This is a genomic window from Bacillus pretiosus (assembly GCF_051294775.1).
In the GTDB taxonomy this organism is placed as follows: Bacteria; Bacillota; Bacilli; order Bacillales; family Bacillaceae_G; genus Bacillus_A; species Bacillus_A wiedmannii.
In genome coordinates, this window is the sequence record NZ_JBPPHF010000002.1 from 371,328 (window position 1) to 602,013 (window position 230,686).

Sequence of the window (230,686 nt, forward strand, 5' to 3'; positions counted from 1 at the left end):
ATAACACGATTGCGTGGCGTTGGAAATAAAAGTTATAAGGTTGTGAAAATCTTCGTACGAAAGAATTCAAACGATAACAACAAGTTGACTTTTATACAAAAGGTCAGCTTGTTGTTATCGTTTTTTCCGCTTGCTATATGAATGATAAGAACATTCCATACATAAATAGGTAGTAAGGAGGGGGATATGTTGAAAAGGATATTGTTAGTTTCAACAAGCGCTCATGATATGAATGGACACCCGACTGGTTTGTGGCTGGAAGAGCTCGCAGCTCCTTATAATGTATTTAAAAAGGCTAAGTTTGATGTTGACATTGTGTCGATAAAGGGCGGTAAAGTACCTATTGATAGAGTGTCTATTCCGAACGGGATACCTCGTGAATTTAAGCATGTCGCTTCTTTATTGCAAAATACGAAGCCGATCTCAAATGTTCATTTTTCGGATTATGATGCAGTTTTATTTGGTGGTGGGCACGGAGCGATTATAGATTTTCCAGGTAATCCATATGTTGCAAATTTGATTGAGAATATGTACAACAATAACCGGATTGTAGCGGCTGTTTGTCACGGAGTAAGTTCTTTAGTCGGTGTGAAAAATAAAGATGGCTCGTTTTTTGTTGCCGGTAAGCGTATAACAGGTTATACAAACGATGAGGAAAAAGCTGTGCATTTAGAAAAGCGAGTGCCGTTTTTATTAGAAAGTAAATTGAAAGAAGAAGGAGCTTTGTTTTATGTTGCTCCAAATTTCACACCGCATGTAGTAGTAGATGGGCGTTTAATTACAGGGCAAAACCCGCAGTCTAGTATGGAAATAGGGAAAGCTATAAGAAGAGCTGTCAATAAATTATAGAAAAAGTGCTCGCTTTCATTTCTGCTCATTTCTTCTTATTAATAGGAATGTCTTCTTTCCAAAAAAAGATGGAGCGATAAATACGCATTTTATATAGAAGAAACCGACTTTCATATAGAAGGTCGGTTATTTTTCTGTCTTGCAAATTATGAAAAAAAGGAGCAAAATAAAAAAGGTCCTAGTCTATATAGGTACAAATGAAAATTTTCATACAGAAGCAGTTTAAGTTAGCGAACTTAAAGTGTGTAAAATATAATGATAAAATAAGATGATGAATGAGAAAACGGGTGATGAAGTTGAATAGAGCAATCGGTGTTATCGATTCAGGAGTTGGCGGTTTAACAGTAGCGAAGGAATTAATTCGTCAGTTGCCGAAAGAGCGTATTATATATTTAGGGGATACGGCACGTTGCCCTTATGGTCCACGTTCTCGAGAAGAAGTGCGTCAATTTACGTGGGAAATGACGGAGCATTTACTAGATTTAAATATCAAAATGTTAGTTATTGCGTGTAATACAGCAACTGCGGTTGTATTAGAAGAGATGCAGAAACAATTACCAATTCCAGTGGTAGGAGTTATTCACCCAGGATCACGTACAGCTTTAAAAGTGACAAACACGTATCATGTTGGGATTATTGGAACGATTGGAACGGTGAAAAGTGGTGCATACGAAGAAGCGCTAAAGTCTATTAATAACCGTGTTATGGTAGAAAGTTTAGCGTGTCCGCCTTTCGTTGAGCTTGTAGAGAGTGGGAATTTTGAAAGTGAAATGGCGTATGAAGTTGTACGAGAAACGTTGCAACCGCTGAAAAATACTGATATTGATACACTTATTTTAGGTTGTACACATTATCCAATTTTAGGTCCTGTTATTAAAAAAGTAATGGGAGATAAAGTACAACTCATTAGTTCAGGTGATGAAACAGCGCGCGAAGTAAGTACAATTTTATACCATAGTAAAATGTTGAATGAGGGAGAGGAACAAAGTGATCATCTCTTCTTAACGACAGGAAAAATAGGCCTATTTAAAGAAATTGCATCAAAATGGTTCGGTCAACCGATTGAAAATGTGAAACATATTCATTTAGAAAAAGAATAATAGTAGAATCCATATAAGTGAACTCCTGAGAAATCAGGAGTTTTTTTGTTTATAGGAAGCACAGCTTGTTCTAAAAAGTGAAACAGCTCGTATACATAATAGTACAAACTTAGATTTTAGGGGGGAATGGCATGCCTAAATCCACTTTTAAATGGGTTGTTGGTGCTACTGTGAGCGCTGTTTTACTAACAGGGTGTGGCTTTATAAATCAGGAGAAAGCAACGGAACAAATTGATCCGCCAAAACAAGTTACGTATACAGAGGGTGGAAAGAAAGAAGTAGCTAAGAAAGATAAGCAAGGACAAACGGTGAATAGAGAACTATACCTTGTTGATAAAAATGGTTATGTTGTACCGCAAACGTTAGCTATACCTACTCCGAAAGCGAATGAGGTCATTCAGCAAACGTTAGAGTACCTTGTGAAAGATGGACCGGTAACGAATTTATTACCGAATGGGTTCCGTGCAGTCATTCCAGCGAATACATCGATGACACTAGATTTGAAAAAAGATGGGACGGCAGTCATTGATTTCTCTAAAGAAATGAAAAACTATGCAAAAGAGGAAGAGCGTCAGATGGTTGAGTCAATAGCCTGGACGTTGACGCAATTTAAAGAAATAAAACAAGTGCAGTTCCAAATAAATGGTGAGAAATTGGCAAAGATGCCTGTTGGTGGTACACCGATTGGTGAAGGGGTGAGCCGTGCTAATGGTATCAACTTCGATGATGAACAAGTAGCGGATGTAACAAATACAAAACCGGTTACACTTTATTTTATGGCACAAAATAATAATAAGCAGCAATACTACGTACCAGTAACACGCCGCGTTGTAGAAGGAAAAGAAAATGATTATGCAGCAATTATAGATGAACTTGTAAAAGGACCGATTCATCAATCGCTTCTGAATGATTTTAATCCAGGAGTTAAGTTGATTACGAATCCGAAGTTACAAGACGGAAATCTTACATTAAACTTTAATGAAAATATATTTATAAACCCAGATAAAAATATGATTTCAAATTACGTATTGAAGTCGTTAGTTTTATCTTTAACAGAAAAGAAAGGCGTGAAAAGTGTTTCTATTGAAGTAAATGGTAAAGCGAATCTTATAGATGAAAAGGGCGGAAAGTTAATAAAACCTGTCGATCGGCCAGAAAACGTGAATACAGGTAGTTTTTAATCTTCAATAATTTGATATACTTAAGTAAGAAAGGGGAATTGCTTTTTGGGTTCCTCTTCTTTTATTGTATACATATCATACATTTAAATTTGGCTATACTAACAAGTAGTTATGAGGAGGTTATTTTTATGCGAGTAGATGGTAGAGAGAAAACAGAATTACGCCATATACATATTCATACGAATTATTTAAAACATCCAGAGGGATCAGTATTAATTGAGGTTGGGGATACAAAGGTAATTTGCTCAGCGACAATTGAAGAGCGTGTCCCACCGTTTATGCGTGGAGAAGGAAAGGGCTGGGTAACAGCTGAATATGCGATGATTCCACGTGCAACAGAACAACGTACAATTAGGGAATCAAGTAAAGGGAAAGTAACAGGACGTACAATGGAAATCCAGCGCTTAATTGGACGAGCATTACGTGCGGTAGTTGACTTAGAAGCACTTGGTGAGAGAACGGTTTGGATTGATTGTGATGTTATTCAAGCGGATGGTGGAACGAGAACTGCTTCTATTACAGGTGCATATGTAGCAATGGTATTAGCGTTTGAGAAGTTATTACAAGCAGAAAAAGTATCTAAAATTCCAGTAAAAGATTATTTAGCAGCAACGTCAGTAGGAATTGTTGAAGAGCAAGGTGTTGTTTTAGATTTAAACTACGCAGAAGATTCTAAAGCAGACGTTGATATGAACGTAATTATGACTGGAAAAGGTCAGTTTGTTGAAGTGCAAGGAACTGGAGAAGAGGCGACGTTTAGCAGAGCGCAGTTAAATGAATTACTTGATGCTGCGGAACAAGGTATCTTCCAACTAATCGACATGCAAAAAGAAGCGTTAGGTGACATCGTATCTCATATAGAGTAGAGGTGGAAAGTATGAAACAAGTTGTTGTAGCGACAAAAAATATGGGGAAAGTACGTGAATTTGCTGAGTTATTTGAGCGATTTGATTTAGAAGTAAAATCATTGCACGATTTTCCTCATATTGAAGAAGTCGAAGAAACTGGTGAAACATTTGAAGAAAATGCGATCTTAAAAGCGGATAGTCTGAGTAGACAGCTGAATGCGATTGTAATCGCGGATGATTCAGGTCTTATTGTAGATGCTTTAAATGGAAAACCAGGCGTGTATTCAGCTCGTTTTGCTGGAGAGCCGAAAGATGATCAAGCGAATATTGATAAAGTGTTACAAGAATTAAATGAAATAGCGTTTGAAAAGCGTAAAGCTCGTTTCTACTGTGCATTAGCAGTGGCTTTCCCTGAAGGGGATAAAAAGCCTGTCATTGTAAACGGGACGTGCGAAGGGTATATTTTAGAGCAGCGCCGCGGGGAAAATGGCTTTGGATATGATCCGATTTTTTATGTGGAAGAATATAAAAGAGCGATGGCGGAACTAAGTTCAGATGAGAAAAATGCCATTAGCCACCGTGGACGTGCTCTTCGTAAGCTAGAAGAAAAAATCCCTGAATGGTTTTTAGGAGAATAAGGGAGAGAGATTGATGAAAGCTTTAATCGTAAGCGATAGTCATAGCTCCGTGAAGGAATTACAGCAGTTGAAAGAGAACTATGAAGGAAAAGTAGATGTCATGATTCATTGCGGTGATTCAGAGCTAACGCCTGCTCATGAAGAGCTGCAAGGTTTCCATGTTGTAAAAGGGAACTGTGATTATGCTAACTTTCAAGATGAAATTGTAACTGATGTAGATGGCATTCGTTTCGTAGTTGTGCACGGACATCGTCATAACGTGAAAATGACATTACAAACATTAGCGTACCATGCGGAAGAGGTAGGGGCGCAAGTTGCATGCTTCGGACACTCTCACGTATTAGGTGCAGAATTAATCGATGGCGTTTTATTTATTAATCCAGGCAGTATTTTATTGCCACGTCAGCGTGTAGAAAAGACATTTGCTTTATTAGAAATGGATGAAAATCAAATGGAAGTTCGTTTTGAAACATTAGACGGACAACTAGTTGAACAAGCAGTTTTTAAAAGAGGATAAGAAAAATTATCCTCTTTTAAAAAAGGTGTTGACTTTATGTATGGTTATACATATAATAAATATTGTCGATAGGGCAACAGCGCTAACGAAGAAAAATAAAATAACATATGCGGGTGTAGTTTAGTGGTAAAACAAGAGCCTTCCAAGCTCTGGTCGAGAGTTCGATTCTCTTCACCCGCTCCATGTCCCAGTAGCTCAGCCGGATAGAGCATACGCCTTCTAAGCGTACGGTCGGGAGTTCGAATCTCTCCTGGGACGCTAAAAAAACCTTGTTATCTTTTGGTAACAAGGTTTTTTGTTTGTTTAAAAATTGATGTATGTGCAAGAGGTGTAAAAAAATATAAAGTAACATATGATAATTATTATATACAATAGATTAAAGTGCATTAAGAAAAGAGCGCTATTTATGCGCCCTATTTCTCTTGTTTAATTTAAAGAATCAATAGGCTTATGATGAAACTTAAATCCATATCTATATTATCCCAATTGTTCACTTAGAATGTTATAAAACTTTTTACCATTCTAGTACGATTAAGCAGCCGTTATCGGAACTTATCCCCGACAGTGTGTTACAATTAATAGAAGCGGAAAACGAGAATCTCCAATTGACTGGACGTGTGATTGGTTGGACAGTTTAAGAAGGTTGTATAAAAAAGGGAGATGGCGCAAAGATGGCTAGATCAAATGAGAATGATTTAACAGAGAAATTGGCAGAAGGTCACCGGAAATATGGTGATGGCAACTTTACAGTACAGAACATCGGTGATGAAACTAACCCAGATTGGACTGTCGTAAAAAATGTGAGGAAGGGATCGGCAGGCATTCGTGAAGGAGAAGATATATTAAGACTGCGATCAAAATATATAAAATAGTACGGGAATGGGCGGAGTGGGAGTTCAAATCTCTCCTGGGACGCTAAGAAACCCTTGTTATCTTTTGATAACAAGGGTTTCTTGTTTAGTTATTAATAAACTTCTCAAATACAAAACCATAATCTTTCACGTTATATTGTTTCTTCGTATCAACGAGCCAGTTAAAGGCGATCTCGTTCATTTCTTTAAATTGTTCTGCTAAATTTACTTGTGCGTTTGAAATACGGCTGAAAGCGTTAGATGCCATATCTAGACTTTTATGTGCATACTGTAATGTAATATCGTTGTCGTATGAAATTTCTTCTATTTTAAGTAAAGCCTTATATAAATCTTTTAATTCTTCAATATGTTTTTTATGAACATCAATTGAATAATGCTCATCCCCCATCTGGAACTTAATTTCTACGTCTAAATCAATCGTTCCTGCAGTTTCAAGTGCTACGTTTTTAATTTGATACTTACTATAACTAAAGCGGCGTAGTGTACGTTTTTTACTTGTTGCACTTGTACCATCTAGGTGGATTAATCCTTTGTTTGTGAAACAATATTCATCTGATTTTGATTTGATTAAAAAATAAATTTTCTCCCCATCTTCATGCATCACGTAATCATCAGCATCAACTTTATCGTAATCTTTCGGTGTAATGACAGAACCTACATCGCTTAGCCCTAATACATCTGCAGCCATTTTTTTAAACATACATAATCCCCCTTTTAAATTAAATTCTTAATTGTATAAAAATATATTAACACGATTTCAATAAAGTGTTTTCTTATAATTAAAAACATTTGAAGGTAAGTTAAGAAAAGTAACAAATAATTATTTCAACCCTAAGTTATTTAGTAAATCTATCAGTTTAAGAGTGGATTCTCCGAAAAATAACCAGGAGAAAAAGTTAATTTTGCAAGTAATTATAGAGAAATTCCGTGAAAACCTCTCAAGTAATATGAGGTTTTTTTCTATCCATTTTGAAATCTTACAATTCTGTAAGGTAACTGTAAGGAAGTTCGATGGTAACAAATTGCTAATCCTCTATAATAAAGGTAACAATGATAAAACGAGGAGGAAGAAATGATGAAAGGATTAATTGTAACGGGTTTAACAGTTGCTTTTGGATTTGTAGCGTATGAGAAATTAACGTATGTAGTTGATGTTGTAAAACATTTAATCGCTTAGTAAAAAAACTGCCATGAGAGGGAAAGGGAATGAGTGAATGAATGGAATGGTTATTTGGAATTATAGGTACTTGTAGTGTAGTGTTATTGTTCTTTGTCCCGAGTGGTATACTTAGTTCGACAACGAGTTTGTTCTTCTTAAGTTTGTTTGCTTGTACGATGCTTATTATTATGTTTTTAATGAAGCGAAGTAAACCAATCTTCTATTTTAGCATGATTGTTATGGCAATTATTGTTCTCCAAATTATTACCCTTGTTATATACCCCACTATTATAAAAGCTTTCCATTAATGATGAATCCTCTGCTTTAATTGCTGAGGATTTTTATTTGTACATTTTTAATTTTTAGTAAGGATTTGTTTGAAATATCGAAATATAAAAATTAAATATTTCTATATTTCAAACAAAGGGTTTTGGGATGTTGTGTTCTTATTACTCATTTGATATATTTACTTTAAAGATAATTAAAATCTAGAAAAAGAGGCGGACGTATGGATAAAAAAGAAAATACGGTCGTATTGTTTCCACAACTATCAGAGCGATATATTGATGAAGGTTTTTTAGCACTGAAAGAGCGGAAATTCGAAGATGCATTGCGCTGCTTTGAAATATTACGTCAGTATAATGCAGAAACGGAACAAACGGAACTCGCTTCTGTTATTTGTTTGTTAGAATTAAAACATATGGAAGAAGCGAAAGACAAATGTGAACAGTTACTTGAAACAGGAGCTGTATTATTTGGTGATATTCTTGAAACATATGTGACGATTTTAGTTCAAACAAATGATTATGAAGGTGTCATTGAAATCGTTGAAAAGGTTTTGCAAACGAAAGATGTAATGCCTGAGCAAAAGGAAAAATTAGCACAGCTCGCTTTATTTGCAGAAGGTATGTTAAGTGAAGTAGATACATCACTAGTCGATTCGAATTTTGAATTGGATGAGTTTACTAATGAAATGTTTGGAGAAAACTTTGGACAAAAGCTAAGAGCGATTCAGCAACTTTCGTTAAAAGACTTGGATCTTGCATTACCTATTTTAAAGAAATTTTTAATAGACGAAAAACAGCACCCTTATTTGAAAACTTCTATTTTATATAAAATGATAGAAAATCAAATAGAAGAAGAGATAGAGGTAGAAAAGTTTGGGAATACGATTAAGGTGATTCCAGCATTTACAGGTCATAATGAGGAGCAATCCGATAACATTATACATACATTATCAAGCCGATTAGAGCAAAGTTATCCCGATATATTTGATGCGATGGTTACATATTGGAAAGAATTGCGAATTAGCGTTTTCCCATTCGCTCTATTAATGGATAAAGTGGAGATTTGGGCTGCTGTTTTAGAGAGAATTGGAAGAAAGCGTTTCGGATTGACTATTGATGAAGAAGAGCTTATGACAGCGTATAATATTGAATTAGAAGAGTTTCATATTGCCTATCAATGGTTATTACGTGTTGAAAGAGAAGGATATTTGCCCGTATAATTATGAAAAAGAATCGTTCGGTTCTTGAAACGAGCATATTCTATGTTATAATGTAAGGGTTGCAAAAGGCAGAAATCTGCCTGTTTGTAAGAGAAGAGAAGTGTAAATCTCTTACTTAATATGTTTCATATTATTCTCGAACAAAATATACCGTAGTTGTCTTTTAGACAATTAGTAGATTGGAACATTATATCTGAAAGCTTTTGCTAGAGGATTATTTGTACTTTTGTTATTTCAAAAAAGAGATAATGAAGATTTTAATCTATAGAGGTATGTGCATACATTATTATAGTTGGAGGGAAAGAATAAATGGCTGCAAAATGGGAAAAATTAGAAGGTAACGTAGGCGTTTTAACAATCGAAGTTGATGCTAAAGAAGTAAACAACTCTATCGACGCTGCGTTCAAAAAAGTAGTACAAACAATTAACGTACCAGGTTTCCGTAAAGGGAAAATGCCTCGTCCGTTATTCGAACAACGCTTTGGTATCGAATCTTTATACCAAGATGCTTTAGATATCATCTTACCAAAAGCATACGGTGAAGCGATCGATGAAGCTGGTATCTTCCCAGTTGATCATCCTGAAATCAACATCGAGAAGTTCGAAAAAAATGCTAACCTTATCTTCACTGCAAAAGTTACAGTGAAGCCTGAAGTTAAATTAGGCGAGTACAAAGGTTTAGCAGTAGAAAAAGTTGAAACAACTGTAACTGACGAAGATGTAGAGAATGAATTAAAATCTTTACAAGAGCGTCAAGCTGAACTAGTTGTTAAAGAAGAAGGAACTGTTGAAAACGGTGATACAGCTGTAATCGACTTCGAAGGTTTCGTTGATGGCGAAGCATTTGAAGGCGGAAAAGGCGAAAACTATTCTCTTGCAATCGGTTCTGGTACTTTCATCCCTGGTTTCGAAGAGCAAGTAATTGGTCTTAAATCTGGTGATTCTAAAGAAGTTGAAGTATCATTCCCAGAAGAGTACCACGCTGCTGAATTAGCTGGTAAACCAGCTACATTCAAAGTAACAATTCACGAAATCAAAACAAAAGAACTTCCTGAGTTAAACGACGAGTTCGCTAAAGAAGCTGACGAAGAAGTTGCAACTCTTGATGAATTAAAAACAAAACTTCGTACAAACTTAGAAGAAGGCAAAAAGCACGAAGCTGAGCACAAAGTACGTGACGAAGTAGTAGAATTAGCTGCTGCTAACGCTGAAATCGAGATTCCAGAAGCTATGATCGACACTGAGTTAGATCGTATGGTTCGTGAATTCGAGCAACGTTTAAGCCAACAAGGTATGAACCTTGAGCTTTACTACCAATTCACAGGTACTGACGCTGACAAGTTAAAAGAGCAAATGAAAGAAGACGCTCAAAAACGCGTAAGAATCAATCTTGTTCTTGAAGCTATCATTGAAGCTGAAAACATCGAAGTTACTGAAGAAGAAGTAACTGCAGAAGTTGAAAAAATGGCTGAAATGTACGGTATGCCAGTAGACGCTATCAAGCAAGCTCTTGGAAGCGTAGACGCTTTATCTGAAGACCTTAAAGTGCGTAAAGCTGTAGACTTCTTAGTAGACAACGCTGCATAATAAAATAACAAGGCGCGATTTTAATCGTGCCTTGTTTTATAAATATAGAAATATATTTATAAAACTTTTCGATGAAGAAGGAAAACTTCCTTTACAAGTCGAATATACATATTTCAAAAGTTTTAAAATTTTTTTATTTGTACATAACTAGTCATATTATTTGTATTTCTCGCCACGTAGTGACATAATATGTATTTACATACGATACATTTATCGTGTACATACGAAGGCAAGAGGTTAGCACTTTGTAAGGGGTGTGAAAATATGTTTAAATTTAATGATGAAAAAGGTCAATTAAAATGTTCTTTCTGTGGTAAAACACAAACGCAGGTTCGAAAGTTAGTTGCAGGTCCAGGTGTTTACATTTGTGACGAGTGTATCGAACTTTGTACTGAAATTGTACAAGAGGAGCTTGCGAAGGACGAAGAAGTAGAATTCAAAGATGTACCGAAACCGGTAGAAATTCGTGAAATCTTAGATGAGTATGTCATCGGACAAGATAACGCGAAAAAAGCACTAGCGGTAGCGGTATATAACCATTACAAACGCATTAATTCTAACAGTAAAATTGATGATGTAGAATTAGCGAAGAGTAATATTTCACTTATTGGGCCAACTGGTAGTGGTAAAACATTATTGGCACAAACATTAGCGCGTATTTTAAATGTTCCATTTGCAATCGCGGACGCAACATCTTTAACAGAAGCTGGATATGTAGGGGAAGATGTAGAAAACATCTTACTAAAATTAATCCAAGCAGCTGATTATGATGTAGAGAAAGCGGAAAAAGGAATCATTTATATTGATGAGATTGATAAAGTGGCACGTAAGTCCGAAAATCCATCAATTACACGTGATGTATCTGGTGAAGGTGTACAGCAGGCACTTCTGAAAATTTTAGAAGGTACTGTAGCGAGCGTTCCACCTCAAGGTGGTCGTAAGCATCCGCATCAAGAGTTCATTCAAATTGATACAACGAACATCCTATTCATTTGTGGTGGAGCGTTTGATGGCATTGAGCCAATTATTAAACGTCGCCTTGGTGAGAAAGTAATTGGATTTGGTGCTGAGAAGAAAAATGTTGATGTAAATGAGAAGCATGTTTTATCTCACGTTTTACCAGAGGATCTTTTAAGATTCGGTTTAATTCCGGAGTTTATCGGTCGTCTTCCAGTTATTGCGAACCTAGAGCCGCTTGATGAAGATGCTCTTGTAGATATTTTAACGAAACCGAAAAATGCACTTGTTAAGCAATTCCAAAAATTATTGGAGCTTGACGATGTTGAGTTAGAGTTTGAAGAAGGTGCACTAGTTGAGATTGCGAAAAAAGCAATTGAACGTAAAACAGGTGCTCGTGGACTTCGTTCTATTATTGAAGGCTTAATGCTTGATGTAATGTTCGAACTTCCATCTCGCAAAGATATCGAGAAGTGTATTCTGACGAAAGAAACAGTAGCTGATAATGAACCGCCGAAATTGGTGTTACAAGACGGTACTGTACTTGATACAAAAACATCTGCATAGTGCGAAGAAGAAACAGCAATTTTTATAATTGCTGTTTTTCTTTATGTTTAGCTATGTTCCTCCGCGGAAATACTAAATGATAAAACATTGCGGGAGGAAATAAATTATGAGCTGGACAAATATATTTTTACTTGTTCAACTTGTTTTTGGTGTAATTGTCGGATTGTATTTTTGGCATTTACTTCGAAATCAGCGAACACAAAAAGTTTCAATTGATCGAGAATCGAAAAAAGAATTAGAACAGCTTCGTAAAATGCGTGAGATTTCTTTAACAGAGCCGCTTGCGGAGAAGGTACGTCCTACATCCTTTTTAGATATTGTAGGGCAAGAGGACGGGATTAAGTCGTTGAAAGCGGCTCTTTGTGGTCCGAATCCGCAACATGTAATTATATATGGTCCGCCAGGTGTCGGGAAGACAGCGGCAGCACGCCTTGTATTGGAAGAAGCGAAACGCAATCCGAAATCTCCATTTCGTACGAATGCAACATTTATCGAACTTGATGCGACGACAGCAAGATTTGATGAACGTGGTATTGCAGACCCATTAATTGGTTCAGTCCATGATCCGATTTATCAAGGGGCAGGTGCAATGGGGCAAGCGGGTATCCCACAGCCGAAAAAAGGGGCTGTAACAGATGCGCATGGTGGTATTTTGTTCATTGATGAGATTGGTGAATTACATCCAATTCAAATGAACAAAATGTTAAAGGTGTTAGAAGATCGGAAAGTATTTTTGGAAAGTGCGTACTATAGTGAAGAAAATTCGATGATTCCAACGTATATACATGATATTTTTCAAAAAGGTTTGCCAGCCGATTTTCGCTTAGTTGGGGCGACGACACGTTCGCCAGAGGAGATTCCTCCTGCTATTCGGTCACGCTGTTTAGAAGTGTTTTTCCGTGAGTTAGATACAGAAGAGATTCAAAAAGTAGCGAAGAATGCAGCTGATAAAGTGGAAATGCAAATAGGTAAAAATGGTGTTGAAATGATCGGGATGTATGCAAGAAATGGACGAGAAGCAATTAACCTTGTACAAATTTCTGCTGGTATGGCAATAAATGAAGAACGTTCTTTCATTAAAGATGAAGATATAGAGTGGGTTGTTCACTCTAGCCAACTTACACCGAAATATGAAAAACGTATTTATCCTATTCCGAGAATCGGTCTTGTAAATGGACTTGCTGTATACGGACCAAATACAGGCGCGTTATTAGAAATTGAAGTAACAGCAATCAAGGCGAAAGATAAAGGGTCGGTAAATGTTACCGGGATTGTGGAAGAGGAAAGTATTGGCAGTCAAACGAAATCCATTCGCCGTAAAAGTATGGCGAAAGGTTCTGTAGATAATGTATTAACAGTACTTCGTTCTCTAGATGTGTTGCCAGAAGGGTACGATATACATATTAATTTTCCAGGTGGTATCCCAATTGATGGGCCTTCGGCAGGTATTGCTATGGCAACAGGTGTATATTCAGCAGTGCATCGTACGTATGTGAGTAATGAAGTAGCGATGACCGGTGAGATAAGTATACACGGGGAAGTGAAACCTATTGGTGGTGTGTACGCAAAAATAAAAGCTGCGAAAAAAGCAGGTGCTAAGAAAGTCATCATTCCTGCTGAAAATATGCAACCGTTTTTGTATACAATAAAAGGAATTGAAATCATTCCTGTTCGTAAGTTAAAAGAAGTATTTGAGCTAACATTTATGCAGGAAAATATGCATCGAGACCTTGATATACATACTACTGTAGACGAAACAGATGCACAATCAATGTGAGAATGAACGATAATAAAATTTGCCAGACTTCGTTTAAGTTTGTATGCTTAAGCGGAGTCTTTTTTCCTTTTTAAAAGGGAGAAAAAACGAGGGATTTACAATTGCGGAAAATCTCTGCAATTGCATCTAGATGTATTGTAATATAAAATAGTTGAACAGGAGTTTAATTTATTATGGAGGTGCTATGTCTAGTATGAATACGAATGAAAGAATCGTACCCCTCCTACCATTAAGAGGCGTTCTCGTATATCCAACGATGGTTCTGCATCTTGATGTAGGACGTGATAAATCGATACAAGCACTAGAGCAGGCGGCAATGGATGAAAATATCATCTTTTTAGCGATGCAAAAAGAAATGAATATCGATGATCCGAAAGAAGATGACATATATAGTGTAGGTACAGTGGCGAAAGTGAAGCAAATGTTAAAATTGCCGAACGGTACGCTTCGTGTCCTTGTAGAGGGTTTACATAGAGCTGAAGTAGTAGAGTTTATCGAAGAAGAGAATGTAGTGCAGGTTTCTATCAAAACGGTAACTGAAGAAGTGGAAGATGATCTAGAAGAGAAAGCTCTTATGCGTACATTACTGGAGCATTTCGAACAATATATTAAAGTTTCGAAAAAAGTTTCAAATGAAACATTTGCAACGGTAGCTGATGTGGAAGAGCCAGGAAGATTAGCTGATTTAATTGCTTCTCACTTGCCGATTAAAACGAAGCAGAAACAAGAAATCTTAGAGATTGTATCTGTGAAGGAACGATTACATACACTTATTTCAATTATTCAAGATGAACAAGAGTTACTTAGTTTAGAAAAGAAAATTGGACAAAAAGTGAAACGTTCAATGGAGCGCACGCAAAAAGAATATTTCTTACGTGAGCAAATGAAGGCGATTCAAACTGAACTTGGTGATAAAGAAGGTAAGGGCGGGGAAGTTGAAGAACTTCGTGAGAAAATTGAACAATCAGGAATGCCTGAAGAAACAATGAAGGCTGCACTGAAAGAATTAGACCGTTATGAAAAGTTACCAGCAAGTTCTGCGGAGAGCGGTGTTATTCGTAATTATATGGATTGGTTATTAGCACTTCCGTGGACAGAAGCGACAGAAGATATGATTGATCTTGCTCATTCTGAAGAGATTTTGAACAAAGATCATTACGGGCTTGAGAAGGTAAAAGAGCGCGTACTTGAATATTTAGCTGTGCAGAAGTTAACGAATTCATTAAAAGGACCTATCCTTTGCTTAGTAGGACCTCCTGGGGTCGGGAAAACATCGTTAGCGCGTTCGATTGCAACATCATTAAATCGTAATTTTGTCCGTGTATCCCTTGGTGGTGTACGTGATGAATCTGAAATCCGTGGTCACCGTCGTACGTATGTTGGAGCGATGCCAGGACGCATTATTCAAGGTATGAAAAAGGCGAAAACAGTTAATCCAGTCTTTTTATTAGATGAGATTGATAAAATGTCTAACGACTTCCGTGGAGATCCATCAGCGGCATTACTTGAAGTGTTAGACCCAGAACAAAACCATAACTTCAGTGATCATTACATTGAAGAACCGTATGATCTATCGAAAGTTATGTTTGTAGCAACTGCGAATACACTTTCAAGTGTTCCAGGTCCGTTGCTTGACCGTATGGAAATTATTTCAATTGCTGGCTATACGGAACTTGAAAAAGTTCACATTGCCCGTGAACATTTATTGCCGAAACAATTAAAAGAGCATGGCTTACGAAAAGGTAATTTACAAGTACGTGATGAAGCGCTTCTTGAAATTATTCGTTATTATACACGTGAGGCCGGTGTTCGTACGCTAGAGCGTCAAATTGCAAAAGTTTGTCGTAAAGCAGCAAAAATTATCGTTACAGCAGAACGTAAGCGTATTGTAGTAACAGAGAAAAACATTGTTGATTTACTTGGTAAGCACATATTCCGTTATGGGCAAGCTGAAAAAACAGACCAAGTTGGTATGGCAACAGGGTTAGCGTATACAGCAGCAGGCGGTGATACACTTGCGATTGAAGTGTCTGTAGCGCCAGGTAAAGGGAAATTAATTTTAACAGGGAAACTTGGGGATGTTATGAAAGAATCCGCACAAGCAGCGTTTAGCTATATTCGTTCTCGTGCAGAAGAACTTCAGATTGATCCGAATTTCCATGAGAAAAATGATATTCATATTCATGTTCCAGAAGGAGCAGTTCCAAAAGATGGACCGTCAGCAGGTATTACGATGGCAACGGCACTTATTTCTGCACTAACAGGTATTCCTGTAAGTAAAGAAGTGGGGATGACAGGTGAAATTACACTTCGTGGTCGTGTATTACCAATTGGTGGTTTAAAAGAAAAAACATTAAGTGCTCACCGCGCAGGCTTAACAAAAATTATTTTGCCAGCAGAAAACGAGAAAGATTTAGATGATATTCCAGAAAGCGTAAAAGAAAACCTTACGTTTGTGCTTGCATCTCATTTAGATGAAGTATTGGAGCACGCATTAGTAGGAGTGAAACAATGAAAGTAACAAAAGCAGATATTGTAATTAGTGCTGTTAAACCAGAACAATATCCAGACAGTGATTTACCAGAAATTGCATTAGCAGGTCGTTCAAATGTCGGGAAGTCTTCCTTTATTAATAAAATTTTAAATCGTAAAAAGTTAGTACGTATTTCTTCTAAACCAGGGAAAACGCAAACGTTGAACTTCTTCTTGATCAATGAGATGATGCATTTTGTTGACGTTCCAGGTTATGGATATGCGAAAGTATCTAAAACAGAGCGCGCAGCATGGGGCAAGATGATTGAGACTTACTTTACAACACGTGAGCAATTAGACGCAGCTGTATTAGTAGTTGATTTACGTCACCAACCAACAAATGATGACGTGATGATGTATGATTTCTTAAAGCATTATGAAATCCCAACAATTATTATTGCGACGAAAGCCGATAAAATTCCGAAAGGGAAATGGCAAAAGCATTTAAAAGTTGTAAAAGAAACGCTTGCTGTTGAAATTGGCGATGAAATCGTTCTATTCTCTTCTGAAACAGGACTTGGAAAAGAAGAAGCGTGGAAGGCAATTCATAGAATGACAAAAACAAAAAACGCGTGACGAATGTCGCGCGTTTTTTTATTTACTAAATTTTTTTATCGTACGTTTAATGTAACCTCAATATTACCTCTTGTTGCTTTCGAATAAGGACATACACCGTGAGCGGCTTCTACAAGTTCTTGTGCTTCGTCATGAGAGACGCCAGCAACATGTACATCAAGTACAGCAGATAGGCCGAAACCACCATCTGTATCTTTTCCGATAGAAACGTGAGCAGTTACTTCTGTACTTTCTACTTTCACACGTTTTGTACGAATGACAAGTTGTAATGCACTATCAAAACAAGCGGCATAACCAGCAGCAAATAGTTGTTCTGGATTCGTTGCCTCTCCGCCTGCACCACCTAGTGCTTTCGGCATTTTTACATCAAGATTTAATATGCCATCATCTGAAATTACTTTTCCGTTTCTTCCACCTGTAGCAGTTACTGAAGCAGTATATAATTTATCCATGTTTATTCCCCTTTTCTATCATTAATTGTTTTCATTGTTTCAATTAGTTTATTTAATTGAATTAATAAAGAACGATATTCTTGTTCTGTAATTCCTAAATTTGTTGCCATTGTTTTCGGCAATGAACAAGCCTTTTCTTTTAAGTCTTTACCTTGTTCTGTTAATTTAATACAAACTTTGCGCTCATCTTCTTTGGAACGAACGCGTTTTACAAGTTTTAATGATTCCATTCGTTTTAACATAGGTGTTAACGTACCGGAATCTAAAAATAGACGTTCTCCAATTTCTTTTACTGTTAGTCCATCTTGCTCCCATAGTACGAGTAAAGTAATGTACTGGGGATACGTAATACCCATATCTTCTAAATATGGTCGATAAAAGCGGGTAACTTCTTTAGAACAGGCGTAAATAGAAAAACAAAGTTGGTTATCTAGATGTAAAGAATTCTCTGTCATACATAACTCCTTTCTAATTAAGTTGTGCGCAATTTAATTTTATAAAATCAATATAACGAAAAAGAAATACAATGTCAAATACATTGTATTGAGAAAGTTTGTGCTACAATTTGGAACAATCATACATATTTTTCTTCATGATGAAAGAAGATAGGAAAGATGATGTTATAATTCATATGGAATAGTTTCCATCACTTGATTATGAGGGCTTTTTTTGGTAACGTACAAATAGAGTTATTAATTTATAATCATTATAAAGTAGAAAGTCTTTATTAGTTTTACTGAATCTCCTTTATTACATACGGAGAATAAATAAAAAATAATCGGTTGTTCACACGATTGTCAGATTCATAAGAGGAAAGTTGTATTATGATAGTAGATAAAGTGATAAAACGGGTGAAGGGGGACATGCTGCGTGCATATTCTTGTTGTTAGTGTAAATTATCGAACAGCCCCTGTAGAATTTCGTGAGAAACTCACATTTCAGGCAGCAGAGCTAGAGCAAGCAATGACTACATTACAAAATCAAAAGAGCGTGTTAGAGAATGTCATTGTATCAACTTGTAATCGCACTGAGATTTACGCTGTTGTCGATCAATTACACACGGGACGGTATTATATTAAGAAGTTTTTAGCTGATTGGTTTCAGCTTGAAATAGAAGAAGTCGCACCATATTTAACTATTTTTGAACAAGACGGTGCAATAGATCATTTATTCCGCGTGACGTGCGGTTTAGATTCTATGGTAGTTGGAGAAACACAGATTTTAGGCCAAATAAAAGATAGCTTTTTAGAAGCGCAACAAGTAAAAGCGACAGGCACAATTTTTAATGAGTTGTTTAAGCAGGTGGTTACGTTAGCGAAACGTGCGCACTCAGAAACGACGATTGGTGAAAGTGCGATGTCTGTTAGCTATGCTGCTGTTGAGCTCGGAAAGAAAATATTTGGTGAGTTAACAGATTGTCATGTGCTTATTCTTGGTGCTGGTAAGATGGGTGAGCTGGCACTGCAAAACTTATATGGAAGCGGTGCTCGAAAAGTAACCGTCATGAATAGGACGTTTACGAAAGCGGAAGTAATGGCTGAGAAATATATGGGACATGCAAAGCCTTTAAGTGAATTGCAATGTGCATTATTAGAAGCAGATATTTTAATTAGTTCAACTGGTGCATCTGAATATGTCATTACGAAAGAGATGATGACAAAGGTAGAGAAAATGCGCTCTGGTCGTCCGTTATTTATGGTGGATATTGCAGTGCCACGTGATATTGATCCAGCGATTGATGAACTAGAAGGTTCTTTCTTATATGACATTGATGATTTGCAAGGAGTAGTGGAAGCAAATCGTGCTGAGCGTTTGAAAGAAGCAGAGAAAATTCAATTTATGATTGAAGAGGAAATTGTTTTATTTAAAACGTGGTTAAGTACACTTGGTGTTGTTCCGTTAATAGCAGCTCTTCGTGATAAGGCACTTGCTATCCAAAGTGAAACGATGGAAAGCTTGGAACGAAAAATACCGAATCTTAGTGATCGTGAGAGAAAAGTAATTAGTAAGCATACGAAAAGTATTATTAATCAATTATTAAAAGACCCAATTTTAGTAGCGAAAGAAATTGCTGCTGAAGAGGGAGCAGACGAAAAATTAGCGTTATTTGCAAAGATTTTCGACTTAGAAATGGAAGATGTAGAGAGTTGTGCGGAAGAAGTAGAACATAAAAGAGCGTGGACACCATCCGTTCCATCTTTATAATTTGGAAGGATGATCGGATGAGTTTTTTAAATAACAGTATTATTTATCATATTGCAATTATTTTATATGCTTGTAGCATTAGTTTATATTTTATAGATTATTTCCAAAGTAACCGAAAGGCGAACCGATTTGCTTTTTGGTTACTTTCGATTGTATGGGTTCTGCAGTCTATCTTTATGTTACTTAGGGCTACAGATTCAGAAACGAACCCTATATTAACTTTATTATCAGGGATTTATTTTTATGTTTGGCTATTGATTACGATGTCGTTAGTCATTAATCGATTTATGAGAATTGACTTTCTAGTCTTTTTTACAAATGTTGTCGCATTTGGCGTAAGCGCTTTTTCTATTTTTACACCGCTCGGAAAGATGTCGCCGGTACTGGCAGAGCAATTAGTTTCAGAACTTGTATATGTACATGTCGGTATGGCTATTATTTCTTATGCAACTTTCACTGTATCGTTCATTTTTTCTATTATGTATTTATTGCAATATCGCCTATTAAAAAAGAAAAAATGGAATGCGAGATTAAGAAGGTTAGGGAATTTACCGAAGCTAGAATCGATGTCTTACGGATTAAATTTATTTTCTGTTCCATTTTTCTTATTAGCTATTTTATTAGGATGCATATGGGGATATACGAAATTGGACAATTTCCATTGGTATGATACGAAAGTGATTGGGTCTTTTGTCGTTCTATTTGTATATTGTGCTGGCCTATATTTACGAGTGGCAGATGTGTTGCAAGGGAAGAAAATCGTGCAGTGGAACATCGGAGCATTTCTCGTAATGCTAATCAATATTTTTCTATTAAGCAGTTTATCCAACTTCCACTTTTGGTATTTATAATGAGGAGAGAGAATTATGCGCAAAATTATTGTAGGGTCACGAAAGAGTAAATTAGCATTAACGCAAACAAACTGGTTTATTGATCAGTTAAAAGCACTAGGTCTACCATATGAATTTGAAGTGAAAGAAATCGTCACAAAAGGTGATGTTATTTTAGATGTTACTCTTTCAAAAGTAGGCGGAAAAGGCTTGTTTGTTAAAGAGATTGAACATGCGTTACTTACGAAAGAAATTGATATGGCTGTACATAGTATGAAAGATATGCCGGCCGTACTTCCAGAAGGATTAATGATTGGTTGTACACCGAAGCGTGTTGACCCTCGTGATGCTTTTATCTCAAAAAGCGGAGCAGCGTTTAAAGAGTTAGCAGAAGGCGCTATTTTAGGTACGAGTAGTTTAAGACGCAGTGCACAATTATTAGCTGCGAGACCAGATTTACAAGTGAAGTGGATTCGAGGAAATATCGATACACGTTTACGTAAATTACAAGAAGAGGATTACGATGCAATCATTTTAGCAACAGCTGGATTACAAAGAATGGGCTGGGATAATGAAGTTATTACAGAACATTTAGATGAGACGTTATGTGTACCTGCTGTAGGACAAGGTGCATTAGCGATTGAATGCCGTGAGGATGATAAGGATTTACTACAGTTGTTAGCGCATATGAATGATGCAGTAACAGAAAGAACAGTGGCGGCAGAACGAGTATTTCTTCATAAACTTGAAGGTGGCTGCCAAGTTCCGATCGCTGGATATGCAACTCTTACAGAAAATGATGCAATCGAATTAACAGCTCTTGTCGGTTCTATGGACGGTTCTATTTTATTGAAAGAGATAGTAGTAGGAACTAATCCAGAGGAAGTAGGATTAGAGGCTGCGGACCGTTTAATTAAACAAGGCGCCAAAGAACTCATTCTTGCTGCAAATAAGGGGCAACAATAAATATGAACGCTCTCGCTGGCAAAACGGTATTGGTTACACGTGCCCAGCATCAAGCAAAACAAATGAGTGTAGCGGTGAAAGCAAAGAGCGGAATTCCATTGGAAATTCCGCTTTTGCGTATGGAAGGTATGTCTCATAGGCAAATTCAACATATAGTAGGGAAGCTGCATTCATATGACTGGGTTATTTTTACGAGTAAAAATGGGGTAGCTTTTTTTCTAGATCGTTTGAGAAAGAAGCTACCTGTAACGATGAAAATTGCTGCAGTAGGCGTGAAAACAAAGTTAGAGTTAGAAAAGCGAGGCTATGAAGTGGACTTTGTTCCAACTTCATTTGTGGCAGAAGTATTTGCAGAAGAGTTTGTAAAAAAACTAAGTGGAAATGAATGCATTTTATTTCCGAAAGGGAATTTAGCAAGAGATGTAATTCCAGTTGCACTTCGCGAAATCGGTGTTTCTCTAGATGAGCTCGTCGTATATGGTACGAAAGAAAATGTAGAGAAAAAGAGAGAGCTAATAGAAGCATTAGAAGTAGGGAAAGTAGACATTATTACATTTACGAGCCCTTCAACTGTTACTAGTTTTGTTCATTTACTTGAGGGTGCAAACTGGAGAGAATGGACAAAAAAATGTACAATTGCTTGTATAGGGCCTATTACGAAAAAAGAGGCAAGCCTTTATTTTCCGCATATTATTATGCCGAAAGAGTACACTGTAGAAGCATTACTACAATGTATTTGTGAATCTATAAAGTGAAACTTTAATTAGTGGGGTCTTACTGCCCGCGAATAGTGGGATAAAATAAAAGAATGGGGATAGAAATCTATGAACTCTTTACAATTTAATCGTCATCGTCGCTTAAGACAAAGTGGTAATATGCGTGCGCTTGTGCGTGAAACGTTTTTACATACGGAAGATTTTATTTACCCTATTTTTGTATTAGAAGGAGAAAATGTTCGTAATGAAGTGCCTTCTATGCCAGGCGTATATCAAATGTCTTTAGATTTATTGCAAGCTGAAATGCAAGAAGTTGTTGATTTAGGTATTCGTTCTGTTATTGTATTCGGTTTACCTGCTGAAAAAGATGAAGTTGGATCATCAGCATATTGTGATCATGGAATTGTGCAACGTGCAATTCAGCAAATTAAAGGCGAATTCCCTGATTTAGTAGTAGTTGCAGATACATGTTTATGTCAATTCACAAGCCATGGTCATTGCGGCGTAATTGAAGATGGTATTATTTTAAATGACGAGTCTCTTGCAGTTCTGGCAAAAACAGCTGTAAGCCAAGCGAAAGCAGGAGCGGACATTATTGCGCCATCAAACATGATGGACGGATTTGTAACAGCAATTCGCCATGCATTAGATGAAAATGGTTTTGGACATGTACCGGTTATGTCGTACGCTGTGAAATATTCATCAGCATTTTACGGACCATTCCGTGATGCAGCGCATGGTGCACCGCAATTTGGTGATCGCAAAACATATCAAATGGACCCAGCGAACCGTATGGAAGCATTCCGTGAAGCAGAATCAGATGTAATGGAAGGGGCAGATTTCTTAATTGTAAAGCCAGCTCTTTCTTACTTAGATATCGTTCGTGATGTGAAAAATAACTTTAATTTACCGGTCGTTGCTTATAACGTAAGTGGTGAGTATTCAATGATTAAAGCGGCAGCACAAAATGGTTGGATTAATGAAAAAGAAGTTGTACTTGAAAAATTAATTAGTATGAAACGTGCAGGAGCAGATTTAATTATTACGTATCATGCAAAAGATGCAGCAAGATGGTTACAAGAAGGAGGCGCTAAATGATGAAAAAGTTTGATAAGTCGATTGCGGCGTTTGAAGAGGCGCAAGATTTAATGCCTGGTGGTGTAAATAGCCCAGTTCGTGCCTTTAAGTCTGTCGGTATGAATCCGTTGTTTATGGAGCGTGGAAAAGGCTCTAAAGTGTATGATATCGATGGAAATGAATACATCGATTACGTATTATCATGGGGGCCTTTAATTCATGGTCATGCAAATGATCGTGTTGTGGAAGCTTTAAAAGCTGTTGCTGAAAGAGGTACAAGCTTCGGTGCCCCAACGGAAATTGAAAATAAATTAGCGAAACTTGTTATTGAGCGCGTACCATCAATTGAGATTGTACGTATGGTTAACTCTGGAACAGAAGCGACAATGAGTGCGCTACGTTTAGCTCGTGGTTATACAGGCCGTAACAAAATTTTGAAATTTATCGGTTGTTACCACGGCCATGGTGACTCGTTATTAATTAAAGCGGGTTCTGGTGTGGCAACGCTAGGTTTACCAGATAGCCCTGGTGTACCAGAAGGTGTAGCGAAAAATACGATTACAGTAGCGTATAACGATTTAGAAAGTGTGAAATACGCTTTTGAGCAATTCGGTGATGATATTGCTTGTGTCATTGTAGAACCAGTAGCAGGAAATATGGGTGTTGTTCCTCCGCAACAAGGATTTTTAGAAGGTCTTCGTGAAGTAACAGAGCAAAATGGTGCATTGCTTATTTTTGATGAAGTAATGACAGGATTCCGAGTTGCTTATAATTGCGGACAAGGTTATTACGGTGTAACACCTGATTTAACTTGTTTAGGTAAAGTAATCGGCGGTGGATTACCAGTAGGAGCATACGGTGGTAAAGCAGAAATCATGCGCCAAGTTGCACCGAGCGGACCGATTTACCAAGCAGGTACTTTATCAGGTAACCCACTTGCAATGGCAGCAGGTTATGAAACGTTAGTACAGTTAACGCCAGAATCATATGTGGAATTCGAGCGTAAAGCTGAAATGTTAGAAGCTGGCTTGCGTAAAGCGGCTGAAAAACATGGCATTCCGCATCATATTAACCGTGCGGGTTCTATGATCGGTATCTTCTTTACAGATGAACAAGTTATTAATTACGATGCAGCAAAATCTTCAAACTTACAATTCTTTGCAGCTTACTATCGTGAAATGGTAGAGCAAGGTGTATTCTTGCCACCATCTCAATTCGAAGGCTTATTCTTATCGACAGCACATAGTGATGCAGATATTGAGGCGACGATTGCAGCGGCTGAAATTGCAATGTCAAAATTAAAAGCTTAATTGAATAAAGAAAATCGCTCTCCATAAGGGGGAGCGATTTTTTTATTCATAAAGTCAGCTTTCCGTACATAAATCTGTAATGACATATAGTTTGGGAGGGGGAAAAGAAGTGACAACAGATCATTCATTACGTTTTTCATTAAAAGAATCTGTTTGGTTCCAAAAAGGACAGGAAGTCGAAGAACTTTTGTCAATTTCGTTAGATCCAGACGTTGAGATAGAAGAGCTTGATCATGAAGTTATCGTGAGAGGGCAATTAGATTTGACGGGAGAGTATGTTGCGCGGCAAGATGATTCGGCTTATTCATTAAGAGATCTATCACCAGCAAAGTCAATTGATTATGTAGAAACAAGAGAAGATGGGGTTAATGAACTTGTTCATTCCTTTCCGCTTGAAATATCAATTCCGAGAAATCGTGTGAAAGTAATTGAAGAACTATATGTATCTATTGAGGAATTTGATTATGAATTAAAGGAAAACGGTTGTTTACAATTATTAGCAGATATATCTATTACAGGTTTATGTGATGAAGAAAGAATCGAGGATGAAGAGGAAGAAATGGCGTATGCTGAGTTAGAGGATGATTCAGCGCAAGAGTATGAAACTAGACCGACGCCGCAAGTTGAAGAGCCAGCTTATAAAGAATCAGATGAGTGGGAAGATTACGCATTTGAACCGTTCCAACTAGAAGAAAGAAAAGAGCAGGAAGTAGAGGAAGAGGAAATAGAAGAACATGAATTTGGAGAGCGTGAAGAAGAGAAAGAAACAACGCCGCAATTTGAATTGTTCGGACGAAAAGATTTCAAGAAAGAGAAAGCGAAAAAGCAAGAAGAGCAAGAAGAAGAAACGTATTCACAGCGAGATGAAAATGCGCTTTATTTAACGAAATTATTTACGAAAGAACCGGAAGAAGAATTTACAAAGTTAAGAATGTACTTCGTGCAAGAAGGAGATACGATCGAATCTGTTGCAGATCGTTATGAAACGTCTGTACAAAACTTACACCGTGTTAATCAAACAGAAGATATATATTTGACTGCAGGGCAAATTATTTATATTCCTGTTTCAAGAGCAAAAGCGAAATAAGTGGGTGAGTGTTTTCACCCACTTATTTTCTAAAGGATATGTTTTGAATAGAAAGGGTTATTCGTATGGATATGGAATTACGAAATCGCTATGAACCCATTGTAAGGCAATATAGATTGGATACGCAGCATATGGAAGAGCACGGAAGTGTAACGAAAATTTATACGAATCAAGGTCCATATGCGCTCAAGAAAATAGAGGGCAGGAAGTTAGAGCGGAATAACTTTTTGCACCATATTCAATATTTGAAAGAGAAAGGTTTCTCAAATTATGTACCTATATACCATGCGACGGATGGAAATTATATTTTAAGTGACGGTACGTATAATTATTATTTAATGCCGTGGTTAGAACGTGCGGAAGGAAACGGCGAGGATAATGATCAATACCATAAAATGTTTCAGACTCTCGGAGCGTTGCATCAAAAAACGGTAAGAGAAGAAACGTATACAGAAGAAGACTTAGAGAAACATTATACAAATATATCCGATCGCTGGGAAAATGACGGTGAGATGTTAGAAGAGTTTCTTGTAGAATCGGAAGCGAAGTGGTATATGTCTCCGTTTGAATTACAATATTGTACGTACTATCATCATGTAATGAGAGCGCGTGAGTTTGCAACGAAGCAATTAAATGAGTGGAACGATGCGATGAAAGAAAAAGAAAAAACACGTATTACTTTTGTACATGGCAACGTATCACTTAATCATTTTTTATTTGATTATGAACGGAATGGTTATTTTATTAGTTTAGAAAAATCAAAGTTTGCAACACCTGTGCAAGATATAGTAGGTTTTTATTCTCGGTCTTTAAACACGTATCCAATTGCGCGAAGTGATCGGTTTGAATGGTATCAAATGTACCAAAAAAATTTCCCTTTTACGAAAGAAGAGCAACTACTTATGTTTGCGTATATGACGTATCCATCGCAATTTATACGGCAAATCCAGTCTTATAAGAAAAGAAGAGAGAGTCGTAATGAGGAAAATGAACTTCTCGGAGTAAAGAGCTTGCAACAAGCACATTGGCTCGTTAGTAATATAGAATATTTCCTATCGCAATTACAAGCTGCCCAGCAGGGGAACGGATAAAGTGAAACTTTAATTAGTACGGGTATGACTGCCTGCAAATAGCGGGAATAAAAGATAAGTAGAGGATGCTACTTATCTTTTTTGTGTGCCCGACAATTCATAGACTTAAATTTATCTTGACGAATAAGGTTTCGTTTTTTACACTATTGTATATAATAATTAACAATCATATAAATGCCTTGAAGGGGAAGAGTATAACAAGAAACGTCTTCAGAGAGGAGGATCATTAGCTGAGAGATTCTCTAGATAGTTATGTTAGAAGGTAGCCCTGGAGCATCTTTTCTGAACGGAATAGTTCTCATTAGGAAAAGACGGATTTGTCCGTTATCAAATTAAGAGTATAAGCAAATTCTGAATTTGTTTGTAAATAAAGGTGGTACCGCGATGTCCCTCGTCCTTTTTTGGATGAGGGACATTTTTTATTTTAAGGAGGGAACATAATGTCAAACACGGAAAAGAATTTACCAACTAAATATGATCATATGTCCGTTGAAGAAGGCCTTTATCAGTGGTGGCTAGAAGGCAAATATTTTGAAGCAACAGGAGATGAGAAGAAACAACCATACACAATTGTAATTCCACCTCCGAACGTAACTGGTAAGTTACACTTAGGTCATGCTTGGGATACAACTCTTCAAGATATTTTAACTCGTACGAAGCGTATGCAAGGTTACGATGTATTATGGCTTCCAGGAATGGACCATGCGGGTATCGCAACACAAGCGAAAGTAGAAGGGAAACTTCGTGAAGAAGGTATTTCACGTTACGATCTTGGCCGTGAGAAATTCCTTGAAAAAGCTTGGGAATGGAAAGAGGAATACGCGTCTCACATTCGTCAACAATGGGGGAAAGTTGGTTTAGGATTAGACTATTCTCGTGAACGTTTCACATTAGACGAAGGTTTATCTGATGCGGTTAATAAAGTGTTCGTTCAATTATACGAAAAAGGCTTAATTTACCGCGGTGAATATATTATCAACTGGGACCCAGCAACACGCACAGCTCTTTCTGATATTGAAGTAATTCATAAAGAAGTTCAAGGTGCATTCTACCATATGAACTATCCGTTAACAGATGGTTCTGGTCATATTCGTCTTGCTACTACTCGTCCAGAAACGATGCTTGGTGATACAGCAGTAGCAGTTCATCCAGAAGATGATCGTTACAAACATTTAATCGGGAAAACAGTTACACTTCCAATCGTAGGCCGTGAGATTCCGATTATTGCTGATGAGTACGTAGAAAAAGATTTCGGAACAGGCGTTGTAAAAATTACACCAGCTCATGACCCGAATGACTTTGAAGTAGGTAACCGTCATGACTTACCACGTATCTTAGTAATGAACGAAGATGGATCAATGAACGAAAAAGCTGGTAAGTATAACGGTATGGATCGTTTCGAATGCCGTAAAGCGTTAGTGAAGGACTTACAAGAAGCGGGCGTATTAGTAGAAATCGAGCCTCATATGCATTCAGTAGGTCATAGTGAGCGTAGTGGTGCAGTTGTTGAGCCTTACTTATCAACACAATGGTTCGTAAAAATGGCTCCACTTGCTGAGAAGGCAGTAGCGCTTCAACAAAAAGAAGAAGAGAAAGTAACGTTCGTACCAGAACGTTTTGAAAACACATACTTACGCTGGATGGAAAACATTCACGACTGGTGTATTTCTCGTCAATTATGGTGGGGACACCGTATTCCAGCTTGGTATCATAAAGAAACTGGTGAAGTATACGTAGGTACAGATGCACCAGCAGATATTGAAAACTGGAATCAAGATAACGATGTACTTGATACATGGTTCAGTTCAGCGTTATGGCCATTCTCAACACTTGGTTGGCCTAATGAAGATGCAGCAGACTTCAAACGTTACTATTCAACAGATGCATTAGTAACGGGTTATGACATCATCTTCTTCTGGGTATCTCGTATGATTTTCCAAGGTTTAGAGTTTACAGGCGAGCGCCCATTTAAAGATGTATTAATTCACGGTTTAGTTCGTGACGAGCAAGGACGTAAAATGAGTAAATCTCTTGGTAACGGTATTGATCCAATGGATGTTATTGAGAAGTATGGTGCAGATGCAATGCGCTATTTCTTATCAACAGGAAGCGCACCAGGTCAAGATTTACGTTTCAGTATGGAAAAAGTAGAGTCTACTTGGAACTTCATTAATAAAATTTGGAACGCATCACGTTTCGTATTAATGAACATGGATGATATGAAGTATGAAGAAATCGATTTAACTGGTGAAAAATCAGTTGCGGATAAGTGGATTTTAACTCGCTTAAACGAAACAATCGAAAGCGTAACGCGTAACATGGATAAATATGAGTTCGGTGAAGCTGGTCGTTCATTATACAACTTCATTTGGGACGATTTCTGTGACTGGTACATTGAAATGGCGAAACTTCCACTATACGGTGAAGATGAAGCAGCTAAGAAAACAACTCGTTCTATTTTAGCTTACGTATTAGACCAAACAATGCGTCTATTACACCCATTCATGCCATTCGTAACAGAGAAGATTTGGCAACATTTACCGCATGAAGGCGAATCTATTACAGTAGCAGCATGGCCAACAGTTCGTGAAGATTTACAAGATACAGAAGCTGCGGCAGAAATGCACCTTCTAGTTGATATCATTCGCTCTGTTCGTAACATCCGTGCAGAAGTTAATACGCCAATGAGCAAAAAAGTTCAAATGCAAATTAAAGCAAAAGATGAGGCTGTACTTGCTCAACTTACGAAAAACAGCTCTTACATTGAGCGTTTCTGTAACCCAAGCGAATTAATAATTCAAACGGATTTACAAGCACCAGAAAAAGCAATGACTGCAATCGTATCAGGTGCAGAGTTATTCTTACCGTTAGCTGATCTTATCAATCTTGATGAAGAGAGAGCACGTCTTGAGAAAGAATTTGAGAAGTTCGACAAAGAAGTAGAACGTGTACAGAAGAAACTTTCAAACCAAGGTTTCGTAGCGAAAGCTCCTGCAGCAGTTATTGACGGAGAGCGTGCGAAAGAGCAAGACTACCTAGAAAAACGTGAAGCAGTTCGCCAACGTCTAGCAGATCTTGAAAAGTAAAATATTTTTTAGAGGCTCACTATATTGGTGAGTCTCTTTTCTTTGCGTATAATAGGAGTATGAAGGTTGTCTTTTGAAAGGGGAAGCATACGTGATACATACATACGAAGAAGCGATAGGGTGGATTCATAGCCGATTGAAGTTTGGTATTAAACCGGGATTAGAAAGAATGAAATGGATGCTAGAAGAGCTCGGAAATCCAGAGCGTCACATAAAATGTGTTCATCTTGCTGGTACAAATGGAAAAGGTTCAACGTTAACATATATGCGCTACATGTTAGAAGATGCAAAATATAAGGTAGGAACATTTACCTCTCCATATATTGAAACATTTAACGAACGTATTAGTGTGAACGGGACACCAATTGCAGATGAAGAGATTACTGAACTTGTAAAGATGGTAAAGCCAGTCGTTGAAAAACTAGATGGGACGGATTTAGGGGAAGCGACTGAGTTTGAAATTATTACTGTTATGGCAATTTGTTATTTCGGTAAAGTTAATTTCTGTGATGTTGTTTTATTTGAAACAGGGCTTGGAGGGCGCTTTGATTCTACGAATGTTATTCATCCTGTTCTCACGATTATTACAAATATCGGCCACGATCATATGCATATTTTAGGGAATACACTAAGAGAAATTGCATATGAAAAGGCGGGGATTATTAAGTCTGGTGTTCCGGTTATTACTGGTGTACGAGATGAGGAAGCATTGCAAGTCATTCAAAAAGTTGCAAAGGAAAATCATGCAAACTTATACGAGATGGGCAACCATTTTACAGCGTTACATAAACAGTCTGGCGAAGATGGAGAACGGTTCGATTTCACTTGTCCTTTCGCCACTTTTGAAGATGTGCGAATCTCAATGAAAGGTGTTCACCAAGTAGGAAACGCAGCACTTGCACTTATGGCAGTCATGTATGTCAAAACATACTTATCATTTTTAATTGAGGAAGTAGAAATAAGAACTGGATTACAGGAAGCGTATTGGATTGGTCGATTTGAAAAACTGCAAAGCAATCCAGATATTATTATAGATGGTGCCCATAACCCAGAAGGTATCGAAAGTCTTGTGAAAACAGTAGAATCACATTACAAAGATAAAAATGTAATAGTTTTATTTACTGCCTTAGGTGATAAACAATTGCATAATATGGTAGATCAATTAGAAACCATTGCCGATGAAATTATTTTTACAACATTCGCCTTTGATCGTGCTATTTCTGCTGACAAGCTTGCATCGTATTCAAAGAAAGAGTCAAAACTAGTTTTTGAAAGTTGGAAAGAGGCAATTGATACGAAGGTTGAAATGATTGGAGAAAATGATGTTTTTATCATAACAGGTTCTCTTTATTTCATTTCGGAAGTTCGAAAATATATTCGCGAGAAAAACTAGATAGTCTTTGCTATCTAGTTTTTTTGTTCTACAAATGAAGTCAAATGCATACATATAAGATAAATATATAGGGTTATTTGGCGAATTCCTCTGACAAATATCTCGTTTTTTTGTGAAATGAATATGATATGATGCGGACAACGATAAGAGGTGAGGTGTGAGTGTATGGACAAGCAATCACGAACGATCTCAGTGAAAGTGAATGGAACAGAAGCGAAGTATGAGGAGAAGAAGAAAGATGAATTTGAATGGATGGTAGTAGAAAGTGAAAGGCCAAAAAATGTTGTTCCGTTTCAAAAAGCGAAATTAGCTTCTACGGAAAAAAAACGGAAGAAGTGGAGCAATACGTTAATTGCAATCGTTGCAACGGCGATTATTATTGGTACGGCGTTTGGAATGGGAATGCTACAGTTACTTAAAGGACAAGGTGCGACAGGGGGCAGCGAAGTAACGGCTTCGAAGCAGATGCGAAATGAAGAATCAAAGGTGAGTGGAACATCAGAACAAACACCAGCACAAAAAGAGGAAAAACCAAAAACGCAGACAGGAACGTCATTAAATCCAATGAAATTATTTTTTGTTCAGGGAGGAATTTATTCTTCTGAAGAAAAGGGACAGGCTGCTCTTGAAGAGTGGAAAAGTAATGGAGGCGTTGCAGCTTTAAAACCGAGCGGTGATAAGTATGCATTAGTTGTTGGTATTGCTAGCGATGAACAAGGCGTAAACCAATTAATGACTCAGTATAAAAATGATAATGTCTCCGTATTGAAAAAGGACTGGGATATAACAGATAAAGCATTACTGAAAGATGATAAAGAAGTTGGGGCATTTTTAACAAAAGTACAGCCATTATATACTCATTTAGCAAAATATGCTTCCAGCGTACAAGCTAGTGGAAAAAGTAATGCAAAAGATATAGGTGCGATTGAAAAAGAGTGGAAAGCGATTGAAAAAGAGTGGAAAGCGATTGAAAAAGAAGGGAAAAGTATGAAGCAAGAAGAAGCGAAGAAATTGTATATGTATACGTCAGTAGCTGTGCAAACAGTGAAGGACGGAAAAGATGATAAGGAATCTTTGGCAAAACTAAATCAAGTTATTATTGATGGTATGCTTTCGTATGAAAAAATTGTTTCACAAAAGGCGAAATAATAGGATAATGAAATGATGAGGGAAGAAGTGTAGGTACTTCTTTCTTTTCTTTTGAATTTATAGTAAAGTGCTTTCTCTATGGCAGAAATATAATTGTATGTTAGTAAAGAGGTATTATTTTATATAGAGAAGATAATATTTCTTTCATTTGTGGACAAACTATTCCTTTGATACGATTGTTGTAAATGATTCTGCTTCATGTGAGAAAGGAAGGAGAAAATATGAAAAAAATTATTTTAGCTTCAGGGTCACCTCGCAGGAAGGAATTACTTGAGTTAGCTGGTGTGCCATTTGAAATTATTGTAAGTGAAGTAGAAGAAAAGATTGGTGCGTATTCCTCACCTTCTGATATTGTTATGTCACTTGCTTTGCAAAAAGCATCTGCGGTAGCAGAAACGAATAGTGATCACATTGTGTTAGGTGCAGACACAATTGTTACATATGAGTCGCGTATTCTTGGAAAGCCTTCTAATGAGGCTGAGGCGAAAGAAATGTTGCGATTATTATCAGGGAAAACACATGAAGTGTATACTGGTGTTGCAATTATAGCGAAAGACAAAACAGTCACTTTTTACGAGCGTACAGAAGTTACGTTTTGGGAATTACCAGAAGAGGAAATTGACGTATATGTTGCATCAAAAGAACCTCTTGATAAAGCAGGGAGTTATGGAATTCAAGGTAAAGGATCTATTTTTGTTCAACATATTCAAGGGGACTACTATAGTGTAGTCGGGTTACCAATTTCACGTCTTGTTCGGGAATTAAAACAATTTAATATTGATGTAACCCATGCGTAAAATTGCATGGGATTTTCTTTGAGAGAACAAATAAAAGGGGTGGAGAAATGAACGGTATTCGTGATGTTGTCAAAGAAGAACAGCCACGGGAGCGTTTATTGTTAGAAGGAGCTGGAAGTTTATCGAATCGGGAGCTTCTTGCTGTGTTACTTAGAACAGGTTCTAAAGAAGAAACAGTTTTAAAGTTATCAGATAAAATTTTACATCACTTTGATGGTTTACGTATGTTGAAAGATGCAACGTTAGAAGAGCTTGTCAGTATACATGGTGTTGGGATTGCAAAGGCAGCCCAGCTTATAGCTGCTTTTGAACTCGGTAGAAGAATGGTACGTTTAGAATATCAAAATAGATATAGCATTCGAAGCCCAGAAGATTGTGCGAGATATATGATGGAAGAAATGCGCTTCCTGCAGCAGGAGCATTTTGTATGTTTATATTTAAATACAAAAAATCAAGTTATACATAGGCAAACAATTTTCATTGGAAGCTTAAACACATCAATTGTACATCCAAGGGAAGTATTTAAAGAAGCGTTCCGCCGTGCAGCAGCCTCTATCATATGTCTTCATAACCATCCCTCAGGAGACCCCACGCCGAGCCGAGAAGATATTGAAGTAACAAAACGCTTAGTAGAATGCGGCCGAATTATCGGAATTGAAGTGCTTGACCATATTATAATAGGCGACCATAAATTCGTGAGTTTAAAGGAAAAAGGTCATATTTAAGACTATGCTTTTTACTTATTTTGTTTTATAATGTGATTTATGAGTTTTTTGTAGAAATTTATCTACAAAAAGGATAAAGATATAAAAAACGTACTGTTTTTATAATATAAATTAAGAAAAAATGAGTCCGTGAAAACAAGAAAGGAAGATAAATAATATGTTTGGATTTGGTGGATTTACTCGCGATCTTGGAATAGATTTAGGAACTGCGAACACGCTTGTATATGTAAAAGGAAAAGGTGTAGTTTTACGTGAACCTTCAGTAGTAGCGTTACAAACTGATACGAAACAAATCGTTGCTGTAGGTAGCGATGCAAAACAAATGATTGGTCGTACACCAGGAAACGTTGTGGCACTTCGCCCGATGAAAGACGGTGTAATTGCTGATTACGAAACGACAGCAACAATGATGAAATATTACATTCAACAAGCTCAAAAATCAAATGGATTTTTCTCACGTAAACCATACGTAATGGTATGTGTACCATCTGGTATTACAGCTGTCGAAAGACGTGCAGTAATTGACGCGACTCGTCAAGCTGGTGCTCGTGACGCTTATCCAATTGAAGAACCATTTGCAGCAGCAATTGGTGCAAACTTACCTGTTTGGGAACCAACTGGTAGCATGGTTGTTGATATCGGTGGCGGTACAACAGAAGTTGCAATTATTTCTTTAGGTGGTATTGTAACAAGTCAATCAGTTCGTGTTGCTGGTGATGATATGGACGATTCAATCATTCAGTACATTAAGAAAAGCTACAACTTAATGATTGGTGAAAGAACAGCTGAAGCATTGAAATTAGAAATCGGTTCTGCAGGCGAGCCAGAAGGTATTGAGCCTATGGAAATTCGTGGTCGTGATTTAGTAAGTGGTTTACCAAAAACAGTACTAATTCAACCAGAAGAAATTGCAGATGCATTAAAAGATACAGTAGATGCAATTGTAGAATCTGTTAAAAATACGTTAGAGAAAACTCCACCTGAATTAGCGGCAGACATCATGGACCGTGGTATCGTATTAACAGGTGGCGGAGCATTACTACGTAACTTAGATAAAGTGATTAGTGAAGAAACAAATATGCCAGTTCTTGTCGCAGAAGATCCATTAGATTGCGTAGCAATTGGAACAGGTAAAGCATTAGACAATATCGATCTTTTTAAAACTGCTGCTCGATAATATTGCAAAATAAAAATCAATGAAATTAAGAGGGTGTGAACGTGCCACAGTTTTTCTTAAACAAAAGATTAATTGTTTTGTTAGTTAGTATTATTCTTCTCGTGGCATTGATTGGAATCTCATTGAAAGAACGGAACAGTTTAACATGGCCAGAGCAGTTTGTTAAAGACACTGTCGGTGTTGTAGAACGTGTATTCCAAAAGCCAGCGAAATACGTAGCTGGATTCTTCGAAAATGTAGAGGATGTAAAGCGCACGTATGAAGAGAATAAAGAATTAAAAGCAAAATTAGATAATTACGGAAAGTTATCAAGTCAAGTAAAACAATTAGAAGATGATAAAAAGAAGTTACAAGAGTTAACGGGGAAAAAAGAGTTGAATAGCGGTTATACTGAAATTCCAGCGACTGTCGTTTCTCGTAATCCAGATAAATGGTACGATTTAATTGGAATTGATAGAGGGGCACAGCAAGGAATTAAAAAGGATATGGCTGTAGTAACTTCACAAGGTTTAGTTGGACGAGTGAAAAGCGTATCTCAGTTTACATCATCAGTAGAATTGCTAAGCTCTATGAGCCGAACAAATCGTGTTTCTGCTATTGTACAAGGTGATGAGAAAATCTTTGGATTGATTGAAGGTTATGACAAAGAAAAGCACTTACTTCTTTTCACAAAGATTGGCTCTGATGCCAAGGTAGATAAAAATCAGCTCGTTGTAACATCTGGACTTGGTGATATTTTCCCGAAAGGTCTTGTAATTGGAACAATCGTTGATGTTCAGCCGGATCCATACGGCTTAACAAAAACAGCTTATGTAAAACCTGCCGCTGATTTGAATGACGTAGAGCATATTACGGTTGCGAAACGTGAAACGCCTTCAGCGCCATTAGAATAGGAGGGGGAGAAGAGATGATGAAGATTTTAAAAAGAGCAGCTCTTCCTCTTTTGCTCCTTTTTGTTTTTCTATTTGAAAATATGTTTGCTACTATTGTTCCAACAGAGGTTTTTTGGAAAAACAGTATAGCAGCACCTCATTTCTTTATAATTGTATTATGTTTTGTTACTGTGTACTATAGTCCGGTCCAAGGGGTTTACTACGGACTATTATTTGGGTTCTTATTTGATACCGTATACACAGAACTTGTCGGTATATATATTTTTGCGTATCCGATTTTAGCTTATTTAGTTTATAGTGTGATGAAGATACTACAATTGAATTTATTTATTGTTGCTTCTATTGTACTAGCTAGCATTGTAGCACTAGAGTATTATGTGTATGGATTTTTAACTTTGTTAGGACGTACTCATATGTCAGCGTATGTCTTTTTCACAGATCGTCTCCTGTCTACTGTATTGCTAAATGCAATTTTCTTATTGATAGTTTGTTTCCCACTGAGACGATATTTAGTGCGTCTTTCAAAAGCGATGGAAGAAAAAGAAAAAAGGATTTTCTAATTTTATGTCGAATTGAATCGGTGGGGTGAACTTTAGTGGAAGAAAAAAAGCAACAAAATGTAACAATAAAAGGGACAAAAGACGGAATAACGCTTCATTTAGATGATTGCTGTTCATTCTCTGAATTACTGGAGGAATTGGATGAAAAGCTTTCTACACATTACTATGATGGTGATGGGCGCTCGTTAATTGAAGTGCATGTGAAAGTGGGAAATCGTTATTTAACAGAAGTCCAACAAGAAGAGATTCGTACGTTAATTCGTAATAAAAAGAATCTTGTTGTGGATTCAATTGAAAGTGATGTTATAACGAAAGCAGAAGCAATAGCTTGGAAAGAAGAAACAGAAATTGTCCCTATTTCCAAAATTGTTCGCTCTGGACAAGTTTTACATGTAAAAGGAAATTTATTGTTAATTGGAGATGTTAATCCAGGCGGAACGGTTATCGCTGGGGGGAATATTTTTGTCGTGGGATCATTAAGAGGAATTGCGCATGCTGGTTACTATGGGGATTCGGATGCTGTAATCGCTGCATCTATTATGAACCCAATGCAACTTCGAATTAGTGATGTGGCAATGCGGGCTCCGGAAGAGAAAGAAGACGGAGCGGAGGCGGCAGAATGTGCGTATATTAATGAGAACAATCACATTGTTGTCGATCGACTGCAACTTCTCACTCATCTTAGACCTAATTTAACAAAGTTAGAAAGGGGAATTGTATAGCTGTGGGAGAGGCAATAGTAATTACATCTGGAAAAGGCGGTGTAGGTAAAACTACAACGTCTGCGAACATTGGTACAGCCCTAGCGTTATCTGGAAAGAAAGTGTGCTTAATTGACACAGATATCGGTCTTCGAAACTTAGACGTAGTAATGGGGCTGGAAAATCGTATTGTATTTGATCTTGTTGATGTCGTTGAAGGGCGTTGCCGTTTACCTCAGGCTCTTATTAAAGATAAACGTTTTGATGATCTTTATTTATTACCTGCAGCACAAACGAGTGATAAATCAGCGGTAACACCTGAACAAATGGATGAATTAATACAAGTATTACGTCAAGATTATGATTACATATTAATTGATTGTCCTGCGGGGATTGAGCAGGGATTTAAAAACGCGGTAGCTGGTGCGGATAAAGCAATCGTTGTTACGACGCCAGAAGTATCCTCAATGCGCGATGCGGATCGTATTATCGGGCTTTTAGAAAAAGAGGATATTGAACCACCAAAACTTGTTATTAACCGTGTGCGTAGTCATATGCTTCATGAACAGGATATGTTAGATGTTGATGAAATCGTACGTACATTGTCAATCGAGCTTCTTGGTGTTGTCGAAGATGATGATGAAGTTATTCGTGCTACAAATACAGGTGAACCTGTAGCGTTGCAACCGAGCGGAAAAGCAGCGTTAGCTTATCGTAATATTGCAAGACGCTTGTTGGGTGAGAATGTACCATTGCAAGCATTTGGACAAGAAAAGGTATCGGTATTTACAAAGATGAAAAACTTCTTTGGAATCCGTTAAAGGCACTTCGCGCATATGCGAAGTGCTTTCTTTTTTCTTCACACGAATATCTTCCTTTCCTAGCTCATACATATGTACAAACTGTATACAACTGTTTCTATGTAAATTAGCTTAACGAAAGAAAGGAGACAGTATGAAGAATAGACGTGTAGAAGAAATTAAAAAACGGATTGCGAAAAGGAAGGCAGAGCAAGAAAGGATGGAGGAAGAGCAGTATTTTGCTGGAGGGAATTTTGATAGTGAAACAGTATTTATTGAAGATGGAGAAAAGGAAATTCATCCTTTATTTCGAAAAGAAGTATTTTTCTTCAAAGTTTTGTTATCAGCAATATTAGTTCTTTCTGTCGCTATTTTATATAAGAATGCACCCTCTTCTTTTGACGGTGCGAAAGCAGTTACAGAAAAAGTGATGAAAGAAGAATTTCAGTTTGCTACTGTAGCGAAATGGTACGAAAAGCAGTTTGGAAAACCTCTTGTATTTTATTCGCCTAATGTGAAAAAAGAAGGAACGATTCAGCAAAAAGATTATGCAATTCCTGCTTCAGGAAAGGTAATGCAAGGGTTTCAAAAAAATGGCCAAGGTGTATTTGTCCAAACAGCTACAAATGCAACTGTTGAGTCAGTGAATGAAGGGCTAGTTGTTTTTGCTGGTAAGAAAGAGGAACTTGGTAATACGGTTCAAATTCAGCATGCAGATGGAACAGAATCGTGGTATGCGAATTTAAATGACATGAAAGTGAAATTATATGATTACGTTTCAAAGAAACAAAAAATTGGGACGGTGAATAATGATGCAAATAATAAAAATGGTAAGTTTTATTTCGCGATAAAAAAGAATGAAAAATTTATTGACCCGATTCAGGTGATTTCATTTGATTAAATATAGAGAAGTTTTAACGAAGATTTCAGTGCATCCGTTGTTTTGGGTTATTATTGTTATTGGTATTTTTACGGCTCGTTTTAAAGAGTTGCTACTGTTATTTTGTATCGTTCTCATTCATGAACTTGGGCATGCTTTTGCAGCGGCACATTATAATTGGCGTATTAAAAAGATTGAACTTTTACCGTTTGGTGGTGTGGCTGAGCTTGAGGAACACGGGAATAAATCATTGAAAGAAGAGCTCGTCGTCGTAATTGCAGGACCTATTCAACATATTTGGATGATGGCGGTAGGCTATATGTTGTTTAAAGCTGGTTGGCTTCATGCGGATTTATATTATTTCTTTATGTGGAATAATATAATTATTTTAGCGTTTAATTTACTGCCTATTTGGCCGCTTGACGGTGGAAAAGTATTGTTTAACGTATTATCATATCGTTTTCCTTATTTACAAGCACATGAAAAGATGATGAAATTATCATGTGTTTTTTTTAGTGTAATACTAGTGTGGCAGTTACTTTGGAATAGTAACAATATTATGATGTGGGTACTACTCATATTTTTAGCGGTGTCGTTATATCAAGAGTGGAAACAAAGACAGTATGCCTTTATGCGTTTTTTATTGGAACGTTATTATGGGAACAAAAGAGGAATTGAAAAGATTGCACCTATTGAAGTGCAATCAGAAGATCATTTATATAAGATATTCACAAAATTTCGTAGAGGGTATAAGCACTCTATTATCGTCCATGGAAAATATAAAGAACATTACACATTGGATGAAAATGAATTACTCTATGCGTATTTTACTGAAAAACGAACAACTTCATCTGTTGAAGAATTAATCGGTTAGTGTTGACGATAGCACTAACCTTTTATTATTGTAAAAGCAAAGAAGATTATAAAGTGAGGAAAGAATTTTGAAAACGTTATATATGAACTATGCAGGATCGGAAAAACGCGTTGCAATTGAAGAGAAGAAAAAAATTGTTGAGTTTTTATGGAAACGAAATGAAGAACAAGAGATTGTTGGGCATATTTATGTTGGACGTATCGTAAGAACGATTGCTGGAATGAACGCAGCTTTTGTAAACATCGGTTTAGAAAAACATGCGTACCTTTCATACGATGATGTACCATCTTCTTATCGTATACATGAAGGGCAAGCGGTACTCGTGCAAGTTGTGAAAGAGGCAATTGATACGAAAGGGCCGAAATTGACGGCAAACATAGAATTTACCGGGAAATATGTCGTTTATATGCCATATGATGAAATGCGTGCGGTTTCTCGAAAAATAAAAAATAATAAAAGAAGGCAACAGCTACTCCAAATTGAGGTAGAAGGGACAGGAGGTTATATTTTCCGCTCTGCTTCTGAAAAAGGAGAAATTGAAGAAATACAAGCTGAAATGCAAAGGTTACAGCAGTTATATGAAGAGCTAAAAAGAAAAGAGGGCCAAGGAAAGGCACCGTTACTACTTCATCGACCGGCGACCTTTTTAGATCGTGTATTCCAAGAGAATCCGATTGAAACGATTGAAAAAGTAGTTGTAGATACAAGAAGTATAGTAAAAGAATTAGAAGAAAAGGTCGGAAAAGAAAAAGTATCTTTTTATAATGAAAAATCTTCAATGTTTAACCATTTTGGAATAGAGCGTGAGATCGAGAAAGCACTTCAAAAAATTGTGTGGCTCCCGAATGGTGCTTATTTAATTGTGGAACAAATGGAGACGATGACTGTAATTGATGTGAATACGGGCAAGTTTACTGGAAAACAGAATTTACAAGATACAGTCCTTCGTACGAATGAAGTGGCAGCTGAAGAGATTGCACGTCAATTAAGACTGCGTGATATCGGTGGTATGATATTAATTGATTTTATTAATATGAAAAGAAGAGAAGATAAAGAAAAGGTAAGAGAATGTCTGATGGCTGCTATGCAAAATGATCGCACATATACAAGAGTGCTCGGTTTTACAGAGTTAGGGATTTTGGAGATGACACGTAAACGTAAGAAACATTCTTTACGCGACGTATTACTCGAAGAGTGTGTACCTTGCAAAGCGACGGGGTATGTAATGTCATATGAAACAATTGCGTATGAGTTAGAGAGAGAGCTAATCACATATGGAAATATAGAGGATGAGGCAGTATTAATCGCTGCGCCTAAAAATTTGCAAAAACAATTTTTGCAAAAAGAATTACAAAAAAATATTCCATTTGAAATTTATTTCAAAGATGATATGATCGAAAAGTACGCAATTATTCGTTTTGGAAGTAAAACAGAAATTGTAGAACGGAAAAAATAGTTAGCAGAACATTTATTGACAACCGTCTATGATTCATGATAACATCTTTATGTTATAGTTTATAGCACCTAAACGGCTATATGCTACAACCGCACAAGACAGGTTCCCTAAAGACATTTATGTCTACCTCGTTTTTGGCGAGTCTTAGTAATTAAGAGGAGGTGCAAGTATGTACGCAATTATCGAAACAGGTGGAAAACAAATTAAAGTTGAAGCTGGTCAAGCAATCTACATTGAAAAATTAGATGTTGAAGCTGGTGAAACTGTTACTTTTGACAAAGTTCTTTTCGTTGGTGGCGAAAACGTTAAAGTTGGTAGCCCAGTTGTAGAAGGTGCAACAGTTACTGCGAAAGTTGAAAAACAAGGTCGCGCTAAGAAAATCATCGTTTTCAAATACAAAGCGAAAAAGAACAATCGTAAGAAACAAGGTCATCGTCAACCTTACACTAAGCTAGTTGTTGAAGCTATCAACGCTTAATCCAGGTTAACATGATTAAAATTACGATAAGTCGCACGAAATTAGGAAGTATCCAATCATTTAAAATGACTGGACATGCCGATTATGCGCCACATGGACAAGATCTTGTCTGTGCTGGAACTACAGCGGTTGTGTTTGGTTCTATAAATGCAGTGGAAGAACTTTGTAATGTGCAGGCAACTATTGAACTCGGAAGTGATGGCGGATTCTTAACGTATGAATTGCCTAATGATTTAGACGTTCATACAGCAGAAAAAGCACAGATACTTTTAGAAGGATTGGTTGTTTCGCTTAAGACGATCGAACTTGATTACGGAAAGTATATCCGTTTAATAGAAAAAGTGCAGGAGGTGTAACGTATGTTAAGATTAGATCTTCAGTTTTTCGCATCTAAGAAAGGTGTAGGTAGTACAAAGAACGGTCGTGACTCTCAGTCAAAACGTCTTGGTGCTAAACGCGCAGATGGTCAAACGGTTTCAGGTGGTTCAATTCTTTACCGTCAACGCGGTACAAAAATTTATCCAGGTGTTAACGTTGGTCGTGGTGGCGATGACACTTTATACGCGAAAGTTGACGGCGTAGTACGCTTTGAGCGTCTTGGCCGTGACCGCAAACAAGTGAGCGTATATCCTGTTGCTCAAGAAGCATAAGAACTCACGGAAAACTCTAACCTGAGTGCAGGTTAGAGTTTTTCTATATTAAGGGGTATCTAAATGAATGAAAAATGGACAATTATAGATGCATTGCGTCATTCAAGACATGATTGGCTCAATCGTATGCAGATGGTGAAAGGAAACCTTTCCCTTGGAAAAGTGGAAGAGATTCATAGTCTCATCGATCGTTTTGTCCAAGAAGCGAGACAAGAATCCAATCTGATAGGGCTATCAATGCCTTTATTTTCAGAGTGGATTTTAACATATAATTGGAAACAGCAGCCGTGCTTATTGGAGTACGAAGTATTAGGGAAATTACATAACTTATCTCACTTAGATGAGACTGTATGTATATGGACGAATCAATTTTTCTCAATACTTCAGCATAGTTTAGACGTATATGTTGAAAATTATGTTTGTATCACAATTGAATGTGACGCGGAGAATGCTCGTTTCTTTTTTGATTTTCGTGGTAAGCTAACGAGTGTAGAAGAACTACAGAATTGGCTTGCGAACCAAAACAATAAATGGTATTCCATTTCTTATACAGTACGAGACGAAGAAGTCTCAGTTATATTACAACCAATCGAAAAAAGTGTGGTGAAATAATGTTTGTAGATCAGGTCAAGATATATGTAAAAGGCGGCGACGGTGGTAACGGAATGGTTGCGTATCGTCGTGAGAAGTATGTACCTAAAGGTGGCCCAGCAGGTGGCGACGGTGGTAAAGGTGCAGATGTTGTTTTTGTTGTTGAGGAAGGCTTACGTACATTAATGGACTTCCGCTACCAACGTCATTTCAAAGCTGATCGTGGTCAGCATGGAATGAGTAAAGGTCAGCATGGTCGTAAATCTGAAGATTTAATCGTAAAGGTTCCACCGGGAACAATAGTAAAAGATGAAAAAACAGGTGAAATTCTTGCCGATTTAGTAACGCATGGACAAACAGCTGTAATCGCAAAGGGTGGCCGCGGTGGTCGTGGTAACTCACGTTTCGCAACACCGACGAACCCAGCGCCAGAAATCGCTGAGAACGGTGAACCAGGTCAAGAACGTGATGTCACGCTAGAACTTAAAGTGCTAGCAGATGTTGGACTTGTTGGATTCCCAAGTGTAGGTAAATCTACATTATTATCTGTTGTATCATCAGCGCGTCCGAAAATTGCAGAGTATCACTTTACAACAATCGTTCCGAATCTTGGTGTTGTTGAAACTGGTGATAACCGCAGCTTCGTTATGGCTGACCTTCCTGGACTAATTGAAGGTGCACATGCCGGCGTCGGACTTGGACACCAATTCTTACGTCATATTGAGCGTACACGTGTAATCGTGCACGTTATCGATATGTCTGGTTTAGAAGGCCGTGAGCCATATGAAGATTATGTAACAATCAATAGTGAACTAAAAGAATACAATATGCGTTTAACTGAGCGTCCACAAGTTGTTGTTGCAAACAAAATGGATATGCCAGGTGCAGAAGAAAACTTACAAGCATTTAAAGAAAAATTGGGAGACGAAGTGAAAATTTTCCCAATCTCAGCTGTAACGAAACAAGGTGTTCGTGACTTACTATTTGAAGTAGCGAACTTATTAGAAACAACACCAGAATTCCCAATGTACGATGATGTAGAAGAATCTGAAGCAAGTGTAATGTACAAATTTGAATCTGAATCTAATTTTGAAATTACACGCGAAAGTGATGGCACATTTGTTATTTCTGGTTATGATATTGAGAAAACATTCAAAATGACAGACTTCTCACGTGATGAATCTGTACGCCGATTTGCTCGTCAAATGCGTGGAATGGGTATTGATGAAGCCCTTCGTGCACGTGGTGCAGTAGACGGAGATATTGTAAAAATTCTTGAATATCAATTTGAATTTATCGATTAAGACTGCCGAAATATGGCAGTTTTTTTTTATTGTAAATGTCTGATTCATATAGGGAAAAATACCCACTAATTAAATTTTCAATTTATAATAGAACAAGGAGTGGCTTTGGAAGAATTTTTTATGGGGAGAAAACGAACATGTATAAAATATTAATTGTAGAAGACGATGAAAAAATAGCGGGAATATTAGAGGAGCATTTAGAAAGGTATGGCTATCAATCATTTAGAGCAAGTGATTTACGTCATATAAAAGATGAGTTCGTGAAAACAAATCCTCATCTCGTATTACTGGATATTAATTTACCATATTTTGATGGTTTTTATTGGTGTCGTCAAATTCGTACTATATCGAATGCGCCGATTATTTTTGTTTCTGCAAGAACAGGGGAAATGGATCAAGTAATGGCGATCGAGAATGGCGGAGATGATTACATTACGAAGCCATTCCATTTAGATATTGTAATGGCTAAGGTGAAAAGTGCACTTCGCCGTGGCTATGGTGAGTATGCTTCTGTTGCTGAGAGTGATTGTTTAGGTGTAAATGGACTGTTGTTATTTCCGTCCCAACACGTTGTTGAGTGGCAAGGACAACAAACAGAACTAACAAAAAACGAATTTTACTTATTAGAGTGTTTAATGAAACAAGCAAATCAATATGTAACGCGCGAGGAACTGTTAGAAGCCCTCTGGGATGAAGTAGCCTTTGTTGATGATAATACATTAACTGTAAATGTAAAACGTGTAAGGAAGAAACTAGAGGAGCTAGGCATTAAAAATGCGATTGTAACGAAACGTGGATATGGTTATGCGCTTCTTACAGAGTGGGGCGAAGGGCATGAAGGTTAAAAATTACCTCATGGACCGCTTTTCTTTAATTCTTTCTTATATTGTTAGTCTTTGTTTATTTGGGCTTGTTTTGCAGTTGCAGAGTTTTCTAGAAAAGCGATCCATTGATTGGAGTACATGGTTATACGGACTTTTATTAGGGGCAGTTGTATTTACTGTATACCTCATTTACGATTACCGAAAACGGAGTGTGTTTTTAACGAGGCTTGAAAAGTATGTTGCTGGTGGAAATACATTACATGACTCACTACTTATTGATACTTCTTATACGTTAGAGCAAGAGATGATTGTTGAATCGTTTACATTATTAAGACAGCAATATATGAATGAAGTTCATAAACAACATGCGAAAGAACAACAGCAAATGATATTTATGAACCAATGGATTCATCAAATGAAAACACCAGTATCGGTTATAGAATTGCTATTACAGAAGTTTGGTAAAGAGCATCGTGAAGCAAGAGCAATAGTTGAAAGTATTCGTGAAGAAAATAACCGTATACTAAATGGTTTAGATTTAGCGTTACATATGGCAAGGTTAGAGCAGTTTGCGAAAGATTATAAAGTAGAAGTAGTAAATGTGATAGATATCATTCGAGGTATTATTAATGAAAATCGAAAATCTTTTATTCAATCGTCTGTATTTCCGAAAATAATGTTTGAGGAAGATATTTGTATGGTTGCATCTGATAGAAAATGGCTCAGTATTGCTATAGGTCAAATCGTTGTAAATGCAATTAAGTATACGAAAATTTCAGAAGCAGAGAAAAAGGAAATTCAATTTCAAATTGAAGAGAAAGATCAAAAAGTGTTATTACATATTAAGGACAATGGAATCGGTATTCCAGAGCAAGATGTAAAGCGTATATTTGATCCATTCTTTACGGGGATAAATGGCCGTAAAACGAGAGAAGCGACTGGAATGGGCTTATATATTACGAAGGAAATTTGCGATAATTTACATCACGGTATTTATGTACAATCGGCTGAAGGGGAAGGGACAACATTCACGTTCCAATTTGCAAAAGATGAAGAATATCATACATTAATGAGAAAAATGACAAAACTGTAAGATAACAAAACGTTTTGTAAGGGAAATCGCTCGTTTCTTGTTCTTATTTTTCTTATAGTAAATGTAAGAAGAAAACACATAGGGGGATTAGAAATGAGTGTTCTTGAAGTAAAAGGATTAACGAAGGTGTACCAATCAAAAGGTTCAGTAGCGACGACTGCTTTAAATGATATAAATTTTAAAATAGAAGAAGGCGAATTTGTAGGGATTATGGGTCCTTCGGGAAGCGGGAAAACAACGCTTTTAAATTTATTGGCGACAATTGATAAGCAAACTTCAGGTCATGTGCTTGTAAATGGCGAAGAAATTAATCAAATGCGTGCTGCAAAACTAGCAGAGTTTCGCCGTACACATTTAGGATTCATCTTCCAGGATTTTAACTTACTTGATACGTTATCGATTAAAGAAAATATCATTTTACCACTTGTAATGGCGAAGAAATCTGTAAATGAAATCGATGCGAAAGTGCTTGAGATTGCAAAATTTTTAAATATCGAAGAAATTTTAAATAAAAAAGTATATGAAGTGTCAGGCGGACAACAACAACGTGCAGCAGCAGCGAGAGCGATCATTCATGAACCTACGCTAATTTTAGCGGATGAGCCAACTGGAAACTTAGATTCGAAGTCAGCAAAATCATTAATGAGTGCATTGCAAGATTTACATGAACAAAAGAAAGTGACAATTGCAATGGTAACGCATGATCCAGTAGCAGCGAGTTATTGCGAACGTATTCTTTTCATTCGCGACGGAGAAATTTTCTCGGAAATACATAAAGGAAGAACGAAACAAGCCTTTTTCCAAGAAATTCTGGACGTACTTGCGATGCTAGGAGGAGAATATCATGAACTTTCGCCAGCTCGCGCTTAATAACGTAAAAGGAAATTGGCGTAATTATAAAGCTTTCCTTATTAGTAGCTGTTTATCGATTGTCGTATTTTTCATGTATGCTTCCTTTATTTATCATCCAGATGTCGTAAGTGGTAATATTAGTATGAGAGAGATGATTTCAAAAGGGCTAGAATCGATGAATTATATTGTAGTCATCGTCTCAGCACTCTTTATTTTATATGCAAATTCAACATTTTTACGAGCAAGAAAAAAAGAGTTTGGTCTATTAACATTAATAGGTGGAACAAAATCTCAACTTGGCCGAATGATTATATTAGAACAGCTTATGTTAGGTAGTATTGCAATTGTAGTAGGTATTGGGCTTGGTATGCTTTGTTCGAAATTATTTTTCCAAGCATTAAGCGTAATATTGAAAATAGATAAAACACTTCCACTCGTATGGAATAGTAAAGCAATTCTTATTACAGCAGGTGTATACTTTATTCTATTTTTAATCCTATCATTGTTTAGTGTTTGGACAGTAGGACGCTTGCAAATTATTGATTTATTAAGAGAAGCAAGAAAACAAAAAGTAGAACCTTTTGCATTTACATCGTTATGTGTAGTTGGTATAGGATGTATTATTGTTGCATATGTACTTAGCTTCCAAGTGACATTTATGAATTTTATCATTCTGTTTTTACCGATTGTAGGGCTGACGATAGGCGGAACTTATTTACTGTTTACACAAGGTAGTACAGTCGTATTAAAAGCATTGCAAAAAAGAAAAAAATCTTTTTATACATACCCAAATATGTTCGTACTTAGCAATCTTATTTATAAAATGAAAGATAACGCTCGTTTTCTATTTGTAATTTCTATTATTACGGCGGTTGTATCTTCAGCAGTTGGTACACTGTACGTATTTTTTGAGGATATGAGTTATAAGGCAGCAACTAGTACCCCGCATGCTATTTCGTATGAGGAAAAGGGAATAAATACGCATAATGTCATAAAAGAAGGGAAAACAAAAGAATTAATAAAAAAACACGGATTTGAAGATGCACGAGAAGTAACGTACGTAAAACTTCCTGGAAGTCAAAAAATCACGATGTTTAACGGTGAACATGAAGTGCCAATGGCGATTGTTTCAGAAAAAGAATATAACGCTGAAGTACGTAAACAAAAGAGAGAGCAAGTTAGAGAAGTTCATAATGCACCAGGTAGTGCAACGATGGTCATAATGGATATAGCGAACGACATGATGAAGATAGATCGTTCAAAACCGTATGAATTTAAAATGAACGGCCAAACGCAGTCTGTTCAATTAAATGAGCCAACTCCATTTTCTGTTTTTAATGATAGTGAATATCTCATTGTGAATGATCAAGATTTTGAGAAATACGCAAAGCTTGTACAGGATGAAGAAAAGACGAAATATTACGGTTATTATATAGAAGACTGGAAAAGTACGGAAGACCTTGTGTTAGATTTGAAAAATGAAATTGCACCAGATAAGCAAATGGAACTAAACAACTCAGTGCTTGCTTATAAAGATATAAGAGAATCAGGAGCAATTACGATGTTTATCGGTTTCTTCGTAGCTGTGCTGTTCTTTTTCTTCGCTTGTAGTATGACATACTTTAAATGGTTTAACGATAAAGAACAAGATCGTATTCAATTTAAATCGTTAAAGAGAATAGGTATGACAGATAAAGAAATTCGCAAAATTGCAATTCGACAAATGGGCGTTATCTTCTTTATCCCAATTTTAATCGGTGCAATTCATAGTGGATTTGCTCTTCATACGTTAGGGAAAATGCTTTATATCGATTTGTGGAAATCAGGAGCGATTGTAATTGGGACGTACGTTGTAGCTTCTGCGATTTACTTTATGATTGCACAAAGAGGATATTTGAAACACGTGCAAAGCTAGAGAAACTTCTAGCTTTTTGCCTATGTAGTAAGTTATAGGGGGACGATAGATGAACATTCGGCAACTAGCGCTACAAAATATAAAAGGAAATTGGCGTAATTATAAAGTGTTTTTCTTAAGTAGTTGCTTTGCAATATTCGCGTCTTTTGCATACATGTCTGTCATTGTACATCCGTATATGCAAGAGACGATGTGGTATCAAAACGTACGCTGGGGACTTATCATATGTAATGTTATAATTATTTCTTTTTTTGTCATATTTATTTTGTACTCTACTTCTATTTTCATAGAGGCACGTAAGAAAGAATTAGGATTATACATGTTAATGGGAGCAACGAAATCTAACGTAATAGGAGTAATTATGACCGAGCAAATATTGATCGGGGTATTTGCTAATATTTTCGGTATTGGGCTTGGTATGATCTTTTTAAAGCTCTTCCTCATGGTGTTTAGTATGTTACTGGGGCTTCCGAAAGAACTCCCTGTCATATTTGACGTGAGAGCGATTGGGGTAACGTTTATTACATACATGGTTGTTTTTATTCTGTTATCCTTTATAAGTGCTTTACGTATATGGAATATAAAAATCATTCGGCTATTAAAAGAATTTCGCAAGGATAGAAAAGAGAAGAAAACATCAATGCGGCTTTGTATATTCGGATTTATTTGCTTAGGTATAGGATATGCGTTAGCGTTACAAGCGACTATACCAACGATAGCATTCTATTTTTTTCCTGTGTCTATACTTGTCTTTTTCGGAACGTATTTTTCTTTTATACACGGCACTGCTCAAATATTAGAAATAATAAAACGAAATAAAAAGATTATGTATACATATCCGTATTTATTTATAGTGAATCAATTGTCACATCGCATGAAGGAAAATGGTCGTTTTTTCTTTCTAATGTCGATGGCAACGACATTTGTAGTTACGGCAACAGGTACGGTGTTCTTATATTTTTCTGGTATGCAAGATATGTGGCGGAGCGGGGGCGTACACTCATTTTCTTACATAGAAAAGGGTACTTCTTCTCATGAAGTCTTTGCGGAAGGCACGGTTGAACAATTATTGCACCAATATGGATATAATGACTTTCAATCTATGAGTTTTGTTGGAGTGTATGCATCTTTTCAGTCCAATAAGGGAGAAATAGAAGTAGCGCCGCTCATTAAAGAAAGTGAATACAATCAAGAGGCAAGAAAACAAAAACAGAAAACGTATCATCCTAAAAAAGGAACAGTTACACTCGTTTATTATAATAGATACAATAATTCGAATGTATATAATCAAAAAGAGATTCAATTGCAAGTAACGAATCAACCATATCAATTCGTATTTAACGGTCAGAAAGAAGGGGTTCAATTTAACCATCATCCTTCGCACATTAATGGTCTGTTCTTCGTCATGCATGATGAAGACTTTGACAGTATAGCAAATAAGGTTCCTGATTCTGAAAAAATGATATATAGAGGCTATACATTACCAAATATCGAAAATACGAAAGAATTAAATGAAGATTTATGGAAACATATGAAACAAGATAAAGATAATGCATTTCGAAGTAATATGGAGTTATATGTGAATATGAAATCGTTCGGTGATATTACTCTATTTATAGGATCATTCATTAGTATATTATTCTTTCTTACTTCATGTAGTATCGTATATTTTAAATGGTTTCATAATATTGCATCTGATCGAAAGCAGTACGGGGCACTTGCTAAGCTTGGAATGACGAAGGAAGAAGTGTGGAAAATTTCTCGTTGGCAATTATGTATGTTATTTTTTGCGCCAATTCTAGTTGGGAGTATGCATAGTGCAGTTGCGTTATATACGTTTCATAATACGATTTTTATGGATGGTTCATTAAGAAAAGTAGGTTTGTTTATTCTGTATTATATCGCTGCATGCATCATGTATTTCTTTTTCGCTCAAAGAGAATATAGGAAACATTTAGACTAGCGAATGCTAGTCTTTTTTTAATATTCGAAATTTACATAGAAGAATATAAAAAAGTATGGTATAACAGTAAGAAAACGAAAAAGAGGGGAAAAGACGATGATTCGAGTAGGATATTTAGGACCAGAAGCAACATTTACAAATATGGCGGTGAGTCGTTTTTTTCCGGAAGCAGAGCATGTACCGTATCGAACGATTCCAGATTGTATGGATGCAGCTGCAAATGGAAATGTAGATTATGCAGTGGTACCACTAGAAAATGCGATAGAAGGTTCAGTGAATATAACAGTTGATTACCTCGTACATGAGCAACCACTTTCTATTGTAGGAGAAATTACAGTACCAATTCAGCAACATTTACTTGTACATCCGCAGTATGCAGAAGTTTGGGAAGAAGTATATGCAGTGCACTCTCATCCACACGCTATTGCACAATGTCATAAGTTTTTAAATGAAGAATTAAAAGGGGTAACCGTCCGAGATATGACATCAACAAGTGCAGCTGCGCAATATGTGAAAGAACATCCTGAAGAAAAAATCGCTGCCATTGCAAATGAAGCGGCCGCAGAAAAATACGGTTTAACAATTGTAAGGCGTGATATTCATACGCACAAAAACAATCATACACGCTTCCTAGTGCTCCATAAGAAAAAGAAAGCCATACTCCCAAATAACGGAGAAAACCGCGGAGAGAAAACGACGCTTATGATAACGTTACCTGCTGATTATGCAGGGGCACTATATCAAGTGTTATCAGCTTTCGCATGGAGAAAATTAAATCTATCAAAAATCGAATCTCGTCCGATGAAAACAGGACTAGGAAATTACTTTTTCTTAATCGATGTCGATAAAGCATACGATGATGTATTATTGCCAGGCGTAACCATGGAACTTGAAGCGCTCGGTTTTTCTGTTACTGTGCTGGGGAGTTATTGTTCTTATTGGTTGTAAGAGAGGTGGATGAACTGTCGACATTTCCCTTCTAATTGCTGGTATAATTTCATCGGATAATACATTTTGTGATAGATAAATAGAATCCCACCTATAAATGGTGGGATTCTATTTATTTTAACTTCGCAAGACGATCCTCTAACTGACCACGCCAAATATCGGCTAGTTCTGGAACAGCAAGAATCTTTTCGATGCCATCTTTATCTTTTCTATTATGAAAATAAATTTCGTTAGAGAACAAAACAGAAACATTGCGCGGTTGACGTTCTAGTAATGTAATTTTAGAATCTTTACGTACAGTACCTTCTTGAAGAACGCGACATAGATAACCAGTAAATCCAGTTGCTACAATGCGCGGCAGTATGCCAGGAATACCAAGGCGTTTTGAAATTGTGCTACAAGGTACTCTCGCTTGTGTCACTTGAATGATTGCTTCACCTAGTTGATATGTATCTCCGATGCAAACATCACGCTCTAACATATTTGTTACGGTAATGTTTTCGCCAAATGTGGAAGCTGGAAGCGTAGTTTGAAATTCTTCTTCCCATAGTGCGTAATGTTCGTGTGGGTACACACAAACTGCGCGGTCAGGTCCCCCGTGGTGTTTTAAATCCGCTACATCATCACCACGAAATCCATCTTTTGAGAGAAAAGCTTCTTCTGCAAGTTCTTTACATATACCAGTAATCATTTCTTTATCTTCGCTATATTTCATTTGTTTTGGTTTGCCAATGCTAAAGTGAACGAGTTCAATTCCCATGTTTGATCCCCTTTACAATTGATTACAATATTATATCACTAAAAAAGCACAGAGAATGATAAAAACTCTGTGCTTTACATGAATTAATAAACGAGAAATCCTGCTTTATCTAGTGCCTCGCAAGCAGCGTCTAATTTCTCTTTTGAATCTGCCTCAATTGTATGTAAGTTAATACCATCTGTTAGTTGCGAAAGATAGGAAGCATTCGTGTTTTCAATTTTTTGTAAATATTGCTCTACATCAAAGCGATTACTTACCATGATGGACGCTGTTAAGTCACCGTATACAGGATGCTCAACTTTTACATCTTTAATCGTAACGCCGTGGTCAACAAGCATTGTAAGTTCTTGACGTACTTCCGCTGGTTTATGTTGGCATACAATTACGCGTTCGAAAGCTTGTTGTTTCTCTTGTGGTTTTAAATATAAATACCCTTGAGCAGTCGCAATAATTGGTTCGTTTCGTGCTTTAAGCAAGGAAATATCTTGCACGATAACTTGTCTACTTACATTTGTCTTTTTCGATAGTTCATTCCCAGATAACGGTTCATTTGCAGCGAGAAGCCACTGAAGGATAAGTTGTCGTCTTTCTTCACCTAAAATCTTTTTTTGTTCATTTTGTTTCATTATGATTTAACACCTCTATAAAATTGATTTCCAATTGTGTGTAGTGCATGAATAGTAGTATCAATTTGATCTTTCGTTGTTTGTTGTCCGAAAGAGAAGCGAACATATTGTTTTGCCTCTTCATACGTTTTTCCAATTGCAAGCATTGTTTTCGAAGGTTCTTGTTTACCGACTTGGCAAGCACTTCCAGTGGAAATGGCAATACCATGGCGATTACATTCTAGCATTGTATATTGACCTTCTATTCCTTTTATTGTAACCCCAACAATATGTGGTAAACAAGAAGTAGAATGACCTTCTACTTGAATTTCTAGAGGAAGCGCTTGTAAATGTCTTAAAAAGTAGGATCGTAATTCTTTAAAACGTAAGCTCTCTTCTTGTTGATTTTTTAATATATTCTCAGCAGCTGTTAAAAAAGATGCGATGCCAGGAACGTTTACTGTACCTGGGCGAAATCCTTTTTCATGAGAAGTTCCCGGAAATATTTGTGCCCAGCGAACTTGGGGATTTATATAGCAAGCGCCAACACCCTTTGGTCCGTATATTTTATGTGCTGAAACAGAGAGACTATCAATTCCCATCTCAAAAACATTGATAGGAAGTTTACCAAATGTTTGTACACAATCTGAATGAAATAAAACGTTATATTTTTTTAAAAGTGCCCCGATCTCTGTGATGTTTTGAACGGTTCCAATTTCAGAGTTTCCATGTTGTATGCTTGCTAGAACAGTATTTTCTGTAATGGCTGTTTCTAAATCATCTAAATGAATTAGCCCACCTTCATCAACAGGAATTTCAGTAATTGTATACCCTTCTGATTGTAAGGATTGAAAATAACTTCGAATGGATGCATGTTCCATAGGTGTCGTAATAATGTGCTTTTTATTTCGAGCATTGAGAAGGGATTGAATCGCAAGGTAGTTGGATTCCGAGCCGCCGCTTGTGAAGAATACCCCTTGTTCCTTTCCGCCAATCATTTCAGCAAATGTTTTTCGGCAAACTTGTAATAAAGAAGAGGCTGTTCCTCCAATATCATGTAAACTTTGTTCATTTCCGAAGTATTGCGATGCTGCTTTCATATATGTGTGTAATGCTTCTTCACTCATAGGTGTAGTAGCTGCATAGTCAAGATATATCATCATGTAAGTTCCTCTCCCTAGTAAGAGTTACATTTCTTGTATTTTTTAAATGGTATTGAAAATAAGAATTATAAAAAAACTCTTGTCATTATTTTAAAACTATGTAAATATAGGTGTCAAGACAGTTGAAAAGTGTAAAGTAGGAGGCAACAATTATGCCAAGTGCAGATGTCTTAATTATTGGAAGTGGCGTTGCGGCACTTCGTGTTGCGAAAGAGATTTGTCACGAAAAGAATGTGATTATTATCACAAAGGAAACAAATCGTAATAATAATACATATTTAGCGCAAGGTGGAATTGCCGCAGCAGTTGCAACATATGACAATCCAAATGATCATTTTGAAGATACGTTAGTAGCAGGATGTCATTATAACAATGAAGATGTGGTCCGTTATTTAGTCGAGGAAGGACCGAAAGAAATGAATAATCTCATTGAAAATGGAATGAAATTTGATGGAGATGAAACGGGTCCTCATCTTGGAAAAGAAGGCGCACATCGAAAGCGTCGTATTTTACATGCAGGTGGCGATGCAACAGGAAAGAATTTATTAGAGCATTTCATTCAAGAAGTAGCTCCGCACGTTACGGTAGTGGAACAGGAAATGGTGCTCGATTTTATTATAGAAAATGATAAATGTGTTGGAGTTTTAACAAGAACTAGTGAAGGGAAGTTGAAGCGTTACGTTGCAGATTATACGGTGTTAGCAACAGGTGGGATTGGCGGTTTATACGCCTTTACTTCTAACGATAAGACAATTACGGGTGATGGACTTGCGATGGTGTACCGCGCAGGCGGGGAGCTCGTAGATTTAGAGTTTGTACAGTTTCATCCAACAATGTTATACGCGAACGGGCGATGCTGCGGCCTCGTCTCTGAAGCTGTCCGTGGTGAAGGAGCTGTCCTTATGAATGGAAAAGGGCAGCGTTTTATGATGAATATACACCCTGATCACGATCTCGCACCACGTGATGTAGTAGCAAGAGCGATTCATGAGCAGCTTTTGGCGGGTGAACAAGTGTATTTGAATATCGAGTCTATTCAAAATTTCGAAGGACGTTTTCCGACTGTATCATCATTGTGTGAAAAGAATGGTGTCGATATAAATGAAAAACGCATTCCAGTCGTACCCGGTGCTCATTTTCATATGGGCGGCGTGAAAACGAACTGTGATGGGGAGACGTCCATTCCAAATTTATATGCGGTCGGTGAAGTAGCTTGTAATGGTGTTCATGGAGCAAATAGATTAGCAAGTAATTCATTATTAGAAGGTCTTGTGTTTGGAAAAAGAATAGGACAACATATTTTAACGAAAGCGACAAAAGAAAGCTGGAACAACGTGGCTGGGAAGGAAAAGAAGTTTATCGTTCTGAATCATTTGCCGGCGAAAGAAGAAATACAAGAATGCATGATGAAATATGTTGGGATTGTGCGAACAGAGAAAAGTTTATCTTATGCAAAGAGATGGCTTAGTAAGTACGGTGTTCGAAATATGATATTACAACATGATGCTCTTACAAATGAAGAGATAACGCTTATTAATATGTTAACAGCCTGTGAGCTTATAGTCGTGTCAGCTTTGCAAAGAGAAGAAAGTATTGGTGGCCATTATCGAAGTGACTATCCAGATAGAAATAGCGTAAAAAAAGAGATCGTTCGAGTGAAAAGAAAACTACAACTTGTGTGATGAAGGGAAGAGGGGCTCTATGAACACGATAAAAGTGAAAGAAGCATTAAATCGATTTTTTCTAGAAGATATAGGAGAAAGAGATGTAACATCTCAGCTTATTTTTCCAGACAATTTACTTTCAAAAGGAACGTTTCTTGCGAAGGATACAGGTGTCTTTGCGGGGCGTTTAGTAATTGAAGAAGGATTTAAATTAATTGATGAAAAAATTGAAGTGGAGCTTCATAAAAAAGATGGAGATCTTGTAGAAAAGGGCGAAATAATAGCAACTGCGCAAGGACCAATTGCTTCGTTATTGACGGCAGAGCGCGTTATATTAAACGTTATCCAGCGTATGAGCGGGATAGCTACGATGACACATAAAGCTGTTCTTGCTTTAGATAGCGGCCATACACGTATTTGCGATACGCGAAAAACGATGCCAGGGCTACGCATGTTTGATAAGTATGCAGTCGTGTGCGGAGGCGGATTTAATCACCGTTTCGGTTTATATGACGGTGTCATGATTAAAGACAATCATATTACTTTTGCTGGTTCTATTACGAAAGCTGTTACATCGGTGAAAGAAAAATTAGGACATATGGTGAAAGTAGAAGTGGAAACAGAAACGGAGGAGCAAGTGAGAGAGGCTGTAGCTGCTGGTGCAGATATTATTATGTTTGATAACCGTACGCCAGATGAGATCCGGGAGTTTTCAAAGATTGTACCAAGTGCCATCGTTACGGAAGCATCAGGAGGCATTACAATTGAAGATTTATCGAAATATGGAAAAACAGGGGTCGATTATATTTCACTTGGAGCGTTAACACATTCAGTGAAAGCACTTGATATTAGTTTCAATATTGAGGCGTAAGGAAAGTGGCTTAGAGGGGGAGAAAGGAATATGAGTATTTTAGAAAAAGTGCAACCGATTGAAACGATGTTACCAGAGCGTTATTACACGATGACAACAGAAGAAATGGAAAAGCGTGTTCGTGAAATTAAAGAAAAAATGGGGAAAACACTATTTATTCCAGGACATCATTACCAAAAAGATGAAGTGGTACAATTTTCTGATGCAGCAGGAGATTCACTTCAGCTTGCACAAGTTGCAGCGAGCAATAAAGAAGCGAAATATATTGTATTTTGTGGTGTACACTTTATGGCAGAAACAGCTGATATGTTAACGACAGCTGATCAAATCGTTATTTTGCCAGATATGCGCGCAGGTTGTTCAATGGCAGATATGGCAGATATCGAACAAACAGAAAGAGCGTGGAAAGAGCTCACGAAATTATTTGGAGATACGATGATTCCATTAACATATGTCAACTCTACAGCTGCAATTAAAGCGTTTTGTGGTCGCAATGGAGGAGCGACAGTAACTTCTTCTAATGCAAAACAAATGGTATCTTGGGCGTTTACACAAAAAGAACGGCTTGTCTTTTTACCGGATCAACATTTAGGGAGAAATACAGCGTACGATTTAGGCATCCCGTTAGATAAAATGGCAGTATGGGACCCGTATACAGATTCATTAGAGTACGATGGAGATATAGAAGAAATTCAAGTGATTTTATGGAAAGGTCATTGTTCGGTTCATCAAAACTTTACAGTGAAAAATATTGAAAATGTACGGAAGAATCATCCGGATATGAATATTATTGTACATCCGGAATGTTGCTACCAAGTTGTAGCAGCTTCGGATTACGCAGGGTCAACGAAATATATTATTGATATGATTGAATCGGCTTCATCTGGAAGTAAATGGGCGATTGGTACAGAAATGAATTTAGTGAACCGAATTATTCAACAACATCCAGATAAAGAGATTGTTTCACTTAACCCCTTTATGTGTCCGTGTTTAACGATGAACCGAATTGATCTGCCGCACTTATTATGGGCGCTTGAAACGGTAGAAAGAGGAGAAGAAATTAACGTTATTAGCGTAGATAAACAAGTGACTGAAGAAGCGGTTCTTGCATTAAATCGTATGTTAGAGCGTGTATGAAGCAGCGGGATTCCCGGTGCTTTTTTTCATACACATAATCATAACGAGAACGAAATGGGCATACATTGTTTTGAAGAAATCATTGCGATTTTCTTATGCTTATTCCACTTCTAATGATATTGAAAATCGAAGAAGTGATACAAGTGAAAAGAAGTTAGCGTTATTTAGAAAGGGTTACTTCATGAGATTTGTTACTTATAGATAAGTTATACAGGAGGGGGAAAATTTGAAAATTCATATTGTGCAAAAAGGGGATACCCTTTGGAAAATTGCGAAAAAGTACGGAGTAGATTTTGATACGTTGAAAAAAACAAATACACAACTTAGTAATCCGGATTTAATTATGCCAGGTATGAAAATTAAAGTACCATCAAACAGCGTTCACGTAAAACAACATGCTGGAGCAGGTTCAGCACCTCCAAAACAATATGTTAAAGAAGTGCAACAAAAAGAATTTGCAGCAACGCCAACACCGCTTGGAATAGAAGATGAGGAAGAAGTTTCGTATCAATCAGCACCAATTACACAGCAACCGGCTATGCAACAAACGCAAAAAGAAGTGCAAGTAAAACCACAAAAAGAAGTACAGGTAAAGCCACAGAAGGAAATGCAAGTAAAACCACAAAAAGAAGTACAGGTAAAGCCACAGAAGGAAATGCAAGTGAAACCGCAAAAAGAAGTACAGGTAAAGCCACAAAAAGAAGTGCAAAAAGAAAAACCAATTCAAATAGAAAAACCAGTTGAAAAACCGTCAGTTATTCAAAAACCACCTGTTATAGAAAAACAAAAACCAGCAGAGAAAGAAAACACGAAGTTTTCGGTAAATGTTTTACCACAGCCGCCGCAACCACCAATAAAAGCGAAAAAGGAATATAAAATTTCAGATGTAATTAAAAAAGGAAGCGAGTTAATTGCTCCTCAAATTACTAAAATGAAACCTAATAACATCATTTCTCCTCAAACGAAAAAAGATAATATCGTGTCACCGCAAGTAAAAAAAGAAAACGTAGGAAATATCGTGTCACCGCAAGTAAAAAAAGAAAACGTAGGAAATATCGTGTCACCGCAAGTAAAAAAAGAAAACATAGGAAATATCGTGTCACCGCAAGTAAAGAAAGAAAATATAGGAAATATCGTGTCACCGCAAGTAAAGAAAGAAAATGTAGGGAATATCGTGTCACCGCAAGTGAAGAAAGAAAATGTAGGGAATATCGTGTCACCGCAAGTGAAGAAAGAAAATGTAGGGAATATCGTGTCACCAAATGTAACGAAAGAGAATGTAGTTATTCCACAAGTAATACCGCCAAATATTCAAATGCCAAACATCATGCCAATGTTGGATAATAATCAACCACCAAATATAATGCCAATCATGGATAATAACCCAATACCAAACATCATGCCGATAATGGATAACAATCAAATGCCGAATATGATGCCGATAATGGATAATAATCAAATGCCGAATATGATGCCGATAATGGATAATAATCAAATGCCGAATATGATGCCAATAATGGATAACAACCAAATGCCAATAATGGATAATAATCAAATGCCGAATATGATGCCGATAATGGATAATAATCAAATGCCAAATATGATGCCAATAATGGATAACAATCAAATGCCAAATATGATGCCAATAATGGATAACAATCAAATGCCAAACATGATGCCAATAATGGATAACAATCAAATGCCAAATATGATGCCAATAATGGATAACAATCAAATGCCAAATATGATGCCAATAATGGATAACAATCAAATGCCGAATATGATGCCGATAATGGATAATAATCAACCACCGAATATGATGCCATATCAAATACCATACCAACAGCCTATGATGCCGCCAAATCCGTATTATCAACAACAAAATCCATATCAAATGCCATATCAGCAAGGGGCACCGTTTGGACCGCAATATACGTCTATGCCAAATCCAAATATGATGCCAATGGATAATAATATGCCACCGCTCGTGCAAGGAGAGGAAGATTGTGGATGCGGAGGAGAGAGTAGGCTATATAGTCCGCAACCTGGAGGACCACAATACGCGAATCCTTTATATTATCAACCAACTCAATCGGCATATGCGCCACAGCCAGGAACGATGTATTATCAACCAGATCCACCAAATGTATTTGGGGAGCCGGTTTCAGAAGAAGAGGACGAAGAGGAAGTTTAAAAAAGGCGGGATTATTCCCGCCTTTTTTGTATGTAGAGTCGTTCTGAAAATGGAAGATTTACATCAAATGTTAGAAAATCCCCAGTGAAATATTAACAGTGTAAAAACCTTCTCTGTTACTCATCATAAGAGGGAGCTTTTCAGAAGAGAAGTTCATTCTAACAGAGGGGGTTTTTGTATTGAATACGAAAGTAAAAGTGATTGCTGCTTCTTTGTTAGTTACCAGTGCATTAGCTGCATGTGGTACACCAAAAGATAACAATGCAATGGATGGACGTAACTACAACTATAAGCATACATCTTATAATGATACACACCAGTATCGTGATAATGTAGCGCGTAATGATCGCTATACAGATTATGTAACATATAGAAATGGTCGTAACGATACAGGATATAACAATTATTACCGCGATGTAAATTACAACGGACAAATTGCTAATCCGCATCCAACTCGTAATATTACAATGAACAATTCATACATTAACAATGATGGTAAAACAGCTGAAAGAATAACGAATCGTGTGAAACGTATGAATAACGTAGACCGCGTGTCTACAGTTGTATATGGAAACGATGTAGCGATTGCAGTAAAACCACGTAATACAGTGACAAATGAAACGGCGATGGCGAACGAAATTCGTCAAGCGGTTTCAAATGAAGTTGGAAACAGAAACGTATATGTTTCTGTAAGAAATGATATGTTTACTCGTGTCGATGCAATGAGCACACGTCTACGTAATGGTACTGTTACAAACGATTTTAATCGTGATATAGGAAATATGTTCCGAGACATTCGTTACGGTTTAACTGGTACTATGCGATAGCAAAACGAAAGAGGAAGGGGTAGCCCTTCCTCTTTATTCATCGTTGTCTTGTAAACGACGTTTTTTAATGAAATAACTAATGGAATAAGAAATTAAAAAGCATATAAAGAAAATACTACCTGTTAAAATAGCTTCGAAAAAAGGTCTCTCTGGACTGAAAATGATATAAATAATGGCTATAATAGTTCCTGCAATAAGAGAGCGTACAATAATTTTGTAATAAGGAGTTAACTTTATATCCTTTTCGCCTTCTTCTACATCGATAGAAACGCTTAACTGTAAATAACTAAGTACGATACTTGTAAGGATAAATAATAACCATAATGGAGATTTCGTAGCTTGATCCATTCCTTCAGTGAATCCGATATATCCTAAAATGCCAATTATACCAAGCGATTGAAAAAGAAAGGCAATACGTATGTTTTTTAATGTTTTCAGAATGAGACGTTCATCCTTTATTTTTTTCACAATATCCATCTCCTGTTTATTATGATTTCGCTATTATATTAATTGTAACATATATATTGCATTTATCAATTTATAATTTACACGAATTTCGTTTGAGTAAAAGAGGAAATAAAATATTTTTATAAACATGTTGCACTTATACTTTATTAATGTTATATTAGCAAAGCGATGAGCTAATTTACGTAAGACGAGAGATATGCTTAAGTGCTAAACACGCGAATGTGGTCGCCTGGTCTCTCGCCGTAAACGCATCAAGACGCCTGCTTTGCAGGCGTCTTTCATTTTATATAAAAACAAATGCTAATGCAGATAAAGATAAAACTTTATCTGCATTTTTTTATTTTCGAGAGAAATGTAATATGGTCATTTATATGGATAAAACCTCCATTTCCGGAAAAACTACTAATGAAAGTTTGATCTTGCCTAAAAGAGGTGAACGGAAATGAAATGGATACTGATTACGATGCAAGCTTTCGTTATGATGTTTTGTTTCGTTTATGAAACGAATGTGAAGGCGGAAGGGCCAGTACCAGAAGTAACAGAAAAAGAGCCTGAAGTTACAATTTTATTAGAGCGAATGTATGTTGATGGAGAAGTAAGTGAGGAAATCTTTACAGAAAAAGTAGCGGACTTAGAAAAGTTTTTACAGCAGTATAAAGAATGGCAGCTCGTTGATCGTGATGATGTACAAATTGTATTACAAAAGAAAGTTGATGATATTTCTCCGTTATTAAAGACGAGCGGTTATTTTGGTGTGTCAGAGGAAGGGATATTACAAATTTTCAAAGGTGTACCGAAAAGTGATAATGCGATTCATTCCTTCTTTCAAATTGATATGAAAAAGCTTGAGAGCTATGAGCGTGCGAAGTTGAAGCGTGGTATTCGTATTAAATCAAAAGAAGGTTTTGTGAAGACGATTGAAAAAATGAAGCAATACGCAGTGCAAAATAAGAAAAAAAGCAGCTCATGGTGAGCTGCTTTTTTTACTTGTTTTTATCTAAAATTTGTTTTGCGATTTCATCAATTAGCATATCTTTTCCGATTGGATTGAAAGCTTTCGTATTGAAGAGTTCATTTGATACTTCATATACGTGATTGTTTTTAACTGCTTTATTGTCTTTCCAAACGGCACTGTTTTTGTAGTCTTCGTAAACTTTATCAGCTTCGCCGCCAAAGTTTACAATAAACATTTGATCAGGTTGGAATGCAACAAGACCTTCTAACGATACTTGTGCCATCGTTTGTTTTAAATCTGTACCTTTTGTTGCTGGAAGTTTTAAGTCATTAAAGATGATGTCACCGTATCCGAAGCTACCGTATACACGGAAGTTTTGTGGTGTAACTGCGACGAACATAAAGTTCTCATCTTTTGTTTTTTCTTTAATTTTTTTAGATAAAGAGTCTGCTTTTTTATCGTAGTCTGCAATCCATTTGTCTGCTTTCTTTTCTTCGTCAAATAGTTTACCTACTTCTTTAAACTTACCGCGCCAGTCTTCTAAGTTTGTTTCTAAAACAACTGTTGGTGCAACCTTTTCTAATTGATCATAGATCTTCAATTGACGATTATTTAAAATAATTAAGTCTGGTTTTAATGCAGTAACAGCTTCTAGATCAACTTTAGGTGCCCAGTACCACCCTACTGCTTTTACTCCGTCTAATTTTTCTGTTAAATGATTTTGGATTTTATCTTTATATGTGTTTGCTGTACCAACAGGTTTGTGTCCAAGAAGTAATAATTCTTCTGTTGATCCAGACAGGTCAACAATTCTCTTTGGATTTACTGGAATTGTAGCCTCCCCTTTAGTGTGTTTTACAACTTTTGTTTTCAGTTGTTCTTTCGCTTTCGATTCTTCTTTTTGAGAAGAACAGCCAACGATAGAAAGAACAACTAGCATAATAGTAAATAAAATAAATAGCTTCTGTTTCATCCTGATGTAACCCCTTTAATTAATATTGATAATCATTATCGACTTCTGTATATTAAGGTGCTTCATACTTTCTGTCAATGGAAAATAACAGAAGTTTCAAATAGGGAACATTTGTTGGGGTAGTCTCGCTTTTCTATCATTAAATATGTTAAAATGGAATACATGATTTAAGAGGGAGAGATCGTATTTTGTTTGAATATGTTACAGGTTACGTGGAGTATGTAGGACCGGAATATGTCGTAATTGACCATAATGGAATTGGTTATCAAATTTTCACACCAAATCCGTATGTATTTCAAAGAAATAAGCAAGAAATCCGTGTCTATACATATCATTATGTGAGAGAAGATATTATGGCACTTTACGGGTTTAAAACACGTGAAGAGCGTTTATTATTTACAAAGTTGTTAGGTGTGTCTGGTATTGGACCAAAAGGCGCTCTTGCAATTTTAGCGTCTGGTCAAACAGGACAGGTCGTTCAAGCGATTGAACACGAAGACGAGAAGTTTTTAGTGAAGTTCCCGGGCGTCGGAAAGAAAACAGCACGCCAAATGATTTTAGATTTAAAAGGAAAACTAGCTGATGTCGTGCCAGATGCATTTGTTGATTTATTCTCAGACACAGAACGTTTTGATGAGAAGAAAGGTTCATCAGTTGAGCTTGATGAGGCGCTGGAAGCTCTGCGCGCACTTGGATACGCAGAACGAGAAGTTTCTCGCGTTGTACCAGAGTTATTAAAAGAATCATTAACGACGGATCAGTATATTAAAAAGGCACTTAGTCTTTTACTAAATGGTAAGAGGTGAGTATAATGGACGAACGTCTCCTTTCAGGGGAATCTGCATATGAAGATTCGGATTTAGAATATTCATTACGGCCACAGACGCTCCGTCAGTATATTGGCCAAGATAAAGCGAAACATAATTTAGAAGTGTTTATTGAAGCAGCGAAAATGCGTGAAGAAACGTTAGATCATGTGCTTCTATATGGACCACCAGGACTTGGTAAAACGACGCTTGCCAATATTATTGCCAATGAAATGTGCGTAAATGTTAGAACAACTTCAGGTCCAGCAATTGAAAGGCCGGGAGATTTAGCAGCTGTATTAACAGCACTTCAGCCGGGTGATGTATTATTTATTGATGAAATTCATCGTTTGCATAGGTCAATTGAAGAAGTGTTATATCCTGCGATGGAAGATTTTTGCCTTGATATCGTAATTGGAAAAGGGCCATCAGCACGGTCTGTACGTTTAGATTTACCGCCATTTACATTAGTTGGAGCAACGACCCGTGCGGGGGCATTATCAGCGCCGCTTCGTGACCGTTTCGGTGTACTTTCAAGATTAGAGTATTACACAGTAGATCAGCTTTCTGAGATTGTTGAACGTACAGCAGAAGTATTCGAAGTTGAAATTGATTCGTTAGCCGCACTAGAAATTGCAAGACGTGCTCGTGGTACACCTCGTATTGCGAATCGTTTATTACGACGTGTACGAGATTTCGCACAAGTTCGTGGTAACGGAACGGTTACGATGGAAATTACACAAATGGCGTTAGAACTACTGCAAGTAGATAAATTAGGTCTAGATCATATCGATCATAAATTACTGCTTGGTATTATTGAGAAATTCCGTGGTGGCCCAGTCGGGTTAGAAACGGTTTCGGCAACGATTGGAGAAGAATCTCATACGATTGAAGATGTATATGAGCCATATTTATTACAAATTGGCTTTTTACAACGAACGCCAAGAGGCCGAATCGTAACGCCGCTTGCATATGAGCATTTCGGAATGGAGATGCCAAAAGTATGACGGAGATGCCAAAGCTGCTTATTACAGCTGGTATTTTGCTCATTGTTGTTGGATTAGCTTGGAAGTTCATAGGAAGGCTTCCAGGCGATATTTTTGTGAAAAAAGGTAACGTTACCTTTTATTTTCCTATCATTACATGTATTGTGTTAAGTATTGTATTATCTTTTATTATGTATATAATAAATCGATTTAAATAAGAAATAGGTGGATATAGTTATGGATATTAATCTGTTTGATTTTCATTTACCAGAAGAACTTATTGCACAAATCCCATTAGAAGATCGTGAGACATCAAGATTAATGGTGTTAGATCGTGAAACAGGCGATATTGAGCATAAACATTTTACAGACATTCTTTCTTACTTACATGAGGGGGATTGCTTAGTTTTAAATGAAACGAAAGTTATGCCTGCTCGTTTGCACGGTGTGAAAGAAGATACAGGCGCGCACATTGAAGTACTTCTTCTAAAACAAGAAGAAGGCGATAAGTGGGAAACGCTTGTTAAGCCAGCGAAACGTGTAAAAGAAGGAACTGTTATCTCTTTTGGCGAAGGGAAATTAAAAGCAACTTGCATAGGAACTGCAGATCAAGGTGGACGTCATCTTGAATTTTCATATGACGGCATCTTCTATGAAATTTTAGATGAACTTGGGGAAATGCCACTTCCTCCATATATTAAAGAGACGCTAGAAGATCGCGATCGCTATCAAACAGTATATGCGAAAGAAATCGGTTCAGCAGCAGCGCCGACTGCGGGACTTCACTTTACAGAAGAGTTACTGGAGAAGTTAAAACAAAAAGGCGTCGGGTTAGCTTTCATTACACTTCACGTAGGACTTGGAACATTTAGACCAGTTTCTGCAGATACGATTGAAGAACACCATATGCACGCAGAATATTACCATATGTCTGAAGAGACAGCTGCGTTATTAAATCGCGTGAAAGAGAATGGTGGACGTATTATTACGGTAGGTACGACTTCAACTCGTACGTTAGAAACAATTGCGACAGATCATAACGGTAAGCTTTGTGCTGCTTCTGGATGGACAGACATTTTTATGTACCCAGGTTATGAATTTAAAGCAATTGATGGTTTAATTACAAACTTCCATTTACCGAAATCAACATTAATTATGCTTGTAAGTGCATTTGCAAATAGAGATAATGTACTTCATGCTTATAATGAAGCAGTAAAAGAAAAATATCGTTTCTTTAGCTTCGGTGATGCAATGTTCGTTGCATCTCACGCTAAAATGGGAAACAAATAAAAGGAGTAAATTATGACAGCAATTCGTTATGAATTTATTAAAACTTGTAAACAAACAGGTGCCCGTTTAGGACGTGTACATACGCCGCACGGTTCATTTGATACACCAACATTTATGCCAGTTGGTACACTTGCAACAGTTAAGACAATGTCACCAGAAGAATTAAAAGCAATGGATTCTGGCATTATTTTAAGTAATACGTATCATTTATGGCTACGCCCAGGTCACGAAATTATTCGTGAAGCAGGTGGTTTACATAAATTTATGAACTGGGATCGTGCGATCTTAACGGACTCTGGTGGTTTCCAAGTATTCAGTTTAAGTGACTTCCGTCGTATTGAAGAGGAAGGCGTTCACTTCCGTAACCACTTAAATGGAGATAAATTATTCTTATCACCAGAAAAAGCGATGGAAATTCAAAATGCATTAGGATCGGATATTATGATGGCATTTGATGAGTGTCCACCTTTCCCGGCTACTTTTGAATATATGAAGAAATCTGTAGAACGTACAAGCCGCTGGGCAGAACGTTGTTTAAAAGCGCATGAACGTCCACAAGATCAAGGTTTATTCGGTATTGTACAAGGCGGAGAGTTCGAAGAGCTTCGTCGTCAAAGTGCAAAAGACCTTGTTTCAATGGACTTCCCTGGTTACGCTGTAGGTGGTTTATCTGTAGGTGAACCGAAAGATATTATGAACCGTGTACTTGAGTTTACAACACCACTTCTTCCAGATAATAAGCCACGTTACTTAATGGGAGTAGGTTCTCCTGACTCGTTAATCGATGGTGCAATTCGTGGTATTGATATGTTTGACTGCGTACTTCCAACTCGTATCGCTCGAAATGGTACATGTATGACAAGTGAAGGCCGTCTAGTTGTAAAAAATGCGAAATTTGCAAGAGACTTCGGTCCGCTTGATCCAAATTGTGATTGCTATACATGTAAAAATTACTCTCGTGCGTACATTCGTCACTTAATGAAATGTGATGAAACATTTGGAATTCGTTTAACGTCTTATCACAACCTTCATTTTCTGTTAAACTTAATGGAGCAGGTGAGACAAGCTATTCGTGAAGACCGTCTTGGCGATTTCCGCGAAGAATTCTTTGAACAGTATGGCTTTAATAAACCGAATGCTAAAAACTTCTAATACATAATTTAAAAGGAGGAACAAAAGATGAATCCAGGTATGATGAATATCGTTATGATCGTTGCGATGTTTGCGATTTTCTATTTCTTATTAATTCGCCCGCAACAAAAGCGTCAAAAAGCAGTTGCTCAAATGCAAAATGAGTTAGCAAAAGGTGATGCTATCGTAACAATCGGTGGTTTACACGGTACAATCGAATCAGTAGATGAGACGAAAATCGTTATTAAATCTGGTGGTTCACACTTAACTTTCGATCGTAATGCGATTCGTGAAGTTGTGAAAAACTAATGAGAAAGGCCCTGCATGAAATGTGCAGGGCCTTTTTTAGTTGTTTTGTTTTGACATATTTACCCCGAAAATACCACCGAGTGTACTCGCGCCCATTAATGCTAATTGATAAAGTAACTGGGAGTTCGATAAAGTTTGAGAGAAGCCTAAATAGTTAACTAGAAAAACAAGTATAGCGAATGTAAGACCTGTTGTGAAACCTACTAGCCAACCTTTCCCTTGTGCTTTTTTGCCGGCAGTAAATCCGGATATAAGCATAGATAAAAGAGCTAGTATAAAAATAGTAACGGCTAATGTCTCTTCAGTCATATCTGTAAACTTTAATAAAAGAGCCATAACCATGCTAATAATTGATGCAAAAATTAATAAGGTAATGATACCAAAGCCGATTGCGGTTGATAATTTTTTCGTTCCATCCATTTATACATTCCCCCTTTTTAATACAAGCATATTTTCTTTTTGCCCAAGTTAGACTAGTTTATTTTTTATAGGGGAGTCTATACGTAAAAAAGGAGATGTAGAAATGGAATGGGTATCAATCATTGGCCGGACGATGCTTTTGTATATCATCATATTAATTATTTTTCGTCTTATGGGTAAACGTGAAATTGGAGAGTTAAGTGTATTAGATTTAGTCGTATTCATTATGCTTGGGGAAATGGCTGTAGTCGCAATTGAAAATACCGATAAATCACTTTGGCACCAATTAGTTCCGATGACTTTTCTTATGTGTATACAGATTATTTTGTCAGTCATTTCATTAAAGTTTCAACGATTTCGGCATTTAATAGAAGGTGAGCCGGCTATTCTTGTAAATGCGGGGAAAATTGATGAAAAGAAGATGAGAAAGCAGCGTTATAATATAGATGATTTATTGATGCAATTAAGGGAGCAAGGAGTTGGAGATATCCGAGATGTAGAATACGCTATTTTAGAACCATCTGGGAAGTTATCTGTCTTTCAAAAACAAAAAGGTAAACAGGATACATTGCAGTTTACTCTTCCTCTTATTATTGATGGAGAAATTCAATTGAATCATTTACAAATGATTGAACATACAGACGAATGGCTCATTGGAAAATTAAAAAACTTAGGTTATAACGATATCACACAAATTTTATACTGCAGCTTTCAAAACGGACAATTTTTTGTTGATTTGAAAGAAAACTAGAGGCTTACTATATGAAATAGTAAGCCCGTTTACTTCAAAAATGAAAGTTTTCGAATGATTGGAAGTCGACTTAACTCTTCTTTTCGAATGAGTTTGAAAGTGAAGAGGAGGATAATATAAACGATTGTTGTTAAATTGATTTCCCATAATGTTTGTACGCCGAGTGAATGAGAGAAAATTATATATTTATGAAGGTAAAAACCGAAAGCGCCTGCAATACCGATAGCAAGTCCGCCGAAAATGTAGTCTTTTGCGTAAATGGTAAATGTAATTTTCTTTAAAACAGTAGCGTAATGAAGGAATGTTACCGTCACTATATTTGCTGCAATTGCAAGGGCAACCCCCATCATTTGAAAATCTGGCCTTGAAGCTAGTACAAAAATAACGATTAATTTCACGATGGCGCCAATAAATGTATTCATCATTGCAGCTCTTGCTAAGTTTAAAGCTTGTAAAACAGAGGTAAGTGGACTTTGAAAGTAATGAAATAAAAAGCAAGGTGCAAGAAGCTGGATAAATGCTGTTGCACTATCCGATCCATACATAAGAGTTAAAATAGGAGAAGCGAATACGTATAATATAACGACTGACCACCCACCAGTAATTAATGAGATCCGAAGAGCTTGTTGGAGGCGGTGTTCCACTAATTTATGCTGTCTTTTAGCCATCGCTTCACTAATAGATGGAACGAGTGCTGTAGAAAGAGCGTATGTAATAAAGGCTGGCAGTGATAGAAGTGGGAATGCATAACCGTTTAATATACCGTATTGCTGGGTTGCGACAGAGGCAGCAACTCCGGCAATCGCTAAGCTTTGCATAACAACGATAGGTTCAAAAAAATATGAAACGGAACCGATTAAACGACTTCCTGTAGTTGGAAGGGCAATATCCATAAGAGAATAAAATGTACCCTTGCTTTCCTTTACAGTAGTGAAAAATCCAGAGCGTATAGATAAATGTTTTTCGCGCTGGAATAAAGTGAGTAAAAATAATAACGATGCAACTTCACCGAGAACGGCTGATAACATAGCGCCAGCTGCAGCATATTCTACACCGTAAGGTAAAAATAACTGAATGCATATAGCGATAATTGTAATGCGGACAACTTGTTCTATAACTTGAGCATAAGCGCTAGGTTTCATATTTTGTTTCCCTTGGAAATAACCGCGTAAAACAGAAGAAACAGCAATAACAGGAACGACAGGTAAAATGGCCATTAATGGATAGTACGTTCGTTCATCAGTTAATAATGTTTTTGCTAAAATAGGTGTGAGGAGCATAATTCCGATTGTTAAAATGATACTAATAACGGATGTAACAGCTAATGATACTGTTAATATTTTTTTAACTCTTTGTTTATCGTTCACAGCTTCCGCTTCTGCTACAAATTTTGCGATTGCGACAGGAAGGCCGATTTGTGTTAATGTAATTGCTAGAATGAATGTAGGAACGGCCATCATATAAAGGCCAACACCTTCTTCCCCTAAAATACGTGCCATTACAATCCGGTTAATAAATCCAAGGATTTTGGTAATAAAGCCGGCTATCATTAAAATAAATGCGCCTTTTAAAAAGCTTTGTCTCGTCATGGTCTTCTCCTACCTTCTCAAAATCAGTGGAATGATTTACAATAATTTATATGCACGTATGAGACAAGAATGACAAGCATTTAAGAGAGTGAAGTATGAGAGTGCTCTTGAAAGTAGTTATTGCTGTCCATTAGAGCGGGATTAAAAGCGACTTTTCGTGCTGAAATAAGAAGGAGATGTTTATGTATGTTAGAAAAAGAGGCTTTGGTAGAATCATACCGCGGACAGTTACAAGTCGTTTTAGAAAGCAAAGTAGAAGAGTTTCACATGTTCGGTTATGACCGAGTAACAGATGATGATATTTGGAAGTTTCTTAAAGTGAAGAAGTGGAAAAAAATAAACGGTGATGTTAGATTATATGAATTAGTAAATGATGTATTAAGAGTAAGTACTAATGAATATATGAATTATTTAACTGTTGAAGCATATCAAGCGCCACTTTGGTCATTTGATGAATATGAAAATAAATAACCGACTGCAATTGGTTTGTTCTTCCTTTTGCAGTATAATGATAGGTATTGATAATGAGGAAATAATTATGTCTAAGATTATATATAAAGGGGGTAGTGAAGAGAAAAAATAAATAATGAAAGTGTAGGTATTGTGAAAAACTTACCGACACAGCTAGTGATGAACTAGCAAAATTATAGAAAGGAAGTCTACTAACTAGGCGTATGCATACGTGTAAAAGTGAATCGTAAGAGATTTATTTAAAGTGTTAGTAGCAGAAAGAGGGTACATATGGCAAAGCGTGGTACGAGAATTGCCGCCTTTTTCCTCATCGTTTTATTAATCGGTGGAGTAATTGGTGCGGCAGGAAAAGACATAGCAAAAGGAATTAGTCTAGGACTAGACCTTCGCGGTGGTTTTGAAATTCTGTATGAAGTAAAACCAGCCAAAAAAGGTGATAAAATCGACCGAGAGGCACTTGTAAGTACAGTAGGTGCTCTTGAAAATCGTGTCAATGTTCTTGGTGTAAGTGAGCCGAATATTCAAATTGAAGGACAAGATCGAATTCGCGTACAGCTTGCTGGTGTACAAGATCAGCAAAAAGCACGTGAAATGTTATCAACACAAGCGAAATTAACATTCCGTGATGTAGATGACAACCTTCTTATGGATGGAACGGATTTAAAAGGCGGCGGAGCGAAACAAACATTTGATGAGCAAGGCCGTGCGAGCGTAGGTCTTACACTAAAAAGCGCTGATAGATTCCGTGAAGTAACTGAAAAAATTTCAAAAATGCCACCACCAACGAATTTAATGGTAATTTGGCTTGACTTTGAAGAAGGAAAAGATTCGTATAAAGCAGAGTCTGCAAAACCGAATCCGAAGTTCTTATCAGCAGCAACAGTAAGCCAAGTGTTTAATCAAGCTGAAGTATCTATCGTAGGTGGAAACTTCACAGTTGAAAGTGCGAAACAACTGTCATCTTTATTAAATGCAGGTGCACTTCCTGTTGATTTAAAAGAAATGTATTCAACATCAGTTGGAGCGAAATTTGGTCAACAAGCGTTAGAGCAAACAATTTTCGCTAGTGCGATTGGTATCGCTCTTATTTTCTTATTTATGCTTGTATACTACCGTTTACCAGGAATTGTAGCGGTTATTATGCTAGGTCTATACATTTTTGTTACGCTACTCGTATTTAACTGGATGCATGCGGTTCTGACATTACCAGGTATTGCGGCATTAGTGCTCGGGGTAGGTATCGCAGTTGATGCGAATATTATTACGTACGAGAGACTGAAAGAAGAGCTGAAAATTGGTAAGTCAATGATGTCAGCATTCCGTGCTGGTAATCATCGTTCATTAGCGACAATTTTAGATGCAAACGTTACGACTCTTGCAGCGGCTGGTGTATTATTCGTTTATGGTAATAGCTCTGTAAAAGGATTCGCAACAAGTTTAATCGTAAGTATTTTAGTTGGTTTCGTTACGAACGTATTCGGTACTCGTTTCTTACTAGGTTTACTTGTAAAGAGTCGTTACTTCGATAAAAAGCCAGGATACTTTGGTGTGAAACAAAAGGATATTATTCCATTAACAAAAGGTGTAGTACATCCACCGACAAGATTTGATCGTATTAACTTCGTAAATATCGGTCATAAATTCCTTGTTTTCTCGATTGTAGTTGTAATTGCAGGTGCAATTATACTACCGATTTTCAAATTGAATCTTGGTATTGATTTTGCGAGTGGTACACGTATCGACTTGCAATCAAAACAAGCACTTACTGTGTCTGATGTTAATAAAGATTTTAAAGAATTGAAAATTGATGTGAAGGAAGAAAATATTGTACCGACTGGAGATGACAATAAAGGATTCGCAGTTCGTACATTAGGTGTTCTATCAAAAGATGAAATTGCGAAAACAAAAACATTCTTCCACGATAAATATGGTACAGATCCAAATGTAAGTACAGTTTCACCGACAATTGGTAAAGAAATTGCACGAAATGCATTTATCGCAGTATTAATTGCTTCTGCGGTTATCATTTTATACGTAAGTATTCGATTCAGATTTACGTACGCATTATCTGCAGTACTTGCATTATTACATGACGCATTCGTTATGGTTGTTATATTTAGTATTTTCCAATTAGAGGTAGACTTAACGTTTATCGCTGCAGTGTTAACAATCATCGGTTATTCTATTAATGACTCAATTGTTACATTTGATAGAAACCGTGAATTATACAAACAGAAAAAACGAGTTCGCGATATAAAAGACTTAGAAGAAATCGTAAATGCAAGTATTCGCCAAACGCTTGGCCGTTCGATTAACACCGTATTAACAGTGTTATTCCCGGTAATTGCGTTACTTATCTTCGGTAGTGAGTCATTACGTAACTTCTCGTTTGCGTTACTTGTTGGATTAGTTGTAGGTACGTACTCTTCTGTTTTCGTTGCTTCTCAAATTTGGTTAATGCTTGAAAACCGTCGTTTGAAAAAGGGCAAAAACAAGAAAAAGGTTGAGAAAGTAGAATCTGAACCGCAAGTATAAAAAAGATGATGTCTCTTTATGAGGCATCTCTTTTTTCGTTTGTGGATACAATAAGATAGCAACTTTTTAACAGAAGGGATATGGGGAAAACTGGTGTTGTTATCACTGTTTTTGTTACAATAAAAAGATAGGTTAAGAAAAGAAGGGATTTTAATTATGGAAAAAGATGAACGTTTTAAACAGGCCGAGTTTGGTGCTATTGTCGGGATCGTTGGTAATATTATATTAGCGATTGTAAAGGCGGTAATTGGTTATATTGGGAACAGTAAAGCGCTATTAGCGGATGCCGTGCATTCTGCATCAGATGTAATTGGTTCACTAGCTGTATTGTTTGGATTGCGAGCAGCGAAGCAACCGCCCGATGAAGACCACCCGTACGGTCATGGTAAAGCGGAATCGATTTCAGCGATTATTGTTGCAGTATTATTATTTATTGTGGGAATCGAGATAGCGATTTCGTCTATAAAAGCTTTTTCGCAGGAACTAGAACCACCGAAGGGAATTACGATTTTTGCTGTTGTTCTTTCAATTATCGTGAAAGAAGGAATGTTTCAATATAAATTCCGATTAGGGAAGAGGGTAAATAGTGATGCAATTATTGCAAATGCATATGAACATCGTTCGGATGTATTTTCTTCAATTGCAGCTTTAATCGGTATTTGTGCAGCGATTATTGGTGGTAAGCTCGGGTTAGATTGGCTTGTATATGCCGATCCAATTGCAGGATTATTTGTTTCACTTCTTGTTGCAAAAATGGCATGGAGTATTGGGGCAGAAGCAATTCATGCAACGCTTGATCATGTTCTTCATGAGGAAGATGTTGTTCCGCTTAGAGAAGCAGTACTTCAAATAGACGGTGTGAAAAAAATCGGTTCTTTATATGCAAGGGAGCATGGTCATTACGTTATTGTCGATATTAAAGTTTCTGTAGATCCATACATTACTGTAGAAGAAGGGCACCGCATTGGAAAGCATGTGAAAGAAACGCTTATGGAACAAGATAACGTACAAAATGTGTTTGTACATATAAATCCGTATTCTCCAAATTAAACATTATTAACATTTTAGTATATAGATATTGCAGCGTAGTTTGCATTATATTGTCACCCCTTAATCTGTCTTGTATAATGAACAGGTTAAGGGGTGATTTCGTGTTACAACCGAAGACGCGTTGGAAAGAAAAAGAATATAATGACGAGCGAGTGAGTGAATTAGCAAGTAAATTAAAATTATCACCACTTGTCGTTTCGTTATTCCTCGGTAGAGGACTAGATACAGAAGATAAGATTTTAGATTTTTTAAATACAGAAAATCAAGAATTTCATGATCCATTTTTATTAGAAGGAATGGATAGAACGGTAGAACGTGTCAATAAGGCGATTCAAAATGGAGAGCAAATATTAATATTTGGTGACTACGATGCGGACGGAGTAAGTAGTACGACTGTGTTATATCTTGCTTTGCAAGAATTAGGTGCAAATGTAGAATTTTATATCCCAAACCGTTTCACAGAAGGTTATGGACCAAACGAAGAAGCATTTCGTTGGGCGCATAGCGCAGGATTCTCACTAATTATTACTGTCGATACTGGTATCGCAGCAGTACATGAAGCGAAGGTAGCGAAGGAGCTTGGAATAGATCTTATTATTACAGATCACCATGAGCCACCACCAGAATTGCCAGAAGCACTTGCGATTATTCATCCGAAATTAGATGGCGGTGTATATCCGTTTCACTATTTAGCTGGTGTAGGTGTTGCATTTAAAGTTGCACATGCACTACTAGGTCGTGTACCAGAACATTTATTAGAAATTGCAGTAATTGGTACAGTAGCCGATTTAGTGTCACTTCATGGTGAGAATAGATTGCTAGTGAAGCGCGGTTTAAAACATATGCGCATGACGAAAAATATCGGACTAAAGGCGCTATTTAAAGTTGCTAACGTTTCGCAAAGTGAAATTACAGAAGAGAGCATTGGATTCTCACTCGCACCACGTATTAATGCAGTTGGTCGTTTAGAAGATGCTACGCCGGCTGTACATCTTTTATTATCAGATGATCCAGAAGAAGCGAAAGAGCTAGCTGAAGAAATTGATGAGCTGAACAAACTGCGAAAAGATATTGTAAAGCAAATTACAGAAGAAGCTATCGCTGAAGTGGAAAATAATTTCCCCCCAGAAGACAATAAAGTACTAGTACTGGCAAAAGAAGGCTGGAATCCAGGTGTAATCGGAATTGTCGCATCTAAATTAGTGGAACGTTTTTATCGTCCAACGATTGTATTATGCATTGATCCTGTAAAAGAAACAGCAAAAGGTTCAGCACGTAGTATTGCAGGATTTGATTTGTTTGCAAACTTGTCAGATTGTAGAGAGTTATTGCCACACTTCGGAGGGCATCCGATGGCAGCGGGAATGACGCTACATATGAATGATGTAGATGAATTGCGCCGCCGCTTAAATGAACAAGCAGAGGTAATTTTAACAGAAGAAGATTTTATTCCAATTACAGCTGTTGATGTCTTTTGTAAAGTGGAGGATGTAACACTGGCAGCAATTGAAGACATGCAAAAATTAGCGCCATTTGGTGTTGGAAATCCAAAACCGCGTATTGCAGTGAAGGATGCAGAGTTAGAAAGTATTCGTGCAATCGGATCAGATGGCTCTCATTTGAAAATGGCTCTTCGCGATGGACAAGCGACACTGGATACAATCGGATTTGGATTTGGTGCGTATGCGAAAGAAATTTCTCCAGTTGCAAAGGTATCTGTAATAGGGGAAGCATCTATCAATGAATGGAATAATTTTAAGAAGCCGCAATTAATGGTACAAGATATTGCTGTAGAGGCGTGGCAATTATTTGATTGGCGTAGTATGCGTAACGTAGAAGCGAATGTATCAGAACTTCCGAAAGAAAAAATAACGATGGTGTATTTTTCTGAAGAGGTATTGAATAAATTTTCTTTAGAAGACTTTAAAGAGCATATGATGCATGCATCAGAAGTAACTCATTTAGACGATCAATACATCGTGTTACTTGATTTGCCAAAAGGAACAGATGAATTACGAGATTTATTTAAAGTGGGGTTCCCGTCGCGAATTTATACGCTATTTTATCAAGAGAATAATCATTTATTTAGTACTGTTCCAACGAGGGAACATTTTAAATGGTACTATTCTTTCTTGAGCCAAAAAGCACCATTTTCTTTAAGACAATATGGAGAACAACTATGTCGACATAAAGGTTGGTCAAAAGATACAGTAAATTTCATGACACAGGTGTTTTTTGAGTTAGAATTTGTTACAATAAAAGATGGCGTCATTTTTATGGCAGACAAAAAACAAAAGCGTGATTTAATTGAATCGAACACATATCGTGAGAAAATGAACCACTTACAATTAGAAAAAGAATTGGTTTATAGCACATATCAGCAACTATATACATGGTTTGAAACGATTCGTAATCATAAAGAAGTAGAACAGTTAGGGTAAAGGATTTGTATTTACAAACCTTTTAGATCTGAGGAGGATTCAGAAATATGGATTTCAAGCAACATATCGCAATTGTACCGGATTATCCAAAAGAAGGTATTGTATTTAAAGACATTACACCGTTAATGAACGATGGTAAAGCATACAAAGCAGCAACAGATGCAATCGTTGAGTATGCAAAGAAAAGAGACATTGACGTTGTAGTAGGGCCAGAAGCACGTGGCTTTATTATCGGTTGCCCAGTTTCTTATGCGTTAGAAGTAGGTTTTGCACCAGTTCGTAAATTAGGGAAATTACCACGTGAAGTAATTACAGTTGATTACGGTAAAGAATATGGTAAAGATGTTTTAACAATCCATAAAGATGCAATTAAGCCAGGTCAACGCGTATTAATTACAGATGATCTATTAGCTACAGGTGGAACAATTGAAGCGACAATTAAGCTAGTTGAAGAACTTGGCGGAGTTGTAGCAGGAATTGCATTCTTAGTAGAGCTTACTTACTTAGATGGTCGTAAAATGTTAGATGGTTACGATGTATTAGTATTAGAAAAATACTAATCACTATATAGGTAAAACTACGGTGATAAAAAGTACCCGTGAATCTCTTGGAGAGGAGCGGGTACTTTTGTATAATTGCACAAAAAAATAAGGTAAAATGTCAGTAAAATCTTTTCCTTTTCACAATTCACAATCATTAGGTTATAATGATAGAATATAATTTATTCTACTTAATTAAGATAAAGTCAATTTTCAATAAAAGGTGATTCGATGGCAAATGAGCAGGTACTAACAGCTGAACAGGTACTCGAGAAAGCAAGTCAATATTTAGCAGATGAAGATATTGAGCTAGTGGCACGTGCCTATGAATATGCACGTGATGCGCATAGCGAACAATACAGAAAATCGGGTGAACCGTACATTATTCATCCAATTCAAGTTGCAGGTATTTTAGTTGATTTACACATGGATCCAGCTACAGTATCAGCAGGTTTCTTACATGATGTAGTGGAAGATACAGAAATTACATTAGAAGATATTGAACGGGAATTTAATAAAGAAATTGCTATGCTTGTCGATGGTGTAACAAAGCTTGGAAAGATTAAATATAAATCTCATGAGCAACAACAAGCAGAAAACCATCGCAAAATGTTTATTGCAATGGCTCAAGATATTCGAGTTATTTTAATTAAACTAGCTGATCGTCTTCATAACATGCGTACATTGAAACATTTGCCTCAAGAGAAGCAGCGTCGCATTGCAAATGAAACGTTAGAAATCTTTGCACCTTTAGCACATAGACTCGGAATTAGTACTATTAAATGGGAGCTAGAGGATACGTCACTTCGCTATTTAAATCCACAGCAATACTATCGTATTGTAAATTTAATGAAGCGTAAACGTGCAGAGCGTGAAGAATATTTAGACGAAGTAATGACTGGTATTCGTGAGAAATTAAAAGAAGTTGCAATTCAACCTGAGATTTCTGGAAGACCAAAGCATATTTACAGTATTTATCGTAAAATGGCACTGCAAAATAAACAGTTCAATGAAATTTACGATTTATTAGCTGTACGTGTCGTTGTAAATAGTATTAAAGATTGTTATGCGGTACTTGGAATTATTCATACGTGCTGGAAGCCGATGCCAGGTCGTTTTAAAGATTATATTGCGATGCCGAAAGCAAATCTATATCAATCTCTTCATACGACTGTAATTGGGCCGAAAGGTGATCCGCTTGAAGTGCAAATTCGTACGAAAGAAATGCATGAGATTGCAGAATTCGGGATCGCGGCGCACTGGGCGTATAAAGAAGGAAAAACAGCAGAAACAACAGGTACATTAGAGAAGAAACTTACATGGTTCCGTCAAATATTAGAATGGCAAAATGAAGCTTCTAATGCAGAAGAGTTTATGGAGTCATTAAAAATTGATTTATTCTCTGACATGGTATTCGTCTTTACACCGAAAGGCGACGTAATGGAATTGCCACTTGGATCTGTTCCGATTGACTTTTCGTATCGTGTCCATTCGGAGATTGGAAATAAAACAATTGGTGCAAAAGTAAACGGCAAAATGGTGACGCTTGATTATAAATTAAAAACTGGTGACATCATTGAAATTTTAACATCGAAACATTCGTATGGGCCAAGTCAAGACTGGGTGAAACTTGCTCAAACATCTCATGCGAAAAACAAAATACGTCAATTCTTTAAGAAGCAACGTAGAGATGAAAATATTGAAAAAGGCCGTGAACTTGTTGAAAAAGAAGTGCGTAGCCTAGAGTATGAGATGAAAGAAGTGTTAGCTCCTGACAATTTAAAACGTGTTGCCGAGAAGTTCAATTTTGCAAATGAAGAAGATATGTTTGCAGCAGTTGGATATAGCGGGATTACAGCGTCGCAAATTGTTACGCGACTAACGGACAAATTCCGTAAGCAACGTGAAGAAGAAGAAATCGTTGAAGTTAAAGAAGTTCGTAAACCGATGAAAATTCGAAAATGGGATTCTGGCGTTAAAGTAAGTGGTGCGGATAATTTATTAATTCGTTTATCAAAATGCTGTAACCCAGTACCAGGTGATGATATCGTTGGGTATATTACGAAAGGCCGAGGTGTATCGATTCACCGCCGTGATTGTGTAAATGTTCATACAGAAGAAGCTATAGAACGTTTATTGGAAGTAGAGTGGGAAGGTAGTCCTGAAAAAGAAATTGAGTATAACGTTGATATTGAAATTTCAGGTTACGATCGCCGTGGCTTATTAAATGAAGTATTACAAGCTGTTACAGAGACGAAAACGTATATTTCGGCAGTTTCTGGTAGAAGTGACCGTAATAAGATGGCGACAATTAATATGTCAATCTCTATTCGTAACTTACAGCACTTGAAAAAAGTAGTAGAACGCATTAAACGTGTTCCAGAAATTTATGCAGTACGACGCATGATGCATTAATAGGGAGTGTAGAAAAGATGAGAGTTGTTTTACAACGATCAAAAGAAGCGTCTGTCACAGTAGACGGTGAGATCGTAGGACAAATTCCGTTCGGTTTAACATTACTAGTTGGCATTACGCATGAAGATACAGAAAAAGATGCAACTTACATTGCAGAAAAAATTGCGAACTTACGTATTTTTGAAGATGAGAGTGGAAAGATGAACCATTCTGTACTTGATGTAGAAGGACAAGTTCTATCAATTTCGCAATTCACATTATACGGAGATTGTCGCAAGGGAAGACGTCCCAACTTTATGGATGCTGCCAAACCTGATTATGCAGAGCGTTTATATGATTTCTTTAATGAGGAAGTTCGTAAGCAAGGATTGCATGTAGAAACAGGGAAGTTCGGAGCAATGATGGATGTTTCTTTAATCAATGATGGTCCGGTGACCTTAATTGTGGATAGTAAATAGTGTTGCTTAAAAAAGAGGGGATTATATAATCCCTTCTTTTTTATACATTGTTGTATGTTTTGTTCATTTATCTCGCTATTTGTGGGAGATCCACTGCCCGTCGAAGCCTGATTAGTGAGGGCTAATAATGAGTGGCGATGGACAAAACCCTTATTCATTAAAGTTTTACTTTATTTGGAATTAATAGCTGTTTCAGTTATGTATAACTCTTTCATCAATATGGAACAATAAAAAGTAAAACATCTATATTGAATGTGAGGGATATACGTATGCGTATGAACGAAAAAGGGCATTCTGTTACAAATGGTGCAAATCAACTGTTTAACGTAAATTTTCATGATTTTATTTCAAAAGAGCAAAACAATACTTCAATGGAACTTGCTTCTGAGTTTGGGATTTCTCTTCAAGATGTAAAGCGTCTAAAGAAGCAGATTGAACGCTCTTAGAGTACTTGACAATCCTACTCAACAAACGTATAGTAATTTTATATTTACATATGAATATAACCGTTGATAGAGAAGAGTAAATGAGACACACATGGAAAGAGAAGAAATGTCTTAGGCTGAAAACATTTCTGCATGATGACTGATTGAATGACACTCTAGAGGTTTCAACTTGAACGGCATATATGCTTAGTAGGGATGAACGCACATTTAAGCGTTATTAAAAAAGTGGAAGCATACGTGCTTCAATTAGGGTGGCACCACGGGTATAATACTCTCGTCCCTACTGTTCAAACAGTAGAGGCGGGAGTTTTTTTATTTTTATTAAGATTAAAACAATTTGAGGAGGAACTGAATATGTCTATTCAAATCCCACGCGGAACGCAAGATATTCTTCCAGGCACTGTTGAGTTATGGCAGTATATCGAAGGGCAAGCACGCGAAATTTGCCGTCGTTACAACTATAAAGAAATTCGTACACCAATTTTTGAACACACTGAGCTATTTTTACGTGGTGTTGGTGATACGACAGATATCGTACAAAAAGAAATGTACTCATTCCAAGATCGTGGAGAGCGCAGTTTAACATTACGTCCAGAAGGTACTGCACCTGTTGTACGTTCTTACGTTGAAAACAAAATGTTCGGTGATGCAACACAACCAACGAAATTATACTATATTGGTCAAATGTTCCGTTACGAAAGACCACAAGCAGGTCGCTATCGTCAATTCGTACAATTCGGTATTGAAGCAATCGGTAGTAACGATCCTGCGATTGATGCAGAAGTAATTGCACTTGCTGTAGAGTTTTACCGCGGCATGGGCTTAAAAAATATTAAAGTTGTATTAAACAGCTTAGGTGATGCGGCGAGCCGTCAAGCGCACCGTGATGCGTTAATCGCACACTTCGAGCCACGTATCGGTGAGTTCTGTTCTGACTGCCAATCTCGTTTAGAAAAGAATCCTCTTCGTATTTTAGATTGTAAGAAGGACCGTAACCATGAATTAATGGGAACAGCACCATCTATTACAGAATACTTAAACGAAGATTCAGCAGTATACTACGACAAAGTTCAAGAACTATTAACGATGATGGATGTTCCATTTGAAAAAGATCCGAACTTAGTACGTGGTTTAGACTACTACCAACACACTGTTTTTGAAATTATGAGTGAGGCAGAAGGTTTCGGTGCTATCACTACATTAAGCGGTGGTGGACGTTATAACGGGCTTGTACAAGAAATCGGTGGACCAGAAATGCCAGGTATCGGTTTTGCGATGAGTATCGAACGTTTAATTATGGCGCTAAAAGCTGAAAACATCGAATTACCAATTGAACATAGTATTGATTGCTACGTTGTAGCGCTTGGTGAAAAAGCGAAAGACCATGCTGCGAAAGTTGCGTTTGATCTTCGTAAAGCTGGATTATCAGTTGAAAAAGATTATTTAGACCGTAAAATGAAAGCACAATTTAAATCAGCAGATCGTCTAAAGGCGAAATTTGTAGCTGTATTAGGGGAAGATGAGCTAGATAAAGGCATCATTAACTTAAAAGATATGGCAACAGGGGAACAAGAAGAAGTAGCATTAGATGTATTTGCTTCATACGTAGCAGAGAAATTAATATAGGGGGAACTTACAGTGGCTGAAAGAACACATGCATGTGGAAAAGTAACAGTAGAAGCAGTTGGACAAACAGTTCAATTAAAAGGTTGGGTACAAAAACGCCGTGATTTAGGTGGATTAATCTTTATCGACTTACGTGACCGTACAGGTATCGTGCAAGTTGTATTTAACCCAGAAACATCAAAAGAAGCGTTAGAAATAGCAGAAACTATTCGTAGTGAATACGTATTGCACGTAGAAGGTACAGTTGTTGAGCGTGGTGAAGGCGCAATTAATGACAATATGGCAACGGGTCGTATTGAAGTACAAGCAACGAAAGTAAACGTATTAAATGCAGCAAAAACAACGCCAATCATTATTGCTGATGATACAGATGCATCAGAAGATGTGCGTTTAAAATATCGTTATTTAGACTTACGTCGTCCTGCAATGTTTAACACATTCAAAATGCGTCACGACGTAACGAAAACAATTCGTAACTTCTTAGACACAGAAGAGTTCTTAGAAGTGGAAACACCAATTTTAACGAAGAGTACACCAGAAGGAGCTCGTGACTATTTAGTACCAAGTCGTGTACATGATGGTGAATTCTATGCGTTACCACAGTCTCCACAATTATTTAAACAGCTTCTTATGGTCGGCGGATTTGAGCGTTACTATCAAGTAGCACGTTGTTTCCGTGACGAAGATTTACGTGCAGACCGTCAACCAGAATTCACGCAAATCGATATCGAAGCTTCATTCTTAACACAAGATGAAATTTTAGATATGATGGAGCGCATGATGACGAAAGTTATGAAGGATGCAAAAGGTGTAGAAGTGAGTGCACCATTCCCTCGTATGAAATATGCTGATGCAATGGCTCGTTACGGTTCTGATAAGCCAGATACACGCTTTGAAATGGAACTAACAGACCTATCTGAATTTGCAGTAGGTTGTGGTTTTAAAGTATTTACAAGTGCTGTAGAAAGCGGCGGACAAGTAAAAGCAATTAATGCAAAAGGTGCTGCGAGCAAATACTCTCGTAAAGATATCGATGCATTAACTGAATTCGTAAAAGTATACGGTGCAAAAGGTCTAGCTTGGCTTAAAGTGGAAGAGGACGGCTTAAAAGGACCGATTGCGAAATTCTTCGGTGAAGAAGAAGCAAACGCGTTAATGGCTACATTAGAAGCTACTGCTGGCGACTTATTACTATTCGTAGCAGATAAGAAGAGCGTTGTTGCAGATAGCTTAGGTGCACTTCGTTTACGTCTAGGTAAAGAGCTTGAGTTAATTGACGAAAGTAAATTTAACTTCCTATGGGTAACGGATTGGCCACTTCTTGAGTACGATGAAGATGCAGATCGTTACTTCGCAGCTCACCACCCATTCACAATGCCATTCCGTGAAGATGTTGAGTTATTAGAAACGGCACCAGAAAAAGCACGTGCACAAGCATATGACCTTGTATTAAATGGTTATGAGCTTGGCGGTGGATCACTTCGTATTTACGAGCGTGACGTACAAGAAAAAATGTTCAAAGCACTTGGATTCTCACAAGAAGAAGCACAAGAGCAATTCGGATTCTTATTAGAAGCATTCGAATACGGTACTCCACCACACGGTGGTATCGCATTAGGTTTAGACCGTCTTGTTATGTTACTTGCAGGCCGTACGAACCTTCGTGATACAATTGCATTTCCGAAAACAGCAAGCGCAAGCTGCTTATTAACAGAAGCTCCAAGCCCAGTAGCAGAAGCACAGCTTGAAGAGTTAAACTTAAAATTAAGCTTAAAAGAAGAAAAGTAAGAATAAAGTCTAGATGGTTATACTATAGCCGTCTAGACTTTTTTTGAGAGGTTGTTTAAAAAGTCCGGTTTAGATAACTGTCGCATCTCATCGTTACGTATGCTCGGTTCTCTGAATCCTCCTTTTTAAACGGATATTTAGGAAAAAATAAAAGCCGGTTTACATTATGTTTTTATTCTCGAAATATGTATTTTTAGGAATTCTATAACTTTTTCTATACAAATAGTCGGAAAAACGCTAGAATACATGATAGACCATTTTTGTAATAGGAGTGTAGAGCTGAATGTTACATCAATTTTCACGTAATGAATTAGCCTTCGGTAAAGAAGGACTTGAAATATTAAAAAATAGTACAGTCGGTATTTTAGGAATTGGCGGCGTAGGGTCATTTTCGGCAGAGGCGTTAGCACGTTCTGGCGTAGGACGTCTCGTATTAGTCGATAAAGACGTTGTAGATATTACAAACGTAAACCGTCAAATTCACGCGTTAGTATCTACTGTAGGACGTTCAAAAGTAGAATTAATGAAAGAGCGTATCGCAGACATTAATCCAGAGTGTGAAGTAATTGGACTAGAAATGTTTTATACTGATGAAACATATGAAGAGTTCTTCAAACATGGATTGGATTTCGTAGTAGATGCATCTGATACGATTACGTTCAAAATTCATTTAATTAAACAATGCTTACGTCGAAAAATTAAAATTATCTCATGCATGGGTGCAGCAAATAAAATGGACCCAACTCGTTTCCGTATTGCGGACATTTCTAAAACACATACAGATCCAATTGCGAAAGTAATTCGTACGAAGCTTCGTAAAGATGGTATTAAAAAAGGTGTAAAAGTTGTCTTCTCTGACGAAAACCCAATCGTAATTCGTGAAGAAGTACGTAAAGAAATCGTACCAGACGAAAATGCAAAAATTCGTAAAGCGAAATTACCACCTTCATCAAATGCATTCGTACCATCTGTGGCAGGCCTAATCATGGCAAGTCACGTTGTACGTGAACGTATTAAAAACGTTCAAGTGAAGCGTGTAGGGCAAGAATAAAAAGAAAGCATATATCCGTCAAGGGTATATGCTTTTTCTATTATGTTTTAAAGAATTGCATATATTTGCAATACTAATAATTCGAATGTAAGTAATCCTAATAAAGAATAATCGTATTTATCCGACTTATAGGCGGAAGTCTTTTTTAAACTCTTAATGGTAAAAAGACCTAATATTAGAACGAGAATACCGAGTGTTATTTTGAAGACTATTAATGAAATAGCAACCATCGCCCTTAAAATGTATATGTTTATAATAACATTTTAGTAAAAAATATCTAATCTATACCGAGAGTTTTCTTGTGTGATAGGGAGGGATATTTCTTGTCGAATCATCGATATATTAAAAAAATTGTTGATATATTTTGAGTTACGATAGATATATTTGAAAAATCGTCGGTGTAATTTCATTTACCGACACATACATATATACTCTCCACCAAAGAAACAAACAGGGACGTCACTTAGTCAAAAAAGTGACGTCCCTGTTTTAATTCTCTGCAGAATAAATAATATCTAAATTTCCATTTTGATCTGTTTTGAAAATGGGAGCGATCTGTTCCTCTTGTTCTTCAACCGAAACGAGTTTTCGAGCACGGTCCATAATTCTAACAAGCATTGCATAATCTTCTTCTATTGCTTGTTGTTTTTTTGAGAGTACCGCTAATTTTGCTTCCAGTTCATGATTCGTTTTTTTCAAAGTCGTGAGCTGAGCTTGTAATACTTCATTTTCAGTTTGTAACTTTGCGAGTGAAGGGTTGGTATGCTCTAAGTTTTGCAAAAACGAGATGACATGTTGCATTGTAAGATCCTGTTTGTTTGGCATAATATCTTCTGAAAACTCGGCATCAATTACGAGTTGTTTCGTTTGCGTGAAATGCTCTTTTTCTATTTTAGCTTCAGAGCGTTTTAATTCTTTACGTTGTTTTTTTGCAAGTTGCACCGCATCTTCGTAATTCGGTCTTACTTCAGCATTCCATCTAAATCCGCAAGCTGCGGAAGTGCGATTCAATGTATCGCCGACTTCATCGAATGCTTTTATTTGTGTGCTACCGCTGCGAATATGTCGTAAAACAGTTTCTGCTAAAAGGAGATCGTCTTCTTTTGTCCATGCATCTTGACGTGTTTTCATAAGCGAAGCCTCCATAATGGTGACGTTTTCGCTTAGGTTACCCTTTATTTTTCGTTTTATTCGAACTTTGTAATCTTTCATATACAGTAGAAAGTGCTTGCTCAAATTTCCCTGTCGTTTTCGGTTTATAATATTGTTTGTTTTTTATTTTATCAGGTAAGTATTGTTGTTGTACCCATCCATTTGGATGGTCGTGTGGATACAAGTATCCAATGCCTCTTCCAAGTGATTCTGCGCCTTTGTAATGACTATCTTTTAAATGACTTGGAATGTCGCCTGTTTGACCGTTACGTAAATCGTGTAATGCAGTATCAAGTGCTTTGTAAGCTGAGTTTGATTTTGGTGATAAGCAAAGCTCGATAACAGCATTTGCAAGTGGTATGCGTGCCTCCGGGAATCCAACTCGTTCCGCTGATTCTATAGCTGCTAGTGTACGCGGTCCGGCTTGTGGGCTAGCAAGTCCGATATCTTCATATGCCATAATAAGAAGACGTCTACCAATGCTTTGTAAATCACCAGCTTCAATAAGACGTGCTAAATAATGAAGTGCTGCATTTACATCACTTCCGCGCACCGATTTTTGAAATGCCGATAATACGTCATAATGAGCATCTCCACCTTTGTCGTGAACGAAGCTCTTTTTTTGCAAGCATTCTTCTGCAATTTCTAGCGTAATTAACGCAGCTTTTTCGTCCGTTGTAAAGCTAGATAAAACAGCTAGTTCAAGTGCATTATAAGCAGAACGCATATCTCCACCAGATGCATTTGCAAAGTGATGTAATGCTTCCGGCGTAACCGTTACATCATATTCCCCAAGACCTTTTTCTTTATCTTCAAGTGCTCGTTTTAAGCCAATTAAAAGATCATCTTCTGTTAATGCGTGTAATTCGAAGATTTGACAACGACTTCGAATAGCAGAATTAATAGCATGGAACGGATTACTCGTTGTTGCACCGATTAAGGTAAGGAGTCCGCTTTCTAAATGAGGTAATAGAAAATCCTGTTTTGCTTTATCTAGACGGTGTACTTCATCTAAAATTAAAACGAGGTGTCGATGCATCTTTGCTTCTTGTACAACAACTTCCATATCTTTTTTATTATGAGTAACAGCGTTTAATAGGCGAAAAGGGGTTCCAGTACTTCCTGCAATTGCGCTCGCAATGGATGTTTTTCCTGTGCCTGGAGGGCCGTATAAAATCATAGATTGAAAATGATTTGCTTGGACCATTCGCCATAAAATTTTTCCTTCACCAACTAAATGTTGTTGTCCGATAATTTCTTGAATATTTGTAGGGCGCATTCGATGTGCGAGTGGCTGTTTCATTTTTACCGTCTCCCTTAATGTATAATCTCTTTCTATCGTATCATTTTTTTTAGTGGAATTTGAAATAGGATGCTGTTTTGTGGGAAAAATGAATATAAATATTTTCATTTTTCTTTCAATTGTAATAATTTCCGAGTTTTTCAATGTGATTTTATGTTATCATTTTGATACACAAGTTGAAATTTCTTATAATACTATATTATGCTATAATTTCATAGGATTTTAAATTGTGTTCTTTTATAAATAAGATATAACCAATAGAAGTGAAAATTTGAAAAGAGGTGCAAAATAGATGAAGATTTCAACGAAAGGCCGCTACGGCTTAACAATTATGATTGATCTTGCAAAAAAGTTTGGTGAAGGTCCAATTTCCTTAAAATCAATTGCGCAGGCACATGATTTATCGGAACATTACTTAGAGCAATTAATTTCACCACTTCGTAACGCTCGTCTAGTAAAGAGTACGCGCGGGGCATATGGCGGATATGTATTGTCTGATCAGCCAGCTAACATTACAGCTGGGGATGTAATCCGTGTATTAGAGGGTCCGATTAGTGTTGTAGAAATGATAGAAGAAGAGGAACCGGCACAACGCCAATTATGGATGCGTGTTCGTGATGCGGTGCAAGAAGTGTTAGATAGTACAACGTTAGAAGATTTAGTACGTTATGAGGAAGAAAATCACGGGGGCTATATGTTTTACATTTAATTCCTTGTGAAACGATTTGGAAAGAAGGAGATTTAATGGAACGCATTTACTTAGATCATGCTGCGACATCTCCGACTCACCCAGAAGTGGTCGAAAAGATGATTCCATATATGACAGAAACATTCGGGAACCCGTCTAGTATTCACTTTTATGGACGTCAAACGCGCCATGCAGTAGATGAGGCGAGACGCGCGGGAGCACGTAGCATTCATGCGAATCCGAATGAAATTATATTTACGAGCGGTGGTACAGAAGCTGATAATTTAGCGCTTATAGGTGTAGCACGTGCGAATCGTCATAAAGGTAACCATATTATAACGACGCGAATTGAACATCATGCGATTTTGCATACGTGTGAATTGTTAGAGCGCGAAGGGTTTGAAGTGACATATTTACCTGTTGATGAAACAGGACGCGTTCAAGTTTCTGACATACAAAATGCATTAACAGAAGAGACGATTCTCGTATCCGTTATGTTTGGGAATAATGAAGTCGGGACGATGCAACCAATCGCGGAAATAGGGAAGTTGCTAAAAGAGCATCAAGCTTATTTTCATACAGATGCGGTACAAGCTTACGGATTAGTAGAAATAGATGTGAAAGAGTTCGGCATTGATTTATTATCGATTTCAGCTCATAAAATTAATGGACCAAAAGGTGTAGGGTTCCTATATGCTGGTGCAAATGTGAAATTTGAACCGTTATTAATAGGCGGGGAGCAAGAAAGAAAACGCCGTGCTGGTACTGAAAATGTACCGAGTATCGTTGGTTTGCAACATGCAATTTTGTTAGCTGAAAAAACTCGTGAGCAAAAAAATGCCCAATATGAAGAGTTTAAAGATATAATGGTATCTGTCTTCAAAAATGAAGACATTACTTTCGAGGTAAACGGAAACTTAGAATATCGCTTACCACATGTGCTTAATATCAGTTTTACAGGAATGAACATTGAACCGTTCCTTGTGAACTTAGATATAGCTGGTATTGCAGTGTCAAGTGGCTCGGCGTGTACAGCTGGTTCGATTGATCCATCACATGTATTAGTAGCGATGTTCGGAAAAGACTCCGATCAAATACGTTCATCCGTACGCTTTAGTTTCGGACTTGGAAATACGAAAGAGCAAATTGAGAAAGCGGCGTACGAAACAGTGAAAATCGTGAAGCGATTAACACAAAATTAGCATGGGAGGTGACATGATGAACAAACTACCTCAAGAAACACGCGTTGTCATCGGGATGTCCGGTGGCGTCGATTCATCTGTAGCAGCTCTTTTATTAAAAGAGCAAGGTTATGATGTAATCGGAATTTTTATGAAAAACTGGGATGATACAGATGAGAATGGTGTCTGCACAGCAACAGAAGATTACAATGATGTAATTGAAGTGTGTAACCAAATTGGCATTCCGTATTATGCAGTAAACTTTGAAAAACAATACTGGGATAAAGTATTTACGTACTTCTTAGATGAGTACCGAGCTGGTCGTACACCAAACCCAGATGTAATGTGTAACAAAGAAATTAAATTTAAAGCATTTTTAGAGCATGCGATTGCGCTTGGTGCTGATTATGTAGCGACAGGTCATTATGCACGCGTTGCTTATATGGACGGCGAATATAAAATGCTTCGCGGCGTTGATGATAATAAAGACCAAACGTATTTCTTGAATCAATTAAGCCAAGAGCAATTATCAAAAACAATGTTCCCATTAGGTGAATTAAAGAAACCGCAAATTCGTGAAATGGCGACAGAAGCTGGTTTAGCGACAGCGGCGAAGAAAGATAGTACTGGTATTTGCTTTATCGGTGAGCGTAACTTTAAAGATTTCTTAAGCAACTATTTACCAGCGCAACCAGGTGTGATGCAAACATTATCTGGTGAAGTGAAAGGGAAGCATGACGGTTTAATGTACTATACAATTGGACAACGTCATGGCCTTGGTATTGGTGGTAACGGTGATCCGTGGTTTGCTGTTGGGAAAGACTTGAAAGAAAACATTTTATATGTTGATCAAGGATTCCATAACGAGCTTCTATATGGTGATGAAGTTATTGCTACGAATATCGGCTGGGTAAGTAATGAAGCGAAAGAAAAAGAATTTAAGTGCACAGCGAAATTCCGTTATCGTCAAGAAGACAATAAAGTAACGGTTCAAATCGTTGATGAAAATACAGTTCGTATTCTTTGTGATGAGCCAATTCGTGCAATTACACCAGGACAAGCAGTTGTTTTCTATGATGGAGATGAGTGCTTAGGCGGTGCTACAATTGATGAAGTATATCGTAGTGGTAAGAAATTGGATTATTTAGGATAAAATGAGAAGCCTCTGCCGATTAGCGGTTAGAGGTTTCTTTTACATAAAGCGAATTTTCGTTCGCTTGGAAAATACATTCTTTGTTATAATTTGTTGTAGAGGTGAAGGACATGTCAAACAAACTTGAAACAGGTATTCAATATATGCAAGAAGGAAACTGGGAAGAAGCTGCTAAAAATTTCACAGAAGCAATCGAAGAAAATCCGAAAGATGCGCTTGGATACATTAATTTTGCGAACTTATTAGATGTACTAGGTGATAGTGAAAGAGCAATTTTATTTTATAAACGTGCATTAGAATTAGATGATAAATCTGCGGCTGCTTATTATGGATTAGGAAATGTATATTACGGTCAAGAGCAATTTGCAGAGGCAAAGGCTGTATTTGAACAAGCGATGCAAGCGGGATTACAATCAGCTGATGTAACATTTATGTTAGGTATTACACATGTGCAGCTTGGAAATGATCGTCTTGCACTTCCATTTTTACAAAGAGCAACAGAATTAGATGAAAACGATGTAGAAGCTATGTTCCAGTGCGGACTTTGCTTTGCACGTTTAGAACATATTCAAGAGGCGAAACCTTATTTTGAAAAGGTATTAGAAATGGATGAAGAGCATGCAGATGCGTATTATAATTTAGGTGTTGCGTACGTATTTGAAGAAAATAACGAGAAGGCTCTTACTTTATTTAAGAAAGCAACTGAAATTCAGCCAGATCACTTTTTAGCTGGTAATGGTGTTCGTTTATTGGAGCAAGAAGCTGAATAAGATGAAAATATAGTTTAATGGGTAGTTATCCCTCATCTAAATAGGTGGGGGATGTACTGCTCATTAAAGTGAAACGAACCGGAAAGGAGAGGAAAGATGGGAAATCAACATGCAATGGATTTGTTTGAGGAAGATAAAAAGTTTATAAAAGCGCAAGTTCTTCATACCATTTTCCACAACGAAGAAAACCTCTATTCCGTTGTCAGTATGAAAGTCATTGAGACGAATGAAACGTACGACGAAAAAAAAGTGATGATAAACGGTCATTTTCCCCGCATGCATGAAGATGAAGTGTTTACATTGACAGGGCATTTTAAAGACCATCCGAAGTATGGGAAACAATATTTAGTTGAAACATTTAAGAAAGAATTGCCGCAAACAAAAGCTGGTATGGTGCAATATTTAGCGAGTGATTTATTTAAAGGGATAGGAAAGCGTACAGCTGAAAAAATTGTGGATCATCTTGGGGAACATGCCATCTCTAAAATTATGGATGATCCGGATGCGTTAAATGGTGTTGTCAATAAGCAAAAAGCGCAAGAAATATATGAGACAATTGTTGAACATCAAGGACTAGAGAAAGTAATGAGTTTTTTAAATGGTTACGGTTTTGGAACGAAGCTTTCTATTAAGATTTACCAGCAATATAAAGAGATGACATTAGAAGTGATTCGTAATAATCCGTATAAGCTTATTGAAGAAGTGGACGGGATTGGATTTGGAAGAGCGGATGATATAGGACGTGCGTTAGGTATATCGGGTAATCATGATGACCGTGTACGTGCGGGTTGTTTTTATACGTTAGAGAATGTTTCATTGCAACTTGGTCATGTTTATATGGGGAAAAATCAACTTGTAAGAGAAACGATGTCACTTTTAAATAATCAAGAAGGAAGAGTGACCGAGGAAGACATTGTAGCTTGCGTTGAAATGATGCAAAGTGAAGGGAAAGTTATCATAGAAGAAGAACGAGTGTATTTAGCATCGTTATTCTACTCTGAAAAAGGTGTTGTAAAGTCTATTCGCAGGCTTATGAATCAGGAGGAAACACCTTCATTTCCTGAAGCAGAAGTGTTAAAGACGTTAGGTCAAATTGAAGAACAACTGAATGTACAGTATGCACCGTTTCAGCAAGAAGCGATTCAAACGGCACTTCATAAACCGATGATGTTATTGACAGGTGGACCAGGAACAGGGAAAACAACAGTTATTAAAGGAATTGTTGAAATGTATGCGTCACTTCACGGCCTATCGTTAAATCCGAATGAATACAGTGACGATAATCCATTTCCGATATTATTAACGGCCCCAACAGGAAGAGCAGCGAAGCGAATGAGTGAATCAACAGGGCTTCCAGCTTGTACAATTCACCGTTTACTTGGCTGGACCCCAGAAGGGTCTTTCCAGCGTAATGAAACGGATCCGGTACAAGGGAAATTGCTTATTATTGATGAATTTTCAATGGTTGATATTTGGCTTGCAAATCAGCTGTTTAAATCATTGCCGACTAACATTCAAGTTATCGTTGTAGGTGATGAAGATCAATTACCATCTGTAGGACCTGGACAAGTGTTGAAAGATTTATTGAATGCAGGTGCAGTTCCAACAGTGAAGCTTACTGAAATTTATCGTCAAGCGGAAGGCTCATCTGTTATTCAACTCGCCCATGCGATAAAAAATGGAACGCTCCCACCAGATTTAGCGCAAAATCAAAAAGATCGTTCATTTATCGGCTGTACAGGAGCTCAAATTGTTGAGGTTGTTAAGAAGGTTTGTGAAAATGCTAAGACAAAAGGGTTTAGCGCAAGAGATGTACAAGTACTGGCCCCGATGTATCGTGGCCCTGCCGGTATTAATGTACTAAACGAAGCGTTGCAAGAAGTGTTTAATCCGAAAAGGGAAAAGAGTAAAGAAATTGCTTACGGTGATGTTGTATACCGAAGAGGCGATAAAGTACTGCAACTCGTTAATCAACCGGAGAGCCAAGTGTTTAATGGTGATATCGGAGAAATTGTTTCGGTGTTTTATGCGAAAGAGAACGTTGAACAACAAGATATGATTATCGTTTCATTTGATGGAATTGAGGTAACGTATACAAAGCCAGACTTAAATCAAATTACACATGCCTATTGCTGTTCGATTCATAAATCGCAAGGTAGTGAGTTTCCGATTGTGATTATGCCGATAGTGAAAAGTTACAATCGTATGTTACGTCGTAATTTAATTTACACTGGTATTACAAGAAGTAAAAAGTTCCTCATTATTTGCGGGGAGGAAGCAGCTTTCCAATCTGGTGTAAATCGCCTTGATGATGCAATGCGTCAAACGACTTTAGCGAATCGTTTGCAAGAATCACAAGGAGAAGTACAGATGGTAACAGTTAATGGCGAAGAAATGGACGTGGAAAACATTTCACCGTATGATTTCATGTAACAAGGTGAAATTATATAGTGAAACTTTCAAACGTATATCGTTGAAAGGCTCCAGTAATGTATAAATGAATGCGGTTTGGACATAATGGCGAATAGAATCTGGGAGACTGTAAGGAGATGAAAGCCATATGTTCATTTGTCCAAATTGCAAAGGGAAAGACATTGGAAAAATAGGTGTCAACCAATTTTATTGCTGGAATTGTTATATCGAATTATCGGTTTCAAAAGGGAAAATCCATACGCATCAAGTAGAGGAAGATGGTTCATTAAGCTCTCTTGATGATTTATTTGATGAGAACGAAAGAACGATCGGATAACGAAAAGGGGGATTTACTTTGAATCTACGCAATTCATTAATCGCATTAGGTGTTGGAGCGGCAGCATATCAATATGCTCGCAAGCAAGATGTATTTTCAAAACGCAATATGAAAAAAGCACGTAAGATGATTAAATCTTATTTATAAGCGCAAAAAACTCCCTTCATAATAAGGGAGTTTTTTTATGCACTTGTATGTAAATATAAAAGTCCAATTTCAGAGAAGAGATACGATAGGCCGTAACATCCAACGCCAAGCATTCCGTAATGAAATAACTGCTTCGCCCTTTCTTTTCGGGAGGAACGAATAAAGAAACCTTTCCAAATCCCAAACCCGATACAAACCCATTCAAGAATCATAAAAAGTGCTGATAATACGAGCATAAATAAAACCATTATTAGCCCTCCTGATTATATTGTTTCATGCTGCATTCTCAGGGGTGGTTGTCCTTGTTATGTTATGTATATGTATGTCTTTACAAAACAGTATGGTCTTCACGAAAAGATTTTAAAACTTTTGCACATAACCTACCCTGTTTATTTTCAAAATAAAGGTGGAGGAGGTTTTTCGTGTGAAGAATCTTAAAATCATTTGGATATATCGTTTAGGGTTATTGTTACTTGTATTTCTTTGTTTACTTGTCTTTTTAAAAATTAAGCCGCTATGGGCACCGATTATTTTTGTATTTAAAGTGGCAATTACACCGTTTCTTATTGCATGCTTTATTGCGTATTTATTGCATCCTTTAATTGAAAAAATTCATAAAGAGGGGATGCCACGTACACTTGCTATCTTGCTTATTTACATCCTTTTCTTTGGCGGAATTGGTTATGGGATTTATAAAGGAACGCCAGTTGTTATTAAACAGTTACAAGAGATTAATGAACAATTTCCGCAGTTTACAAAAATGTATGATTCTTGGATGGATGGCGTCACAGAACAAACAGCAAATTTCCCATCATTTATTCATGAAAAGGTGAAACAAATTTTTGTTGGTGTAGAAACGAAGATACAATCACTTTTAAATAAAGTGATGAGTACGGCTCGTGGCGTACTGGATTCGTTGCTTATTATTTTCTTAATACCGTTCATTGTATTTTACATATTAAAAGATTACGGTGAATTTTATCACATCTTTTGGAAACTAGTCCCAAGTAAGTGGCGTAGTACAGGGCAAATGCTGGCGAAAGAAATTGATAAGTCACTCGGAAGTTATATTCGAGGACAGTTATTTGTTTGCTTAGTATTAGGGGGGGTATCTGTTCTTTCCTTTTGGTTTATCGGTATGAAATATCCACTATTACTCGGCATTATTATTGGGGTAACGGATATAATCCCGTACTTCGGTCCTATTTTAGGGGCGATTCCGACATTGATGATTGCGGCAACGGTATCAACGAGTTTACTCATTAAGGCGGGAATTACGATTGCTATTTTGCAGTTTTTGGAAAGTAACATTTTATCACCTTACATCGTTGGTAAGTCACTTCGTATGCATCCTGTTATTATTATGCTTGCATTACTAGTTGGAGGAGAGATAGCTGGGATTGTAGGATTACTAATATCAGTTCCAATTTTAGCGGTTATTCGTACAGTGATTGTTCATGTAAGACCTCTTTGGAAAAAAGAAGATGTGTAATATGAAAGCCCTCTACTTATAAAAGTAGAGGGCTTTCATTATTTAGAGAGTTGCTCGTGTATTTGTTGAACGAGAGAGCTTACATCATTTGTTTGAATATGCTTTATTTTTTTCCATTCATTATCGTACATAAATATAATTTGATTGCTGAAAAGCCGCTTTTGCTCTTTTAGATTAGAAATGTTTGCAAAAGAGTACTCTTCAAATATTGGGTTCTTACTTACATCTGGTCCATAAAAGAAGAGCCGTTTGTTCGTTAAAATTAACAGTCCTGGTCTTGCAACGGAACGATAAATAAATATATCTAATGAACATGCAGTGTAAAATAATATCGTTTCGTCAGTCGTTAATATGTTTTTAGCCTTGTTCAATAAAGTTGTCATTTTGCTCACTCCTTTATTATTGATAATTTAATTCTAACAAAAAAATAATATTCTGAAAAAAATATAGAGGTAGTACAATTTATTAATAAATGCATAATATATTGAAAGGCTGTTAAGAATGAATAGTAGAATAACTATGGTTAATGCAATATAAATGATTATCTACATTGACAAACTTAAGAGAATTCTATTATATTTAGTCATATAATACATTAAATCAATGACGGAAAAAGTACGTTACAGTCCATTTATAGAGAGAAGCTTCCATATGGCTGAAAGAAGCTTTAAATGAAGGGTAACAGAAAGCTAATCCTGAGAGCAGCTAATCACTGCCGTCTTGCCACGTTACGGCACCATGAGGTGATGAATTGATTGTTATAATAATCAATTCATAATTAGGGTGGTATCGCGAGTTAACTCTCGTCCCTTTTATAGGGGCGGGAGTTTTTTATATTTAAGGAGGAAAATACAATGAAACAACTAACAGGCGCACAAATTCGTCAAATGTTTTTAGACTTTTTCCAAGAAAAAGGACATGCAGTAGAACCTAGTGCATCACTAGTTCCGCATGAAGATCCATCTCTGTTATGGATTAACAGTGGTGTAGCGACATTAAAAAAATATTTTGATGGACGTGTAATCCCGCAAAATCCACGTATTACAAATGCCCAAAAATCAATTCGTACAAACGATATTGAAAACGTAGGGAAAACAGCTCGCCACCATACATTCTTTGAAATGTTAGGAAACTTCTCAATCGGTGATTACTTTAAAGAAGAAGCAATTACTTGGGCTTGGGAATTCTTAACGAGCGACAAATGGATCGGGTTCGATAAAGAATTACTATCAGTTACAATCCATCCAGAAGATGAAGAAGCATTCACAATTTGGAATGAAAAAATGGGTGTTCCAAAAGAGCGCATCATCCGTTTAGAAGAAAACTTCTGGGATATCGGTGAAGGACCAAGCGGACCGAATACAGAGATTTTCTATGACCGCGGAGAAGCTTATGGTAATGACTTTAGTGACCCAGAATTATATCCAGGCGGAGAAAACGAGCGTTACTTAGAAGTATGGAACCTTGTATTCTCTCAATTTAACCATAATCCAGACGGTTCATATACACCGCTTCCTAAGAAAAATATCGATACAGGGATGGGTCTAGAGCGTATGACATCTATCGTTCAAGATGTACCTACAAACTTTGATACAGACTTATTCATGCCGATGATTGGCGCAACAGAATCAATTTCTGGTGAGAAGTATCGTAATGGTGACTTAGAAAAAGATATGGCGTTTAAAGTAATTGCTGACCATATCCGTACAGTAACATTTGCTGTAGGTGACGGTGCTCTTCCATCTAACGAAGGCCGTGGTTATGTATTACGTCGTTTATTACGCCGCGCGGTTCGTTATTCGAAGAAATTAAACATCAACCGTCCATTCATGTTTGAATTAGTGCCGGTTGTTGGAGAGGTAATGAAAGACTTCTACCCAGAAGTACTTGAAAAGAAAGATTTCATAGCAAAAGTTGTAAAAAATGAAGAAGAGCGTTTCCATGAAACACTTCATGATGGGGAAGCAATTTTAGCTGAAGTTATCACAAAAGCAAAAGAAGAAAAAACAACTGTTATTTCTGGAGTAGATGCGTTCCGTCTATATGACACATATGGTTTCCCGATTGAATTAACAGAAGAATATGCAGAAGAAGCTGGTATGACAGTTGATCAGGAAGGCTTTGAAAGTGAAATGGAAAAACAACGTGAGCGCGCACGTGCTGCTCGTCAAGACGTTGATTCTATGCAAGTTCAAGGCGGTGTCCTTGGAGAAGTGAAAGTAGCGAGCGAGTTCGTTGGTTACGGTACAGTTGCAACAGAAAGTAACGTTGTTGCACTTGTGAAAAACGGCGAATACACAGATAGCTTACAAGCTGGTGAAGAAGGGCAATTAATGCTTGATGTAACACCATTCTATGCTGAGAGCGGTGGACAAATTGCAGACCGTGGTTACCTTCTTGCTGACGGCGTGAAAGTACTTGTAAAAGACGTACAAAAAGCACCAAATGGTCAAAACTTACACAAAGTTGTTGTTGAAGAAGGTACATTAACGAAAGATGCGGCTGTGAAAGCTATTATCGACACGAAAAACCGTAGTAGCGTTGTGAAAAACCATACAGCAACTCACTTACTACACCAAGCATTAAAAGACGTACTTGGAACGCATGTTAACCAAGCAGGTTCTCTTGTAACTTCTGAACGTTTACGCTTTGATTTCTCTCACTTCGGTCAAGTACAAGCTGACGAATTAGAAAAAATTGAGCGTATCGTAAACGAGAAAATTTGGGAAAGTATTGATGTTGAGATTTCTCAAAAAGCAATTGAAGAAGCGAAAGAAATGGGCGCAATGGCATTATTCGGTGAAAAATACGGTGATGTTGTACGCGTTGTACAAGTAGGCGATTATAGCTTAGAGCTTTGCGGTGGTTGTCACGTTGATAACACAGCTTCAATTGGTATTTTCAAAATCGTTGCTGAGTCTGGTATCGGTGCAGGAACGCGTCGTATTGAAGCAGTAACTGGTAAATCTGCATACGAATTAATGAACGATCAAGTAGGTTTATTAAAAGAAGCAGCAGGAAAAATGAAAACAAACCCGAAAGATATTTTAACAAGAGTGGATGGTTTATTTGCTGAAGTAAAACAACTTCAAAAAGAAAACGAATCTCTTGCTGCAAAATTAAGCAATATTGAAGCTGGAAACTTAACTGATTCAGTAATGACAGTTGATGGCGTAAACGTATTAGCAGCGAAAGTAAACGTTGCAGATATGAACAACTTACGTACGATGATGGATGACCTGAAAAATAAATTAGAGTCTGCAGTTGTCGTATTAGCGTCTGTAAATGATGATAAAGTAAACATCTTAGCTGGCGTAACGAAAGATTTAATTAGCCAAGGTTACCATGCTGGTAAACTTGTGAAAGAAGTAGCTTCTCGTTGTGGCGGCGGTGGTGGTGGCCGTCCTGACATGGCTCAAGCAGGCGGTAAAAACCCAGCGCAAGTTGAGGAAGCTTTAGCATTTGTACAAGAGTACGTTAAATCTGTTTCAAAATAAAGAGATAGTAGTGTACAATGGTAGGGAGAGGAGAAGTTCTTCTCCCTATACTTACTATATAAGTGAGGTGCTTGAAATGGACGGTTTTGATAAAACAATGAAGTTTAGCATTCAAGATGAAAAACAGAGTGTCCATGTAAATGATGTACTTTTAACTGTGTATGATGCACTTCAAGAAAAAGGCTATAATCCGATTAACCAAATCGTCGGTTATTTATTAAGTGGAGACCCAGCATACATACCTCGCCATAAAGATGCACGAAGCATCATTCGCAAGCTTGAACGTGATGAGTTAATTGAAGAGCTTGTGAAGTCGTACTTGAAACATCATCGTGAGGAGTAGTTTATGCGGATATTAGGTTTAGATGTAGGTACAAAAACAGTCGGAGTTGCAATGAGCGACGAAATGGGCTGGACAGCGCAAGGGCTGGAAACAATCAGGATTAACGAAGAACGAGGCCACTTTGGTTTTGACCGTATTTCTGAGTTAGTAAAGCAGTACAATGTGGACAAAATAGTAGTAGGTTTACCTAAAAATATGAATGGTACAATTGGCCCACGTGGTGAAGCGTGCCAGCAATTTGCAGAAAACCTGCGAAATCTGTTACAATTAGAAGTTGTAATGTGGGACGAGCGTTTGTCAACGATGGCAGCGGAACGTCTGCTCATTTCAGCTGATGTGAGTCGTAAGAAGCGAAAACAGGTAATCGATAAGATGGCTGCAGTCGTAATCTTACAAGGATTTTTAGATAGTAAATAAGAGGTGACCAAAATGGAAGAAAATCAAATTACAATTGTAGACGAAAAAGGTAACGAACATTTATGTGAAATTATTTTCACTTTTGATGCTGAAAAATTTGGCAAAAAATCATATGTAGTCTTCTCTCCAATCGGTGAAGTAGACGAAGATGGAGACCCAATTTATGATGCAATGGCTTATGAGCAAAATGAAGAAGAGGGCGGAAGTTTACTTCCAATCGAATCTGAAGAAGAGTGGGAAATGGTACAAGAAATGTTCAACACTCTAGCTGATGAGCAAGAAGCTGAATAATAAGTACTGAAAAGGTGGACGACATATAGTCCACCTTTTTTTATATGTAAAATGAAAGATTTTTTGTCGAAACCGTGTAATCCTTTGTAGTATAATGAGACGGATTGTAGAAAAATAAAATGTCTATCTAAAAAAAGATAAATAAATTTATTGTGTTTTTATATCGTGTTGTATAGAAAGATATACATACGGTCTACAATTTAATTAAGGAGGAAGAGTGTTGATAGAGAATCAAGTGAAAAAAAAGCGTAGACGTCTTTTTTTATTTTCGATTATTGCACTGCTTTTAGTTTGTGGTTCAGTCTATGCGTATATTTCATCCGCATTAGGACCAGTTGATAGCGGGAATAAAAAAGAGATTGAAGTAGAAATTCCAAAAGGATCATCTACTAGTAAAATTGGTGAGATTTTAGAAGAAAAAGGTGCTGTGAAAAACGGTACAGTTTTTAGTTTTTATACAAAGGCTAAATCTAAAAATTTACAAGCGGGTACATATTTATTAAATCCTTCAATGAGTGCCTCAGATGTTATTGAACAAATGTCATCTGGTAATGTACATCGTCCAGCTCTTTATAAAGTGACGATAAAAGAAGGTGCACAAGTAACTGAAATTGCAGAAACGGTTGCAAACGAATTAAAGTGGAATAAAGATGATGTCGTACGTCAATTAAACGATAAAGCATTTATTCAAAAAATGCAGCAAAAGTATCCGAAGTTGTTAACGGATAAAATCTTTGATAGCAATATTAAATATCCATTAGAAGGTTATTTATATCCTGCGACGTACTCTTTCTATAAAAAAGATACGACGTTAGAAGAAATTGTAATTCCAATGCTTGAGAAAACGAATGCAATCATTGTTCAAAACGAGGCAAAAATGAAAGCGAAAAACTGGGATGTTCATCAGCTTTTAACATTGTCTTCACTTATTGAAGAAGAGGCAACAGGCTTTACAGATCGTCAAAAAATCTCTAGTGTCTTTTATAATCGTTTGGAAAAAGGTATGCCCCTGCAAACTGATCCAACGGTATTATATGCACTTGGAAAGCATAAACAACGTGTATTATACGAAGATTTAAAGGTAAACTCACCGTACAATACGTATGTTGTGAAAGGATTGCCGGTTGGTCCGATTGCAAACTCTGGTAAACATTCAGTGGAAGCGGCGTTAGAGCCTGCACAAACAGATTATTATTATTTCTTAGCTGCACCAACTGGTGAAGTGTACTATGCGAAAACATTGGAAGAGCATAATGCATTAAAGCAAAAATATATTACGAAAAAACAGTGAAATGGGGAGGGATAGCGAAAAATGTCGCACATCCCTCTTTTTTGTGGTAAAATATATCGGGTTAAAAACTGGCAGAAGAATCGTTTTTAATATCAAAACGGGACGTACAAGCTAAGGATGAAGCTGGCTTGTATTTTTATTGCATTCTATGTGTGAAAAGACGTCATAGAGGCACTTCTCCATGTAAATAAGGAGGACCATTATGGAGGATGCAGTTAACGAGTACCTATTATCATTTATTGATCCGAAAGATAAATTAATTCTTGAAATGGAAGATTATGCGAAAGAAAATCATGTGCCGATTATGGATCGACTTGGAATGGAATTTATGTTGCAATTTTTACGTTTAATTGGACCAAAAAGCATTTTAGAGCTTGGTACAGCAATTGGTTATTCTAGTATTCGTATGATGCAAGCTATTCCAAATTCTCGCATTGTGACAGTTGAACGCAATCGTGAGCGATATGAAAAAGCACTTGAATATATAGAACGTTCATCAGTTAAAGAGCGTATTTCTGTTATTTACGGTGATGCGTTAGAAACAGGTGAGCAAGTAGAAGAACATGGAACGTTTGACGTTATTTTTATTGATGCAGCAAAAGGACAATATCGTCGCTTTTTTGACTTATATGAACCGTTATTAAACCCTGGTGGGGTAATTATTTCAGATAATGTTATGTACCATGGTCTTGTAACGACAAAAGAGAAAATTGAAAACAGACGTACACGTGGTTTAATCCGTCGTATTAAGACGTACAATGAATGGCTTATGAACCATGAAGGATATGATACAACGATTTTCCCAATTGGTGATGGAGTAGCTGTTAGTAAAAAGAGAGGGTGACCAAGGTATGAAGAAACCTGAATTGTTAGTAACGCCAAAAGCAGTAGTGGATATCGAACCTCTTGCGAAAGCAGGAGCAGATGCGGTAATGATCGGTGAGCAAAAGTTCGGTTTACGTTTAGCAGGGGAATTTTCACGTGAAGATGTGAAACAAGCTGTGAAGATTGCGCATGAAAATGGTGTGAAAGTATACGTAGCAATGAACGCTATGTTCCACAATGATAAAGTAGACGAATTAACAGATTATGTTGCATTTTTAAATGAAGTAAGTGTAGATGCAATTGTTTTCGGAGACCCAGCAGTATTAATGGCGGTCCGAGAAGTAGCGCCAAATATGCAATTGCACTGGAATACAGAAACAACAGCAACAAACTGGTTTACTTGTAACTACTGGGGACAAAGAGGAGCAAAACGCGCTGTATTAGCTCGTGAGCTTAGCTTAGATGAAATTGTTGAATTAAAAGAAAATGCTGAAGTGGAACTTGAAGTACAAATTCACGGTATGACTTGTATGTTCCAATCGAAGCGTTCCTTAGTAGGAAACTACTTTGAGTATCAAGGACGTAATCTTGACATTGAAAAGAAAAAATATGAAGAGAATATGTTCTTATATGACCCAGAGCGTAACAATAAATATCCAATTTATGAAGATGAAAATGGTACTCACATTATGAGTCCAAACGATATTTGTTTCATCGATGAGTTAGAAGAACTAATTGACGCTGAAGTCGCTAGCTTAAAAGTTGATGGTGTACTAAAAAGCTCTGCATACATTATTGAGGTAACGAAGAAATATCGTAAAGCAATTGATTTATGTGTAGAAGATCGTGATGCGTATTATGACGTGAAAGACGATTTATATAAAGAGATAGAAGAAATGCAACCAGTAAATCGTCCGTTAGATACAGGATTCTTCTTTAAAGAGACGGTTTACTAAACGAGGAGGGTGTAGGAAATGACTGTACAAGAAATTTCACGAGTAATCGATGGCAAACGCGTTATTGTGAAGAAACCTGAACTGTTAATCCCTGCGGGTAACTTAGAAAAATTAAAAGTAGCTATCCATTATGGGGCAGATGCTGTATATTTAGGTGGACAAGAATTTGGTCTTCGTTCGAATGCAGGTAACTTTACACTGGAAGAAATGGCAGAAGGTGTTGAATTTGCAAAGAAATATGGAGCAAAAATATATGTAACAACAAATATCTTTGCACATAATGAAAATATGGACGGGCTAGAGGAATATTTAAAAGGGATTGAAAAAGCTGGCGTAACGGGAATTATCGTTGCTGATCCGCTTATTATTGAGACTTGTAAACGTGTAGCGCCTTCTGTTGAAGTGCATTTAAGTACACAACAATCACTATCCAACTGGAAAGCAGCACAGTATTGGAAAGAAGAAGGTTTACATCGTCTTGTATTAGCTCGTGAAGCAAGCTATGAAGAAATGAAAGAAATTAAAGAAAAAGTGGATATTGAAATTGAAGCGTTCGTCCATGGTGCAATGTGTATCGCATATTCAGGCAGATGTACGTTAAGTAACCATATGACAGCACGTGACTCTAACCGTGGTGGTTGTTGTCAATCTTGCCGTTGGGACTATGATTTAGTTCAAACAGTATCACAACATAAAGATGCAAAAGAGCTTCCTCTATTCCAAGAAGAAGATGCTCACTTTGCAATGAGTCCAAAAGACTTAAATTTAATTTTATCAATTCCCAAAATGATTGAAATTGGAATTGATAGCTTAAAAGTTGAAGGACGTATGAAATCAATCCATTACGTAGCAACTGTAGCAACGGTATACCGTAAAGTAATTGATGCGTATTGTGCGGATCCGGATAATTTTGAGTTTAAACAAGAATGGTTAGATGAGCTTGATAAATGTGCAAATCGTGATACAGCTCCCGCATTCTTTGAAGGGGTTCCAGGACATCAAGAGCAAATGTTTGGAAATCATAGTAAGAAAACAACGTATGATTTCGCTGGTTTAGTGTTAGATTATAATGAAGAAACAGGCATCGTAACGATTGAGCAACGTAATCATTTCAAACCAGGACATGAAGTGGAGTTCTTTGGGCCAGAAATAGAAAACTTTACGCAGACGGTGGAGAAAATTTGGGATGAGGATGGAAACGAATTAGATGCAGCGAGACATCCGCTGCAAATCGTGAAATTCAAAGTGGATCAACCAGTGTATGTGAATAATATGATGCGCAAAAGCATACTTCAATAAGAAAGAGTTGATAGTCGAATGGGGACGAATAAGCCTGTTGTAATTGGAATTGCTGGTGGTTCGGGATCAGGTAAAACGAGTGTAACGAAAGCGATTTTTGACCATTTTAAAGGTCATTCTATTTTAATCTTAGAGCAAGATTATTATTACAAAGATCAAAGCCATTTACCAATGGAAGAGCGTTTAAAAACAAATTATGATCATCCGCTTGCGTTTGATAATGATCTGTTAATTGAACATTTGCAGCAGTTACTTGCATATGAGCAAATTGATAAGCCTGTATATGACTATACATTGCATACGCGTTCAGAAGAAGTTATTCCAGTTGAGCCGAAAGATGTAATCATTTTAGAAGGAATTCTTATTTTAGAAGACCCACGTCTTTGTGAGTTAATGGACATTAAGCTATTCGTTGATACAGATGCAGATCTTCGTATTTTACGCCGCATGCAGCGTGATATTAAGGAACGTGGCCGTACGATGGATTCAGTTATTGATCAATACGTAAGTGTTGTACGTCCAATGCACAATCAATTTATTGAGCCTTCTAAGAAATTTGCGGATATTATTATCCCTGAAGGTGGACAAAACCATGTTGCAATTGATATTATGGTGACAAAAATTGCAACAATTCTTGAACAAAAAGTAAATTTGTAATAGCATAGTAAAAGATATACGATAGGAAGGGATTTTTTCCCTTCCTATCGAATACAATGAAACATGCAACCTCATCTATATATAGGTGAGGGCATATTTATATCAACTTTCCATACATATCTTCTTTATATAAAGAGGAATTGGGAATACGGGGTTGTATGTGACAACTCCGCTAGTACAGGCGTGCTAGAAACCTCCGCTATACATATAAGTGGGGGAGTTTTCATATGGAACTCCTCTTTTTTTTCGGGGGATTGGTATATAAAAGGAGTGGAAAATATGGCAACAGAAAAAACATACCCTATGACGCAAGAGGGTAAGCAAAAGCTAGAGAACGAACTTGAAGATTTAAAAACGGTAAAACGTAAAGAGGTTGTAGAGCGAATTAAGATTGCACGTAGCTTCGGAGATCTTTCAGAGAACTCTGAGTATGATGCAGCGAAAGATGAGCAAGCGTTCGTAGAAGGACGTATTACACAATTAGAAAACATGATTCGTAACGCAGTTATCATCACAGATAACGGCGAAGAGTCTACAGTTGTTACATTAGGTAAAACAGTAACATTTAAAGAGTTACCAGGTGGAGATGAAGAATCTTACACAATCGTAGGTAGCGCAGAAGCAGATCCATTTGAAGGAAGAATTTCTAACGATTCTCCAATTGCAAAAAGCTTATTAGGTAAGCAAATTGGTGAGAAGGTAGCAATCCAAACTCCAGGTGGAGAAATGCAAGTAGAGATTATCTCTGTAAAATAATAAAAAATCACTCGTGTAAAAGCGAGTGATTTTTTTATTTGTATAAAAGATGAAACACTCCGTCCAAACTATAATAGACGAGGTGTTTTTTTATGAAAATAAAACGGAGAATTACAATTGTTTTAATTTTTTTTATATGTATCATGTTTATTTTACTTTGTCGTTTAATTCAAATACAAATTATAGATACAGAATCATTTACAGATCGTAAGATAAATTTAATTGAAAAAAGTGTTACACAACGGACGCAGTCCATTACGGTAGATGATGGACGAGGCCATTTTATAGATCGGAACGGTAAGGGAATAGGTGAGAAAAAGTATCCTGTTTTAATTGTTTTTCCATTTCTACAAATAAAAAATGACATGTTAGAGAAAATTGCGCATATCATTGGTGTGTCGAGACAAGAGATTGAAAGTCAAATGAAAGACAAGAAAAGTGCATTTATCATGCAAAGGGGAAATGGTCCATTTCGCTTGGCACGAGAGCAGATGGAGAAGGTAAATCAATTAAATGTATTAGGTATTGTAGCAGCTGAAGTTCGTTTACGGCAAACTGGCAGGGTGAATCATTTAATTGGCGATGTGGGGGAGAATGAACGAGAATTTCAAAAACGATACGGAGAAGTAAGAAAAATTTCAAGGCAAACGCCAATTGGTATTTCAGGATTGCAGCAATCATTTGATGAATTTCTTTTGACCGATGGAGAGGCAAAAGTATTGTATCAAGTGGACCGACAAGGGGAACCGATTTTTGGAAAACAAGCGAAATATACTGCGCCTGGAAATCCGTTTTATCCAGTGACGATTCAAACAACTTTACATAACAGGTTACAGCAAAAAGCAGAAGAAGTGGTTGAAGCAAGCGAAATAAAGAAGGGGGGATTAGTATTACTTGATGTAAAGACAAATGAAATTTTAGCGATGGTCAGTAAACCATCTGTGCAGGTGAAGGATGAGCGTTTATATACAACTACACTTGAAAATCAAATGTTGACACCACATTTTCCCGGTTCTGTTTTTAAAACAATAGTTGCAGCGGCAGTGATTGATCAAAATGAAAATGTGTTTAATCGTACATTTAATTGTAATCAAGATTTATATGGTGAAGACCACCCACAAGTTATGATGGGTACACTTAGTTTTAAAGAGAGCTTTGCTAGAAGCTGTAACAGGACATTTTCAGAGTTAGGTAATGAGCTAATACAAAAGGATAAGATGGTGTTAGAAACTTACGTAGCAGCGTTAGGAGCCGCTAGTAAGGTTGGATGGAAAGGTTCTGTATTTCATACAACTCATTTTGAGCAAATGCCAGAGGAGAAGAGGGTTACGATTTGGGGTAGTGAAGGAAATAAGAATAGTAAAAAGGCGGTAGCGCAAACAGCAATTGGACAAAAAGATGTACGTATGTCACCTCTAGCGATTGCAAATATGATGGCGACGATTGCTAGAGGTGGAGAAAAGATGGAAGTGAAAGCTGTGGAAAAAATAATGTATAAAAATGGAACGGACTTCTATACATTTGAAGACCATACATTAGGTGGAAAACAGCTTTCCTATGAAACGGTGAAAACATTACAAGAGTTATTAAGGGGTGTTGTAACAACGGAGAAAGGAACAGGAGCAGCATTCAGGTCGTTACCACTAAGTGTTGCCGGAAAATCTGGGACAGCGCAAACAGGAAAAGGGATGAAAGTGAATCGTTGGTTTGCAGGTTATTTTCCATATGAAAATCCAAGATATGCTTTAGTTGTCGTGGATATAGAAACGAATAGCAATGTAAATAAAGTTACACCTATTTTCAAAGCTATCGTAGAATCAATCTATCGATTAGAGAATGAAAAGTAATCTTGCAATTCATAGTGAAATGTTTTCATTTCGTGAAAATATTATTGTAAATGTTCAACCTTTCTAGATTTAATGTTACAATAGCAAGTATGAAAAACTGCATGGAGGTTTGAAGAATGGCAGGAGGATCTAGATTCCAACAGAAACAACAAAAACGTCGTCAAAACGGTGTTTTAAATATTGCAATTGCAATTGTATTAATATTAGTAGCTATTGTATCATATCAATTGTTTGTTCCTGAAAGAAAAGAACAAGCGTCTTCTAGTGATAAAAAAGTAGCTCAGCAAACAACAAAAGAGAATAAGTCTGAGAAAGCTAAAGGCAAAGAAGAGACGAAGAAGAACGAGCAAGATAAGGCAGAGGCTAAGAATAAGGAAGAAGAGAAGCAAAAGGCTGAAGAAGAACAGAAAAAAGCTGAAGAAGAAGCGAAAGCTAACGAGAAAGTACCAGCTGAAAAAACACAGCCAAAGGCAACTGACGCTTATACGAAGTCTTCTTGGAAGCCAGTAGGTACAGAGCAAGGTGCAACACCTGCGATGACGTTTAAAAAAGGTACAGCAGATTGGAATGAGATGAACCAAGCAATTTCAGCTGCAATTGACGTTCCAGTAGAGCAATTAGTTATTCATCGAATCGGAAATAACGGTAAAAATAAAGCTTACGGTAACGTACAAGATAAACAATCAGGTAAAAAATATTATGTAAATATTGATTGGGTAGAGAATGAGGGCTGGAAACCAGTACTTGTTCAAACTCTAAACTAAAAAAGAGAGGCTCCTTAGGAGCTTCTCTTTTTTGTTAACGCAATTTCTTTAATTTAAAATGAACAACCGCGCTATAATATGGCCTTTTGCTTTCGGGATCCATAACCATTTGATGCGAGATGTGATGAACTTCAAGCATAAGTGCTTTATTATTATCGATTTGTTCACTAATTTTTCGTTCCAAAGAAGCTAAGTCTCCTGCTTCGAAAAACTCTACTTTATCTTCTAACATTTCAAAGGTAAATGACACGAAGACGACCCCTCTCCTATGTAATCAACTATAGTGTAACAAAGAAAAGAAGGAAATACCATGTACATTTCAATTGACATTTTTAGAAAGAGGGCATATTATACTGATAAAACCGATAAGAAAAAGGGGAATTTTTATGGGTACAGAATTTAATGGTTTATTTGATGAGTGGGCTCATACGTACGACTCATTTGTACAAGGCGAAGATATACAATATAAAGAAGTTTTCGCCCATTATGAGGACATTCTAGAGGATGTAGTTAACAAGTCATTTGGTAATGTATTAGAATTTGGTGTTGGTACTGGCAATTTAACAAATAAATTATTGTTTGCTGGACGCACAGTTTACGGTATAGAACCGTCACGTGAAATGCGCATGATTGCAAAAGAGAAATTGCCAAAAGAATTGTCCATTACAGAAGGTGATTTTCTTTCGTTTGAAGTCCCAAATTCAATTGATACCATAGTAAGCACCTACGCATTTCATCATTTAACAGATGATGAAAAAAATGTAGCGATTGCGAAGTATAGTCAATTGCTAAACAAAGGTGGTAAAATAGTGTTTGCTGATACGATATTTGCAGATCAAGATGCATATGATAAAACTGTTGAAACAGCAAAACAAAGAGGTTTCCATCAGTTAGCAAACGATTTGCAAACGGAATACTATACACGTATTCCAGTCATGCAGTCTATTTTTGAAAACAATGGCTTCCATGTAACGTTTACGAGATTAAATCATTTCGTTTGGGTAATGGAGGCAACTAAGCAATAGAAAGAGGGATTAGATTGAGAATTGCTGTAATTGGAGCAATGGAAGAAGAAGTACGTATTTTACGTGACAAATTAGAACAAGCAGAAACAGAAACGGTTGCGGGTTGTGAATTTACGAAAGGACAATTAGCAGGACACGAAGTAATCTTGTTAAAGTCTGGTATTGGTAAAGTAAATGCAGCGATGTCAACGACAATTTTATTAGAAAGATATAAGCCTGAAAAAGTAATTAATACTGGTTCAGCTGGTGGCTTCCATCATTCTCTAAACGTTGGAGATGTAGTTATTTCAACAGAAGTTCGTCATCATGACGTAGATGTAACAGCATTTAACTATGAGTATGGTCAAGTACCAGGAATGCCTCCTGGATTCAAGGCTGATGAAGCATTAGTTACATTAGCTGAGAAATGTATGCAGGCAGAAGAAAATATTCAAGTTGTAAAAGGTATGATTGCAACAGGTGATTCATTTATGAGTGATCCGAACCGCGTTGCAGCAATTCGTGATAAATTTGAAGACCTTTATGCAGTAGAAATGGAAGCAGCAGCTGTTGCACAAGTATGCCACCAATATGAAGTTCCGTTTGTTATTATTCGTGCGCTTTCTGATATTGCAGGTAAAGAATCAAATGTTTCATTTGATCAATTTTTAGATCAAGCAGCTCTTCATTCTACAAACTTTATCGTAAAAGTACTAGAAGAGTTAAAGTAATGTAACAAAAAGACAACTGTCTCATATAAAGAAAATACATACAGTTGCCTTTTCTTTATTGGCAAATAAGGGGGAGAACACGATGAATGTATATCGTGGAGTTCATGAGTTGATTGGTCATACACCAATTGTAGAAATTACTCGTTTTTCACTTCCAGAAGGGGTCCGTTTATTTGCAAAGCTTGAATTTTATAACCCAGGTGGAAGCGTTAAGGACCGTTTAGGAAGAGAATTAATCGAAGATGCGCTAGAAAAAGGGCTTGTTACCCAGGGTGGAACAATTATTGAACCAACTGCTGGAAATACTGGTATTGGACTGGCACTTGCAGCGTTACAACATGATTTACGCGTTATTGTTTGTGTACCAGAGAAATTTAGTATTGAAAAACAAGAATTAATGAAAGCACTAGGCGCAACGGTCGTGCATACACCGACTGAGCAAGGAATGACCGGCGCAATTGCAAAAGCAAAAGAATTAGTAAATGAAATACCGAATTCATACTCTCCAAGTCAGTTTGCGAATGAAGCAAACCCGCGTGCTTATTTCAAAACACTAGGTCCTGAACTGTGGGATGCACTGAACGGAGAGATTAACATATTTGTTGCAGGAGCAGGAACTGGTGGTACATTCATGGGGACTGCATCTTATTTGAAAGAAAAAAATATAGATATAAAAACGGTTATTGTCGAACCAGAAGGATCTATTTTAAATGGTGGTAAAGCTGGTTCGCATGAAACAGAAGGGATTGGCCTTGAATTTATCCCGCCATTTTTGAAAACATCTTATTTTGATGAAATTCATACAATTTCTGATCGAAATGCATTTTTACGAGTGAAGGAATTAGCGCAAAAAGAAGGACTGCTCGTTGGGAGCTCTTCCGGAGCAGCATTTCATGCAAGTTTACTTGAAGCAGAGAAAGCGGCGCCAGGTACAAATATTGTAACGATTTTTCCTGATAGTAGTGAGCGTTATTTAAGTAAAGACATATACAAAGGATGGGAATAAAAAATGAGAGCAAAGACAAAGTTAATTCATGGTATTCGCATAGGAGAACCTTCAACTGGATCTGTAAATGTACCGATTTATCAAACAAGTACGTACAAACAAGAAGCAGTTGGTAAGCATCAAGGATATGAATATTCACGTACAGGCAACCCAACACGTGCAGCTTTAGAAGAAATGATTGCAGTATTAGAAAACGGTCATGCTGGTTTTGCATTTGGTTCAGGAATGGCTGCTATTACAGCTACAATTATGTTGTTCTCAAAAGGTGACCACGTTATTTTAACAGATGATGTGTATGGTGGAACGTACCGCGTTATCACGAAAGTATTAAATCGCTTCGGCATTGAGCATACATTTGTAGATACAACAAACCTAGAGGAAGTTGTAGAAGCGATTCGTCCAAATACGAAAGCGATTTATGTGGAAACACCAACGAACCCATTACTGAAAATTACTGATATTAAGAAAATATCTACTCTTGCTAAAGAGAAAGATTTATTAACAATTATCGATAACACATTCATGACGCCATATTGGCAGTCGCCGATTACTTTAGGAGCAGACATTGTACTTCATAGTGCAACGAAATATTTAGGAGGTCATAGTGACGTAGTTGCAGGCCTAGTAGTTGTAAATAGCCCGCAATTAGCAGAAGACCTTCACTTTGTACAAAACTCAACAGGAGGCATTCTTGGCCCACAAGATAGCTTCTTACTACTTCGTGGTTTAAAAACATTAGGAATTCGAATGGAAGAGCATGAAACGAATTCACGTGCAATTGCTGAGTTTTTAAATAACCATCCAAAAGTAAATAAAGTATATTACCCAGGTCTTGCATCACATCAAAACCATGAACTAGCGACAGAACAAGCAAATGGATTTGGTGCTATTATCTCATTTGATGTAGATAGTGAAGAAACATTAAATAAAGTACTAGAGAACTTACAATACTTTACACTTGCTGAAAGTTTAGGGGCAGTAGAAAGTTTAATTTCTATCCCATCTCAAATGACACATGCATCAATCCCAGCAGATCGTCGTAAAGAGCTAGGAATTACAGATACATTAATTCGTATTTCTGTCGGTATTGAAGACGGTGAAGATTTAATTGAAGATCTAGCACAAGCGTTAGCATAGTAAAAATGCACTGCTCATATAGGCAGTGCATTTTTATTACATCTTTTTGTGAAAAACTTCACAAAATAGACATACACAAATGAAATCATTTCATGTATATTAAGTTCATGAAGTGTTACTCACGAACAAACTTGTGAAATATTTCACAAACAATGAGGTTCATGTAGGAAAGCAACTCTATTTTTTTTGCGCTAATCGGGACTCATTATGACCTATAGGGTCTTATTTAGTCCATGATAGCAGAATAGGAGGAATTTACATGGTAGTCAAAGAGAAAGTTGTAAATGAAATGCAGGAAGTAAAAGAGATGATTGATACGTTAGTGAATAACGGTCGAAAGGCTTTACAAGCATTAGAAAGTTTTACACAAGAGCAAATTGACAACATTGTTCATGAAATGGCATTAGCAGGTGTTGATCAACATATGCCGCTTGCGAAGTTGGCTGTTGAAGAAACAGGTCGTGGTGTATATGAAGATAAATGTATTAAAAATATTTTTGCTACTGAATATATTTGGCATAGCATAAAAAAAGATAAAACAGTAGGGATTATTCACGAAGATCCTCATGAAGAAATAATAGAAATTGCGGAACCTGTCGGTGTAGTAGCTGGGGTAACGCCAGTAACGAATCCAACGTCGACAACAATGTTTAAAGCATTAATCGCGATGAAAACGAGAAATCCAATTATTTTCGCATTTCATCCTTCAGCACAAAACTGTTCCATTGCAGCGGCGAAAACAGTATATGATGCAGCGGTGAAGGCCGGGGCACCAAAACATTGTATTCAGTGGATTGAAAGACCTTCTGTCGAAGCAACGAAACAATTAATGAACCATGAAGGTGTTGCGCTTGTTTTGGCAACTGGAGGAGCAGGTATGGTGAAATCAGCTTATTCTACTGGAAAACCAGCGCTAGGTGTAGGTCCTGGTAATGTACCATGCTATATAGAGAAATCAGCGCATATAAAACGAGCTGTTAATGATTTAATTTTATCAAAAACATTTGATAACGGTATGATTTGTGCATCAGAACAAGCAATCATTGTAGACAAGGAAATTTATGATGATGTGAAAAAAGAAATGATTGCAAACAATTGTTACTTTGTAACAGAAGAAGAGAGAAGAAAATTAGAAAAGCTTGTTATTAATGAAAATACATGTGCAGTAAATAGTGATATTGTAGGGAAATCAGCACAGTACATTGCCGCATTAGTTGGAATTACTGTGCCTGAAAATACAAAAATGCTTGTAGCTGAAATACAAGGTATCGGAGGAGCATATCCACTATCTCGTGAGAAACTGAGTCCAGTATTAGCTTGTGTAAAAGCAAATTCACTAGAAGAGGGACTTACATATTGCGAAGACATGTTAGACCTTGGTGGTTTAGGACATTCAGCAGTCATTCATTCTACAAATAAAGAAGTACAAAAACAATTTGGATTACGTATGAAAGCTTGCCGTCTTATTGTAAACGCTCCTTCATCACAAGGTGGAATCGGTGATATATATAATGGATTTATTCCATCACTTACGCTCGGTTGCGGCTCGTATGGGAAAAACTCAGTTTCTCAAAACGTAACAGCGACGCATTTATTAAATATAAAAAGGTTGGCAAATAGAAAAAAGAATATGCAGTGGTTCAAATTACCACCAAAAATTTATTTTGAAAAACATGCGACAGCATATTTAGCAAATATGCCTAACATTTCACGTGCATTTATTGTAACGGATCCAGGAATGGTTGAGCACGGATATGTAGATACGGTTACGCATTATTTACGTAAACATGCAAATGATGTAAAAGTCGAAGTTTTCTTTGAGGTCGAGCCAGATCCATCAGATGAAACTGTGTTTAAAGGTGCGGAAATGATGAGAAGTTTTAAGCCAGATGTAATTATCGCACTTGGTGGTGGTTCAGCTATGGATGCAGCGAAAGGGATGTGGCTTTTCTATGAGCAACCAGAAACAACATTCTATGGAATTAAACAGAAGTTTTTAGATATAAGAAAACGTACATGTAAATATCCAGAATTAGGAAGTAAGGTGCAGTTTGTTGCTATTCCAACAACATCAGGAACAGGATCAGAAGTAACACCATTTGCGGTTATTACAGATAAGAAAAATAATATAAAGTATCCGCTCGCGGATTATGAATTAACACCAGATGTAGCAATTGTTGATCCACAGTTTGTAATGACAGTACCACCACATGTAACAGCAGACACTGGTATGGACGTATTAACGCATGCAATCGAGGCGTATGTGTCTGTTCTAGCAAATGACTATACAGATGGATTAGCATTAAAGGCCATTGATCTCGTATTTAAATATTTACCAAGAGCATTTAAAGATGGAAATGACGAAGAAGCACGAGAAAAAATGCATAATGCTTCTGCAATCGCAGGGATGGCATTTGCAAATGCTTTCTTAGGTATTAATCACAGCTTAGCACATAAAATTGGACCGGAATTTCATATTCCGCATGGGCGTGCGAATGCAATTCTTATGCCGCACGTAGTTCGCTATAATGCTATTAAGCCAAGAAAACACGCATTGTTCCCAAAATATGAGCACTTTGTGGCTGATGAACGCTATGCACATATTGCGAGAATGCTCGGGCTTCCAGCAGGCTCGACAGCAGAAGGTGTGGAATCCCTCGTCCAAGCAATTATTGAGCTTGGAAAAAGCTTAAATATAAATATGAGTATTGCAGGACAAGGAGTTGCTAAAGACCAATTTGAAGAGGTTGTTGGATTATTAGCAGAAAGAGCTTTTGAAGATCAATGTACAACAGCTAATCCGAAATTACCTCTTATTTCAGAGTTGAAAGAAATTTATATGGAAGCATATAAAGGGGAGTAATGGGTATGAAAGAGTCGCAATAAAGCGGCTCTTTTTCATTTGGAAAACATCTCCCAGAATGGCTGTATTTACTGGTCTTTAAGTTTAATAGAATATGATACAGTGAAATAGAGGAGTGAGAATATAATGAAAGAATTACAAGGAAAAATAGAAGATTATACTCGGTTCGGACAAATCCTTCTCGCTGTAAGTACATTGTTAATGGTTGGATTATTGATTCCGAATGGAGCAAAAGAAGCAATACAATCTTTTGTTATGATGGGGAGTACCGTTATATTTTTAAGTTTATCATTCTTTTTCTTTCATCGTGTGAAAGTGATGCGAGAACAGTTAGAGGGAAACGAATGTGAGTAATATTATGAAATAGAGCACTACGAAAAGAATGAATCTTTTTGTAGTGCTTTTTGTTTTTGTAAAAAATGTATGCGGTTTATATTGACAATGATAATCCTTATCAATTAAAGTAGAGTAGTAGTTAATGATTATCATTATCAGTTAGAGGTGGAAGAATGAAAAAATCTATTACGCTATTCACAGCGATTTTATCTATTTTTTTCTTGTTAATAGGTTGCAATGCAAAGGGAGACGAAAAAGCATCTGCAACAAAAACAGAAAAAGGAAAAGAGAAAATCGAAGTTACCGACCTATCAGGAAGAAAGGTAACATTCGATAAAGTGCCAGAGAGTTTTGCAACATTAAGTATGGGGGACATGAATATTATTCATGCTTTGGGCGGAAAAATAGTAGGTCGTCCGGATGCAAAAATAACTCTTCCAGAGGATGTAAAGAAAGTACAAGTAATCGGGAATGCACATCAACCGAATTTTGAGCAAATCGCTAGTTTAAAACCGGATGTACTTATTGCTAACAATGGGTTTCAAAAGAATGTTCCAACGGTTGAAGGGCAAGGAACGAAAGTAATGATTTCTTCTGCGAATTCTGTACAAGATATTCAAAAGAATATTGAACTATATGGAACGATAATGAAGAAAGAAGATAAAGCAAAAGAACTTAATCAAAAAATTAATGATCAAATGAAGACATATGAGAAAAAGAGTGATGTGAAAGCACTGTTAGTATACGGAGCACCAGGTACTTATTTAGCAGCATTACCAACATCTTTATCAGGTAATATTTTAGAAAAAACAGGCGGAAAAAATATTGCAGCTGATTTTCCGGAAATGAAGGAATATCCGCAATATGCGCAGCTAAGTGTAGAACGTATTATTGAGGCAAATCCAGATGTGATTTATTTAATTACACATGGAGATCCAAATAGCGTTAAAAAAGCATTTGAAGGCGAAATGATGAAAAATGAAGCGTGGAAAAATTTAGATGCAGTAAAACAAAATCGTGTAGTTATTTTGCCACCAGACTTATTTGGATCAAATCCTGGAACAAAAGTTACAGAAGCAATGGACTTTATGTATAAAAGTATACAAGATGTAAGGAAATGATACGTATGGAAAGTAGTGAAGTAGTAAGGGAAAAGGAACATCCTTTTGCGAAAAAAAGATGGATAATAGCAGTTACTTTAGTTGTATTAACGATTCTAGGTCTTTTTTACGGTCTTTTCGCAGGAAGCCTATCCTTTTCTTTACGAGAAATTCTAACAGGGATACAAGATGAAGGTTCGACGGTTCATCGAATTGTATGGGACCTTCGTATACCGAGAGTGCTCGTTGGATTTATAGTAGGAACATGTTTAGCAGCATCTGGTGCACTGCTGCAAGGGGTTATGAGAAATCCTCTTGCAGACCCTGGTATTATCGGGGTTTCATCTGGAGCAGGCCTTGTAGCAATTGTAATTATGATTTTATTCCCTCAGCATATGGCATTTTTACCGCTCGGGGCGTTTATAGGAGCTTTCATAACGGCGATGGTCATTTATGCTTTATCATGGCAAAAAGGGGCGCCGCCTTCAAGGATTGTCTTAGTAGGTGTATCAATCAATGCATTAATTGGTGCAGCGACGTCAGCGTTAATGTTATTACATAGTGACAAAGTACAATCGGTGTTACCCTGGTTAGCAGGTGGCATTGGTGGTGTAAGTTGGGCACATTTAAACATGATTATTTATTATGCAATATTCGCTATTATATTAGCCTTCTTTGGTATAAAACATATTCGAGTATTAATGCTTGGAGATGAAATGGCGAAATTATTAGGTCATAACGTGGAGAAAAGCCGGTTTTATTTAATAGTAGTAAGTACACTATTAGCTGGAATTGCAGTTAGTGTTTCTGGTCTTATTGGATTTGTCGGTCTTGTTGTACCACATATGTTACGTTTATTAGTTGGAAATGACTATAAATATTTACTGCCATTATCATGCCTTGGCGGAGGTATATTACTTGTTTTCGCGGATGCGATAGCTCGAAGTTGGTTCGATCCAATTGAATTGCCTGTTGGTATTTTATTATCCTTCTTAGGCGGTCCGTTCTTCTTATATTTAATTTATAGAGGAGGGAAACAGAGTGATTTCCGTTAACAAAGTGTTTTATGCACATTCTGAAAGGTTTCAAATGCAAAATATGAATGTACATATTAAAGCTGGAGAGGTCGTTAGTTTAATTGGGCCAAATGGATCGGGGAAATCTACTTTGCTTCGTTTAATGGCAAGACTACTTAAACAAAGCGAAGGGGATATCATTTTAGATGGAAAAAGTATTCATACGATGAAAAGTGCCGATGTAGCGAAGCAATTAGCGATGTTACCACAAATGCATGATCATCAATTAGATTTAACAGTGAAAGAATTAATCGAATTTGGAAGAGGACCTCATAAATCATGGAGAGGTCGCTTAAATAAAGACGATGAAAAAATTGTTGATTGGGCATTGTCTGTTACAAATCTTGAAGGGTACGAATATCGCCTTTTGCAATCTTTATCAGGAGGAGAAAGACAACGTGCCTGGATTGCAATGACGCTAGCACAACGTACAAATGTCTTATTATTAGATGAGCCAACAACCTTTTTAGATATTGTTCATCAGTTGGAAGTAATGGAACTTGTGAAACGGTTAAACGAGGAGTTTGGCATGACAATTGTAATGGTTTTACATGATATTAACCAAGCGGCTCAATATAGTGATCGTTTACTCGTATTAAAGCGAGGGCAGCTTCAGTATGACGGTATACCAGAAGAAGTGTTATGTCATGAAATGTTTCAACGTGTGTTCGGCATAGAGGTAGATATTTTTCAAGGAGGTGACAAGCCATTTTTCACACCAAAACGAATTTCTAAAAAAGGAGGAGCAAGATGCGAACAGAAGAATGTATTACCACTGAGTTAGTAAGAGAATTTGTTATGGCAGCTCACGGAGATTTAGAAAAAGTACAAGAACTGTTGGCTGAATCGCCAAGCTTACTTCATGCCTCTTACAATTGGGGCGGATCAGATTGGGAAAGTGCGTTAGGAGCGGCGGCACATGTAGGTCGTAAAGATATTGCTCTCTATTTACTAGAAAAGGGTGCTCGAATGGACATTTTCGCGGCCGCGATGTTTGGAGAATTAGAAGTTGTACAAGCTATTTTAGTAGCACAACCAGAGGCATTGCGTGCATCGGGTCCACATGGTATTTCCCTTCTTCAACATGCACGAATGGGTGGAGAACAAGCACAGCGTGTATTTGAGTACTTAACGGTGATCTCTTAATGACCGCAAAGGTTCTTATGTGCGGTAAACTTTTCACTTTCATATAATTGAAAAGTTTACCGCCCGTTAGAACGGGATAAGTATCTAGTATATTTGAAAATCCTACCCCCCCCTCAATTGTAGTTTTCTTTATGCTAGTTATGATATGGATGCAGTAGACAATATTTGTCTACTGCCTTTTTTAGATTCTTAAGGGATTGAATATTCTGTATTTTATTCTTGGTTCATTTATAATAGATAGTAACATTTTAGTATACATACAAAACATGATCGTGTAGTTAAGTACAAATTCGTGGGAAGGAGTGCAGAGATGTTTCATACAGATCGTTTACAAATTCGCAAATATACAATGGATGATTTGCAGTTCTATGCTTCGCTATGGGGAAATGAGAAGGTAATGCGCTATATTGGAAATGGGACGTTAAAAACATATATGCAATGTAAAAAAAGTTTGGAGGAGTGGGTGATTCCTAGCTATAAAAACGGTCTTGGTTTATTTGTATTGATTGAAAAGGAAACGGGAATACGAATTGGTCATGCAGGGTTAGTAAAGCAGCAGATAGATGGAAAAGAAGAAATTGAAATTGGTTATTGGTTATTACCTCAGTATTGGGGAAAAGGGTATGCGAAAGAAGCAGCGGCAGCATTTCGAGACTATGGTTTCCAAGCGTTACGAATGAATAAATTAATTTCTCTTATTAATCCGGATCACCCCGCCTCAATCTTTGTTGCTAGAAAAACAGGGCTTAGTTATGAGAAAACAACTTCATTTCATGGGATGGACGTTCTTGTTTATTCCATTAAACGCGTTGGATGAAAAAAGGTAAATTGCATCTTTTGAAGAATGGTATATAAAAATAAAGGGGGGATTACATGTATATTTATCATAATGGCCTTATTATTCGTGAGGGAACGAATGGTGTGCCAGCATATGCAATTAAAACTTTATTCGAAGATGCTGGTTGGAGTAATGATGATATCCCTTCTTGGCAAATTGAAAAATTCACGATAGCATTTGAAAATTCAACATGGGCATTCACAATTTGGGATGAAGAAGAGATGATTGCGATGGTTAGAGTCATTTCTGATGGAATCATGATCGCGAACATAGTAAATTTAGTTGTGAAATGTGAATATAGAGGGAAGGGATTAGGTAAGAAACTTGTCGCTCTTTGTTTGCAAAAGTTGCCACATGGAGACTGGTTTGCACATACATCTGCGAGTAATTTTGATTTTTATAGAAGTTGTGGTTTTGAGGTGAGAGAATTATCGAGAAATGGAACATGTGCGTACTACGGGTATCAAGTAGCAAAAAAAGATGGGCACCGATAAAAGTAAGATAGTGTAGAAAAAGGATGCTATTTAATAATATAAACTGAACTGAGACTCATTTTATGATAAAATAAAAGAAAATTCTGTTTATTAAACGGGGGATAAAAATGAATGTAAAAGTTGGGGATGTATTTAAATACGAAAGAAGATTTACTGAGGAAGAGGTTTTTGAATTTGCAAATATTACAGGAGATAAAGGTAGGCATCATATGGAATATGATGAAAAAGGACGTTTAATGGTTCATGGTTTATTAACTGCTAGTATTGGAACGAAAGTAGGAGAAGAATTACATTACATAGCAAGAGAATTAGTAAGTGAGTTTATTAGACCGGTTTTTACAGGAGATACGATCACTTGTGAATTAACTTTAACAAATATTGAACAGATGGAAGGATATAAAAAGGTTTCAATCGAGTCAGTTTATCGCAATCAACATGAAAAGACTGTACTAGTTGGGACAAGTTATGGCGTTATAAGGGGATAAAAAAGAAGCCTGATTTACAGGCTTCTTTTTTATTTAATAAACACGTTTTCGATTTTCTGCATGACTAGAGATGAGTAATAATGCAGTTTCTTCCCCTATATTACGAACGATATGAGGAACACATGCATTCCAGGAGAAAGAATCACCTTCTTCTACTATTGCAATATCTTCTCCATGTTGAACTTCTAGTTTTCCGCGTAATACAAGGTGACATTCTTCCCCTTCATGGGCATTTGGTATATTTTCTTTCGGAAACCCAGCAGGAATTTCCACGAGGTTTAGGCGGAGGCCACCTTGCTCTGCAACATGTTCAATTCTTTGTTCATCTTTTCCGTATACACTGTATTTACGCTCTACCTTTTTGACAACTTTCAACCGATCTTTTTGTTCTAATAATAAATAGGGAAGGGGAACGTTTAAAAAATTGGAGATTGTTTCTAAAGTTGAGATAGATGGTGATGTTTTATTATTTTCAACCTGACTCATAAATCCTTTAGAAAGACCTGTTCCCTCACAAATTTGTGCGATTGTTATGCCTCTACGTTGACGAATTTCACGTATTGCAGAACCAATATTCATAAAATCAAGCTCCTTTTTGTAAACAACTATTTGTATCATAGCAAAAAAAATATATTTTTTCCCAGTGAAAATGAATTGACGAATAAAAAAAATTAGTGTATGTTTTGTAATGTAAATAAAAGTTTTGTATAAGAAAACTATAAAGGAGAGAATGAAATGAATCAACATATCGGTAACTTAATTATTCGTATCGTGTTAGGGGTAACATTCTTTATGCACGGTTTAACAAAATTCCAATCGGGGATTGACAATATTGCAGGGTGGTTTACAAGCATTGGTTTACCAGGAGGTCTTGCATACGGTGTAGCAACAGCGGAAGTAGTTGGTGGTATATTGTTAATTCTAGGTTTAGGTGTAAGATATATTGGATTATTATTTGCACTTGTAATGGTTGGAGCAATTGTAAAAGTAAAATGGTCAGCTGGTTTATTAGGGGATGGAAAAAATCCTGGCTTCGAATTAGAACTTGCATTGTTAGCAATGGGTGCGTACTTATTTGTTGCGAAAGCAGACGGTTTTGTAGATAATTTCTTAAAAGAGAAAATGTCAAAGAAGAACTAAATTAAATGGGGGGCTAACAAGATGAGTTTTCAACTTCATCCCGATACAACACTTGATGTTGTTCATTTATATGTATCAAATATAAAGAAATCACTAGAGTTTTATACAGAAGTACTAAGTATGAAAGTACTAAAAGAAGATGAAATGGTCGTTACATTTGGGAATGAAAATAACGAACCACTCCTTATCATTGAAGAAAAGAAAGAAGCTTTACCAAAGCAAAGAGGGAGAACGGGGTTATATCATTACGCAATTTTACTACCACGTAGACAGGATTTAGCGAATATTCTTCGTCATCTTGTAGAAATGGTATATCCACTGCACGGTGGAGCCGACCATTACTTTAGTGAGGCCCTCTATTTAGCTGATCCAGATGGAAACGGGATTGAAATTTATCATGATCGCCAAAAAGAAGTTTGGCGTGATGAGAATGGAGAACTACCATTTGTTAGTAACCCGTTAGCTGGTGAAGAATTATTGCAGCAAGGAATTGCGTGGAATGGTTTTCCAGCTGGTACTGTGATGGGGCATATTCATTTCCATGTAGCTGATTTGGAAGAAGCGAAACGTTTCTATGTGGATGGTCTTGGTTTTGAAGTAACAATCCCAGCTCGTAATGGCGCGTTGTTCGTATCGGCAGGTGGCTATCATCACCATATCGGTTTAAATACGTGGCAAGGTGAAGGAATACCGCCGCAAATGCCAAATTCTGTTGGCTTGAAATATTTCACAATTGTACTAGCAGATGAAAAACAAAAAGAGCAAGTATGTGAAAGCTTAAAAAATATTGGCAAGATTGCTACGTACAAAGATGGAATATTACAAGCCCAAGATCCATTTGGACATTGTATCCATTTCAAAATTAAAGGAGAAGCCTAAAAAAGGCTTCTCTTTTTTTACTTTCTTATAATTGCTTTTTCGTTTTGTAAAAATAGTTCATTAAACTGCTTTGCAAGCTCAAAATCTAGTTTCGTTAAACCTTTTGCATTCCAAGATGACAAAGTAATAATGACTGCTTTATACTGGATAAGGATAAATGGATGGTGATTACGTTCTTCTGATAGTTTGGCGGCTTCAGAGACAAATTCGACTCCTTTTAAGTAGTCGGAAAACATATATTTTCGTTCAATCCATTTTTCATCTTTTATCATCCATTTATCCACCTTTAATAATTCCCCTTGAACTTCTTCTTCAGTTAATCGTAGCATCATTTTTCACATCCTTTACATGCAGTAGTGCAAGACCATTGTTAATAAGGCGTGTTACAGCTTCGTCAGTTGTGAAAGTAGAAAGTTGTTGTAATAATGCTGCTGATGTTTCGTGTCCTTTGTTATGCTCTAAAAGTAATTCTAATATTTCAAGGCGAAGCAGCCATTCTTTCAGATAAAATTTATTTAATACCTCTTGAATTGCTACTAATTGATCGACATGTGCGTCGTGTAAAATACCTCCACCTCGAATATCACGAACTGTTTGATACATACGATCCAGCTCAGTTAATGCAAGAGGTGCTGGAGTTTCCTCTGTTTCTTCATCAATTGGGAAAAATGATGCTGCATCTGCTGCTCCTGGGAATACTGAAATGATTTGTGAGCCAACAGCCATATCAAATGCGCCCCATGAAGCATCAAATAATACGCGGGCGTTATAAGTAACTGTGCAATCGATAAAGGAAATAAGAGCAATTTTCTTATCGTTTTTTATAATATCTGTTACTTTTCCTTTTACATGAATACCACTTGCAAAAGTAAACTCAGCAATATTTCCAATTGTAATTCCTAATGATTGTAGTTGTTCATCTGTACAATTTTCTAATGCAATATTTTCAGTGAGTAATCCAATTGGTGTTCCAAAGCCGTCACTGTGTATAGATGTAGAATGATTCGCTAGTTGTTTATTATGAATTGCTAATGCAGTTGGTGAATTTGTTCGCATGTAAATCACTTTACCTGCATCGTTTTCAATTGTCTCGCTGAATGTACCTGTAATCTGTAATCCACTAGTTAGTTCAGCAGTTGCATAGTTTTCAGAGCGAATCGCTTTTTCTAAACCTTCCTTTCCACCTGTTTTAAAGGCCATCGTTTCAGCAAATGTCTCAAGTGCTTCAGTCAGCTCTTCAAATGATTCACAAACAAATAGTTGTGGTTGCATTTTTGTTACGTCATAAGTTGTACCTGTACATGCCTCGATAGAGAATGGAACCTTTTCTACAGCGTCCGTTAAGCAATGTTTGCTTTCGCCAACAGAAGAAAGGAGACCAGCACCATATATTTTTGGAGCATCTATATTTCCGATTAACCCATATTCTACTGTCCACCAGAAAAGACGTGAAATTTGTTCAGCTTCTGATAAACCAGAAACTAATTTTTGTTTTTCAATTACAGTATTTTCAGCAGCGGCAACTTCGTCAGGAGTAGAAGTAGGGCTTTCTTTTACGATTGTTAATGTACGAACAGCTTCAAAAGCATCATGTTCTTCTTTTGTGGAGAAAGCTTTCGCACCAATTTGTCCAAAGCGTTTCACATACTTCGCATATGTAGGATCCAGTAAAATAGGTGCGTGTCCTGCTGCTTCGTGTACGATATCTGGAGCTGGTGTATACTCGATATTTTCTACTTTGCGAATATCTGTTGCGATTGGTAGTAATCCGTGTCCTTGGAAATCAAAGAATGCTACGCCGGGAATAAGTCCATCAATTGTTACAGCTCCCCATCCGCTTGGTGCTAAACAGTCATTCATTTCTTCTACCTTTGGAATTGCATCTATATTTATACCAGATGATTGTAGTCCGTTCACATAGGCTGGATGAGCAACGTCTTTTAAGAAACTATGATTTTGTCTCATAATGTAACGCCAAACAGCGTGATTCACCGGTGTATATTGATCATAATGCTGCGTGGATACGAATGGTTTTAAATGCGATGGAATTTCTGTTTTCTTTGTCATTTAGACATCCTCCTTGTTTTCTATAAAATTGAATATTGGTTGGGTATAGCTGAAACCACCACCTTTCAAAATTGTAAGCGCTTATAAAATTTTATCATAAGATTCGGAATTATTTAACATTTGTTTCTGTGAGAAATAGAAAAAGCCCCTATCGGATTTTCCGATAGGGGCGAAAGAATCGCGGTACCACCCTATTTGTAAGTGAAAAAATACTTACATCTCAATTAATGATAACGGAAAAACTCCGTCTTTTCCTTCATGCGTACAAGCACTACGAAAAAGAAGCTCCAGAATTGTAATTCATATTTATATATGTGCTAATTTCCACCGACCATTAGCTCTCTGTAACAGGGATATAAGATATTACTGCGATTCTTTCAACGCGTATATATGAAATTGTGCAAAAGGGAAGGACGCAAAAAAGCCCCTATCGGAAAATCCGATAGGGACGATAAAAATCGCGGTACCACCCTAATTGTAAACAGAAAAATTGTTTACCACTCACTTTAAGATAACGGAAAGATCCGTCTTTCTCTTCATGCATTATGTGCACTACGGGAAAGAAGCTCCAGAATTGTAATTCACGCTTGTATATGTACTGATTCGCACCAACCATCAGTTCTCTGAGACAGGGATATAAGTCGCTACTAGTATTCCTTCAAAGCCGATATATAATTCGTTCAACTAAACTATGTTTCGTATTATAAAACTATTTTTTAAAGATTGTCAACAATAATTTTATCTCGCTATTTGTGGGCAGTAAAACTCCTACCTCAAAATTCGGCCGGAGCAAAGAAGTTAGATGGAAGCTTTACTGTCCGTAAACGTCCGATTAGTGAGGGCTGATTAAAGTTTCACTTTATTTCACTTCTAAATCAACATTTAAATTAGATGTATTTCCAGCTGCATCAGTTGCTACAATATGAATAGTATTTTTTCCTTCTTGTAATTGGTTACGATCGAAATAAATGTCGTAACTTTTCTCCCAAGGATTCAGGAACGCACTTTCCCACACACCATTGCCGTTAATTTCATATTGCATTCTCACTGGAATACCAGGTGCAACCCAACCAGATTCTGTCATCCAATCTAGTAGGATATCGTTAACTTTCCCTCTAATAACAAGATTTTCTTGATCAATTTCGTGTGTTAACTTAGGGGCTGTTCGGTCGATAAATACAGCTCCTGTTTGCTTTGTTTCTCCACCCGAGGTAGAAGCGACAGCTTCGATTTGGTATAAGCCATCAGGTAGAGGAGATCCATCAGTTTTTGTACCATTCCATTTGAAAGATTTATAACCTGGTGTTTCGTTTTTACCTTGATATACCGTACCTTGATATGTCACACGGTCTTTCGTGATTAAATTGGCATGAAACGCTATATCTTCAACTGGTGTAACTAAATAGTAATTGATTAGGTTGTCATCTAATATTTTGTCATTATTTGGACTGAAAGTAGAATTAACGATTTCAAGGCCATCAATACGCTTGTATTCTTTCGGATCGATACTAAATGTAAATGGAATACGCATTTCTTCAGTTTTCCCTTGCTCTTTTACATACAGATTCCCTGTATATACGCCTTGCGGTAAGGAGCTATCTACAGTAATAGTAAAAGGTTTTTCAATATTACTATTCGGTTTCATACTAATAGAAGAAGGGAAAGAAGTTTGGATTTTTGTTTTTGTATCTAGTAATTCAATACGAGTTGAAAAGTTTTTCTTTTTGTTAGAAAGATTTTGTAACGTAATATTTTGTGTTAGTTTCACTTTGCCGCTATTCGGTTTAATAAGACCGAAACTTACATTGTTCGGTTTTACTAACGCATCCGTTTGAGCTGCTTTCGGAATGTTAATTAAACCTGATCCTTGTGCCATAACAGGATATGTATTTTCATTGACATCTTTTAATGTTTTTGCAGTGTTGGCAAGAGCAGATTTCAATTGTTCTGTCGTCCAATCAGGATGCATTTGACGTAGTAAGGCAACAGCTCCTGCTACTTGTGGCGCAGCCATACTTGTTCCGTTGTGAGATTCATAGCCACCCCTTGGTACCGTACTAGTAATTTGTACGCCAGGTGCAACAACATCAGGTTTTATGAGCCAACTTCCTTGTGATGGTCCTCTTGAGCTGAAGTTACCAATAAGTTCTGTTTTGTTCGGTTGTCCAATCTTTATATTTTTCTTTCTTTTTGTAATTAAATTTTTCAATTCTTCGCCATTTGTACTTGATAGTTGCATAACTGGAAGAGCTATCTCTTCACGGCCAAAATATTCAGGCATAATATTAATTTCTTTTTCATTAGAAATTAGTAGCACTCCGATAGCTCCAGCTTGTTTCGCTTGTTCTGCCTTTACTAACGTGCTCGAAGTTCCTTGTAAAACAAGGGCGAACTTCCCTTTCACATCTTGTTTAGCGTAATCACTTGAATTACCGTAGCCAACATAGACAAGCTGAGCATCGTTTCCTACTTGGAAATCTGCTTTTGATAACGGTAATCCTTGGTAAGATTTATTAGAACCAGCTACTTGGAATGTTGGGAATGGAATAGAAACAGTCGATGCGCCAACAGAGATGACACTACTTGCGTTACCAGGAGCATCAACAGACCAAGGTTTTGGTCCATCATTTCCATTTGAAACAACTGCAGTAACACCAAGTTTTGCTGCGCGTTCTAACGTCATTGTTACAGGTTGATCAGGGACATTCAAATCTTGACCGAGAGATAAATTTAAAACGTCAGCACCATCTTGAATAGCGCGCTCAATACCTTGAATAATATCATCGGTCGTACCAGTTCCACCATCGTTCATGACACGGTAAGCGAGTATAGAAGCATTCGGAGCAACGCCTTTAATTTTTCCGTTACCAGCAATAATACCAGCTACATGAGTACCGTGTACGTTACCATCCATCGGATCGTTATCCTCATCGACTGTATCGTATCCACCGATATAGTTTGCTTGTAAGTCGGGGTGTGTATAGTCTACGCCAGAATCAATAATAGCGACTTTCATACCTTTTCCATCAAGCGGTTTGCCAGATGGATCTTTTAAATTCCATGCTTCAGGTGCACCGATTGTCGGTCCGCCGATATTTGGCGCTTCTTCTTTAGTTGCGCTTTTTGCTGTTTCATGCAATTTATATGTTAAGTTCGGATAAACAGCTTTTACTTCGGGTAAAGAAGCTAAAGCAGCAACTTGATCTCCTGGGATAGAAATAGAGAATCCAGAAAATAACGTGCTATACGTTTCTTTTATCTTTGCTTTTGGTGCTTTTTCTTTAATTTTCTTTGTTGTATCCTCTTGCGCCTTTTTTAGTTGTGCATGGTATGATTGCACATTTCCATTTTTTAAATCTGGAGCATGCTGAATGTTACTTTGTGAAGCGAGCGGAGCATGTTGCAATTCTACAATGACTGAAATTTCTTTTGATGTTTTTGTTTCAACATTTTGCGCGATTTTGTTTTCTCCCCATTGCTCAATATTAGCTTTTAACTGTGGACTAAATTGCTTCTCCTTTTGCAGCGATTCAGCATGCGCGCTTAAAGCTCCAAAACTAGAAAAGACAAGCGCCATACTTAATAGTGCAGATGTAGTTTTTTTCATTGAAACTCCCCCTGATAAAAAGTTCCAATATTCCGAAAAGTTATCTTACATTTTTGTTCTGAAATATGAAATCGAATGTTGGCTAAACTATACTTTCGACATAATTCATAGCAATCCTCTTTGAATTAAAAATTTCTTGGGAAATTTTTTGGAATTATGTCGAATGGCTCATACACAGTGGGGGGGGGAAGCACATCCTTACTGAGTATAAATCCACAACAATTGTGCAATTAATATGGAGCGAAATTAGCATATAGTAAGCGGAATATGAGGAATGCTATAAGAAAAATGGAGGGACGTATGAAAAAAATTATCGTGAGTAGTAGTGTGGTTTTGTTTATTTTTTTATCTTCAATTTTTAGTACTAGTGCGGAACATAATGGGGTGAAGGTTGCTTTTATTCGTCATCATGACCTTTGGATTAAAATTGATGGGAAAGAAAAACAAATAACAAAAGGTGAGTACATAACAGGGCCAAAATGGTCCCATGATGGAGAATGGCTTGCCTATGCTAAAGGAAAGAAGCAAAACACCTTGGAGTTGTACCAACTGGAAGATGGAAAGAAAGTTAGGCCATTGCAATCTGAAGTATCGAATTATCAATGGTCACCGAAAGAGAATATAATTGCATTTGTATTTATGAATACATTAAATACGTTTGATGTCAAAAATAAGAATACAGATTTTGAAAATGTATCGGCTGGTGTAGGTGATTATGCATGGTATCCTGATGGAAAGAAGTTTCTTGTATCTTCTGAGGCACACTTACTTCCAACAGGATGGACAGGAGCTCAGCTATATGAAGTGCAAAAAGATGCACATATGGATCCTCATAAAATGAAGCATTTGTATGCATTACCAAATGAACATGATGATTTTTTAGCACTAGTTGCAAGTGGGTTTGAGTGGTCGCCAGATCAAAGGTGGATTTCATTTTTAGCGGTACCGACAGCTTCATGGTCAGCTGATAGTAATACGCTTTGCTTAGTTCGAGCAGATGGCGGTCGATTTGAAAAAGTAGATCAAATGTTATTAAACACACAATGGTTCAAATGGGCGCCATCCAAGAATATTTTAGCTTATATTGAAGGAAGTGGAAGAGTTGCGTTTGAGAATAAACATTTAAAAGTAAAAGAGCTGCCGGCACTTCAGCAGAACACCTTTACGCCGAAAGGATATGTCGATTGGGATTTTGCATGGAAGAACGATAAAGTAATGATCGTTTCACGAGCAAAAGAGGCAGGGATAGAAACTCCGCCAGAAAAAAGGCCACTGCCATCCTTATATGAGATCGATAGTACAAGCGATAAACAACAGCAAATCACAAAGCCACCTCATAAGCAAGGTGACTATCATCCCATCTTTATGAAGAAGAACAATCAATTAATATGGATACGCTCAGACCGTAAGAAAGCCAATGTATGGCTTTCCAGTAGTGATGGGAAACAGGAAAAGAAGTGGATTGAAAATATAGATGTACCAGAATGGTATTATGAGAGATGGAATTGGGGAAATGTTATCTCGGTGAAAGAAGAATAAAAAAACGTGCCTAAAAGATAATTTTAGGCACGTTTTTTATTGTTATTTATGTGTTTTATTTGGCTTTTTTTTCGCGGGGTTTCCGTTCCCCTGACGCTTTCTATTTTGTTCATCTTTTGCTTGTTTTTCATGTAGTGTATCTAAAAAGTCATTCGAGTTACTCATTTTTATATCGCTCCTTTCATTTCGTCCTAATTACTATAACCATTTAGGAGGATAATCATGAGATAAAAGTTAAGCGCTTAATTTTCTTCGATAGTATACGTAAAATATGCCATACGTAATAAATAGCATAGATAAAATTTGTAACTCTACATTTTCTTTTAAAATAGTTGCGACAGAAGATGGTAAGTAAGGTGATGTATTACTCGTTCCTAAACCTAACCATTTGTTTAAGAGGTTAATGATACAAAACATGAAAACACCAGACCAGCTTGCAATAATTGCTTTCTGTTTAATTTTTGTTTCACGTTCATCATCTGTAATCCAAGGATTAGCAGTTTTATCACTATTAAAAAATCCATTTATGTATCCCCATATGATCATTCCGATAAAGGCGATAATCCATTTCATATTTGTGATTCACCTCTCTCTTGTAAAAAGTATTTTACATATTATAATTGTAATGTTTTTCAATTAATTGTGTCAAATGTTTTTTACATACCAGTTTTTCATATAGCAGGAATAAAGAATGAGATAGGGAAGAAATATGTAAGAGGATTTCATAGAGAGAGGAGGCTGGATATGAAGCTTGTCTTTGTTCGGCACGGAGAAGGTGAACATACAAAGGATTTGCCGTCAAGTTTACAAGTGCTTCATCCGCCATTAACGGATGAGGGAAAGAATCAGGCTAAATTACTTCAATGCAATGTGCCATTACAAGAAACGGATATATTAATTGTTAGTCCTACACGTAGAACTTTACAAACAGCGGCAATATGGAGTGCGAAAGTAGCTTGTCAAAAAATCGTCCATCCATATGTATCCCCACGTATTTTTCCTTATCGAGAAGGAGCGAAAACATTACCATGTGATGACATAGTAGATCAGGGAATGATAACAGATTTATTTCCACATTTTTCGATAGAGAAAAGTACAAATAAGCAGTTATGGACGGAAGGTATAAATACTATTTCAGAGAATCGTTTTCAGCAAATAGTAGATGAATTTCTTCTTTGGTGCTATGAGCTAGGCGCTGAAAGAATTTGCATTGTATCTCACGACGGGACAATTACAGCGTATAGGCAATATGTACAAAAAGTCGTTTTAACTAGATCTGATTTTTTGCAAGAAACAGGTATATATGAAATGGATGTATCTTTTAAAAGTCTGATTGATGAGATCTAATTATAGGATGGAGGGTGTATGTTGAATGTTGCATTAGTAGTTGGTTTTAATTCGGATTTAGAGGCGCAATCAATCCGAGCATCGCTTGAATATTTTGGGGCAAAAGTTGTAACATACTGGATTGGTAGACCGAGAGAGTTCATTAATATTCTTTCTGGAAAGGGTTTATATAATGATATCAATTATGTTATTTTTTGCTTTCATGGTGAGGAAGGAAAGTTTGTCATGGAAGAGTTAGGTGAAGATATATATGAACAAGATGAACCGAGGGGATACTTTGGTGCAGCAGAAATTTATAAATATGCAAAATTGCATAATACACATATTGTAAATAGCGGGTGTACGTTAGGGGAGCGAAAACTAGCAGAATCTTTCTTACATAGTGGGGCGAAATCGTATATTGGATCGATAGATTATGTAGATGGGAATGCAGCACTTATGTTTACAATACGCTTATTTTATGGGCTTATTAGCCATGAAAAAACGTTAGAAGATGCTTTTCAAGAGGCGAAATTAATCGATGAGGAGACACGTACATTTCAATTCTATAAATAGTGAAAACGCATTTATTCTATATTTGAATAAATACGTTTCACACTTAACTCACATTTTTTTTACATTTTCTTCAATGAAAATGATTATCACCTATGGTATGATATGTTCAAGTTTTTACAGGTAATAGAAGTTACTATATATTAGTATTTAATGTTTTTTATGTATGTCACAAATTATTCATGATTAACATTTTAAAAATAAGTAACTAATGATATTATATTATCTGTAACTAACTTAATTACAACTTTAGGAGGAAGATATGGTTATTCAATTTTTAAGAGAAAACAAAGCAGTTTCTTTTGTGTTGGCAGTAATTCGAGTGTATCTTGGTTATACATGGTTAATGGCTGGAATCGGTAAACTACAAGGAAAAGGGTTCGATGCAACTGGTTATTTACAAGGTGCAATTGAAAAATCTAAAGGAGCACAACCGGCTGTTCAATCTTGGTGGGCATCATTTTTACAAGATTTCGCAATTCCAAACGTTGATCTATTTAATACACTTGTAACGTGGGGAGAAATTTTAGTCGGAATTGGTTTAATTGTAGGCTGTTTAACAAAAACAGCGGTCTTTTTCGGTCTTGTAATGAACTTTTCCTATATGCTTAGTGGGTCAATTGGTGTAAATCCTGAAATGGTTATTCTATCAATGTTCGTTCTAGTCTCAGGTATGAATGCTGGTAAATTTGGAATAGATGGTTTCGTTATTCCGAAAGTATTAGGATCAAAAACTCAAAAGCGCCAAAAGCAAGCTGCTTAATATATGAAAGCGGGTATCTCAAAATGAGATACCCGCTTATGTTATTTTTCAACTTTATTGTTCTTAAAGAATTCTTTTACATAACCTACAAATTCTTGTGGCTCTTGACGAAATGGTGCATGATAACCTTTTTCGATAATATGGAAAGTACTATTTTTTAAGAATTGATGATACGTTTCTCCTTCTTTCCAAGAAACGCTACTATCATTTCTTCCCCATATAATTAAGGTTGGTTGTTTAATTTCATTTGCATTGATTTGAAGACGTCTAGGCCATAATTTCATTTTATTGTAATGCTCTTCATCATTACGCTTGGATTTAACTTTGTTTTCATCATAATCTGCAATAGTAGAAACAGTATTTAAATCAGTCGACAACTGTGGTTTTGGTGAACCTTGTTTATTAACGAATGTATGAGGACCGCCTGTAGCATCAGTTAAAATAAGGTGGGTAACGGCTTCAGGATATAAATAGGTTAAATTAAGAGAAATTTCTCCGCCCATTGAGTGTCCTAGTATTGCAAACGAATCATAACCTAGTTTTTTCATTAATTTATAATACAAATTTGCATGGGTTGGGAAAGAATAGTAAAAATCCATTGGCTTAGATGAGCGCCCGAATCCTAAAGCATCTACAGAAATAATTGTATGATCTTTTGCTAAGTCTGAGTAAATCTTTTGAAAACCATCTGACGATCCTCCAAATCCATGGATCATAAGTAAAGGTGGTTTTTCATTACCAATCTTTTTAAAGTAAATGGTTTGACCATCTATTTCTACCATTTTTTCCTCGGTAGCTAGTTTCGCTGTAAGTGTATTTTTCACTTGTTTTACTTGCTCTACTGGCTTTTCTGCTGCACTACATCCTACTAATAGTGTAAGAGTAAGACAACCTACCATAAAATAGCTAAATCGCTTCAATTAGGTGTCCCCTTTCTAACATAACGCTGTGTCTATCATAGCAAATAGCATATTACGATTTCCAGGAAGTTGGCTACCATTTTTCATCATAAGAGGTGAAAGGAGCGTTTCTTGGAAATTTTCTGTTTGAAGAAATTTACGAAATGAAAATTGTGAATGTGGGACATCAATCCTTACTGTGCCATTCCAACGTTCACAGATTCTCTTGAATAATTGAATAGCATCCTTCTCTTGTTTTGCGATAAGTGGAGTGACGCATAATATATTACCTTTTTGTATACATAAGGAAAAAGCTTCTATACAGTTATTTCTCTCAATTTTAAAAGAGTGTATGGCTCTTGGTAATAGCGATGAGTAAAGTAAGGAACGATTAGCTCCAGTTGTAATTTGATCGAGAAAAATAAGTGATATAAGATCTGGTTCTTTTACTTGTTGTGTATGAGCAATATGTGTCTTAGTAGTTTGTTTTTCAAAACGATGAATCGTCGTTACTGTTTGAAATTCGCATGATGTATAAAGAGGCTCGCCAGCTTTTGTTGCAATAAGTGCAATTGGTTGTTTTGGATGAGTGTGCTCTAAGCAACAATTTAGCAAAATACGTCCGATGCCTTGGCCTTGAAAATTAGGATGGACGATTAACATGCCAATAGTAGAAAAACTATCTTTAAAAGGAAATACTCCTCCAGCTGCAATCAGTTTATTTTCATGCATATAACCGATAAGTGTGCCGAGAGAAAGATACATTTCGAATTGTTTTTTCATAAATTCTTTATCTTGTAACCATCCAATAGCTTTACAAAGGTCGAGTAAATCAAAAATAAAAGATTCATCTAGCTTTATTGTTTTCATAAATACGCCCCACATTTCTATTAATTTTCATAAAAGTAGATTGAAAATGTTAAATAAGAGATTTACGTTACATGAAATCCAACTTGTTTATATTTTAATTGTAAAGGGGAAGGAGGTTGCTATGAAAGGACAAACTTATACAAATTATAACTGATATTTACATAAGTTAACAAAAAATTTACATATAACTAATTTTCTCTTAATAGTCTTCTATTAAATTTGATAGTGGGAAATGAATAACCTAATTAGGGGGACAAGACAGTGAAAAATTTTGTGAAAAAAGCATGGCCATTTGCAGTTGTGGCGTCGTTAGCAGTTACTTCGGTGGCAACATGGAATTTTACACGTTCTAGTGAAGTGAATGCAGATGAGAGCGGAAGCAATGCAAAGATTAAAAATGTTATTGTGTTAATTGGAGATGGTATGGGTCCTTCATACATGACGGCTCATCGTTATATGAAAGATAATCCAAAAACATTCGAGATGGAATCTACAGAGTTTGATAAGCATCTTGTAGGAACACAAAAAACATATCCGGAAGATGAACATGAAAATATCACAGACTCTGCATCAGCAGCAACAGCTATGTCAGCGGGAATTAAAACATATAACGCGGCAATTGCAGTTGATAATGATAAAGCAGAAGTGAAAACTGTTCTTGAACAAGCGAAAGAAAAAGGGAAATCAACGGGACTCGTTGCTACTTCTGAAATTACACATGCAACACCAGCTGCTTTCGGTGCGCATGATATTAGTCGTAAAAATATGGATGCAATTGCAAATGATTATTTTGATGAAAAAATTAAAGGGAAGCATAAAGTAGATGTTATGCTTGGCGGCGGCGTAAAAAACTTTGTTAGAAAAGATCGTAATCTTACAGAAGAGTTTAAGAAATCTGGTTATAGCTACGTAACAGATCGAGATCAATTATTAAATGATAAAAACGATCAAATTTTAGGTTTATTTGCACCAGGCGGTTTAGATAAAATGATTGACCGTAATGAGAAGACACCTTCATTAGAAGAAATGACAAATGCAGCAATTGAGCGTTTGAACAAAAATAAAAATGGTTTCTTCTTAATGGTTGAAGGAAGTCAAATCGACTGGGCTGGACACGATAATGATATCGTAGGTGCAATGAGTGAAATGGAAGACTTTGAAAAAGCATTTAAAGCAGCGATTGAGTTTGCGAAAAAAGATAAAAATACGTTAGTCGTTGCAACGGCAGACCACGCTACTGGCGGATTATCTTTAGGTGCGAATGGTGAGTATAACTTTAAAGTAGATCCAATTAAAGCTGCAAAACGCACACCAGACTTCATGGCAAATGAGATTGCAAAAGGTGCAAATGTAGAAGAGACATTAAAAAAATATATTGATTTACAATTAACACCAGAAGAAATTAAAGCGGTAAATGATATTGCTCCTTCAAAAGATGTAACAAAGATTGATAATGCGATTGAGGATATTTTCAATAAGCGTTCGGTTACAGGATGGACAACAGGTGGACATACGGGGGAAGATGTAAACGTATATGCATTTGGCCCTGGTAAATACTTGTTCTCTGGCGTTCAGGAGAATACAAATATCGCTAAACGTGTCTTTGATATTGTTGGCGGTGGCGATCCGAATAAAGGAAGACGCTAATTATCAAGAAAAGTGAGGCGAAATGCCTCACTTTTCTTTTTAGGAGATGGGAAAGATGAGGACTTTTTTCAGAGGGATAGGATCCCTTCTAATAGGTGTATTATTGCTAGTTGGATGTCAATCCAAGGAGAATTATATAGAACAAAAATCTACTACTAAAAAAATTGAGGAGAAGGTACAAATAACGAAAGAAGAAGAAAAATCGATTCAAGATGTTATGGAGAAATTTGTACGGACGACAAATGAAAAAAATCTTGCTGAACATATGGAGTTATTCTCAAAGAAGCTGCCTAGTGCTGAAGACTTAAAAACACAAAAAGAAGCCGCTTTTCAAAAGGGAAATAAGAAAATTGAATTGGAACATATAGACATGAAAGCTAGTAAAGCAGGGTATGTTGTAGTTGAAACAAAGGAAAAGGAAATAGATGGGGAGGTCACTCTTCAGAAAAATGTACAGTATGCGCTTGGAAAAGAAGAAGATGGCTGGAAAATTGAAGAGGTTCGCACGATAGGGAAGAAATAAAGTGAAACTTTAATCAGGGAGTCTTACTGCCCGTAAATAGCGAAATAAAAAAGGTTCTCATTGGAGAGAACCTTTTTAAAGTGGTAATAGAATTTGATTTGAACATGCTTCGATATCATCAATATCTTGGCGAATTGTTGCCATTTTATTATCAAGATCTTCAGCTTTCATTGCTGCATCATGTAGTTCATCTTTTAAATACTCAGGTATTTTCCCCTCATATTTATAATAAAGTTTATGTTCTAAACTTGCCCAAAAGTCCATAGCAAGTGTACGTAACTGGATTTCTGCAAATACATCTTTTGTACCAGAATTCAGTGATAAAGGATACTTAATGATCATGTGTAAACTTTTATATCCATTTCCCTTTGGATTAGCGATATAATCTTTTACTTCTATGATTTCCATATCCTCACGCTTTTGAATGACTTCTTTTAAATGATAAATATCTTCTACGAAGCAACATGTAATACGAATGCCGATGATATCTTGTAAATGTGTTTGCGCATTCTCAACTGTCGGTAATAAATTTTTACGTTCAAGTTTTTTAATAATACTTTCAGGTTGTTTTAATCTTGTTTTTATATGTTCAAACGGGTTGTAATCCTCTAAAAATTGAGCTTCCCGGTTCATAATTTCAAATTTAGTTTTTAACTCTTCTAAAGCAAATGTATATGGTAGTACAAAAGCTTTCCAGTAGTTAACTGTTGATTGATTATATTCCATTTATATACACACCTTTTCCTATTTACAAGTGAGGTTGTTATTATACTAAATACCAAAGCATATAAGCGCAAGCAGCAAATGAGGAGATCATAAAACGATATTTAGTTTTCATACTTTCAACTCCTTTCGAGTAAGATTCTATATGAATAAACGTGATTGTTAATAAATTCACTATGTACAATTCTTATAGTAATAGATTCGTGTGAATTTCGTATGAACTAATTGTTTCAGATTTTTGTCTTTTTTTTGTAATTGACAAATAGAATAAACTTATATAACATATAAATCGTAATCATTACGTTTTAGTTTGCGGTCTTTGAAAGAAAGGAGAATTACATATGCGTGTAAATATTACATTGGCTTGTACAGAGTGCGGTGATCGTAATTATATTTCTAAAAAAAGTAAACGAAACAATCCAGAGCGCATCGAACTAAAAAAATATTGTCCACGATTAAAGCGAGTAACGCTACATCGTGAGACGAAGTAGAAGACTAGAGATATCTCTAGTCTTTTTTGTTTATAGTCATTTAGTTTTATTTGTTATAATTACCTTAAATTGTAATGAAGGAGAGGTATGATGAATCAAAAAGATAAAGAAAGAAAAGAGCAAGTGGCTCATATGATTGATATTCCAGATGATTATAGGCTTGTCGTAGATGATCAAGAAGGTGTGGATGACCCATATCATCTATTATGGTGGGAACATAAAGAGGATGAGGAGAGAACGATACAAATTACGCTGAATAGACATACTGGTAATTTAATCGAATTTAGTATAGATGATAAAAAATATTTTTCGAGTTCGAGTGGTAAGGAAGCGATAGGAGAGAATAAAGCAAGAGAGATTGCAAATGCATTCTTAAAAAAATATACAAAAGAAGGATATGAATTTTATATATATGTAACGGTTAAGGACGACAGGCGTGGTCGGAAAGAAGTAAATTATATGCAAGAAGTAAATGGCTCTCCATTGCCGAATACAGGGTGTGTTGTGCGAGTTCATCCTTCAGGTAATGTTGTGCATTTTCGTTATAATGGACAAAAAGCTATACAAGAAAAACCGCTATGGCCAAATGAAATTGTTGAGAAGAACATCGTTTTAGAGAATTTAAAAGCTAGACAAGATATGAGACTTGTATTTGTAGATTTGACATTCTCTTCATGTAAATATGAAAGTGGAGAAGAAGGAACCGGGTACCATCTTGTATATGAACCAGAACCTAGTCATGCGTTTATTAATGCAAGTACAGGTAAAGATTTATTTGGGCCCGATCATTATAAATTGCCTTCAACTGTAGCTGTTGAAAAACCGAAAAAAGGTAGCCGGCCAGACGATATATTCGATTTGTTTGAATGGAATAAAGAAAATTTTACAAAAGTAGCTGAGACGGAAAATGATGATGAAATAAGAATGAAATTTGTTCCGAAAGAGGAATTGCAAAAACAGAAAGAAGAAAAGAATCCATATTTAATGAATGAATTCTTTAAAAAGCATTTACCGATGTTAAAATATAATAATTTAATTGGCATTACGGTTGATAAATCTACCAATGAATTAACTGGTTTTATAAAACTGACAGACGATAAAGAAGTAAAGCAAATATTTCCTAGAGAGGAATGTTTACAAAAAGCACTTCAATTTTTGGAACAAGTTATTCCAGATGTCACACAATATCTACGTCTTTGGGAAGAACGTGAAGAAGCAGAAGATGGGATTGAAAGATTTACCTTTTCCGTATATGTGAATGGCATTCCGGCAGAGTATAAGCAATTTATGGTTAATATCAATGCGGGAAATGGGGCTGTGGTGCATTATTCCGGAGAGTCTAGCAACCTTATAAAAGAATTGCTTACATACGAAACAACACCAAAAGTAAAAAAGGAAAAAGCGTTAGCAATATACAGAGGGGCCATGCGAGTTAATTTAGAATGGTTTTTAGAAAATGACGTAGAGGAAACGAACTACGAACTACTGTATAAACAAACGACGGATGAAAATTATAAAGAATCCTTCGATTGTAGTCGAGAAATTCGTTATATTGATGCGCATACGGGGGAAAAGATTTGGAGTGAATAGTTTTATGAAAAGCCAATCGAGAATCTCGATTGGCTTTTAGTTATATGAATAAGAGATATTAGTGGATTTTAAGTACGCCTTTTTGAGCTTCATACCAATCATATATATTTCCATCCGAACCTACTGCAAAGTTGTAAACGCGTTGGCGCTCGCCCTCTCCATGTGCATAGAAAACATCGTATAGTTTAATTCCGTTGATTATTCCGATAGGTTCAGTTGTGGCGCCATAGTGTAGTTGAGCTGTTTGAGGTCCCATCGTTTTTTCTAAGATTTTTATGGCATCCTCACTTGTGAATGTAGTAATATCGGCGGGTTTGTTTATTGGTTCATTCGATTGTTTCCCAGTTTGTTTATTAACTTGTTGATTTTCTTGTGTATTTTTAAATTCTGATTCAGTTAATGTGCTACCGTCACTCCCATTAACAATAATTTCTCCTGTTTGTTTATGAACAGAAAAAGGTGAAATCAGCACGATAATTATCAAATTGAGGCGTGAAAGTATAGTAATCAGTACCCAGTTTATTATTAATTTTATTTTTTGCCGAGCTTTCACTAGGTAGAAGATTGTATGTAACTTCATTTTTATCTAATGTTCCGAATTTTCGGATGAGGATTTCTTTAGCCTTGCTTGCTGTTATGTTTATATTTGCAGCGTTGTCTTGTTTTTCTTTAATTTTTGTCTGTTCTTCAGGTTTTACTGGATCTTCAGGCATTGCTTGGTTTTTAGTTTTTGTTTGATTTTTAGCTTTTTCCTGTTCTTCGGGTTTGTTCTTGTTTTCGGTGTTTGTATTATCTTTTGTTGTCACAGTTTCCTTTTTGTTGTTATCAGTTTGTGTATTTGTATTTTGTTGTTCGCAGGCTGAAAGTAGGAAGAGTGATAAAATGAGTACGATAGAGTTTCTGATTTTTACAGTTGAGTATGGCATGAAAACACCTCTTTCTAATTTTTTGCACTTTGTAAATTATAATATAATGAAAATATAATCCAAGCGATAGGGTTCATTTAGTTCTCCAATAAGTTAAGGGTTCCATATTTGCTTAGTACAGACACAAACAACCTCACGCCCACATACACATAGTAAAGACCACTATTTTGGCGGAGGTGAAAGGTTTGAGTCTATTCGCCGCAATTGGATATATGGTTCGAGAAGTGTTTGTCTTTGTTTCTTATGTGAAGAATAATGCGTTTCCGCAGCCGTTATCATCAGACGATGAGAGAAAGTACTTAGAGTTAATGGAGCAAGGTGATGCTCAAGCGAGAAATCTGTTAATTGAACATAATTTACGGCTTGTAGCTCATATCGTTAAAAAATTTGAAAACACAGGGGAAGATGCAGAAGATTTAATTTCAATTGGTACAATTGGGCTCATTAAAGCGATCGAGAGCTATTCGGCAGGAAAAGGCACAAAACTTGCGACGTATGCAGCACGCTGTATTGAAAATGAAATTTTAATGCATTTACGTGTACTGAAAAAAACGAAAAAAGACGTTTCACTTCATGATCCAATCGGGCAAGATAAAGAGGGGAATGAAATATCGCTTATCGATATATTAAAATCAGAGTCTGAAGATGTAATTGATATGATTCAGCTTAGTATGGAGTTAGAAAAGATTAAAGAGTATATCGATATTTTAGACGAACGAGAGAAAGAAGTAATCGTGAAGCGTTTTGGACTGGGGCTTGATAAGGAGAAAACGCAACGAGAGATTGCGAAGGCACTTGGTATTTCCAGAAGCTACGTATCAAGAATTGAAAAGCGCGCTTTAATGAAAATGTTCCATGAATTTGTAAGAGCTGAGAAAGAGAAAAAAGCGAAAGAATAATGTACATTGCAAGCAGCCATATTTTAAAATGGGCTGCTTTTCTTTTTGTAAATAAGGAAAGAAAAAGAGTTGTGTTCAGAAGAAATCTATGTTCACTGTTGAAAATGACGGATTCTATCTGTAATATTAGAGGGTGCTAAACAATTTAAGAATAATACCATACTTAGTTTTCCGCATGTATAATGAAACAGTTCTATATGATATGTGGGAATAAGAACCAATTTTACATATGATATAGAAGGAAAAGAAGGGGAAGCTAAAGTTATAGACTGATTAGGAGGTTTCGCAATTTGCGACGTACATTATATCGACTTATGATCGAACTTACAAATGGTCGTTTTACTTCTTATATATTACGTAAATTTGCACAATCTCGTTTGAGCTCTATCATTATTCCATCGTATGCGAAAGTTTTTCAAATTAACCAAGATGAGATGGAAAAGGGTTTGAAGGAATATAGAACATTGCATGAATTATTTACGCGTAAGCTAAAAGAAGGAAAGCGTAGTGTTGATACAGATGCATCGAGTATCGTTAGTCCTGTTGATGGTGTTTTTGCTGCTCACGGTCCTATTGAGGACACAAAAACATTTGATATTAAAGGTAAGCGTTATTCAATCGTGGATATGCTAGGTAATGAAGAACGTGCAAAGCGATATGCAGGTGGTACATACATGGTTATTTATTTAAGCCCAAGTCATTATCATCGTATTCATAGTCCGCTTTCTGGTTCTGTGACTGAAAGGTTTGTACTTGGTAGAAAGTCATATCCGGTAAATGCAGCTGGTATGGAATATGGGAAAGAGCCATTGTCAAAAAATTATCGCTCTGTTACAGAAGTAAATAGTGACGGTGAACATATGGCACTTGTCAAAGTAGGAGCTATGTTTGTTAATAGTATTGAGCTGTTGCATGAAAGAGACACTGTTCAAAAAGGTGAAGAAATGGCATACTTTACATTTGGCTCAACAGTTGTGTTATTGTTTGAAAAAGATATGATAGAAGTAGTGCAGGAATTGAAGAGTGGACAAGAGCTTCGTCTTGGTGAAAAAATTGCTACTCGTTCGGCTCATAAGTAAAGAAAACATTTTATAACTGTAAGCAAGAGTTATGGACAAAGATGCTTAATGATGAAATTCCCTAGATGGGAGTACTTGTTTATTCGAGAGCCATCGCAGGATGGCTCTTTTTACAAGTTAGCTCATTAAAATTTCACTTTATATGTAATCAAGACGATTTGACAAGCTTGTCCTCTAATGAGCGTCTAATCATTTCTTGTTTTATAAGTAAAATGAAGTCGGGATTTAATTTTAGTTCTTTTGCTTTATAATAAGACTCTGTGAGTAACTCAGTAGACAACTGTTCCATATATTTTGTTTTCAAGGTGAGTCACCTCCTAATAATTTAAGGATTGATTCGTTGTTGCATTTAATGTACCAAAAAAATATGACAGTCACAAACGAGTGGTTATCCACATACCTAGGTGGATAAAATGTGTATAGATTGTTAGTAAATTCCAAATTAGCTGAAAAATTAATGTGGAAAATGTGTACAATTTTATCCACAGGTCATATATCGAAATATGTTGTCGAAAAATTTTTATGAAAACTCCTCAAAGAGGTGAAAGAAATTGAAGCTATTTTTACCAAATGAATATGTGAAAAATGTATATCATGTTCAACCAGAAGATTTGAAAAAACGTGGAATTAAAGGTGTCATTACTGATTTAGATAACACGTTAATTGAATGGGATCGTCCAAATGCAACGCCACAACTTGAAGAATGGTTTTTGAAAATGAAAGAGCAAGGTATTCAAGTAACGGTCGTTTCAAATAATAATGAGCAACGTGTGAAAGACTTTGCTGATCCATTAGGTATTCCATTTATTCATAGTGCGCGTAAACCATTTGTTCGCGCGTTTAAGCGTGCGATACAAGAGATGCACCTGCAACCAGATGAAGTTGTAGTAATTGGAGATCAGTTACTAACGGATGTTTTAGGTGGAAACCGAGTGGGACTTCATACAATTTTAGTTGTACCGGTAGCACAAACGGACGGATTAGTAACGCGCTTTAATCGAAAAATTGAACGAAGAATTATGAGAAATATGAAGAAAAAAGGTTTAATTAACTGGGAGGAATAAAGTTTGACTGAAACAATTAAATGTATTGGTTGCGGTGTAGAAATTCAAACAGAAGATAAAAACGAAGTGGGATATGCTCCTACCTCATCTTTAGAGAAAGAACAAGTAATTTGTCAACGCTGTTTTCGCTTGAAGCATTACAACGAAATTCAAGATGTATCATTAACAGATGATGACTTCCTACGTATTCTAAACGGAATTGGAAAATCAGATGCATTAGTAGTTAAGATTGTAGATATTTTTGATTTTAATGGTAGCTGGTTACCTGGTTTACATCGTTTCGTGGGAAATAATAAAGTATTACTTGTTGGAAATAAAACTGATTTAATTCCTAAGTCAGTAAAACATGATAAAGTAAAGCATTGGATGCGCTATAGTGCAAAGCAGCTAGGATTAAAGCCAGAAGATGTCTTTTTAATTAGTGCAGCGAAAGGGCAAGGGATTGCTGAGTTGGCAGATGCTATTGAGTATTACCGCGGCGGAAAAGATGTTTACGTTGTTGGATGTACGAATGTAGGAAAATCAACATTTATTAATCGTATGATTAAAGAATTTAGTGATGAGACTGAAAATGTAATTACAACATCTCATTTCCCAGGAACAACACTTGATTTAATTGATATTCCGTTAGACGAAGAATCTTCTTTATATGATACGCCAGGTATTATTAACCACCATCAAATGGCTCATTATGTTGGAAAAGAAAGCTTAAAACTTATTACACCAACAAAAGAAATTAAGCCAATGGTGTTCCAATTAAATGAAGAACAAACATTATTCTTCAGTGGATTGGCACGTTTTGATTATGTAAGTGGTGGTCGTCGTGCATTTACTTGTCACTTCTCGAATCGTTTAACAATCCATCGTACAAAGCTTGAGAAAGCAGATGAATTGTATAAAAATCATGCTGGGGATTTACTAAGCCCGCCAACACCAGAAGAATTAGAAAATATGCCAGATCTAGTGAAATACGAATTTAATATTCGTGAACCAAAAACGGATGTTGTATTCTCTGGATTAGGATGGGTTACTGTGAACGAACCGGGAGCAAAAATTGTTGCACACGTACCAAAAGGAGTAAGTGTTTCGCTACGTAAATCTTTAATTTAATATGGAGAGGGATTTATGAAACAATTATATGGTGTAATCGGAAATCCAATTGGACATTCATTATCGCCTGTTATGCATAACGATGCATTTGAACACTTGAATATGGATGCCCATTATCATGCATTTCTTGTTAAAGAGGAAGTGCTAGGGGAAGCAGTAAGAGGTTTAAAAGCATTAGGTATTTCAGGATTTAATGTAACAACGCCGCACAAAGTTGCTATTATGGATTATTTGGATGAGATTGACCCGCTAGCAAAACAAATTGGTGCAGTAAATACAGTGGTTCATAAGGATGGAAAATTGATTGGCTACAATACAGATGGAATTGGTTTTGTCCGAGCGCTGCAGTCAATTAGTAGTGAACCACTTCAGGAGAAACGTATTTTATTGCTTGGCGCAGGTGGTGCTAGTCGAGCTATTTATTTTTCTCTTGCTGATGTAGGTGTGAAAGAGATTGATGTAGCTAATCGTACAGTAGATAAGGCGAAAGAACTTATTGCTGCATGTACAGCTACTGTTAATTCTGTTGCTTTATCGCTAGAAAAAGCAACGGAAGAACAAGGAAATTATGATATTATCATTCAGACGACAACAATAGGTATGCATCCACGCGTCGAATATACGCCATTACAAATTTCTTCGTTAAAAAAAGGGACGATTGTATCAGATATAATTTATAATCCATTTGAAACGAAAATTTTATGTGAGGCAAAAGAGCAAGGTGCAATGATTCAAAATGGTATTGATATGTTTGTTTATCAAGGTGCACTTGCATTTGAAATGTGGACAGGGCGTGTACCGAATATCGATAGAATGAAACAATTAGTTATAAGAAAGCTTGGAGGCTAACATATATGTTAACAGGAAAACAAAAAAGATTTTTACGTGCACAAGCACATCATTTAACACCAATTTTTCAAGTAGGAAAAGGCGGAGTAAATGAAAATATGATTAAACAAATCGCAGATACTTTAGAAGTTCGTGAACTATTTAAAGTAAGTGTGCTACAAAACTGTGAATTCGATCGTCGTGAAGTTGCAGAAGAACTTGCAAAAGGCGCACGTGCTGAAATCGTTCAAGTAATTGGAAGTACAATCGTTTTATACAAAGAATCTAGAGAAAATAAACAAATTAAACTTCCGCGATCAAAAGAATAGCATATGCTATTTTTTATCGTTAGTGCGTAATGATGTAGAGAGCGAAACCAATTGAACTTTTATTAACAGTGAACTCTCTTCGGATAGGAATGAAGAGAGTTACTGTAGGTAAAAGGAAGGGGCGTTTCTTTTGAGAAAAATTGGCATCATTGGCGGTACATTTGATCCGCCACATTATGGGCATTTGCTAATTGCAAATGAAGTATATCACGCTTTGAATTTAGAAGAAGTATGGTTCTTACCGAACCAAATTCCACCGCATAAACAAGGGCGGAATATTACAAGTGTAGAAAATCGATTACAAATGTTAGAGTTTGCGACTGAGGCAGAGGAACATTTTTCTATTTGTTTAGAAGAGCTAAGCAGGAAGGGCCCATCGTATACGTATGACACTATGTTACAATTGACGAAGAAGTATCCGGATGTGCAGTTTCACTTTATTATTGGTGGAGATATGGTTGAGTATTTACCGAAGTGGTATAACATTGAAGCGTTACTCGATCTTGTGACGTTTGTTGGGGTTGCAAGACCTGGTTATACATTGCGTACGCCTTATCCTATCACCACTGTGGAAATTCCGGAGTTTGCAGTTTCTTCATCTTTATTGCGTGAGAGATATAAAGAGAAGCGAACATGTAAATATTTACTTCCTGAAAAAGTACAGGTGTATATCGAGAGGAATGGGTTGTATGAATCGTGAGAAAGCACTTCATATTGTCAAACAACAAATGCATGAAAAACGTTATATACACACAATAGGTGTAATGGAGACAGCAATTGAACTTGCTAAGTTATACGGTGTGGATGAAAAAAAGGCTGAAGTTGCAGCTATATTCCATGATTATGCGAAGTGTAGAGCGATTTCTGAGATGGAAGAGATTATTAAAAGTGAAGATTTGCCGAAAGATTTACTTTGTTATAACAAAGAGTTATGGCATGCACCTGTTGGGGCATACTTAGTAGAAAAAGAAGTAGGCATTACGGATCCTGAAATCCTGCAAGCTATTACATATCATACAAGTGGTCATGAGAAAATGACGATGTTAGATAAAGTAATTTATGTAGCTGATTACATTGAGCCTGGGCGAAAGTTTCCAGGGGTGGAGGAAGCTCGTAAACTCGCATATACGGATATAAATCAAGCTTTATTATTTGCGTTAAAGCGAACAATTCAATTTTTAATGGAAAAAAATCAAACGATTTATCCATTAACATTCCAAACATACAACGCAGTTATCAAGGAGGAAATTAGTAAATGAAAGATAAAGAGTTATTAGTATTAGCAGCAAAAGCAGCTGATGATAAGAGAGCAGAAGATATGGTTGTCCTAAATATGCAAGGTATTTCACCAATTGCAGATTATTTCATTATTTGTCACGGTAACTCAGATAAGCAAGTGCAAGCAATTGCGCGTGAAATTAAATCAAAAGCACATGAGTTCCAAATCGACGTACAACGTATGGAAGGTTTTGACGAAGCACGCTGGGTACTAGTTGACCTTGGAGATGTAGTTGCTCATGTATTCCATAAAGATGAGCGTAATCACTATAATTTAGAGCGTCTTTGGGGCGATGTGCCACGTGAGGATATTACAGACGAGCTAGACCAATGAAATACGAACAATTTGCATTGTTGTACGACGAACTAATGAATGATGTTCCTTATGATAAATGGGTGGAATTTACAGAGGAGAGTTTACAGCAAGCGGATATGAAAGAGGCGAAGATTCTTGATGTAGCATGCGGTACTGGTAATGTAACACTTCCGCTTGTACAAAAGGGTTACGATTTAATCGGTGTCGATCTTTCAGAAGAGATGTTAACGGTCGCTCAGCAAAAACTAGGCGGAGAAGGATACTTTATTCCTTTTTACCAACAAGACATGCGAGAGCTTGACGTTCCAGGTGAGTTTGACTGTGTAACGATCTTTTGTGATTCATTAAACTATGTATTGCAAGAAGATGGAGTGCAAGAAACATTTCGAAGAGTGTTTCACCATTTACGTCAAGATGGTTTATTTTTATTTGATGTACATTCTTTATATAAAATACATCATGTATTTCAAAATGAAACATACACAGTGAATGGAGAAGAAATATCTCTTATTTGGAATTGCTTCCCTGGTGAAGAATCAAATAGTGTAGAACATGATTTAACATTCTTTGTTCAAGACCCAGAAGAAGATGTGTACCATCGTTTTGACGAATGTCACGTGCAACGTGCATATCGGGTCGAAGAGTTAACGAAATGGCTTGAAGAAGCTGGTTTTACCGTGCTTCGCGTCACTGGTGACTTTGAGCGACTTGAAGTTACAGAACAAACAGAGCGTATTTTCTTCATGGCGAAGAAAAACGGGTAAAACAAAAGCAACCGAGAAGGTTGCTTTTGTTTTGTAAAGAAGTTGTAATTTTAGTTCTAGCATAATAAGAAGATGATATACGTGAAGTGTGAAAATACTAGTTTAAGTAAAAATGTAATGTAAAAAAGTAAGTATTTATAAAAAGGATTTGGAATGACGATGACGTATTTATTATGTGTGTTTATTGAATTGCTGATCGACGCATTTTAAATCTTCATCAAATTTCTCGTGTGTCCGCTCAATTAATTTATGAAACATATCCCCAACATGTTCTTCTAAAACACGAATGCCTTCTCCTGTAACGCCGCCTTTAACACATACTTTTTCTTGTAAAGTAGGCAATGTGAAAATCTCTTTTTCAAGTAGTTTCCCCATTCCAACGACCATTTCACTTACTAAAGTAGTGGCTTCTTCATGTGTAATATTTGTTTTATCTACAGCAGCGTTAATGAAACATTGTAATAAATAACTAAAGAATGCAGGGCCGCAGCTTGCTATATCAGATGAAACGCGCGTTATATCTTCTTCTATCATAAGAGGAGTAGAAATGTTTTTGAATAGGCGAAATAGCTTTTGTTGCCACTCTTCAGAGCATTTACTTCCAAATGTAAATAGTGATGCGCCAGACAGGGCGCGGTTTGTAATGCTCGGAATGATACGTGCAATGTGGCAAGGTACAAGCGTCTCTAATTGTGACGGAGATATTGGACTTGTGATAGAAACTAAGCACTTTTCATCAGAAAAATATTCAGCGTATTTTTGTAGGATCGGGTATATATCTATCGGCTTTACGCAAATAAAAATAAGATGTGATCGTTCGATTACCTCATCGATAGTTTTGGCTATATGAACAGAAGGGTGTTTTTCCTTTATATGATATGCTTTGGCGGGCGTTCGATTAATCATTGTAAGGCACGAAGGTTTGACAGCACGGGTTTCTAAAAATGCGTCGATTAGTATATTCCCCATGTTCCCTGTCCCTATAATTCCTATGTTCAATGTTTCATCCCTCCTTCGTAACAGCTTTCTCCTAAACAATATGAATGATGTTATAAATTTATGATTAGAGGTGTAAAATGATGTGGGATTTTCCAAAGAAATGGTTAGGATTAGTAGCTATTATTGGAACTGTACTTTTTCTTCTTTTTTGGAAAACGAACCAGCATACAGAGCGAACGGTCATTGCAACGGATGTTCAAGCGAAAGAGCTAGAGAAGAAAAGTAAACCAAAAATATCGGATGCAAAGCAGCAGAAAAAAATAATTGTAATTGATATGAAAGGGGCTGTTGTTAAAGAGGGGGTGTATGAAATGAAAGAAGGGGACCGGGTCAAGGATGCTATTGAAAAGGCAGGTGGTTTTTTACCCGAGGCAGATAGGAAGAAGGTGAATTTAGCACAAATGGTACAAGACCAAATGATCCTTTATGTACCGAATGAAAACGAACAAGTGCAAGAGGTAGCTGCTATTTCAAAGGGGGAGGGGAAAGTTCAAATAAATGCGGCTTCTAAAGAACAACTTGAAAAAATTACAGGCATTGGTTCTCGGAAAGCAGAAAGTATTTTGAAATATCGAGAAGAACATGGTCCTTTTCAGAAAATAGAAGATTTGTTAGAGATTGATGGGATCGGTGTGAAGTCATTGGAAAAAATAAAAGATCAAATTATTATTCCGTAAAAGATTGACGAAGTTTTTCTTCATTCGCTACACTACAAGTAGACAAAAAAGTAGGTGAAAAATATGGAACGAATTTCATGGGATCAATATTTTATGACGCAAAGCCATCTGCTATCTTTACGTAGTACATGTACAAGGCTTGCAGTAGGAGCGACAATCGTTCGTGATAAACGAATTATTGCTGGTGGATATAATGGTTCAATTAAAGGTGGCGTACATTGTATAGATGATGGATGCTACGTTATTGATAATCATTGTGTTCGTACAATTCACGCAGAAATGAATGCTTTATTACAGTGTGCAAAATTCGGTGTGAAAACGGAGGAAGCGGAAATTTATGTTACGCATTTCCCTTGTTTACAATGCTGTAAGGCGATTATTCAAAGTGGTATTACAGCAGTTTATTATGCGCAGGATTATAAAAATCATCCATATGCCGTAGAGTTATTTGAAAAAGCGAATGTAACAGTGAAACACGTTCCGCTAGAATATAATATTGCAGCATTAGAGGATCAAAAGCGTCATATGGAGTTAAAAGAACTATTTGCATCTTTAGAAAAAGAAAACTTATCAATGGAAGAATTACAGCATGTATTCACGAAAGCAAAAATGATGCTATAAGGAGTGAGTATAGTTGTATGGACAATGGGGTTATGTTGCAATCTCATTTATCATAGGGATTGCAATTGCCTTTTCCACTTCAGTTTTACTGCTGACTTGTTGTCTCGTTTTGTATGTTTTCTATTGTTTATACCGTACTTCGCGTAAAACCTTCTTTTTTTGTATGTTAGCGTGTTTTAGTGGCGCTATGTACACTACGTATATTCAAGGGCAAAACAAGCCTCTAGGAGAGTCTTACGAAGTTACAAGGGGGCTAATACAAAATACACCTCTTATTAACGGGGATCGCCTAACATTTCAAGTTGAAGATCAGAATAAAAATATAGTGCAGTTAAGTTACAAAATTAAATCGGCCTTGGAAAAGAAACAACTGCGACAATTACACGCAGGAGTATCATGTGTATTCGAAGGTGAGAGGAAAGAGCCACCAATAGCTCGGAACTTTCATGGTTTTAATTATCGTGATTATTTGTATAAGCAAAATATTCATTTCATATTGGAGGCTACATATATTTCTGAATGCCAAAAAACATCGTTGTCACTCGTGCAATGGATTCTTCTTTTGAGACAGCAAGCAATCTCGGGCGTTACAGAAATGTTTCCGGAGCAATCAGGTGCTTTTATGAATGCATTAGTATTTGGTGATAGACAACAAATGACATTTGAAGTTGAAGAGCAATATCAGCAATTTGGTCTTGTACATTTGTTGGCGATTTCAGGATCGCATATCGTATTGTTAATGGTGATTGTGTATTTTATTTTGCTAAGAAGTGGTGTGACGAGGGAGATAGCAACAGTATGTCTTATCTTTTGCATTCCTCTATATATGATTTTAGCAGGAGCATCACCGTCTGTTATAAGAGCTTCTATAACAGGAGTGTTGATGTTGATTGCTTTCATATGTTCTATTCGTTTATCTAGCTTAGATGCTTTAAGTGTTACAGCTATATGTATGCTTATATTTGATCCGTATCTTGTCTTTAATATTGGCTTTCAGTTTTCGTTCGTTGGTAGTTTCGCCTTGCTTTTGTCAGCCCCGCTTTTACTAGATAGTAGCAATGGAGTAATCCGAAATTCCATTTATATTTCTTTTATTTCACAACTCGTTAGTACTCCGATTTTGTTATATCACTTCGGTTATTTTTCTCCATATAGTATTTTTCTTAATATCCTATACGTTCCGTTTTTATCTCTTATTGTATTGCCGTGTAGTATTATCGTTTTGGTATGTATACCGATCGTCCCGTTTCTTGCGAAAGGACTTGCGAATGTACTATCAATAGGTTTGAATCTTTCTAATGATTTTCTAAGTTATTGTGAAAATTTACCGTTTATCCGCCTTGTTTTCGGGCAAACATCTATACTTCTTGTAGCTCTATATTACGCGAGTATTGTTAGTATATTGATGGTTTGGGAAAGGCGGGTGTCGAAGAAAATTATGTTCGTAGCTTCGGGTATATTTCTTTTCGTTTGTACATGTCATTATGTATATCCGTATTTTCGAGAAAGTGGGAGTGTTACATTTCTTGATGTTGGACAGGGAGACGCAATTTTAATTCGCCTCCCGTACGATAAAGAGATTTACCTCATTGATACCGGTGGCACAATGCGTGCAAATAAGGAAGAATGGCAACGGAAAAAGCATGAATTTTCTGTTGGAAATGATATTTTAATCCCTTATTTACAAAAGGAAGGGATTAAAACAATTGATAAATTAATTGTAACGCATGGAGATGCGGATCATATAGGTGCTGCGCAAGAGTTATTATCAAATATAACCGTAAAAGAAGTTGTATTTGGCCGAAAAGAACAAGATGCGGTATTAGAAAAAGTATTAAAGAAACAGGCATTAGAAAAGGAAGTGAAAATAAGTGAAGTGGGGGAAGGAGAGAGTTGGAGCGTAAATGAAGCGGAATTTTTTGTGCTAGCTCCAACAGGAAAAGCAAGAAGTGAAAATAATGCTTCAATTGTAATATGGGCAAAATTAGGAGGGGCAACGTGGCTGTTTACAGGTGATTTAGAAGAAGAAGGAGAGAAATTTTTAATAGCTACGTATCCAGATTTACAGGCGGATGTTTTAAAGGTTGCTCATCATGGGAGTAATACGTCATCTATAGTGCCTTTTTTGAGCGCTGTACAGCCTGATGTAGCGATTATTTCTGTCGGTGAGCGTAATAGGTATGGGCATCCTCATAAGGAAGTGATAGAGCGTTTGGAGAAGATGGGGATTGAAATATGGCGTACGGATAAGCAAGGCGCTATTTCCTATGTTTTTAAAGTGGAACACGGAACCTTTCGTAGCAAAATCACATATGATGAAACACATGATAGATAAAAAAGAAGACTGCCAGTAAGCAGCAGTCTTTAAGAACCGATAAATTTAATAACAGTTGCAATGATGAAAAGTGTTGCGAAAAAACCAAATGAGACGATAAATCCTACCCCTGAATCAATAGCGTCATTGCGTTTACTTTGAACGTTCTGTTCAAAATCATTCATTTAGAATCCCTCCCCAACATTCCACTTTAGTATAAAATATTGTCAGAAAAAAATCTACAATTTCCATATGAAGAGAAATCGAGCGTTTTTACTACTTTAGATCATTAAGGAACGCGAGTTTTTTGTTTCCAAGCATGTTAACAGTTGGCACTTATACTCGAATTTTTATTGTGAATAATAAAGGGAAGGTGATTACCGCACACCAATAAGAAACCCGGGGCTTATTGCGTGGCGTTTAATATAAATAAAGGAACGGGTCATAAAGCCTGTTCCTTTGTACTTGTAAAACGAAAGCTAGGGCATTAGTATAAATATATATTGCCAAGTTAGGGAGTAGGAAAAAGTATGAGTGATATACATAAAAAGATTAAAAAGAAGCAGTTTGCTCCAGTGTATTTACTGTATGGAACGGAAGCGTTTTTTATAAATGAAACGATAAAGCTTATTACAACAGAAGCGCTTGAAGAGGAAGATCGCGAGTTTAATGTTGTGACATATGATTTAGAAGAAGCGTATTTAGAAGATGTGGTTGAGGATGCACGTACACTTCCTTTTTTCGGGGAACGTAAAGTGATATTAATAAAATCACCACTATTTTTAACTTCACAAAAAGAAAAATTAGAGCAAAATATAAAAATTTTAGAAGAATATATTGGGGAGCCTTCTCCATTTTCTATTCTTGTTTTTGTTGCGCCTTACGAAAAACTTGATGAACGAAAAAAAATTACAAAACTATTAAAGAAAACAGCGGATGTAGTAGAAGCGAATGCGATGCAAGTGCAGGATGTTCAGAAGTGGATTGTTGCTCGTGCAGATGAAGTGCATGTGCATATAGATAATGCAGCTGTTAGTTTGTTGTTAGAGCTTGTGGGAAGTAATGTAACGATGTTGGCGAAGGAAATGGACAAGTTAACGTTATACGTCGGTATGGGCGGAGAGATTACACCGAAACTCGTTGGGGAGCTTGTGCCAAAATCGGTTGAACAAAATGTGTTTGCTTTGACAGAAAAAGTGGTAAAAAAAGATATCGCGGGTGCGATGCAAATTTTGGATGGATTATTTACGCAGCAAGAGGAACCAATTAAACTGCTTGCGTTATTAGTAAGTCAATTCCGCTTGCTCTATCAAGTGAAAGAGTTACAGCAACGTGGTTATGGACAAAATCAAATTGCGTCTCATATTGGTGTGCATCCATATCGTGTAAAGTTAGCGATGAATCAAACGAAGTTTTTCTCTTTTGAAGAATTAAAAAAAGTGATTATAGAATTAGCGGAAGCTGATTATAGTATGAAGACTGGAAAAATGGATAAGAAACTTGTACTTGAGTTTTTCTTAATGCGGTTAAATCATATGTGATGAAACAAAAAGTTCACGTGCTTAGCACGTGAACTTTTTGTATATAAAAAAACGATCCAAATGGATCGTTTTTTAAACGCCTTACGCGTTTACTTGTTTCGCTAAGCGAGATTTTTGACGAGCTGCAGCGTTTTGGTGGATAAGACCTTTACGAGCTGCTTTGTCAAGTTTTTTAGAAGCAGTTTTGAAAGCTTCTTTAGCATTTTCAAGATCGTTATTAGTAACTAAAGCTTCTACAGTTTTAACAGCAGAACGCATGTCAGACTTGATAGAAGCGTTATGTGAACGACGCTCTTCGCTAAGTTTAGCGCGTTTGATAGCAGATTTGATGTTTGCCATACTTTTCACCTCCCTGGTGCAATCGAATGACTCGATTCTTAACATAGAACAAGTGATATTCTATCAAACGGTGAAGAGAATTGCAATAGTATATCAATGAAATTTCACGTAAAGGAAAGAATGACCTTATATAACTTTGGGAAATCTAACGATATTTACTATGAATTACGGAGGAGATACGATGAAAGAACCATTAGATTTAAGTAAATATAGTGTTAGAACGGACCTTGCTGTAGAGGCACATGAAATGCTGCAAGAGAGTCAAGAAGAGCAAAAAGGGATACAAGGAGTTATTGTCAAAGAGAGGGAAGAAGAAGGTATTACCATTACAAAAGTAACGATTGATGAAATTGCCTCTGAATCGATGGGTAAAAAACCTGGGAGTTATTTAACGCTTGAAGTACAAGGCATACGTCAACAAGATACGGAACTGCAACAAAAAGTAGAGCGTATTTTTGCAAAAGAATTTTCTTATTTCTTAGAAGAGGTTGGCGTTACGAAAGAAGCGAGTTGTTTAATTGTTGGTCTTGGGAATTGGAATGTAACGCCAGATGCGCTTGGACCAATCGTTGTAGAAAATGTATTGGTAACGAGACATTTGTTTCAATTGCAGCCTGAAAGTGTAGAAGAAGGGTTTAGGCCTGTTAGTGCAATTCGGCCGGGGGTAATGGGAATTACAGGAATCGAAACGAGCGATGTCATTTATGGAATCATTGAGAAGACGAAGCCAGACTTTGTCATTGCAATTGATGCATTAGCTGCCCGCTCTATTGAACGAGTAAATAGTACGATACAAATTTCTGATACAGGAATTCATCCTGGATCGGGTGTTGGGAATAAGCGTAAGGAACTTAGTAAAGAAACATTGGGTATTCCTGTTATCGCGATTGGTGTTCCGACTGTGGTTGATGCAGTTTCGATTACAAGCGATACAATTGATTTTATTTTGAAACATTTTGGACGGGAGATGAAAGAAGGAAACAAACCTTCCCGTTCTTTGTTGCCAGCCGGTTTTACATTTGGAGAAAAGAAAAAATTAACAGAAGAAGATATGCCGGATGAAAAGAGTCGGAATATGTTTTTAGGTGCTGTAGGTACACTGGAAGATGAAGAGAAGAGAAAATTAATTTATGAAGTGTTATCTCCTCTTGGTCATAATTTAATGGTGACTCCGAAAGAAGTGGATGCTTTCATAGAGGATATGGCGAATGTAATAGCGAGTGGTTTAAATGCAGCCTTGCATCATCAAATTGACCAAGATAATACAGGAGCATATACACATTGATGGGAAGAGAGGATAATCGTTTAAGCCGTTTTTCGCTTTTATGTATATGTAGTGCGGCCTTATGTTTACTTATGATAATAGCAGGGGTGGCACTTGCTAATCATGGTTTGAAAAGTATGAAAGGTTATCAGCAAATGTCGTATGAACAAATCGCTCATATGACAGGAACAAAGGGTGCGGGTGCTGAATCAGAAATTTTGGGAAGTTCGTTTTCCATTGCTGAAAAACAAAAACAATTAGAAAGCTTAAAAAGCTTTAATGTTGTAGAAGGAATTGGTATGGCAATAGCAAGTGCTACTTATGAAGTAACAAAGTTTGGAACGGATATAGTTGTTGGGAAAGTGAGAGAGATTTTTAGTTAAGTGTAGCAGGAAGAACGGTTGTCTTACCATTTTGTACGACAGCCGTTTTTAAATTTGAAAAAAGTTTGTCTCTTATGGTTTGTTCGCATAAGATATAGATAGAATGATTTGTATTGTAAGCAGCACGAGTTTTCATTGAATCTTTGCTGCTCTATTGATATAATCAGTGCTAGTGTATATTGGCGAGACTATTAGGAGTTGAGAACATAGATGAACAAAGAAGAAAGAGCAAAAAGACAGTCCAAAATCCGTAATTTCTCTATCATTGCTCATATTGACCACGGAAAATCAACGTTAGCAGACCGTATTTTAGAGAAAACAAACGCGTTAACACAACGTGAAATGAAAGCTCAATTGCTTGACTCTATGGATTTAGAGCGTGAGCGCGGTATTACAATTAAATTAAATGCAGTACAACTAACGTATAAAGCGAAAGACGGTGAAGAGTATATTCTTCACTTAATCGATACTCCAGGACACGTCGACTTTACGTACGAAGTATCTCGTAGTTTAGCGGCTTGTGAAGGTGCGATTCTTGTTGTGGATGCAGCACAAGGGATTGAGGCGCAAACATTAGCGAACGTATATTTAGCGCTTGATAATAATTTAGAAATATTACCAGTTATTAATAAGATCGACTTACCAAGTGCGGACCCAGAACGTGTACGTCAAGAGGTAGAAGATGTAATTGGTTTAGATGCATCGGAAGCTGTACTTGCTTCAGCGAAAGCTGGTATTGGTATTGAAGATATTTTAGAACAAATCGTTGAAAAGGTACCAGCTCCAACAGGGGATTCAGAAGAGCCTTTACAATGTATGATTTTCGATTCTTTATATGACCCGTACCGCGGTGTAATTGCATATATCCGTGTTGTAAATGGAACGGTAAAAGTTGGCGATAAAGTACGTATGATGGCAACTGGAAAAGAATTTGAAGTAACAGAAGTAGGTGTGTTTACACCGAAAACAACGCAACGTGACGAGTTAACAGTAGGTGATGTAGGTTTCTTAGCAGCATCTATTAAAAACGTAGGTGATACACGCGTAGGTGATACAATCACACATGCAAAACGTCCGGCTGCAGAGGCGTTAGCAGGTTATCGTAAATTAAACCCGATGGTATTCTGTGGTTTATATCCAATCGATTCTGCACGTTACAACGACTTACGTGATGCGTTAGAAAAATTAGAGTTAAACGATTCTGCTCTTGAGTTTGAACCAGAAACATCTCAAGCGCTAGGATTTGGTTTCCGTTGTGGTTTCTTAGGACTTCTTCACATGGAAATCATTCAAGAACGTATTGAACGTGAATTTAAAATCGATTTAATTACAACAGCACCAAGCGTTATTTATAAAGTTTATTTAACGAACGGTGAAGATGTTATTGTTGATAATCCATCTAATATGCCAGATCCACAGTCTATTGATCGTGTAGAAGAGCCGTTTGTGAAGGCTTCAATTATGGTTCCGAATGACTATGTTGGAGCTGTAATGGAAATTTGCCAAGGTAAACGTGGAACGTTTATTGATATGCAATATTTAGATGAAACACGTGTTACACTAACATACGAAATCCCGTTATCAGAAATCGTATATGACTTCTTCGATCAGTTGAAATCAAATACGAAAGGATATGCATCGTTTGACTACGAGTTAATTGGCTACAAACCATCGAAACTTGTGAAAATGGATATTCTTTTAAATAACGAACAAGTCGATGCTCTATCATTTATCGTACACCGTGATTCAGCGTATGATCGTGGTAAAGTAATCGTAGAGAAATTAAAAGAATTAATTCCAAGACAACAGTTCGAAGTACCAATTCAGGCGACTATCGGAAACAAGGTTGTAGCACGTTCTACAATTAAGGCGATGCGTAAAAACGTACTTGCGAAATGTTACGGTGGTGACATTTCTCGTAAGCGTAAACTTCTTGATAAGCAAAAAGAAGGTAAAAAACGTATGAAGTCTGTTGGTTCTGTAGAAGTACCGCAAGAAGCATTCATGGCTGTACTGAAAATGGATGACAACTAATAATTGATTGTTATTTCATGCGGATTGAGATAAAAAAAGAAGTCGTTTATACGGCTTCTTTTTTATGTATAATTACTTTTTAGACAACGTAGCTTCTCTCATTTACAATAGTGAGGTGGCTATATTTATGAATGATTGATATAGAGTTAGGAGACTATTAATGTCCGAAAATATTCGAAAAGATATTCACGAAAAAATACAAAATGGCAATTTTAATTGTGAAAAGGAATTGACGCTTTCTATTATTAGCGGGAAGTGGAAAGTTGTGATACTGTGGCATCTTGGTGTGGAAGGGCCTCATCGTTTTAGTGAATTACAACGATTATTCCCAAGCATTTCTCATAAAGTTTTGTCGAACCAATTAAAAGAGTTAATGGAAGATGGGATTGTTGACCGAACGGTATACCCAGAAATTCCTCCGCGAGTAGAGTATTATATGACGGAATTAGGCATGTCGCTTTTACCGATCGTTGAAATGATGTATGATTGGGGAAAAATGCGAATGGAACAAATTCGTAATACGTTAGAGAAGTGAAGATTCCTCCGGAGTGCGGAGGTTTTCTTTTTAGAAAGGTAGGAGTTATATTTGGTTCAAGCTGCATATATTCATATTCCATTTTGTCAGCATATTTGTCACTATTGTGATTTTAATAAAGTGTTTATTGAACGCCAACCGGTCGATCAATATTTAGAGTATTTAGAGAAAGAAATAATAAATACAGTTCAAAAAGTACCGTTTGATAGTATGAAAACGATTTTTGTTGGTGGAGGAACTCCGACAGCGTTAAATATGGAACAGACAAAAAAGTTACTAGATATTATAAACCGTCGCTTACGTCCGTTTGCTCCAAATTGTGAATTAACATTTGAAGCGAATCCAGGTGATTTACCAAAAGAGAAGTTAAATGTATTGCTAGAAGGTGGAGTGAACCGAATTAGTTTTGGTGTGCAAACATTTCGGGATGAGTTGCTTGAGAAAATTGGGCGTAAGCATACGAGGGAAGATGCATTTGTAGCAATTAGAGAAGCGCAGGAAGTGGGCTTTAAAAATATAAATGTAGATATTATTTATGCTCTGCCAGGGCAGACGATAGAAGATGTAAAAGAAACATTAGACATTGCTTTTACGCTTGGTGTACAACATTTCTCAGCATATTCATTAATTGTGGAACCGAAAACTGTGTTTTATAACTTAATGAATAAAGGGAAATTAAGACTTCCAGGTGAAGATCATGAAGCAAAAATGTATGAAATGGTAATGGATGAAATGGAGAAACACGGCTATAGCCAGTATGAAATTAGCAATTTCTCAAAAGGTGATAATGAAAGTAGACACAATCTCACATACTGGAATAATGAGGAGTATTATGGATTTGGAGCTGGAGCGCATAGTTATGTAAATGGAGAACGTATCCAAAATGTAGGGCCGCTCAAGCAATATTTCAATAAAATCGATGAAACTGGATTTCCGTATTTAGATGTTCACGCGGTGACGGAGAAAGAAAGAATGGAAGAAGAGTTGTTCTTAGGACTTCGAAAAACACAAGGTGTATCTAAAATATTGTTTCAAAAGAAATTTAATATGGAGATGAATCAAGTTTTCGCGAAGCAGTTGCAAAAAAATCAAGAACAAGGCTTGCTTGAAGAGAAAGATGGATATGTTCGTTTAACGCGAAAGGGAAAATTATTAGGGAATGAAGTATTCCAATCATTTTTGATTGACTAATTAAATGTTCCATAAACGTGAAAAAGTTTCATTATTTCGTGACGTTTCCGTTGACAATTGAATGTCAATTTTGGTAAGTTATTAATAGATTTAGCACTCGAAGACAAAGAGTGCTAACAGAGGTGATGATGAGATGCTTACGGAACGTCAGCTCTTAATTTTACAAACAATTATTGATGACTTTATTGGATCAGCGCAACCTGTTGGGTCGAGGACGTTGGCTAAGAAAGATGAAATTACGTTTAGTTCAGCTACTATTCGAAATGAAATGGCTGATTTAGAGGAACTAGGATTTATTGAGAAAACGCATAGTTCTTCAGGACGTGTTCCTTCTGAAAAAGGATATCGTTTTTATGTAGACCATCTTTTAGCGCCGCAAAACTTACCGAACGATGAAATTGTACAAATTAAAGATTTATTTGCTGAAAGAATTTTTGAAGCGGAAAAGATTGCACAGCAATCTGCTCAAATTTTATCAGAGCTTACGAATTATACGGCCATTGTTCTTGGACCGAAGTTAAGCACAAATAAACTTAAAAACGTACAAATTGTACCGCTTGATTGTCAAACTGCAGTCGCTATTATTGTAACTGATACAGGGCATGTACAAAGTAAAACGATTACCGTTCCGGAATCTGTTGATTTATCAGATTTAGAAAAAATGGTTAATATTTTAAATGAAAAGCTGTCGGGTGTACCAATGGCAGAACTGCATAATAAAATCTTTAAAGAGATTGTTACAGTTTTACGTGGATATGTTCATAATTACGATAGTGCAATAAAAATGTTAGATGGTACATTTCAAGTTCCTTTATCGGAAAAGATATACTTTGGAGGCAAAGCAAATATGCTTTCGCAACCAGAGTTCCATGACATTCACAAAGTAAGATCCTTGCTGACGATGATTGATAATGAAGCCGAGTTTTATGACATTTTGCGTCATAAACAAGTAGGTATTCAAGTGAACATTGGTAGGGAAAACTCTGCGACGGCCATGGAAGATTGCAGTTTAATTTCTGCAACATATTCGATTGGAGAAGAACAGCTTGGAACAATTGCTATTTTAGGTCCGACAAGAATGCAATACTCTCGGGTAATTAGTTTGTTACAGTTATTTACGAGACAATTTACTGATGGACTTAAAAAGTAAATGAGAGTAATACATTCGCTCAAGTAATGAAATTTTCATTGCTGTGTGTAATATATAATGCTTAAGGAATTGTGTTCAGCATAATACCTAATACCTTTTAAGGAGGTGAATATTGTGGAAGAGCGTAACGAACAAGTGGTAGAAGAAGTAAAAGAAGCGCAAGTTGAAGAAGCTGTCACGACAGAAAACAGTGAAAAAACTGTAGAAGAAAAAAGTGAGGCTGCTCTTTTACAAGAAAAAGTAGATGAGTTACAAGCGAAGCTAACGGAAACGGAAGGTCGCACATTACGTCTACAAGCTGATTTTGAAAATTATAAGCGTCGTGTCCAAATGGATAAACAGGCTGCTGAAAAATATAGAGCACAAAGTCTAGTTTCAGATATTTTGCCAGCTCTTGATAATTTTGAAAGAGCGATGCAAGTGGAAGCAACTGATGAGCAAACGAAATCCTTGTTACAAGGTATGGAAATGGTGCATCGTCAATTGCTAGAAGCGTTGACTAAAGAAGGCGTTGAAGCGATTGAAGCTGTTGGTAAACAGTTTGATCCTAATGAACACCAAGCTATTATGCAAGTGGAAGATAGTGAATTTGAATCAAACGCGGTAGTTGAAGAATTCCAAAAAGGTTATAAACTAAAAGACCGTGTGATTCGCCCATCAATGGTAAAAGTAAATCAATAATTTACATAAAAGTAGGAGGATTCGCCATGAGTAAAATTATCGGTATTGACTTAGGTACAACAAACTCTTGTGTAGCTGTTATGGAAGGTGGAGAACCAAAGGTTATCCCAAATCCAGAAGGAAACCGTACAACACCTTCTGTTGTAGCTTTCAAAAATGAAGAGCGTCAAGTTGGGGAAGTTGCAAAGCGTCAAGCAATTACAAACCCAAATACAATCATGTCTGTTAAACGTCATATGGGTACAGACTACAAAGTAGAAGTTGAAGGTAAAGATTATACACCTCAAGAAATTTCTGCAATCATTTTACAAAACTTAAAAGCTTCTGCTGAAGCATACTTAGGTGAAACAGTAACGAAAGCTGTTATTACAGTACCTGCATACTTCAACGATGCAGAACGTCAAGCAACAAAAGATGCTGGTCGTATCGCTGGTTTAGAAGTTGAGCGTATCATTAACGAACCAACAGCAGCAGCGCTTGCTTACGGTTTAGAAAAACAAGATGAAGAGCAAAAAATCTTAGTATATGACTTAGGTGGCGGTACATTTGACGTATCTATCCTTGAGTTAGCAGATGGAACATTCGAAGTTATTTCAACTGCTGGTGACAACCGTCTTGGTGGAGATGACTTTGACCAAGTTATTATTGACCACTTAGTAGCTGAGTTCAAAAAAGAAAATAACATTGATTTAAGCCAAGATAAAATGGCACTTCAACGTTTGAAAGATGCAGCTGAAAAAGCGAAAAAAGATCTTTCTGGCGTAACACAAACACAAATTTCATTACCATTCATTAGTGCTGGAGCTGCTGGTCCATTACACTTAGAATTAACGTTAACAAGAGCGAAATTCGAAGAGATTTCAGCAGGTCTTGTTGAAAGAACGTTAGAGCCAACTCGTCGTGCATTAAAAGACGCTGGTTTTGCTCCAAGCGAATTAGATAAAGTTATCCTTGTTGGTGGATCTACTCGTATCCCAGCTGTACAAGAAGCTATTAAACGTGAAACTGGTAAAGAACCATATAAAGGTGTAAACCCTGATGAAGTTGTAGCATTAGGTGCTGCAGTTCAAGGTGGCGTACTTACTGGTGATGTAGAAGGCGTACTATTATTAGACGTAACTCCACTTTCTTTAGGTATTGAAACTATGGGTGGTGTGTTCACGAAATTAATCGAGCGTAACACTACAATTCCAACAAGTAAGTCACAAGTATTCTCAACAGCTGCTGATAACCAACCGGCAGTAGACATTCACGTATTACAAGGTGAGCGTCCAATGTCAGCTGACAACAAAACATTAGGTCGTTTCCAATTAACAGACCTTCCACCAGCACCACGTGGTATTCCACAAATCGAAGTAACATTCGATATTGATGCGAACGGTATCGTTAACGTACGTGCAAAAGACTTAGGAACAAGCAAAGAGCAAACTATTACAATCCAATCTTCTTCAGGTCTTTCTGATGAAGAAGTAGATCGTATGGTACAAGAAGCGGAAGCAAATGCTGACGCTGACCAAAAACGTAAGGAAGAAGTTGAACTTCGTAACGAAGCTGACCAACTTGTATTCCAAACGGATAAAGTTGTAAAAGATTTAGAAGGTAAAGTGGATGCGGCTGAAGTTGCAAAAGCAACAGAAGCGAAAGAAGCATTACAAGCTGCGATCGAGAAGAACGAGCTTGAGGAAATCCTTGCGAAAAAAGACGCTTTACAAGAAATCGTACAACAATTAACTGTTAAATTATACGAGCAAGCTCAAGCAGCTGCAGGGCAAGCAGAAGGTGCACAAGGAGCACAAGATGCTGGCGCGAAGAAAGACAATGTAGTAGACGCTGAGTTCGAAGAAGTAAAAGAAGATAAGTAATATAAATAAGTAAGATGACAAAAAGTCAAAGTCAAGCGTGCCTTGACTTTGGCTTTTTTCACGAATGAAAAGAAAAGTGTGAGGTTCTTAAGTTTTTTACTTTGCATACTGTAAGTGAGGAAACTTTGTTGCAAAGCACTTTCTTTCGGTGTTAAAATTACGTTTATGTGAAAGATTCGGGGGTTGTAAATTTATGAGTAAACGAGACTATTATGAGGTCCTTGGACTTAGCCAGGGTGCTTCAAAAGATGAAATAAAAAAAGCGTATCGTCGTTTGGCTAAAAAATACCATCCAGACGTAAGTAAAGAAGAAAATGCAATTGAAAAGTTTAAAGAAGTACAAGAAGCATACGAAGTATTAAGCGACGATCAAAAGCGCGCGCAATATGATCAATTTGGTCATGCTGGTGCAAATCAAGGTTTCGGTGGCTTTGGCGGCGGAGGAGACTTCGGCGGTGGCTTCGGTTTCGAAGATATCTTTAGTTCGTTCTTTGGCGGCGGTGGCGGTAGACGTCGTGATCCAAATGCTCCGCGTCAAGGTGCTGACTTACAATATCAAGTTACTTTAGAGTTTGAGGAAGCTATTTTTGGTAAAGAATTAAATGTTGAGATTCCGGTAGAAGATCCATGTGATACTTGTAAAGGTAGCGGAGCGAAACCAGGAACTTCAAAAGAAACATGTAAACATTGTTCAGGATCAGGGCAAGTAAGTGTAGAACAAAATACACCATTTGGTCGTATCGTAAACCGTCAAGCTTGTGGTCATTGTTCAGGAACTGGTCAAATGATTAAAGAAAAATGTACGACATGTCACGGTTCTGGTAAAGTACGTAAACGTAAAAAAATCAATGTTAAAATTCCAGCAGGTATTGATAATGGTCAACAAATTCGTGTATCTGGAAAAGGTGAAGCGGGCGTAAATGGCGGACCGGCAGGAGATTTATATGTTGTTGTTCATGTGAGAAATCATGAATTCTTTGAGCGTGAAGGAGATCACATTATTTGTGAAATGCCATTAACATTTGCGCAAATGGCACTTGGTGCTGAAGTGGAAGTTCCTACTGTTCATGGGAAAGTGAAGCTAAAAATTCCAGCAGGAACACAAACCGGAACAGAATTCCGCTTAAAAGGAAAAGGTGCTCCGAACGTACGTGGATACGGTCAAGGAGATCAATATGTAGTCGTTCGTGTTGTTGTACCGACGAAATTAACTTCACATCAAAAAGAGTTATTACGTGAATTTGCGGGACAAGAAGAGCAGGATGATAGTTTATTTGGAAAGCTTAAACGTGCTTTCAAAGGGGAATAATGGAAATGAAAAATGGAGTTGGTAAATTGTGAAATGGTCAGAAGTTAGTATTCATACAACAGAAGAAGCAGTAGAAGCTGTCTCTCATATTTTACATGAAGCTGGTGCTAGTGGAGTTGCGATTGAGGATCCAGCGGAGTTGACGAAAGAGCGCGAGCAACAATATGGTGAAATTTATGCATTGAACCCAGATGAATATCCGGCGGAAGGTGTATTAATAAAAGCATATTTCCCACAAACGGATTCTTTACAGGAAACGATTGCCGGTGTAAAATCATCTATTGATATGCTTCCATCTTACGACATCGAAATTGGTACTGGAAATATTACCGTTAACGAAGTCAATGAAGAAGATTGGGCTACTGCTTGGAAAAAATATTACCATCCAGTACAAATTTCTGATACATTCACAATTGTGCCGACGTGGGAAGAATATACACCAGCTTCTCCGGAAGAAAAAATTATTGAATTAGATCCAGGTATGGCGTTTGGGACAGGAACTCATCCGACAACAACGATGTGTATTCGTGCTTTAGAAAAAACAGTTCAGCCAGGTGATACTATCATTGATGTAGGAACAGGTTCTGGTGTACTTAGTATTGCAGCGGCAAAATTAGGTGCGTCTTCTGTTCAAGCGTATGATTTAGATCCGGTTGCAGTGGAAAGTGCAGAAATGAATGTACGTTTAAATAAAACAGATGATATCGTGTCTGTTGGGCAAAATAGTCTTTTAGAAGGTATTGAAGGTCCTGTTGATCTAATCGTAGCTAACTTATTAGCAGAAATTATTCTTTTATTCCCTGAGGATGCAGCAAGAGTTGTGAAGTCGGGCGGATTATTTATTACATCGGGCATTATTGCAGCGAAGGAAAAGATAATTTCTGAAGCGCTAGAAAAAGCTGGATTTACAATTGAAGAAGTATTACGAATGGAAGATTGGGTAGCAATTATTGCACGAAATGCGTAATATAGATTTTAGTTTATAATGAAAAGGGGAGTCTCTCACTATAAGGTGAGGGACTTGCCGTTTGTTATATGAAAAAATGATAACGTTTCGTTCTTTTCGTAAGTGTTGACTTACGAAAGGAACGAAACTCTACTAAGGTGATTATATGCAACGTTATTTTGTAGAAGAGAAATATGTAAATGAGACAAGTATTCGCATTGTAGGTGATGACGTACATCATATCGCAAGAGTGATGCGTATGTCAGCTGGTGATCACATTTATTGCTGTGTAAACGGAAAAACAGCAGTATGTTCAATTGATGAAATTACCAGTGAATTTATTAATACGGCTATTGTAGAATGGGTAGAGGCGTCAAGTGAACTTCCTGTTTTCGTGACGATTGCAAGTGGACTGCCAAAAGGAGACAAGCTAGAGTTAATTTTCCAAAAAGGAACTGAGCTTGGGGCGGCCGCATTTTTACCATTTCAAGCATCTCGCTCTATTGTAAAATGGGATGCGAAAAAAGCTGATAAAAAAGTTGAGCGTTTAAGAAAAATTGTGAAAGAAGCTGCGGAACAATCGCATAGAAGCGAAATTCCAGAAGTGCATGCTCCGGCATCATTTAAGCAATTGCTTTCAATGAGCAATGAGTATGATGTATGTCTTGTTGCGTACGAAGAGGAAGCAAAACAAGGTGAGAAATCCAATTTTGCTAAAGCTTTAACGACGATGAAACCAGGCCAAAAACTATTGATTGTATTTGGACCAGAAGGTGGTTTAGCGGAGGAAGAGATTACTACGCTTCGTGAACATAAATTTGTACCATGTAGTTTAGGACCAAGAATTTTAAGAACAGAAACGGCGCCGTTATATGCGTTAAGTGCTGCTTCGTATCATTTTGAATTGATGGGGTGATGATCAATGTCAACTGTTGCGTTCCATACGTTAGGTTGTAAAGTAAACCACTATGAAACAGAGGCCATTTGGCAATTGTTTAAACAAGGTGGATATGAAAGAACTGAATATGAAAAGAAAGCTGATGTATATGTTATTAATACGTGTACAGTAACGAATACGGGGGATAAGAAAAGTCGTCAAGTTATTAGACGTGCTGTTCGTCAAAATCCGGATGCGGTTATTTGTGTAACGGGATGTTATGCACAAACATCTCCAGCGGAAATTATGGCGATTCCAGGTGTAGATATTGTAGTTGGTACACAGGATCGTGAAAAGATGTTAGGATACATTGAAGAATTCCGCAAAGAGCGTCAACCAATTAATGCGGTCCGCAACATTATGAAAACACGTGTATACGAAGAACTGGATGTACCTTATTTCACGGATCGTACACGTGCATCTTTAAAAATACAAGAAGGTTGTAATAATTTCTGTACATTCTGTATTATTCCTTGGGCACGTGGTTTAATGCGTTCTCGTGATGGAAAAGAAGTTATTAAACAAGCGCAGCAATTAGTAGATGCAGGTTATAAAGAAATCGTATTAACAGGTATTCATACAGGTGGGTACGGTGAAGATATTAAAGATTATAACTTAGCTGGATTACTTCGTGATATGGAAGCGGAAGTAGGCGGATTAAAACGTCTTCGTATTTCTTCTATTGAAGCGAGTCAGATTTCAGATGAAGTAATTGAAGTGTTAGATAAGTCTGAAGTAGTTGTACGTCACTTGCACATTCCATTGCAATCTGGATCTAATACTGTATTAAAGCGTATGCGTCGTAAGTATACGATGGAATTTTTCCAAGAGCGTTTAGATCGATTGAAAGAAGCGTTACCAGGCCTTGCGATTACATCGGATGTAATTGTTGGTTTCCCAGGTGAAACAGAAGAAGAATTCATGGAAACATACAATTTCATTAAAGAGAATCGCTTCTCTGAGTTACACGTATTCCCTTACTCAAAGCGTACAGGAACACCTGCAGCGCGTATGGAAGATCAAGTTCCTGAAGATGTGAAGAATGATCGTGTTCATCGTTTAATTGAATTATCTAACCAATTAGCGAAAGAGTATGCGTCACAGTTTGAAGGGGAAGTGCTTGAAATCATTCCGGAAGAGCAATTTAAAGAGGGCGACCGTAAAGGGTTATATGTAGGCTATACGGATAACTACTTAAAAATTGTATTTGAAGGATCAGAAGAGTTAATTGGTAAGCTAGTGAAAGTGAAAATTACGAAAGCTGGTTATCCATATAACGAAGCGCAATTTGTTCGTGTTCTTGAAGATGATGTAAAAAAAGAATCAGCAAGCGCATAAAATGAAACTTTAATCAGTGGGGTTTTTGTTCCTCCCCACTAATTATCAGCCGGATTCCTACCTAAGTTCTTTGCTTGTGCTGAATTTTGAGGTGGGGGGTCTTACTGCCCGGCAAATAGCGGAATAAAAAAAGCATGCAAACGGAAACGATTTGCATGCTTTCTTTTTTTCGTGGAGAAGTTAAGTACTGAAAAAGGCAGGTACGTCGAATGAGTAGTTGTTTCGTACATTCCTGCATTAAAAAAGATGTAATGATAAAAATATAGTTGTCTTCAGGGGAAATGGATAATAGCTATCTACGTAGTTTTTGAACAGGAAAGGGCATCTATTCTTCTTTTATTCTGCCAAATAGTTGACCTGAAGTGATAAAATGTATTATAATCGTAAAAGACATGCTGAAGAAGGGTTTCTTTTTGCATGCTGAAATTAGTATGTAAGTGTGATGTTTCGGAGGGAGGGAAAGAGAATGTCAAAAACAGTCGTTCGTAAAAACGAGTCTTTGGAGGATGCACTTCGCCGTTTTAAAAGATCGGTTTCTAAAACTGGTACACTTGCTGAAGCAAGAAAGCGCGAGTTTTATGAAAAACCAAGTGTAAAACGTAAGAAGAAATCTGAAGCGGCAAGAAAGCGTAAATTCTAAGAGAGGGTGTAAGTGATGAGTCTTCTCGGTCGTTTAAACGATGATATGAAACAAGCGATGAAGAATAAACAAAAAGAAAAATTAACCGTTATTCGTATGGTTAAGGCTGCTTTACAAAATGAAGGTATTAAACTGCAACATACTCTTACTGAAGAAGAGGAATTAACAGTTTTAGCTCGTGAAGTAAAACAGTATAAGGACTCCCTCCTTGAATTTAAAAAAGCTGGTCGTGAAGACCTTGTTAATAAACTGCAAAGTGAAATTCAGATTTTAAGCGCATATTTGCCCGAGCAATTAACAGAAGAAGAACTAGCGAATGTAATTAAGCAAGTTATTTCTGAAGTTGGTGCAACTTCTAAAGCAGATATGGGTAAGGTGATGACTGCTGTTATGCCGAAAGTAAAAGGTAAAACAGACGGATCACTTGTGAATAAGTTGGTTATCCAGCTATTAGCATAAAAAAACGTCTCATTTCGTATGAGACGTTTTTTTATGCTTTTTTTCAGTTTGGACGTGATATTACAAGCTCTTTTTTCATACATATGGGATGAGAGGGGGTCTTTTGAGATGAAAAAATTAGAACAAATGAAGAATTGGTTAACAAAGCAAATAGACCTGCCAGTGGATGTGCTAATGGATCTACCTCGGATCACGCTTGTTGGGCAAGTGCATATCTATATAGAAAATCATCGGGGTTTATTAGTGTTTTCAGATAAAGAAGTAAGATTGTTATTAAAGCACGGTCAATTATTAATTAAAGGGCAATCCTTTATTATTAAAACAATCCTTCCAGAAGAACTTTTGCTTGAAGGAATAATTGAGCAAGTGACATTTTTAGAAAACGAAAAAAAAGAGGAGTGAGGGAAACTTCCATATGTGAAGTTTTTCTTCGTTATTTTCGTGATTCGACCTTACTATTCAGTTTATCTCGCTATTTATGGGTGGTAGAACTCTTTATTTCATTTTCGTACGAGCTATTTTGCTAATTAAAGTGAAAAAAGTAGTGTGTATACTTTTGGAAAGGTAGTGGAGATAGTAGATGAAAAATAAATGGTTTATAAAGTGGCTTGGATATGTAAAAGTACGAATTGAAGGTAGAGGTGCAGAACGGTTCGTTAACGAATGTGTACGTAGAAAATTATTAGTTTGGGATGTTAAGAAAATTGCTGATGAAACGTTAGTTTTTTGTATGTTATTACGAGATGTGAAGAAAATAAAACCAATTTATAGAAAAAATGAATGTAAATTATATTTTATTGGGCGTTACGGTTTTCCTTTTTTGAATAAGCGTTTAATTAAAAATAGTGGATTCTTAATTGGTTTTTTAATTTTCTTTTTTGGCATGATTGCATTATCCAATATGGTTTGGAAAATTGAAATTACAGGAGCGAAACCTGAAACAGAATATATATTGATGAAAGAATTGGACAAAATGGGTATTAAAAAAGGAAAATTACAATTCCAAATGCCTAATGTAGAAGATGTACAACGTCATTTGACAGACAATATTAATGCGATTACTTGGGCGGGATTAGAAATAAGAGGAACGACGTACCATTTTAAAATTGTTGAAAAAAACGAGCCGAAAAAAGAAAAGGAACAAAGACCGCAAAATTTAGTTGCAAAAAAAGAAGCGATTGTGACAAAAACATTTGTTGAAGTAGGAAAACCAGTTGTCTTGAAAAATGACCATGTCGAAAAAGGGCAGCTTCTCGTATCAGGGATATACGGTAATGAGGAGAGTCCGACGATTGTTTCGGCGAAAGGTATTGTATATGGAGAAACGTGGTACACATCTGAGGTGAGTGTACCACTAAAGACGCAATTTCAAGTATATACTGGCAATGCGTATAATGAGCATTACCTTACATTTGGGAGTGCGAAAATAAAAATATGGGGATTTCAACATGATAAGTATAAACGCTCTCGTACTGAAAGTGTAAAACACGATGTGAAACTATTTGGTTTTACACTGCCGATCGCGTATGAAAAAGATATTGTACGAGAAGAGGAAGAAGCGAATCGGGAATATACAGAAAAACAGGCAATGAAAGTAGCGAAAGAGATGGCTGAAAAAGAACTAAAGAAAAAATTGGATGAACATGCTATGATTGTAAGTGATAAGATTTTGAGTAAAGAGGTTGAGGCGGATCAACTAAAAGTCACATTGCATTATACTGTGATCGAAAATATTGCAGAGCCACAACCAATATCCGAATCCGATATTCAAGGAGACTGAGTAATGGCAGAACAATTAGTAGAAATGAACCAACAATTGGAAAATGCTAACGAAGCAATCGCTCTTTTTGGAGTCAATGATGCTCATTTGAAAGTAATTGAACGGGAATTGAATGTATCGATTGTAACTAGAGGTGAAACTGTTCATGCATCTGGAGCAGTTGAAACTGTGACACTCGTAGAAAAAATCTTACAGCAATTACTTGTTGTTATTCGAAAAGGTATATCAATTACTGAAAGAGATGTTGCGTATGCAATTCAGCTCGCACAACAAGGGAAAATTGCTCAATTTGAAGAGTTATATGAAGAAGAAATCTTTAAAACGGCAAAAGGTAAATCCATTCGTGTAAAAACAATGGGGCAAAGAAGATATATTCATGCAATGAAGAAGAATGATATTGTATTTGGAATGGGACCTGCTGGGACTGGGAAAACATACTTAGCTGTAGTAATGGCTGTGAGAGCTTTAAAGCAAGGGTATGTAAAGAAAATTATTTTAACGAGACCGGCTGTAGAAGCTGGAGAAAGTTTAGGTTTTTTACCAGGAGATTTGAAAGAGAAGGTAGATCCGTATTTACGTCCATTGTATGATGCTTTGCACGATATTCTTGGACAAGAATATACGCAACGTATGATGGAGCGAGGGGTAATTGAAATTGCACCTCTTGCTTATATGAGAGGGCGTACGCTCGATGATTCATTTGTTATTTTAGATGAAGCGCAAAATACAACGGGTGCACAAATAAAAATGTTTTTAACTAGATTAGGTTTTAGTTCTAAAATGGTTATTACGGGGGACCCTTCACAAGTAGACTTACCAAAAGGGGTAAAATCAGGGCTTTCGCTAGCTTCTAACATTTTATCTAGTGTATCAGGTCTTTCATTCATTACATTAGAACAAACGGACGTTGTGAGGCATCCGCTGGTGCAACGTATTATTGAGGCATATGATAAAATGGAATGATCCTATTTGTCAGGATCATTTCTTTTTGTATTAAGGTTGGCGAACGGCATATTTTTTACTATCATAAAAGATAAGAGAAATAAACTATAGGTGCTGGTGTATCAAAATGTTACTTAAAAGTATTGTTGGCTAGAAGAAATGAAAGCTATAAATAGTTTCACTTTATTTCTGGAGAGGAGAAGGTATTGAAATCATGTTAAGATCTGAAGAAATTTCTAAGTGGTTTCGTAATTTACAACATTCGAAAAAACTAAGTTGGATTTCTTACGTTTTATTAGGAGCAGTGCTGTTTTTTGCACTTATGAATAATGTAAAACCAGAGCAATTAGATGTTGATATGTATTCTATTGCAAAAAAAACAATTCATTCTCCTATTAAAATTGAAGATAAGGTTATAACGGACAGAAAAAAACAAGAGGCCGCTCAAAAAGTTGGAGATCAATATACATATAGAAGTGAATATAAACAAAATAGAGTAGATATTGTAAATGATGTTTTTGCTAAGGTAAATGAAGCAATTCAAGAGATGAAAGCTGCTGGACCTGAAGAGCAAAAAAAGATGACCGATGCAAATAAATTAGAAAAATTGAAGAAGAAGTTGCCATCTAATTTAACAAAGGAATTATCTGATGAGAATTTATTATATTTTATTAATGCAGAACCGGATCAATTAGAATTAGCAAAGAACGCGGCTCTAACGTCTATTAGTGTTATTATGGGTGGAAATATTAAAATGTCCGAAGAAATAGCAGCAAAAGAGCGATTTGTTAATGAAATGAAAAGCCTCAATGTGAATAGTGGATTGAAGGAAGCTGTGAACGCGCTAGGATCATATGCGATTACAGCAAATTATTTTTATGATCCGGCTGTAACGAAAGAGAAGAAGAAAGCGGAAGAAGATTTAATTCCACCTGTTTATATTCTTCAAGGACAAGTTATTGTTAGAGAAGGTGAAACAATTTCAAGTGATATGTATAATCAGTTGAAATTAGTCGGTTTATTAGAGAAAGGTAATAGTTTTCAGCCTTATGTTGGATTAGCAGTGCTCATTGGTGTGTTACTGTACTTTATGCATAAGCAGTTTGAAGTATTTTTACAGCGTAAAAGAGAAGATAGACCGTATATTTTAGCGTATATTACAATTTTATCTATCACGATTGTTTTAATGAAAACGATTAGTTTGTTTCAAAAGCTTGAATATGCAGGAATTGCGTATGTTGTCCCGGTTGCGATGGGAACAATACTTGTAAAACTAATGATTGGCGACCGATTTGTATTTTTAACAAGTATGATTTTTTCTGTGTGCGGAAGTATTATGTTTAATGAAGGGGTAACAAGTACACTGAATTATAGTGTAGGTATTTATGTGTTGTTAAGTTCATTATCAGTAAGCATTTTCTTAAGAGAAAAAAATCGTCGTACGATGATTTTGCAAGCTGGTATACTCGTTTCTATCTTAAATGTGGTCGTCTTAGCGGCGTTATTATTATTACGTAATGGGAATTTTTCACCTCTTGAAATTGGAACGCAATTATTGATGGCTTCCGTTTCAGGAATTATCTCATCCGTTTTGGCTATGGGGATATTACCATATTTAGAGAGTGGACTTGGAATTGTATCAAGCATGAAGCTTATGGAACTATCAAGTCCGAATCATCCGCTTTTACGTAGAATTTTGTTAGAAGCGCCAGGAACGTATCACCACAGTGTAATGGTAGCGAATCTTTCTGAGGCAGCGTGTGAAGCGGTTGGAGCAAATGGTGTATTAGCACGTGTAGGGGCGTATTATCATGATGTAGGAAAAACAGTACAACCGCAATTCTTTATTGAAAACCAGATGGGAATTGAAAATCCACATGATAAATTAGATCCTGTGACGAGTAAAGATATTATCATTGCTCATGTAACAGATGGAGTCAGAATGCTCGAAGAATACCATATTCCGCAAGAAATTATCGATATTGCTGGACAACACCATGGTACAACATTACTTAAATATTTTTATTATAAGGCGATTAAAGAAGATAAAGAAAAATATACAGAAGAGATGTTTCGCTATCCAGGATCAAAAGCAACTTCTAAAGAGTCGGCAATTGTTGGTATTGCTGATAGTGTTGAGGCGGCAGTACGTTCTATGAATCACCCAACGCCAGATCAAATTAATAATTTAGTACAAAGTATTATTAAAGATCGCCTGCAAGATGGGCAATTTAGTGAATGTGATTTGACGTTTAAGGAACTACAAATCGTTGGAAAAACGTTATGTGAAACGTTAAATGGTATTTTCCATTCGCGTATTACATATCCGGAACCACCGGAAGAGAAGGAGAAAGAATGAGTTTATTAATTGATTTCATTGATGAAACAGAAGAAGTGAAAGAAGAATATGTGAATTTAATTCGTGAGATATTAGAAAAAGCAGCTCAAATGGAAAAAATAGAGGATGGTGCGGAGTTATCAGTGACATTTGTAGATAACGAACGCATTCGCGAGATTAATCGTGATTACCGAGATAAGGATCAGCCTACTGATGTCATTTCCTTTGCTATGGAAGAAATGGGAGAAGGAGAAATGGAAATTGTAGGTGCAGAGATGCCTCGTATGTTAGGTGATCTTATTATTTCTATTCCGAGAGCGAAAGAACAAGCTGAAGAGTATGGACATTCTTTTGATCGTGAACTTGGCTTTTTAGCGTTACATGGCTTTTTACATTTACTTGGTTATGACCACATGACAGAAGAGGATGAAAAAGAAATGTTTGGAAGACAAAAAGAAATTTTAGAGGCATTTGGATTAGGTCGATGAAAAAAGGAAAACTTATAAATAGTTTTGGATATGCTATAGCAGGTATATTCTTTTGTCTTCGTCATGAACGCAATATGAAAATTCATTATGTAGCCGCAGTCATTGTTATATGCTGCGGCTTTTATTTCCATATTACGAAAGTAGAGTGGATGGTATTACTTATTGTAATAGGAATTGTAATGAGTTTAGAGATGGTAAATACGGCTGTGGAAAAAACAGTAGATTTAGCGACTACCGATATACATCCGTTTGCGAAAATTGCAAAGGATGTCGCAGCCGGATCGGTTTTATTGTTTGCGATAATAGCCGTTATAATTGGTGCTATTATCTTTTTGCCGTATGTGGTATAGTTGCATTCCAAAGCTTTTATGAAGCTTTGAAAGTGCCGTAAAGGCCTTTAATGAGAGAGTGTATCTATTCACAGCTGTGGACAGGAAGGATGCGGGAATATGAATAGTAAACAATTAATTCAAGAAGCAATCGAAGCGCGTAAACAAGCGTACGTACCATATTCTAAATTTCAAGTAGGTGCAGCATTATTAACACAGGATGGAAAATTATATCGTGGATGTAATGTTGAGAATGCATCATATGGCTTATGTAACTGTGCAGAAAGAACAGCTTTATTTAAGGCGATTTCTGAAGGAGATAAAGAGTTTGTAGCTATCGCGATTGTGGCGGATACAAAGCGTCCAGTACCTCCTTGTGGAGCATGTCGACAAGTTATGGTAGAATTATGTAAACAGGATACGAAAGTATACCTATCAAATTTACATGGTGACGTTCAAGAGACGACAGTCGGAGAATTGTTACCAGGAGCATTTTTAGCGGAGGATTTACATGAATAGAAAAGGTTATAAATCAGGGTTTGTCTCTATTATTGGCAGACCGAATGTTGGGAAATCTACATTTTTAAATCGTATTATCGGCCAGAAAATTGCCATTATGAGTGATAAGCCACAAACAACTCGTAATAAAATTCAAGGCGTATATACAGAAAATGATTCACAAGTAATTTTCATTGATACACCAGGAATACATAAACCTAAACATAAATTAGGCGACTTCATGGTGAAGATGGCTCAAACGACATTAAAAGAAGTTGATATTGTTCTGTTTATGGTCAATGCAGTTGAAGGGTTTGGTCGCGGTGAGGAATTCATTATTGAGAAATTAAAAGAAACGAAACAACCAGTATTTTTAGTAATTAATAAAATTGACCAACTTCATCCAGAGCAATTATTAGAGTTAATTGATCAATATCGTAAATTATATGAGTTTGCAGAGATTGTACCAATTTCTGCATTAGACGGCAATAATGTGGATGCTTTAATTGGAACAATTAAAAAGTATTTACCAGAAGGACCGCAATACTATCCAGATAATCAAGTAACGGATCATCCAGAGCGATTTATTATTTCAGAGCTTATTCGTGAAAAAGTATTACATTTAACACGTGAAGAAGTGCCGCACTCTGTAGCGGTTGTTATTGATGCAATTCAAAAACGTGAGGGCGGAGCGGTTTATATAAACGCAACGATTGTTGTTGAACGTGCATCACAAAAAGGAATTATTATAGGTAAGCAAGGAAAGATGTTAAAAGAAGTCGGTAAGCGAGCTCGTTTTGACATTGAAGCATTACTTGGTTCTAAAGTATTTTTAGAAGTATGGGTAAAAGTGCAAAAAGATTGGCGTAATAAAATGTCTCAGCTTCGTGACCTTGGTTTCCGCGAAGATGAGTACTAAAATAGAGTAAAGCTGTAATCAGCGGATGTTTTGTTCATCCGCTGATTATTGGTTTTTATGAGTTTTGATAAATTAGGAAAAATTTTTCTCACATGAAAATGGACAAAATGGGTCAATTTAATAACAACAAAGGAAATTGGTTTATAGGCTACGCTTATTGAGAAAGGTGGATTCTTATGCTAGATTTTACCTGGAAGTTTTTCTCCAAAACAGGAAGCATTGAAACGTACTTGCTTTTGAAAGAAATGGAAAAAGACGTAAACGATGAGATGGATCAACATGAAGAGGAGCTAGCGCATCTAGACTCTCCAATTTCTTGACCCGTTTTGTTCAAACCTTGGATGGTGACGAACATGTTTCAAAAAGTTGAGGGCATCGTTATCCGTACGACAGATTACGGAGAAACGAACAAGATTGTTACAATATTCTCAAGAGAATTGGGTAAGGTAAGTGCAATGGCAAGAGGAGCGAAAAAACCGAAAAGCCGGTTAGCATCTGTTTCGCAACTTATGACCCATGGTAATTTTCTTATTCAAATGGGATCTGGACTTGGAACTTTGCAACAAGGCGAGATTATTTCAACTATGAAAGAAATTCGCGAGGATATATTTTTAACTGCTTATGCATCATTTATTGTTGAGTTAACTGATAAAGCAACAGAAGATAAAAAACATAATCCATATTTATTTGAAATGTTATATCAAACGTTGCATTATATGTGTGAGGGTGTTGATTCAGAAGTATTATCATTAATTTATCAAACGAAAATGCTTCCGGTATTAGGGATGCGCCCGTACTTTGATACATGTGCGATTTGTCATCAAGAAACAGATTTTGTCGCCTTCTCTGTCCGGGAAGGCGGTTTTCTGTGCTCGCTTCATGCTGAGCAAGACCAGTATCGTATACCAGTGGGGGAAGCTGTTCATAAATTATTACGTCTTTTCTACCACTTCGATTTACATAGACTTGGCAATGTATCGGTGAAGGATAGCACAAAAAAACAAATGCGTTTAGTATTGAATACATATTATGATGAATATTGCGGGATTTATTTGAAGTCAAGACGTTTCTTAGAACAACTTGATAAGTTTCAAATATAATTTGGGGCCGTATACGGTCCTTTTTACATCCTATCTTTTTCAAATAGCATATTTAGTATATAATATTTAAGAGATAGTATAACTTTTTTCGTTGTGCATTAAAGGTGGTGATTATCATAGAGCTGAATAAACGGCAAGAACATATCATTCAGATTGTAAAAGATCACGGTCCTATTACAGGGGAGTCAATTGCTGCGCAATTAGGATTAACACGTGCAACACTAAGACCAGACTTAGCAATTTTAACGATGGCTGGTTATTTAGAAGCGCGTCCACGCGTAGGTTATTTTTATACGGGTAAAACCGGGGGGCAGCTATTATCTGAGGCTGTTAAGAAAATTAAAGTACAAGATTATCAATCTAGACCAGCTGTAATTGATAAAAATGTATCAGTATACGATGCGATTTGTACAATGTTTTTAGAGGACGTAGGTACCTTATTTGTTGTAGATCAGGCGATTCTATTAGTTGGTGTTGTGTCTCGTAAAGATTTATTAAGAGCTAGCCTTGGAAAGCAGGATTTAACCTCTCTTCCGGTTAATATTATCATGACAAGGATGCCAAACATTGCGATGTGTCGTAGAGAGGATTCTTTGTATGATATTGCGATGGAATTAATAGAAAGACAGATTGATGCGATGCCGGTTGTGAAAGATACGAAGCAAGGTTTAGAAGTGATTGGACGAATTACAAAAACAAATATTACACGTGCGTTTGTAAACTTAGTAAATAACGAATAAGTGTAATTTGTTTAAAGTGAGGTAATATAATGGATAATAAAATCGTATATGTCGTATCTGACTCTGTTGGAGAAACGGCTGATTTGGTTGTTCGAGCAGCGATGGGGCAATTCCCATTTGCTCCTGATATTAGACGTGTACCGTATGTAGAAGATACAGGGACATTAAAAGAAGTGATTTCGATTGCTAAGAGCAATCAAGCGCTTATTTGTTTTACGTTAGTAAAGCCTGACATGCGTCAGTATTTAGTGACAGAGGCTGCGAAAGAAGGCGTAGAGGCATATGATATTATCGGGCCTCTTATCGATCAAATTGAAGAAATTACAGGGCAAGTACCAAGATATGAACCGGGTGTTGTTCGTAGATTAGATGAAGAATACTTTAAAAAGATTGAAGCGATTGAGTTTGCTGTAAAGTATGATGATGGTAGAGACGCGCGTGGTATTTTAAAAGCAGATATCGTGTTGATTGGGATTTCGCGCACATCAAAAACACCACTTTCTCAATATTTAGCTCATAACAAACGTTTGAAAGTTGCTAATGTACCGCTCGTACCAGAAGTAGATCCGCCTGAAGAGTTATATCAAGTGGCTAAAGAAAAATGCTTCGGTTTGAAAATTACGCCAGAGAAGTTGAATCATATTCGAAAAGAGCGATTGAAATCACTTGGACTAAGTGATGGTGCAACATATGCCAATATTAATCGTATTAAAGAAGAAATTGATCACTTTGAGAATGTAGTTGGTAAAATAAATTGTCAAGTAATTGATGTATCGAATAAAGCGATTGAAGAAACAGCCAACATTATTGTGAATGCAGTGCAAAACCAAAAATTGTTTTAGCACATTTACCAAAGGTGAATGTGCTTTTTTCGCTCGTGAGAAACACAATACCTGTTGATTTCGTAATAGATTATAGCGGAGTGGTTATACTTATATTCTTCTGTCTTTTTATTATGCTAAAGGCAGGGTTTCGTTATCCTGAAATAGAAGATGAAAAAATAAAGGGATATGTAGCGTAGTTGAAGAAAATATATTATAATAAAAAATTGTGATAAAAACCTATGTTTTACGTTTAGACTTTAATTTTTCAGAATAAACTAGGGATAGGATTTACGAAAAGACATGTAATTACGTTAAATCGACAAAATCTATACAAGAAAACGCACATTATGGAAGGATTCGCAGAAGGGATGTAGAATACAGAAATATGCAAAACATCAATATCGTATTAGTTGATGCAGATGCATAGCCTGTGAATGCTGAAAATTGTGCAAGTTGGAACGAAAGTTCATGTCGAAATTTTGTTTGTCACATCGTATGCTCATCGTTTAAGGAAGTAGCAAGGGAAATTGGATCTATGTAGATACTGAATAAGCTACAGTTGATTTTTTATATGTATCAACATGCAAAAAAAACAGATCTCGTGATCACATAGGATATGGTGCTTGCTAGTCTTCTTGTAAAAAGTGTATATGTATTGTCTCCAGGAGGTACATTTGTAACAGGTGAGCAAATGGATACAATTTTATATAGTAGGTACGTATCTGCGAAATTACGCAGAAAAGGGCCTGCAAAATCGTTTGATAACGTGATCGACAACACTTTCTAATAAGTTTAGAAAAAATATTGTCGAATTATAAAGGAATTTTTTAATTTTTATCGAATACAAAATACGACACGGAGATGGATTTATGGGGAACAGAATTCCCGAAGAAGTTGTTGAACAGATTCGGACGTCATCGGATATTGTAGAAGTGATTGGTGAATACGTTCAACTTAGAAAACAGGGGCGTAACTATTTTGGCCTTTGTCCATTTCATGGTGAGAATTCTCCTTCATTCTCTGTTTCATCTGATAAGCAAATTTTTCATTGCTTCGGATGTGGAGAAGGTGGAAATGTATTTTCCTTTCTAATGAAAATGGAAGGATTGGCTTTTACCGAGGCTGTTCAAAAGCTAGGTGAAAGAAATGGAATGGCGGTTGCAGAGTATACATCAGGGCAAGGACAACAAGAAGACATATCTGATGACACTGTCATCATGCAACAGGCTCATGAACTTTTGAAAAAGTACTATCATCATTTATTAGTAAATACAGAAGAAGGAAATGAAGCACTTTCGTATTTGTTAAAACGTGGTATTACGAAAGAGATGATTGAGAAGTTTGAAATTGGTTATGCGTCACCTGCTTGGGATGCAGCAACGAAAATTTTACAAAAAAGAGGTGTATCGCTGTCTAGTATGGAACAAGCTGGTCTTCTCATAAGAAGCGAGAAAGATGGTAGTCATTATGATCGCTTCCGTGGAAGAGTTATGTTTCCAATCTATACGTTACAAGGTAAAGTGATAGCGTTTAGTGGAAGGGCATTAGGAGACGACACTCCGAAATATTTAAATAGCCCTGAAACACCGATTTTTCATAAAAGTAAATTGTTGTATAACTTCCACCAAGCGAGACCGTTTATTAGAAAACGTGGGCAAGTGGTCCTTTTTGAAGGGTATGCCGACGTAATGGCTGCGGTAAAAAGTGGTGTGGAAGAAGCTGTCGCAACAATGGGAACAGCTTTAACTGAAGAACAAGCAAAACTTCTGCGACGTAACGTTGAAACTGTTGTTCTTTGCTATGATGGTGATAAAGCAGGGCGAGAAGCAACGATGAAAGCAGGGCAATTATTGCTAAAAGTTGGTTGCCAAGTGAAAGTTACATCCTTGCCAGATAAGCTTGATCCTGATGAATATGTGCAACAATATGGGACAACTGCTTTTGAAAATCTTGTGAAATCAAGTATAAGTTTTGTTGGTTTTAAAATAAATTATTTGCGTTTAGGGAAAAATTTGCAAGATGAGTCTGGCAAAGAAGAATATGTGAAAAGTGTTTTAAAAGAGTTATCGTTGCTACAGGATGCGATGCAGGCAGAATCATATTTGAAGTCATTATCGCAAGAATTTTCGTATTCAATGGAAACTCTTTTGAATCAATTGCACCAATATCGCAAAGAACAAAAGGTACAGCAAAAACAAGTAAAGCAGGTTTCTAAGCCGTCTCAAATTGTTCAAACAAAACCGAAGTTAACAGGTTTTGAAAGGGCAGAAAGAGAAATTATTTATCATATGTTGCAAAGTCCAGAAGTGGCTGTTCGTATGGAATCCCACATAGAAGATTTTCATACAGAAGAACATAAAGGGATTTTATATGAACTATACGCATATTATGAAAAGGGAAATGAACCTTCAGTCGGAACATTTTTAAGTTGGCTCTCTGATGAGAAGTTGAAAAATATTATCACTGATATTTCGACGGATGAATTTATTAATCCAGAATACACAGAAGAAGTGTTACAAGGCCATTTGGAGACGCTCAGCCGTCATCAAGAAAAACTTGAAAAGATGGAAATCATCTTTAAGGTAAAACAAATGGAAAAAACAGATCCTGTAGAGGCTGCTAAGTATTATGTAGCATATTTACAAAATCAAAAAGCGAGAAAATAGCTTTTTTGATAAATTTTTAGTATAATGAATGTTTGTATCTCGCGTAAGGAGGGGAACAGATGGCTGACAAACCAGCTCGTTCTAAACAAATTGAAACTGAAATGACCCTTGAGCAAGTGAAAGAACAACTCACTGAGCTCGGAAAAAAACGTGGCGTTCTTACATATGAAGAGATTGCAGAACGCATGAATGGATTTGAAATTGAATCCGATCAAATGGATGAATACTATGAATATTTAGGTGAACAAGGGATTGACTTAGTTGGTGACAATGATAACGACGAAGGTCCTAATAATCGCCAAATTACAAAAGCGGAAGAAGAATTTGACCTTAATGATTTAAGTGTACCACCTGGGGTTAAAATCAATGATCCCGTTCGTATGTATTTAAAAGAAATTGGTCGTGTAGATTTACTATCTGCAGAAGAAGAAATTCGACTTGCAACGCGTATTGAAGAAGGCGATGAAGAAGCGAAACGTCGTCTTGCAGAAGCAAACTTACGTCTTGTAGTAAGTATTGCAAAGCGCTACGTGGGCCGTGGTATGCTTTTCTTAGACTTAATCCAAGAAGGGAATATGGGTCTAATTAAAGCGGTTGAAAAGTTCGATTATCGTAAAGGTTTCAAATTTAGTACGTATGCAACTTGGTGGATTCGCCAAGCGATTACACGTGCGATAGCAGACCAAGCACGAACAATTCGTATCCCAGTTCATATGGTTGAAACGATTAATAAGTTAATTCGTGTACAACGTCAATTACTACAAGATTTAGGACGCGAACCATCTCCTGAAGAGATTGGTGAAGAAATGGATCTTGCTCCAGAAAAAGTACGCGAAATCTTAAAAATTGCACAGGAGCCAGTTTCTCTTGAAACACCGATCGGTGAAGAAGATGACTCCCATTTAGGTGATTTTATTGAAGACCAAGAAGCAACATCGCCTGCGGACCATGCAGCGTATGAATTGCTAAAAGAACAATTAGAAGATGTGTTAGATACACTAACAGATCGTGAAGAAAATGTTCTACGTCTTCGTTTTGGTTTAGATGATGGACGAACTCGTACGCTTGAAGAAGTTGGGAAAGTATTCGGCGTAACGAGAGAACGTATCCGTCAAATTGAAGCAAAAGCACTTCGTAAATTAAGACATCCAAGCCGTAGTAAGCGTCTTAAGGATTTCTTAGAATAGGCTACTTTTAAGTTTACTTCACCTTTGTGAAGTAAACTTTTTTATTTTGTTAACTTTTGTTAAACTTTAGCTATCAGCAACGATTACAATTTCTTGTAATTTATTTTACAGAATTGTCTTTTGATTTGCAAATGCTCATTTTTCGATTTTTCGATTAATTTTGTGTATTCTATACAAAAATATATGTAGAAAAGTGAAAAATATGATGAGAAACGTTAATAATTATCGAAATAATAAGCGATATAACAATAAAAAACAATAAACAGAATTTATGGAAAATTTTTAACGATTAGTAGTTTGCTCTTTTCTGATAGAGCGTTTTCAAGTACAATGGAAATGACTGAATCATCTAACTATTTAGGGGTATAGAGGGGGGAGAAGAGATATGAAACGTAATCCGCTGATTCCGTTCGCTCTTATTGCAGCATTAGGTATTATCGTTATGTTTGTATTTTCATTTCAGGGGCTAAATAAATCTAAAGAGTTAGCTGATGCAAAAAATGGCGGGAAGCCAGCACAAACAGCATCAAAACCAGAGGATATTGTGAAGCAAAGCTGTACGAGCTGCCACGGTGATCAGTTACAAGGGGCAGTAGGACCTAATTTACAAAAAATTGGTGGAAAACTTTCAAAAGATGAAATTAAAGAAATTCTTTCGAAAGGAAAAGGAAATATGCCACCAAATATAGTTCCAGCTGATCAAGCCGCTAAAGTAGCTGATTGGTTATCGAAGAAAAAATAAAGTTCCGTATGACAAGCCTTTTGCTTATGCAAAGGGCTTGTTTTTCTATATTTTCTAAAATACGATGAGTGATAGAGAAGTGAATTGTTTTTATAGGCTTGCAACAACTACTATAAATTCATTATCATGGAGACAGACTGACAAGAGAAGGAGTAATGGAAATACATGAATGAAGTAAAGCTTTCAAAACGATTAGAAGAAGTAGTGCGTGAAATACCGGTAGGATCTACAGTAGCTGATATTGGATCGGATCATGCGTATTTACCGTGTTATACAATTATAAATAATATTGCTACAAAAGCAGTTGCTGGAGAGGTTGTAGATGGACCATTTCGCTCTGCACAAGCAACTGTAGCTGAAAGTGGCTTACAAGATAAAGTAGATGTGCGTAAAGGGAATGGATTAGCTGTTATCGCGCCAGGAGAAGTAGATGTAATTACGGTTGCTGGAATGGGCGGAGCGTTAATTCGTGACATTTTAGAAAGTGGTAAAGAAAAATTAAAAGGGGTAACTCGTTTAATTTTACAGCCGAATATTGCAGCGCATCACATTCGTGAATGGTTTATTGAGAATGGATGGGAGCTTATCCATGAAAAAATCGTAAAAGAAGATGGGAAAATTTACGAGATTTTAGTAGGCGAGCGAGGAGACATTGCGGTGCCTTATTCTGAAAATAAACAAGCGGAATTATTTATGGGACCATTTTTAATAAAAGAAAAAGGTGAAGCTTTCGTTGAAAAATGGGAAGGGGAATTGAAAAACTTCCAAAATATTTTAAAGCAGTTAGAACGTGCGGCTGATTCTGAAGAAACAAAAGCGAAGCGTGCGGAAGTAGAAGCGAAAATGAAAATGATACGGGAGGTTTTATCATGAGTAAAATTCCAAATGGCCATGAAATTATTTCTTTATTTGAAAGTATGTATCCGAAGCATTTGGCGATGGAAGGAGATAAGATTGGCCTGCAAATTGGAGCGCTTAATAAACCCGTACAACACGTATTGATTGCGTTAGATGTAACGGAGGAAGTTGTGGATGAAGCAATTCAATTAGGGGCGAATGTCATTATTGCGCATCACCCTTTAATTTTTAATCCGTTAAAAGCGATTCATACAGATAAAGCGTACGGAAGAATTATTGAAACGTGTATTAAAAATGATATTGCCATTTATGCAGCACATACAAATGTGGATGTTGCTAAGGGTGGGGTAAATGATTTACTTGCTGAGGCGTTAGGATTGCAAAATACAGAAGTTTTGGCACCGACATATGCAGAAGAAATGAAAAAAGTTGTTGTGTTTGTGCCAGTAACTCATGCAGAAGAAGTACGAAAAGCATTAGGAGACGCAGGTGCTGGTCATATCGGCAATTATAGCCACTGTACGTTTAATAGTGAGGGTACAGGTACGTTTGTACCTCAAGAAGGAACAAATCCTTATATCGGGGAAACTGGGCAGTTAGAACGCGTAGAAGAAGTGCGAATCGAAACGATAATTCCAGCTTCACTACAGCGAAAAGTGATTAAAGCAATGGTAACGGCACATCCATATGAAGAAGTAGCATATGATGTGTATCCACTTGATAACAAAGGTGAAACATTAGGGCTTGGAAAAATAGGATATTTACAAGAAGAAATGACACTTGGACAGTTTGCGGAACATGTAAAGAAATCATTAGATGTAAAGGGTGCACGAGTTGTTGGGGATTTAAATGATAAAGTGCGCAAAGTAGCTGTACTTGGTGGCGATGGTAACAAATACATCAATCGAGCTAAATTTAAAGGAGCGGATGTATATGTAACAGGTGACATGTATTATCATGTTGCTCATGATGCGATGATGCTCGGTTTAAATATAGTTGACCCAGGACATAACGTTGAAAAAGTAATGAAGCAAGGTGTACAAAAGCAATTACAAGAAAAATTGGATGAAAAGAAACTCAATGTACACATTCATGCTTCGCAATTACATACAGATCCATTTACATTTGTATAAGAAAAATAAAAACCGTTGCTTATAGGCAACGGTTTTTATTATTGTTCTTTTTTCACTTTTACACGAGGCAATATTTTTTGTAATGGTACTTTTCGAACTCTCTCCCATGTAGCGGGATTCATTGGATCATATTGATCTAAGAAAGCGATAACTTCTTTTGTAATTGGAGTTGGAGTAGAAGCACCTGCTGTAACAGCTACGTTTTCTACACCTTGTAGCCACTCTAATTTAATCTCACTTACGTCTGCAACGCGGTATGCTTTCGTACCAGCGATTTCTTGTGATACTTGTGCTAAACGGTTTGAGTTGTTACTTTTCGGATCACCGACAACAATTGTTAAGTCTGCAACATCAGCTTGTTTAGCGACAGCTTCTTGGCGAACTTGAGTTGCTAAACAAATTTCCTTATGGAATTCTGCTGTTGGGAATTTCTTCTGAATGTCCTTCATTAAATGTTGAACATCCCATTGGCTCATCGTTGTTTGATTTGTAACTAAAATTTTATCTGTTGGAATTTCTAATGTTTTTAAATCATCAGCTCTTTCGATAAGGTGAACGATGTCAGGTGCAATACCAACTGCACCTTCTGGTTCTGGATGATTTTTTTTGCCGATATAAATGACATGGTAACCTTCAGTTTTCTTTGCTTCAATAAGGTCATGTGTTTTTGTAACATCTGGACAAGTGGCATCGATTGTCGTTAAACCTTTTTCTTTTGCACGTTGTTTAACTTCTGGAGAAACACCGTGTGCAGTGAAAATAACAGTACCAGAATCGATTTTATCTAAAATTTCTAATCGACTTGGACCGTCTAATGTAATGATGCCATCTTCTTCGAATGCATCTGTTACATGTTTGTTGTGAACAATCATACCTAAAATATAAATAGGTCTTGGTAATGATGTATCTAATGCGGCGTTACGTGCAATAACCATCGCGTCCACAACACCGTAGCAATAACCACGAGGGGAAATTTTAACAATTTTCATATGAGTAATCCTCTCCTTCTAAACAAGGGATACTTTTGTGCATAGTCTTTTACATTATAAAGGAGGAATGGATAGAAAACAAAGGATTGTTACACATATAGTTTTGGTTTTGTTGCTATTTTTTGAACAGGCTCCTCTCGTAATTCTTTTTCTATGACAGGCTCAATCACTATTTTTTTTCTTTTTCTTTTTTTTTGTGGAGGAGGCGGAGTTGCTACCTCAACCTTTTCTGTTATGTCTTCAGTTGGATTTTTAGTTGGATCTTCTTCCGTACTTTTTCCAGAGGTGAGGATTTTAACAATGCTTGGTAGGTTACGCATAATAGGACCGTACTGTTCGACGACAGGGCTTACAGATTGAACGACTTGGGATACTTTTTCAATATTGTTTATCATATTAGTTGGATTCGAAATTAAATTTGCAAAAAAACTGCCGATGCCGCTACTTGATGCTGCTGTAGTTGCTGCACCGCCGCGCGTTTCATTTGATTCATACATTTGAGGGGGAATCATTTGCTCTGGATGTTGCTGCATGTATGGTTGATATTGTTGTGAGTATTGCTGCGGGTATTGTTGTTGGTATTGGTATTGTTGTTGATATTGGGGCGGCGGTTGCTGGTGCATCATTGGCGGCGGTCCATCCATTTGTCGATAAGGTGGAACCATTTGCATGAAAGGCTCGGTTGGATCGTGTTTTTTAAAGAGTTTAGCAAGGAACCCTTTCTTTTTTTGTGCCATCGGTGGTAGTTGTGGAATTGGATATGGTGTATAAGGTTGCTGTCCTTGATTCGGATACATTTGCCTTGTGTGGGATTTTGGAAACATGTGAGAAATCCTCCTTTCTTCAGTTAGGTATATACACATACAATATGCAATAAGAGGGAAGAAGGTTAGTTTTTGAAGTAAAAACCTAAACTAAAGATGGATTTTACTTGTAGATTTCGATATAATGTAGACTTGGCTGATTTGTGCGCGCAGTAGAAATTTAGAAAGAAGGTGTAACTTATGACACAACAAACTTTTACACAGTATGATTTTAAACCATTTTTAATAGATGCAGTTCGTGAACTACGCTTTACAGAGCCGACAGGAATTCAAAAGAAAATTTTCCCGGTCGTGAAAAAAGGTGTAAGTGTAATTGGACAATCCCAAACAGGTTCTGGGAAAACACATGCATACTTACTTCCTACATTGAACAGAATTAATGCAAGTCGTGAAGAAGTACAACTTGTTATTACAGCGCCTACTCGTGAGTTAGCACAACAAATTTACGAAGAAATCGTGAAATTAACAAAGTTTTGTGCGGAAGATCAAATGATTACAGCACGTTGTTTAATTGGTGGAACTGATAAACAACGATCAATTGAAAAGTTGAAAAAACAACCTCATATTGTAGTTGGAACACCAGGACGTATTAAAGATTTAGTGGAAGCACAAGCATTATTTGTTCATAAAGCAAATACTATTATTGTCGATGAAGCAGACTTAATGCTTGATATGGGATTCATTCATGATGTAGACAAAATTGCATCACGCATGCCTAGAAACCTGCAAATGCTAGTTTTCTCTGCAACAATTCCTCAAAAACTAAAACCGTTTCTGAAGAAATATATGGAGAATCCAGAGCATATTCATATCAATCCAAAACAAGTTGCGGCTGGGAATATTGAGCATTATTTAGTACCTTCTAAACATCGTAACAAAATCGATTTAGTGAACAAAATGTTGCTACAATTTAAACCGTATTTAGCAGTTGTTTTCACGAATACGAAGAAGATGGCGGATCAGGTTGCTGACGGATTAATGGAACGTGGCTTAAAAGTTGGACGAATTCACGGAGATTTATCACCGCGTGATCGTAAAAAAATGATGAAACAAATTCGTGATCTTGAATTCCAATATATTGTTGCAACTGATTTAGCAGCACGTGGTATTGATATTGAAGGAATTAGTCATGTTATTAACTACGAACTTCCATCAGATTTAGATTTCTTCGTTCACCGCGTTGGAAGAACAGCACGTGCGGGGCATTCAGGTATTGCAGTGACGATTTATGATCCAGCAAACGAAGAAGCGTTAGATAGTTTAGAAAAACAACGTCATATTGAGTTCAAGCATGTAGAGTTACGCGGAGATGAGTGGGCGGATTTAGGTGAACGTCGTCGTCGTAAGAGCCGTAAAAAACCAAATGATGAACTTGATGTTATGGCAACGAAAGTTATTAAAAAGCCGAAAAAAGTAAAACCAAACTATAAACGTAAACTTGCAACAGAACGTGATAAAGTGAAGAAAAAATATAGCAATAAAAAAAGATAAGGGGAGCCCCCTTATCTTTTTTTATCCGGATATTTGCGGGATAATAATCGGTGGGGAATGAAAAAACACTGATTAAAGTTTCGGTGTAGCTAGTTACAATTTGCGTAGTGTTTTAGGAACAAACAATTCGCTACATATTTCTACAAATTATGCTATCATTATATCTATTGTATATTGAAGAGGTGATTGTATGTTAAAGATTGGATCTCATGTTTCTATGAGTGGTAAGAAAATGTTATTAGCAGCAAGTGAAGAGGCTGTTTCATACGGTGCAACGACGTTTATGATTTATACAGGTGCACCGCAAAATACACGAAGAAAACCAATTGAAGAATTGAACATAGAAGCAGGAAGAAAACATATGGAACTAAACGGTATTGAGGAAATTATCGTACATGCGCCATATATTATTAATCTTGGGAATACGACGAAGCCAGAAACATTCCAATTAGGTGTAGACTTCCTTCGCATGGAAATTGAAAGAACATCGGCATTAGGTGTAGCGAAACAAATCGTTCTTCACCCAGGTGCGCACGTTGGTGCAGGAGCGGATGCTGGTATTCAACAAATTATTAAAGGGCTTAATGAAGTATTAATGCCAGAGCAGACGGTTAACATTGCGTTAGAAACGATGGCAGGAAAAGGAACAGAATGCGGTCGTAGCTTTGAAGAAATTGCAAAGATTATTGATGGTGTAAAATATAATGAAAAATTATCAGTATGCTTTGATACGTGTCATACGCACGATGCAGGATATGATATTGTAAATGATTTTGACGGCGTATTAAATGAATTTGATAAGATTGTTGGTATGAATCGTTTGCAAGTACTTCATATTAATGATAGTAAAAATGTATGCGGCGCAGGAAAGGACCGTCATGAAAATATCGGCTTCGGTCATATCGGTTATAAAGCGTTACATCATATTGTGCATCATCCGCAGTTAATGCACGTACCAAAAATTCTTGAAACGCCATATGTAGGTGAAGATAAAAAAGATAAGAAGCCACCATATAAATTAGAAATCGAAATGCTGAAAAATGGTACTTTTGATGAAGGAATTCTTGAGAAAATTAAAGCGCAATAAGCAATAAGGAGGGGATTTTCCCCTCCTTATTTTAGTAGTTGCTGAAATAAAGTATTTACTTGTTGGGCAGTAGCAGGGGAGGTTACTTTTGCTATTTGTTTTAAGAGCTCTAGCCGTTCGTCATTATCGTAAATGTTAATATTCTTTCCTTTCATAAGTAAAACAATTTGATCCGCTTGTGCAGTCGTAATAGAAACTTCATATTCTTTACTATATTTCAATAACTCTTTTGTAGAAATATGATTTAATTTTTTATTTACAAGTTGTTTAATGAGGTTCATCGAGTTATCCTCCTTCACACGTTCTTCTATCGAAATATATGAGTACGTAGCTTGTACATATTCGTATAGAGTTTCTTTTTCCATGAGAAAAAGAAGCGTATGTTATAATATAAGGACAAAACTATAGAAAAAGAGTATAAGGAGGACTTATGGAACAAAAGCAACATCGAAAAGAAAGTGTTATCCATCTTATTTATCGTTTAGTTATGATTATTTTTGGGGCAGCATGCGCAGCGGTAGCGATTGAACTATTTTTAATGCCAAATAAAATTATTGATGGTGGAATTATTGGTATTTCTCTTATATTAGATTATCTTACTCCTAATATTTGGTGGTTAAGTTTCTCTACTTTAGTCGTTATTCTCAATATCCCATTTATGTATTCAGGTTATAAGCAAATCGGGAAAACGTTCATGTTATCTTCGGCGTTCGGTATTGTAGCTTTAGCGTTTATTGAATCAACGTTACATGCTGTTCCGCCATTTACAACAGAGCCGATTTTAGCAACAGTGTTTGGTGGTCTTATTTTAGGTATTGGTGTAGGGCTCGTTATTCGCCATGGTGGATCAATGGACGGAACAGAAATTATGGGTATTTTATTAACGAAGAAATTACCTTTCTCTGTTGGCGAATTTGTAATGTTTGTGAACTTATTCATTTTTGCATGGGCAGCATTTGTATTTGGTGTTGAACAAGCTATGTATTCTGTTATGACGTACTATATCGCATTCAAAACAATTGATACAGTCATTCAAGGTTTAGATGAAACGAAAGCAGTTTTAATTGTATCAGATCAATATGAGGAAGTATCAAATGCGATTTTGCATCGTCTTGGTCGTGGAACTACAAAGCTTGTAGCGAAAGGCGGTTACACGGATAAAGAAAAAGAAGTTATTTATGCAGTTGTAACGCGTCTGGAAGTGACGAAGTTAAAATCAATTGTGTATGAAATTGATGCGAATGCGTTCGTTACGATTATGAATACACAAGAGACAAATGGTGGCAAGTTTAAATCGGCTATCCACTAGAAAATTTATCCAGTAAAAACCCTCGCCAATCGTTAGGGGATGGCCTCATCTGATTAAGGTTTCATTTTATAGGAATATTTTTCGGGAGCAGAGAATTTTTCTCTGCTTTTTGTTATAATAGTAAGGTTTCTTGAAAAAATTGATATATTTTAGGCAGATTGGTTTACAACTATAATAAGCTGTACTATAATTCAAATAGATATAAATCGGAATCATTCTGAATTAAAATAGGTGAGATGCTATGAATAATATATTAGAAATAGAAGGATTGTCATTTCGATATGAAGATCGAAATGTGTTAGAAGATATTAATTTGCAAGTTCCGAAGGGAGCTTTTTTAGGTTTAGTTGGGCCAAATGGTTCTGGGAAATCTACTTTGCTAAAATGTTTATTAGGCGTTTTAAAGCCAAAACAGGGAAGTATTCGTTTGTTTGGTGTTGACAGTAAGAAGTTTAAAGAATGGAACAAAGTTGGTTATGTGTCGCAAAAGGCAAATAGCTTTAATTCTGGTTTTCCGGCCACTGTTTTTGAAGTTGTATCAATGGGACTCGTTTCGAAAAAAGGGCTGTTTCGCTTTTTCACGAAAAACGATAAGGAAAAGGTAGAAAAAGCGATTGCTGATGTAGGGATGAGTGCGTTTCAAGGGCGCAATATCGGAGAACTTTCTGGTGGACAACAACAGCGTGTATTTATTGCTCGTGCGCTCGTTAGTGATCCTGAATTACTTATTTTGGACGAGCCCACTGTTGGAATCGATGTGAAGAATGTAGAAAGTTTTTATGAGATATTAGAGGATTTAAACAAAAGGTTAGGAATCACATTAATTCTCGTTACTCATGATATGGGAGCTGTTACAGAGAAGGTAACACATGTTGCATGCTTAAACCAACATCTACATTTCCATGGAAATGTAGAGAAGTTCCGAGAGTTAGAAGATGCAGAAATGTCCGTCTTATATGGACATCATGTTCATCGTTTAGAACACGAGCATGAGCATCACGGGAGGATATAATGATACAAGATTTTTTACAATATGACTTTTTACGGAACTCTTTATATGCAGGGATTTTAATAGGACTTGTTGCGCCGCTTATCGGTGTATTTGTTGTCATTCGCCGAATGTCGCTTATTGCGGATGCTTTAAGTCACGTGACATTATCGGGTATTGCTGCAAGTTTACTACTAGAAAAAACAATTTTCACAGGAGGATTTTTAAATCCGTTATATATGGGAATGATTTTTTCTATTGGTGGGGCGTTACTAATTGAAAAATTACGTACTGTATATAAACATTATCAAGAATTAGCAATTCCGATTATTCTTTCAGCAGGAATGGGGATTGGGGTTATTTTTATATCACTTGCAAATGGATTTAACACTGATTTATTTAGTTATTTATTTGGGAGTGTAAGTGCTGTAACAAGTACGGATTTAATAATCATCGGCATTGTAGCAATTGTTGTTATTGTAACGATCACTTTATTATACAAAGAGTTATTTTTACTATCGTTTGATGAGGAATATGCTGTATCAACCGGTTTGAGTGCAAAGTGGATTCACTTTATTTTCATTATATTGGTTGCTCTTGTTATTGCAGTATCAATGCGTGTAGTAGGGGTTCTTCTCGTATCATCATTAATGACGTTACCAGTTGCAGCAAGTATTCGTATTGCGAATGGATTTAAACAAACAATTTTCTTTTCCATTTTATTTGGTGAAATTGCAGTAATTGGTGGAATGTTTGCTTCATATCAACTTGATCTAGCACCAGGTGGTACAATTGTTATGATAGCAGTTCTTATTTTAATTGGTGCGATTTTATGGAAAAAGAAAAAAACTGCATAAAGTAGGGATAGATATGAATCTAACAGAAGCTTTACGCCTAATGAAAGATAAAGGATACAAACATACGGGGAAAAGGGAAGAAATGCTCAGGTTATTTGCAGCTCACAATCGTTATTTAACGGCGAAAGACGTTTTAGAGCATATGAAGGATGATTATCCAGGTCTTAGCTTTGATACGATTTATCGTAACTTAACGGTGTTTGCTGAAATCGGTGTTTTAGAACAAACGGAATTAAATGGTGAAAAACATTTTCGTTTTACATGTTCTATTATGGAACATCATCATCATTTTATTTGTTTAGATTGCGGGGGAACGAAAGAGATTACTTCCTGCCCGATGGATTTTATGAATAAAGATTTTAACGGTTATGAAGTAACCGGTCATAAGTTTGAAATATATGGCCGTTGTCCAAAATGTGCAAAATAAGAACTCGTCGGTTACATAACTGACGAGCTTTTTTACGTAAAAAAGAAGGTTGCCACAAATATTGTGGCAACCTTCTTTTTATTGTTCTTGTGTTTCTTTTTCTTTTTCTCGTTCAGCAGCCATTTCAGCAGCAATTACATCAATTTCTTTTTTCAGTTCTTCTACCATTATTTCTTCTGGTACTTTACGAACAACTTGCCCTTTACGGAATAATAATCCTTCTCCACGTGCACCGGCAATACCGATATCAGCTTCACGAGCTTCACCAGGACCGTTTACAGCGCAACCAAGTACTGCAACTTTAATTGGTACTTTTAGTGTAGAGATGTATTCTTCCACCTCGTTAGCGATACTAATTAAATCAATTTCAATACGACCACAAGTTGGACAAGAAATAAGTGTTGCTGCATTAGATGCAAGACCGAATGACTTTAATAGTTCACGCGCAACTTTTACTTCTTCAACTGGGTCAGCACTTAATGAAATGCGTAGTGTATTTCCGATGCCTTTATTTAAGATTGCGCCAAGACCAGCGGCACTTTTTACAGTTCCGGCAAATAATGTTCCGGATTCTGTAATACCTAAATGTAATGGGTAATCAAAAGCACGAGCAGCTTTTTCATATGCTTCAATTGCTAAGTTAACATCAGAGGCTTTCATAGATACGATAATATCGTGGAAATCTAAATCCTCTAAAATTTTAATGTGATGTAGGGCGCTCTCGACCATACCATCTGCAGTTGGGTATCCGTACTTTTCTAAAATGTGACGTTCTAATGAACCTGCGTTTACACCGATACGGATTGGAATACCGCGTTCTTTTGCTGCATTTACAACAGCTTCTACTTTATGGCGACGACCAATGTTACCTGGATTGATACGTACTTTATCAATGCCACCTTCAATTGCTTTTAAAGCAAGACGATAATCAAAATGAATATCAGCAACAAGTGGAATGTTGATTTGTTTTTTAATATCAGCAATAGCATTTGCTGCGCGTTCGTCTGGAACAGCAACACGGACGACTTGACAGCCAGCTTCTTCTAAACGTTTAATTTCAGCAACTGTTGCTTCAACATCATGTGTTTTTGTTGTTGTCATACTTTGTATAATTAATTCATTATTACCGCCAATTGTTAAATTACCGACTTTAACTGGACGTGTTTTTGTACGATGAGTCATTTCATTCACGAATAGATCGCTCTCCTTATAAAAGAAGTTTCTTATTTAGTCCCTCATATCAATGAAAGTATACGTGATACAGGGCTATAGAAACCGAAGTGCTCGGTTTCACTTTTACTATTGTATCAGCGCCTTTATGTAATTGACAAGGATTAAGTGATTGCTCATTGATATAACGGGAATTTATAAGACTTTCCAATTTGTATTTTTGTAGCAGATGTACTTTTGTTTAGTTGTTTAAAGTCATCAATTACCTTTTCAATGGAAGGGATTTTTTTCTTATTGATTTGTTCAGTAATAGAAAGAACTGTCTCACCTGTTTTGACTTCGATTGTTTTATAAGTTACATCTGTTTCTTTTTCTGCTTTGTTCTCTTTCTTTTGTTTTGTATCTGTATTTTCTTGCTTTATCGTTTGGGCAGCGGTTGTTTTTTTATATGAACTTAACATCGGTAAAGTGCCGATTTTTATATCGTAATAAAATATATAACCAAGAACAAGCACGAATAAGAATATACCTAATCTTTTCATATTCTTCACTCCTTTGCTAGGAATATATGCTTGTCCAAAAAAAAAATGCCTATTTAGGCATTTTTTCGTTTTTATTTTTCTTTCGGTTTTGGAACTTCTTTAATCGTTAAGTAAAGAACAATTAAAACAACTGCGATATAAATGAATGTTGAACCAGGTACAACAATTTTGAATAGATCCATAATCATAAAGAAGATTGTTGGAATTGTGTAGCTGTATGCAGTTAACGTCCATACTTGCTTATAAGATAATTTACGTTGACCGCTCATAGCAGAACCTATAAACGCAAGTAAAGTAATTCCTAAGAAAGTAATAAACAATTGGAATAGATATACTAACACGCCGATAACAGCTAGTAAAATTGGATAAATACTATCGAATACAGAAATGAAATCTTGCAAGTCTTTCTTCTCAAGAGATGTCCCTAATAAATCATTATAGGAGTATGTTTGTGTTTGACCATTTCCTATAGAAACTACTTTATCTTTTAAAATAAATAAACCAGTTTTGTTTTGATATGTTTCTATATCTGTTGTATTGGGATCAAATACGAAAAGAGCATCTCCTTCTTCCTTTAGAATAGGTTGTTCAATATCTGCTTTTAGTTCACCGTTTTCGATTTTAAAATCAGGTAAATCTTTTTCAATTGCTTGATTTACCATGGTAACACTATCTTGAATAAAGCTGCCGTAAAAGAATGTTCTTGGAATAGTAGTGATTAGACAAAGTAGCATAATATACAAAATGGTTTTTCCGATTTTTTGAAAACGGAATAACGCCATATCTTTAGGCGAATATACGCTTTTTGCTAATTGGGTAAATATGGACATAGATTCACTTCCTTTATGTATGTATAAAATCATTGTAACGTAGGAATCTAGAGAATCTCAAGATATATTATATTTACATTTAGTGGAGATAACTAAATTTCTTTTTATTAATTTTCTTCTTTTATATGAGAAAAATACAATTGACACTTTTCTTTGCCATATGGTAAATTTATCTTACATTTCTTAAAGGATATATCCGATAGGAATTCCTTTATTTGATATGTTGTTACATACATAATTGTGGACCCTTAGCTCAGCTGGTTAGAGCAGACGGCTCATAACCGTCCGGTCGTAGGTTCGAGTCCTACAGGGTCCATATCCATTTCGCATGTTTATTATGTCAGTGGGAAGCTTCCTTGTAGAAGGGAGCTTTTTTTACGGAATATATGAGCATTTTAATTGAAAAGAAGTGGGATTTTTGCTACGTTAATGATAGCAAGACAATGTGATTTATTTGTTTGCACCCTATGGCAATTAGGGTAGAATGAAGTTGTATGTCACTTAAGTGGCAATACATAAACTGGGAGGAATATAACAATGGCAAAACACGAATTACCAAATTTACCTTATGCGTATGATGCTTTAGAGCCTCACTTTGACAAAGAAACAATGAACATCCATCATACAAAACATCATAACACTTACATTACAAACTTAAACGCTGCTTTAGAAGGTCATGCAGAATTAGCTGACAAAAGCGTAGAAGAATTAGTTGCAAACTTAAACGAAGTACCAGAAGCAATCCGTACAGCAGTACGTAACAATGGTGGCGGACATGCTAACCATACATTCTTCTGGACAATCTTATCTCCAAACGGCGGCGGACAACCAGTAGGCGAACTTGCAACTGCAATTGAAGCGAAATTCGGTAGCTTCGATGCATTCAAAGAAGAATTCGCAAAAGCTGGCGCAACTCGTTTCGGTTCTGGTTGGGCTTGGTTAGTAGTAAACAATGGTGAGCTAGAAGTAACAAGCACGCCAAACCAAGATTCTCCTCTAACTGAAGGTAAAACTCCAGTTGTAGGTTTAGATGTTTGGGAACATGCTTACTACCTAAATTACCAAAACCGTCGTCCTGACTACATCGGTGCATTCTGGAACGTTGTAGATTGGAACGCTGCTGAAAAACGTTACCAAGAAGCAAAATAATTGTAATAACGATAGAAAAAGCTAGGAGAATGCTCCTAGCTTTTTTCTATGCTTTCCTTTTACATAATTGGGCTTGTCTTTGGAAGACTAGAACATGAAGTAAAGGAGAGTTGTGTATGAAGTGGAAACATATAATTGGTGATGTTGAAGTGAATCGGGATTTAGTGTTGTTGCTCCTTATTGGAGGTTTATACACGCTCGCAATTTCTTTATCGAATACGTTTGTTAACATTTATTTATGGAAACAAACACAAAATTATGTGAATCTTGGCTTGTATAATTTGGCCAGCGTTGTATTACAGCCTCTCACATTTCTTATAGGTGGGAAATTAGCGAAGCGTATTGATCGCTCAATCTTGTTACGAATAGGCGTAGGCACGTTAGCTATTTTTTTTATCGTTGTTTTAGTAGCGGGAAAAAGCGCTTCTCACTATATTTTATTAATGGGGGCTCTTTTAGGAGTCGGATATGGTTTTTACTGGCTCGCGTTTAACTTATTAACATTTGAGATTACAGAACCAGAAACAAGAGATTTCTTTAATGGGTTTCTTGGACTTCTTACATCCTTCTCTGGCATGATTGGACCGATAGCAGCTGGATACACAATTTCACGTATGGAAAAATGGAGTGGCTATACGGTCATATTCTTTCTTTCGTTAGTGTTATTTGCAATTGCTGTTATTTTAAGCTTTTTTGTATCTAAGAGAGAATGTGAAGGACGGTATGAAATTGTACAAGTATTGAAAGAGCGGCAGATTGATAAAAATTGGGGAAGAATTACACGTGCTCATTTTTTCCAAGGGTTGAGAGAGGGAACGTTTATTTTTGTGATTTCCGTGTACGTGTATTTAGCGACGGATAGCGAACTCGCCTTAGGAAAATATAGCTTAGTAAATTCTGCTGTATCATTTGTATGTTACTACTTAGTCACTCGTATGTTAAAGAAAGAGTGGCGGAAAAAAGCAATTTTGCTTGGAGGCATTATTTTATATGCTGTCGTATTTTTAGTTATATTCGAAGTTACATACGCAAAATTACTTATTTATGCAGCGTGTATTGCGGTTGCATACCCTATTTTGCTCGTTCCGTACGGGTCCATGACATATGATGTAATTGGCAGAGCGAAAAATGCGAGAGAGTGGCGTGTAGAGTATGTAGTTGTCCGGGAATTATGGTTAAATGCAGGAAGAATTTGTTCGATTTTAAGTTTTTTATGTGCTGTATTATTCTTTCCGCCTGAAAAAAGTTTACCTTACTTATTATGTATTTTAGGTGCAGGACATTTCCTTATTTATTTTGCAGTTAAAAATGTCAAATATGATGAGGGAAATGCAAGTAAAACAAGTGTTGTAAGGCAAGGGACTGCGCAGAATCAAACAGAACCAGAAGGTTAACTTCTCGGTTGTTTTATGCTAGAATAGAAAAAGATGTAAGACAGCAGTGAGGACACCTGTATGAAGGTGTCCCTTTCACATTACATAGCTGTTGGTAGAGGGGGTTTGTATGAGCAAGAAGCAGAAACAACAAAAGAAAAAGACTCACGTTCCTTTTCGGTTAAACGTGCTGTTTTTCTGCGTGTTTTTAATGTTCTCCGCGGTTATTGTAAGGCTTGGATATGTACAAATTGTTCGCGGTGAGGAATATAAGAATGAAGTGGAGAGGAAAGAGAACTCGACGATAAGTAATCCTGTACCACGTGGGAAAATATTTGACCGTTATGGGCGAGCTGTAGTAGATAATGCAGCTGTACGTACGATTACATTTACAAAAATGAAAGGGTCAACTGCAGAGGCTCGCTTAGAAACAGCGGAAAAGTTAGCAGATTTGATTGAAGTCCCGACAGATAAATTAACAGATCGCGATAAAAAAGACTATTGGCTTGCTACGCACAAAGAGGAAGCTAAAGAAAAAATTACGAATAAAGATCGTCAAGAGTTAAAAGATAAAAAAATTGACGATAAAGAAGTAGATGAGCGTCAACGAAATCGCGTGACAGAAGAAGAAGTGAATCAATTATCCGCAAAAGATTTAGAAGTGCTAGCGATTAAAAGCAAAATGGACGGCGGATATGCGATGACGCCACAAGTCATTAAAAAGGATGCTACAGAAAAAGAATACGCGATTATTAGTGAAAATCTAGCAACATTACCGGGTGTAGATACAAATGTTGATTGGGATCGAAAGTATATTTATGATGATTTATTCCGAAGTGTACTTGGCGGGGTGTCAACGTCTGATGAAGGTTTACCGAGAGAAAGACTAGATTACTATCTTGTTCGTGATTATAATCGAAATGACCGCGTAGGGAAAAGTTATCTTGAGCAGCAATATGAAGATAGTTTGCACGGTAATAAAGCGGAAGTGAGAAATATTACAGATAAAAACGGTAATATTTTAGAAACGATTAATGTATCAAAAGGGCAAAGTGGTAACGATCTAAATTTAACAATTGATATGGAATTACAAAAGCGTGTAGAAGAAATTATCACGAAAAATTTATTGAGATATAAAGGGGGACAACCTCTTTTAGATCGTGCATTCGTTGTAATGATGAATCCAAAAAATGGTGAAGTTTTATCTATGGCAGGGAAACAGTTAGTAGAAGAAAATGGCGAAACGAAAGTGCAAGATTTCGCATTAGGAACGATGACAAGCTCTTATCCGATGGGATCAACTGTAAAAGGTGCGACGGTACTTACAGGATATCAAACAAATGCGATTCAACCGGGTTCAGTTCAACTTGATGAACCAATTAGATTAAAGGGAACGCCACAAAAATCTTCGTGGAAGACGATGGGATATATTAATGATTTAACAGCATTAAAAATGTCTTCTAACGTATATATGTTTAAAACAGCGATGAATCTCGCAGGTGTTCAATACGTAAGAGGTGGTACGTTAGATATACCACAAAAAGCATTTGATACGATGCGTTATTATTTCGGACAGTTTGGACTTGGCGTAAAAACAGGTATTGATTTACCAAATGAATCTGCGGGTCAAACAGGTAGAGGGAATCAGCCAGGTTTCCTATTAGATTTATCAATTGGACAGTATGATACGTATACACCACTTCAATTAGCGCAATATGTTTCAACAATTGCAAATGGTGGTTACCGTATGCAGCCGCAAGTTGTGAAAGAAATTCGTCAACCGGCAGTGAAACCAGACGAAGTTGGAAAAGTGGTTCATTCAATGGAACCGAAAGTACTAAATCGTATTGATATGCCTGAATCACAAATTAAACGTGTTCAAGAAGGATTTAGACAAGTATTTAACGATTCTGGTGGTACAGCTACGAAATACTTTACAGGTGCACCATATAAAGCTGCTGGTAAAACAGGTACAGCTCAAACTGTGTATGGCGGAGATAAAGAGATAGGTAGAAAGGCAAACGGTGAGCGTAAAGAAACATATAACTTAACGTTAGTAGGTTATGCGCCACTTGAAGACCCTGAAGTAGCATTTTCTGTTGTTGTACCTTGGGTGGATGATAAATCAGGTATTAACGGATATATTAGTCGTGATATTATGGACGCGTACTTTGATTTGAAAAAAATAGAAACTGGCGAAGCTTCAAAAGAGGAAATAGATAAGAAAAAGAAAAATCAAGATCAAGATGACGAATAAAAAAGTTGTAAAAAAAGCACACTATCTGAAAAGATAGTGTGCTTTTTTTTATGGTTCATGCATACGTTTTAATAAAATGGACAAGCATATCATATCGGAAAATTGAGGAATCTCACAAATGATATGTATGTATCTCCTCTGAAGGAGAACGGTTTTATAGACCAATCATCAGTGAAGATGAACGGTGGCTACGGATTCAAGTTTCCCCTTATGTTGATTCTTGTGGAACTTTACAAAACTTTTACAAACAATTAAAACCGAATTAATAGTTTAGCAGTATTCTTATATCTGTAATCCTGTTATTTCCGGTTACTTCTAGGAGGAAGAACACGTGAAATGGATAAGTGCATCGATTAAAGTTTTCATGCTGTCGACATGTTTTCTTTATGTTGGCACGTCTACTGTATTTGCTGTGAATGAAATGGGAGAAGTGAGAGTTGATGGATCCTCAACAGTTTTCCCTATTATAGAAGCAGTAGCGGAGGAATATACAAAGGCGCATCCAAACGTGAAAATTTCTATCAGTGTTTCTGGAACAGGAGGAGGATTTAATCGTTTCAGTAAAGGAGAAGTAGATATAAATAATGCTTCGAGAGCAATGAAACAAGTGGAAGAAAATGAAATGAAGAAAAACTCTATTCAGTTTACACCGTTTGAAGTCGCTTACGATGGTCTTACGATCGTTGTGAGTCGCCAAAATACTTGGGTAAACAATATGAAGGTAGACGAGTTACGTCTATTATGGAGTGAAGATGGAAACGAAAAGCGATGGTCACAAATTCATTCTTCATGGCCACGTGAACAGGTGAAGTTTTATGCGCCAGGTGTAGACTCTGGTACGTATGATTATTTTCAAAATGTCATCTTACAAAATAGTCGCATTGTAAAAAAAGTCTCTTTGTCTGAAGATGATCAAGTTATTATGCAAGGGGTAATGAATGATAAAAATGCCATTGCTTTTGTAGGATATGCTTATTATATGGCCAATCGAGATAAGGTGAGAGCAATAAAAGTGAATGGTGTACTTCCGACGAAAGATACCATTCAATCAGGTAAGTATAAGCCATTATCTAGGCCACTATTTGCTTATGTGAATGATGCATCTATCCGAAATAAAATGAATGTAGCAAATTATATTGAGTTTATGATTCAGCATGTTGGTAATCTTGCTGAAGAGGTTGGATATGTAAAATTACCAAAAGAAAAATATAATGAACAGCTGCGGATGTTAACAGAAATAAAAAGGTAATGTCAGGGTGGAAAGGGGTTTTCATCTTTGGCTCATAATGACAAAAGTCAAATTACATTTTCTGTACAAAATTTGATTGAAAGAAATACAAAACAAAGAAAAAAAACGCAGCGAATCAATCGAATAGTTCCGTTATTACTAAAAATAATTGCTAGCGTGTCTATTGTAACGACACTTGGAATTATTTTCACATTGGCAAATGAAACAATGATGTTTTTTCAAAAAATACCATTACACTCCTTTTTGACGGGAAAAGAATGGTTACCTTTTTTTGAAAATCCTAAATTCGGTATATTACCACTTATATGTGGAACGTTCCTTGTAACAGCAATTGCCATGTTCGTAGCAATTCCTATCGGTTTAGCGTGTGCCGTATTTTTAAGCGAATATGCTTCAAGCAGTGCAAGGAAAGTATTAAAACCGATGTTAGAACTATTAGCAGGTATCCCGACAATTGTATATGGTTTTTTTGCATTAACAGTTGTCACACCACTTTTACAACGGATTATACCAGATTTACAGTTTTTTAATGCGATTAGTCCAGGTATTGTTATTGGCTTTATGATGATACCTACAATTGCATCTCTATCTGAAGACGCGATGAGAGCTGTAGCGAAAGGAACGAAAGAAGCTTCGTTAGCACTTGGAGCAACTCGGTTTGAGATGGTAAAACAAGTCGTGTTTCCTTCGGCTTTTACAGGGATTATGGCAGCAATCCTATTAGCTGCTTCCAGAGCAATTGGCGAAACGATGATAGTTGTAATTGCAGCGGGATCCACGCCGAACGTATCGCTCGATCCGACACACTCTATTCAAACGCTAACAGCCTATATTGTGCAAGTGAGCTTAGGTGATGCTCCGCATGGAACAATTACGTATTACAGCATGTACGCTGTAGGCGCAACGTTATTTTTGTTTACTCTTATAATGAACATCATTTCACACTCTATTATGCGCCGCTTTAGGAGGGTGACATAATATGCGAATGTTGAATCATAAAAAAATACAAGAAAATATGGCATCACGTTTTTTAAAAGACCGAGTTTACAAGTTGTTATTTTATATAGCAATTTTGTTTGCAATAGTAATACTGCTTATTTTACTTTTTCAAATTTTTGAAAAAGGTATAAGTTACCTTTCGTTAGATTTCTTTACAAACTTCGCTTCGCGTAATCCGAAAGAAGCTGGGATTGCTGCAGCTTTGTCAGGAACAATATTATTTATGAGTATTGTTATACCAGTCTCCTTTATATTTGGAGTTGGAACTGCTCTTTATTTGGAGCAATATGCGAAGGAATCTATATTTAAAAAGGTAATAGAAATTAATAATCAAACGTTAGCAGGAGTACCTTCCGTTGTATTTGGATTACTCGGCTTAACTATTTTTGTATATGCTCTTCATTTAGGAGAGAGTATTATTGCGGCGGCACTGACGATGAGTTTACTCGTTTTACCGACAGTTGTTGTAGCGAGTCAAGAAGCGATACGATCTGTACCAAGTTCATTATTAGAAGCTTCTGACGGATTAGGTGCTACGAAGTGGCAAACGATGTATCAAATTGTATTGCCATCTGCTTTCCCAGGAATTATAACGGGTTGTACGTTAGCGATATCAAGGGCGATTGGAGAAGCAGCACCGCTATTAGTTATCGGGGCACTTGCATTTGCAAATTATGTTCCATTTAGTATGTTTGATAGATTTACAGTTTTACCAATTCAAATTTTTAATTGGATGAGTAGACCGCAAGAAGAATTTCAGTATGTAGCAGCTGCTGGGATGATTGTTTTGTTAGGTTTATTACTCTTTATCAATATATTTGTCTTATGGTTACGAAATCGAAAATAAGTTGGAAATGGATGAAAGGGGAATTCAAATGGTAGCAACAGTAGTAAATGTACAGGTGAAAAACGAGGAGAAAATCGAGACTGCACCAAAGAAAGTAGTATTTGATACGAAAAACTTAAATTTATGGTACGGAGAAGACCATGCTTTAAAAGATATTAACTTAAGCATTCATGAGAATGAAGTTACAGCAATTATCGGGCCAAGTGGTTGTGGTAAATCAACGTACTTAAAAACATTAAATCGTATGGTAGAGTTAGTACCAATCGTGCGAACTACAGGTGTAATTGAATATAGAGAGCGCAATATATTTGAAAAATCATACCCAGTTGAAGAATTAAGAACTCATGTGGGAATGGTGTTCCAAAAGCCAAACCCATTTCCGAAATCTATTTATGAAAATGTAGCATATGGCCCGAAAATTCATGGTATTCGTGATAAAAAAACATTGGATGAAATTGTTGAAAAAAGTTTACGTGGAGCAGCGATTTGGGATGAGTTAAAAGATCGTTTGCATGATAATGCATACGGTTTATCTGGTGGACAGCAACAGCGTCTATGTATCGCACGTTGTTTAGCAATTGAACCAGACGTTATTTTAATGGATGAGCCAACATCGGCACTAGATCCAATTTCAACATTAAAAGTAGAAGAATTAATTCAAGAGTTAAAGAAAGACTTTAGTATTGTGATCGTAACGCATAACATGCAACAAGCGGCACGTATTTCAGATAAAACTGCTTTCTTCTTAAGTGGAGAAGTTGTGGAGTATACAGATACAAATAAATTATTTACGACACCTTCAGATAAGCGTACAGAAGATTATATTACAGGCCGATTCGGTTGATATCGTTGCAAGGCTAAGAGCAAATACCCTCTTAACAGAGGGTATTTCTTATTTTTACCTCATTTAATTAGAGAAGTAATACTTCTCCTATCTTAAGGCTTATTACAAGTAGGCTAGGTAGGAGATCTATATATAATGGCACATAATATTGAGGGGGAAGAAACAATGGTAAGAGAACAGTTTCAATGTGATTTAAAAATGTTACAGCAAAAGGTGATTGAGCTTGGAGAGCTAGCGAGGGAAGCTTTATTGCTTGCTATGGAAGGTCTTCATAAAAGGGATGTAGAGAAAGCGTTAGAGGTAATAGATGGTGATTATCGTATGGATAATTTAGAAGAGGAAATAAATGATCTTGCGCTTATGCTTATTACGAAGCAGCAACCTGTAGCAAGTGATTTAAGAAGGATTTTCATTTCAATTAAAACAGCGACAGATTTAGAGCGTATTGCAGATCATGCTGTTAATATTGCGAAATCAACAATTCGTCTTGGGGAAAAAGAGGTGGTTGTTAGTTTGCACAATCTTGATGAAATGTTTGCAATTGCAAATAAGATGCTACAGTTAGCGCTAGAAGCATATGAGCAAGAGAATCTAACTTTTGCGAAACAAATTGCCGAAATGGATGATTCAGTTGATGAAATATATGGGAAAGCGATTCGTGAATTTATATCTTCAGTTCCAGAACAACCAGAAGCAATTACACAAATTACACAATTATCCTTTGTGGCGAGATATATCGAGCGTGTAGCAGATCATATTACAAATATTGCTGAAAATGTTTTTTATTTAGTAAAAGGAAAGCATTACTTATTAAATGAATAAAGAAAAAAGGCAGGTGAAACATCACCTGCTTTTTTTAGTCAAAACATGACAAAAAAAGCTCGTTGTTTCCTTTAGTTTATGATGATAAGATGTATCATAATATAATGGAAAAAATAGGACATATATGTTGTTCACTTATTAAGGGATATTTTACTAAGTTAATGGTAAGCGCTTTCTTTTGTGGTGTTGAAAAGGTACATGTATATAGGGAGTTTTACTGCCTGTAAAAGCCGAGTCGAGTGGTCAAGGCTAATAATCAGTGGGAGATGCACAAAATCCCTACTAATTAAAGTTTCATTTTATACTGCTAGTTAATGCGGGGGAGATAATATACATATCGTATATGAAGTTACTGATCATTATATAAGTGGAGGCTGAAGTATATGAAGGGGGTTATTTTAGCTGGAGGAAAAGGACGACGCCTTAGACCATTAACATGTAATACTCCAAAGCCGATGTTACCGTTATTAGAAAAGCCAGTTTTGGAATACAATATTGAATTATTACGTCAGCATGGGATTCGTGAAATTGCAATTACTGTTCAGTATATGAGTACGGCCATTAAGCAATATTTTGGAGACGGTAGCAAATGGGGAGTTAACTTGTACTACTTTGAAGATTCTCCCCCGCTTGGAACCGCAGGGAGTATTAAACAAGCGGAAACATTTTTAGATGAAACGTTTGTTGTGATAAGCGGGGATGCGTTAACTGATTTTCAATTATCAGAAGGAATTACGTTTCATGAACAAAAGAAAAGAATGGTAACTATGTTTGTAAAGGAAGTAGAAAACCCACTCTCATTCGGTTTAGTTGTAATGAACAAAGAACAAGAGGTTACACGATATATAGAAAAACCGAGCTGGAATGAAGTAGTCTCTAATATTGTGAATACAGGTATATATATTATGGAGCCAGAAATTTTTTCTTACATACCGCCCCGAGAGTTTTTTGATTTCAGTCAAGATGTGTTTCCGCTCTTGGCAAATAAGAACGCGTTATTTGCATATTTGTCAGAAGGTTATTGGTTAGATATCGGTACATTTGATCAATATCGACAAGCACAATTTGATTTGTTAACGAAAAAATTGCAAGTACCTATTCCTTACACGGAAGTATTGCCGATGGTATGGATGGGGGAAGGTGTGACGATTGGAAAAGGAACGAAAATTCACGGTCCTTCTTTTATTGGAGAAGGAGCAAAGATTGGTGTTGGAGCTGTAATTGAGCCATACTCTATTATCGGGAAAAATAGTGTTGTTTCAAGTTATTCTCATCTTCAAAAAAGTATTGTTTTTGCAAATGCGCACATTGGTCAGTATTGCGAGCTATTAGAAACGACCATAGGAGAGCATACAATGGTGGAAGATGACGTTACACTGTTTCAAAAAAGCATTGTAGCGGATCATTGTCATATAGGGAAAAGTACGGTAATTAAGCAAAAGGGAAAACTATGGCCATATAAGGCAATTGACAGCTATTCAGTAGTAGGATCGGCTGGTGTTCAAGAAAGTGAAAAGAGTGCAGGATGGTTGCAAAAAAGCCGCATTGTAGGAAGAGGTAATGTTGAAATCACTCCTCAATTTATTGTGAAGGTTGCGATGGCGTATGGATCTCTTTTTGCCAAAGGAGAAAGTATATTAATTGGGAGTCAAGAACATATAGAAACGACTTCTTATAAAAATCTCTTTCTTCATGCGATTCATGGTATCGGGGTTCATACGATGGAATGCAAAGAAATGAACGAATCGCTTTTTCAGTATAGCATTCAGGATTTACAATGTGCTGGTGGGGTTTTCATTCAAGTAGAAAATGAAAAAGAGGTTGTTATAAAGTTATATGGTAAGGATGGGGTACAATTAACGTATAAGCAGCAAAAAGCGATAGAACAAGTATATATGTCTGAGTCGTTTTATTACGTATGTGAGAAAGAAATGGGACGGAATAAGCTAGTCCATGTTTCTTTACATGATTATATAGAGGCTGTATTAGAGCGCGTTGATATTGAGAAAATACAAAAACAAAAGTTTCATCTTCTTATTAATAAGAGGAATGATATGTTACAACATTTATTGATGCTCTTTTTACAAAGGCTCGGATGCACAGTTACATGGATTTATGCGGGCGAACAAAAGGATCATGTGAAAGCTTTGATGAAATCAAGTAAAGCAAATATGGCACTTATGTTTTCAGAGCAAGGAAATTATTTCGAGTTATATGATAATCATAGTAATATTTACCAAGGAACAGATTTTGAAGAGGTGGATATTCCAGATTTATTACTTGAATCGGCAGGAAATATTTACCCGATGTCTTTGAAATTAGGAGAATGTTACCTTCTATTTTATACGCAGGATGAAAAAAAGTCGTTTCAAGCGAGATGGAAGCGAGATATTTTATATCGAATTGGAAAATTATTCGAGTTAATAGCATTGCAGGGGAAAACATTTCTCAGCATAGTAGAGCAATCACCGCCGCTCTATCTACTTTGTGATGAAGTTGTATGTTCATGGAATGAAAAAGGAAAAGTAATGAGGAAATTATTGGCTGATATGGAAAGAAAGGAAGAAGGTATATTTGAAGGAGTACAGTTCAAATATACCGAAAAAGAGTGGTCTTATATCGTTTCTGACACAAAACAACCGAAATTTTTAGTGTATTCGCATGCCAGAAACCCAGTAATAGCAAGGGAAAACATGAAAAATCTTATAGAAAAAATTAGACAATATCAAAAGGTGTAGAATTTTTATTTTAAAAGTGGTATTATAGTATAGTCTGATTTAAGTTATTAGTACTGGAGGGAATAAGAATGCGTGTGAATATTACTCTAGCATGTACAGAATGCGGAGATCGTAACTATATCTCAAAGAAAAACAAACGTAACAACGCTGAGCGTATCGAGCTTAAAAAGTATTGCAAGCGTGACAAGAAGTCTACGTTACACCGTGAAACAAAGTAAGCAGTAGGAATATTTTCCTACTGTTTCTTTTTTTATTCGATTCCTCTGTTAAAAGTGATACACTATCATCGTAGAGCAAAGTATCACTGTGAGGGGGAAAGTGTGTGAGAGAAGAGAAAGTACGTTTACGTAAACAAATAATAGAGCACATGAATTCTTTATCAGAAGAACGGTATACAACTTTATCAGAGCAAATTGCATTTTCGTTGTATGCGCAAAAAGAGTGGGCTGAAGCTAAAACAATTGGAATCACTCTCTCAATGGAAAATGAAGTGAATACATATGCTATTATCGAAAAAGCTTGGGAAGAAGGAAAGAAAGTTGTTGTTCCAAAGTGTAACAAAGGAACACGAACAATGTCTTTCCGGCAAATTAGTAATTTTGATCAATTAGAAATGGTGTATATGAATTTACGTGAACCAATTCCAGCGCGTACGGAAGAAGTGAATGCAGATGACATTGATCTTCAAATCGTGCCAGGCGTAGCTTATACAGAGCGAGGAGAACGGATTGGATATGGCGGTGGGTATTATGATCGTTATCTCGTGCATTATAAAGGGAAAACGCTATCATTAGCTTATAGTTTTCAAATAGTAGAACATATTCCAGTAGAGCCGTTTGATAAAAACGTAGAAAAAATTATTACAGAAAAAGGAACAGTGGTTAAAAATGGGCTTGTATAGACAAATAAAAATTGACGAGACTTTTTCTTCTTGATTATAATAAAATATGTGAACGTTTTCTTATTATAATTTTTTATAGTAAGTGAGCATAGAGGGTGATAAAATGGTATCTATTTATGATATTCAGCAATTGCTAAAGAAATTTGGTACGATTATTTATACGGGTGATCGAATTGCAGATTTACAATTAATGCAAGATGAATTGCGTGAATTAAATCAATCACAGTTAATCGATCCACAAGACTATCAAACAGCTTTATTTTTATTGAAGCAAGAAATTCAAAAAGAGCTAAATAAGAATTAGATAAAGGTAGGTAAGCAACATGGAAGAGAAATGGTTAGTTGGGGTTGACCTTGGTGGTACAACAATTAAATTAGCATTTATTAATGTGTACGGTGAAATTTTACATAAGTGGGAAATCCCTACGAATACAAATGAGCAAGGAAAACATATTACGCTTGATGTAGCGAAAGCTATTGATAAAAAGTTAGAAGAGTTAGGTGAATTGAAAAGCAAGTTAATCGGTATTGGTATGGGAGCTCCTGGTCCTGTACACGTGGCGTCTGGGATGATTTATGAAGCGGTCAATTTAGGATGGAAAAACTATCCGTTAAAAGATTTATTAGAAGTAGAAACAGGATTACCTGTTGTTATTGATAATGATGCAAACTTAGCAGCACTTGGTGAAATGTGGAAAGGTGCTGGTGAAGGAGCAAAAGATTTAATCTGTATGACACTTGGCACTGGTGTTGGTGGTGGTGTAATCGCCAATGGTGAGATTGTACACGGCGTAAGCGGAGCTGCTGGTGAGATTGGACATATTACAGTAGTTACAGAGAATGCTTTCCCATGTAATTGCGGGAAGTCTGGTTGCTTAGAAACTGTAGCATCTGCAACGGGTATGGTGCGTGTTGCTATGCAAAAAATACAAGAGACTAATAAAGAGAGTGTTCTACGTTCTATGTTAGCAGAAGAAGGGCGTATTACATCAAAAGATGTGTTTGAAGCACTTGGACAAGGTGACGAGCTAGCAGGCGAAGTAGTAGAAAAAGTAGCTTCTTATTTAGGGTTAGCTGTAGCGAACCTTGCTAGTACGTTGAACCCAGAGAAAATTGTTATTGGTGGGGGCGTGTCTAAAGCTGGAGATGCACTATTAGAGCCAATTCAACGTTATTTCGAGCAATATGCTTTCTCACGTGCTGTAAAGAGCACAAAGTTAGCGATTGCAATACTTGGTAATGATGCAGGTGTTATCGGAGGAGCTTGGCTTGTAAAAAAGCACAAATACGAAGCGAAGATGGTATAAGTTGTGAAATATGAAAAGAGGAAGGGGAAACCCTTCCTCTTTTTGTGTGAAATCTTGATGAAGAATAACATGTAAATGAATTAAGCTGCTGGTGGGTACCCGTTATATAGAACAGTCATGATTGTAAACCATCCGAAAACGAGTACAGTTGCAATTGCAAAGCCGCCCGCGAATAAGTTTTTTTCGCGAAGAGTTCTAAGCGTAGCGAATACAGCTAACAGAGTGACTAGCGCAAAAATAATAACAAGGCCCATACAATATCCTCCTCTGTCTACCCATTCCTCAATATGAGTTTTTAGAATATTAACTCTTTTATATTGTACATGTTTTAAAAATGATTGTCGAGATAGCATCCTTTCTTTTCCTAAGAGAAAAAAATGTTGTATCATTGAAAGTAAGTTTAATAATTGGAGGAGATTTTCATATGAAATGGATACAAATGCCGTTAGGCCCATTACAAACGAATGCTTATATTTTAACGAATGATCAAAATGAGTGTATTATCTTTGATCCTGGTCACGAAGGAGAGAAGCTCGTTACATATTTACAAGAAGAACAATTAAAGCCACTTGCTGTTTTATTAACACATGCTCACTTTGATCATATTGGTGCTGTTGACGCGGTAAGAGACGCTTTTCATATTCCTGTGTACGTACATAAAGAAGAAGCAAATTGGTTAGGCGATGCAACTGTAAATGGCTCTCAAATTTTTATGATGAATCGCAGTATTACAGCAAAACCAGCAGATCATATTATTGATGCAGAAGGTGCATTAGCAATTGGTTCATTTAATTTTGAGATTTTTGAGACGCCAGGACATTCTCCAGGCAGTATTTCTTATTATTGTAAAGAGGCGAATGCTGTATTTTCTGGTGATGTATTGTTCCAAATGAGCATCGGAAGAACAGATTTAACCGGTGGAAGTTTTGCTGAATTGATTGGAAGTATTGAAGAAAAATTATTTGTATTACCAGATGAAACAGCGGTGCTATGTGGACATGGTCCAGAAACAAGCATTGGTTTTGAAAAAGAAAATAATCCATTTTTACAGTAAGGAGCTAGTATGGAGATGGAGCTCATTTTAAAAGAATGGATGGAGAAAGAGAAGGATTATTCAATTTCATATAGTACGTATATGAACCTCGTATTGTACACAGAGGGACATGGCTATTATATGAAGGAACGTGAAAAAATTGGAAGACAAGGGGATTTTTTTACAAGTAGCAACGTATCCTCTGTTTTTGCAAAAACATTTGCTAAATTTTTTATTCGTCTTGTTGAAAATGGTGAAGTTGCTCCGAATATTTGTGAGATTGGTGGGGGAACAGGAAAGTTTGCCTATGATGTTTTACAAGAGTGGAAGCAAGTATCTCCAGAAACCTTTATTGATTTAAACTATTCAATGATTGAAATGAGCCCTTTTCATAGAAACTTACAGCAGAAAAATCTTTGTTCGTTTTCTAATGCGTCGTATTATACGTCGCATAGTGAAATGGGAGAATCGTTCGAAGGGATTCTTTTTTCGAATGAGTTATTTGATGCATTTCCTGTTGAAGTAATTGAGAAGAGAAATGGAATATTGTATGAAGTACGTGTTACGTACACAGAGGAAGGGAAACTCGCAGAAGTATGTAGACCGCTACAGAAAAGTATTGGTCGATACTTATTGAAATATAATATTCATCTTGCTGAAGGTCAGCGTTTTGAAGTGCCACTTGCGATGGAAGAATATATAGAAGAAATTGCGAAATGGTTTCAACGAGGTGTATGTATTACCGTTGATTATGGATACACAAAAGAAGAATGGATGCATCCTGCACATCAAGAAGGAAGTTTACGAGGATATTACGAGCATAAGTTAATCCGTAATCCTTTAGCGCATCCAGGTGAAATGGATCTTACTACTCATATTCATTGGGACGAGCTGAAAGAGATGTTTAGCCTGCAAGGCATGAATATAGTATGGCATAAGAAGCAATCTGAGTTTTTGTTAGCAGCAGGAATATTAGATCAGCTTACGGGTCACCAAGATCGAAATCCTTTTTCTGAAACTCAAAAACAAAATCGTGCAGTTCGTTCTATGATTTTGAGCGGAGGATTAGGGAGTGCATTTGATGTTGTGATACATACGAAACATATGCAACAGTTACACTTGGATCAGTATTTGAAAATATAAAAAAACAAGACACAGCATATTTCTGTGTCTTGTTTTTTAATACGACTTTTTAATTATGTAGCATCATATATTTTCTCTCATGATATATATTTATATTAAAGATATGAGATAAAAAATATAAAATACGCCCTTTTTCTCTGTTTATGAGCTCTTAACCTAATAATACGCGAACGAGTTGAATGATTGTCTCGTTTTCTACTTTGTAATAAATTTCTAATCCTTTTCTTTCACTGGAAACGATTTTAGCACTTTTTAATTTTGCTAAATGCTGTGAAATTGTAGATTGTGGCATATTTAAGCCAGTGTACATTGTAGAAACGTTGCTTGGACCACGTTCAATTAATCCTTTTACAATACATAAGCGAACAGGATGAGCAAGTACTTTCAATAATTCTGCATTGCTTTCATATAGTTCTATTTCTTTTTGAAAGGTTTCTAACATGTTCTTTTCCACCTCCGTGTGAGCTGTTATACCATACTATACATACCAAAAAATTAAAGAAAAGAAAACAGTTGTTGCAGAAAAAAAGTCCTAAAGTAAAGAAATTGTAAGAAAAGAGACTCTGATGTAAATAAAGTAGATAAATTTGCATGGTTTTGTAAAATGACATTTTTGGGTGAAAATTTCAATGCGTTTTAAAAATTGAAAGATATAGATATATTTGTAACACAATTTTATCATGATTTTCTTATTCTTTCAAATGAATATACAAAATTTTTAAAATAATAAGAAAAAGGAATTATAATGTTATATATAGAATATAAAACAGGTTAAAAGAAAAGAAGCTGAATGTAGTCAGCTTCTTTATGGTGATAACAAAATATTTGAGTATAGCTGATAAATTTTAGAATTACCAAGACATTAGTTATATATTCTAGATTTCATCTTTTATCAGCTTTAAAAATCTGCGGTTCCATATATTTTCATAAAAATCAATTGTCTCTTTTGCGGACATAAATGGATTATTTAACGTAGAGGTTGCTTTCTGTACCATGAAGTTTTCGTATTCTAGTCCATGGGAAAATTTAATCGTAGCATCCATACAGTACTCTGTTTGGGCACCACAAAATTCAATACGGTGTACAGATAATTGTTCTAAAATCTCTTTCAAGTTTGTTTTATAAAATGAATTGGCATGTGTTTTTCTTACAAAAAAATCTTGTTCCTGAACATCTAGATCAGCATGAATAGCCCAAAGTTCTTTTTCGGGTACTAAATCATCATCACAATGTTGAATAAAAATGATTGGTTTATTTGATTTTCTGTATGAAGAAATTCTTTTATTTACTTTTGTAAGTAAATTTTGTAAATCGAATAAATGCTCTTCGCTATAACATACTCCATTTTGTAAATCGATAACGATTAAAACATCTGCACAAGTATCTATTATTTTTGCCCCTTTTTTACTTCTTAATATATCAATTAATTCATTATTTAGAAATAGATGGTGCTCTTTCGTTTTTTTATGAACTATACGAAAAGTAAAAAATATACTTAATGGCATAAAACAGAAGATATGAAAAATTAATTTCATATCTTCTGTTCGTTCTATGCATTGACAGGTTCTTCTACATAAGAAAGGGCATTTTCAAAATCGGATATTAAATCGTCAACATTTTCAAGGCCGACAGATAACCGAAGTAATGAATTAGAAATCCCTCTTTCATCACGAGCTTCTTGCGACAGTGCTGCATGTGACATTTTAGCTGGGTAGGAAAGAATCGATTCGACAGCTCCTAAACTAACTGCAAAGACAGGTAATTTTACTTTTGATAAAAATTGGCGGAGTGCGTCTTCTGATTGTAAAGTGAAAGATAGGACAGCTCCGGCTGATGTAGCTTGAGATTGTTGAATATCAAATCCAAGATGTGTTTGTAAGCCAGGATAATAGACATTTTTAACTTTAGCGTGCTCTTGTAAATAATGTGCAATTTTATTGGCGTTTGCAGCTGAATGCTCAAGACGTACATGCAATGTTTTTAGACCGCGAAGTACGAGAGAACAATCTTGAGGACCTAAAATAGCGCCGAATGCATTTTGTAAAAATCCAAGTTTTTGAGCGAGTTCGGCATCTTTTACAACCGCTAATCCGGCAGTAACATCACTATGACCGGCAATGAATTTTGTGGCACTATGAAGAACGACATCGGCACCAAGATCAAGTGGTTTCTGGAATAGTGGTGTCAAAAATGTATTATCAACAAAAGTAAGGGCGTCAATAGATTTTGCAAGTTTAGAAACAGCACGAATATCTGTCACTTTTAAAAGTGGATTAGAGGGTGTTTCCACATAAAAGAGTTTTGTGTTTGGCTTAATGTTTTGCTTTATTTCTTCTACATTTGTCATATCAACAAATGTATGTGACACACCGTAACGGGAGAGCACTTCAGTTATAATTCGGTAAGTTCCTCCATATACGTCTTCTGAAATGAGTACGTGATCGCCTTGTGAAAGAAGGAGGAATGCAGTAGAAATCGCTGCAATTCCTGATGCGAAGGCAAATCCCTTTGTTCCTCCTTCTAATAAAGCAATGATATCTTCAAGAGCTTCACGAGTTGGATTACCAGAGCGACTATAGTCATATTTTCCGAACGTATCTACATCAAACTGGTGGAATGTTGATGTATTATAGATGGGAACGTTAACAGCTCCTGTTTGTGAGTCATGTTTATATTGGTTGTGCAGTAAGAGTGTATCTATAGAATAACTCATATTCTTACACCTTCTTTTACAAGTTTAATGGCTTGCTTTAAGTCTTGAATTAAATCGTTACTATTTTCAATGCCAACGGAAAATCGCAGAAGCCGATTACATACACCGTTTGCTGTTCTGATTTCTTCAGGAATATCAGCGTGTGTTTGCGTTGCTGGATACGTCATTAAACTTTCAACACCACCAAGACTTTCAGCAAATGTAATTAAGGATAAAGATTGTAAGAATGGATTAATCCATGTTTCATCTTTCAGACGAAATGAGATCATGCCACCTCTTCCAGGATAAAATACATCTGTCACCCCGTCTTCATCATTTAAATAAGCAACAACTGCTTTTGCATTTTCTTCATGTTGTCTCATGCGAAGCGCTAACGTTTTCATACCACGAATTAATAGCCATGAGTCAAATGGACTTAAGACCGCACCAGAGGCATTATGATAATGAGCGATTTCCTCACAAAGTTCCTTTCCTTTTGCAACGACAAGTCCGCTTAGGACATCGTTATGTCCCCCTAAATATTTCGTTGCGCTATGAAGTACAATGTTGGCACCTTCTGTTAATGGCTGCTGTATATAAGGCGTATAGAATGTGTTGTCTACAATAAGAAGTAGTCCGTGTCTTTTCGCTACAGTTGCGACAGCGGCAATATCAGTAACTTGCATTAACGGATTAGTTGGAGTTTCTATGAAAATAGCTTTCGTTTCAGTTGTGATAGCTTGCTCAATTTGTTTAATAGATTGTGTATTTACGTATCTACATCGAACATTCCACTTTTTTTCGTGCTCAGAAAATAATCGATAAGTGCCCCCGTATAAATCTTCGGATACAATAAGTTCGTCTCCAGAACGGAATAGGGAGAGGACGAGGAGAACAGCTGCCATCCCTGAACTACAGGCATAACCTTGTTCACCATATTCTAAGTCTGCGATTGCCTGCTCTAAAAGACCACGAGTTGGATTGCCAGTTCGTGAATAGTCAAAGCCAGTAGAGTTACCAATTCCTTCATGACGATAAGCAGTTGAAAAATAAACAGGTGGGTTAACAGTTCCTGTTGTAGTTTCGCTCCGGTTTCCGATTTGTGCTAGTTTTGTTTCAATAGTTGACATGTGAAAATTCCTCCTTTTTAAATTAACAATTAAGTGAATGTAAAGTGAAACTTTAATCAGTGAGGGGGGCATCCCCCACTGATTATTAGCTCTCACCAATCGGGCTTTTACGGGCAGTCGATTCCCACCTAACTTCTTTGTTCTAGCTGAATTTTGAGTTGGGAATCTTACTGCCCTCAAATAGCGGGGTAAAATAAAAAAAGCCTTCTAAAGAAGAAGGCTTTCGGTTTGAATAGAGTCTTCTTCTCATCTGTCAAATCTTTCACAATTTGCTGGAATTAGCACCTTATTAACAAATGTTAATGGTTGCTGAGGCGTCATAGGGCCAGTCCCTCTACCTCTCTAGATAAGAATGTTCGTATGAAATTTTTATTATGTTTTTAACTTTACAACAAAAGATAATTGAATTGCAACTTTATTTTAAATAATTTTTATTTTTTCCGCAAGTGTCATTGACTTTTGCATTTGTGCATGCTAAATTTATTAAAAAATTAACAAACATTGTTAAAAGGGGAACGTATTTCCTTTTAGCTACATAAATAAAATAATAAAGACAAACTCTTATTGAGAGCGGTGGAGGGAAAGGCCCTGTGAAACCCAGCAACCTTCAAACGAAATGTTTGAAACGGTGCTAATACCTGCAAAACGAATGTTTTGCATAATAAGAGGAGGAACAATTATGTCCCCCTCTTCAAAGTGAAGAGGGGGTTTTTATATTGATAGAAATGAGGGAGATTTGTGAAATTACTAGATTTATTATCAAAAGGAATTGTAATAGGTGATGGTGCGGTTGGGACGTTATTACATTCACATGGTTTGCAAAGTAGTTTTGAGGAATTGAATATATCTGATCCAGATTTAATTATATCGATTCATAAGCAATATGTAGCTGCTGGGGCTGATGTGATTCAAACAAATACGTACGGAGCAAATGAAGCGAAATTACGTATGTATGGTTTAGAAAATCAAGTTACTGAAATTAATAGAGCCGCAGTAAAACTGGCGAAAGCATCTGTTATAGACAGAAATGCAATTTTAGGAACAATTGGTGGTATGAAACATATCGGAGCTGTTACGACAACTGATATGGAAAGAGAATTTATGTTACTGGAACAGGCAAGTGCATTACTAGAAGAACAGGTTGATGGACTGCTATTAGAAACTTTCTATGATGAGTTTGAATTACTTCATGCTGTTCAGGTGTTACGAAAACAAACGAATATTCCAATTGTAGCTCAATTAGCATTGCATGAGGCAGGTACAACTCAAAATGGAAATGATGTAAATGAAATATTAAAACAGCTTTTAGATTACGGTGCAAATGTCGTTGGATTGAACTGTCAACTAGGGCCACTTCACATGACGGAAGCTTTTAAAATGATATCGATTCCGCAAAATGGCTACTTGTCAGCATATCCGAATGCAGGTCTCCCAAATTATGTGGAGGGACGTTACGTATATGAGGGAAGTCCAGCTTATTTCGAAGCGATGACACCGAAATTTATTGAGCAAGGTATTCGGTTATTAGGTGGTTGTTGTGGCACGACTCCAGAACATATTGAAAGTATGAAACGTGCAATTGCAAATGTTACACCTGTAATAGAAAAGGATACGATTCAAAGACCGAAAGTAGTTCATACACACGAGAAACGTTCAAAAGCTCATGTCACATTAGCAGAGAAAGCAAAAAAACAAACGACAGTAGTAGTGGAATTAGATCCACCGAAAACGTTAGATACGCAGCGATTTTTTGAAGGCGCAAGAGCATTGAAAAGAGCTGGGGCAGATGCTATTACTCTAGCAGATAATTCATTAGCATCGCCTCGCATCTCGAATATGGCAATGGGGGCATTATTAACGAAGCACGATATTCCGGTATTGACGCACTTAACGTGTAGAGACCATAACGTCATCGGACTACAATCTCATTTACTAGGCCTATCAGCGTTAGGTATGGAAGAGGTGTTAGCTTTAACTGGGGATCCAGCACGCGTTGGTGATTTTCCAGGTGCCACTTCTGTATATGATTTGTCCTCTATTGAGCTCATTAAAATGATTAAAGAAATGAACGACGGGCGCTCGATTTTAGGGAAATCAATTGGTCCAGCAACAAGGTTTTCAGTGGGAGGTGCGTTTAATCCGCATGTAAGACATTTAAAAGCAGCGGTTAAGCGAATGGAACGGAAAATAGATGCTGGAGCGGAATATTTCTTAACTCAGCCAATTTATGATATCGCGTTAATTGAAGAAGTGTATGAAGCGACAAAGCATTTGGAACAACCTATTTTTATTGGGATTATGCCATTAATAAGTAAAAGGAATGCAGATTTCCTTCATTTTGAGGTACCGGGTATTACTCTACCTGAAGAAATAAGGGAGAGAATGGATGGACATGAAACGAAAGAGGCAGCAATTGAAGAAGGGATTCGCATTTCACAAGAATTGATCGATGCGGCGATGAAATATTTTAACGGCATTTATCTTATTACACCATTTCTAAAATATGAAATTACAGAACATCTTGTTAAATATGTGAGAGAAAAGCAAGAAGTGAAAGAAGGTATTAATTGATGAAATGTATAGAAGAAAAATTACAAAATAACATCTTAATATTAGATGGTGCAATGGGAACAATGATCCAGCAAGAGGACTTAACTGCGGAAGATTTCGGAGGAGAAGAGTACGAAGGCTGTAATGAATATTTAGTAGAAACAAGGCCTGATGTCATTTTAAAGATTCATAAAGCTTATATTGAAGCTGGAGCAGATATTATTGAAACAAATACATTTGGGGCGACAAACATTGTATTAAGTGATTATGAGTTGTCTCATTTAGATGAGGAATTAAATGAGAAGGCAGCACGTTTAGCGAAGCAAGCGGTCAAAGCAAGCGGGAAGGAAGTATATGTTGCGGGAGCAATGGGACCAACAACGAAAGCGATTAGTGTTACAGGTGGTGTGACGTTTGAAGAATTAATTGAAGCCTATACACGGCAGGCTAGAGGCTTATTGAATGGCGACGTAGATGTATTACTCGTTGAGACGAGTCAAGATATGCGTAACGTGAAGGCTGCTTATATTGGAATTCAAGCAGCTTTTGATGAGCTAAATAAAATTGTACCTATTATGATTTCAGGAACGATTGAACCGATGGGAACGACTCTGGCCGGGCAAACAATTGAGGCTTTTTACTTATCAGTAGAACATATGAAGCCATTATCTGTTGGATTAAACTGTGCGACCGGTCCGGAGTTTATGAGAGACCATATTCGTTCACTATCTGATTTGTCGGAGTGTTACATTTCTTGTTATCCAAATGCAGGTCTTCCTGATGAAGATGGACATTATCATGAATCTCCATCTTCTCTCGCTGAAAAAGTGAAGCGATTTGCTGAAGAAGGATGGGTTAATATTATCGGTGGTTGTTGTGGCACAACACCAGAACATATAAAAGCAATAAAATCCGCGTTAGCTTCTCTTAATCCACGTGAACACCACGAAAGAGCTGGACACGGGGTTAGTGGATTAGAGGCACTTCAATATGATGACTCTATGAGACCATTATTTGTTGGTGAAAGAACAAACGTTATTGGGTCACGTAAATTTAAACGATTAGTAGCAGAAGGGAAATTTGAAGAGGCTGCTGAAGTCGCAAGAGCGCAAGTGAAGAAAAATGCTCATATTATTGATATTTGTATGGCAGATCCTGATCGCGATGAAATAGAAGATATGGAAAACTTCTTGGCAGAAGTTACGAAAGTGTTAAAAGTACCAATTATGATTGATTCAACAGATGAAAATGTGATGGAGCGAGCTCTTACTTATATTCAAGGAAAAGCTGTTATTAATTCAATTAATTTAGAAGATGGAGAAGAACGATTTAAAAAAGTGACGCCGCTTCTTCGGAAATATGGTGCTGCTATTGTTGTAGGAACAATTGATGAAGATGGTATGGCGGTTAGTGCAGAACGAAAACTCGAAATCGCGAAAAGAAGTTATGAGTTATTGACGACGAAATATGGTATACGCCCGTCAGATATTATTTTTGATGCACTTGTATTTCCTGTAGGTACAGGTGATGAAGAATATATTGGTTCAGCGGCAGCGACGATAGAAGGAATTCGCCTTATTAAAGAAGCCTTGCCAGAGTGTTTAACGATTTTAGGTGTAAGTAACATATCTTTTGGTTTACCACCAGCTGGCCGAGAAGTATTAAATTCCGTCTTTTTATACCATGCAACGAAAGCAGGATTAGATTACGCAATTGTGAATACGGAAAAATTAGAACGGTATGCGTCAATTCCAGAGGAAGAAAAACGTCTTGCTGATGCACTACTTTTTGAAACGACGCAAGAGACGTTAGAAGAATTTACAAATTTTTATCGCGCGGCAAAAAAGAAAGATGTCGTTACCCAAGAAACATTAACTCTTGATGAAAGGCTGGCAAATTACATTGTAGAAGGTACGAAACAAGGACTACAAGAAGATTTAAGCCTTGCACTTACAGAAGGAAGAAAACCTTTGGATATTATTAATGGCCCACTTATGACAGGAATGGATGAGGTGGGACGATTATTTAATAATAATGAGCTTATCGTTGCCGAAGTATTGCAAAGTGCTGAAAGTATGAAAGCTGCCGTAAGCTATTTAGAGCCACATATGGAATCTAGCGAGAGTGCGAAAAAGGGGAAAGTATTATTAGCAACTGTTAAAGGTGACGTACATGATATTGGGAAAAACCTCGTTGAAATTATTTTATCGAATAACGGATATGAGATTATTAATTTAGGAATCAATGTTCGTTCGGATCGAATTGTTCAAGAAGTACAAGAAAAGAAGCCTGACATTATTGGTCTTTCTGGTTTATTAGTAAAATCAGCGCAACAAATGGTAACGACTGCTGAAGATTTAAAAGCTGCAAATATTGATGTTCCAATCGTTGTAGGCGGGGCAGCGTTAACGAGAAAATTTACAGAAAATCGTATTTCACCATCATATAAAGGGCTCGTATGTTATGCGAGTGATGCGATGACTGGTCTTGATATTATTAATAAGCTTCAAAAAGAAGAAGAGCGTGAGAAGATGAAACAAGATAAAAAAGAGCGTCATCTTCATATCGTAAAAAAAGAGGAGAAGAAAGTAGAAATTCCAGCAGTAATTGAGCCATTAGCGAAGGCAGAGGTTATGATACCTGATTCAACAAAACGAATTGTATTACGTGATATTCCAGTTGCACATCTCGCTCCATTTTTAAATAGACAAATGCTACTTGGACATCACCTTGGATTAAAAGGAAATGTGAAGAAGCTTTTGCGAGAGGGAGATAAGAGAGCACACGAATTAAATGATTTAATAGATGAATTATTGCAGGAAGGACAATCTTGGTTAAAACCGAAAGCGGTGTATCAATTTTTCCCAGCGCAAAGTGACGGACAAAACATTGTAATATATGATCCAGAAGATCATACGCGTGTTATAGAGCGTTTCATATTCCCAAGACAAGGAAAAGCACCATATCGTACTTTAGGTGATTATTTACGACCAGTTGGAGATGAGATGGACTATGTTGCTTTCCTATCTGTTACGGTTGGGGAAGGCGTTCGGGACATTGCTGAAGAGTGGAAGGCGAAGGGTGATTATTTACGCAGCCATGCGATCCAATCGTTAGCGCTTGAACTAGCAGAAGGTCTTGCTGAAAAAACACATATGCTCATTCGTGATCGCTGGGGTATTCCAGATTCACTAGAACTGACGATGGAAGAACGTTTCCGTACGAAATATAGAGGGATACGAGTGTCTTTCGGTTATCCAGCATGTCCAGAACTTGCGGATCAAGAAAAGTTATTTCGCCTTATTCATCCAGAAGAAATAGGTATTTCATTAACAGAAGGATTTATGATGGAGCCAGAAGCATCTGTGACGGCTATGGTATTTTCTCACCCTGAGGCAAGATATTTTAGTGTATTATAGTGTAGAAGGGGGAGACGTATGAAGAAAATAGTCTTTACAGGTGGCGGTTCGGCAGGGCATGTAACACCTAATTTAGCCATCATTCCACATTTACAAGAACAGAATTGGGATATCTCGTATATTGGTTCTCATCAAGGGATTGAGAAAACGATTATAGAAAAGGAAGGCATTCCGTACTATAGTATTTCAAGTGGAAAGCTACGTCGTTATTTTGATTTAAAAAATATAAAAGATCCTTTTCTTGTAATGAAGGGTGTTATGGATGCGTATGTAAGGATTCGAAAACTAAAACCGGATGTGATTTTTTCAAAAGGTGGTTTCGTATCTGTACCAGTCGTAATTGGAGGCTGGCTAAATAGAGTCCCTGTTTTATTACATGAATCTGATATGACGCCAGGACTAGCAAACAAAATTGCGCTCCGTTTTGCTTCGAAAATATTTGTTACATTTGAAGAAGCTGCGAAACATTTACCGAAAGAAAAAGTAATCTATACAGGATCTCCTGTACGTGAAGAAGTGCTAAAGGGAAATCGTGAAAAAGGTTTAGTGTTTTTAGGTTTTTCACGTAAAAAGCCAGTTATTACAATTATGGGAGGAAGTTTGGGCGCAAAGAAAATTAATGAAACGGTTCGAGAAGCGTTACCAAAACTTCTGAAAAAATATCAAATTGTTCATCTTTGCGGAAAAGGTAATCTTGATGAAAGCTTACAAAATAAAGAAGGATATAAACAATTTGAATATATACATGGGGAACTGCCAGACATATTAGCGATAACAGATTTTGTTATTTCACGTGCGGGCTCTAATGCCATTTTTGAGTTTTTAACATTGCAAAAGCCGATGGTTTTAATTCCGCTATCGAAATTTGCAAGCCGTGGAGATCAAATACTAAATGCAGAGTCTTTTGAAAGACAAGGATATGCTTCCGTATTGTATGAGGAAGATGTGACTGTGAAATCACTTATAAAGCATGTCGAAGAATTAAATCAAAATAATGAGATGTATAAAACAGCACTAAAAAAATATAATGGAAAAGAAGCAATTCAAACAATCATTCAATATATTTCAGAGGCATGATGAAACAATCATGTCTTTTTTAGTAGGATGAAAGATTCCAAGGATTGATATTTTTATGTTACAATAAAGTGAAACTTTAATCAGTGGGGGAGGGGTTAATCCCCCACTGATTATTAGTTGAACCAATCGGGCTTTTACGGGCAGTTAATCCCACACCTAACTTCTTTATTTTTGCTGAATTTTGAGGTGGGGGTTTTACTGCTCTCGAATAGCGGGGTAACAAATGGATTAGTAGGGAAATTCCAATTAATGAAGCGTGAAAATACGAATGGATTAGGAGTGACTGTGTTGGAGCTAAGTCTCTATGAAAATACTGCACTTATTATATGCTTTGTGTTGTACGTTGGTAGTGTTATTGTTTATATTTCAAGGAAATTTTCGCAAGAAAGAGAGCTTGAAAAATCAGAAATAACAGCTGAACTAGAAATGTTAGCTGATGAAAGTTATAAAAAGAAGAAAATAAAAGAAGAGCATGAAGAATCCCATCATTTAAACGCAAATAAGTTTTAAAGATGGGGATTTTTTTTGAAGTCATTCTTTATTATGTTTATAGCAATTAACGCTAAAAGGAGTTTCCCGTACATAATGAAGGAGTGTATATAAATGAATTTTTATGTCGCCTCAGGATTCCAAAATAAACATCTTGTACGTTCTATAGCAAATGAACTGAAACATGCAGGATGGCACCATACATATGATTGGACAAGAAACGAAAGAGCAGTGAATCAAGATCAATTAAGAGAAATTGGGCAGGCAGAAAAGAATGCTATTAAAGAAGCGGATGTCTTTTTACTTATATTAGATGGCGGAAACGGGAGCCATACAGAGTTTGGAATGGCGATTGCGCTAGAGAAAAAGATATATGTATATCATGAAAGAAACCCGCTTCAAACAACGTTCTATCATTTGCCAGAAATAAATATTTTTGAAGGAGATGCAACTGAATTTGCATCTTATGTTATGAATCATGTGAAATAATAGTAACGACCTAAAAGGTTATAAAAGTGATCTTTTGGGAACAGTGATGATAAGAAACGTATATAAAGGAGTATATAATATGAAATTAGAAAATGGATGGGAAACGAGCTTTTTAGAAGTTGTACAAAATAGTGAATTTAAGAAAGAGGCCGTTCTTAGTCAATTGCTTTGTGAGGATAGTGAAGAAGTAGAAGAGCTTGTGGATGATTACGGATATGAAGAGATTATTGAACGCGAACATGATGATGAATTAGCAGAAGTTTTAGGTGAAGAACTTTTCGATGAGATGGAACGACACGTATTCTTATCTTCACAGCCAGAAGAAAAACTTATTTCATTCGTAAATGGATTAGGTTTTCATGTGTTAGATTGGATCGTTCTTCTTGAAACAGAATTTGGCATTGATAGTGTACACTTTACGTCGGACGCCGTGAAAATGTTAGAAAAGCGCTTTAGACAATTTCCATACATAGAGGATAAGACGATATTTGATATGACATTTGGAGAAGCAATGGATGTATTAGAATCCATTACAGGATTACAACTGAAGGAAAAGATGAACGTATAATGTAAAAAAAAGAACGTGATATTCTCACGTTCTTTTTTTTACATTATAATAATTTTGTCATCTAGTTTTGTTTGTCCGCTAAGAAGTGCGTTTAAATATTCCACTTTTCTTATACAGGCCTGTATATGTCTTTCAACCTCTTGTAACTCTGCTTGGTGATGTGTTTCAATCGGATGAATTTGTACGTTGAATTTTTCAAATTGACTACTATATGTTATTTCTGCATAGCCGCTCATAATATCCATTTCGTTATGAAATAAAAATTGTTTCGTTTTGTCACAGAATGATACATTCTGAAAGCCATATACTTTTAATGCGTCAATTACTTTTTTAATCATTTTTGTATTCATTTTTTTTAACCCTCTTTGCGAAGTTCTACTTATATATTATAACATAAAAAATTACATAGAAAGCGCTTCCAAGTGTATTTTATTATAAACTTTACGTTTCAATCACAAAAATGAAACAAAGAAAAAATAATTGTAAAGAAGGGAGGACTCTTTTATTGTTTCGTCATATATATAGAGAAATAGTGCAAGGAAAGGAAAATTTCCGAATTTGAGTTCGTATTTCAAATTTAAGCGCAATAAAAGAGGTGAGAGACTTGAACTTTGATATTGTAGGACAAAAAGCATATATAAAAGATGGACCGCATCGGAACCGAATTGGAATTGTAAAGAACAGCGAGACAAAATTAGAATCGCAGTTTGCTATTGTAATTGGAGAACAAATCATTGATGTAGAGCTAAAGGATATCGTGTTAGTTGGAGTAGACGTAGGACAATTTCATAAATGGTGCGAACAAAATGGTTATTTGTGAAAAGGACGGGCTGTGAGATAATGAAGTATATTTGAGAAAAGAGAATATGTTATTGTATTCTCTTTTTCTATGTGTAAGGAGATAGAAATGAAGTATAAAGAACGAGATTTTACATAGTGTTTGAAACAATATGTTATGCCTTATGTATAAAAGACAAAGAGGAAGATGAAAAGAACTAAAAAAGGACGCTAACAGTTTTTGTTAGCGTTCTTTTTATTATGAAGCAATTTCACCAGTTTTTGTATCATCTTGATTGTACGTATCTTGATCTAATTCACCAAGCCATTTACTAGAAATAAGACCTGCTGTCATAGAACCACTTACGTTAAGAGCTGTACGACCCATATCGATTAATGGTTCAACTGAGATAACAAGAGCGACAATACCGATTGGTAAGTTCATTGTAGATAGTACGATTAACGCTGCGAATGTTGCACCACCACCAACACCGGCAACACCGAATGAGCTAATAGCAACGACAGCGATTAAAGTTAAAATAAATTGTGGTTGTAATGGATCGATTCCTACAGTTGGAGCGACCATCATTGCAAGCATTGCTGGATAAATACCTGCGCAACCGTTTTGTCCGATAGATACTCCAAATGATGCTGCGAAGTTTGCAATCCCTTCGGAAATACCAAGCTTTTCTTTTTGCGCTTCAATATTTAATGGCATTGCACCAGCACTAGAGCGAGATGTGAATGCAAATGTTAATACAGGGAACACCTTTTTTAAATATTGAATTGGATTTAAACCAGATAGAGCAATTAATAATAAGTGGATAACGAACATTACGATAAGTGCCACGTAAGACGCTAACACGAAGTTACCAAGTTTTAAAATAGCATTAATGTCGCTACCAGCAACTGTTTTTGCCATAAGAGCTAATACGCCGTATGGAGTAAGACGTAAAATTAATGTTACCATACGCATTACGATTGCATATACAGCATCAAGCATTTTCTTAAATAGTTCTGCTTGTTCTGGATATTTTCGTTTTACCCCTATAAAGGCGATACCGATAAAGGCTGCAAATATTACAACAGAAATTGTTGATGTTGGACGAGCTCCTGTTAAATCAAGAAACGGATTTGTAGGTAACAGCTCTAATAATTTATCTGGAATTGTTGTTTTTTCAATAGAAGTAAATCTTTCTTCAACTAGTTTCAGACGAGCAGATTCTGCATCACCTTGTTGCAGGCCTGTTGCAGATACATCAAATCCTGCACTTGCGGCGATACCGACAGCTGCAGCGATTCCAGTAGTAAGAATTAAAATTCCGATAATAAGACCACTAATTTTACCAAGGTTTTTCGTTAACTGTAATTTTGTAAAGGCTGAAATAATAGATACTAAAATAAGTGGCATAACGATCATTTGAAGTAATTTCACATAACCGTTACCGATCAAGCTAAACCAAGTATTTGATTCAATAATTACTTTAGAAGTTGGCTCATAAATAAATTGTAATATAAGACCGAATATAATTCCGACTCCTAAAGCAGTAAATACACGTTTATTAAAAGATACATGCTTACGTTGCATATAATATAATACGCCAACTAAGATGAGCATGACTGCAACGTTAATTCCGACAAGCAGTGTATTCATGTTGATTCCCCCTAATTCCAATCTGTTATATAGAATATAAGGTAATAAAACCTATAAGTCAACTAGGGAATTGCGGAATTAAAAAAAAGATGGCAAAATGCCATCTTTAATGTCCAGCTCCAGGGACAAGTAAAAACGTCGTGTAGTATGTAAATCCTATGAAGAAAACAGTTAAATATGCCCCGAATACGTATATATACATACGCTCTGTTAAATTTAAATAGCTTAAAAGTACGAAGAAACCTGTTTGTCCTAAAAATAGTAGTGCGGCCTGTTGCATATCCCCTACGTAAAACATAACCGAGAAAATTCCAGTCCAAAAGCCGAGAACGCGAAACATGCGCTCCATGCCATCTCCCTCCTTTTCTAAAAAAAGTAAACCTCTCCTCATTATAGTTTATTTTTCTTACTATTGTAAATATTCATTCATATAAAAAGAAGCCAATTATAATTGGCTTCTTTTTATATGAGAAATTAAATTGTTAGTTTATAATTACAAGATTTACATCCATCTAGTAGACTATCGTTTCGAGTTAATTCCGTGTTAGGGAATAGGATTTCAAAAATCCCTTTCATCATATCTCCGTGCATATTACAAATTTCAGTTGGGTGATGAACAGCAACTTCTTTAAATGGACAATTGTGTACATCATAGAAAATTTTCGTTCCATCTGCACTTAATTCAAATGCAGGTGATAAACCAGCTGTTGAGAAAGCTTCTTTTGCAATTTGGACTTTTTGCTCTACTGTTAAAGCATCTTCGTTCACATGTAAACGCTGCATATGTTGTTGCATTAACTCGGACCCGAATTGTTTTCCCGTTTCGTATAGCGCTTTTTCACCAGCGGCGCCAAGGCTAAGTAAAGAATTAAATGCTATTCTTGCTAACAATTGATAATCGCGGAATGGAAATTGTAATTGAATCACATCTTCAGATAATACATATAATCTACTTGGTCTTCCGCCTTTTCCAGTTTTCTTCGTTTCCGATTTCAGCATATGAACATCTTCTAATTTAGATAAATGTAAACGTGCTACGTTTGGATGAATGTCAAACTCATCTGCAATTTCTTGTACAGTTACGTAACTATGTTTTTGAGAAATATATTTATAAATGTAATAACGAGTTGGGTCAGATAATACGCCTGTAATTTTTAAAGCTTGTTCCATGAGGATCTCCACCTTTATCACTTTATCCAAGATAATAACATTATAATACAGATAAACTTCCATATAGGTAATTTCAGACAATAATTCGGAAATTGTTCATAATTTCACAAACATATTTTTCCTTTTTCCTCTATTGAAAATACAAAAATACCGATTTTTCTTATGAATTTTTTCATGCTATATACATAGTGGGGAGGGAAAAATGATGAATGGAATTGAAATTTTTGCGAATACGATTTTGAAAGAGGCGTGCAGGGTACAAGCTTCGGATTTACATATTGTGCCCCGAAAGAAGGATGTAGCGGTTCAACTGCGTATAGGAAAAGATTTAATGACGAAACACTGTATCGAAAAGGAATTTGGGGAAAAACTTGTTTCACACTTTAAATTTTTAGCATCCATGGATATAGGGGAGAGACGGAAGCCACAAAATGGTTCACTGTATTTACAAATGGATAGACAAGAAGTGTATTTACGCCTTTCCACGCTTCCAACCGTATACCAAGAAAGTCTCGTTATTCGTCTTCATTTACAAGCATCTATTCAGCCGTTATCTCATCTTTCGTTATTTCCAAGTACAGCGAAAAAACTACTCTCTTTTTTACACTATTCACATGGGTTACTCGTATTTACTGGACCGACTGGTTCGGGGAAGACAACAACAATGTATGCATTATTAGAGGTAATTAAAAAAAAGAAAACACGTCGCATCGTTACACTTGAAGATCCAGTTGAAAAAAGAAATGACGATGTACTACAAATTCAAATAAATGAAAAAGCAGGTATCACATATGAGGCGGGACTAAAGGCCATTTTACGTCATGATCCAGATATTATTTTAGTCGGTGAAATTCGTGATGAAGAAACAGCGAAAATCGCTATAAGAGCAAGTTTGACTGGACATTTAGTAATGACGACACTGCATACTAGTGATGCGAAAGGGGCGATACTCCGATTTATGGATTTCGGTATAACGAGGCAAGAGATTGAACAATCTTTATTGGCTATAGCTGCACAGCGACTTGTCGAATTGAAGTGTCCGTTTTGCCAAAGAAAGTGCTCAACTTTATGTAAATCAATGAGGCAGGTAAGACAAGCGAGTATTTATGAGTTGTTATATGGATATGAGTTAAAACAAGCAATTAAAGAAGCAAACGGGGAATGTGTCACGTACAAGCACGAAACATTAGAATCTTCGATACGAAAAGGATACGCTTTAGGATTTTTAGAAGAGGATGTGTATGTTTAAGAAAATATGGAGTTTAAGTGATCAAGTAGTATTGCTGAGACGATTAGGAGAACTATTAGAAAAAGGATACTCCCTTTTGCAGGCATTAGAATTTTTACAGTTTCAATTACCTTTAGAAAAGAAAGTACAATTGCAGCGCATGATTGATGGATTAAAAGATGGAAAAAGTCTACATGATTCTTTTCATCAATTAATGTTTCATCAGGAGGTGTTAAGTTATTTATTTTAT

Annotated in this window: 234 protein-coding genes, 3 tRNA genes, 1 pseudogene, 2 riboswitches and 6 other annotated features (2 of these 246 only partly in view); of the genes and pseudogenes, 193 read left to right on the top strand and 45 right to left on the bottom strand. The window is 36.6% G+C overall.

The window, feature by feature from the left end; all coding sequences use genetic code 11:
- From ACSG5Z_RS10120 to ACSG5Z_RS10165, 10 genes are all read left to right on the top strand, one after another.
- Positions 1-29 carry the 3' portion of a hypothetical protein gene (locus tag ACSG5Z_RS10120; RefSeq protein ID WP_087985339.1) on the top strand. It extends 259 nt beyond the left edge of the window, so only the last 29 of its 288 coding nucleotides appear in the window; the start codon falls outside the window, past its left edge; it ends in the stop codon at positions 27-29.
- A 157-nt stretch (positions 30-186) separates the two neighbouring features.
- Positions 187-849 (top strand): type 1 glutamine amidotransferase domain-containing protein, encoded by a 663-nt coding sequence (locus ACSG5Z_RS10125; RefSeq protein ID WP_137013507.1) that lies wholly within the window; start codon positions 187-189, stop codon positions 847-849.
- 290 nt (positions 850-1,139) lie between these two features.
- On the top strand, positions 1,140-1,949 hold the full coding sequence (racE, locus tag ACSG5Z_RS10130; RefSeq protein ID WP_000774000.1) for a glutamate racemase: 810 nt from the start codon (positions 1,140-1,142) through the stop codon (positions 1,947-1,949).
- Between the two features lie 131 nt (positions 1,950-2,080).
- Positions 2,081-3,130 (top strand): spore germination protein GerM, encoded by a 1,050-nt coding sequence (gerM, locus tag ACSG5Z_RS10135; protein ID WP_087985334.1) that lies wholly within the window; start codon positions 2,081-2,083, stop codon positions 3,128-3,130.
- A gap of 128 nt (positions 3,131-3,258) precedes the next feature.
- The gene (rph, locus tag ACSG5Z_RS10140; protein ID WP_001261765.1) at positions 3,259-3,996 is read left to right on the top strand and encodes a ribonuclease PH; all 738 of its coding nucleotides are present in this window, start codon (positions 3,259-3,261) and stop codon (positions 3,994-3,996) included.
- 11 nt (positions 3,997-4,007) lie between these two features.
- Positions 4,008-4,616 carry an XTP/dITP diphosphatase gene (locus ACSG5Z_RS10145; protein ID WP_000815937.1) on the top strand — a complete coding sequence of 203 codons (609 nt, stop codon included), beginning with the start codon at positions 4,008-4,010 and terminating at the stop codon, positions 4,614-4,616.
- A 13-nt stretch (positions 4,617-4,629) separates the two neighbouring features.
- Entirely contained in the window at positions 4,630-5,133 is a 504-nt protein-coding gene (locus ACSG5Z_RS10150; RefSeq protein ID WP_000645521.1) for a metallophosphoesterase, read from the top strand.
- A 109-nt stretch (positions 5,134-5,242) separates the two neighbouring features.
- Positions 5,243-5,316, top strand: a tRNA-Gly gene (locus ACSG5Z_RS10155).
- A 1-nt stretch (position 5,317) separates the two neighbouring features.
- Positions 5,318-5,391 (top strand) — tRNA-Arg (locus ACSG5Z_RS10160).
- Between the two features lie 413 nt (positions 5,392-5,804).
- Entirely contained in the window at positions 5,805-6,005 is a 201-nt protein-coding gene (locus ACSG5Z_RS10165; RefSeq protein ID WP_000124458.1) for a hypothetical protein, read from the top strand.
- Between the two features lie 85 nt (positions 6,006-6,090).
- Here the strand turns inward: ACSG5Z_RS10165 and ACSG5Z_RS10170 are convergent, their stop codons facing one another.
- On the bottom strand, positions 6,091-6,705 hold the full coding sequence (locus ACSG5Z_RS10170) for a PH domain-containing protein (RefSeq protein ID WP_000473869.1): 615 nt from the start codon (positions 6,703-6,705) through the stop codon (positions 6,091-6,093).
- Positions 6,706-7,223: 518 nt separating this feature from the next.
- On the opposite strand from ACSG5Z_RS10170, the gene ACSG5Z_RS10175 reads away from it, so the two are divergent.
- The 7 genes from ACSG5Z_RS10175 (at position 7,224) to ysxC (ending at position 16,667) form a co-directional block, all read left to right on the top strand.
- Positions 7,224-7,472, top strand: a complete 249-nt coding sequence (locus ACSG5Z_RS10175) for a hypothetical protein (protein WP_001983650.1) — start codon at positions 7,224-7,226, stop codon at positions 7,470-7,472.
- A 200-nt stretch (positions 7,473-7,672) separates the two neighbouring features.
- Positions 7,673-8,671 (top strand): hypothetical protein, encoded by a 999-nt coding sequence (locus ACSG5Z_RS10180; protein ID WP_137011941.1) that lies wholly within the window; start codon positions 7,673-7,675, stop codon positions 8,669-8,671.
- Between the two features lie 309 nt (positions 8,672-8,980).
- Entirely contained in the window at positions 8,981-10,258 is a 1,278-nt protein-coding gene (tig, locus tag ACSG5Z_RS10185) for a trigger factor (protein ID WP_000729261.1), read from the top strand.
- Positions 10,259-10,522: 264 nt separating this feature from the next.
- Positions 10,523-11,782, top strand: coding sequence for an ATP-dependent protease ATP-binding subunit ClpX (clpX, locus tag ACSG5Z_RS10190; RefSeq protein ID WP_087985330.1), 1,260 nt, complete (start codon positions 10,523-10,525; stop codon positions 11,780-11,782).
- 106 nt (positions 11,783-11,888) lie between these two features.
- The gene (gene lonB / locus ACSG5Z_RS10195; protein ID WP_000119166.1) at positions 11,889-13,559 is read left to right on the top strand and encodes an ATP-dependent protease LonB; all 1,671 of its coding nucleotides are present in this window, start codon (positions 11,889-11,891) and stop codon (positions 13,557-13,559) included.
- Between the two features lie 184 nt (positions 13,560-13,743).
- Positions 13,744-16,074, top strand: coding sequence for an endopeptidase La (gene lon / locus ACSG5Z_RS10200; RefSeq protein WP_000097312.1), 2,331 nt, complete (start codon positions 13,744-13,746; stop codon positions 16,072-16,074).
- Positions 16,071-16,667 carry a ribosome biogenesis GTP-binding protein YsxC gene (ysxC, locus tag ACSG5Z_RS10205; protein WP_000869124.1) on the top strand — a complete coding sequence of 199 codons (597 nt, stop codon included), beginning with the start codon at positions 16,071-16,073 and terminating at the stop codon, positions 16,665-16,667. The genes lon and ysxC overlap by 4 nt, the downstream gene beginning before the upstream one ends.
- Positions 16,668-16,702: 35 nt before the next feature.
- On the opposite strand, the gene ACSG5Z_RS10210 is transcribed toward ysxC, so the two are convergent.
- A complete protein-coding gene (locus ACSG5Z_RS10210) occupies positions 16,703-17,119 on the bottom strand; it encodes an organic hydroperoxide resistance protein (RefSeq protein ID WP_048541345.1) in 417 nt (138 codons plus the stop codon).
- Between the two features lie 2 nt (positions 17,120-17,121).
- Positions 17,122-17,574, bottom strand: a complete 453-nt coding sequence (locus ACSG5Z_RS10215) for a MarR family winged helix-turn-helix transcriptional regulator (RefSeq protein WP_098135087.1) — start codon at positions 17,572-17,574, stop codon at positions 17,122-17,124.
- Positions 17,575-17,989: 415 nt separating this feature from the next.
- Between ACSG5Z_RS10215 and hemA the strand changes: the two genes are divergently transcribed.
- The 32 genes from hemA (at position 17,990) to pheA (ending at position 51,510) form a co-directional block, all read left to right on the top strand.
- Complete coding sequence (gene hemA / locus ACSG5Z_RS10220) at positions 17,990-19,324, top strand: glutamyl-tRNA reductase (RefSeq protein ID WP_000547847.1); 1,335 nt, start codon at positions 17,990-17,992, stop codon at positions 19,322-19,324.
- 17 nt (positions 19,325-19,341) lie between these two features.
- Entirely contained in the window at positions 19,342-20,175 is an 834-nt protein-coding gene (locus ACSG5Z_RS10225; RefSeq protein ID WP_000008998.1) for a cytochrome c biogenesis protein, read from the top strand.
- A 15-nt stretch (positions 20,176-20,190) separates the two neighbouring features.
- Positions 20,191-21,120, top strand: coding sequence for a hydroxymethylbilane synthase (gene hemC / locus ACSG5Z_RS10230; RefSeq protein ID WP_088609691.1), 930 nt, complete (start codon positions 20,191-20,193; stop codon positions 21,118-21,120).
- 2 nt (positions 21,121-21,122) lie between these two features.
- Positions 21,123-21,875 (top strand): uroporphyrinogen-III synthase, encoded by a 753-nt coding sequence (gene hemD, locus ACSG5Z_RS10235; protein ID WP_098147619.1) that lies wholly within the window; start codon positions 21,123-21,125, stop codon positions 21,873-21,875.
- 69 nt (positions 21,876-21,944) lie between these two features.
- On the top strand, positions 21,945-22,934 hold the full coding sequence (hemB, locus tag ACSG5Z_RS10240) for a porphobilinogen synthase (protein ID WP_001087078.1): 990 nt from the start codon (positions 21,945-21,947) through the stop codon (positions 22,932-22,934).
- Complete coding sequence (gene hemL, locus ACSG5Z_RS10245; protein ID WP_435711771.1) at positions 22,934-24,223, top strand: glutamate-1-semialdehyde 2,1-aminomutase; 1,290 nt, start codon at positions 22,934-22,936, stop codon at positions 24,221-24,223. Before hemB ends, hemL begins: the two co-directional genes overlap by 1 nt.
- A 109-nt stretch (positions 24,224-24,332) precedes the next feature.
- Positions 24,333-25,310, top strand: a complete 978-nt coding sequence (gene spoVID / locus ACSG5Z_RS10250) for a stage VI sporulation protein D (protein ID WP_137011935.1) — start codon at positions 24,333-24,335, stop codon at positions 25,308-25,310.
- Between the two features lie 65 nt (positions 25,311-25,375).
- Positions 25,376-26,401: a spore coat protein YsxE gene (ysxE, locus tag ACSG5Z_RS10255; RefSeq protein ID WP_137011933.1), complete on the top strand. Its 1,026-nt coding sequence runs from the start codon at positions 25,376-25,378 to the stop codon at positions 26,399-26,401.
- Positions 26,402-26,571: 170 nt separating this feature from the next.
- Positions 26,572-26,803, top strand: a binding site (T-box leader).
- Positions 26,804-26,841: 38 nt separating this feature from the next.
- Entirely contained in the window at positions 26,842-29,487 is a 2,646-nt protein-coding gene (locus ACSG5Z_RS10260; RefSeq protein WP_426707332.1) for a valine--tRNA ligase, read from the top strand.
- Between the two features lie 91 nt (positions 29,488-29,578).
- Complete coding sequence (locus ACSG5Z_RS10265) at positions 29,579-30,880, top strand: bifunctional folylpolyglutamate synthase/dihydrofolate synthase (RefSeq protein ID WP_435711417.1); 1,302 nt, start codon at positions 29,579-29,581, stop codon at positions 30,878-30,880.
- Positions 30,881-31,045: 165 nt separating this feature from the next.
- Positions 31,046-32,029 (top strand): stage II sporulation protein B, encoded by a 984-nt coding sequence (locus ACSG5Z_RS10270; RefSeq protein ID WP_435711418.1) that lies wholly within the window; start codon positions 31,046-31,048, stop codon positions 32,027-32,029.
- A gap of 221 nt (positions 32,030-32,250) precedes the next feature.
- The gene (locus ACSG5Z_RS10275) at positions 32,251-32,826 is read left to right on the top strand and encodes a Maf family protein (RefSeq protein ID WP_435711419.1); all 576 of its coding nucleotides are present in this window, start codon (positions 32,251-32,253) and stop codon (positions 32,824-32,826) included.
- Between the two features lie 47 nt (positions 32,827-32,873).
- The gene (gene radC, locus ACSG5Z_RS10280; RefSeq protein ID WP_016135385.1) at positions 32,874-33,551 is read left to right on the top strand and encodes a DNA repair protein RadC; all 678 of its coding nucleotides are present in this window, start codon (positions 32,874-32,876) and stop codon (positions 33,549-33,551) included.
- Between the two features lie 157 nt (positions 33,552-33,708).
- Complete coding sequence (mreB, locus tag ACSG5Z_RS10285; protein ID WP_000466737.1) at positions 33,709-34,728, top strand: cell shape-determining protein MreB; 1,020 nt, start codon at positions 33,709-33,711, stop codon at positions 34,726-34,728.
- A gap of 41 nt (positions 34,729-34,769) precedes the next feature.
- A complete protein-coding gene (mreC, locus tag ACSG5Z_RS10290; protein ID WP_435711420.1) occupies positions 34,770-35,621 on the top strand; it encodes a rod shape-determining protein MreC in 852 nt (283 codons plus the stop codon).
- A 14-nt stretch (positions 35,622-35,635) separates the two neighbouring features.
- Positions 35,636-36,181, top strand: a complete 546-nt coding sequence (gene mreD / locus ACSG5Z_RS10295; RefSeq protein ID WP_435711421.1) for a rod shape-determining protein MreD — start codon at positions 35,636-35,638, stop codon at positions 36,179-36,181.
- 35 nt (positions 36,182-36,216) lie between these two features.
- Positions 36,217-36,903 carry a septum site-determining protein MinC gene (minC, locus tag ACSG5Z_RS10300; protein ID WP_097907313.1) on the top strand — a complete coding sequence of 229 codons (687 nt, stop codon included), beginning with the start codon at positions 36,217-36,219 and terminating at the stop codon, positions 36,901-36,903.
- 2 nt (positions 36,904-36,905) lie between these two features.
- On the top strand, positions 36,906-37,703 hold the full coding sequence (gene minD, locus ACSG5Z_RS10305; protein WP_000503312.1) for a septum site-determining protein MinD: 798 nt from the start codon (positions 36,906-36,908) through the stop codon (positions 37,701-37,703).
- A 133-nt stretch (positions 37,704-37,836) separates the two neighbouring features.
- Positions 37,837-38,583 (top strand): stage IV sporulation protein SpoIVFA, encoded by a 747-nt coding sequence (gene spoIVFA, locus ACSG5Z_RS10310; protein WP_435711422.1) that lies wholly within the window; start codon positions 37,837-37,839, stop codon positions 38,581-38,583.
- A complete protein-coding gene (gene spoIVFB / locus ACSG5Z_RS10315) occupies positions 38,576-39,436 on the top strand; it encodes a stage IV sporulation intramembrane metalloprotease SpoIVFB (RefSeq protein ID WP_435711423.1) in 861 nt (286 codons plus the stop codon). Before spoIVFA ends, spoIVFB begins: the two co-directional genes overlap by 8 nt.
- 67 nt (positions 39,437-39,503) lie before the next feature.
- Positions 39,504-40,892, top strand: coding sequence for an Rne/Rng family ribonuclease (locus tag ACSG5Z_RS10320; protein ID WP_131932587.1), 1,389 nt, complete (start codon positions 39,504-39,506; stop codon positions 40,890-40,892).
- A gap of 77 nt (positions 40,893-40,969) precedes the next feature.
- Positions 40,970-41,047, top strand: a sequence feature (ribosomal protein L21 leader region).
- A gap of 14 nt (positions 41,048-41,061) precedes the next feature.
- The gene (gene rplU, locus ACSG5Z_RS10325; protein WP_000270907.1) at positions 41,062-41,370 is read left to right on the top strand and encodes a 50S ribosomal protein L21; all 309 of its coding nucleotides are present in this window, start codon (positions 41,062-41,064) and stop codon (positions 41,368-41,370) included.
- A gap of 11 nt (positions 41,371-41,381) precedes the next feature.
- Entirely contained in the window at positions 41,382-41,726 is a 345-nt protein-coding gene (locus ACSG5Z_RS10330) for a ribosomal-processing cysteine protease Prp (RefSeq protein WP_001993153.1), read from the top strand.
- 3 nt (positions 41,727-41,729) lie between these two features.
- Positions 41,730-42,020: a 50S ribosomal protein L27 gene (gene rpmA / locus ACSG5Z_RS10335; protein WP_000944957.1), complete on the top strand. Its 291-nt coding sequence runs from the start codon at positions 41,730-41,732 to the stop codon at positions 42,018-42,020.
- A gap of 63 nt (positions 42,021-42,083) precedes the next feature.
- On the top strand, positions 42,084-42,632 hold the full coding sequence (locus tag ACSG5Z_RS10340) for a sporulation initiation phosphotransferase B (RefSeq protein ID WP_001003578.1): 549 nt from the start codon (positions 42,084-42,086) through the stop codon (positions 42,630-42,632).
- Positions 42,632-43,915 carry a GTPase ObgE gene (gene obgE, locus ACSG5Z_RS10345; RefSeq protein ID WP_000497119.1) on the top strand — a complete coding sequence of 428 codons (1,284 nt, stop codon included), beginning with the start codon at positions 42,632-42,634 and terminating at the stop codon, positions 43,913-43,915. The genes ACSG5Z_RS10340 and obgE overlap by 1 nt, the downstream gene beginning before the upstream one ends.
- A gap of 137 nt (positions 43,916-44,052) precedes the next feature.
- Positions 44,053-44,760, top strand: a complete 708-nt coding sequence (locus ACSG5Z_RS10350; RefSeq protein ID WP_435711424.1) for a response regulator transcription factor — start codon at positions 44,053-44,055, stop codon at positions 44,758-44,760.
- Positions 44,750-45,832 carry a HAMP domain-containing histidine kinase gene (locus ACSG5Z_RS10355; RefSeq protein ID WP_435711425.1) on the top strand — a complete coding sequence of 361 codons (1,083 nt, stop codon included), beginning with the start codon at positions 44,750-44,752 and terminating at the stop codon, positions 45,830-45,832. Before ACSG5Z_RS10350 ends, ACSG5Z_RS10355 begins: the two co-directional genes overlap by 11 nt.
- Positions 45,833-45,925: 93 nt before the next feature.
- On the top strand, positions 45,926-46,702 hold the full coding sequence (locus ACSG5Z_RS10360; RefSeq protein WP_000114530.1) for an ABC transporter ATP-binding protein: 777 nt from the start codon (positions 45,926-45,928) through the stop codon (positions 46,700-46,702).
- Positions 46,677-48,599, top strand: a complete 1,923-nt coding sequence (locus tag ACSG5Z_RS10365) for an ABC transporter permease (protein ID WP_435711426.1) — start codon at positions 46,677-46,679, stop codon at positions 48,597-48,599. Before ACSG5Z_RS10360 ends, ACSG5Z_RS10365 begins: the two co-directional genes overlap by 26 nt.
- 49 nt (positions 48,600-48,648) lie before the next feature.
- The gene (locus tag ACSG5Z_RS10370) at positions 48,649-50,562 is read left to right on the top strand and encodes an ABC transporter permease (RefSeq protein WP_435711427.1); all 1,914 of its coding nucleotides are present in this window, start codon (positions 48,649-48,651) and stop codon (positions 50,560-50,562) included.
- Between the two features lie 96 nt (positions 50,563-50,658).
- On the top strand, positions 50,659-51,510 hold the full coding sequence (pheA, locus tag ACSG5Z_RS10375; RefSeq protein WP_098089336.1) for a prephenate dehydratase: 852 nt from the start codon (positions 50,659-50,661) through the stop codon (positions 51,508-51,510).
- Positions 51,511-51,622: 112 nt separating this feature from the next.
- Here the strand turns inward: pheA and ACSG5Z_RS10380 are convergent, their stop codons facing one another.
- From ACSG5Z_RS10380 to ACSG5Z_RS10390, 3 genes are all read right to left on the bottom strand, one after another.
- Entirely contained in the window at positions 51,623-52,270 is a 648-nt protein-coding gene (locus tag ACSG5Z_RS10380; RefSeq protein ID WP_048541383.1) for an MOSC domain-containing protein, read from the bottom strand.
- A gap of 83 nt (positions 52,271-52,353) precedes the next feature.
- On the bottom strand, positions 52,354-52,896 hold the full coding sequence (locus ACSG5Z_RS10385; RefSeq protein ID WP_435711428.1) for a transcription repressor NadR: 543 nt from the start codon (positions 52,894-52,896) through the stop codon (positions 52,354-52,356).
- Positions 52,896-54,038 carry an IscS subfamily cysteine desulfurase gene (locus ACSG5Z_RS10390; protein ID WP_088064471.1) on the bottom strand — a complete coding sequence of 381 codons (1,143 nt, stop codon included), beginning with the start codon at positions 54,036-54,038 and terminating at the stop codon, positions 52,896-52,898. The genes ACSG5Z_RS10385 and ACSG5Z_RS10390 overlap by 1 nt, the downstream gene beginning before the upstream one ends.
- Before the next feature lie 152 nt (positions 54,039-54,190).
- Here ACSG5Z_RS10390 and nadB point away from each other — a divergent pair, with 152 nt between their 5' ends.
- The 5 genes and pseudogenes from nadB to ACSG5Z_RS10415 all read left to right on the top strand — a co-directional run bounded on the left by nadB (position 54,191) and on the right by ACSG5Z_RS10415 (position 60,731).
- On the top strand, positions 54,191-55,720 hold the full coding sequence (nadB, locus tag ACSG5Z_RS10395) for an L-aspartate oxidase (protein ID WP_088064470.1): 1,530 nt from the start codon (positions 54,191-54,193) through the stop codon (positions 55,718-55,720).
- 19 nt (positions 55,721-55,739) lie between these two features.
- Positions 55,740-56,573, top strand: a complete 834-nt coding sequence (gene nadC, locus ACSG5Z_RS10400; protein ID WP_088064469.1) for a carboxylating nicotinate-nucleotide diphosphorylase — start codon at positions 55,740-55,742, stop codon at positions 56,571-56,573.
- A gap of 30 nt (positions 56,574-56,603) precedes the next feature.
- Complete coding sequence (gene nadA, locus ACSG5Z_RS10405; protein ID WP_431144347.1) at positions 56,604-57,710, top strand: quinolinate synthase NadA; 1,107 nt, start codon at positions 56,604-56,606, stop codon at positions 57,708-57,710.
- 226 nt (positions 57,711-57,936) lie between these two features.
- Positions 57,937-58,093 (top strand): annotated as a pseudogene (safA, locus tag ACSG5Z_RS10410) (SafA/ExsA family spore coat assembly protein); the annotation flags it as partial.
- A 1,990-nt stretch (positions 58,094-60,083) separates the two neighbouring features.
- Positions 60,084-60,731 carry a YhcN/YlaJ family sporulation lipoprotein gene (locus ACSG5Z_RS10415; RefSeq protein WP_001093539.1) on the top strand — a complete coding sequence of 216 codons (648 nt, stop codon included), beginning with the start codon at positions 60,084-60,086 and terminating at the stop codon, positions 60,729-60,731.
- A 33-nt stretch (positions 60,732-60,764) separates the two neighbouring features.
- Here ACSG5Z_RS10415 and ACSG5Z_RS10420 read toward each other — a convergent pair whose 3' ends face one another.
- Positions 60,765-61,208, bottom strand: a complete 444-nt coding sequence (locus ACSG5Z_RS10420; protein ID WP_435711429.1) for a branched-chain amino acid ABC transporter substrate-binding protein — start codon at positions 61,206-61,208, stop codon at positions 60,765-60,767.
- Positions 61,209-61,641: 433 nt separating this feature from the next.
- Here ACSG5Z_RS10420 and ACSG5Z_RS10425 point away from each other — a divergent pair, with 433 nt between their 5' ends.
- Positions 61,642-62,172, top strand: coding sequence for a BofC C-terminal domain-containing protein (locus ACSG5Z_RS10425; protein ID WP_087985316.1), 531 nt, complete (start codon positions 61,642-61,644; stop codon positions 62,170-62,172).
- Positions 62,173-62,182: 10 nt separating this feature from the next.
- Here ACSG5Z_RS10425 and ACSG5Z_RS10430 read toward each other — a convergent pair whose 3' ends face one another.
- Complete coding sequence (locus ACSG5Z_RS10430; protein ID WP_088064465.1) at positions 62,183-63,127, bottom strand: iron-hydroxamate ABC transporter substrate-binding protein; 945 nt, start codon at positions 63,125-63,127, stop codon at positions 62,183-62,185.
- A gap of 188 nt (positions 63,128-63,315) precedes the next feature.
- Between ACSG5Z_RS10430 and ruvA the strand changes: the two genes are divergently transcribed.
- The 6 genes from ruvA to yajC are packed head-to-tail and all read left to right on the top strand — an operon-like array spanning position 63,316 to position 67,649.
- On the top strand, positions 63,316-63,933 hold the full coding sequence (gene ruvA / locus ACSG5Z_RS10435) for a Holliday junction DNA helicase RuvA (protein ID WP_088064464.1): 618 nt from the start codon (positions 63,316-63,318) through the stop codon (positions 63,931-63,933).
- Positions 63,934-63,938: 5 nt separating this feature from the next.
- The gene (gene ruvB / locus ACSG5Z_RS10440; RefSeq protein ID WP_088064463.1) at positions 63,939-64,940 is read left to right on the top strand and encodes a Holliday junction branch migration DNA helicase RuvB; all 1,002 of its coding nucleotides are present in this window, start codon (positions 63,939-63,941) and stop codon (positions 64,938-64,940) included.
- Positions 64,937-65,137, top strand: a complete 201-nt coding sequence (locus ACSG5Z_RS10445; RefSeq protein ID WP_000138162.1) for a DUF2905 domain-containing protein — start codon at positions 64,937-64,939, stop codon at positions 65,135-65,137. Before ruvB ends, ACSG5Z_RS10445 begins: the two co-directional genes overlap by 4 nt.
- 19 nt (positions 65,138-65,156) lie before the next feature.
- Positions 65,157-66,209, top strand: a complete 1,053-nt coding sequence (queA, locus tag ACSG5Z_RS10450; RefSeq protein WP_048541404.1) for a tRNA preQ1(34) S-adenosylmethionine ribosyltransferase-isomerase QueA — start codon at positions 65,157-65,159, stop codon at positions 66,207-66,209.
- 12 nt (positions 66,210-66,221) lie between these two features.
- Positions 66,222-67,361 carry a tRNA guanosine(34) transglycosylase Tgt gene (tgt, locus tag ACSG5Z_RS10455; RefSeq protein ID WP_000125362.1) on the top strand — a complete coding sequence of 380 codons (1,140 nt, stop codon included), beginning with the start codon at positions 66,222-66,224 and terminating at the stop codon, positions 67,359-67,361.
- A 27-nt stretch (positions 67,362-67,388) separates the two neighbouring features.
- Complete coding sequence (yajC, locus tag ACSG5Z_RS10460; protein ID WP_001068064.1) at positions 67,389-67,649, top strand: preprotein translocase subunit YajC; 261 nt, start codon at positions 67,389-67,391, stop codon at positions 67,647-67,649.
- A 36-nt stretch (positions 67,650-67,685) separates the two neighbouring features.
- On the opposite strand, the gene ACSG5Z_RS10465 is transcribed toward yajC, so the two are convergent.
- Positions 67,686-68,069, bottom strand: coding sequence for a TIGR04086 family membrane protein (locus ACSG5Z_RS10465; protein WP_000349129.1), 384 nt, complete (start codon positions 68,067-68,069; stop codon positions 67,686-67,688).
- Positions 68,070-68,172: 103 nt separating this feature from the next.
- Between ACSG5Z_RS10465 and ACSG5Z_RS10470 the strand changes: the two genes are divergently transcribed.
- Positions 68,173-68,820, top strand: a complete 648-nt coding sequence (locus ACSG5Z_RS10470; protein WP_000455380.1) for a DUF421 domain-containing protein — start codon at positions 68,173-68,175, stop codon at positions 68,818-68,820.
- A gap of 29 nt (positions 68,821-68,849) precedes the next feature.
- Here the strand turns inward: ACSG5Z_RS10470 and spoVB are convergent, their stop codons facing one another.
- A complete protein-coding gene (spoVB, locus tag ACSG5Z_RS10475) occupies positions 68,850-70,409 on the bottom strand; it encodes a stage V sporulation protein B (RefSeq protein ID WP_435711430.1) in 1,560 nt (519 codons plus the stop codon).
- A gap of 186 nt (positions 70,410-70,595) precedes the next feature.
- On the opposite strand from spoVB, the gene ACSG5Z_RS10480 reads away from it, so the two are divergent.
- The 11 genes from ACSG5Z_RS10480 (at position 70,596) to ACSG5Z_RS10530 (ending at position 85,229) form a co-directional block, all read left to right on the top strand.
- Entirely contained in the window at positions 70,596-70,880 is a 285-nt protein-coding gene (locus ACSG5Z_RS10480; RefSeq protein ID WP_000890214.1) for a post-transcriptional regulator, read from the top strand.
- Positions 70,881-71,150: 270 nt separating this feature from the next.
- On the top strand, positions 71,151-73,415 hold the full coding sequence (gene secDF, locus ACSG5Z_RS10485) for a protein translocase subunit SecDF (RefSeq protein WP_061672384.1): 2,265 nt from the start codon (positions 71,151-71,153) through the stop codon (positions 73,413-73,415).
- Positions 73,416-73,571: 156 nt separating this feature from the next.
- Positions 73,572-74,465, top strand: a complete 894-nt coding sequence (locus ACSG5Z_RS10490; protein WP_048541414.1) for a cation diffusion facilitator family transporter — start codon at positions 73,572-73,574, stop codon at positions 74,463-74,465.
- 101 nt (positions 74,466-74,566) lie between these two features.
- Positions 74,567-76,906: a single-stranded-DNA-specific exonuclease RecJ gene (gene recJ / locus ACSG5Z_RS10495; protein WP_088064461.1), complete on the top strand. Its 2,340-nt coding sequence runs from the start codon at positions 74,567-74,569 to the stop codon at positions 76,904-76,906.
- 47 nt (positions 76,907-76,953) lie between these two features.
- Positions 76,954-77,466, top strand: coding sequence for an adenine phosphoribosyltransferase (locus ACSG5Z_RS10500; RefSeq protein ID WP_000346221.1), 513 nt, complete (start codon positions 76,954-76,956; stop codon positions 77,464-77,466).
- Positions 77,467-77,676: 210 nt separating this feature from the next.
- Positions 77,677-79,860, top strand: a complete 2,184-nt coding sequence (gene relA, locus ACSG5Z_RS10505) for a GTP diphosphokinase (protein WP_001262796.1) — start codon at positions 77,677-77,679, stop codon at positions 79,858-79,860.
- A gap of 17 nt (positions 79,861-79,877) precedes the next feature.
- A complete protein-coding gene (locus ACSG5Z_RS10510; RefSeq protein WP_001266955.1) occupies positions 79,878-80,318 on the top strand; it encodes a D-tyrosyl-tRNA(Tyr) deacylase in 441 nt (146 codons plus the stop codon).
- A 269-nt stretch (positions 80,319-80,587) separates the two neighbouring features.
- Positions 80,588-80,764 (top strand): hypothetical protein, encoded by a 177-nt coding sequence (locus tag ACSG5Z_RS10515; protein WP_001242605.1) that lies wholly within the window; start codon positions 80,588-80,590, stop codon positions 80,762-80,764.
- A 54-nt stretch (positions 80,765-80,818) separates the two neighbouring features.
- Positions 80,819-81,049, top strand: a binding site (T-box leader).
- Between the two features lie 69 nt (positions 81,050-81,118).
- Complete coding sequence (gene hisS / locus ACSG5Z_RS10520) at positions 81,119-82,390, top strand: histidine--tRNA ligase (RefSeq protein ID WP_033656406.1); 1,272 nt, start codon at positions 81,119-81,121, stop codon at positions 82,388-82,390.
- A gap of 12 nt (positions 82,391-82,402) precedes the next feature.
- Positions 82,403-84,178: an aspartate--tRNA ligase gene (gene aspS / locus ACSG5Z_RS10525; RefSeq protein ID WP_046958824.1), complete on the top strand. Its 1,776-nt coding sequence runs from the start codon at positions 82,403-82,405 to the stop codon at positions 84,176-84,178.
- Between the two features lie 283 nt (positions 84,179-84,461).
- Positions 84,462-85,229: a tRNA threonylcarbamoyladenosine dehydratase gene (locus ACSG5Z_RS10530; protein WP_435711431.1), complete on the top strand. Its 768-nt coding sequence runs from the start codon at positions 84,462-84,464 to the stop codon at positions 85,227-85,229.
- Positions 85,230-85,718: 489 nt separating this feature from the next.
- Here the strand turns inward: ACSG5Z_RS10530 and ACSG5Z_RS10535 are convergent, their stop codons facing one another.
- Positions 85,719-86,360 carry an RsfA family transcriptional regulator gene (locus ACSG5Z_RS10535; RefSeq protein WP_048541421.1) on the bottom strand — a complete coding sequence of 214 codons (642 nt, stop codon included), beginning with the start codon at positions 86,358-86,360 and terminating at the stop codon, positions 85,719-85,721.
- Between the two features lie 37 nt (positions 86,361-86,397).
- Positions 86,398-87,684 carry a replication-associated recombination protein A gene (locus ACSG5Z_RS10540; protein WP_435711432.1) on the bottom strand — a complete coding sequence of 429 codons (1,287 nt, stop codon included), beginning with the start codon at positions 87,682-87,684 and terminating at the stop codon, positions 86,398-86,400.
- Between the two features lie 292 nt (positions 87,685-87,976).
- Here ACSG5Z_RS10540 and cymR point away from each other — a divergent pair, with 292 nt between their 5' ends.
- The 7 genes from cymR (at position 87,977) to ACSG5Z_RS10575 (ending at position 94,372) form a co-directional block, all read left to right on the top strand.
- Positions 87,977-88,393, top strand: coding sequence for a cysteine metabolism transcriptional regulator CymR (cymR, locus tag ACSG5Z_RS10545; protein WP_000704116.1), 417 nt, complete (start codon positions 87,977-87,979; stop codon positions 88,391-88,393).
- Positions 88,394-88,428: 35 nt separating this feature from the next.
- The gene (locus ACSG5Z_RS10550; protein WP_000439914.1) at positions 88,429-89,574 is read left to right on the top strand and encodes a cysteine desulfurase family protein; all 1,146 of its coding nucleotides are present in this window, start codon (positions 88,429-88,431) and stop codon (positions 89,572-89,574) included.
- A 16-nt stretch (positions 89,575-89,590) separates the two neighbouring features.
- Positions 89,591-90,706, top strand: a complete 1,116-nt coding sequence (gene mnmA / locus ACSG5Z_RS10555; protein ID WP_088093515.1) for a tRNA 2-thiouridine(34) synthase MnmA — start codon at positions 89,591-89,593, stop codon at positions 90,704-90,706.
- Positions 90,707-90,816: 110 nt separating this feature from the next.
- Complete coding sequence (locus tag ACSG5Z_RS10560; protein ID WP_087985290.1) at positions 90,817-91,476, top strand: tetratricopeptide repeat protein; 660 nt, start codon at positions 90,817-90,819, stop codon at positions 91,474-91,476.
- Between the two features lie 96 nt (positions 91,477-91,572).
- Entirely contained in the window at positions 91,573-93,909 is a 2,337-nt protein-coding gene (gene recD2, locus ACSG5Z_RS10565; protein WP_046958828.1) for an SF1B family DNA helicase RecD2, read from the top strand.
- 127 nt (positions 93,910-94,036) lie between these two features.
- Positions 94,037-94,225, top strand: coding sequence for a YrzR-like zinc ribbon domain (locus ACSG5Z_RS10570; protein WP_000469281.1), 189 nt, complete (start codon positions 94,037-94,039; stop codon positions 94,223-94,225).
- Between the two features lie 18 nt (positions 94,226-94,243).
- A complete protein-coding gene (locus ACSG5Z_RS10575; RefSeq protein ID WP_001053553.1) occupies positions 94,244-94,372 on the top strand; it encodes a YrzQ family protein in 129 nt (42 codons plus the stop codon).
- 35 nt (positions 94,373-94,407) lie between these two features.
- On the opposite strand, the gene ACSG5Z_RS10580 is transcribed toward ACSG5Z_RS10575, so the two are convergent.
- Positions 94,408-94,620: a hypothetical protein gene (locus ACSG5Z_RS10580; RefSeq protein ID WP_000242555.1), complete on the bottom strand. Its 213-nt coding sequence runs from the start codon at positions 94,618-94,620 to the stop codon at positions 94,408-94,410.
- A 176-nt stretch (positions 94,621-94,796) separates the two neighbouring features.
- Between ACSG5Z_RS10580 and ACSG5Z_RS10585 the strand changes: the two genes are divergently transcribed.
- A complete protein-coding gene (locus ACSG5Z_RS10585) occupies positions 94,797-95,864 on the top strand; it encodes an AI-2E family transporter (RefSeq protein ID WP_048541428.1) in 1,068 nt (355 codons plus the stop codon).
- 38 nt (positions 95,865-95,902) lie between these two features.
- On the opposite strand, the gene ACSG5Z_RS10590 is transcribed toward ACSG5Z_RS10585, so the two are convergent.
- Positions 95,903-96,247 (bottom strand): PH domain-containing protein, encoded by a 345-nt coding sequence (locus ACSG5Z_RS10590; RefSeq protein WP_060488234.1) that lies wholly within the window; start codon positions 96,245-96,247, stop codon positions 95,903-95,905.
- 211 nt (positions 96,248-96,458) lie between these two features.
- Positions 96,459-96,678 (top strand) — a binding site (T-box leader).
- Between the two features lie 40 nt (positions 96,679-96,718).
- On the opposite strand from ACSG5Z_RS10590, the gene alaS reads away from it, so the two are divergent.
- From alaS to ACSG5Z_RS10650, 12 genes are all read left to right on the top strand, one after another.
- On the top strand, positions 96,719-99,361 hold the full coding sequence (alaS, locus tag ACSG5Z_RS10595; protein WP_048541432.1) for an alanine--tRNA ligase: 2,643 nt from the start codon (positions 96,719-96,721) through the stop codon (positions 99,359-99,361).
- 76 nt (positions 99,362-99,437) lie between these two features.
- Complete coding sequence (locus tag ACSG5Z_RS10600; protein ID WP_000348590.1) at positions 99,438-99,704, top strand: IreB family regulatory phosphoprotein; 267 nt, start codon at positions 99,438-99,440, stop codon at positions 99,702-99,704.
- Between the two features lie 3 nt (positions 99,705-99,707).
- Positions 99,708-100,121: a Holliday junction resolvase RuvX gene (gene ruvX, locus ACSG5Z_RS10605; protein WP_001221204.1), complete on the top strand. Its 414-nt coding sequence runs from the start codon at positions 99,708-99,710 to the stop codon at positions 100,119-100,121.
- A gap of 12 nt (positions 100,122-100,133) precedes the next feature.
- A complete protein-coding gene (locus tag ACSG5Z_RS10610) occupies positions 100,134-100,412 on the top strand; it encodes a DUF1292 domain-containing protein (protein ID WP_000392245.1) in 279 nt (92 codons plus the stop codon).
- A gap of 220 nt (positions 100,413-100,632) precedes the next feature.
- Positions 100,633-101,703 carry an endolytic transglycosylase MltG gene (mltG, locus tag ACSG5Z_RS10615; protein ID WP_087985288.1) on the top strand — a complete coding sequence of 357 codons (1,071 nt, stop codon included), beginning with the start codon at positions 100,633-100,635 and terminating at the stop codon, positions 101,701-101,703.
- A 202-nt stretch (positions 101,704-101,905) separates the two neighbouring features.
- Entirely contained in the window at positions 101,906-102,547 is a 642-nt protein-coding gene (locus ACSG5Z_RS10620) for an O-methyltransferase (protein ID WP_046956307.1), read from the top strand.
- 7 nt (positions 102,548-102,554) lie between these two features.
- Complete coding sequence (locus tag ACSG5Z_RS10625) at positions 102,555-103,484, top strand: peptidase U32 family protein (protein WP_000742789.1); 930 nt, start codon at positions 102,555-102,557, stop codon at positions 103,482-103,484.
- 18 nt (positions 103,485-103,502) lie between these two features.
- Complete coding sequence (locus ACSG5Z_RS10630) at positions 103,503-104,783, top strand: peptidase U32 family protein (RefSeq protein ID WP_000217969.1); 1,281 nt, start codon at positions 103,503-103,505, stop codon at positions 104,781-104,783.
- An 18-nt stretch (positions 104,784-104,801) separates the two neighbouring features.
- The gene (gene udk / locus ACSG5Z_RS10635) at positions 104,802-105,440 is read left to right on the top strand and encodes a uridine kinase (RefSeq protein WP_000537082.1); all 639 of its coding nucleotides are present in this window, start codon (positions 104,802-104,804) and stop codon (positions 105,438-105,440) included.
- A 279-nt stretch (positions 105,441-105,719) separates the two neighbouring features.
- Positions 105,720-106,196 carry a transcription elongation factor GreA gene (greA, locus tag ACSG5Z_RS10640; protein WP_000179964.1) on the top strand — a complete coding sequence of 159 codons (477 nt, stop codon included), beginning with the start codon at positions 105,720-105,722 and terminating at the stop codon, positions 106,194-106,196.
- Between the two features lie 92 nt (positions 106,197-106,288).
- Complete coding sequence (locus ACSG5Z_RS10645) at positions 106,289-108,043, top strand: peptidoglycan D,D-transpeptidase FtsI family protein (RefSeq protein WP_088064456.1); 1,755 nt, start codon at positions 106,289-106,291, stop codon at positions 108,041-108,043.
- Between the two features lie 116 nt (positions 108,044-108,159).
- Complete coding sequence (locus tag ACSG5Z_RS10650; RefSeq protein WP_060488236.1) at positions 108,160-108,807, top strand: YrrS family protein; 648 nt, start codon at positions 108,160-108,162, stop codon at positions 108,805-108,807.
- A gap of 34 nt (positions 108,808-108,841) precedes the next feature.
- On the opposite strand, the gene ACSG5Z_RS10655 is transcribed toward ACSG5Z_RS10650, so the two are convergent.
- On the bottom strand, positions 108,842-109,057 hold the full coding sequence (locus ACSG5Z_RS10655) for a YrzA family protein (protein ID WP_000010984.1): 216 nt from the start codon (positions 109,055-109,057) through the stop codon (positions 108,842-108,844).
- 136 nt (positions 109,058-109,193) lie between these two features.
- On the opposite strand from ACSG5Z_RS10655, the gene ACSG5Z_RS10660 reads away from it, so the two are divergent.
- The 13 genes from ACSG5Z_RS10660 to ACSG5Z_RS10720 all read left to right on the top strand — a co-directional run bounded on the left by ACSG5Z_RS10660 (position 109,194) and on the right by ACSG5Z_RS10720 (position 121,023).
- Positions 109,194-109,832 carry a class I SAM-dependent DNA methyltransferase gene (locus ACSG5Z_RS10660; RefSeq protein WP_098133951.1) on the top strand — a complete coding sequence of 213 codons (639 nt, stop codon included), beginning with the start codon at positions 109,194-109,196 and terminating at the stop codon, positions 109,830-109,832.
- Between the two features lie 14 nt (positions 109,833-109,846).
- Positions 109,847-110,542 (top strand): 5'-methylthioadenosine/S-adenosylhomocysteine nucleosidase, encoded by a 696-nt coding sequence (mtnN, locus tag ACSG5Z_RS10665; protein WP_048531328.1) that lies wholly within the window; start codon positions 109,847-109,849, stop codon positions 110,540-110,542.
- A gap of 82 nt (positions 110,543-110,624) precedes the next feature.
- Complete coding sequence (locus tag ACSG5Z_RS10670) at positions 110,625-111,548, top strand: O-acetylserine dependent cystathionine beta-synthase (RefSeq protein ID WP_097906792.1); 924 nt, start codon at positions 110,625-110,627, stop codon at positions 111,546-111,548.
- A 3-nt stretch (positions 111,549-111,551) separates the two neighbouring features.
- Positions 111,552-112,685, top strand: a complete 1,134-nt coding sequence (locus tag ACSG5Z_RS10675) for a bifunctional cystathionine gamma-lyase/homocysteine desulfhydrase (RefSeq protein ID WP_046956311.1) — start codon at positions 111,552-111,554, stop codon at positions 112,683-112,685.
- 259 nt (positions 112,686-112,944) lie between these two features.
- Positions 112,945-115,548 carry a bifunctional acetaldehyde-CoA/alcohol dehydrogenase gene (adhE, locus tag ACSG5Z_RS10680; RefSeq protein WP_435711433.1) on the top strand — a complete coding sequence of 868 codons (2,604 nt, stop codon included), beginning with the start codon at positions 112,945-112,947 and terminating at the stop codon, positions 115,546-115,548.
- A 126-nt stretch (positions 115,549-115,674) separates the two neighbouring features.
- On the top strand, positions 115,675-115,902 hold the full coding sequence (locus ACSG5Z_RS10685; protein WP_330938883.1) for a YrhC family protein: 228 nt from the start codon (positions 115,675-115,677) through the stop codon (positions 115,900-115,902).
- A 155-nt stretch (positions 115,903-116,057) separates the two neighbouring features.
- Positions 116,058-117,005, top strand: coding sequence for an ABC transporter substrate-binding protein (locus tag ACSG5Z_RS10690; RefSeq protein ID WP_048541454.1), 948 nt, complete (start codon positions 116,058-116,060; stop codon positions 117,003-117,005).
- A gap of 5 nt (positions 117,006-117,010) precedes the next feature.
- Complete coding sequence (locus tag ACSG5Z_RS10695) at positions 117,011-118,039, top strand: FecCD family ABC transporter permease (protein ID WP_199695871.1); 1,029 nt, start codon at positions 117,011-117,013, stop codon at positions 118,037-118,039.
- Positions 118,026-118,844 carry a petrobactin ABC transporter ATP-binding protein FpuC gene (fpuC, locus tag ACSG5Z_RS10700; RefSeq protein WP_199695869.1) on the top strand — a complete coding sequence of 273 codons (819 nt, stop codon included), beginning with the start codon at positions 118,026-118,028 and terminating at the stop codon, positions 118,842-118,844. The genes ACSG5Z_RS10695 and fpuC overlap by 14 nt, the downstream gene beginning before the upstream one ends.
- Complete coding sequence (locus ACSG5Z_RS10705; RefSeq protein ID WP_435711434.1) at positions 118,811-119,206, top strand: ankyrin repeat domain-containing protein; 396 nt, start codon at positions 118,811-118,813, stop codon at positions 119,204-119,206. The genes fpuC and ACSG5Z_RS10705 overlap by 34 nt, the downstream gene beginning before the upstream one ends.
- A gap of 310 nt (positions 119,207-119,516) precedes the next feature.
- Positions 119,517-120,023, top strand: coding sequence for a GNAT family N-acetyltransferase (locus tag ACSG5Z_RS10710; protein WP_000469127.1), 507 nt, complete (start codon positions 119,517-119,519; stop codon positions 120,021-120,023).
- Between the two features lie 56 nt (positions 120,024-120,079).
- Positions 120,080-120,538 carry a GNAT family N-acetyltransferase gene (locus tag ACSG5Z_RS10715; protein ID WP_087985282.1) on the top strand — a complete coding sequence of 153 codons (459 nt, stop codon included), beginning with the start codon at positions 120,080-120,082 and terminating at the stop codon, positions 120,536-120,538.
- Positions 120,539-120,645: 107 nt separating this feature from the next.
- Entirely contained in the window at positions 120,646-121,023 is a 378-nt protein-coding gene (locus tag ACSG5Z_RS10720) for a hotdog family protein (protein ID WP_001101451.1), read from the top strand.
- Positions 121,024-121,056: 33 nt separating this feature from the next.
- Here the strand turns inward: ACSG5Z_RS10720 and ACSG5Z_RS10725 are convergent, their stop codons facing one another.
- Positions 121,057-121,602: a helix-turn-helix domain-containing protein gene (locus tag ACSG5Z_RS10725; RefSeq protein ID WP_001020697.1), complete on the bottom strand. Its 546-nt coding sequence runs from the start codon at positions 121,600-121,602 to the stop codon at positions 121,057-121,059.
- Positions 121,603-121,758: 156 nt separating this feature from the next.
- Here ACSG5Z_RS10725 and ACSG5Z_RS10730 point away from each other — a divergent pair, with 156 nt between their 5' ends.
- Together ACSG5Z_RS10730 and ACSG5Z_RS10735 are read left to right on the top strand one after the other, a co-directional pair.
- Positions 121,759-122,163 carry a DoxX family protein gene (locus tag ACSG5Z_RS10730; protein ID WP_001071550.1) on the top strand — a complete coding sequence of 135 codons (405 nt, stop codon included), beginning with the start codon at positions 121,759-121,761 and terminating at the stop codon, positions 122,161-122,163.
- Between the two features lie 21 nt (positions 122,164-122,184).
- On the top strand, positions 122,185-123,042 hold the full coding sequence (locus ACSG5Z_RS10735) for a VOC family protein (RefSeq protein ID WP_088064448.1): 858 nt from the start codon (positions 122,185-122,187) through the stop codon (positions 123,040-123,042).
- Positions 123,043-123,059: 17 nt separating this feature from the next.
- On the opposite strand, the gene ACSG5Z_RS10740 is transcribed toward ACSG5Z_RS10735, so the two are convergent.
- From ACSG5Z_RS10740 to ACSG5Z_RS10750, 3 genes are all read right to left on the bottom strand, one after another.
- Positions 123,060-123,374 carry a 4a-hydroxytetrahydrobiopterin dehydratase gene (locus ACSG5Z_RS10740; RefSeq protein ID WP_087985280.1) on the bottom strand — a complete coding sequence of 105 codons (315 nt, stop codon included), beginning with the start codon at positions 123,372-123,374 and terminating at the stop codon, positions 123,060-123,062.
- A complete protein-coding gene (locus ACSG5Z_RS10745) occupies positions 123,355-125,109 on the bottom strand; it encodes an aromatic amino acid hydroxylase (RefSeq protein WP_088064447.1) in 1,755 nt (584 codons plus the stop codon). Before ACSG5Z_RS10745 ends, ACSG5Z_RS10740 begins: the two co-directional genes overlap by 20 nt.
- Before the next feature lie 162 nt (positions 125,110-125,271).
- Positions 125,272-125,499, bottom strand: a binding site (T-box leader).
- A 51-nt stretch (positions 125,500-125,550) separates the two neighbouring features.
- Positions 125,551-125,780, bottom strand: a binding site (T-box leader).
- 188 nt (positions 125,781-125,968) lie between these two features.
- Positions 125,969-128,716 (bottom strand): S8 family serine peptidase, encoded by a 2,748-nt coding sequence (locus ACSG5Z_RS10750; protein ID WP_435711435.1) that lies wholly within the window; start codon positions 128,714-128,716, stop codon positions 125,969-125,971.
- Positions 128,717-129,016: 300 nt separating this feature from the next.
- On the opposite strand from ACSG5Z_RS10750, the gene ACSG5Z_RS10755 reads away from it, so the two are divergent.
- Positions 129,017-130,255, top strand: coding sequence for a TolB family protein (locus ACSG5Z_RS10755; protein ID WP_435711436.1), 1,239 nt, complete (start codon positions 129,017-129,019; stop codon positions 130,253-130,255).
- A 42-nt stretch (positions 130,256-130,297) separates the two neighbouring features.
- Here the strand turns inward: ACSG5Z_RS10755 and ACSG5Z_RS10760 are convergent, their stop codons facing one another.
- Positions 130,298-130,420 (bottom strand): DUF4023 domain-containing protein, encoded by a 123-nt coding sequence (locus tag ACSG5Z_RS10760; RefSeq protein ID WP_000071861.1) that lies wholly within the window; start codon positions 130,418-130,420, stop codon positions 130,298-130,300.
- A gap of 69 nt (positions 130,421-130,489) precedes the next feature.
- On the bottom strand, positions 130,490-130,828 hold the full coding sequence (locus ACSG5Z_RS10765) for a phosphoglycerate mutase (RefSeq protein WP_435711437.1): 339 nt from the start codon (positions 130,826-130,828) through the stop codon (positions 130,490-130,492).
- 171 nt (positions 130,829-130,999) lie between these two features.
- Between ACSG5Z_RS10765 and ACSG5Z_RS10770 the strand changes: the two genes are divergently transcribed.
- The 3 genes from ACSG5Z_RS10770 to ACSG5Z_RS10780 all read left to right on the top strand — a co-directional run bounded on the left by ACSG5Z_RS10770 (position 131,000) and on the right by ACSG5Z_RS10780 (position 132,917).
- Positions 131,000-131,602, top strand: a complete 603-nt coding sequence (locus tag ACSG5Z_RS10770; protein ID WP_435711438.1) for a histidine phosphatase family protein — start codon at positions 131,000-131,002, stop codon at positions 131,600-131,602.
- 18 nt (positions 131,603-131,620) lie between these two features.
- The gene (locus ACSG5Z_RS10775; RefSeq protein ID WP_088064443.1) at positions 131,621-132,157 is read left to right on the top strand and encodes a delta-aminolevulinic acid dehydratase; all 537 of its coding nucleotides are present in this window, start codon (positions 131,621-131,623) and stop codon (positions 132,155-132,157) included.
- Between the two features lie 259 nt (positions 132,158-132,416).
- The gene (locus ACSG5Z_RS10780) at positions 132,417-132,917 is read left to right on the top strand and encodes a DoxX family protein (protein WP_000236605.1); all 501 of its coding nucleotides are present in this window, start codon (positions 132,417-132,419) and stop codon (positions 132,915-132,917) included.
- 41 nt (positions 132,918-132,958) lie between these two features.
- On the opposite strand, the gene ACSG5Z_RS10785 is transcribed toward ACSG5Z_RS10780, so the two are convergent.
- Both ACSG5Z_RS10785 and ACSG5Z_RS10790 read right to left on the bottom strand, forming a co-directional pair.
- Positions 132,959-133,837, bottom strand: coding sequence for an alpha/beta fold hydrolase (locus ACSG5Z_RS10785; RefSeq protein WP_088064441.1), 879 nt, complete (start codon positions 133,835-133,837; stop codon positions 132,959-132,961).
- 15 nt (positions 133,838-133,852) lie between these two features.
- Positions 133,853-134,686, bottom strand: coding sequence for a GNAT family N-acetyltransferase (locus ACSG5Z_RS10790; RefSeq protein WP_435711439.1), 834 nt, complete (start codon positions 134,684-134,686; stop codon positions 133,853-133,855).
- A gap of 261 nt (positions 134,687-134,947) precedes the next feature.
- Between ACSG5Z_RS10790 and ACSG5Z_RS10795 the strand changes: the two genes are divergently transcribed.
- Positions 134,948-136,333 carry an alkaline phosphatase gene (locus ACSG5Z_RS10795; RefSeq protein ID WP_435711440.1) on the top strand — a complete coding sequence of 462 codons (1,386 nt, stop codon included), beginning with the start codon at positions 134,948-134,950 and terminating at the stop codon, positions 136,331-136,333.
- 55 nt (positions 136,334-136,388) lie between these two features.
- Complete coding sequence (locus tag ACSG5Z_RS10800; RefSeq protein ID WP_435711441.1) at positions 136,389-136,856, top strand: hypothetical protein; 468 nt, start codon at positions 136,389-136,391, stop codon at positions 136,854-136,856.
- A gap of 75 nt (positions 136,857-136,931) precedes the next feature.
- Here ACSG5Z_RS10800 and ACSG5Z_RS10805 read toward each other — a convergent pair whose 3' ends face one another.
- Positions 136,932-137,582 carry a GTP pyrophosphokinase gene (locus ACSG5Z_RS10805; RefSeq protein WP_000456212.1) on the bottom strand — a complete coding sequence of 217 codons (651 nt, stop codon included), beginning with the start codon at positions 137,580-137,582 and terminating at the stop codon, positions 136,932-136,934.
- 338 nt (positions 137,583-137,920) lie between these two features.
- Here ACSG5Z_RS10805 and rpmG (ACSG5Z_RS10810) point away from each other — a divergent pair, with 338 nt between their 5' ends.
- Together rpmG (ACSG5Z_RS10810) and ACSG5Z_RS10815 are read left to right on the top strand one after the other, a co-directional pair.
- Positions 137,921-138,070, top strand: coding sequence for a 50S ribosomal protein L33 (gene rpmG, locus ACSG5Z_RS10810; protein WP_327958391.1), 150 nt, complete (start codon positions 137,921-137,923; stop codon positions 138,068-138,070).
- Between the two features lie 90 nt (positions 138,071-138,160).
- Positions 138,161-139,660: a YcdB/YcdC domain-containing protein gene (locus ACSG5Z_RS10815; protein WP_435711442.1), complete on the top strand. Its 1,500-nt coding sequence runs from the start codon at positions 138,161-138,163 to the stop codon at positions 139,658-139,660.
- 58 nt (positions 139,661-139,718) lie between these two features.
- Here ACSG5Z_RS10815 and ACSG5Z_RS10820 read toward each other — a convergent pair whose 3' ends face one another.
- Entirely contained in the window at positions 139,719-140,132 is a 414-nt protein-coding gene (locus tag ACSG5Z_RS10820; RefSeq protein ID WP_242016030.1) for a hypothetical protein, read from the bottom strand.
- Positions 140,104-140,586, bottom strand: coding sequence for a hypothetical protein (locus ACSG5Z_RS10825; protein WP_242016029.1), 483 nt, complete (start codon positions 140,584-140,586; stop codon positions 140,104-140,106). The genes ACSG5Z_RS10820 and ACSG5Z_RS10825 overlap by 29 nt, the downstream gene beginning before the upstream one ends.
- A 185-nt stretch (positions 140,587-140,771) precedes the next feature.
- Between ACSG5Z_RS10825 and sigK the strand changes: the two genes are divergently transcribed.
- Both sigK and ACSG5Z_RS10835 read left to right on the top strand, forming a co-directional pair.
- Positions 140,772-141,485: an RNA polymerase sporulation sigma factor SigK gene (gene sigK / locus ACSG5Z_RS10830; protein ID WP_000051382.1), complete on the top strand. Its 714-nt coding sequence runs from the start codon at positions 140,772-140,774 to the stop codon at positions 141,483-141,485.
- A 290-nt stretch (positions 141,486-141,775) separates the two neighbouring features.
- On the top strand, positions 141,776-142,564 hold the full coding sequence (locus ACSG5Z_RS10835) for a phosphatidylserine decarboxylase (RefSeq protein WP_097889597.1): 789 nt from the start codon (positions 141,776-141,778) through the stop codon (positions 142,562-142,564).
- A 148-nt stretch (positions 142,565-142,712) separates the two neighbouring features.
- Here the strand turns inward: ACSG5Z_RS10835 and ACSG5Z_RS10840 are convergent, their stop codons facing one another.
- Positions 142,713-142,868 (bottom strand): sporulation histidine kinase inhibitor Sda, encoded by a 156-nt coding sequence (locus ACSG5Z_RS10840; RefSeq protein ID WP_000853283.1) that lies wholly within the window; start codon positions 142,866-142,868, stop codon positions 142,713-142,715.
- Positions 142,869-143,115: 247 nt separating this feature from the next.
- Between ACSG5Z_RS10840 and ACSG5Z_RS10845 the strand changes: the two genes are divergently transcribed.
- The 8 genes from ACSG5Z_RS10845 (at position 143,116) to ACSG5Z_RS10880 (ending at position 148,253) form a co-directional block, all read left to right on the top strand.
- On the top strand, positions 143,116-143,628 hold the full coding sequence (locus ACSG5Z_RS10845) for a YqeG family HAD IIIA-type phosphatase (RefSeq protein ID WP_000765308.1): 513 nt from the start codon (positions 143,116-143,118) through the stop codon (positions 143,626-143,628).
- A 3-nt stretch (positions 143,629-143,631) separates the two neighbouring features.
- The gene (gene yqeH / locus ACSG5Z_RS10850; protein ID WP_087985267.1) at positions 143,632-144,738 is read left to right on the top strand and encodes a ribosome biogenesis GTPase YqeH; all 1,107 of its coding nucleotides are present in this window, start codon (positions 143,632-143,634) and stop codon (positions 144,736-144,738) included.
- Between the two features lie 15 nt (positions 144,739-144,753).
- The gene (aroE, locus tag ACSG5Z_RS10855; RefSeq protein WP_087985266.1) at positions 144,754-145,587 is read left to right on the top strand and encodes a shikimate dehydrogenase; all 834 of its coding nucleotides are present in this window, start codon (positions 144,754-144,756) and stop codon (positions 145,585-145,587) included.
- Positions 145,588-145,592: 5 nt separating this feature from the next.
- Complete coding sequence (gene yhbY, locus ACSG5Z_RS10860; protein WP_000955225.1) at positions 145,593-145,895, top strand: ribosome assembly RNA-binding protein YhbY; 303 nt, start codon at positions 145,593-145,595, stop codon at positions 145,893-145,895.
- Positions 145,896-146,025: 130 nt separating this feature from the next.
- On the top strand, positions 146,026-146,595 hold the full coding sequence (gene nadD, locus ACSG5Z_RS10865; RefSeq protein ID WP_060488253.1) for a nicotinate-nucleotide adenylyltransferase: 570 nt from the start codon (positions 146,026-146,028) through the stop codon (positions 146,593-146,595).
- On the top strand, positions 146,585-147,154 hold the full coding sequence (yqeK, locus tag ACSG5Z_RS10870; protein ID WP_001078363.1) for a bis(5'-nucleosyl)-tetraphosphatase (symmetrical) YqeK: 570 nt from the start codon (positions 146,585-146,587) through the stop codon (positions 147,152-147,154). The genes nadD and yqeK overlap by 11 nt, the downstream gene beginning before the upstream one ends.
- Positions 147,151-147,507, top strand: coding sequence for a ribosome silencing factor (gene rsfS, locus ACSG5Z_RS10875; protein ID WP_000653210.1), 357 nt, complete (start codon positions 147,151-147,153; stop codon positions 147,505-147,507). The genes yqeK and rsfS overlap by 4 nt, the downstream gene beginning before the upstream one ends.
- Positions 147,504-148,253, top strand: a complete 750-nt coding sequence (locus tag ACSG5Z_RS10880; protein ID WP_435711443.1) for a methyltransferase domain-containing protein — start codon at positions 147,504-147,506, stop codon at positions 148,251-148,253. The genes rsfS and ACSG5Z_RS10880 overlap by 4 nt, the downstream gene beginning before the upstream one ends.
- A 171-nt stretch (positions 148,254-148,424) precedes the next feature.
- On the opposite strand, the gene comER is transcribed toward ACSG5Z_RS10880, so the two are convergent.
- Positions 148,425-149,252, bottom strand: a complete 828-nt coding sequence (comER, locus tag ACSG5Z_RS10885) for a late competence protein ComER (RefSeq protein WP_087985265.1) — start codon at positions 149,250-149,252, stop codon at positions 148,425-148,427.
- Positions 149,253-149,329: 77 nt separating this feature from the next.
- Here comER and ACSG5Z_RS10890 point away from each other — a divergent pair, with 77 nt between their 5' ends.
- The 3 genes from ACSG5Z_RS10890 (at position 149,330) to ACSG5Z_RS10900 (ending at position 152,885) form a co-directional block, all read left to right on the top strand.
- Positions 149,330-149,929 (top strand): helix-hairpin-helix domain-containing protein, encoded by a 600-nt coding sequence (locus ACSG5Z_RS10890; RefSeq protein WP_060488256.1) that lies wholly within the window; start codon positions 149,330-149,332, stop codon positions 149,927-149,929.
- A gap of 63 nt (positions 149,930-149,992) precedes the next feature.
- Positions 149,993-150,550 (top strand): ComE operon protein 2, encoded by a 558-nt coding sequence (locus ACSG5Z_RS10895; RefSeq protein ID WP_000439786.1) that lies wholly within the window; start codon positions 149,993-149,995, stop codon positions 150,548-150,550.
- A 13-nt stretch (positions 150,551-150,563) separates the two neighbouring features.
- Positions 150,564-152,885: a DNA internalization-related competence protein ComEC/Rec2 gene (locus ACSG5Z_RS10900; protein WP_435711444.1), complete on the top strand. Its 2,322-nt coding sequence runs from the start codon at positions 150,564-150,566 to the stop codon at positions 152,883-152,885.
- A 29-nt stretch (positions 152,886-152,914) separates the two neighbouring features.
- Here the strand turns inward: ACSG5Z_RS10900 and ACSG5Z_RS10905 are convergent, their stop codons facing one another.
- Positions 152,915-153,049, bottom strand: coding sequence for a YqzM family protein (locus ACSG5Z_RS10905; RefSeq protein ID WP_000997609.1), 135 nt, complete (start codon positions 153,047-153,049; stop codon positions 152,915-152,917).
- Positions 153,050-153,394: 345 nt separating this feature from the next.
- Between ACSG5Z_RS10905 and holA the strand changes: the two genes are divergently transcribed.
- Positions 153,395-154,405 carry a DNA polymerase III subunit delta gene (gene holA, locus ACSG5Z_RS10910; RefSeq protein ID WP_001279932.1) on the top strand — a complete coding sequence of 337 codons (1,011 nt, stop codon included), beginning with the start codon at positions 153,395-153,397 and terminating at the stop codon, positions 154,403-154,405.
- 81 nt (positions 154,406-154,486) lie between these two features.
- On the opposite strand, the gene rpsT is transcribed toward holA, so the two are convergent.
- On the bottom strand, positions 154,487-154,744 hold the full coding sequence (rpsT, locus tag ACSG5Z_RS10915) for a 30S ribosomal protein S20 (protein WP_001274014.1): 258 nt from the start codon (positions 154,742-154,744) through the stop codon (positions 154,487-154,489).
- 181 nt (positions 154,745-154,925) lie between these two features.
- Here rpsT and gpr point away from each other — a divergent pair, with 181 nt between their 5' ends.
- The 32 genes from gpr (at position 154,926) to ACSG5Z_RS11075 (ending at position 186,017) form a co-directional block, all read left to right on the top strand.
- The gene (gpr, locus tag ACSG5Z_RS10920) at positions 154,926-156,029 is read left to right on the top strand and encodes a GPR endopeptidase (RefSeq protein ID WP_000662625.1); all 1,104 of its coding nucleotides are present in this window, start codon (positions 154,926-154,928) and stop codon (positions 156,027-156,029) included.
- Entirely contained in the window at positions 156,026-156,391 is a 366-nt protein-coding gene (locus ACSG5Z_RS10925) for a YqxA family protein (RefSeq protein ID WP_435711445.1), read from the top strand. The genes gpr and ACSG5Z_RS10925 overlap by 4 nt, the downstream gene beginning before the upstream one ends.
- 210 nt (positions 156,392-156,601) lie before the next feature.
- Positions 156,602-158,425 carry an elongation factor 4 gene (lepA, locus tag ACSG5Z_RS10930; RefSeq protein WP_001030960.1) on the top strand — a complete coding sequence of 608 codons (1,824 nt, stop codon included), beginning with the start codon at positions 156,602-156,604 and terminating at the stop codon, positions 158,423-158,425.
- A gap of 160 nt (positions 158,426-158,585) precedes the next feature.
- Entirely contained in the window at positions 158,586-158,960 is a 375-nt protein-coding gene (locus ACSG5Z_RS10935; RefSeq protein ID WP_001293536.1) for a winged helix-turn-helix transcriptional regulator, read from the top strand.
- Between the two features lie 51 nt (positions 158,961-159,011).
- Positions 159,012-160,151, top strand: coding sequence for a radical SAM family heme chaperone HemW (hemW, locus tag ACSG5Z_RS10940; protein WP_000249446.1), 1,140 nt, complete (start codon positions 159,012-159,014; stop codon positions 160,149-160,151).
- Positions 160,152-160,284: 133 nt separating this feature from the next.
- A complete protein-coding gene (hrcA, locus tag ACSG5Z_RS10945; protein ID WP_435711446.1) occupies positions 160,285-161,301 on the top strand; it encodes a heat-inducible transcriptional repressor HrcA in 1,017 nt (338 codons plus the stop codon).
- A 114-nt stretch (positions 161,302-161,415) separates the two neighbouring features.
- A complete protein-coding gene (gene grpE / locus ACSG5Z_RS10950; RefSeq protein ID WP_000392716.1) occupies positions 161,416-161,982 on the top strand; it encodes a nucleotide exchange factor GrpE in 567 nt (188 codons plus the stop codon).
- Between the two features lie 26 nt (positions 161,983-162,008).
- Positions 162,009-163,844 (top strand): chaperone protein DnaK, encoded by a 1,836-nt coding sequence (gene dnaK, locus ACSG5Z_RS10955; RefSeq protein ID WP_435711447.1) that lies wholly within the window; start codon positions 162,009-162,011, stop codon positions 163,842-163,844.
- 193 nt (positions 163,845-164,037) lie between these two features.
- Positions 164,038-165,153 carry a molecular chaperone DnaJ gene (dnaJ, locus tag ACSG5Z_RS10960; protein WP_000043954.1) on the top strand — a complete coding sequence of 372 codons (1,116 nt, stop codon included), beginning with the start codon at positions 164,038-164,040 and terminating at the stop codon, positions 165,151-165,153.
- A 28-nt stretch (positions 165,154-165,181) separates the two neighbouring features.
- Positions 165,182-166,120, top strand: coding sequence for a 50S ribosomal protein L11 methyltransferase (gene prmA / locus ACSG5Z_RS10965; protein ID WP_000872119.1), 939 nt, complete (start codon positions 165,182-165,184; stop codon positions 166,118-166,120).
- A gap of 145 nt (positions 166,121-166,265) precedes the next feature.
- On the top strand, positions 166,266-167,015 hold the full coding sequence (locus tag ACSG5Z_RS10970; RefSeq protein ID WP_064474770.1) for a 16S rRNA (uracil(1498)-N(3))-methyltransferase: 750 nt from the start codon (positions 166,266-166,268) through the stop codon (positions 167,013-167,015).
- A gap of 6 nt (positions 167,016-167,021) precedes the next feature.
- Positions 167,022-168,374, top strand: coding sequence for a tRNA (N(6)-L-threonylcarbamoyladenosine(37)-C(2))-methylthiotransferase MtaB (mtaB, locus tag ACSG5Z_RS10975; RefSeq protein ID WP_000108688.1), 1,353 nt, complete (start codon positions 167,022-167,024; stop codon positions 168,372-168,374).
- A 466-nt stretch (positions 168,375-168,840) separates the two neighbouring features.
- Complete coding sequence (rpsU, locus tag ACSG5Z_RS10980; RefSeq protein ID WP_000048061.1) at positions 168,841-169,014, top strand: 30S ribosomal protein S21; 174 nt, start codon at positions 168,841-168,843, stop codon at positions 169,012-169,014.
- 15 nt (positions 169,015-169,029) lie between these two features.
- Positions 169,030-169,473, top strand: coding sequence for a GatB/YqeY domain-containing protein (locus ACSG5Z_RS10985; RefSeq protein ID WP_000054579.1), 444 nt, complete (start codon positions 169,030-169,032; stop codon positions 169,471-169,473).
- 108 nt (positions 169,474-169,581) lie between these two features.
- The gene (gene yqfC, locus ACSG5Z_RS10990) at positions 169,582-169,875 is read left to right on the top strand and encodes a sporulation protein YqfC (RefSeq protein WP_000732264.1); all 294 of its coding nucleotides are present in this window, start codon (positions 169,582-169,584) and stop codon (positions 169,873-169,875) included.
- Positions 169,876-170,053: 178 nt separating this feature from the next.
- Positions 170,054-171,253 carry a sporulation protein YqfD gene (yqfD, locus tag ACSG5Z_RS10995; RefSeq protein ID WP_000792473.1) on the top strand — a complete coding sequence of 400 codons (1,200 nt, stop codon included), beginning with the start codon at positions 170,054-170,056 and terminating at the stop codon, positions 171,251-171,253.
- 3 nt (positions 171,254-171,256) lie between these two features.
- Positions 171,257-172,216 (top strand): PhoH family protein, encoded by a 960-nt coding sequence (locus ACSG5Z_RS11000; RefSeq protein ID WP_087985257.1) that lies wholly within the window; start codon positions 171,257-171,259, stop codon positions 172,214-172,216.
- A 193-nt stretch (positions 172,217-172,409) separates the two neighbouring features.
- Positions 172,410-174,554, top strand: coding sequence for an HD family phosphohydrolase (locus ACSG5Z_RS11005; RefSeq protein WP_048541521.1), 2,145 nt, complete (start codon positions 172,410-172,412; stop codon positions 174,552-174,554).
- A complete protein-coding gene (gene ybeY / locus ACSG5Z_RS11010) occupies positions 174,551-175,021 on the top strand; it encodes an rRNA maturation RNase YbeY (protein ID WP_000054689.1) in 471 nt (156 codons plus the stop codon). Before ACSG5Z_RS11005 ends, ybeY begins: the two co-directional genes overlap by 4 nt.
- On the top strand, positions 175,018-175,371 hold the full coding sequence (locus ACSG5Z_RS11015) for a diacylglycerol kinase family protein (protein ID WP_000715485.1): 354 nt from the start codon (positions 175,018-175,020) through the stop codon (positions 175,369-175,371). The genes ybeY and ACSG5Z_RS11015 overlap by 4 nt, the downstream gene beginning before the upstream one ends.
- Before the next feature lie 99 nt (positions 175,372-175,470).
- On the top strand, positions 175,471-175,869 hold the full coding sequence (locus tag ACSG5Z_RS11020; protein WP_435711448.1) for a cytidine deaminase: 399 nt from the start codon (positions 175,471-175,473) through the stop codon (positions 175,867-175,869).
- Positions 175,862-176,767 carry a GTPase Era gene (gene era, locus ACSG5Z_RS11025; protein WP_001080239.1) on the top strand — a complete coding sequence of 302 codons (906 nt, stop codon included), beginning with the start codon at positions 175,862-175,864 and terminating at the stop codon, positions 176,765-176,767. Before ACSG5Z_RS11020 ends, era begins: the two co-directional genes overlap by 8 nt.
- Positions 176,768-176,943: 176 nt before the next feature.
- The gene (locus ACSG5Z_RS11030) at positions 176,944-177,087 is read left to right on the top strand and encodes a YqzL family protein (RefSeq protein ID WP_000883924.1); all 144 of its coding nucleotides are present in this window, start codon (positions 176,944-176,946) and stop codon (positions 177,085-177,087) included.
- Positions 177,088-177,120: 33 nt separating this feature from the next.
- Positions 177,121-177,867, top strand: coding sequence for a DNA repair protein RecO (recO, locus tag ACSG5Z_RS11035; RefSeq protein ID WP_435711449.1), 747 nt, complete (start codon positions 177,121-177,123; stop codon positions 177,865-177,867).
- Between the two features lie 107 nt (positions 177,868-177,974).
- Positions 177,975-178,607 carry a transcriptional regulator CcpN gene (ccpN, locus tag ACSG5Z_RS11040; protein ID WP_002077328.1) on the top strand — a complete coding sequence of 211 codons (633 nt, stop codon included), beginning with the start codon at positions 177,975-177,977 and terminating at the stop codon, positions 178,605-178,607.
- Positions 178,608-178,636: 29 nt separating this feature from the next.
- Positions 178,637-179,449: a pyruvate, water dikinase regulatory protein gene (locus ACSG5Z_RS11045; protein WP_000368941.1), complete on the top strand. Its 813-nt coding sequence runs from the start codon at positions 178,637-178,639 to the stop codon at positions 179,447-179,449.
- Between the two features lie 637 nt (positions 179,450-180,086).
- Complete coding sequence (locus tag ACSG5Z_RS11050) at positions 180,087-180,218, top strand: hypothetical protein (protein ID WP_116758354.1); 132 nt, start codon at positions 180,087-180,089, stop codon at positions 180,216-180,218.
- Between the two features lie 82 nt (positions 180,219-180,300).
- Positions 180,301-182,097 carry a DNA primase gene (gene dnaG / locus ACSG5Z_RS11055; RefSeq protein WP_435711450.1) on the top strand — a complete coding sequence of 599 codons (1,797 nt, stop codon included), beginning with the start codon at positions 180,301-180,303 and terminating at the stop codon, positions 182,095-182,097.
- Positions 182,098-182,156: 59 nt separating this feature from the next.
- Positions 182,157-183,284, top strand: coding sequence for an RNA polymerase sigma factor RpoD (rpoD, locus tag ACSG5Z_RS11060; protein WP_000764061.1), 1,128 nt, complete (start codon positions 182,157-182,159; stop codon positions 183,282-183,284).
- Between the two features lie 385 nt (positions 183,285-183,669).
- Positions 183,670-184,026 (top strand): cytochrome c550, encoded by a 357-nt coding sequence (cccA, locus tag ACSG5Z_RS11065; protein ID WP_000828145.1) that lies wholly within the window; start codon positions 183,670-183,672, stop codon positions 184,024-184,026.
- Positions 184,027-184,191: 165 nt separating this feature from the next.
- Positions 184,192-184,899, top strand: a complete 708-nt coding sequence (locus ACSG5Z_RS11070) for a tRNA (adenine(22)-N(1))-methyltransferase (protein WP_435711451.1) — start codon at positions 184,192-184,194, stop codon at positions 184,897-184,899.
- Complete coding sequence (locus tag ACSG5Z_RS11075; protein ID WP_435711452.1) at positions 184,896-186,017, top strand: Nif3-like dinuclear metal center hexameric protein; 1,122 nt, start codon at positions 184,896-184,898, stop codon at positions 186,015-186,017. Before ACSG5Z_RS11070 ends, ACSG5Z_RS11075 begins: the two co-directional genes overlap by 4 nt.
- Positions 186,018-186,055: 38 nt before the next feature.
- Here ACSG5Z_RS11075 and ACSG5Z_RS11080 read toward each other — a convergent pair whose 3' ends face one another.
- Complete coding sequence (locus tag ACSG5Z_RS11080; protein WP_435711453.1) at positions 186,056-187,006, bottom strand: 4-hydroxy-3-methylbut-2-enyl diphosphate reductase; 951 nt, start codon at positions 187,004-187,006, stop codon at positions 186,056-186,058.
- A gap of 89 nt (positions 187,007-187,095) precedes the next feature.
- Positions 187,096-187,830 (bottom strand): VrrA/YqfQ family protein, encoded by a 735-nt coding sequence (gene vrrA / locus ACSG5Z_RS11085; RefSeq protein WP_097907663.1) that lies wholly within the window; start codon positions 187,828-187,830, stop codon positions 187,096-187,098.
- A 180-nt stretch (positions 187,831-188,010) separates the two neighbouring features.
- Here vrrA and ACSG5Z_RS11090 point away from each other — a divergent pair, with 180 nt between their 5' ends.
- Together ACSG5Z_RS11090 and ACSG5Z_RS11095 are read left to right on the top strand one after the other, a co-directional pair.
- The gene (locus ACSG5Z_RS11090) at positions 188,011-189,321 is read left to right on the top strand and encodes a DEAD/DEAH box helicase (protein ID WP_000194012.1); all 1,311 of its coding nucleotides are present in this window, start codon (positions 188,011-188,013) and stop codon (positions 189,319-189,321) included.
- Between the two features lie 190 nt (positions 189,322-189,511).
- Positions 189,512-190,408 (top strand): deoxyribonuclease IV, encoded by an 897-nt coding sequence (locus ACSG5Z_RS11095; RefSeq protein ID WP_435711454.1) that lies wholly within the window; start codon positions 189,512-189,514, stop codon positions 190,406-190,408.
- Between the two features lie 26 nt (positions 190,409-190,434).
- Here the strand turns inward: ACSG5Z_RS11095 and ACSG5Z_RS11100 are convergent, their stop codons facing one another.
- Positions 190,435-190,689: a DUF2624 domain-containing protein gene (locus ACSG5Z_RS11100; RefSeq protein ID WP_001048965.1), complete on the bottom strand. Its 255-nt coding sequence runs from the start codon at positions 190,687-190,689 to the stop codon at positions 190,435-190,437.
- Positions 190,690-190,838: 149 nt separating this feature from the next.
- Between ACSG5Z_RS11100 and ACSG5Z_RS11105 the strand changes: the two genes are divergently transcribed.
- From ACSG5Z_RS11105 to ACSG5Z_RS11120, 4 genes are all read left to right on the top strand, one after another.
- The gene (locus tag ACSG5Z_RS11105) at positions 190,839-191,717 is read left to right on the top strand and encodes a YitT family protein (protein ID WP_000435955.1); all 879 of its coding nucleotides are present in this window, start codon (positions 190,839-190,841) and stop codon (positions 191,715-191,717) included.
- 241 nt (positions 191,718-191,958) lie between these two features.
- A complete protein-coding gene (locus ACSG5Z_RS11110; RefSeq protein ID WP_001059648.1) occupies positions 191,959-192,729 on the top strand; it encodes a metal ABC transporter ATP-binding protein in 771 nt (256 codons plus the stop codon).
- The gene (locus ACSG5Z_RS11115) at positions 192,729-193,562 is read left to right on the top strand and encodes a metal ABC transporter permease (protein WP_000613823.1); all 834 of its coding nucleotides are present in this window, start codon (positions 192,729-192,731) and stop codon (positions 193,560-193,562) included. Before ACSG5Z_RS11110 ends, ACSG5Z_RS11115 begins: the two co-directional genes overlap by 1 nt.
- Positions 193,563-193,575: 13 nt before the next feature.
- The gene (locus tag ACSG5Z_RS11120) at positions 193,576-193,989 is read left to right on the top strand and encodes a Fur family transcriptional regulator (RefSeq protein ID WP_001054512.1); all 414 of its coding nucleotides are present in this window, start codon (positions 193,576-193,578) and stop codon (positions 193,987-193,989) included.
- 78 nt (positions 193,990-194,067) lie between these two features.
- On the opposite strand, the gene ispG is transcribed toward ACSG5Z_RS11120, so the two are convergent.
- The 3 genes from ispG to ACSG5Z_RS11135 form a co-directional block, all read right to left on the bottom strand.
- The gene (gene ispG / locus ACSG5Z_RS11125; protein WP_075308387.1) at positions 194,068-195,171 is read right to left on the bottom strand and encodes a flavodoxin-dependent (E)-4-hydroxy-3-methylbut-2-enyl-diphosphate synthase; all 1,104 of its coding nucleotides are present in this window, start codon (positions 195,169-195,171) and stop codon (positions 194,068-194,070) included.
- A 164-nt stretch (positions 195,172-195,335) separates the two neighbouring features.
- The gene (yqfZ, locus tag ACSG5Z_RS11130; protein ID WP_048541536.1) at positions 195,336-195,701 is read right to left on the bottom strand and encodes a protein YqfZ; all 366 of its coding nucleotides are present in this window, start codon (positions 195,699-195,701) and stop codon (positions 195,336-195,338) included.
- Between the two features lie 71 nt (positions 195,702-195,772).
- Complete coding sequence (locus ACSG5Z_RS11135; protein ID WP_000021902.1) at positions 195,773-196,531, bottom strand: DUF1189 domain-containing protein; 759 nt, start codon at positions 196,529-196,531, stop codon at positions 195,773-195,775.
- Positions 196,532-196,773: 242 nt separating this feature from the next.
- Here ACSG5Z_RS11135 and ACSG5Z_RS11140 point away from each other — a divergent pair.
- The 14 genes from ACSG5Z_RS11140 (at position 196,774) to glcK (ending at position 211,017) form a co-directional block, all read left to right on the top strand.
- Positions 196,774-196,847 (top strand) — tRNA-Ile (locus ACSG5Z_RS11140).
- 221 nt (positions 196,848-197,068) lie between these two features.
- Complete coding sequence (sodA, locus tag ACSG5Z_RS11145; protein ID WP_001052034.1) at positions 197,069-197,680, top strand: superoxide dismutase [Mn]; 612 nt, start codon at positions 197,069-197,071, stop codon at positions 197,678-197,680.
- Positions 197,681-197,796: 116 nt separating this feature from the next.
- Positions 197,797-199,074: an MFS transporter gene (locus tag ACSG5Z_RS11150; RefSeq protein ID WP_435711455.1), complete on the top strand. Its 1,278-nt coding sequence runs from the start codon at positions 197,797-197,799 to the stop codon at positions 199,072-199,074.
- A gap of 109 nt (positions 199,075-199,183) precedes the next feature.
- Positions 199,184-201,310, top strand: coding sequence for a peptidoglycan D,D-transpeptidase FtsI family protein (locus ACSG5Z_RS11155; RefSeq protein ID WP_435711456.1), 2,127 nt, complete (start codon positions 199,184-199,186; stop codon positions 201,308-201,310).
- A gap of 331 nt (positions 201,311-201,641) precedes the next feature.
- The gene (phoX, locus tag ACSG5Z_RS11160; protein ID WP_088064419.1) at positions 201,642-202,559 is read left to right on the top strand and encodes a phosphate ABC transporter substrate-binding protein PhoX; all 918 of its coding nucleotides are present in this window, start codon (positions 201,642-201,644) and stop codon (positions 202,557-202,559) included.
- A 27-nt stretch (positions 202,560-202,586) separates the two neighbouring features.
- Positions 202,587-203,537, top strand: a complete 951-nt coding sequence (pstC, locus tag ACSG5Z_RS11165) for a phosphate ABC transporter permease subunit PstC (RefSeq protein WP_088064418.1) — start codon at positions 202,587-202,589, stop codon at positions 203,535-203,537.
- Between the two features lies 1 nt (position 203,538).
- Positions 203,539-204,405 (top strand): phosphate ABC transporter permease PstA, encoded by an 867-nt coding sequence (pstA, locus tag ACSG5Z_RS11170; protein WP_435711457.1) that lies wholly within the window; start codon positions 203,539-203,541, stop codon positions 204,403-204,405.
- Between the two features lie 28 nt (positions 204,406-204,433).
- A complete protein-coding gene (gene pstB / locus ACSG5Z_RS11175; protein WP_000226689.1) occupies positions 204,434-205,249 on the top strand; it encodes a phosphate ABC transporter ATP-binding protein in 816 nt (271 codons plus the stop codon).
- A 165-nt stretch (positions 205,250-205,414) separates the two neighbouring features.
- Positions 205,415-206,071 carry a phosphate signaling complex protein PhoU gene (gene phoU, locus ACSG5Z_RS11180; RefSeq protein WP_033657724.1) on the top strand — a complete coding sequence of 219 codons (657 nt, stop codon included), beginning with the start codon at positions 205,415-205,417 and terminating at the stop codon, positions 206,069-206,071.
- A 383-nt stretch (positions 206,072-206,454) separates the two neighbouring features.
- Positions 206,455-208,809, top strand: coding sequence for a sugar phosphate nucleotidyltransferase (locus tag ACSG5Z_RS11185; RefSeq protein ID WP_087985250.1), 2,355 nt, complete (start codon positions 206,455-206,457; stop codon positions 208,807-208,809).
- 68 nt (positions 208,810-208,877) lie between these two features.
- Positions 208,878-209,027: a 50S ribosomal protein L33 gene (gene rpmG / locus ACSG5Z_RS11190; protein ID WP_001265616.1), complete on the top strand. Its 150-nt coding sequence runs from the start codon at positions 208,878-208,880 to the stop codon at positions 209,025-209,027.
- Between the two features lie 104 nt (positions 209,028-209,131).
- Positions 209,132-209,710: a 5-formyltetrahydrofolate cyclo-ligase gene (locus ACSG5Z_RS11195; RefSeq protein WP_087985249.1), complete on the top strand. Its 579-nt coding sequence runs from the start codon at positions 209,132-209,134 to the stop codon at positions 209,708-209,710.
- Positions 209,711-209,813: 103 nt separating this feature from the next.
- A complete protein-coding gene (locus ACSG5Z_RS11200) occupies positions 209,814-210,014 on the top strand; it encodes a YqgQ family protein (protein WP_000253699.1) in 201 nt (66 codons plus the stop codon).
- Between the two features lie 19 nt (positions 210,015-210,033).
- The gene (gene glcK / locus ACSG5Z_RS11205) at positions 210,034-211,017 is read left to right on the top strand and encodes a glucokinase (RefSeq protein WP_435711458.1); all 984 of its coding nucleotides are present in this window, start codon (positions 210,034-210,036) and stop codon (positions 211,015-211,017) included.
- Between the two features lie 80 nt (positions 211,018-211,097).
- Here the strand turns inward: glcK and ACSG5Z_RS11210 are convergent, their stop codons facing one another.
- Positions 211,098-211,271, bottom strand: a complete 174-nt coding sequence (locus ACSG5Z_RS11210) for a DUF2759 domain-containing protein (protein ID WP_000524847.1) — start codon at positions 211,269-211,271, stop codon at positions 211,098-211,100.
- A gap of 170 nt (positions 211,272-211,441) precedes the next feature.
- Between ACSG5Z_RS11210 and ACSG5Z_RS11215 the strand changes: the two genes are divergently transcribed.
- Together ACSG5Z_RS11215 and ACSG5Z_RS11220 are read left to right on the top strand one after the other, a co-directional pair.
- Positions 211,442-212,071 (top strand): MBL fold metallo-hydrolase, encoded by a 630-nt coding sequence (locus ACSG5Z_RS11215; protein WP_435711459.1) that lies wholly within the window; start codon positions 211,442-211,444, stop codon positions 212,069-212,071.
- A 9-nt stretch (positions 212,072-212,080) separates the two neighbouring features.
- Positions 212,081-213,193 (top strand): class I SAM-dependent methyltransferase, encoded by a 1,113-nt coding sequence (locus tag ACSG5Z_RS11220; protein WP_435711460.1) that lies wholly within the window; start codon positions 212,081-212,083, stop codon positions 213,191-213,193.
- Positions 213,194-213,344: 151 nt separating this feature from the next.
- Here the strand turns inward: ACSG5Z_RS11220 and ACSG5Z_RS11225 are convergent, their stop codons facing one another.
- From ACSG5Z_RS11225 to metI, 4 genes are all read right to left on the bottom strand, one after another.
- Entirely contained in the window at positions 213,345-213,635 is a 291-nt protein-coding gene (locus ACSG5Z_RS11225; RefSeq protein ID WP_000894375.1) for an ArsR/SmtB family transcription factor, read from the bottom strand.
- 433 nt (positions 213,636-214,068) lie between these two features.
- Entirely contained in the window at positions 214,069-214,581 is a 513-nt protein-coding gene (locus tag ACSG5Z_RS11230; RefSeq protein WP_097889613.1) for a cysteine hydrolase family protein, read from the bottom strand.
- Between the two features lie 161 nt (positions 214,582-214,742).
- The gene (metC, locus tag ACSG5Z_RS11235) at positions 214,743-215,906 is read right to left on the bottom strand and encodes a cystathionine beta-lyase (RefSeq protein WP_000122285.1); all 1,164 of its coding nucleotides are present in this window, start codon (positions 215,904-215,906) and stop codon (positions 214,743-214,745) included.
- Positions 215,903-217,015, bottom strand: coding sequence for a cystathionine gamma-synthase/O-acetylhomoserine thiolyase (gene metI / locus ACSG5Z_RS11240; protein WP_088064411.1), 1,113 nt, complete (start codon positions 217,013-217,015; stop codon positions 215,903-215,905). Before metI ends, metC begins: the two co-directional genes overlap by 4 nt.
- A 243-nt stretch (positions 217,016-217,258) precedes the next feature.
- Positions 217,259-217,368: riboswitch (SAM riboswitch) on the bottom strand.
- A gap of 205 nt (positions 217,369-217,573) precedes the next feature.
- Positions 217,574-217,683: riboswitch (SAM riboswitch) on the top strand.
- Between the two features lie 70 nt (positions 217,684-217,753).
- On the opposite strand from metI, the gene ACSG5Z_RS11245 reads away from it, so the two are divergent.
- The 6 genes from ACSG5Z_RS11245 to ACSG5Z_RS11270 all read left to right on the top strand — a co-directional run bounded on the left by ACSG5Z_RS11245 (position 217,754) and on the right by ACSG5Z_RS11270 (position 225,607).
- Complete coding sequence (locus ACSG5Z_RS11245; protein ID WP_098189910.1) at positions 217,754-219,586, top strand: bifunctional homocysteine S-methyltransferase/methylenetetrahydrofolate reductase; 1,833 nt, start codon at positions 217,754-217,756, stop codon at positions 219,584-219,586.
- On the top strand, positions 219,586-222,984 hold the full coding sequence (gene metH / locus ACSG5Z_RS11250) for a methionine synthase (protein ID WP_435711461.1): 3,399 nt from the start codon (positions 219,586-219,588) through the stop codon (positions 222,982-222,984). The genes ACSG5Z_RS11245 and metH overlap by 1 nt, the downstream gene beginning before the upstream one ends.
- A gap of 18 nt (positions 222,985-223,002) precedes the next feature.
- On the top strand, positions 223,003-224,061 hold the full coding sequence (gene murG, locus ACSG5Z_RS11255) for an undecaprenyldiphospho-muramoylpentapeptide beta-N-acetylglucosaminyltransferase (protein WP_435711462.1): 1,059 nt from the start codon (positions 223,003-223,005) through the stop codon (positions 224,059-224,061).
- A gap of 249 nt (positions 224,062-224,310) precedes the next feature.
- Positions 224,311-224,571, top strand: coding sequence for a DUF3966 domain-containing protein (locus ACSG5Z_RS11260; RefSeq protein ID WP_000817963.1), 261 nt, complete (start codon positions 224,311-224,313; stop codon positions 224,569-224,571).
- Positions 224,572-224,664: 93 nt separating this feature from the next.
- Positions 224,665-225,039 carry a nucleoside 2-deoxyribosyltransferase gene (locus ACSG5Z_RS11265; RefSeq protein WP_001012499.1) on the top strand — a complete coding sequence of 125 codons (375 nt, stop codon included), beginning with the start codon at positions 224,665-224,667 and terminating at the stop codon, positions 225,037-225,039.
- Positions 225,040-225,118: 79 nt separating this feature from the next.
- The gene (locus ACSG5Z_RS11270; protein ID WP_000764275.1) at positions 225,119-225,607 is read left to right on the top strand and encodes a hypothetical protein; all 489 of its coding nucleotides are present in this window, start codon (positions 225,119-225,121) and stop codon (positions 225,605-225,607) included.
- 38 nt (positions 225,608-225,645) lie between these two features.
- On the opposite strand, the gene ACSG5Z_RS11275 is transcribed toward ACSG5Z_RS11270, so the two are convergent.
- The gene (locus ACSG5Z_RS11275) at positions 225,646-225,957 is read right to left on the bottom strand and encodes a hypothetical protein (RefSeq protein ID WP_001093232.1); all 312 of its coding nucleotides are present in this window, start codon (positions 225,955-225,957) and stop codon (positions 225,646-225,648) included.
- A gap of 254 nt (positions 225,958-226,211) precedes the next feature.
- On the opposite strand from ACSG5Z_RS11275, the gene ACSG5Z_RS11280 reads away from it, so the two are divergent.
- Positions 226,212-226,427, top strand: coding sequence for a DUF3912 family protein (locus tag ACSG5Z_RS11280; protein WP_001008334.1), 216 nt, complete (start codon positions 226,212-226,214; stop codon positions 226,425-226,427).
- 216 nt (positions 226,428-226,643) lie between these two features.
- Here the strand turns inward: ACSG5Z_RS11280 and ACSG5Z_RS11285 are convergent, their stop codons facing one another.
- From ACSG5Z_RS11285 to ACSG5Z_RS11295, 3 genes are all read right to left on the bottom strand, one after another.
- Positions 226,644-228,038 (bottom strand): L-cystine transporter, encoded by a 1,395-nt coding sequence (locus tag ACSG5Z_RS11285; protein WP_048562307.1) that lies wholly within the window; start codon positions 228,036-228,038, stop codon positions 226,644-226,646.
- A gap of 106 nt (positions 228,039-228,144) precedes the next feature.
- Positions 228,145-228,387, bottom strand: coding sequence for a DUF2626 domain-containing protein (locus ACSG5Z_RS11290; RefSeq protein WP_000440719.1), 243 nt, complete (start codon positions 228,385-228,387; stop codon positions 228,145-228,147).
- A gap of 125 nt (positions 228,388-228,512) precedes the next feature.
- Positions 228,513-229,208, bottom strand: coding sequence for a helix-turn-helix transcriptional regulator (locus ACSG5Z_RS11295; RefSeq protein WP_262749249.1), 696 nt, complete (start codon positions 229,206-229,208; stop codon positions 228,513-228,515).
- Between the two features lie 205 nt (positions 229,209-229,413).
- On the opposite strand from ACSG5Z_RS11295, the gene comGA reads away from it, so the two are divergent.
- Both comGA and comGB read left to right on the top strand, forming a co-directional pair.
- Positions 229,414-230,457: a competence protein ComGA gene (gene comGA / locus ACSG5Z_RS11300; RefSeq protein ID WP_435711463.1), complete on the top strand. Its 1,044-nt coding sequence runs from the start codon at positions 229,414-229,416 to the stop codon at positions 230,455-230,457.
- Positions 230,450-230,686, top strand: partial view of a competence type IV pilus assembly protein ComGB gene (comGB, locus tag ACSG5Z_RS11305; protein WP_435711464.1) — the start only. 795 nt of this gene lie beyond the right edge of the window; 237 of the gene's 1,032 nt are visible here — the first part of the coding sequence; its start codon is at positions 230,450-230,452; its stop codon lies beyond the right edge, outside the window. The genes comGA and comGB overlap by 8 nt, the downstream gene beginning before the upstream one ends.

What these genes read in the sequence shown, in the direction of transcription:
- dnaG (WP_435711450.1), top strand. Translation starts at nt 180,301, where the DNA reads ATGGGGAACAGAATTCCCGAAGAAGTTGTTGAACAGATTCGGACGTCA.
- lepA (WP_001030960.1), top strand. Translation starts at nt 156,602, where the DNA reads ATGAACAAAGAAGAAAGAGCAAAAAGACAGTCCAAAATCCGTAATTTC.
- dnaK (WP_435711447.1), top strand. Translation starts at nt 162,009, where the DNA reads ATGAGTAAAATTATCGGTATTGACTTAGGTACAACAAACTCTTGTGTA.
- ACSG5Z_RS10385 (WP_435711428.1), bottom strand. Translation starts at nt 52,896, where the DNA reads ATGAAACAAAATGAACAAAAAAAGATTTTAGGTGAAGAAAGACGACAA.
- ACSG5Z_RS11275 (WP_001093232.1), bottom strand. Translation starts at nt 225,957, where the DNA reads ATGAATACAAAAATGATTAAAAAAGTAATTGACGCATTAAAAGTATAT.
- ACSG5Z_RS11075 (WP_435711452.1), top strand. Translation starts at nt 184,896, where the DNA reads ATGAGTAAAATTCCAAATGGCCATGAAATTATTTCTTTATTTGAAAGT.
- adhE (WP_435711433.1), top strand. Translation starts at nt 112,945, where the DNA reads ATGGTAGTCAAAGAGAAAGTTGTAAATGAAATGCAGGAAGTAAAAGAG.
- ACSG5Z_RS10180 (WP_137011941.1), top strand. Translation starts at nt 7,673, where the DNA reads ATGGATAAAAAAGAAAATACGGTCGTATTGTTTCCACAACTATCAGAG.
- ACSG5Z_RS10590 (WP_060488234.1), bottom strand. Translation starts at nt 96,247, where the DNA reads ATGACAACTTTATTGAACAAGGCTAAAAACATATTAACGACTGACGAA.
- yqfC (WP_000732264.1), top strand. Translation starts at nt 169,582, where the DNA reads ATGAAAAAATTAGAACAAATGAAGAATTGGTTAACAAAGCAAATAGAC.
- comGA (WP_435711463.1), top strand. Translation starts at nt 229,414, where the DNA reads ATGAATGGAATTGAAATTTTTGCGAATACGATTTTGAAAGAGGCGTGC.
- yqfD (WP_000792473.1), top strand. Translation starts at nt 170,054, where the DNA reads ATGAAAAATAAATGGTTTATAAAGTGGCTTGGATATGTAAAAGTACGA.
- pheA (WP_098089336.1), top strand. Translation starts at nt 50,659, where the DNA reads ATGATTCGAGTAGGATATTTAGGACCAGAAGCAACATTTACAAATATG.
- ACSG5Z_RS10340 (WP_001003578.1), top strand. Translation starts at nt 42,084, where the DNA reads ATGAATGAAAAATGGACAATTATAGATGCATTGCGTCATTCAAGACAT.
- ACSG5Z_RS11260 (WP_000817963.1), top strand. Translation starts at nt 224,311, where the DNA reads ATGAAGCGTGAAAATACGAATGGATTAGGAGTGACTGTGTTGGAGCTA.
- ybeY (WP_000054689.1), top strand. Translation starts at nt 174,551, where the DNA reads ATGAGTTTATTAATTGATTTCATTGATGAAACAGAAGAAGTGAAAGAA.
- rpsT (WP_001274014.1), bottom strand. Translation starts at nt 154,744, where the DNA reads ATGGCAAACATCAAATCTGCTATCAAACGCGCTAAACTTAGCGAAGAG.
- ACSG5Z_RS10445 (WP_000138162.1), top strand. Translation starts at nt 64,937, where the DNA reads ATGACGGAGATGCCAAAGCTGCTTATTACAGCTGGTATTTTGCTCATT.
- ACSG5Z_RS10510 (WP_001266955.1), top strand. Translation starts at nt 79,878, where the DNA reads ATGAGAGTTGTTTTACAACGATCAAAAGAAGCGTCTGTCACAGTAGAC.
- cccA (WP_000828145.1), top strand. Translation starts at nt 183,670, where the DNA reads ATGAAACGTAATCCGCTGATTCCGTTCGCTCTTATTGCAGCATTAGGT.
- ACSG5Z_RS10150 (WP_000645521.1), top strand. Translation starts at nt 4,630, where the DNA reads ATGAAAGCTTTAATCGTAAGCGATAGTCATAGCTCCGTGAAGGAATTA.
- aroE (WP_087985266.1), top strand. Translation starts at nt 144,754, where the DNA reads ATGAAACAATTATATGGTGTAATCGGAAATCCAATTGGACATTCATTA.
- rpsU (WP_000048061.1), top strand. Translation starts at nt 168,841, where the DNA reads ATGTCAAAAACAGTCGTTCGTAAAAACGAGTCTTTGGAGGATGCACTT.
- ACSG5Z_RS10895 (WP_000439786.1), top strand. Translation starts at nt 149,993, where the DNA reads ATGGAACGAATTTCATGGGATCAATATTTTATGACGCAAAGCCATCTG.
- ACSG5Z_RS10750 (WP_435711435.1), bottom strand. Translation starts at nt 128,716, where the DNA reads ATGAAAAAAACTACATCTGCACTATTAAGTATGGCGCTTGTCTTTTCT.
- ACSG5Z_RS10530 (WP_435711431.1), top strand. Translation starts at nt 84,462, where the DNA reads ATGTTACATCAATTTTCACGTAATGAATTAGCCTTCGGTAAAGAAGGA.
- ACSG5Z_RS10790 (WP_435711439.1), bottom strand. Translation starts at nt 134,686, where the DNA reads ATGAAAACAATAAAGCTAGATGAATCTTTTATTTTTGATTTACTCGAC.
- ACSG5Z_RS10360 (WP_000114530.1), top strand. Translation starts at nt 45,926, where the DNA reads ATGAGTGTTCTTGAAGTAAAAGGATTAACGAAGGTGTACCAATCAAAA.
- recD2 (WP_046958828.1), top strand. Translation starts at nt 91,573, where the DNA reads ATGGGAAATCAACATGCAATGGATTTGTTTGAGGAAGATAAAAAGTTT.
- queA (WP_048541404.1), top strand. Translation starts at nt 65,157, where the DNA reads ATGGATATTAATCTGTTTGATTTTCATTTACCAGAAGAACTTATTGCA.
- ACSG5Z_RS10270 (WP_435711418.1), top strand. Translation starts at nt 31,046, where the DNA reads ATGGACAAGCAATCACGAACGATCTCAGTGAAAGTGAATGGAACAGAA.
- ACSG5Z_RS10695 (WP_199695871.1), top strand. Translation starts at nt 117,011, where the DNA reads ATGGAAAGTAGTGAAGTAGTAAGGGAAAAGGAACATCCTTTTGCGAAA.
- ACSG5Z_RS10685 (WP_330938883.1), top strand. Translation starts at nt 115,675, where the DNA reads ATGAAAGAATTACAAGGAAAAATAGAAGATTATACTCGGTTCGGACAA.
- ACSG5Z_RS10465 (WP_000349129.1), bottom strand. Translation starts at nt 68,069, where the DNA reads ATGGATGGAACGAAAAAATTATCAACCGCAATCGGCTTTGGTATCATT.
- clpX (WP_087985330.1), top strand. Translation starts at nt 10,523, where the DNA reads ATGTTTAAATTTAATGATGAAAAAGGTCAATTAAAATGTTCTTTCTGT.
- rpmA (WP_000944957.1), top strand. Translation starts at nt 41,730, where the DNA reads ATGTTAAGATTAGATCTTCAGTTTTTCGCATCTAAGAAAGGTGTAGGT.
- nadC (WP_088064469.1), top strand. Translation starts at nt 55,740, where the DNA reads ATGAACACGATAAAAGTGAAAGAAGCATTAAATCGATTTTTTCTAGAA.
- spoIVFA (WP_435711422.1), top strand. Translation starts at nt 37,837, where the DNA reads ATGAAGAATAGACGTGTAGAAGAAATTAAAAAACGGATTGCGAAAAGG.
- ACSG5Z_RS11270 (WP_000764275.1), top strand. Translation starts at nt 225,119, where the DNA reads ATGAAATTAGAAAATGGATGGGAAACGAGCTTTTTAGAAGTTGTACAA.
- mreD (WP_435711421.1), top strand. Translation starts at nt 35,636, where the DNA reads ATGATGAAGATTTTAAAAAGAGCAGCTCTTCCTCTTTTGCTCCTTTTT.
- ACSG5Z_RS10630 (WP_000217969.1), top strand. Translation starts at nt 103,503, where the DNA reads ATGACTGTACAAGAAATTTCACGAGTAATCGATGGCAAACGCGTTATT.
- ruvX (WP_001221204.1), top strand. Translation starts at nt 99,708, where the DNA reads ATGCGGATATTAGGTTTAGATGTAGGTACAAAAACAGTCGGAGTTGCA.
- greA (WP_000179964.1), top strand. Translation starts at nt 105,720, where the DNA reads ATGGCAACAGAAAAAACATACCCTATGACGCAAGAGGGTAAGCAAAAG.
- yqeK (WP_001078363.1), top strand. Translation starts at nt 146,585, where the DNA reads ATGAATCGTGAGAAAGCACTTCATATTGTCAAACAACAAATGCATGAA.
- ACSG5Z_RS10145 (WP_000815937.1), top strand. Translation starts at nt 4,008, where the DNA reads ATGAAACAAGTTGTTGTAGCGACAAAAAATATGGGGAAAGTACGTGAA.
- ACSG5Z_RS10625 (WP_000742789.1), top strand. Translation starts at nt 102,555, where the DNA reads ATGAAGAAACCTGAATTGTTAGTAACGCCAAAAGCAGTAGTGGATATC.
- ACSG5Z_RS11290 (WP_000440719.1), bottom strand. Translation starts at nt 228,387, where the DNA reads ATGGAGCGCATGTTTCGCGTTCTCGGCTTTTGGACTGGAATTTTCTCG.
- ACSG5Z_RS10515 (WP_001242605.1), top strand. Translation starts at nt 80,588, where the DNA reads ATGCGTATGAACGAAAAAGGGCATTCTGTTACAAATGGTGCAAATCAA.
- ACSG5Z_RS11135 (WP_000021902.1), bottom strand. Translation starts at nt 196,531, where the DNA reads ATGTCCATATTTACCCAATTAGCAAAAAGCGTATATTCGCCTAAAGAT.
- ACSG5Z_RS10760 (WP_000071861.1), bottom strand. Translation starts at nt 130,420, where the DNA reads ATGAGTAACTCGAATGACTTTTTAGATACACTACATGAAAAACAAGCA.
- mreB (WP_000466737.1), top strand. Translation starts at nt 33,709, where the DNA reads ATGTTTGGATTTGGTGGATTTACTCGCGATCTTGGAATAGATTTAGGA.
- mnmA (WP_088093515.1), top strand. Translation starts at nt 89,591, where the DNA reads ATGAACAAACTACCTCAAGAAACACGCGTTGTCATCGGGATGTCCGGT.
- ACSG5Z_RS10825 (WP_242016029.1), bottom strand. Translation starts at nt 140,586, where the DNA reads ATGCCATACTCAACTGTAAAAATCAGAAACTCTATCGTACTCATTTTA.
- ACSG5Z_RS11120 (WP_001054512.1), top strand. Translation starts at nt 193,576, where the DNA reads ATGAATCTAACAGAAGCTTTACGCCTAATGAAAGATAAAGGATACAAA.
- ACSG5Z_RS10620 (WP_046956307.1), top strand. Translation starts at nt 101,906, where the DNA reads ATGGAGGATGCAGTTAACGAGTACCTATTATCATTTATTGATCCGAAA.
- ACSG5Z_RS10690 (WP_048541454.1), top strand. Translation starts at nt 116,058, where the DNA reads ATGAAAAAATCTATTACGCTATTCACAGCGATTTTATCTATTTTTTTC.
- era (WP_001080239.1), top strand. Translation starts at nt 175,862, where the DNA reads ATGAATAGAAAAGGTTATAAATCAGGGTTTGTCTCTATTATTGGCAGA.
- yqfZ (WP_048541536.1), bottom strand. Translation starts at nt 195,701, where the DNA reads ATGAAAAGATTAGGTATATTCTTATTCGTGCTTGTTCTTGGTTATATA.
- ACSG5Z_RS10225 (WP_000008998.1), top strand. Translation starts at nt 19,342, where the DNA reads ATGAGTTTTTTAAATAACAGTATTATTTATCATATTGCAATTATTTTA.
- ACSG5Z_RS10770 (WP_435711438.1), top strand. Translation starts at nt 131,000, where the DNA reads ATGAAGCTTGTCTTTGTTCGGCACGGAGAAGGTGAACATACAAAGGAT.
- ACSG5Z_RS10650 (WP_060488236.1), top strand. Translation starts at nt 108,160, where the DNA reads ATGGCAGGAGGATCTAGATTCCAACAGAAACAACAAAAACGTCGTCAA.
- ACSG5Z_RS11155 (WP_435711456.1), top strand. Translation starts at nt 199,184, where the DNA reads ATGAGCAAGAAGCAGAAACAACAAAAGAAAAAGACTCACGTTCCTTTT.
- ACSG5Z_RS10350 (WP_435711424.1), top strand. Translation starts at nt 44,053, where the DNA reads ATGTATAAAATATTAATTGTAGAAGACGATGAAAAAATAGCGGGAATA.
- lonB (WP_000119166.1), top strand. Translation starts at nt 11,889, where the DNA reads ATGAGCTGGACAAATATATTTTTACTTGTTCAACTTGTTTTTGGTGTA.
- ACSG5Z_RS10745 (WP_088064447.1), bottom strand. Translation starts at nt 125,109, where the DNA reads ATGACAAAGAAAACAGAAATTCCATCGCATTTAAAACCATTCGTATCC.
- ACSG5Z_RS10720 (WP_001101451.1), top strand. Translation starts at nt 120,646, where the DNA reads ATGAATGTAAAAGTTGGGGATGTATTTAAATACGAAAGAAGATTTACT.
- ACSG5Z_RS11090 (WP_000194012.1), top strand. Translation starts at nt 188,011, where the DNA reads ATGACACAACAAACTTTTACACAGTATGATTTTAAACCATTTTTAATA.
- tig (WP_000729261.1), top strand. Translation starts at nt 8,981, where the DNA reads ATGGCTGCAAAATGGGAAAAATTAGAAGGTAACGTAGGCGTTTTAACA.
- metC (WP_000122285.1), bottom strand. Translation starts at nt 215,906, where the DNA reads ATGAGTTATTCTATAGATACACTCTTACTGCACAACCAATATAAACAT.
- ACSG5Z_RS10890 (WP_060488256.1), top strand. Translation starts at nt 149,330, where the DNA reads ATGATGTGGGATTTTCCAAAGAAATGGTTAGGATTAGTAGCTATTATT.
- ACSG5Z_RS11220 (WP_435711460.1), top strand. Translation starts at nt 212,081, where the DNA reads ATGGAGATGGAGCTCATTTTAAAAGAATGGATGGAGAAAGAGAAGGAT.
- ACSG5Z_RS11105 (WP_000435955.1), top strand. Translation starts at nt 190,839, where the DNA reads ATGGAACAAAAGCAACATCGAAAAGAAAGTGTTATCCATCTTATTTAT.
- glcK (WP_435711458.1), top strand. Translation starts at nt 210,034, where the DNA reads ATGGAAGAGAAATGGTTAGTTGGGGTTGACCTTGGTGGTACAACAATT.
- ACSG5Z_RS10710 (WP_000469127.1), top strand. Translation starts at nt 119,517, where the DNA reads ATGTTTCATACAGATCGTTTACAAATTCGCAAATATACAATGGATGAT.
- ACSG5Z_RS10390 (WP_088064471.1), bottom strand. Translation starts at nt 54,038, where the DNA reads ATGATGATATATCTTGACTATGCAGCTACTACACCTATGAGTGAAGAA.
- ACSG5Z_RS10370 (WP_435711427.1), top strand. Translation starts at nt 48,649, where the DNA reads ATGAACATTCGGCAACTAGCGCTACAAAATATAAAAGGAAATTGGCGT.
- ACSG5Z_RS10560 (WP_087985290.1), top strand. Translation starts at nt 90,817, where the DNA reads ATGTCAAACAAACTTGAAACAGGTATTCAATATATGCAAGAAGGAAAC.
- ACSG5Z_RS11095 (WP_435711454.1), top strand. Translation starts at nt 189,512, where the DNA reads ATGTTAAAGATTGGATCTCATGTTTCTATGAGTGGTAAGAAAATGTTA.
- pstB (WP_000226689.1), top strand. Translation starts at nt 204,434, where the DNA reads ATGGTAGCAACAGTAGTAAATGTACAGGTGAAAAACGAGGAGAAAATC.
- yhbY (WP_000955225.1), top strand. Translation starts at nt 145,593, where the DNA reads ATGTTAACAGGAAAACAAAAAAGATTTTTACGTGCACAAGCACATCAT.
- yajC (WP_001068064.1), top strand. Translation starts at nt 67,389, where the DNA reads ATGAATCCAGGTATGATGAATATCGTTATGATCGTTGCGATGTTTGCG.
- spoVB (WP_435711430.1), bottom strand. Translation starts at nt 70,409, where the DNA reads ATGACGAGACAAAGCTTTTTAAAAGGCGCATTTATTTTAATGATAGCC.
- ACSG5Z_RS11070 (WP_435711451.1), top strand. Translation starts at nt 184,192, where the DNA reads ATGAATGAAGTAAAGCTTTCAAAACGATTAGAAGAAGTAGTGCGTGAA.
- ACSG5Z_RS10765 (WP_435711437.1), bottom strand. Translation starts at nt 130,828, where the DNA reads ATGAAATGGATTATCGCCTTTATCGGAATGATCATATGGGGATACATA.
- ACSG5Z_RS10165 (WP_000124458.1), top strand. Translation starts at nt 5,805, where the DNA reads ATGGCTAGATCAAATGAGAATGATTTAACAGAGAAATTGGCAGAAGGT.
- ACSG5Z_RS11295 (WP_262749249.1), bottom strand. Translation starts at nt 229,208, where the DNA reads ATGGAACAAGCTTTAAAAATTACAGGCGTATTATCTGACCCAACTCGT.
- ACSG5Z_RS10425 (WP_087985316.1), top strand. Translation starts at nt 61,642, where the DNA reads ATGAAATGGATACTGATTACGATGCAAGCTTTCGTTATGATGTTTTGT.
- alaS (WP_048541432.1), top strand. Translation starts at nt 96,719, where the DNA reads ATGAAACAACTAACAGGCGCACAAATTCGTCAAATGTTTTTAGACTTT.
- cymR (WP_000704116.1), top strand. Translation starts at nt 87,977, where the DNA reads ATGAAGATTTCAACGAAAGGCCGCTACGGCTTAACAATTATGATTGAT.
- ACSG5Z_RS10705 (WP_435711434.1), top strand. Translation starts at nt 118,811, where the DNA reads ATGCGAACAGAAGAATGTATTACCACTGAGTTAGTAAGAGAATTTGTT.
- ACSG5Z_RS10480 (WP_000890214.1), top strand. Translation starts at nt 70,596, where the DNA reads ATGTTAGAAAAAGAGGCTTTGGTAGAATCATACCGCGGACAGTTACAA.
- ACSG5Z_RS11215 (WP_435711459.1), top strand. Translation starts at nt 211,442, where the DNA reads ATGAAATGGATACAAATGCCGTTAGGCCCATTACAAACGAATGCTTAT.
- ACSG5Z_RS11115 (WP_000613823.1), top strand. Translation starts at nt 192,729, where the DNA reads ATGATACAAGATTTTTTACAATATGACTTTTTACGGAACTCTTTATAT.
- pstA (WP_435711457.1), top strand. Translation starts at nt 203,539, where the DNA reads ATGCGAATGTTGAATCATAAAAAAATACAAGAAAATATGGCATCACGT.
- ACSG5Z_RS10675 (WP_046956311.1), top strand. Translation starts at nt 111,552, where the DNA reads ATGAGAGCAAAGACAAAGTTAATTCATGGTATTCGCATAGGAGAACCT.
- ACSG5Z_RS10500 (WP_000346221.1), top strand. Translation starts at nt 76,954, where the DNA reads ATGGATTTCAAGCAACATATCGCAATTGTACCGGATTATCCAAAAGAA.
- ACSG5Z_RS10170 (WP_000473869.1), bottom strand. Translation starts at nt 6,705, where the DNA reads ATGTTTAAAAAAATGGCTGCAGATGTATTAGGGCTAAGCGATGTAGGT.
- ACSG5Z_RS10755 (WP_435711436.1), top strand. Translation starts at nt 129,017, where the DNA reads ATGAAAAAAATTATCGTGAGTAGTAGTGTGGTTTTGTTTATTTTTTTA.
- rpmG (WP_001265616.1), top strand. Translation starts at nt 208,878, where the DNA reads ATGCGTGTGAATATTACTCTAGCATGTACAGAATGCGGAGATCGTAAC.
- ACSG5Z_RS10735 (WP_088064448.1), top strand. Translation starts at nt 122,185, where the DNA reads ATGAGTTTTCAACTTCATCCCGATACAACACTTGATGTTGTTCATTTA.
- ACSG5Z_RS11000 (WP_087985257.1), top strand. Translation starts at nt 171,257, where the DNA reads ATGGCAGAACAATTAGTAGAAATGAACCAACAATTGGAAAATGCTAAC.
- ACSG5Z_RS10730 (WP_001071550.1), top strand. Translation starts at nt 121,759, where the DNA reads ATGAATCAACATATCGGTAACTTAATTATTCGTATCGTGTTAGGGGTA.
- ysxC (WP_000869124.1), top strand. Translation starts at nt 16,071, where the DNA reads ATGAAAGTAACAAAAGCAGATATTGTAATTAGTGCTGTTAAACCAGAA.
- ACSG5Z_RS11110 (WP_001059648.1), top strand. Translation starts at nt 191,959, where the DNA reads ATGAATAATATATTAGAAATAGAAGGATTGTCATTTCGATATGAAGAT.
- ACSG5Z_RS10215 (WP_098135087.1), bottom strand. Translation starts at nt 17,574, where the DNA reads ATGACAGAGAATTCTTTACATCTAGATAACCAACTTTGTTTTTCTATT.
- tgt (WP_000125362.1), top strand. Translation starts at nt 66,222, where the DNA reads ATGACAGCAATTCGTTATGAATTTATTAAAACTTGTAAACAAACAGGT.
- ACSG5Z_RS10715 (WP_087985282.1), top strand. Translation starts at nt 120,080, where the DNA reads ATGTATATTTATCATAATGGCCTTATTATTCGTGAGGGAACGAATGGT.
- ACSG5Z_RS11005 (WP_048541521.1), top strand. Translation starts at nt 172,410, where the DNA reads ATGTTAAGATCTGAAGAAATTTCTAAGTGGTTTCGTAATTTACAACAT.
- racE (WP_000774000.1), top strand. Translation starts at nt 1,140, where the DNA reads ATGAAGTTGAATAGAGCAATCGGTGTTATCGATTCAGGAGTTGGCGGT.
- ACSG5Z_RS10430 (WP_088064465.1), bottom strand. Translation starts at nt 63,127, where the DNA reads ATGAAACAGAAGCTATTTATTTTATTTACTATTATGCTAGTTGTTCTT.
- rsfS (WP_000653210.1), top strand. Translation starts at nt 147,151, where the DNA reads ATGAAAGATAAAGAGTTATTAGTATTAGCAGCAAAAGCAGCTGATGAT.
- ACSG5Z_RS11210 (WP_000524847.1), bottom strand. Translation starts at nt 211,271, where the DNA reads ATGGGCCTTGTTATTATTTTTGCGCTAGTCACTCTGTTAGCTGTATTC.
- rpmG (WP_327958391.1), top strand. Translation starts at nt 137,921, where the DNA reads ATGCGTGTAAATATTACATTGGCTTGTACAGAGTGCGGTGATCGTAAT.
- ACSG5Z_RS10175 (WP_001983650.1), top strand. Translation starts at nt 7,224, where the DNA reads ATGGAATGGTTATTTGGAATTATAGGTACTTGTAGTGTAGTGTTATTG.
- hrcA (WP_435711446.1), top strand. Translation starts at nt 160,285, where the DNA reads ATGCTTACGGAACGTCAGCTCTTAATTTTACAAACAATTATTGATGAC.
- ACSG5Z_RS11020 (WP_435711448.1), top strand. Translation starts at nt 175,471, where the DNA reads ATGAATAGTAAACAATTAATTCAAGAAGCAATCGAAGCGCGTAAACAA.
- ACSG5Z_RS11150 (WP_435711455.1), top strand. Translation starts at nt 197,797, where the DNA reads ATGAAGTGGAAACATATAATTGGTGATGTTGAAGTGAATCGGGATTTA.
- ACSG5Z_RS10260 (WP_426707332.1), top strand. Translation starts at nt 26,842, where the DNA reads ATGTCAAACACGGAAAAGAATTTACCAACTAAATATGATCATATGTCC.
- ACSG5Z_RS11185 (WP_087985250.1), top strand. Translation starts at nt 206,455, where the DNA reads ATGAAGGGGGTTATTTTAGCTGGAGGAAAAGGACGACGCCTTAGACCA.
- ACSG5Z_RS10815 (WP_435711442.1), top strand. Translation starts at nt 138,161, where the DNA reads ATGAATCAAAAAGATAAAGAAAGAAAAGAGCAAGTGGCTCATATGATT.
- ACSG5Z_RS10355 (WP_435711425.1), top strand. Translation starts at nt 44,750, where the DNA reads ATGAAGGTTAAAAATTACCTCATGGACCGCTTTTCTTTAATTCTTTCT.
- metH (WP_435711461.1), top strand. Translation starts at nt 219,586, where the DNA reads ATGAAATGTATAGAAGAAAAATTACAAAATAACATCTTAATATTAGAT.
- nadB (WP_088064470.1), top strand. Translation starts at nt 54,191, where the DNA reads ATGCCAAGTGCAGATGTCTTAATTATTGGAAGTGGCGTTGCGGCACTT.
- udk (WP_000537082.1), top strand. Translation starts at nt 104,802, where the DNA reads ATGGGGACGAATAAGCCTGTTGTAATTGGAATTGCTGGTGGTTCGGGA.
- ACSG5Z_RS11045 (WP_000368941.1), top strand. Translation starts at nt 178,637, where the DNA reads ATGGATAATAAAATCGTATATGTCGTATCTGACTCTGTTGGAGAAACG.
- ACSG5Z_RS10580 (WP_000242555.1), bottom strand. Translation starts at nt 94,620, where the DNA reads ATGGTTTTATTTATGCTCGTATTATCAGCACTTTTTATGATTCTTGAA.
- ACSG5Z_RS10880 (WP_435711443.1), top strand. Translation starts at nt 147,504, where the DNA reads ATGAAATACGAACAATTTGCATTGTTGTACGACGAACTAATGAATGAT.
- lon (WP_000097312.1), top strand. Translation starts at nt 13,744, where the DNA reads ATGTCTAGTATGAATACGAATGAAAGAATCGTACCCCTCCTACCATTA.
- dnaJ (WP_000043954.1), top strand. Translation starts at nt 164,038, where the DNA reads ATGAGTAAACGAGACTATTATGAGGTCCTTGGACTTAGCCAGGGTGCT.
- ACSG5Z_RS10660 (WP_098133951.1), top strand. Translation starts at nt 109,194, where the DNA reads ATGGGTACAGAATTTAATGGTTTATTTGATGAGTGGGCTCATACGTAC.
- mtaB (WP_000108688.1), top strand. Translation starts at nt 167,022, where the DNA reads ATGTCAACTGTTGCGTTCCATACGTTAGGTTGTAAAGTAAACCACTAT.
- phoU (WP_033657724.1), top strand. Translation starts at nt 205,415, where the DNA reads ATGGTAAGAGAACAGTTTCAATGTGATTTAAAAATGTTACAGCAAAAG.
- ispG (WP_075308387.1), bottom strand. Translation starts at nt 195,171, where the DNA reads ATGACTCATCGTACAAAAACACGTCCAGTTAAAGTCGGTAATTTAACA.
- ACSG5Z_RS10600 (WP_000348590.1), top strand. Translation starts at nt 99,438, where the DNA reads ATGGACGGTTTTGATAAAACAATGAAGTTTAGCATTCAAGATGAAAAA.
- ACSG5Z_RS10470 (WP_000455380.1), top strand. Translation starts at nt 68,173, where the DNA reads ATGGAATGGGTATCAATCATTGGCCGGACGATGCTTTTGTATATCATC.
- sodA (WP_001052034.1), top strand. Translation starts at nt 197,069, where the DNA reads ATGGCAAAACACGAATTACCAAATTTACCTTATGCGTATGATGCTTTA.
- ysxE (WP_137011933.1), top strand. Translation starts at nt 25,376, where the DNA reads ATGGATATGGAATTACGAAATCGCTATGAACCCATTGTAAGGCAATAT.
- ACSG5Z_RS10985 (WP_000054579.1), top strand. Translation starts at nt 169,030, where the DNA reads ATGAGTCTTCTCGGTCGTTTAAACGATGATATGAAACAAGCGATGAAG.
- ACSG5Z_RS10610 (WP_000392245.1), top strand. Translation starts at nt 100,134, where the DNA reads ATGGAAGAAAATCAAATTACAATTGTAGACGAAAAAGGTAACGAACAT.
- ACSG5Z_RS11200 (WP_000253699.1), top strand. Translation starts at nt 209,814, where the DNA reads ATGGTATCTATTTATGATATTCAGCAATTGCTAAAGAAATTTGGTACG.
- vrrA (WP_097907663.1), bottom strand. Translation starts at nt 187,830, where the DNA reads ATGTTTCCAAAATCCCACACAAGGCAAATGTATCCGAATCAAGGACAG.
- rplU (WP_000270907.1), top strand. Translation starts at nt 41,062, where the DNA reads ATGTACGCAATTATCGAAACAGGTGGAAAACAAATTAAAGTTGAAGCT.
- ACSG5Z_RS10540 (WP_435711432.1), bottom strand. Translation starts at nt 87,684, where the DNA reads ATGAAACAGCCACTCGCACATCGAATGCGCCCTACAAATATTCAAGAA.
- ACSG5Z_RS11100 (WP_001048965.1), bottom strand. Translation starts at nt 190,689, where the DNA reads ATGAACCTCATTAAACAACTTGTAAATAAAAAATTAAATCATATTTCT.
- radC (WP_016135385.1), top strand. Translation starts at nt 32,874, where the DNA reads ATGAACGGTATTCGTGATGTTGTCAAAGAAGAACAGCCACGGGAGCGT.
- ACSG5Z_RS11080 (WP_435711453.1), bottom strand. Translation starts at nt 187,006, where the DNA reads ATGAAAATTGTTAAAATTTCCCCTCGTGGTTATTGCTACGGTGTTGTG.
- ACSG5Z_RS10935 (WP_001293536.1), top strand. Translation starts at nt 158,586, where the DNA reads ATGTCCGAAAATATTCGAAAAGATATTCACGAAAAAATACAAAATGGC.
- ACSG5Z_RS10775 (WP_088064443.1), top strand. Translation starts at nt 131,621, where the DNA reads ATGTTGAATGTTGCATTAGTAGTTGGTTTTAATTCGGATTTAGAGGCG.
- ACSG5Z_RS10645 (WP_088064456.1), top strand. Translation starts at nt 106,289, where the DNA reads ATGAAAATAAAACGGAGAATTACAATTGTTTTAATTTTTTTTATATGT.
- ACSG5Z_RS11285 (WP_048562307.1), bottom strand. Translation starts at nt 228,038, where the DNA reads ATGAATACACTGCTTGTCGGAATTAACGTTGCAGTCATGCTCATCTTA.
- secDF (WP_061672384.1), top strand. Translation starts at nt 71,151, where the DNA reads ATGGCAAAGCGTGGTACGAGAATTGCCGCCTTTTTCCTCATCGTTTTA.
- ACSG5Z_RS11225 (WP_000894375.1), bottom strand. Translation starts at nt 213,635, where the DNA reads ATGTTAGAAACCTTTCAAAAAGAAATAGAACTATATGAAAGCAATGCA.
- metI (WP_088064411.1), bottom strand. Translation starts at nt 217,015, where the DNA reads ATGTCAACTATTGAAACAAAACTAGCACAAATCGGAAACCGGAGCGAA.
- ACSG5Z_RS10905 (WP_000997609.1), bottom strand. Translation starts at nt 153,049, where the DNA reads ATGAATGATTTTGAACAGAACGTTCAAAGTAAACGCAATGACGCTATT.
- hemC (WP_088609691.1), top strand. Translation starts at nt 20,191, where the DNA reads ATGCGCAAAATTATTGTAGGGTCACGAAAGAGTAAATTAGCATTAACG.
- ACSG5Z_RS11265 (WP_001012499.1), top strand. Translation starts at nt 224,665, where the DNA reads ATGAATTTTTATGTCGCCTCAGGATTCCAAAATAAACATCTTGTACGT.
- ACSG5Z_RS10330 (WP_001993153.1), top strand. Translation starts at nt 41,382, where the DNA reads ATGATTAAAATTACGATAAGTCGCACGAAATTAGGAAGTATCCAATCA.
- ACSG5Z_RS10420 (WP_435711429.1), bottom strand. Translation starts at nt 61,208, where the DNA reads ATGGATATTGTGAAAAAAATAAAGGATGAACGTCTCATTCTGAAAACA.
- gpr (WP_000662625.1), top strand. Translation starts at nt 154,926, where the DNA reads ATGAAAGAACCATTAGATTTAAGTAAATATAGTGTTAGAACGGACCTT.
- ACSG5Z_RS10380 (WP_048541383.1), bottom strand. Translation starts at nt 52,270, where the DNA reads ATGGGAATTGAACTCGTTCACTTTAGCATTGGCAAACCAAAACAAATG.
- hisS (WP_033656406.1), top strand. Translation starts at nt 81,119, where the DNA reads ATGTCTATTCAAATCCCACGCGGAACGCAAGATATTCTTCCAGGCACT.
- ACSG5Z_RS10275 (WP_435711419.1), top strand. Translation starts at nt 32,251, where the DNA reads ATGAAAAAAATTATTTTAGCTTCAGGGTCACCTCGCAGGAAGGAATTA.
- nadA (WP_431144347.1), top strand. Translation starts at nt 56,604, where the DNA reads ATGAGTATTTTAGAAAAAGTGCAACCGATTGAAACGATGTTACCAGAG.
- relA (WP_001262796.1), top strand. Translation starts at nt 77,677, where the DNA reads ATGGCAAATGAGCAGGTACTAACAGCTGAACAGGTACTCGAGAAAGCA.
- ACSG5Z_RS10805 (WP_000456212.1), bottom strand. Translation starts at nt 137,582, where the DNA reads ATGGAATATAATCAATCAACAGTTAACTACTGGAAAGCTTTTGTACTA.
- hemL (WP_435711771.1), top strand. Translation starts at nt 22,934, where the DNA reads ATGAAAAAGTTTGATAAGTCGATTGCGGCGTTTGAAGAGGCGCAAGAT.
- ACSG5Z_RS11015 (WP_000715485.1), top strand. Translation starts at nt 175,018, where the DNA reads ATGAAAAAAGGAAAACTTATAAATAGTTTTGGATATGCTATAGCAGGT.
- ACSG5Z_RS10780 (WP_000236605.1), top strand. Translation starts at nt 132,417, where the DNA reads ATGGTTATTCAATTTTTAAGAGAAAACAAAGCAGTTTCTTTTGTGTTG.
- ACSG5Z_RS10535 (WP_048541421.1), bottom strand. Translation starts at nt 86,360, where the DNA reads ATGAAAACACGTCAAGATGCATGGACAAAAGAAGACGATCTCCTTTTA.
- gerM (WP_087985334.1), top strand. Translation starts at nt 2,081, where the DNA reads ATGCCTAAATCCACTTTTAAATGGGTTGTTGGTGCTACTGTGAGCGCT.
- ACSG5Z_RS10210 (WP_048541345.1), bottom strand. Translation starts at nt 17,119, where the DNA reads ATGGATAAATTATATACTGCTTCAGTAACTGCTACAGGTGGAAGAAAC.
- ACSG5Z_RS10365 (WP_435711426.1), top strand. Translation starts at nt 46,677, where the DNA reads ATGAACTTTCGCCAGCTCGCGCTTAATAACGTAAAAGGAAATTGGCGT.
- hemD (WP_098147619.1), top strand. Translation starts at nt 21,123, where the DNA reads ATGAACGCTCTCGCTGGCAAAACGGTATTGGTTACACGTGCCCAGCAT.
- ACSG5Z_RS10550 (WP_000439914.1), top strand. Translation starts at nt 88,429, where the DNA reads ATGGAACGCATTTACTTAGATCATGCTGCGACATCTCCGACTCACCCA.
- rph (WP_001261765.1), top strand. Translation starts at nt 3,259, where the DNA reads ATGCGAGTAGATGGTAGAGAGAAAACAGAATTACGCCATATACATATT.
- ACSG5Z_RS10800 (WP_435711441.1), top strand. Translation starts at nt 136,389, where the DNA reads ATGAGGACTTTTTTCAGAGGGATAGGATCCCTTCTAATAGGTGTATTA.
- obgE (WP_000497119.1), top strand. Translation starts at nt 42,632, where the DNA reads ATGTTTGTAGATCAGGTCAAGATATATGTAAAAGGCGGCGACGGTGGT.
- ACSG5Z_RS10740 (WP_087985280.1), bottom strand. Translation starts at nt 123,374, where the DNA reads ATGATGCTACGATTAACTGAAGAAGAAGTTCAAGGGGAATTATTAAAG.
- recO (WP_435711449.1), top strand. Translation starts at nt 177,121, where the DNA reads ATGTTTCAAAAAGTTGAGGGCATCGTTATCCGTACGACAGATTACGGA.
- ACSG5Z_RS10570 (WP_000469281.1), top strand. Translation starts at nt 94,037, where the DNA reads ATGTTCATTTGTCCAAATTGCAAAGGGAAAGACATTGGAAAAATAGGT.
- holA (WP_001279932.1), top strand. Translation starts at nt 153,395, where the DNA reads ATGAGTGATATACATAAAAAGATTAAAAAGAAGCAGTTTGCTCCAGTG.
- hemB (WP_001087078.1), top strand. Translation starts at nt 21,945, where the DNA reads ATGAACTCTTTACAATTTAATCGTCATCGTCGCTTAAGACAAAGTGGT.
- ruvB (WP_088064463.1), top strand. Translation starts at nt 63,939, where the DNA reads ATGGACGAACGTCTCCTTTCAGGGGAATCTGCATATGAAGATTCGGAT.
- ACSG5Z_RS11030 (WP_000883924.1), top strand. Translation starts at nt 176,944, where the DNA reads ATGCTAGATTTTACCTGGAAGTTTTTCTCCAAAACAGGAAGCATTGAA.
- ACSG5Z_RS10970 (WP_064474770.1), top strand. Translation starts at nt 166,266, where the DNA reads ATGCAACGTTATTTTGTAGAAGAGAAATATGTAAATGAGACAAGTATT.
- ACSG5Z_RS10670 (WP_097906792.1), top strand. Translation starts at nt 110,625, where the DNA reads ATGAATGTATATCGTGGAGTTCATGAGTTGATTGGTCATACACCAATT.
- ACSG5Z_RS10725 (WP_001020697.1), bottom strand. Translation starts at nt 121,602, where the DNA reads ATGAATATTGGTTCTGCAATACGTGAAATTCGTCAACGTAGAGGCATA.
- ACSG5Z_RS10125 (WP_137013507.1), top strand. Translation starts at nt 187, where the DNA reads ATGTTGAAAAGGATATTGTTAGTTTCAACAAGCGCTCATGATATGAAT.
- rpoD (WP_000764061.1), top strand. Translation starts at nt 182,157, where the DNA reads ATGGCTGACAAACCAGCTCGTTCTAAACAAATTGAAACTGAAATGACC.
- murG (WP_435711462.1), top strand. Translation starts at nt 223,003, where the DNA reads ATGAAGAAAATAGTCTTTACAGGTGGCGGTTCGGCAGGGCATGTAACA.
- ACSG5Z_RS10490 (WP_048541414.1), top strand. Translation starts at nt 73,572, where the DNA reads ATGGAAAAAGATGAACGTTTTAAACAGGCCGAGTTTGGTGCTATTGTC.